Here is a 230,686-nt window from a genome sequence, read left to right as displayed (position 1 = left end):
ATCTTGGAGATCCTTCCGGCAACAAAATTATCGCCAAAGCTACAGTTGATACACTCGGTGCGTGGAGATACCGAGGTACCGGTGCAGTCACAACCGTTCCTAGAACAGGAAATGTAACCGCAACATCACCTACAAGTATCGATGTACCAAGTCTCGCATACAGATTTAGGTAAATCCTGATTTGAAAGCTGGAAAGCAACTTTTATTAGTTGCTTTTCGGCTTTTTTCTGTGGAAATAATATTTTAAGAGAACGTCCAATTCAACTAAGAATATACTATCCATAAGGGAGGAGCGGGGTTTATGTTTTTCTTTGTGATATTTCTTATTGGGTTGGTCTTACCATTTATATTAATGAAAATAGACGGTAGCTGGATCATCTGGATTCCGGCAATTATCTTCTTCATAGCAACCATGCTTACGGCTGTAAAGGCATTTATTTTTCCAGGTGGGGGAATGGCTGACTTAGCTGAGCGAATCAATGTGATGATGTTTGGCGCAGCTGCGATTGGTTCCATTATTGGTGGGGGAATCGTCCAATTTATACAGAGGAAAAAATAATTAATTAAATTTGAATTTCCTTCAAACCGTTTGGGACTTATCCTCGTTAACTTTAACGAAAGCCCAATAAGAATGAAGGAGTTGCATGTGAATGAAAAAACAATTAAAGGTCTTACTTGGATTGGTAATGATGTCGATGTTTTTGTTTGGTGCAGTTGCATTCGCAGCTACAGATTTTACACAGGTGGGATTTTCTAAGGTGGTCGCAGAAAGGGAAATTGAAGCAGGGGAAGCAGTTAAGATTAGTCATAGTGGAATTAAAATTCAAATACCTGAAGGGGCCTTCACAAACGACGTCACGTTTCAAGTACTAGAAGGGGATAATCAAACATTCCAAAAGGTTGCTCCTGCAGGCGAAACGGTAATTATGAATTTTGCGTTTAGAGTAATAGATTCAGAGACAAATGAAATTATTGGATTATTTAAGAAACCTCTCACGTTCAGCTTTAAAGATAAGGATGTAAACCAGGGAAGTACCTATTACAATTACAAAATTGATGGAACGATTGCAAACAACAATGCAGCTTCAGTAATTGACGGAAGAACGTTAACCCATCCGGTTCCAGGAGCACCTGTAGGCTGGTTTATTACATCACCTACTAAAAGTATTAAAAAATAAGTAAGAAGCAATTTATACTTAATGAAAAAAGCCCATGAATCTCAGTTATGAGAATCATGGGCTTTCAGCATTTATGTTCCTAACACTTTTTTACCTCGTGGCTGGGTTCCGTTGGCGTCCGGTTCGAGTGAGATCCCAATCGCATCAAAAGAAATTTCTTCTTTCAACTGGTAGGTAAGGGAGCCATTACCCTCTTCATCTACATGGAAAGTTCCTGCACTTTTTCGGCTTCCATCATTGATGAGCCACACCTGATATGCCTCAGACCCTTTGGTATCATCAAGACCATTAACTTGGAAAACGAGCTGTTTTTTATCACCTTGTCTGTAAAGCAAAGCCTGCCCATTGGCGGAATCAACTCCAGGATTTGCTGTTTTTAACGTGTAAACCTCGATGACCTCGGGTGGAATATTTACTTGTTCCTTTAATTCTGTTACTTGGTCTCTAAGATTTATATTATTCCAAATGACTCCCCCAAAGCTAAAGAGGAATGCAGCGGCGGCCAATCCATAAAGAGAATGTTGTACCTTTTTGATCTTTCTGGTTGGACTAACCTTTTCAATAGTAGGATAGATAGATGCATCAGCTGAGAAAATGGCATTCATTACTTCATCCTTTAAATCAGCGGGTACCTCGACATCTTCAAATTCATAAGGGAGCATGGACCACGCCTCCTGCATTTCTTGGATGTCTTTCGTGCAAGACTGACAATGAACAAGGTGCCTTTCTATCTTCATCCTATCAACTTCAGATACTTCACCAATCAAATAAGAGACCAATTCATTGGAAAATGAACAGCTGCTATTTTGCCTCATATTTTCATTCCCCCATCTCCATGACAATGTGTTTCCGCAAGACTTTGAGTGTTTGATGCAGCCGGCTTTTGATGGTGCCAATTGGTTCCTTTTTCATTTCAGCGATTTCACTGAGGGTGTATCCTTCCCAATATAACCATTGGATCAGTTCGATTTGATTTTTTGATAGATATTGGTAGGCTTTTTGTATTTGTTCTCGCACATGCTTACGTGATAAAATCTCTGCTGGATTGTTGGCGTGAGAACCTGGAATTTGTTCTAATTGGTCCTGGTCGATTGAAACGAGTGAAGCATCCTTTTTTTCTTTGCGGTGGTGGTCAATCGTGATATTACGAGTGATGGTAAGGAGCCAATTGACGAATTGTCCTTTTTCAGGGTTATAACCGGTCTCTGTTGTCCATACGCGGGTAAAAACGGCCTGAACAATCACTTTAGCTTTGTCTTGATCCTTCGTTGATTTGATAACAAAGGAGTACACCAGCTTAATGTAACGGTCATATAATTCTTCCAAAGCAGGACGGTGCTTTGCTTTAATTAAAAGCATTAAATCGGCATCGCTCAAGTTTTGCATAAAAAAGGCAGACCCCCTAATCATTTCCGGATCCCTTTATATAAATAAACGAATCTACAAGAAAATCGGTTTGTATAAGTATATAGTAATTTTGAAAGATTATGGTGACAAGCTTCATTTTCATAAAAAATTGGCTATTTTCCCTTCGTTTTAGATCTATTTACACTTAGATTGGTGTAAAATTACACCCTATCAGCGAATTTTTATGTTCTATCAGTGAATTAATGGGAGTAATCGGCGAATTTACCCGCTCAATCGGCGAATTTTTGAGTTTAATTAGCGAATCTCAGAAAACAACTTTTTAGAAAAAAAATTGACCTCAAATTGAGGTCTAGTAATTTTTATTGCGAAATCGAATTCGATTTTGTGATGGTCGTTGTTTCCGGTACGCGCAGTAAGATCGTGCCTCCGATGATAAAGAGAAGAATTAAGCTGAACACTCCACTGTTCGTATTCCCAGTAATTTGTGCAGTGAATCCAACCAGGAATGGTCCTAATATTGCTGCAAATTTATAAAAGATACTATAAAAACCAAAGAATTCATTGGCATTTTCCTTTGGAACGAGTTTAGCAAAGTAGGAACGGCTAAGGGCCTGAATACCTCCTTGTGAAGATGCAACAAGCATCGCTAAGATCCAAAAATCTAATGTCGTCTTTAAGAAATAGGCATACGTACAAATGACGATATAAACCAAGATTCCAACGAGTAACATTGTTTTACCTTTGAATTTATCGGCAAGTTTCCCGTATAAAATCGCAAACGGTGCAGCAACCACTTGTGTCGCAAACAGGATAATTAGTAGGTTATCAGATTTGATTCCCAAATCGTAACCGTAGGCTGTGGACATGGTAATAATCGTATTTACGCCATCAATATAAAAGAAATAAGCAATTAAGAACAAAAATAGCGGACGGTATAACTTAATTTTTTTGAAAGTATCAAACAGTTGTTTAAAACCATTAGAAACTGGGTTTGGCACAGGCTCCTTATAATAAACCTGTTTTACATTTTTTAGCATCGGAATAGTGAATAAGCCCCACCATAAGGCGGTAATCGCAAATGCCGCTTGACTTGCAACGGTCACAGAGAGGGGGATGATATTATTCTGAGATAATATAATAAGAGCAATACTAATAAAGAAAGGGATTGTGCTGCCAATGTAACCCATCGCATATCCGCGAGAAGAGATTTTATTCATCCGGTCTTCGGTTGTTACATCTACAAGAAAGGCATCATAGAAAATATTTGTACCTCCAAAACCAATAACGGTAAGCATATAGCAAAATAATAAAAATAGCCATTGGTTACTTGGGACCACTGCAAGCAGCAAGGTAAAGACAATTCCTAATGCAAAGAAAAAGGTGAATAAGCGTTTCTTTAACCCTTTGAAATCGGCAATACTTCCCAATATCGGAGCACAAAGCGATATTAGCAGGGTGGCAAACGAATTAGCATAGCCCAAATATGCGGTGGAATTGGAACCTGCAAGTCCAGCACCCTCCGCAGATGCTTTAAAATATAACGGGAAGATTGCAGTGGTAATTAGAATAGAATAAGCAGAGTTTGCCCAATCATATAAAACCCAGCTCTTTTCTTGCTTTGACATCCGGCTCATAGATTTTCCCCCTTTTAAATTTTCAACATTTCTTCGATAACCCTTCCATCTGTCTGGCCTAAATCAAATCCAAGAAGACGGGCAAATGTGGGGCCTTCATCAATGAGACGGATCGAAGGCAGAGTGACTGCTTGAATTCCTTTTCCACCTGCCATAAAAATGGTTCCATAATCTTTTTTTTCAGGTGAATAGCCATGACATGCTAAGGTGTACTTATGATTCCTACTGACATCCTCCTTCGTAATGGTTTTGATAAATTCCCCCTCGAAGTCTTCTAAAAAGAAATATCCTCTTTGTGCTTCAAGCATAAACGCACAAGATCCATCTGCTCCTTTTTCTGAAGCTTGTGCACCGGTTAAAGAGGATTCAATACCATTTTCTGGATTATGAAGCAAGGAATCTACTAATCGTTTTACCTCACTTAATGTTGCAGTATCGTGAATGTCTTTAATGTAAATATATGCTGAGCCGTCACAACTTTTACAATACGCCTTCCAATAAATTATTTTCCCTTTCCCGTTCGAGGTGATCAAACCTTTTTCATGGAATAAAACATTAAGGTTTATCGCTTTATTTTCATCTAAGGCACTATGGTCACCTAATGCCACCACCGTAGAATTCTCATAAATGCCACTTTCTTTTAAGGCACTGATAATCCTGCCAAGCCTGTAATTGTGACGTTCAATCGCCGCGAGTGCCTCATTGGATGAGAACCCATGATAATGACGCTGGGTATCTAAATCGGTAAAGTGAACCATTAATAGATTTGGTTTCTTTGTTTTAATCGTGTCGACAGTTGACTCTAGGACAAAGTCATCCAATTCTGGTTGGTTTAGGCCTTTACGGATATGCCCGTATTTTCGATTAAGTTCCCATTGAAAACGGGGACTGCCGCTCATCAGCGAAACAAGAATTTGGTTATGCCAAGGGCGGTTCGCAAAAATTTCTGGCATATTGTAGTCAATATTTGCTTTCGCCGTAACGGGCCATAATAAGGCGGCCGTCGTCAGATTGGCTTTTTTCGCTTCGTCATATAACGTGGTACCATGGACACAATCCCGGAACCAATTCCAATCGGGAGAAAGTCTCCCCGGTTGTAAACGGGTATTATTAATGACCCCATGCCGATTCGGATAATTACCTGTCACAATTGTTGCATGACAAGGATAGGTGACCGATGGGTAAATAGATTTGACATTTTTAACCAAGGCACCATTTTTTAAGATGGTTTGAAAGTGTGGGAGTTCTTGTATTAGTGGGAAATCCAAAGCTGAAAGGCAATCAAATGAAATGATAATTAAATGGTCTGTTAATTGATTCATAAATTTGAAGAACCTCCGAAAAAATCTGCCTGTTACTTTCATTTTACTACAGGTGGGCGGAAATGGAAGAATTCGTACGAATTTTTACAAAATTTTCGAAAAACAATAAAATCCTCCCTATTTTTTTAAAAGGTTTTTCTAGTATAATGATATTAGCAAAATTTGGATTGAAAGGTGGTTGAGAGATGGCAAGTTTTCGAAGTTTTTTGTTTGAAAAGGGAATTAAACTTTCGGTCGAACGTGCGTTAAGGAAGGGTATTTCAGAAAGGGGAATGGATGATAAAAGGCAAATGCTGGACACAGTCGCTAGAAAGCTAGCTAAACTGCCGAAGGACTGTAAGGTTCAAAAATTAGAAATTGAAGGATTGTACGCTGAATGGCTTTCCTCCGAAAACAGTTCGGAAGAAAAAGTAATCCTTTATTTACATGGCGGAGGATATGCATTTTGCTCAGCTAATACCCACCGGCCACTTGCAGCTAGTATCGGGAAGGCAGCTGGTATGAAGGTTCTTTTTCCAGAATATCGTCTAGCACCGGAACATCCTTTTCCTGCTGCCATTGAAGATGCCGTCATTGTGTACCGCTGGCTCTTGCGTCAAGGGTATGATCCAGCCAATATTATTTTTGCAGGTGATTCAGCAGGAGGGGGCTTAAGTGTAGCAGCCACCTTAGTCTTAAGAAATCAGAATGAGCCGCTGCCGCGGGCAATTGTTTGTTTATCACCATGGGTTGACTTAACAAGCAGCGGGGAAAGTTATCAGAAAAACAAAGTGGTTGATCCCTATTTAACGATTCAAGGTGTTAAAGATGCCGCGCTAATGTATTCGGGGCACAAGCCCCTCGATCATCCGCTTATTTCACCTGTCTTTGCAGACCTTACTGGTTTCCCGCCCTTATTTATCCAAGCCGGGAATCATGAAATTTTGCAAAGTGATGCGGAGTTGCTGGCAATAAAAGCACGACAGGCAGGCGTAGAGGTCACCTTTAAATTATGGGACAAAATGTGGCATGTTTGGCAGATTAGTGGTGATCGATTACCAGAGGCGAAGATGGCTGTAAATGAAATAGGTAACTACATTAAGAAAGTTTTGAAATAAGAAAACCAAGAACTTCTGTATTAAGATGCAGGAGTTTTTAGCGTTATATTCATTACATAGAAACTCCATGAACTTTATGAACAAAATGGTAGTTAAGTTTTTAATGCTGTTTAAATGGATAATCTATGAAATCATAAAAATTTTTGTAAAATTAAGAAAACGTTAAGAAAACGTTTACAAAGGGGGAAATGAAATGTTTTCGATTAAAAGAATTTCAGCAGTCATGTGTGCAGGAGCTTTGGCATTAAGTTTAGGGGCATGCAGCAGTAAAGAAACAGCAAGTTCAGGTAAAAAAGCGGAAGGAACAGGTTATCCGACAAAAGCAATTAGCGTTGTCGCACCTTCTGGAGCAGGTGGAGGCTGGGATTTAACCGCTCGATCATTCACAAAAGTGCTTAGTGAAACAAAGTTAGTAAATCAGCCATTAACAGTTGAGAACAAGCCTGGCGGAGGTGGAGCCGTATTTATGGCAGAATATGCTACCCAGCAGGCAGAAAATAATGACATGCTGTTTGTCAATTCACCGCCAATTATTATCAACAATTTAAAGAAAGAAGGAAACAGCCCTTACGGTTATAAGAATACCACTCCATTAGCACAGCTAACGAAAGACTATGGCGCCATTGTAGTCAAAACTGATTCTAAATTCAAAGATCTAAAATCAGTTTTGGAGGAGGTCAAAAAGGATCCAGCTAAGTTGACATTTGCAGGGGGATCCGCACCGGGCTCAATGGACCATTTAGTTTCGATTCTTCCAGCTTATAAATACGGGGTTGACCCAACTAAAATTAAATATGTTTCCTATGATGGCGGTGGGGAAGCGATTACAGCATTACTTGGTGGAAACGCTGATGTCATTGGGACAGATGCCTCAAGTGTGAAAGAATTCCTTAAAGCTGGTAAAGTTCGCGTGTTGGCAATTACTTCATCTGAACGTTTAGCTGGCGATTTTAAAGATGTTCCAACTGCGAAGGAACAAGGTGTGGACGCAGAATTTACGATTTGGCGTGGAGTTTTTGGACCAGAAAAAATGTCAGCAGAAGCAAAATCATATTGGGAAAAAACAATTGATAAATTAGTCCAATCACCTGAATGGAAGAAGGAAGTCGAGACACAAGGCTGGGAGTTAGAATATAAAAACGGTGCAGATTTTAAAAAGTTCTTAGAAGACCAAGAAACACAAGTTCAACAATTATTAGAAGCATTAGGAATGCAGAAGTAATCAAAGAGGGAAGGAAGGACTTTCTCCTTCCCTTTCATTTTTTATTATAAACGGATTGGAGGGATTCAGATGGACATTAAATTTGATCGCATTGCTGCTATTTTGTTTCTAACTGTAGGAACTTTATTTATTATCGGAAGCAGGAATATTGCCAGCTCCTCATATGGGAGTGTAGTTGGTCCGGATATCTTTCCATTTTTTCTCGGGGGTCTGTTAGTGATTTTAAGTATTCGCTTATTCTATGAAACCTTTAATAGAAAAAAGCAGGAGAAGGAAAAAGAAAAATTGCAGTACAAGCCTTTTATCATCATATTTATAGCTACTCTCGTTTATATTTTGACACTAGAATCCGTAGGCTATGTAATCACAACCTTTCTATTTCTTTTTGTCTGCTTTCAGACAATGGAACGAGGAAAATGGATTACCTCGCTACTCATTTCAGGAGGTTTCTCTGCCTTTGTCTATTTCATATTTGTCGAAGTACTAAAAGGAACACTTCCAGGTTGGCCTATTTGGTTTAATTGATTAGATCATGGTGTCAGGCACCATATTTTTTAGAGTGAAAGGGGGAAATAGAATGAATACTCTGGATTATTTGTTGCACGGTTTTGGTTCTGCACTTATTTGGTATAATTTGATTTTTGCTTTTGTTGGGGTATTAATTGGGACTGCTGTTGGTGTGTTACCGGGGATTGGTCCGATGAGCGGTGTTGCCTTGCTTATTCCTGTTACCGCTTCCATTACGGGAGGTCTTCCTCCTGAGCAAGCGGCAACGAGTGCTATTATTCTCCTTGCTGGTGTATACTACGGGGCTATGTATGGAGGATCGACTACTTCTATTCTATTAAATACTCCTGGAGAGTCATCGTCCGTAGTGACCACATTAGATGGTTACCAAATGGCTAAGAAAGGAAGGGCAGGGAGTGCTTTGTCAATTGCCGCGATTGGGTCGTTTGTGGCGGGAATCGTGACATTAATTGCCCTTATTGTTTTGGCGAAACCATTGTCAACTCTTGCTCTTAAATTTGGTCCTGCTGAATATTTCTCGCTTATGCTCTTAGGACTTGGAGCTGTTAGTGGGTTGGCAGGTAAGTCCGTTACGAAAGCATTGATTATGACGGTATGTGGGCTGCTACTTGCTACGATCGGAATTGACAATGTTTCAGGAATTGGTCGGTTTACCTTTGATATCCCTTGGTTATATCAAGGAATTGAATTCTTGACGATTGCGGTAGGCTTGTTTGCACTAGGTGAGGTTTTCAAAACGATCTTAGAAAAAGAAGAAGAAGATACAGATATGGCAAAGATCAATAATTTAATCCCTTCTAAAGAAGAGTTGAAAGAATCAGCTGGACCAATCGTCAGGGGCTCTTTCTTAGGTTTCTTTATCGGGATTTTACCCGGAGCGGGAGCGACTCTAGCATCCTTTTTTTCTTACATATTAGAAAAGAAGATCGCTAAAGACCCATCTAAATTTGGAAAGGGGGCCATTGCTGGTGTGGCAGCGCCAGAATCGGCCAACAATGCGGCCTCTGGCGGAGCAATGATCCCATTATTAACATTAGGAATTCCAGGCTCGGGTACAACCGCCATCCTAATGGGGGCACTGATGATGTACAATGTTCAGCCAGGTCCGTTATTATTTGAAGATCATCCCCAAGTAGCATGGGGGTTGATTGCAAGTATGTTTATTGGAAATATCATGCTTCTCATACTTAACCTTCCGCTCGTAAAGGTGTTTGCAAAGATCATTCAGACCCCGAAGCGGTATTTAATCCCTATTATAATTGCGATCTCTATTTTCGGTGTTTATGCGGTTCAAGTCTCAATATATGACCTTTTACTATTATTAGCCTGCGGTGTCATTGGCTATTTTTTAAACAAACATGATTATCCGATTGCCCCGTTAGTGTTAGGACTTGTTCTGGGGCCGATGGTTGAGAATAATCTTCGTCGGGCCTTAACTATTTTCAATGGAGATTTTGGACCATTTTTCACTCGTCCGATTTCATTAGGATTCTTAATTATGACGGTTCTTTGGCTGGCTATCCCGGTAGTAATGAAGATGAGAGGAAAGAATGTTGTCATAAACGAAGAAGCTTGACATTCAAAAAGTTCTGATTATTGCAAAAAACTCCTTTTTTTAAGGAGTTTTTTTCTATATGATAGAAGTAGAGGTGCTTGTATGCGATTACATACGAAATTAATGCTAGGCATTTTTATAGTAATTATCCTCATTGGCGGGATTTTCGAACTAACTTTTAAAAATATAATGGAGTCCAATCTAAAGCATGAAAAAGGAACGAAGGCTTTATCCGTGGCTCAGTCCATTTCAAATATGCCAGAGATACAAAAAGCTTTTTCTAGTAAAAACCCCTCTGCTATTATTCAACCAATTGCCGAAAAAATTCGAAAACAGGTTGGTGCGGAATTTATTGTTATCGGTAATCGTCAGGAAATTCGCTATTCTCATCCCGATCCTAACCGTTTAGGACAAAAAATGGTGGGCGGAGATAATGAACGTGTCTTTAAAGGAGAATCGGTTATCTCTGAGTCAATCGGAACCCTTGGTCCATCCTTAAGAGGGAAAGCGCCTATTTTTAGTGATGGCAAAGTAATTGGAGTCGTTTCAGTAGGCTATCTTCAAACGGATATTGAAAAAGAAGTAGCAAAGATACGACGGAAAATTTTTATCACCACCATGATTATTTTACTAGGAGGATTACTGGCGGCATTATTAATCTCATTAAATATTAAAAGAGCCATTTTTGGCCTTGAACCAAAAGAAATTGCTTGGATGTACCAAGAGAAACATGCCATCTTAGAATCAATTCATGAGGGAATTATCGCCATTGATACGAATGGACGAATAACCGTCGTCAATGAAACCGCCCATAAAATTCTCAATGTGCCGAGCGACGTTCTCCTCCGTGGAAAGAAGATTGAAGATGTCATTGAAAATACGTATCTTTATGAAGTGGTTCGGACGGGTCTAGCGGAATATGATCGGGAATTTACGATTTTCGGTGAAATATTTTTGGTGAATCGTATCCCGATTTTTAATAAAAAAGACGAAGTAATTGGAGCAGTTGCTAGCTTTAGAAACAAGTCAGAGTTATCCAATCTGATTCAGGAATTGTCCCATGTCAAAGCATATGCTGAAGGCCTGCGGGCTCAGACACATGAGTATTCTAACCGGCTCTACACACTCCTTGGTTTAATCCAGCTTGGTTCCTATAAGGAAGCCATTGATTTCATATCAAGGGAAGTGGATGTTGCACAAGGATTTATTAGCTTCTTAATGAAGGAAATTCCCGATCCAATTATTGCTGGATTTATTTTAGGTAAGGTTAGTTTAGCCAGTGAATTGAAGATTCTTCTTACAATCGATCGTGACAGTAGTTTTAGAGATTTGCCTGAAGAGATTAACAGGGATACATTAGTGACGATTATCGGTAACCTTGTTAATAATGCTTTTGATGCTGTGAGAGAAAATGGGAAGGTAGAAAAAAGAGTTTCTCTGTTTCTAACCGACTTAGGAAAAGACCTGATCATCGAAATTGAAGATAACGGGAAAGGCATAAACAACAGCATTGGTGAAAAAATTTTCCAAAATGGCTTTTCTACGAAAAACCGTCAAAGCAATTCCGGAATCGGGTTAAGCCTGGTAAAAGAAGCGATTGCAGGTTTAGGGGGATATATAACTTTTTCCTCGAATGAAGGGGAAGGGACGTTTTTCACAGTTGTGATTCCAAAACACAGGGGGTGTTTAAATGAATCTGAAACACAATATAGAAGTGTTAATAGTTGAGGATGATTTACGGATTGCAGAAATTCAAAAACGGTTTATCGAACAGATTCCAGGATTCCAAACAGTAGGAATTGCAGCAAGCTATTTAGAGGCAAAGACGTATATTGATTTATTACAACCAGACTTACTTTTGTTAGATGTCTATTTTCCGGACATGAATGGAATTGATTTGCTTAAAGAAACAAAGCAGCAAAGGAAGCAAATGGACGTGATCATGATCACTGCCACAAAAGAGATTCATAAAGTGCAAGAGGCAATCAGTATTGGTGTGTTTGATTATATAATTAAACCTGTGGTGTTTGAGAGGTTTAAACAATCGTTGCTGAGGTATCAAGAATATTATACAAAGCTAGCAGAATTGAAGAATGAAAATCTCCATGTAACCCAGCAACAGGTGGACAAGCTGCTGCGAAAAGAAATAGAGGGATCCAAAAGCGACAAACCTTATCTGCCTAAGGGGATTGATCCGCTGACGCTGGAAAAGGTCCTGGAGGTTCTGTCGAAGGTTGCTGATGGCCTAACAGCAGAGATTGTTGCTAAAGAAATAGGTGTAAGCAGAACGACGGCTAGAAGGTATCTTGAGCATCTCATGTCAGAGGATAAAATTGATGCGGATTTAGCTTACGGAACGGTCGGACGCCCAGAACGTGTCTATTTGGTTAAGGGGGCATTCAAACAGCATAACCACATATAAAGAAGAAGGCTCAAATGGAGCCTTCTTCTTTATTGGAAAGTTTCTCGAGCAATATCGAGTGTAGCCCTAAATTGTTCAATTGTAATAATATTGCCAATATTATAACGGGGAATGGTCTTATTTAGTTATATAATGGAAATGAATTTTCACATCGTTTTTTTTCATGCAAGTTGAAGGAGTGGAAGGACATGAAATGTTTAATTGTTTTTTGCTCATCTCATGGGACGACTGAAAAAGCAGTAAGATTTTTAAGTGAAAGTCTTAAAGGGGAGGTTCAGACAATTGATTTGAAACGAGAGAAAGTGAAGTTTGATCTTCGCAATTTCGATACCATCATAATTGGCGGTTCGATTCATGCTGGAAATATTCAAAGGAAAATCAAACATTTTATTACTCACAATTACGATACTCTGTTAGAAAAAGAAGTAGGCCTTTTCCTTTGCTGTATGCATGGTGGCGAGACAGCGATTGAGCAATTTAACCATGCCTTCCCGCAAGAATTACGAAAAAATTCTGCTGCAATGGGGTTATTTGGTGGAGAATTTCTCTTGTCGGAAATGAACTTCATTGAAAAACAAATCGTAAAAAAGGTGAGCGGTGCAACGATCGACCAATTAAATTTAGATTATGAAGCCATAAAAGAATTTGCATTAAAAATAAATAATATCCAAACACTAGTACATTAATCGGTGTATATCCAGTTTAAGTGAGCGTTTCTGCAGGTGCAGAACGTTTTTTTGTGTTTATAAGGAATTTAAGGGGGATTTTTCGATGAGTTGCAATAGAAAGTAAAATTTTTGTCAAATTTTGCTTATAAAAAATATCGAGAAGGACAATAATGAGTGAGGTCTTATTACAACAAGGAAGAGGATTTAAATGAAGATTTGGTTTAACAGATGGTTTACAACCGTTTCCCATTTCATCGATATGATTCGGGATAACGAAGAAAAACGAAAATTTATTATTTATGGCACAAGTCCGAACAAAGATGCCCTGTATTTACAAAATTGTGATTTTGCTTTCGTCGAGCCGGATATATCTGGTGAGGATTATATTGATTTTTGTCTTGAATTTTGTGAGAAACACGGGATTAATATTTTTATTCCGCGGAAAGAAAATGTCCTCATCTCTAAACGACTGAGTCAATTTGAGAAGTTGGGAGTTAAAGTGCTGGTTTGTCCAGATGCTAACCTCATGGAGACCATGGATAATAAAGCTGAGACATACCAAATGTTTTCGCGCGGGAAGGGAAACACTTTGATCCCTGACTATCATGTCGTCAATAATCTCGAAGCGTTTAAAATAGCGTATGAAAAACTCAAGGAAAAAGGACATACCGTGTGTTTTAAACCGGTGATTGGTGAAGGTGCCAACGGATTTAGGGTCATTAAAGACCAAATTGATTCGATTACTCAGCTTTTCAATCATGGAACGAGCTACCGCATTCCTTACAACTATGCCTGCGAAATTTTAGGTCAGCAAGAAACATTTCCTGACCTAATGGTATTGGAATTTTTAGAAGGCAGAGAATATAGTATCGATTGCTTATCATCCCACGATAAACTGTATGCCGCCATACCTCGGATGAAGGGGGAGGGCAGAGTGAGGGAATTGGTGGAGCAGGTTGAACTCATAAAACTGGCACACGATTTTCATCAAGAATTTAGGGTGCCATATGTGTTTAATATCCAGGTAAAATACAACAGCAATGGTGCACCCAAGCTGTTGGAAGTCAATCCGCGTATGAGCGGGGGCATGCATTTTAGCTGCTTATCTGGGATCAACATCCCGTATCTTGCTCTGAAAATTTTGCTAGGTGAAAAAGTAGAGATGTTGAAACCAAGGTTTGGAATTCGGGCAAGTCATATTGAAAAAGAAATGATTCTCAAATATGGTGACATAAGTTAATAAAGAAAGAGCAGGTTCTGTTTTCGAACCCGCTCTTCCCACTATTTGTAGAACACTTTATCAATATTGTATTTTGCATGTAAGGTATTAATGAGGTAGGTTTCGTAAATTTCTCTTTCCATCGGGTCTTCTACAACGCAGACTGCAATTTTATAGACCTCATCACGATGCAATTTGATCGGTGAGACCGTATCTTCAAAATGTTTTTTTACGCGAGGACGTAATTTCCTAGCTTTGCCGACAAACAGTAATTCATCATTTGCATTTGAAAATAGAATAATCCCGCCTTTATCTCTTGGGATTTTGTTGTAATCTGTAAATCCATAAACGCTGCTCAGCGGCGCCTCTACTTTTTCACCAACTTGATTTTTCTTCGTAATCACTATATCAGGATTAGGCATTTCAATTTTAATCATCTAGAAAATCGCTCCTTGACCTACTAAAAATAAACGGGATGCCCGTTTTGCTAACGGTTCATTATAGCATAAACAATCAATAATAGTTATCTTAACCATTTTTCTGTGCTCAAAACCAGTGGATCTTGATTTAATAAGGAGAAGTTAAATAAAAAGTAGAAAAATATTCCTTATTTTTGTAAACTTAAGGTGAAACATTGATTTTATTAAGATTGAAAGGGTGTTTGTATGGCTATCTCTTTATCTAAAGGTCAAAAGATTGATTTAACAAAAACAAATCCTGGTTTATCGAAGGTTGTTGTTGGTCTTGGCTGGGATACCAATCGTTACGACGGAGGAAACGATTTCGATTTAGACGCAAGTATCTTCTTATTAGCAGGTAACGGAAAAGTTACTTCTGAAAAGGATTTTGTTTTCTATAATCAACTTGAAGGTGGAAATGGTTCCGTCGTACATACTGGTGATAACCGGACAGGAGAAGGGGACGGGGATGATGAGCAAGTAAAAGTGGATCTAAGCGCAGTCCCTGCTCAAATTGAAAGAATTTCATTTGTAATTACCATTCATGATGCAGACGCCCGTGGTCAGAATTTTGGCCAGGTATCAAATGCATTCTGCCGTATCGTTAACGAAGAAACGAATCAAGAAATCATTCGCTATGATTTAGGAGAAGATTTTTCTATCGAAACAGCAATCATTGTAGGTGAGTTATACCGGCACAATGGCGAGTGGAAATTCTCAGCGGTTGGTTCTGGCTACCAAGGCGGCCTAGCCCGTATCGCAACAGACTTCGGCCTAAACGTTGGCTAAAAATAGCAAAATCAAAAGGACAATACAGTCGTGAGAAACTGTTTCTGTCCTTTTTTTGTTTATTGGAAGTGTCTTGAAGTATTTATTTGTGGTAAGGAGATATTTGGGTTATGTTAGATATAAATTATTTGATTTGAGGATGTTATGACAATGAAATTTTTACTGAAAACACAGGTTTTTTCTATTATTATTGCGATTTTTTGGATCGTATATCTTAATGTAGTAGCTATTTTTGATCGGCCTAGCCCGATCCTCCAATATTTGAATTGGTTCGTTTATGGATTTGCTTTACTGTTTGCCTTCATTTATTTACTACTGACGAAATACATAATAGGTCACAAATGGCTTGCTATTCCATTGGTAATACTACCGTATCTTATGATTTACCAACCTTTTCTTGAAAGAATCCTATTAAGTCTAGTTAATAAGAGTTACAGTATGACAATTAATTTTTTGTCTTTATCAACAGGAGCCACGCATTTAATGGCCATATTAATTGGATTAGTTTTCGGGGTTATCATTTCTAATCGAAATAATAGGGAGAAACAGCACTAATCAACAATATTTACCTATTTGCCATAAAAATGGCTTAACTAATCAAAAGTCTACGAATGAAAGAAGGACAAAGGATGGAAGGAAAGTGGCTGATTGCCGATCGCGATTTGAACGAACGAGAGGGATTAAAATGGTTATTGAAAACCTCCTCCATCCCCGTAACTACTATATTGTCAGCTTCTCATTATCAGGAATTTGTCGTATGGTTTGAGCAGGAGAAGCCTGACGTTGTCTTAATAGAACTAGATATGATCACAAAGGAAGATTGGTCCACCTTTCGGGACCTGATGCAGATTTATGACCCCATTTTATTATTAACATCCGCAGAAGGAACCTTCGAAAAAGCGCGCCTTGCCATCGATATGCAAGCATTAGATTTAATGATTAAACCTTTTTCGGCAACCAAGGTGAAAACCGCCTTTCAAAAAGCCTCACGTAAGCTTAGGGCCAAAAGTCAGGCGGATAGAATTCACCATGCTAATTCCTATAAAGATATATCATATGAAGTTTTATTACTATCGCAAGCTTCGGGTGCAGAAATTTACCATGTAGCTGCTTTTCAAACGGAAAGTATCACTGCCAACCGGACTTTGCATTCATTCTTAGCAGAATATCCTTTCAAGGATGTCCACGGTATTTTTGCATTAGACGACATGGTCGTTGTTTTGTTTTCAGAAAAGGGTCATAATATCACGGAACAATGCCAAAAAGCGATGAGGAAGTGGGAGGAGGAATTTTCTGAGCCGCTAGCTGTCGTGGTTCATAAAGGAAATTCATCAACCGTTACTTTGAATCAAAAATATCTGCAAACGAGGAAAATGCTAGAGTTGACCTATTATAAAGGGTACCGCCAAGTCGTTGAATTTGGACACTCACTTGAATGGGTCCATATTGATCCTTTTTTAGCTCCGCCTGAACAACGAACCTGGGTTGACATGTTGACTAACGTTGATTTAGAAAAAATAAAAAATTGGTTGTATGATGAATTTTTGCAATTGAACGATCCTTATCCTGACCCAGGATTGGTCCGAATTAGACTAACTAGTATCCTGGCACAGGTTAGAAGATATATGAAGACGTTTTACTTAGACGAGAATCAAAGCTATGAACAGGAATACCGCTATATTTTTAATTCGATTTTGTATGATCGTGTACTTTATCGTACGGTTCAAAATCTCATTTTATTTATTCAAAAATTGTTTTTGGGGACTGAGAGCAGGGATATAAATCAAATACAAGATCCGATTGAACGCGGCATATCCTTTATGGAGGCTAATTTTTCAAACAGCATGCTCAGGCTGGAGGATGTGGCAGCCTATGTGGACCGAAACCCCTCTTATTTCAGCCATTTGTTGATTACGAAAACAGGTTCCAGTTTTACGGAATTATTAACAGCCTTTCGAATGAAGGAAGCGAAAAGGTTGCTGATTGAAACCAATAAACCGATCAAAGAAATTTCGATCCTAGCGGGCTATCAAAATGCCAATTATTTCAGTCGGATGTTTAAGGAATCAATTGGTAAGTCGCCTAGAGAATTTCGATTAAATAAAGTGGACGAGGATGATTGATTTATAAATTAATTTGAGGGAAGTGGGGAAATGAAGACGGTCATTGTATCTTTGGTTATTGTTTTCGTTGTTTTTTCATTCCTTAAATTCTATTTCAATCGGAAATGGAAATTGTTTTATACGGCGTTTGGGTCAGATAACTATTTTATGGTCGTAGCAAAGTTAAATGCTGCAGGAGTAAAATTCAAAACAAATACTCCGGTGAATTTGCGTAGTGATGCTCGCTTTAAAGATTTTACTCAATATGATATTTTTGTTAAAGAAGAAGATGAACATAGGGCCCAAGCGGCACTCCAAAGTTAAAAAATTGTACATTCGCTTGTTTAGCACGATAAATTAAGCCTCGAAGTGGACCGGTCATCAACATGACTTGGTCTTTTTTTAATATAAGAACCAAAAAATATTATAGGTTTATGAAAATTTTATTGGTTATATAAACAGATTATCTAAATAAATTCTAGTTACTCCTATAAATATTATCTTATATCTAATGTTCCTTTCGTATTTTTCAGAAGATTTTATTTTTATAATATAAATATATTAATAAATAAAGGGAGTGGAATGGATGGAAACGAACACAGAGAAATCAAGAGTGATAAAGAATTATAAAGGAACAGAATTACATGCGAAAGGCTGGATTCAGGAGGCTGCACTAAGGATGTTGATGAACAACCTAGATCAAGAAGTGGCAGAAAGACCAGAGGATCTAGTTGTTTATGGCGGGATTGGTAAGGCCGCTCGGAATTGGGAGTCCTATGATGCCATTGTGAAAACATTGTTAGAATTGGAAAATGACGAAACCTTATTGATTCAATCCGGTAAGCCAGTGGCTGTATGGAAATCGCATAAGGATGCACCCCGCGTGCTTCTTGCTAACTCCAATCTAGTTCCTGCATGGGCAAATTGGGAGCATTTCCACGAGTTAGATAAAAAAGGTCTTATGATGTACGGTCAAATGACAGCGGGCAGCTGGATCTATATCGGCAGCCAAGGAATTGTCCAAGGAACGTATGAAACCTTTGCCGAGCTTGCGCGTCAAGCATACGATGGTACGTTGAAACACACGATTACATTAACTGCTGGACTTGGCGGCATGGGTGGTGCTCAGCCGTTGGCGGTAACGATGAACGATGGAGTGTGTATAGCGATTGATGTCGATGAGACCAGAATTGACCGCCGTATTGAAACCGCTTATCTTGATGTAAAGACTAAGGATTTAGATGAAGCATTGAGATTAGCTCACGAGGCTAAAGTTGCTGGAAAGGCATTATCGATTGGATTATTAGGTAATGCTGCAGAAATTTTGCCTTTGATGACTGAAAAAGGCTTTAATCCAGATGTATTAACCGATCAAACTTCTGCACACGACCCATTAAATGGTTATGTTCCAGTTGGTTTCACATTAGAAGAAGCGGCCGTATTACGAAAAGAAGATCCAGCTAAGTATGTAGAACTTTCCAAGCAAAGCATGGCACTGCATGTGAAGGCAATGCTGACGATGCAACAAAAAGGTGCGGTTACCTTCGATTATGGTAATAACATTCGTCAAGTAGCGAAGGATGAGGGAGTGGAAAATGCATTTGATTTCCCTGGTTTCGTACCTGCGTATATCCGTCCATTATTCTGCGAAGGAAAAGGTCCTTTCCGCTGGGCAGCACTTTCAGGAGATCCTGAGGATATTCGCAAAATTGATGAAGCATTGCTTCGTGAGTTCAAAGATGATGAACATCTATGCAAATGGGTAAAAATGGCCCAAGAAAAAATAAGCTTCCAAGGTCTTCCTGCCCGGATTTGCTGGCTTGGATATGGTGATCGTGCTCGCTTTGGTAAAGTTATCAATGATATGGTTGCTTCGGGAGAAGTATCTGCACCAATCGTTATTGGTCGTGATCACTTAGATGCAGGTTCTGTAGCATCACCAAATCGTGAAACAGAAGCGATGAGAGACGGAAGCGATGCAGTTTCTGACTGGCCGATTTTAAATGCGATGATCAATGCTGTTGGGGGCGCGAGCTGGGTTTCGTTACACCATGGCGGCGGCGTTGGCATGGGGTATTCTCAGCATTCCGGGATGGTAATTGTAGCTGATGGGACGAAGGATGCGGAAGCACGGTTAGATCGTGTATTGACAACGGACCCTGGGATGGGTGTGGTCCGTCATGCCGATGCGGGTTATGAGATTGCGATTAAGACCGCAAAAGAAAAAGGCATTAAAATGCCAATGCTACAACAACAAGACTAAGACTGAGGGGATGGAAAATTAATGAGTACACCAATTTTTATCAGAAATGCCTCTCAACTCGTTACGTTACAGGGGAGTTCCGATGCTCCCCGTGTAAAGGGAGCCATGTCTGAGCTGGGCATTATTGAGAATGGCAGTGTTTGGATGGAAGACGGAGTGATTCAGGCTGTTGGTACGGATGAGGAACTTGCCCGAAAATTTGCGGATCGTTTGGGTGATGCCGAAGTGGTGGATGCGAGTGGTAAACTGGTAACTCCAGGACTTGTGGATCCACATACACATATTGTTTTTGCAGGCAGCAGGGAAAATGAGTTTAACATGCGTCTGCAAGGAGCCACCTATATGGAAATTATGAATAGCGGCGGCGGGATCTATGCAACGACAAGACGGACACAGTCTGCGACACATGAAGAGCTTTTTCAGGAAAGCTACGAGCGCTTAAATCAATTCCTGCGCCACGGCGTCACAACGGTTGAAGCGAAAAGTGGCTACGGGATGGAATGGGAAACTGAACTAAAGCAACTAGAGGTAGCAAAAAAGCTCAATGAGAAGCATGTGATTGATGTTGTTTCAACGTTCATGGGAGCTCATGCTGTTCCGAATGAATACAAACAAAATCCAGATGAGTTTGTCCGTCTATTGATTGAAGAAATGATTCCAAAGGTAGCGGAGCTCGGACTTGCGGAATTTAATGATGTCTTTTGTGAACATGGTGTGTTTACTCCGGAGCAATCCAGGCAGATTCTAGAAGCGGGTCGGCGCTATGGTTTGATTCCGAAAATTCATGCTGATGAAATAGAGCCATATGAAGGAGCAGAACTGGCAGCTGAGGTAGGGGCCATTTCAGCTGACCACTTATTAAAGGCATCGGAAAAAGGTATGAAAGCGATGGCTGAAAAAGGGGTAGTCGGTGTGTTGCTCCCGGGGACAGCTTACTTTTTAATGGCGGAGTCGGCAAATGGGCGCAAAATGGTAGATTTGGGTGTACCGGTGGCACTGTCGACAGATTGTAATCCCGGCTCATCACCTACTGTTTCCCTGCCTTTCATTATGAATTTAGGCTGTTTAAAAATGGGGATGACACCGGCAGAAGTCATTACTGCAACGACAATTAATGCTGCCCATGCAATTAATCGCGGCAAAGAAATTGGCAGTTTAGAAGTGGGTAAAAAAGCAGATATTACGATTTTTAACGTTGGAAATTATATGAAACTGCAATACTCTTATGGCGTAAATCATACAGATACGGTTGTGAAAAATGGTCAGGTGGTTGTCAGGGGAGGTCAATTAGTTGAAGAGCTTTCTCTATCCCAAGTTAAATCCTTCTAGTTTTACCTGGGTAAGACCAGATGAAGGTGCCGAGATTGCGAAGGTGCATGAATGGATCCAGCCACTAACGGCTGAGTCTGATCCTGAAAAGAGCAAAGAAGCAGACTTTGTCGTTGTTGGAGTTCCGCTGTCTCGATCTTCCATTAGCGCCTCGGGTGCCTCGGAATTTCCTGAGGCGTTCCGACGCGCGTGGAAGGGGTTTACTACCTATAACCTTGATGAGGATATTGATTTGTCGGAATTAACGGCAATAGATGTTGGTGATGTGCCCATGCATGTTACTGACATTAGGCGCTGCCATGACAATATCATCGCTGCATCTTTTGCTCTCCATCAGCATTTTGGAACTTCCAAAGTTTGTGCAATTGGCGGTGATCATTCGATTACCGCAATGATGGTCAAAGGTTTGCATCAAGCGAAACCGGCGGAGAAAATTGGCATCCTGCAGTTTGATACTCATTTTGATTTAAGAGATATGACCGATAACGGTCCGTCCAATGGGACTCCCATGCGGAACTTAATTGAGAGCGGAGTAGTTGAGGGCAGCAATATGTACAATATCGGCCTCCATGGTTTTTTTAACTCAAAAGATTTGAAGAAGTATGCTGATGAAAAAGGCGTCAACTATTTCACTCTTCGTGAAACAAGAAAAAAAGGGATTGAAGAAACGGTTTCGGCATGTTTAGAGGAGTTGGCTGGAAAGGTAGATACTATTTATTTAACAGTCGATATGGATGTTCTTGATATTGCCTATGCTCCAGGAGTACCGGCTTCAACGCCGGGGGGCATGACAACGGCGGAACTACTAGATGGGGTATTAACCGCAGCCAAGCACCCAAAAGTCAAAGCCATGGACATCGTCTGCCTTGACCCATTAAAGGATGCACAAGCTCAACCCACTGTTAAACTTGGCACACACATCTTCCTAACCTTCTTAACAGGTGTCATGCTGCGGTAGGAAAAGAAAATGTGGTGTCAGGCACCATAAAACGACATTTGTGATGTTTTGTTCGTGTGAAGTGGACAAATTTGGGTTAATTAATGTAATTGTATATACGTTACGTGGACAAATGTGGTCATTTGTCCACGATTTGTACCTGACACCAATTTTTAAGATCATTTTGAAACAAAGGGGAATGGGTATGGAAAATCAGCCAGTAGGGAAGGCATTGCAGCCGGAATTACAGGATAGTAATATGATGAATATTGTGAAGTTCTTTATTTTTAGCGCAATTGGTATTTTTGTGTTTTTTATTCCGGTAACGTTGAATGATAAATCTTCGATTATGCTAGACCATATTGTTTCGTATATCCAGCTCGCTGTTCCTGGCATTTTGCCTTATTATGCATTGCTGGTCATCCTGTTAGGGGCAGTTTATCCATTTTATACCAAATCATGGAATAAGGATAGGGTTACCTTTGTTTTTTCAATGCTGAAAATATTTGGCTTTGTAGCTGGTTCCATGCTCGTCTTTAATGTAGGTCCGAAATGGTTTTTTGATCCTAACATGGCTCCATTCCTGTTTAACAAACTTGTCATATCAGTGGGATTGTTGGTGCCAATTGGTTCAGTCTTTCTTGCCCTTTTAGTCGGCTATGGTTTACTTGAATTTATCGGAATTTTCATGCAACCAGTGATGAGACCGATTTGGAAGACACCTGGTAGATCTGCAATCGATGCTGTAGCATCTTTTGTTGGCAGCTATTCTATCGGTCTATTAATCACTAACCGCGTATTTAAAGAAGGAAAATATAGCATAAAAGAAGCGGCAATCATTGCCACTGGATTTTCAACTGTTTCTGCCACTTTCATGATTGTTGTCGCAAAAACGTTGAATCTGATGGATCTGTGGAATGCATACTTTTGGGTAACATTTGTTGTAACGTTCCTTGTAACGGCCATTACTGTTCGGATCTGGCCTTTGAACAAAATGAGTGACTCGTTTTATCAAGACATGGAGGGGGACGAAGAGGAAATCATTAAAAAGGACCGTGTCAAGACTGCTTGGAAGGAAGCAATGAATACTTCAAGCAACTCACCGAGTCTTGGGAAAAATATTTGGGACAACCTAAAAGATGGCTTTATTATGACAATGGGTATCTTGCCATCAATCATGTCTGTTGGTTTGCTTGGCCTCATTTTAGCAGAGTTTACACCAGTATTTGATTGGTTAGGCTATATTTTCTACCCGTTCACCGCGCTTGTTCAGCTTCCAGATCCATTGCTTGCATCTAAAGCTAGCGCAGTTTCGATTGCCGAAATGTTCTTGCCTGCTTTATTAGTGACAAAAGCAGCTGTAGTTACGAAGTTTGTTATTGCAGTTGTTTCGGTTTCATCGATTATTTTCTTCTCAGCTGTAGTACCTTGTATACTATCGACAGAAATCCCACTTACAATTGGAAAACTTGTGGTTATCTGGTTTGAAAGGGTGGTCTTAACCATCTTAATCACTGCGCCCATTGCGTTTTTACTTCTATAACTAATTAAAGCCTGTTCCTACCATTAAAAGGGACAGGCTTTTTTCGTTTAAAGTCCTGGAAATATTAATTATTGAAGAAGACCCCATAGAGCACCTGTCCATTCCAAGAATATGGTTCAATCATATACTATTGTAATTCGTTTTCTACGAAGAGTTTGGCCGTAATTAAAAGGGGTGATTCAGCACCTAGGGATCAAATGGAGAATAATCTAATTATATATCCCCTTAATTACTGCTCATGGAAGGAGGGGATTGAACATGGCTGCCATTCAAAAGAGTGTGGACTCTTCAAGTTTAGCCGATATCATTGATCGTATCTTGGATAAAGGTTTGGTTATTGATATATATGCTCGTATTAGTTTAGTTGGGATTGAATTGATTTCCATTGATGCTCGTATTGTTATCGCTGGTATTGACAAATGGTTATATTACGCCGAAAAAGTAGGCCTTCTTGATAAACATCATCATCTCGATCAAGGGGAAGAAATCATATTAGGGGAAACACTTTAAAATATTTCGTGCAAAGAGGAGCCAAGGCAGTAATCGCCTTGGTTCCTTTGTTAAAAAAATTTAGTGAATAGAAGGTATGATGATGATGAGTCAGTCAAAAAATGAAATCTTTGTCAATACTGCTTTTTTCGAGAAGATTATTTCAAAAACCATCAAATATATGAAAGCTGGATTTCCAGTACATTTCGTTGGACCATCAGGTATTGGAAAGACTAGTTTAGCCATATATATTGCCAAACAATTTAACAGACCAGTTACCATTATCCGCGGACACGAAGAACTATCGAACAAAGAACTGTTGGGTTATCACTATGGAATGGTTAAAAAAGAGGTGATAGACAACTTTATTCACTCAGTCTATAAGACTGAAAAAGAAATTAAACCAATATGGTCCAATGGCCAGCTTATTGACGCCGTTAAAAATGGACATGTGGTTATTTACGATGAGTTTTCACGTTCTCGCCCAGAGACGAATAATATATTTTTAGCACTATTGGAGGAAAGAGTTCTTCCTATTTATGGGAAGGGGAAGGAATCCTTCATAAAATGTCATCCTGACTTTTCTATTATTTTTACAAGTAATCCTGATGAATATGCAGGAACATTTCATACACAAGATGCACTGTTGGACCGATTGATTACGATCAGTTTGGAAGGCTGTGACAATGAAACAGAAATCGAAATTCTTAAGCAAAAAACAGAAATAAACCATCAGGAAGCGGAGAGAATAGTGCAACTTGTTTCTAAATTAAGAAGCTATGGAAAAGGATTTTGTCCAAGTTTACGAGCTTCATTGATGATTGCATCCATTGCCCAAAAAGCGAATATACCCATTAATCAGGAGGATAAAAACTATCAAACACTTTGTCTGGACGTGTTAACAAGACCAGTAAAACAAATTTTTCCGGATATGACACGTGATGCGATTCAGGATCTTATTTTAAGAGAGATGAAGAGAAAGGAAGGGACTAAATGAGTATACAAAGTGGAGTGTATGTTTTTTGTGCGATTCGAGAAAAGGAACCACAGCAATTTGGAAAAGTATTTTTAAACGGACAGGAGAATGAGGTTTATACACTTCATCACCAGAATGTAGCAATGGTAGTTTCAAAGGTTGTTGATGAAGTTATGCCCGTCCGCAACAACTTATTCGCCCACCAGCAAACAATCTCGGAAGTTATGAAGCATTATAGCATTATCCCAATTAGCTTTGGGAATGTATTTAATTCAGAAGATGATGTTCTTCTCATAGCAAAACACCTAAACGACGATTTGGAAAAATTATTTTTACTTTTGGAAAATAAAATTGAAGTAGGCTTGAAGGTCATTGCCAAAAAGGAATGGATGGAACAGGAAATAAATAATGATCCAGCACTAAGAGAGTGGAAAACCAATAAGATGGATATCTCCGATCCTGCCAATTTCTATGAACAAATTCATTTAGGGGAGTATGCCAAAAACTTTGTTTTGCGGCTAGAAGAAGAAGTGGCTGAGGAGCTTTATGATCCCTTATTAGAGATTGCTGAGGCGGGAAAACAAAATAATACCATACCAGGAAAAGTCCTTTTGAATGCTGCATTCTTAGTAGATCGCAAAAAAGAAGAAGTCTTCGACCAAAAAGTTAATGACCTCTATGAAATATGGAAGGATAAGGCCGAGTTTAAGTACTCAGGACCATGGCCAGCCTATAATTTTGTCAATATTCGTTTAAGGATTGAAGAAAACAAATGATTTTTAAATTATTTTCATTGCCAATCCGTACGTTAATCAAAATCGGGGAAAAAATTCAGGAAGAAGCAGATCAGGAGCTATACAATATCCCGTATATCCAACAGCAGCTTGTAGAATTGCATATGATGTACGAAATGTTAGAAATTGATGAAGAAACCTACGTTGAAAGGGAAGAAGAATTACTTAATAGATATAAAGTAGCTAAGGAAAGGGAAAAAAATGAGCGATTAAATGAGTAGTATGTTAAAGGAGGAGGCAGTATGACTCAAACTAAGGCCACAACAGACTTTTTATATATGTACGGGGTCATTCTTGCAGAGGAACTTCAGTCCTTAGATGTTCCTGCTATCATCGGTATTGATCAAAAGACGGTAAATTTGAAAATCTATCAGAATTTAGCCGCAGTTATTACCCCAGTCAATGCCCAAGATTTTACTCAAGAACAAATTGACCTCTATTTAAAAGATGCAGATTGGCTGAAGGAAAAAGCATTTCATCACCATGAAGTCATTTCTATTATTCACCAGCATTTTACCGTCCTTCCCATGTCTTTTTGTACTATTTTTCAAAATGAGAGCAATTTTGAAAGTTTACTTACCGATCAATACGATGTCATTTATCAAAAACTACTTACCCTTAAGGATAAACAGGAATGGAATTTGAAGGTGTTTTGTAATAATGAAAAAGCCTTATCCTTCGTTCTACAACATAATGAAGCAGTATTAAATTTAAGGGCCCAATTAGCATCGATGCCAAAAGGAAAACAATTTTTAATGAAAAAGAAGCTGGAACAGTTGATTAAGACGGAGTTGGAGGTGGAGCAATCCAAATGGTGGAATGAAATACAACAGGAATTAGCATCTGTTGTTTCAGAAATAAATCTCAGACAAAATTGGGGTAAGGAAGTAACAGAACGAAAAGATGAGATGATTGTTAATTGTGATTTCCTTATTGAACAAAATGTTTCAGAATCGTTTATGCATAAAGTCACCGATATAGAAAAAATATTTGAACCATTGGGATGTATATTTCAAGTAACCGGACCTTGGCCTCCTTATCATTTTTCTAAAATGACTGGGGACAATTTGTAATGGAAAAGCATCATCTCTTTGAAAATAAAGAAATGACATTATTGGATTTATTGGATGGTATCATTGATACGGGCGTAGTCGTGACGGGAGAAATATTAATCTCTGTTGCCAATATTGATTTAATTATAGTCGATCTTAAACTATTGATTTCTTCGATTGAAAGTGCATTTGGTACCAATGAACGTAAAAATGTTGGGGAGGCGATTTTAAATGGAACGCTTGCCACTAGACTCGAGTAAGGTAGAGCAAGGATTAGCGAAGTTAGTTTTAACCATTATCGAATTGCTGCGCCAACTCATGGAACGACAGGCGATGCGAAGAGTGGAAAGCGATTCTCTTACCGATGAGCAATTAGAGGAATTAGGTTTAACGTTAATGAGGTTGGAAGAAAAAATGGAAGAGTTAAAAATCATTTTTGGTTTAGAAGCAGAGGACCTTAATATTGAACTGGGCCCACTGGGGAAACTTCTCTAAACCGGCAGGTAAGATAGGAGAGAGATTATGCCCATAAATCACCCGACACAATCATCAAACTTGCTTGAAGTATTAGAAAAAATCCTTGATAAAGGAGTGGTCATTGCAGGTGATATTAAAATATCGTTAGCGGATGTCGACTTGTTAACCATTAAAATCAGGTTGCTGATCGCATCGGTCGACAAGGCCAGGGAAATAGGGATGGACTGGTGGGAACAGGATCCATACTATTCTTCTAAAGGTAGAATAGCAGAAAAAGAAAATGCTCAATTACTCGAAAGAATTAATCGCATTGAACAGCTTGTTGAGGCAAAGACGCTTACGCTTGAAGAAAGAACAATACCTAAGCCGATTGATGAAAATATTTTACACGAGCCCGTTGAAGAAAAACCAGCGCTACAGCTTGATGAGCTATTAGAAATAACAAAGGTGAAAAAAACTGGTCCAAAAAATGGAAAAAAAGGACCTGGAAAATAAGAACAAGCATCCTGATAAACATTTGGAATAAAAATTTAATGTTTTTTCATTTGGGGAAAGTGTAACGGACACTTTCTTTTTTATTGTGTGTAATCAAAAAGAAAGTACTGTATGTGTATTGGATTTAGCTAAAACTTAATAAAGTAGGTGACTCTATACGCTCAATTAAAAAAACCCTGATATTCTCAAGGTTCTTATTGTTAGTATCGAGATAAGCAAAAAATTGGAAATGTATTAAATTACAATATGATTATTTTTTGGGGGTCTTTATTATATTTTGGAGTAATAAATTAAAAAGATTACTATTTTGTTGTTTTATGCCTTTTAGTTCTTGTTTTAATTCTGAGAGCTCATTAGCGAAATTCTCTAGTTTGTGAGACATAGAAGATAGATCTTCAGTTTCATGTCTTAAACCTGAAATATCCTTATTGATATTCTCTAGTTTTTGAGACAAAGATGCCAGCTCCGAATTTTCATGTCTTAATCCTGAAATATCCTTAGTGATCTTTTCTAGCTTTTGAAACAAAGACGTCAGTTCTACATTTTCTTGCTGTTCAGAAACCTTAGATACTGGGAGTGTACCATTTAGATTTTTATTACTAGGTTCTGTAACAGATTTCATTAACGACTCATTTTTCGTTAGAGTGGTTGCCAGGTGCATCAGAGAATTTAAATCAAGTGAATCCGTGTCTACTTTTTTACCCGAATTATTTACGCTATTATTATCCTTGACTTTCTTAAGTTTTTTAGTACCTATTGACTCAGGAAGTGAAGGGTTTTGCTTATTTTTACTCATTTCCGTGACAGAACTCATGAGCGAATCATTTTTTAGAAGAGTAGTTGCCAACTGCATCATAGAATTAAAATCAAGCGAACCCTTGTCTACATTGTTCCCAGTATTCTGTACGCTAATATCATTAGCGACTTTGTCCAGTTTTTTGGTACTTTTTGACTCAGAAAGCGAAGGGTTTTGCTTATTTTTACTCATTTCCGTGACGGAATTCATGAGCGAATCGTTTTTTAGAAGAGTGGTTGCCAGCTGCATCATAGAATTCATATCAAGCGAGGACTTGTCTACGTTGTTCCCAGTATTCTGTACACTAATATCATTAGCGAGTTTCTCCTGATTTGCAGTAGTTTTTGACTCATGTCGAGAACGATTTTGCTTTTTTTTACTCAATTCCGTAACGGAATTCATGAGCGAATCTTTTTTTAGAAAAATGGTTGCCAGTTTCATTAATGACCCCATGTCAAGCGAACTTTGACTATTAAGTAAATTACTGGCAATATTCTGTAAAGTGTCCTTGTCTACTTTGATTCCCGTATTCTGTACACTATTTTCCTTAGTGTGTTCATTCATAATTAAACCACCTTTTTATTTTTAAATAATAATAAATTCTGACATTTCCTAATATCCTATGTTTATTAACAGAAAAAGAGTGTGTCAATATCATCATAGAAGGGAAATAACCCTTATTTTGTTTTTAGAAAACAATCATTCGTATGAAAGAAAAAACCCTAAAAGATTATTGGGAATAATCTTCTAGAGTTTTTTATTACAAGAAAAGGATTAGCAATTTTCGGCAGCTTCACAAATTGCATCTGCAACTGCTTCTTTAGTAGCATCAGGTACTCCAAGTAAATTAGCAAGAAGCAGGGCAACAGCACCTAGAATAATGATAAGAACAGCACCTAAGCATTCTAACAAACCCGGTTCCATAGTCATTTATTTTCCCCCCTTTTTAATACAAAGTGTCTATAAGAGGCCTCTTACAATAAATATATTATGTTAGGATAACGGACAAGCATAAACGTATGTCTAGAATATAAAAAAAGGGCTCCTCATATATGTAAATTAAAGACCCTCCTAGTCATTGCTAAGAAGATCCTTAATCAATGGATATACAATTATATACCGATAATCTGGATAGGGGTTGCTTCTTGAGGTGAATAGTCATCCAGAAATTGACGGCTTGCCACTAAAAATAGATTTTGTTTCGTTTTTTTCTTAGAATTTGTAACAAACACCTTTAGATAAGGAAAGATTTCTGAAATCCTCGCGTGTAACGTATGCAAGAATTTATCATTTTTTATCATCCCAATATAATTTATGATTAGAATTCCTGGGTCTGACAATTTTTCATTGGTAAGAGTAAAAAACTCTTTTGTTGTTAAGTGAGATGGGAGTTCACTGTTGCTGTACGCATCCAAAAAAATCAAATCCTGAGAAAGAGGATCCTGATTATTTAAGAGCGCTTGTCCATCACCGACAAACACGTTCTTTCCTGTATGTCCAAAAAACGTCTTTGATACTTCCACAACTATCGGGTCAATCTCTGCAGTTACCATATGTTTATGGGAATAATATGAGCTGACGGTTCCAATTCCGTGACCAATAATAAATCCTTTGTTAAAATCAGATGCATAGTGATTAATTAGATCCACTGTGATTCGACTATATGATGCGGCCAGGGCTTGCGGCTGTTCCAAATTTATTACACCCTGGATACCTTCGAAAGAGAATTGAAGCATTCTAAATTTTCCTTGTATCCCTTCGTATTTACTCCTCTCGGTAACATAAATATTTTGATAAGAACTAAAAGTCTTATAAACTAATGTTGAACCGTTAAGGGAAATAAATTTTTCAAAAAAATCTTCATTTCTATTAAATTTATTCAAAACTTCACCTCCATTAATTTGTTTACTCCAGAGTATTCATTTGGACGGATGGTTGAGTGAATAAAAAGCATAGGACTGCAATTTATTGTGAGGAAATAAAAGGGAGATTTTGAATATTTCCTGTGGGAAAAGGATAAAAAGTCGAAAAAGGGAAATTTAAATTTCCCAAAACCTTCATTATTTAAAAGTCTAAAAACCTTAATAAATTAGGCATTGGTGACCCGTGGTTAAGGAAATAAACTTAAAATATTCCTCGGGAAAGCGCATAAACAGACAATTATCGAGTTGTATTGTCGGAAAATTGAAAATATAATTAAAATAAGGTTGAACGCAATATTATCAGTTGTACTTAAAATGGAGTATGATTATGAGAAGGCAAGAAAAAATTTATCTGGTGTCATTAATATCTGAGGTCGAGCATTTTTTTAGAAAAGAGTTTACCGAAAAATAAAACAAAAGGAGAACAAAAAAATTGAACAAGCAGGTTATCGTCTATACAACCAAAGACTGCATCGAATGCACGATGGTCAAAAAAGTCCTAAGTGAGGAAGGAATTCCATTTGAAACACGAGATTTATCCGTCAATCCAGAATACCAAAAGGAAGTTGAAAAATACGGTTTTCTTGGTGTTCCAGTGACGGTTGTTGAAAATCGCGCCGTCAAAGGATTTACCAATGAACTGAAAGAGTTAATGGAACTGGCAAAAAGTTAAGATAGTCACAGAGTATTCGGTATGCACCCAATATCAGGTTAATTTAAAAATGGCTTGGAGGAAATCCCCCAAGCCATTTTGTTATACCCGATTATGCACTTATTGATTTATCTTCTTTTGCCGTTTGGATCTCACCAGAAGGATGGAACTCATTCTCCATCTTGGAAACAACCACTGTTGCCACACCATTTCCGATTAAGTTAGTAATCGCACGTGCCTCAGACATGAACCGATCGACACCTAGTAATAAGGCAATCCCTTCGACGGGGATGACGGGGAAAGCAGATAGTGTCGCAGCAAGAGTAATAAATCCTGAACCGGTTACACCAGCTGCACCTTTTGACGTCAACATTAAGATTCCTAACAAGGTGATTTGATGCCATATTGTAATATCTACATTATATGCCTGAGCGATAAAGAGCGCCGCCATCGATAGGTATATTGCCGTACCATCTAAATTAAAAGAATACCCAGTTGGGACAACAAGTCCGACCACCGACTTGGAACAACCGTATTTTTCAAGTCTTTCCATCATTCTTGGCAGAGCAGACTCAGAGGAGGATGTCCCTAAAACCAAGAGAATTTCTTCTTTAATATAAGCGATGAATTTCAAAATATTAAATCCATAAAGCTTTGCGATAGCCCCGAGGATAAACACGATGAAAAGAAACATCGTTGCATACACGCTTCCCATCAATTTTCCAAGCGAGACTAACGAGCCCAGACCAAAATTTCCAATCGTATACGCCATCGCACCAGATGCTGCTATGGGTGAAAACTTCATGACCATATTAACAATCTTAAAAAATATCTCCGTAAATTGTTCAAACAAAGCAACGACTGGCTTCCCTTTTTGTCCTAAAGAAGCAAGGGCAATTCCGAACAGGACCGCAAAGAATAAGATTGGGAGCAGCTCTCCTTTCGCCATGGCACCAACAAAATTATCGGGAATAATCCCTAAAACAAATTCCACAAATCCATGACTAGTTTCTTTTGCCTGCGTTGTAAATTGTGAAATGTCTCCGCCTTTGACAGACTCTGTATTAAACCCAGATCCAGGTTTGATGATATTAACGAGTAGTAATCCAATTGCCAAGGCAAAAGTGGTAACAATTTCAAAATAAAGGAGCGCCTTCCCGCCAATACGTCCAACCTTTTTTAAATCCCCCATGTTTCCTATACCAATGACAATCGTAAAAAATACTATTGGAGCTATAACCATCTTAATTAATTTGATAAAGATATCTGCCAAAACCTTTAATTCTGTACCGAATTTCGGAAACAGAAATCCGATCACAATGCCAAGTACGATCCCCAATAATACTTGGACGGTCAAATTTTTAAAATTAATTTTCATTTTCCCGAACACCCCTTTGTTTAATTAGTTGTTAACGCTTTCAACCTATCCATTGACAGAATAAATGAAAATTCAGATTATAGTAAGATTTTGGTCATATTGGTCTTATTGTTCCTTTTGTTATAGAAATTCCACAATAAAACAACGAAAAAATATTCATCTATTAATTTACTATTTTGATAAAATAGGCCATGATAATAATATAAATGAGAGTTCACTAAGGGGGAGCAGGGGATGTTTCCGTTAAAAGTAATATTGATAGAAGATGACCCGATGGTTCGGGAAGTTCACCGTCAATTTATTGAAAGGGTGGTTGGGTTTTCGATTATCGGAGTCGCTGCCAATGGCATTGAGGGTCTTAGATTAATCAAAGAGCTCCGGCCCAACCTTGCTATTATCGACATTTATATGCCATATATGGGTGGATTGGAGATGCTGCGAGAACTTCGTTCAGAGCCCTATTCTGTTGATGTAATTGCGATTACAGCGGCCAGCGATATTGAAACGATCCATGGGGTTCTTCAACAAGGTGCGTTTGATTATATCATGAAACCATTTACCTTTGAGCGCATAAAAAAATCACTAGATAACTATAAAACTTATCGTATGAAATTAGGGGAAAAGAAAGCTCTTTTACAAGAGGAACTTGATCAAATCTTATTCATTGATCAAACAGAAGAATATGAAAGAGACAACCTGCCAAAAGGATTAAATATGAACACTTTAACGAAAATTACCGACTTTCTTTCGCACGAGAAAGAACCCGTTTCTGCTGAGGAGGTAGCAGAAGGCATTGGAATGGCCCGTGTAACAGCACGAAGATATCTTGATTACTTAGAAAAAGAAGGGAAAGTAAAAATACATATCCATTACGGGGGTGTGGGAAGACCAGTCAACCGATATGGAGTGTGAATAAAAAATACGATGTTTGTGAATTGGGAGGGAGCATGTTGGACTGGAAAATTGGGATTGGAAAACCAAAACTCCGTTTACAAACGACGATTACCCTGCTAGTTTGCATTGTAGTTGTGATGGCATTGTTCGTTACTGAGATATTAATCACTAACAGAATTTCACAAGAAACAAAGAAAGGGCAAGCTGAGAAAGCCACAGATATTGCGAGGATTGTTGCCCAATCGCCCCTTGTGATTAATGGGTTACAGAATAAAAAAGAAGAGAAGGACATCCAATCATTTGCGAATGGTCTCAAACGGTCCACCCATGTTGAATTCATCGTCGTCATGGACATGGATGGAATAAGAAAATCACATCCTAATCGGAATCTATTAGGCTTGCATTTTGTTGGTGGAGATGAAGGTCCGGTATTAAAAGGGAAAGAGCATATTTCGACTGCCAAAGGAACTTTAGGGTCATCATTACGCTCGTTCGTCCCGGTTTTTGATGAGAAAAACAAACAAATAGGTGCAGTGGCCGTAGGTATCTCGTTAGAAAAAGTAAATCAGGCCATCGAACAAAGTAGAAGAATCATTATGATTGGAGTCGGAGTGGGTATATTAGTAGGAGTTCTAGGAGCTCTGTTTTTGGCAAGAAAAATTAAAACGATTCTGTTTGGAATGGAGCCTAGTGAAATAGCCAAACTGTTGGAAGAACGAAGTGCGATGCTGGAATCAACCAAGGAAGGGACGCTGGCGGTTGATCAAGATGGGATAACCACCCTCGTTAATAATGAAGGGGTTAGACTTCTTCACATGGCTGGTATTGAAGGTCCTTTTTTAGGAAAAAGAGTGGACGATTACATGCCAAATACAAAACTTTCTTCCGTCCTAGAGACTGGGGAAGCACAGTTAGATCAGGAGCAAGAAATCAATCATATTACCATCCTAACCAATCGTGTCCCAGTAATCGTGAAGGGAAAGATTGTTGGAGCAATTGCCACCTTTAGGGAAAAAACCGAAATCAAGGAGTTAGCTGAACAATTGACCGGAGTCAAGTTATATGCAGAGGCACTTAGAACCCAATCGCATGAATTCATGAACAAACTGCATGTAATCTCAGGTTTAGTCCATATGAAGGATTATCAAATGGTTTCGTCGTACATCACCAAAATTGTGAATCACCAGCAGTCTGAGGTAGAATTTGTCGTCAGTCGTTTTAAAGATCCTGTATTAGCAGGCTTTATTTTAGGAAAACTTAGCTATGCAAGGGAAAAAGGCTGTGAATTGATTATTGATGGTGAAGGATTGATACCAGAACCGCACAGGCAGGAAACAACACATGAAGTGGTCACGATTCTTGGGAATTTAATTGATAATGCACTAGATGCTGTAGCGGACCAGCTTCTTAAAAAAGTAACGGTAAGGTTTGATTATTATGATGGAATCCTTGTGTTGGAGGTCCATGATACAGGACAAGGTATCGATGAGGACATTAGAAATAGCTTATGTGTAAAGGGGTATTCGACAAAGGGTGAAAATCGAGGAATTGGGTTATTTTTGGTCCAACGAAGCTTGGAAAAACTAGCAGGACAGTTAGAAATTCATTCTCAAAAAGGGAAAGGGAGTACTTTTATTGTTACGTTTCCATATGATAAGTAAACAGTAACTATATTATGTTAACCTATTATTCTTAAAGTGGACAAAAAATATATTATGTAAACTCTTGATCGCTTGAAACTATTTCCTTTACATTCTAGTTTCATAGCGTTATTATGTACTTAATTTAATAAACTAATCGATCTACTAGGGGTGCCCTGTTATCAGGCTGAGAGAAAACGCTAATGTTTTTAACCCTTTGGACCTGATCTGGGTAATACCAGCGTAGGAAAGTAGCCAAGTGAATTTTTTATTTTTCTCTGACTAACTAACCAGGTCCGTTTATGGATCTGGTTTTTTTATTTTTATAAAAAGAAACGGGAGAGATGGGCAATGGAAAAAATCAGTTTGTTTGAAACGTTGGAAAAAGTAAGAAAGGTAAATCCGCTTGTACATAATATCACCAATGTTGTCGTTACCAATTTTACCGCAAATGGACTTCTCTCTTTAGGTGCTTCACCTGTGATGGCATATGCTGCTGAGGAAGTGGCGGAAATGGCCAAAATTGCTAGTGCACTAGTTTTGAATATAGGTACCTTAAACCCGCAAACGGTAGATTCGATGATCATTGCCGGAAAAGCAGCCGATGAATCCAGTGTACCGGTCATCTTTGATCCGGTTGGTGCTGGGGCTACCACATACCGAACGGAAACTGCCCAAAGAATCATGAGTGAAGTAAATGTTTCAGCCATCCGCGGAAACGCAGCTGAAATCGCAAATGTCCTTGGTAAAAAGTGGGAAATTAAAGGAGTCGATGCAGGTGCGTCAGCGAATGGGGATGTCGTGAGCCTTGCGATTAAAGCAGCAGAAACTTGGAATTGCGTGGTCATCATCACGGGAAAAGTGGATGTCGTTTCCGATGGAGAAACCACTTATCTTGTTAATAATGGCCACCCAATCATGACAAAGGTGACTGGTATGGGATGCTTACTAACCTCAGTGATTGGGGCGTTTGCAGGAGTCGAAAAAGATTTACTTCAAGCTTCAGTGGCTGCCTTAACATATTACGGCGTTGCTGCGGAAAAAGCTGCGGCACAAACAGCTGAAAAGGGACCAGGAAGTTTCCAAATCGAATTCTTAAACCAATTATCACTTGTTTCAAATGAGGATATCAATCTTTATAGTTCTTTCAAAAAAGTTAATTAAGAGGGGTAATTTTAATGAAAAAAGCATTAACAATTGCAGGTTCGGATAGCGGCGGCGGGGCTGGAATCCAAGCCGACATAAAGACATTTCAGGAATTAGATGTATTTGGAATGACGGCGTTAACAGCAGTAACAGCCCAAAATACATTAGGGGTTCACGGAGTTTATCCAATGTCGAGAGAGGCAGTGGTCAAGCAGATTGAAGCGATTGGCTCTGATATTGGTACCGATGCTGTGAAAACAGGAATGCTGTTCAATGCGGAAATCATCGAGGCGGTTGCCGCTCAAATCAAGATTTTTGGTTGGGAGAATGTAGTGGTTGATCCAGTCATGATTGCCAAAGGTGGCGCGTCACTGCTCCAAATAGAAGCCATTTCTGCTATGAAAGAATATTTGTTGCCAGTTTCAAAAGTAATTACTCCGAATATTCCGGAGGCAGAAGTTCTTACGGGAATGACTATTCTGACCTTAGAGGATAAACAGGAAGCTGCTAGAAGTCTCCATCATTTAGGCGTGAAAAACGTTGTGATTAAGGGTGGTCACGATGAAAACGAATTCGAGTCGACTGATTTATTGTTTGATGGGGAGGAATTCTACACCTTTACGAGTCCACGAATCGAGACGAAGAACACACATGGAACCGGGTGTACTTTTTCGGCTGTCCTAACCGCCGAACTTGCCAAAGGGGCGACAATTTTTGATGCCGTTTTAAAAGCAAAAGATTTTATTCAGGCCGCAATTGAAGACCAATTGGAGATTGGTCAAGGACATGGACCTACCAACCATTGGGCGTATGGAAAAAGAAACCTTGTAAAGGAGTTATCAAGGTCATGATTGATTTGAAAGAGGCTTTACGAGTTTATTTTATTATGGGCAGCACCAACTGTATGAAAGAATCTGTTGAAGTATTAAATGAAGCAATTTCTGGTGGGATTACGCTTTTTCAATTCCGCGAAAAAGGGGAAAGTGCACTAACTGGCTCTGAAAAATATGCACTGGCTAAAGAACTCCAAACCCTTTGCAGAAACCATCAAATTCCTTTCATTGTGAATGATGATATCGAGTTGGCTTTGGCAATTGATGCAGATGGTGTTCATATTGGGCAAGAAGATGAAACGGTAAAACTGGTACGGGAGAAAATCGGTGCGAACAAAATCCTTGGAGTATCCGTCCATACGACTGAAGAAGCCATGGCAGCGATCCAAGATGGAGCGGATTATTTTGGGATTGGTCCTGTGTTTCCGACGAAGACTAAAGCGGATGCCAAGCCATCGCGAGGGACGACACTGATTGAAAAACTAAGAAAAGATGGCTGTGAAATGCCGATTGTTGGCATCGGCGGGATTACGATCCAAAATGCTCGGTCCGTGATGGACGCGGGGGCGGATGGAGTTTCTGTAATAACGGCAATAAGTCAGGCAGAATCCCCGTTGGAAGCTGCGAAAGCATTAAGAAAAAGTGTGATTGTTAAAGGAGTAGTCAAATAGTGAAAAAGACCCATAAATTGACGTTGACAGCCATGATGATTGCGATTGGAACACTTTCAAGTAACCTCTTCTACATTCCAATCGGCTTTACAAAGGTCTTTCCAATCCAACATTTTATGAATGTCCTATCCGCCGTTTTGTTAGGACCTTATTATGCTGTCGCCCAGGCCTTCGGTGTTTCTTTGCTTAGAAATTTAATGGGAACAGGTTCGCTGTTTGCCTTTCCTGGCAGTATGGTCGGAGCCTTGCTCGCCTCACTATTATTCTGGAAAACTAGAAAACTATATTTCGCTTTTATCGGTGAAGTGATTGGGACAGGAATCCTTGGTGCGATGCTTTCATACCCTATTGCTACTCTTTTGCTTGGTCAAAAGGCAACATTATTTGGGTTCATTCCATTATTTATCTTCAGCTCGTTTGCTGGAGCGCTTATTGGGTTTATTATTTTAATTGTTTTTCTAAGAAAGAAAGTATTAATTGTTAATGAAAATGATACAACCATCAGGAATTAACGATAAGGGCGTGAACAAATGAAAGAGGATTTACTTAGTAAAATCTCACAAGAAGTAGAAGCAAGAGAAGCGGAATTAATCGAATTATTGTCGACACTCATTGCGTTCCCAACGGTTAGCCCTCCGGCACGGAATACCAATGGGGTGCAAGATTTTATAAAAGGATATTTAGAAGATTTGGGATTTGACACCGATAAGTGGGATGTTTATCCGTGTGATCCTAATGTGGTTGGGGTTTTACCTGGAGAATCTCCTGATCAGTTTAATAGTTTAATTGTAAATGGTCACGTGGACGTCGCTGAAGTGGGGGATCCTTCAGCGTGGAAGGATTCTCCATTTTCGGCATTTTGCAAAGATGGACATATTTATGGGCGTGGTGTCGCGGATATGAAGGGCGGAATTGCCGCATCACTGATTGCGATTAAACTGTTAAAAGAACTGGGAATTTCGCTAAAAGGCGATCTTCAATTTCAATCGGTTATTGGCGAAGAGGTTGGCGAAGCAGGGACACTGGCATGCATGGAGAGAGGGTATACAGCTGACTATGCGGTCGTGGTGGATACGAGTGATTTACATATTCAAGGACAGGGCGGCGTTATTACGGGATGGATTACCATTCAAAGCAACGAGACCTACCATGATGGAATCAGGAGGAAGATGATTCATGCGGGTGGAGGTGTGCAGGGGGCTAGCGCGATTGAGAAAATGATGAAGATCATTGCTGGGCTTCAAGAGTTAGAACGTCACTGGGCAATTACGAAAAGTTATGAAGGCTTTCCTCCCGGTACCAATACGATTAATCCTGCCGTGATTGAAGGAGGACGACATGCTGCATTTGTGGCAGATCGATGTGCGCTTTGGGTTACAGTTCATTTTTACCCAGATGAAGATTATGAAGTTGTCATCAAAGAAATAGAAGAGCATATTGGAGCAGTCGCAGCCGCAGACCCATGGCTGCGTGACAATCCTCCACAATTTGTGTGGGGTGGAAAATCAATGATCGTCGACCGTGGAGAAATTTTCCCTTCATTAGAAATAGATTCTGAACAACCTGGAACGAAGCTTTTAGCGAACTCATTTGAAAAATTATTATCGGCCAAGCCAACGATTGGAATGTCCACCACTGTTACAGATGCAGGCTGGCTGGGACGTGCTGGTATACCAACCGCCATTTTTGGACCAGGTAAATTGGAAGACGCCCATGCCGTGAATGAGAAGGTCGAAGTTAGACAATTATTAGATTTTACAAAAGTGTTAGCCGTTTTCATCGCTGACTGGTGCAACACGAGAAAGGAGCAGTAGGGGAATGAGATTTACCCAAAGACTTTTTGAAAAAGTAAGTGATATTTGGGAAAGAACCCATCAACATCCATTTGTAGTCGGGATGGGCACAGGGGAGTTGCCGGCCGAATCATTTATCCGCTATATGAAACAGGATTATGTGTATTTAATCGATTATTCGAAACTATTTGCTATAGGGGCCGTTAAAGCAACAGACTTGGAGACGATGGCCGCATTTGCGAGGCTTTTGGATGAAACATTGCATGGAGAGATGGACTTGCACCGCCAGTATGCAGAGAGGTTTGGGATTACACTTCAACAGCTAGAGGAAACCAAACCAACGCCGATCAACTTAGCCTATACCAGGTATATGTTAAATGTTGCCCAGAATGGTTCGCTCGCGGAATTAGTATCTGCTCTCTTGCCATGTATGTGGAGCTATTGGGAGATTAGCAAAGTGCTAGCAACTAACTATCCAGATGCTATCGACCATCTACTCTATGGAGAATGGGTAAAAATGTACTCTTCTGATGAGTTTGGTTCATTAGCAACCTGGCTTATTGATTTATTAGATCGATTGGCAGAGGGAAAACCAGAGCGAGAGTTAGCCATCTTAGAAGAACATTTCCTGACAACATCTCGATTTGAATATATGTTCTGGGACATGGTTTACCAGGGAGGCGAGTGGCCTGTCTAACTGGACAATGTTATCCATTCAAGGCCTCGCCTATTCTTTTGAAAAAGAAAAGCCTATTTTTCACGGACTTACACTCGATGTGAAGCAAGGAGAATTTGTTTCCGTCATTGGTGCCAGCGGATCAGGTAAAAGTACTCTTTTTAAATTGGTTACCGGTTTACTTGAACCAGATCAAGGGGACATCCTGATTGATGGTCAAAAGACCGTAAAGAGGTTAGGTAGTATTGGATATATGCCGCAGAAGGATCTGCTGTTACCATGGAGAACTGTTTTAGAGAACGTGTTACTGCCTTTAGAAGTGACTAAAGAACATAAGCAAACGAGAATTCCTGAGATACGAGAGTGGTTATCTCGGTTTGGCTTGGCTGAATTTGAAAAAGCTTATCCCAACGAACTCTCCGGAGGAATGAAGCAGCGTGTTGCTTTTTTAAGAACTCTTATGACGGGGAAGGACCTTCTATTATTAGATGAACCCTTTGGTGCTCTTGATTCCATGACAAAACGAAACATGCACAAATGGCTATTAGGGCTGTGGGGTGAATTGCAAAAGACGGTCTTGTTCATTACCCATGACCTTGAGGAAGCGATTTTATTAAGCGACAGAGTTTATGTGCTGCAAGATGCAGGAATCAAAGAACTAAAAGTTAATCTGACGAGGCCAAGAAGTTCACAGCTAATCTATCAATCAGAGTTTTTAACGATGAGAAAAGAACTGGAGATGCTGATTCACAATGAAAGCTAGCTTGAAGAAATGGACAGAAGATTACGGTTTATTCTTATTGGTGGTCCTCCTGCTTGTCAGCGGATGGGAATGGGCAGTAAGGCAGGCCATGATTCCGTCATTTATTTTACCTGCTCCTTCAGCCATTTGGGGGGCATTGCTAGAAAATAAGCAGTTGTTGTTTGAAGAGCATTTGCCCGCTACCCTCAAAGAAGTTTTGATTGGTTTTGGGCTCTCCGTAATTGGTGGATTGATACTTGGAGTTGGAATGCATTTTTCCCGTTCAATCGAAAAAGTTCTTTATCCGTTCCTTGTGATCTCACAGACCGTGCCGCTTATTGCCATTTCACCAATTTTTATCATGTGGTTTGGATATTCGATTTGGAGCAAAATTGCCGTGACCATTTTAACTGCTTTTTTTCCAATCGTCGTGAGTACGTATGATGGCTTGAAAACAGGTGGAAATGAATATCGTGAATTATTGTTAACGATGGGTGCGAACCGCTGGACAATTTTTAAAAAAATTCAACTGCCAATGGCATTGCCCGCGATTTTTTCAGGCTTGAAGTTGTCGGTGGTTTATTGCGTCGTCGGAGCTACGATTGGTGAATGGCTGGGTGCAAGTGAAGGTTTAGGCTATTTTAGCCGGAGAATGTCTGGTAATTTACAGGCAGATTCCGTATTTGCATCGATATTCCTTTTATCGATGTTGGGAATCGTGTTATTTTTATTAATTGGTTTATTGGAAAAACAGGTATTAAAAAATAAAAATCGTTTCAACTAGAGAGGAAGAACGTAAAGATGAAAAAGAGTTTTTTGATTCTGGCAAGTTTATTGTTACTACTATTAAGTGCTTGCGGGAAAGAAACCGCTGAGAAAAATGTTTCTTCGAACGAGAAGCTTCAGAAAGTAAGCTTAATGCTGGATTGGTACCCAAATGCGGTGCATTCATTTCTATTTGTAGCTGAGGAGAAAGGGTACTTTAAAGAACAGGGCTTAGACGTTGATATCCAAATGCCAGCAGATACAAATGATCCCCTTAAACTTGTGGCGGCTAATCAAATCGACATGGCGATGAGCTATCAACCACAAGTGCTCGTGGCACGCAGTGAGGATATCCCTGTTCAATCATTTGGTGCGATTGTCCGTCATCCGCTAAATCAATTAATGGTACAAGCAGATGGTCCAATTAAATCCCCTAAGGATTTAGCAGGAAAAACAATTGGTTATCCATCGATTCCGTTGGATGAAGCGATAGTAGGAACTATGGTTAAAGCCGATGGTGGAGATGTTAAGAAGGCAAAAATGGTGGATGTTGGCTGGGATCTTATTCCTGCAATGGCAACGAAAAAAACGGATGCCCTGATCGGCGGCTATATTAACCATGAGAAGTTATTGTTAGAAAAAGAAGGCCATCCAATGCGTACACTGAATCCCGCTGATTACGGTGTCCCAGATTATTATGAATTAGTTTTGGTGGCTAGCGAGAAAGGATTAAAAGATAAACCAGAAGTATTTAAAAAGTTCATGGCAGCAATCACTAAGGGGCAAAAATACGTTAAGGATCATCCTGAAGATAGTCTAACGACATTAATGAACCATGAGGATAAAACATCACCACTAGAGAAGGATGTCGAAACAAAAAGCTTAGAAATCCTCCTCCCGCTAATGGACGCCAAGGAAAAGCCATTCGGCTACCAAGACCCGCAAACATGGGAGAAAACAGCACAGTGGCTAAAAGACAACAAAGTCATCAAAGAAACCGTCAAAGCCGAAGATGCCTTTGTAAACTACTGATTTGGTGTCATGTACCACAAAAAGACAATACAAGCAAAATGTCCGCCTCAGGCGGACATTTTTTTATAAGGTTTTCATTATTCGAATGGCTAATTTGACTCAATTGTTTGGTAGAATATAGATAAAATCTATTTTGAGGTAATAAGATGAAAATCTATGTAACGATGAAAAGTTTGGCTAAGAGGAAGGAATATCTAACCAAACAAGTGATTGATTTAGAAGAAGTTCCACAAACCCTTCGACAGTTATTGACAGGATTAGTGACGACTGAAGTTCAAGCGTTCAATGCGGAAATATCGGAAGCCATTTTGGTAAGGTTCCTAACAAGTGAGGAGATCCAACAGCAGGCCCATGCCGGAAAAGTAGGTTTTGGCACTAAATATAATGAACAACCAACCGGTTGTCATCAGGCAGTGAAGACGGCAATCCAAGCATATGAGGATGGATTATTTCGTGTATTTATGAATGAACAAGAACTGCCCGAATTAGATGGCCCATTGGAAATAAGAGAAGGCGATCACCTTACTTTTATTAAGCTGACAATGTTATCAGGAAGTATGTGGTAATGGGGGAACTGTATGAGAATAGAAAATAAGGAATTATATTATGAAGGTTTAGTAACAAGAGCAAGCCAAGAACTTACTGGTATGGAACAGCAACTAGCACTCTTGATTCTAAAATTAGAGAATGCAACCTACCTGGTAAGAGAATCAAATCAACAAGAAATCATTAAAATCATCCTTGAACAAGAAAATCTCAAGGATCCCATCATCTACCAGCCGCTAGTCAAAATTGCCCACACCTTACTTGGGAATAGGTATGGGACAATTTTTCAATATATCGTGAACCATAAGTGTGAATATCCATATAGCGAAGGATTTGATCGACGGCCATTTCGGACGAAAAATCTCAAGTTTCACCATAATGGATTAATCGATAGTTTCTTATACCTTGCAGACCTGGGTTTCGAAGAGTTTTCAATTATTGAATATCTAACAACTCAAGACAATTTATCCATATATAACCCTGTAATCGGCGATGTAATTGCTTATGAAATCGATCAAAAAAATCAACAGGTAATCCAAGCCTTAAGAGAAATTATTTTCGGAGAAAATAATGGTGAATTGTTAAACTATGAGATAATTAAGGGTATTTTTAAAAGTCATAATGTAGAAGAATACAAAATGCTTGGCGATTTATTACTCGCCGCCCGTCTCCAAGAGGGATTACGTCAAAGTATTGTCGAAAATATGGATGAAGGTACATTAGAAGCGACTAAGTACATGTTAAACATCATACTCGACAACGATCTTATTCGTTATAGTTCCGTTATTCGGGCCCTTGACGTTTGGACCGGACTGGACCTGCATGTTTCCAATACAAGAGTCGCTAAACAATCACTTGAATATGTGGCTGCTTCGTTAAGTGATCCACAGTTACGGGTACAAGGTCTGCAAAGTGAAAATCTAAATACACTTTATATTAGTCTTTGGGCAACGGCTGCTCATGAAGAGGACGATGTAAAAGCCGAGATCCGCTTTCTGATGGAAAATGGAGCAACCTATCAAAAGGTAATGGCCCAATACTTTTTAACACAAAGTCAAAATTGGAAACTGAGATTCGAGTTATCCTATCCCTATTTACATGAAACGAACTTGGAACTGCAATATTATTTGCTCGCAAACTATGTATATGAATATATGGTCAATTGGTCGTATGACTCTGAAAATAGGGAAGGCACACTTTCAGTTCATCATGTCCCAGTTTTAGAGAACAAGCATGAACGCTCTCGTCATTTTGAGTTGTTTAAAAACATGTTTCTCCAAATGCCAAAACGAGAGGTATCCATTGAATCTAAAGCGATCAAAGGGCAAACGATCACCTTTTCAACTAACGATATAGCCAGAAAATTGATGTTTCTGACTGCCTATGACTTGGATAAGGAGTGGTTAAATCAAATAATAGAATGGAAGGACAAACTCAGTACGGAAATTAGAGAAGATCTCCTTTCATTTTTTATTAAAGATTACGTTGAGCCCGCCCAACGAGAGTTCCTTTTTGCAAGTCTTGCTGATAAAAGTGTAAATAATCGTGAAATCGCACTTCGGCACATTAAAAAAATCGGTCTTCTACCAGATGAGATCAAAAAAGTTGAAGCGATTCTAAAATTAAAAACGGGTGCATTACGACAAGGGGCCATTCAGATATTGCTAGGGCTTTCAAGGGATGAACTAGCTGAATCGATTGAGCGCTTATTAACCAGTAGAGCGGAGCTGCAACGTGTGGGTGCACTTGAAATCTTAACCGAAATTAATGACCAAGGAGAACGTGAACGGCTGGTTACCTTGTATAAAAATAAGATTGTTCAAATGAAAACAACCTCAAAAGAACAAATATTAATTGAAAAGTTGTTTTTACAAGAGGATTACAACCTTGGAAATGGGTTTGGATTATATGCCCCCAATCATCTAGTTAACCTCGAACTCGAGCATACTAAACTAGATTTAAATAACCTTTTCCATCTATCAACAGATAATAGTAAACAATTTCTTCAGGGTTTAGACGCTTTAATTCATGAACATCGTCAGGTCGAATATGAAGTCGAGTGGTTTGATGGCTCCAAGGACACCTTGCATATTGGCGAGGAATTAAGGTGCCCTTACCATGAGGGGGAACAACAGAAATTCGAGTCATTTCCATTAACCGAAGTTTGGCAGGAGTATTTTAATGGTCATGATGTATCGACATCAGCCCTTATTCAGACGGCATACTACCTCCAATCACACAGGATTTACACCTATTGCCACAATATGCTGGATGTATGGGACGTAATGGATTATCCGCGGGTTGAGGGCTGGAGGAAAACATTTTTAGAGCAAGTCTTGCCGATCGAACATATCGACGAAATGAATCATTTTATCGATGCCCTAAATTACCGGGATCAAGTAGAAACGCTGATTAATGCTTATTTTATTAGTCAGAATTCGAATCAATATTTCGAAATCATCAGTTCTGTATTAAATGATCTTGTGCATTCGATTCCAGTAGAGAGGCTCAAATCCGAATACAAGCTGCTAGATTTTCTCACCGAACCTTGGCTGGAATGGGCAGAACAATTTATCAGTGATGATGAGGATTTTGATGTTTATTTCAAACTTCATTATCAGTTATATATAATGACTAATTTTGAGAGTTTTCTCCCTTCGATTGAAGATTTAGCAAAAGCTTTTGATCGGAAACTTATCGATGAACAAGTTCTGTATCGAGAGCTGGTTGGACGAAAGGAGACCAGTAGAGACTATCTTTCAGAATTAACCAATCCCAAGGGGCATGTCTTAAAAAATTATCCAAACATGAAGTCGATAAAAGATCGAGTAGTTCAAAGGATTTTAGATATTGAGCTAAAACGAGGGGATCTCCAGACTGATGTAACCACCGTAGCTATGGGCATTGAACGTCATGAAGGAATAGAATCCTTTTATCAAATCCTAGCAGGACTTGATAAAGAATCGTTCGTGCGAGGTTATATTTATGGATACGGCAATGAACTCTCGAAGAAAGAAGTGTTCTCGCACCTATTAAAAACTAGTTATCCGAAAGAGGTAGAAAGTGACGAACAATTCCAGCAATTTTTAAAAGGAAAGAAGATCTCAGAAAAAAGGTTAGTAGAGGCAGCCATGTATGCCCCGCAATGGCTTAATCTTGTGTCTAAGTACTTAAATTGGGATGGTTTGAGGAGTGCCGCCTGGTATTTCCATGCTCATATTAATGAGACTTTTTCTGAGGAAAAAGAAACGATCGTCGCACATTATTCGCCGATTTCACCGCAAGAATTCCAGGATGGTGCCTTTGATATTGGATGGTTTAAGGATTCTTATCAGCAATTGGGAGAGGAACGTTTTCAAATTCTCTATCAATGTGCAAAATACATTTCGGCGGGTGCCAATCACCGCAGGTCACAACTGTTTGCCGACGCGGCCTTGGGGAAATTGGATCTTGAAGACACGGAAAAAGTCGTTCAGGAAAAAAGAACTAAGGATCAGGTGTTAAGTTATAGTTTGATTCCTGTGAAAAATGAACAAGATGTTCTAAACCGGTATGTATTCCTTCAAAAATTTTTACAGGAAAGTAAGAAGTTTGGTGCACAACGCCGAGCAAGCGAAGCAAAAACGGTCACGATTGCCCTAGATAACCTCGCTAGAAATGCAGGTTTCAAGGATGTGATAAGACTGAAGTGGGCGATGGAGGCAAAGAAAATGGAAGAGATTACCCCATATCTAGAGCCAAAAACGCTTGATGATTTAACCATACAATTAATGATTGATGCTAATGGACGTGCAGATATCCAAGTTTTGAAAGCTAATAAAGTTCTAAAATCTCTACCAGCTAAGTATAAGAAACACGAATATGTAGCTGTATTAAAAGAATATAAAGCCGATTTACGGGAGCAGTATAAACGAGCCAAAGAAGAATTAGAACGTTCGATGGAGAGAGGAAATAGCTTTGTTTTAGATGAAATTACCACGATGATGCGAAATCCGGTATTGGCACCATTGATGACTTCATTGGTATTAAAGGTAGAGAAACATCTAGGCTATTTTGAAGAGGGGGCTCTCATTGGGTTTGGACAGGTTAATAAGTATTTGATCCAGGACACCGATGAAATTTTCATCGCTCATCCAGTTCATCTCTTTGAAAGCGGGGTCTGGAGTGATTTTCAGCGGGATCTATTCGCACGGAAGGTAAAGCAGCCATTCAAACAGGTATTTCGAGAACTCTACTTACCGAATCAGGGCGAACTAGCTGCTGGAATGGGAACAGGGAGATACGCGGGTTACCAAATACAACCGCAGAAAACAGTAGCCTTATTAAAAAATCGCTTGTGGACGACTAGTTATGAAGTTGGATTACAAAAAGTCTATTTCAAAGAAAATATTATTGTACAACTTAATGCTTTAGCAGATTGGTTCTCTCCTTCGGATGTAGAGCATCCCACCTTGGAAACAGTGGAATTTTTCGACCGTCTGTCCTATCAGCCGCTTGAAATAAAAAATATTCCGAAGCTGATTTTCTCGGAAACCATGCGAGATATTGATTTAGTTGTCAGTATTGCTCATGTCGGTGGAGTTGACCCTGAAGCGAGTTTAACGACTATTGAAATGAGAAGGGTCATTGTTGCGGAGTCGGCTCGATTAATGAAATTGGAAAATGTAAGAATCGAGGGTAACTTTGCGCTGATCGAAGGAAGTCTGGGTGAATATAGCGTTCATCTAGGCAGTGCGAATGTGTATAAACAAGCCACAGGGGCTATTTATATCGTTCCGGTCCACTCGCAGCAGCGCGGACGAGTTTTCTTGCCTTTCATGGATGAAGATCCTAAAACCGCAGAAATTGTTTCAAAAGTGCTCATGTTAGCAGAGGATAAGAAAATCAAGGACCCGTTTATATTGGAACAGTTAAAAAACTAGCAAATTTTCGTTCAAATAACAGACCGCTGCTTTATTGGCAGCGGTCTAATTATGATTGATAAATGTTAGACAAAACGGGTCTGGTAATAAGGTTCATGAGATAGGCAGGGATCCTTGCGTTGGGATTTCTTTTTTTATTTAGGAAGGAAATAATGGTGTCAGCCTTTTTAATACCGACGCCATGGCCGTAAAATTGGTCATCAGCCATAAAAATCACATTTTCGGCACGCCAATGGGATTCATTGGGATTGACGTCTGGATTATTAAAATGCACGATGTCACCGGGTATGAAATCATCCCCATATTTTTGAGTAAGCCTTAAATCGTTATCAAATTGCCAATCAAATAAGAGAAGCCCATTAAAAAGAAGATCAAATTTTCTGCTTCCAATGGTATAAAGGGCAGCAAGATATAAGACAATCGCAATTCCTGTTGAACAATCAAACGCATAAAGCTTTCCATTCTTTAAGACATCAAGAATGGCCTCTGAGGGTCTTACATTTGGCTTTATGAGGAAACCGCCATTACTTAAACGAGTCCAATACTTTTTATTGCAAAAGGCATACTCAAAAGTCGTAAACTGTACCTTACTATTATTAAGGTCTCGTGCAGCTTTAAGCGTATTTGTTCTATACAACAGTTCAAATTTCAATTGGCTTATAGACTGGTACTGAAATATTTCATTTGATTTGTCCATTTTAGTAATGATGTCTTTCTGTTCTTTAGTTGTAAGGATGTCACTGAGATCGTCCACGTGAACGGTTTGCTGATTAATTTTAATCATCTATTCACCTGCTTTCCTTAAACAACAACTCCTTATAAAAAGTATGAAACTACCACACTAATGTTTACAACAATCAGAACAATTGATTTAGTTTGGATGTATTTTTTCAAAAAATTTTTGTATGTAAGCATGTCTTCGTCATTTTACTATTTTAAAATAATTTATATGGCTGATTTTTCTATGAAAATTTAGAGTTAAATTCAAATTTATGGCACCACAAGGAAAAAGGACTAGGGCAGATTACCTACAATATTTTACAAAATAAATAATAAATTCCTTGAATGCATTTGCATTGTAGATAAGCTTCTGTTATAGTTAGAGAGAATTATTTTTGTTTGTCGGTAAGGAATAAAAGGCGTAACTGCTTTTTGTCTGGAAGATTTGAACAAGGGTAGTAATTTTATTGTGTGCACAGCACACAGCAGGAGGATACAACAAATGGAACAAGGTAAAGTTAAATGGTTTAATGCAGAAAAAGGTTTTGGATTCATCGAGCGCGAAGCTGGAGACGACGTATTCGTACACTTCTCTGCTATCCAAGGCGAAGGTTTCAAATCTTTAGACGAAGGTCAATCAGTTACGTTTGAAGTAGAACAAGGCCAACGTGGACCACAAGCTACTAACGTACGTAAAGCATAATCTAAACCACATAAATGTACGGAAAAGGCTCTCTTATAGGGCCTTTTTTTATTTTCTTTAAAACAATGGGGGAAGGAGTGAACAGCCCTTTTCCCTTTTTTATTGTAATACTTTAAAATATAATGAAGCTAAGTACATAACGGAAGGAAGTGGCAGGATGATCATCCAGCGACCTCAATTGGAGCATTCCGAATTAACAAAGTATATTCCACCAAAAGGTGATTATGAAACGTTTCGTGACAACGACCATTATAAGGAGAAATTGAAGGAATGGGGATTATCCTCAGCGCGCGAAGCGAAAAAAGAGTTCTGGTACAAGGATCGAAATTATCAGCGCATGGTGACTATTAAAGGGTACGAAACTTATGGAAATGCGATAGACATTAATACCCTAGTGATTGAGTTCCAAGACGGAAATCTTACCTGTATCCACCCAGCTTATTTAAAAGAAATGCAGCAATCAAGTTTTGGAAAAGAAAGCTTATTAACTTTTGATGAAAAAGAAACGCCTGACAAAGATGGTTCTCCAGCTGAAGCAAATATACTATCAGAGGTCATGACAGAAGATACACCTGCAATGACCGAAGAACCAGCTAAAAAGGAGGCAGCATCGCAGCCTGCAAAAGCGAAGGAACCAAAACCGAAGAAAACAAAGGCTCCTAAACTTGATCTCCCGGTTGATAAGGTGCATTTTACTGCTAGCGTCAAACAATTCGCGCTCGTTTACAATCCATTTAATGAAGAAAATGATGAAGTGGTCGTCCTTGAAAATGTACAGATCGTCTCAGAGGAAAATCCTCTTGAAATCGGACTAGCCTGGTGCAGCCATAGTAAGACACTTAAAAAGTTTGAACTGGCTATCGGTGATTCCCTTGAATTTGATGGGAAAGTGGCTGCTAAGAAACTAGGAAAAGGAAAAGATGTAGAAGAAGAATTCTTAGTGGATGTTCCTGTTTTGTATAAAGTCAATAATCCATCGAAAATCGTAAAAAAATAGGACTCTCTTTCTGGAGGTCCTATTTTTATTTTCCTTCTTTTTTGAAGTAGGGACGAAATACAAAGGAAAATGGCGAAAAGGGTAGGAAGAGTTGAATAGTAGCGATTTCATCAAATTTCACAAATTGTTCACATTCCTATATACTATGTTCTGTTGACAACGGACCCGACTTTCATGAGAGTTGAAAGTCATCTAAACAAGTATGTGAAAATGGTTGTGCTAATACTGTAGAAATAAATACAGATAAACAAAGGGAGAGGTGCAAAGTTTGATTCTAAGTAAAATTAAATATTCATGGTTTGGAAATACCAAAGGCGATTTATTAGCAGGTATTGTTGTCGCTCTTGCGCTGGTTCCAGAAGCGATTTCATTTTCGATCATTGCTGGTGTTGACCCCATGGTTGGGTTATATGCATCGATTTGTATTGCAATAACCATCGCGTTTGTCGGCGGAAGACCAGGGATGATATCAGCTGCAACGGGTGCGACCGCCTTATTAATGGTGAATTTAGTGAAAGATCATGGGCTGCAATATTTATTGGCAGCAACGATTCTAACGGGTGTTATCCAAATCATTATGGGGACTTTAAAGCTGGGGCGGTTAATGAAATTTGTACCGCGTTCCGTCATGACTGGCTTTGTTAATGCTCTAGCAATTCTTATTTTTGCGGCACAATTACCTCATTTTGTCGGGGAATCCTGGCAAATGTATGCCATGGTTGCAGGTTCGCTTGCAATTATTTATATTTTACCCCGTTTTACGAAAGCCGTCCCTTCACCATTAGTTGCGATTATCGTAATTACAGCGATTGCTGTTTTTTCAGGCAGTGATGTTCGTACTGTCGGGGACATGGGAAAATTAACATCCCAACTACCGGTATTTTTGATTCCTGATATTCCTTTTAACTTTGAAACACTACAGATTATTTTCCCTTATTCATTATCAATCGCCATTGTTGGACTAGTGGAATCACTACTTACGGCAACAATTGTCGACGATCTGACAGATACAGAGAGTGACAAGAATAAAGAAGCAGTTGGACAAGGGATTGCCAATATTGTTTCCGCATTTTTTGGCGGTATGGCTGGCTGTGCGATGATCGGTCAGTCTGGCATAAATGTCAGGTCCGGCGGAAGGGGGAGATTATCCACTTTTGTCGCAGGTGCGTTTTTATTAATCTTGATTGTTTCATTAAGAGAATTCCTCATCCAAATTCCGATGGCCGCACTAGTGGGTGTCATGATCATGGTATCGATTGGAACCTTCGATTGGTCCTGCTTAAAGTCATTTAAAAAGGTGCCGATTACTGATAGCATTGTTATGATTGTGACGGTTCTAATTGTAATAGAGACTCATGACTTGTCCAAAGGGGTTTTAGCTGGAATTATCTTAAGTGCCATATTCTTTGCTTCCAAGATCTCAAAAATGAAAGTGACAGGTCTTTCAACAAAGGGATCGACTAAAAAAATATATCAGGTTTCCGGTCAACTTTTCTTTGCTTCCGTAACGGACTTTGTTAACAGTTTTGATTATAAAGAAAACGTTAGCGAAATTGACCTCGACCTTTCAAACGCCCATCTTTGGGATGAATCTGCTGTGGGGGCAATTGATAAAGTCGTCTTCAAGTACCATCAAAATGGAGTGAATGTAAATTTAATAGGCTTAAATTCTGAAAGCCATAAACTAATTGACAAACTCGCCGTTCACAACAAGCCGGGTGGACTTGGAAAAGTGGTTGGTCATTAAATAAATAAATATGACTTCATTTAATTATATCGGGGCTTGATTGTAAAAAAGGGAATTGCTGCGGCATTCCCTTTTTTTCGCTAAAAGGATATGTTTCTTTTAATCGCGCATTGCTCCTGCCTCTCGAGATGTCATTGCGCCTTGTCCTTCACTTACATCTTTTTTAATTTCTTGTTTTACTTTTTGTACATCAGTTCCTGCAAATTCGGGTTGCATAATGGAACCCAAATTCTCTTTTGCTTGTTGATCCTGTTGCATACAAGTCCTCCTCAATTTACGCTTTACCATCATATTTTTTACAACCACACGAATTTTATTTAAAGAAATAGGGCCGCCACGAATGTGTTATTAAAAAACATAGACTCTTTAATGGCTCTCCAAATTAAATGAGGAATATTCATCCAATATAGAGTATAATGAAGGTTCGGATTTTTATTTTTCAAGGAGAATCTATTTATGAAGCAAACCTTTAGCTTAAAGGAAAAAACAAAGCAAATATGTATCTTGTTAATTCCGATTTTAATTACACAGCTTGGCATGTTTTCGATGGTGTTTTTTAATACAATTATGTCGGGGAAGTACAACTCTACAGCGTTAGCAGGAGTGGCGATTGGCTCCTCCATTTGGAGTCCTATTTTCACAGGGATAAGCGGAATTCTCCTTGCTGTCTCACCCATTGCCGCACAACGCTTTGGGGAAAAGAAGAGCAATGAAGTCGCATCCGTTGTAAAGCATGGAATTTATCTCTCCATATTGATTGCGCTAGTGGTTATCCTCTTTGGCTTCTTTTTGTTAGACCCTATTTTAGATAAAATGAATTTGAATGCCGGTGTTCAAGAAACGGCTTTTCATTATCTAATCGGACTTAGCTATGGAATCCTGCCATTATTTATTTTTAATGTACTTCGATCATTTATCTATGCACTAGGCAAAACACGGGTCATCATGATTATTATGCTTTTGTCGTTGCCATTGAATTTCTTTTTAAATTATGTGTTCATTTTTGGAAACTTAGGCTTTCCTGAGCTTGGTGGGGCGGGGGCAGGTTACGCAACATCGATAACCTATTGGGGAATTATGGTGATGACTGTGTTTATCGTCAGAACCAAAGAACCATTCTCATCGTACTCGGTATTTGCCGATTTCAAAGAATTCTCGTGGGATAAATGTAAGGAGATATTAAAGATCGGTGTTCCGATGGGGCTTTCAACGTTCTTTGAAACAAGTATGTTCGCTGTAGTTACAATTCTATTAAGTAAGTTTAATGTTACCACCATTGCTGCTTATCAATCAGCACTAAATATCGTTTCCTTTTTGTATATGATACCGATTAGTATATCGACGGCACAAACGGTCCTTGTTGGGTATGAGGTTGGGGCTCGGCGCTATAAAGATGCGAAACAATACAGTTGGTTGGGGATATATCTAGCGATCTTGATTGCCGTTTTCACGGGATTATTTGTCGTGATTTTCCGCTATCAAGTTGCCGGTTTTTACTCGAATGAAACAGATGTTATTAATTTAACCGCCAATTTCTTAATCTTTGCGCTGTTTTTCCAAATTTGTGATGCCATACAGGCGACTGCACAAGCAGCCTTAAGAGGCTATAAAGATGTCAATCTAGCCTTTATTATGTCCTTAATCGCTTATTGGTTAATCTGTCTACCAGCAGGATACTTGCTTGCCCACTACACAAGTCTGGGAGCCAGAGGCTACTGGCTCGGTCTAACCATAGGACTCCTCGCCGCAGGAATAGCCCTATCCATCAGACTCACCTATATCCAAAAACGGAAATTTGTCAATAAAGCTGTTATGTAGTGGATATGGATATGGATGTTTTATTTATTGGTGTCAGGCACCACAAAAAGACAATTGGGTAATTATGTCCTCCGGGAGTGGACGATTTTCCGAAGTGAAGACAAAAAAGATCATGTAGAATTCCTACATGACCTTTTTTGTCTCTTTTTATGATTAGGATAACATAGAGAATGGTTACGTGACTGCAGATGAACGATTTCCACGATTAGGGTCACGTAGAGCCCGTCTACGTAACCGCATTTGTCCTTTTTCATCAATTAGAGTAACGTAGAAAGATTCGATAAGGAACCATTTTTCCACATTAGTATTATTTTCGAAACAAAACTATTAAGCATGTATATATAAATGACTTTCCAGCCAACGAGAATAGAATGAGTGAATTAAAAAGGATAAAAACGGCATACCTTCAAGGCCATTGCATTTTTTTTCTTTTTGTATTACGTTTTTTAACCAATCGCTTTACAATATAAATGCCTCCGATAATTGCAAATAAATTTAGTGGATCCCCAAGGTTTATATTCAAAGTGATATTATTATTTACTCTAACATCATTCTTATTGTTTTTTGAAACAGGTTTGTCCATTTCCGCCAAATTGTTTATTCCTCTCAAAAATAAACACCTCCTAATTAAATATAGTATTTCACCTTTTACAATATTACTCTTCATAGGGTAGTTTCTAGTATTTTACAAAAATAATGACGCCATTCTATAAGAATGGCGTCATGAAGAATATTAATATAATTTTTTTAGATTAAAAAGTTTAGAGAAGAAAGTTTGATTTTTATCCGTTATCTTTAATTCTTCCATAATTAGTTTTTCTTGATTGGTATTAATCCATTTTTGTAATTCTTGTTTGTCTTTACAAAGCGTATAATATGTTTCTCCACCTTTTCCAAGTGCGTTGACAACATATCTACAAGTGTTCGCCATAATGTCCACCTTTAAATATAAATTAGTTTCATATATGGATTATAACAGGCTTCAAAAAATAGTCCATCATTATTTTTTCCCATTTTTTTCAAATGAGTAAGACACTAAAAATGGAAAGTAGTGTCTCTTCAGTATTTGAAGGTAGTTAAACGTTTTCAATAGGATTTTGGATAAATGTCATCCGGCATGCATATTTATGGCAATCTAGCAAAAATAGAGACTGGATCCCCAGTCTCTATACAAGATATAACAGGTTTGTTACTTCACCCCGCCAGGGCCTACCCGACGACTTACTGTCTCGGTTTTAGATGGATCAGTCTCTGATGTACTAGTGAAAGTAAGGCTTGTTGGGACTGGCTCAGGGGAGGTTTTACTTGCGGACGGAATTTTGACGAAAACAGGTACAGTTATGGTTCTACCGGCTTCAACCTCAATTACATTATTCTGGAGCCTTAGTTCCCAACCTGCGTCTGTTTTGGCATTCAGGCGGATTAGGTCGGTCGCTGATCCAGTGTTTGTCACATTGAAATGATAAACAGCAATCCTGCCTGGTGCAGCTTTTTCCACCGTCCCAACGGCAGCGGTTACTCCACGTTTAAACGAACCAGCGCCATCCATATTTCGTACGGCTACTCGATAGGAAAGTGCGCCTTGTTTATCATACTTCTTTCCTAAAATATAAAAGTGAAGTCGGTTAGCTTCATCTTTGTATTCACTAACAACACCATCACCAGTTCCAGCTTTGAAAAGAGAGTCCGCTAGCTGTTGGAAATCACCGACAGACATCTTGGCAACGCTTCCATCCGGCCGCATGAAATCAACTTGATTAATATCTTCTTTATGTGAATCGACTACCCAGATATTTGGTGCGGACTCGCTGTTCTTTGTTTTGGCTAAAAGGACACCTGAATCAGGGACAAAGGAGTCAAAGCCTACCCGGTCAACTACTTCAACTGTGTAGTTATTGTACCATTTTGCACCCTTTTGCATATCGGCACGCCAATCGTCATTCAAGGAATTCACTGGTGTTAGATCCTCCATACTAATGTTAATACCGTGAATCGCAGAACGATTAAATTCACTGCCAGCTGGTACCTCACGGGCTAGAATATCAGTGAATACTGGACCTGTAGTTGCAAGTTCGTCCCGGTTTAGACTGAGGTACTGATCCGCTGATAGAAAGCCCTGTTTGATTTTATTACGAAGCATATGATGGGATGGGGCAGATGCACCTAAAGGTGATGGAACCATCCAACGAGTGTGAGGACCCCCAGGACCATTAAAGCTTCCGCGGCTCATTAATTCCCATGGTCCAGAGTAAGACCTAGAAACAGGAGTACCATATGGATTATTATAGTTATCACCAAGACTCATTATATGGCCGAACTCGTGAGCAAACGTACCCATTCCATCATTTTCACCTTGAATAGAGGTACCGCCGCCGGCACTTGACCAAATGCTTTTGGCAGCATACCAGGATGTCCATGGTACATAGCGGGTTTTGGCAGAGTTTGGCATTCCATCAACATTGGGGCCAAATGGTGCAGTTACGGAATCTTGGTTTTGAAACTTCATTTCGCCTAATTCTTGCCAAACACCTGATTCATCATAACCGGCATGGATGACAAATCTAAAGTCAAACGTTTCACCAGATGCAGCGATATCGGTTGAGGCTTTTTGAACAGCTTCACTCCTTAGATTTCTCGGCGTGGATCCCGGTGGCATATTTACTAGCTGTCCGAACTCATTTAGACCATATTCATATTCCATCCCATCCATTTTGTAGGGACCGAATGCTTTAAGCTCAATTTTCCATTTTCCGAACGAATTCTCTCTCCAATATTCATTTACGGTTCGATAGTTATTTAATGCAGAAGGTTTATTGAGGAAGTCTTCCCAGAACTTTGGAATCTGATCGCGTGCAATATTTCCAGTCCCGATCGGGTTACCGGCGATTTCTGATCCTTCGGGCTGGCTTAGAATAAATTCTCTATCTTGGAAGTCCACTATAATTAATGCACCCTTAATAACTCTTTCCGGCTCAATGTCTGATGTCTGCCAGTCGATTCCAGGTACGGGGCGGTAATCGCTCCATGCCATATCGCGGGGCAGGACCCAGGATTGTGAATCAACAGGTTCAGGGAATTCCGTTAATCCTGGTTTTTCTGCATATGCGGTTGTTGACACTGCTAATAGTATTAAACCTACCAAAAAGCTGAGAGACCTTTTAATTTGCCTCACAAAAACCAACCTCCTAAAGTGTATTTCTGTACAGGAAAATAATAGCATTATCTGATTATTTCGAATATAGAAATAAATATAATTATAAAAAAGAGGAATTAAGACATGGCAGATTGGTTTCCATTTAATAGATTCATAGGAAAATAAGTATAGTGGACCCGCCGGTCATGTGGAAACTTTGACCTACATAACAGAAAAGTAATTGTGAATGATTTTCTTTTGCTTTCCAAAATGGTCAAGTTTATATTTGAAATCACAAACATAAAGTAAGTTTAAATAAAAGAAAATTTTTTACCCCCGTATCTTTTCATCCAACTTAAAACGTTTATAGGGTAGAGAGTGCAAAAGGAGTGAAATCAATGTCACACAAGCTAAAAATTGACCTCATAGATGGAGAGCAAGAAATTGGGTTTGGGGAGGAATTTTGGATTGAGAATTATCCAAAACTTCGACGCTATTGTCACTTTCTCGCCCAAAATGGTTGGGATGGAGACGAAATCGCACAGGAGACGTTTATCAAGACTTTAAAATATCGAAGTGACAAGCAAAAGGTGACGACAGCATTAATAAATAAAATCGCCTATAATCATTGGGTGGATATGCTGCGAAAAAGAAAGAATGAAACCGTGCAAGCTGATCTTGAATTTGCCAATGATGCTTTCATTCATAAACTGGATGAGACAAGGGAAACAGTTAATCAACTCATGAAAAACTTCACACCCAACCAAGCAATCATCTTCTTGTTAAAAGAGGGGTTTCAATACCAACTGAAGGAAATCGCATCGATGTTAGATTCTACAGAAATGGCAGTGAAGGCCAATCTTCATCGCGCCAAAAAGCGGATGGAAAAGGCAAACGAAGAGAGGCAGTTTCATTCAGTAGATTTGTTTTGGAATGAGGAAGAAAAGGAGCATCTCTCAGACCTGTTTTATGAGGCATTGAAAAATCAAGATCCAACCATCCTCATTCAATCGATTCGTTCACGATCAACTAATAGTGAAGCCCCTAAGCTTGTTTTGGGTAAAATACGTACCAAACCAACTTTCACTCCTTCAAGCACTCTCTGTATGGCGGCCTAGCCAAATCGCTTTTAAGGAGGGATTGGAATGAGTACCATTCCATATGTAATTGAACAATCAAATCGTGGGGAACGTTCATATGACATTTACTCTAGACTGTTAAAGGATCGAATTATCATCATTGGTGATGAAATAAATGAACATACGGCCAATAGCGTCGTCGCACAATTGTTATTTTTAGCAGCAGACGCACCTGATAAGGAAATATCACTCTATATCAATAGTCCTGGAGGTTTAACCACAGCGGGTTTTGCTATCTTTGACACGATGCAATACATTAAGCCAGACGTGAGGACGATCTGCACAGGGATGGCAGCTTCATTTGGAGCGATGTTACTGCTTGCTGGGAAAAAGGGAAAACGTTATGCCCTGCCAAATAGTGAAATTATGATCCATCAGCCATTAGGAGGAGCAAAAGGGCAAGCAACAGAAATCGAAATATCCGCACGAAGAATTTTAAAGCTTAGAGAGCATATCAATCAAATTATTTCAGAACGGACCGGCCAACCGATTGAAAAAGTAGCCAAGGATACAGACCGAGATTACTTTATGAGTGCCGAAGAAGCGAAAGAATATGGGATTATTGATGAGATTCTTTATCCGAAATGAATTTGAAGTTGGTATCAAAATTAACAAAGCTGCCAATGAAAAAATTAAAGGGTTCCGTATTCTGGTGCTTTCTTATTAAAAGAAACAAGAATTGACGTATGAATTGGCATACGTCTTTTTCTTTATTTATCAAGGAGTCTACGAATTTTCATTAACTTTGACTAGAATAGGATCAAGAGGGAACGCGCCTAGGGGGGGAATCAAGTTAACACTCGAGCTGATAAATAAACGGAAAAATTCCGCTTAATTCGTAATTATATTAAAAAAGACTTAGTTAGACGGAGAGATTCCGCCTATTTACTCGAAAAATTTGAAAAGGGGAGATTTTGCTTTGCATAACCGGAAAACCTCCGCTTATTTACCCCGAAATGAGCTCCATTCTGCACTTAACCGGAAAATCTCCGCTTATTGTACTTTTGTAGATTATTCGATTAAGGACAAGGCACCTTATTTAAATCTCAAAAATCTAAGAGAACCTCATTTTAATGCTTACGGTCAGATTTTAAATTTTTTAGTGAGGATTAGTATTGAAGAGGACAAAAAAATTTTTTTTCATCAAACCGTCTTAAAACATTGTCCGTTTCCTTTAATGTAAATAACATATTTGAGGGGGAACTTATATGAAAAAGTACGCTTATTTCTTTTCAGTATTCTTTTTAATCTTTTTGTTAGCTGCTTGCAGTAATGGGACAAAGGAAGCTACAAAAGAGGATAAACCAAAGAGTGACACCTCAACCATAGACAAAGGGAGTACAAATGCGAGTTTACAATTGTTAGAGGATGAAAAGGTAGGAAAATACCTAGCGGATTCAAAGGGAATGACGTTGTATTATTTTACAAAAGATCAAATTGGTAAGAGTGTGTGTAGTGGAGATTGTTTAGTTAATTGGCCGGCGTTTACTGCTTCAGATTTCGATGTTCCAGAAGGATTTAACAAAAGTGATTTTGGCACAATTAAGCGAGAAGATAATGGATCCGAACAAGTGACGTACAAAGGGTATCCACTTTATTACTGGATAAAAGATAAAGCAAAAGGGGATGTAACAGGGCAAGGTGTAGGAGATGTGTGGTTTATTGTGAATACAGAAACCACTTTTAAATAGAATTATGCTTTTACCAGTATATTTCGTTTAAGAAAGCTGCCAATGGCAGCTTTTTTGTGTGAAAAGGAAAATACACTAGCAAAAATCCAGGTAATAGGTTAATATTTTCCAATAAAAGCTCCTAAGGGGGGATGTTTCTTGGAAATAAAAATCGATGATTTAACCGGTACAGATGTTGCAGAATTGATAGGTGAACATCTTCACAATATGAGACTGAATTCACCGCCAGAAAGTATCCATGCTCTAAATCTTGATCAATTGCAAAAACCGGAGATCACTTTTTGGAGTGCATGGGAAGGGAAGGAATTACTTGGGTGCGGGGCTTTAAAAGAACTTGATACCCAACATGGGGAAATCAAATCGATGCGAACCTCATCCTCGCATCTAAGAAAAGGAGTAGCTAAACTGATGCTCCAACATATTGTTGAAGAAGCAAAACAGCGCGGCTACAATAGACTAAGTTTAGAAACGGGTTCAATGGATGCATTTGAGCCTGCGAGAAGGCTCTATGCCAGCTTCGGGTTCCACTATTGTCATCCATTTTCGGATTATACCGAGGACCCCAATAGCGTATTTATGACCATGGAATTATAAGTATGTTGGGTGGAATCGATAATGGATCACGAATTGAAAGAGGTTATCAAAAAATAAATAGAAAAAGGAGTTGGTTATCTGCCATAAGCAGGAATCAACTCCTTTTTTTATCATCTAGCACAATTGGACCCAAATTGTTGATCGATCTTCCACGTTATTTTCAATGATGGAGTAGGCTGCATTCGTAATGGCTTCTGAAAGGGTTTTACCAGTGGCACGGATATCATTGAAGCTAGCTTCAGATATTCCATTGGATGAAAATGTATAGCCATAATCCTTTAATCTGTCTACAATAAGCATGGCATGGTCAAGATTATGCTCAGGTTGAAAATTCGATTCATGGATGAATGTAGCTTTTTCATAAGCATACCACCGATCCCATCGATTTAACTTCCAACCTAGAATTCTACGTGCAATTGAATCAGTCTTGTTCATATCATTTACCCCTTTTTCCAATTATTTTAAATTTGGCTTATCTGTTATGTAACAGTAGGTTTAATATGTTTATATTGTATAACACGTAAAATAATTTGACTACTATTTATTTGAATATTTGAAAAATAATTTTCTGAAGAGGAAATCATTATTTGACCATCATTTTTGATGATAAATGTTATAATATGGATAATAGTGTGGGAGGGATTTAATGGATAACGATCCTCGTTTTGAAGATAGGACTCCTTTTAATGATGTTATCAAGCATGGTGATATTGTCCAAGGTTTTCAAGCCCCAAAGAGCGTCGAACAAATGCCAAAATGGTATCGGAAGCCCCGGAGAATTCTTATAGCCATCAGTCTGCTTATTTTCATAGGAGTCGTAATCTATCAACTGATTGATTTTTTAAGCGCGATTACCTCTTAAAAACAAATTCTTACACAATAAAATAAAAAGAGGTGATCAGTTCACCTCTTAAATGATTCGATCTTTTATTACTTTTCACGATGCGGATACATTTGGTGCCATTGCTGCCAGGTACCATGTGGATGTTGATGATGCCACAGCTGCCAAGGCACCCAAGGATGCTGTTGCTGCCATTGATGATGAGTACCATGAGGATAATGGTGATGCCATTGTTCCCAAGGCATATAAGGGTGCTGTTGATGCCATTGCTGCCAGGTCCCGTGTGGATGTTGATGATGCCACTGTTCCCAAGGCATAAATTGAGAATGTGATTGACCATGACCGTGAGTCATTCATTTTCACCTACTTTATTATAAATTCTATATAGCTTATGCAAAGCATGTTTTGAAGGGGCTATTTCTGGGGAATTTAGGCCGGATTAACAAATATTTCAGCGTGTGAGATATAAAACACGGCTTTCCATATTACAATATGTGAACACAAAAAAGAACGCACATATTAGATTACATCTAACATGTACGTTCTTTTTATGTTTATCGCTTTTTCTTTTTGGAATTATCGACAACAAATTTACTTTTTTTATTAACGACCTCTAAGGTAACTTGAACATGGACATGTAGTTCATCAACATTTTTTACACTAGATACCCTTGCTTTACGCCCTTTAATTTTTAACTCCTCACCTTCGGTTGGAACACGTTGAAGCAGCTGAGTTAATAAAACATTATTGTTTTCAATAAAATGAACAGCATACATGTTGGTCTCACCTATTTCTTATGGTATGTGATACATAAAAAATGCTCATATAAAATATATGAGGTAGTTGAAGTGCACATTACTAAATTTGAAAATGCGCATATCAACAGACGAGGCCGGGAAGATAAGAAATATTTACTACTAATATATAATCATGGTAAAAATAGGTATAGATATGATAATTAATAATGGGGTGAAATATGGAAAATCAAAATGCATCTTTAAGCAGACAATATGATATCGATTGGATTCGCGTTTTAGCCACAATTGGAGTATTCCTTTACCACTGCTCCATGTTTTTTAATCCATTTCCTTGGCATGTTAAAAATAATTGGTTGGATTCAAGTAGTATTTTAGTATTTTCACTGTTTGTTGGGGCTTGGATCATGCCGATCTTTTTCGCCATTTCGGGGATCAATGTGTCTTATGCATTAAAAAAGAGGCAAACATCCGCTTATCTCAAAGAACGACTGATTAGACTAGGGGTACCCCTCGTGTTCGGAGTCTTTATCTTAACCCCTCCGCAAATCTTTATGGAACGTAAGGCCAACAACCAGTTTAATGGTACCTTCCTAGAATTTTTACCGCATTACTTTGATGGCATATATTTAGATTTTGGCGGTACAGGTAATTTCGCTTTCTTTGGATTACATTTATGGTATTTACTTGTACTACTAGTCTTCTCATTTATTACGTTACCATTATTTAAAAAAGTCCCTAATGGAAGAACATTTGGAATCACCCATCTTTATATACTGCCATTTATTCTTTTTTTAACTGGGTTAATAAAAACACAAGGATTAGGCGGGTGGGACCTCGTTTTTTATCTAGTCATCTTAATTTATGGCTATTATTTTTTCTCGAGTCCAGCATTTAAACCAATATTAAAATCAACCATAAAATTACACTTTATTTTGGCTGCAATTACTTCAGTCCTTTACATCGTATGGTTTATGATGGACTTCTCACAACCTGGCTCCGTGCAAGCTCTTATCTTTTATGCCGTAAGAACACTAAATTGTTGGAGCTTGTTATTATGCATCTTCTTTCTGGCAGACAAATATTTATCTTTTTCCAATGGTTTCCTAAAGTATGCTAGTGAAGCCTCAATGCCATTTTATGTCTTACACCAACCGGTTATTGTATTCTTAGGCTTTTTCATCCGTGATCTTTCTTGGTCAATCCCTGTGAAACTTATTTTTCTCGTACCGGTTTCTTTTATTTTGATTATGATTTGTTATCATTTAATCATTCAACGTGTGCAGCTTTTAAGATTTTTATTTGGGATGAAGGGCAATAGATTAGGAGTAAAAAGTGACATTGTACAAACGGAGTGGAGTAGAAAATTATGAATTTAGGTAAGAAAAATAAACAGATTGGAGGAATGAATTTGAGTGGGATTGCAAAGACGCCAGAACCACCTTACTACGCAGTTATTTTTTCATCACAGCGAACAGAAGGGGACAGAGGGTATGGAAGAATGGCGGACAAAATGGTAGAGTTAGCCTCACAGCAAAAAGGATTCCTAGGTGTAGAGAGTGCGAGGGATGATCTGTTAGGAATTACAGTTTCTTATTGGGATACCTTAGAGTCCATCAAAGAGTGGAAGGAACATGCCGCTCACAAAGTAGCACAAGAAAAAGGGAAATCAGAATGGTACAAGAGCTTTTCCCTTAGAGTATGCCGTATTGAGAGAGATAATTTTTTTGAAATGTAAAATTGGTAATCAGGTAGGGGAATAAGTAGAAGTTTATTTTAAAAAGTTTCATCTGCCATTGAAAGCAGGTGAAACTTTTTTTTAAACTAATACCTTCACATCTATAATTCTTACAAAACGTACTAAAGATGAATCAATCTTGAAAGTCCCTTGATCATTTTCCACAATAAGGTATTTGTTTTGATTTAGCTTTTCAACTACTTCTTGTTCCACCTCTTCTGTTTTGACATGAGTTTCTTTAATTAATTTTTCGATAATTATTTCGTGATCAAACGTATAGCATACTGTATATTCTTTCAAACTAATTACCCTTTCTATAATTAATATGTAGAAATTATTTTTTTTCGACTTTTACTAACCCACTGCCTAAATTATTCTTTTCGAAATAACAAATGACGACATCATGAACTTGTATATTATCAACTGAAAGGATGTTCTTAGAAGAAAAAATAATGTCTGTTCCGTCCTCGCTGTTTCCGTAGTATTGATTTCCTTTAATTTTTGTAATCTTGTATTCTACTGTAGTGTATTTAGAGGAACTTTGATTTTTAGATACTGAATCATTAACAGGAGCTGAAGTATGATCTCTAACTAATACTAAAGCTAATAATATTGATGAGAGCACCAAAAGGATGATTACTCTTTTAAACATTGGTTCTCAACCTCCTTCTATGTATTTTAAGAGATATGCAGGGAAAGTAAATCCTACTATTTTCCTTTAGTCTTTAGACCTATGCCAAAATCCGAGCCCAAAAGATTTTTAATTAATGAGAACATGACAGGTCTTTGAAAAGTAATGAGCTTCGGCACTAGGCCGAAGCTCATTTTACCTTTTTTACAAAAACTTCAAATGCTGATCTCCAAAAAAGCCCTTCAATATATAATCTCCATCAGGGACATTCAGTCTTTTAAAACCCAACAAAAACTCCTTATTGTCATAAGGCACTTCTTTAAAAGCAACGGACACTTCTCCTTGATCACCGATTGTCAGCATGGCATAGGGGGCTAATGGCTGATAGTTGCAGCCTAAGGAGCTAGGATTAAGATAAAGTCGCCCATTTGATTTAAAGTGGTGGATGACGTGATGATGTCCAAAACAAACGATATCGGCAGTAGTAGTTCGGTAATGTTCATCAAGCTTCGCCTCGGTTGGTTCTTTATCTAATGGAATAAACACATGTTGGTCACTTAAATGGTAATGAACAAAAAATATTCTTTTACTATTGTAAACCGCATCTCCTGTAACGGGAATCTCATCTAAAAACGGAATAAACTTCCGGTCAATGTGTGCTGCAATCCATTGGTGATGGACTTTTTCTTTACCTCTGCTGTAGGGTTCTCTACCAGCAATGATATCCAAAATAGCTTCATCATGATTTCCCATAACAAAAGAAATATCAGTACGTGAGGTTAACAGCTGAAGAACCTCGTTTGTTTCATACCCAATCCCGATCAAATCACCTAAACAATAAATATGCTCGGTTGTTTTGTCCTTATCAATATCATCCAAAACAGCTTTTAAGGCTGAAAAATTCCCGTGAATATCTGTTATGATCGCTATTTTATGTTCCATAATCAAGTCTCCGTTTTTCATATAGTTTAACTACTTGTATCAAATAAAATACAAATAATTGAAACCATAAAATTAAGGAGTGTTTACGGTCTTTCCCATTCCCACTCTAAAGATCCATCTAAGAATTGGAGGAACGACAAAGTAAATAAAAAGGAGGCGAAAGATTTGATAGCCGGTAACCATGGATAAATCAGCATGAATGGCATGAGCGAGAATTCCCATCTGATCCATACCACCAGGAGCTAAGGCTAAAAAACTGGTCGAATGGTTAATATGATAAAAACTAACAAGCAGTATACTTAACCCGACAGAGACCAAGATCATGACCATCCCACTAATGAGTGCAAGCGAAATAATTTTTGTTTTATGTTCCAGTTTCTCAGGCTTTAATAGCAGCCCAATATAAGCACCAATAAAAAATTGGGAGGCATCCAGTAAAGTAGGGGGTAAGGCTGGACCTTGTAATCCCATTAAATTGAAGATTGCTGTTCCTAATATTGGCCCTAATAAATAGGGAGTAGGAAAGTGAAGTTTTCTAGCAAGAAAAGCACAAACCACACATATTAAACCAAACCAAATAACCTTTGGAAAAAGGGGTCCAGGGGAGATCACACCACCAGTAACCAAGCCAGACACTGTGTTGGAAGTATGATTAAAAAATGGTCCGAAGATAAGAAAGGGAACAAAGAAAATAATCATAATCAATCGAGCAACTTGAAGAAACGTTACTGTAGTAATGTTAATACCTTTTAATTCTTCTGCAAAGATTATCATTTGTGAAAGCCCGCCCGGAATACTGCCAATCAAGACAGTCGGATAATCGACCCCAGAGAGTTTGGATACCACAAAAGCGATTCCAGCACAAAAACAAACAAGCAATACCGTCATCAATAACATGGAAGGCAGTTTCGCCACGATTTCCAAGAGTGCTTCTTTAGTGAACGAGAGACCAATGGAATATCCGACAATCACTAAGCCGGTATCTCGAATCATCTTTGGCCAGTAAAACTGAACTGTTCCGAACCGAGAGCCAATTAAAACCGCGGTCATTGGTCCAAGCAGCCAAGGAATCGGTGAATGGATGATGGAGAATAAAAACCCTCCGATTAAGGAGGTTACTAATGTAATACAGAACCGAACCCTTAGATCGTCAATAGTAAAATTCATCAAAGAAACCCTTCTGTCCTAATAAATTGTTTATTTGTTCACACCCTTGACATAATTTTAACATGAGGTGGAAAATTTATCTAAACTTAAGTATTTTAGAATGGGTTTACACATAATAAAGGAGAAAAGTTATCCAATATATATTTTTAAAAGGAGAGTAATATATGAAAGCACCACTTATATTAGGACTCGGTATTACCTTCTTCTTATTCGTCCCACTAGGAATCTATACGAATATTTTCCCGTTTGTCACGATAGGGTTAACTGGTGCTGGTTTATCCTTTATTTTATATAGTTTAAAAATAAAAGACGACTGGAAAGGCTTTAATAGGATGAAAAAATTACCCTATATTGGCTCATCAGTTGTTTGGATTTATCGTTTAGGTATTCTTGGAATTGGTGCCGCAGCTTTATACAGTGCTTCTTCATTTTGGGCGGATTCACCTGCTTACATTAAAAAGAATTACGCGAAAATAGAAGGGATTCCTTCAAAAATTGTTTATGAGAAAGCTACATCCAAGGGTCAATTAGAAGGAACGATTACAGTTATCATCAATAACAAAAGACTAAACATTGCTCCAAATCCACGTTATCCGATCAAAAATAAAGTGGAAGGCCGCCATTTCCTGATTAATTATCTGCCAAACACCGAATGGGTTATGGATTATACAATCGAATGAATAAAAAACTAGGAAACTCACCGTTCTGTTTCCTAGTTTTTTTCATTAGTTTGCTTGTGTCTGGTGAACGACTTCCTTACGTTGTTCAATGATAATTAATCCGCCGAATAACCCTAGGATGGAGAAAAGAACAGGGATCATAAAACCATAATGGTAACCTACACTGCTTTCGGATGCATGGAAATGGTCTAAAACTTTCCCGAAAATGCTTGGTAAAAGGACAGCACTTAAAAATCCGCCCATATTGGCAAAACCAGAAACCACTCCGACCTCTTTGATATCAAAGGATTTTCTGACAATCGCAAAGGTTAAGGCACTCGCCCCATTTCCATACCCAATAATAAAGAAAATAATCGTAAGCATCAGGATTGGCGGCTTTCCGTTCATGATTATAAATGACACCCAGGATAAAGTTACAATGCAGTGAACAACAACGTAGATTCGTTTAATCGAGTCGAAGCGGCTTGAAATCCAGCTGGTTAAAGGAGCACCAATAATAGCTCCGATAAGACCGATCATAATCAGCTGACTTGAATCTGAACGAGACAACCCATATACATGCATCCCATAAGGGACAGCCCACGATCCAATAAATCCTACATACGTTCCAACAGCACCAAAGTGACAAAAGAATGCGGCCCATGCTTGACGCGTGGTGAAAATCCGGCGTAACAAAATCAGCGTATTTTCACGTGGTTTTTTGGGTTTATTACTGGCTGTACTTTTCCACGTCATTTTCTTAGGTTTTTGTATGAGCACGATATAAAGTAGGACGCTGCAAAGAAGTAATAGGATACCAGTTGTAAAAAAAGGTGTGCGCCACCCGGATATCGTAATCCATGCAGAGAGGGGCACGGTCGCTAACAAAAAGCCAAAACTTCCTGCCATTCCCGCAATACCTAGTAATCCAACAAATTCTCTTACTTTAAACCACTGACTAAGGATCAATACTAAATTAACCCATATTGCTGCATCACCCATCCCTACCAATAATCTAGCCAAAAGAAACACGACTTCATGTGAGGCGGTGCTATAAATTAACGTACCTATCCCTGTAAGAAGCGCCCCTATCACTAGAAAGTAATTAGGACCAAACCGATCAGACAAGATCCCTACCGGTATTTGTAAACCAGCATAAGCAAAAAATTGAATACTTGCTAATAATCCAATCGTAGAGGCGGTAATGTTAAAATCTTTCATTAATTGGTCGGAAATCAATCCCGGAGCTGTTCGCTGACTCACAATTAATAAATACGTTAATAAAACTGACACAAAAACGACCCATCGATACTTGCTATTTTGTTTTTCCAATGATCTCTACTCCTGTTAGCTATAATTTTCTTATTATACAACATAAATTTGGATTTTTGTCTTTTAAGGCACTAACTTGTTTAGAGCTACTATTATATTGAAATCGTTAATTCAACAGATATAAAGTCCTCTAATGCTAATGTACTAACTTTAAATGGGAAAGGCTTATTTTATCATGAAAATGATGTAAACCCATATATTTAGTTTATACCATTATTAAAGGGGGAATTGGTTCATGAATCAACAAACCTTAATATTGGATTTAGATGACACCTTAATTCATTGCAATAAATACTTTGTAGAATCTCGAAACAGATTTGCAAATGTGATGAAGAAATGGTTTAAATCTGTATCGAAGAAAGAAATTCTCGAAAAGCAGTCTGAAATTGACATAAAAGGCGTGGAAAAAAAAGGCTTGCATTCTTCATTATATACGCAATCCTTAGTGGCAACCTATCAGTATTTTTGCCTAAGATTTGGAAGGAAACTGAAGGGGTCTGAAATAAATCAAATTGAAAAAATTGGTCAAAGTGTCTTTCAACGAAAGGTAAAACCATTTCCATATATGTATGAAATCCTGGATACCTTACAAGCAGATGGACATCAGTTGTTATTATTTACAGGAGGGGATGAAGCAAACCAAAGCAGAAAAATTACTCAACTGGGCTTAACGGATTACTTTGAGGACAGAATTTTTATTTACGAACATAAAAACACAGATGCACTGCAACAGATTCTAAATAAAATCAACACTGATAAAAAGACTACCTGGATGATTGGGAACTCACTAAAGACGGACATCAAACCTGCGCTCGAGCTGGGAATCAATGCGATCCATATTCCTGCAGAAATCGAGTGGAGTTATAATATTGTCGATATTGAAATCGAACCAAGCGGTACTTACGCTCAATTAAAATCACTTGTACATTTGCCCGTGTTTATTAGAGAACAAGCTTATGATACTGCACTAAATAGAAGAAGGGATTCAGTTAAAGAAGTTCTAACAATATATTTAAATAAAGAGGTAAAAGCATGACGCTTGAACTGGAGTGGTTTCCACATGGAGACTGCTCTAAATTTATTTCAGAAGTTAATTTGTTAGAATAGTAGTTATGGCTTATATAGAGTATAATAAAGTTAACTATCTTAGTAAGGAGATACCTATATGAGCATTAAACCAAAAAAGTATAATTTTTTTCAACGATTTGGACGTGCTTTTAAGTTAAATATAATTAAACTGCTCAGGTCTCCTGGTGGAGCTAAAAAAGTATCCTTAGGATTTGCCCTTGGCCTTGGCTTAGAAATGTTGGTTCTGTCCACAGGATCACTTATCTATATATTTTTTGTTCCGATTGTCCGTATAGCGAAAGGTTCATTACCTGCATCAATTATTGGGAATGTGATCGGAAAATTAACACTGCTCCCAGTCATTTTGTTACCTTTTGCAAAAACATTAGGGAAATTTCTTTTTCCAATGAAAGTTCATATCGGGCACCATTCCTCTTTTTCGTTTAAAAAATTAATCCATGGCGATTTTCATACGCTCGTAAGTATCCTTCATGGAGGAATTCATACATTAATAGGAATGTCGATTTTCGGGTTAATTCTTGGCGTTTGTTCTTATTTCATTGTGTATCATTCTTATGAAAAAGAAAAAGCAAAAAGGCAAAAAAGAAGACGAGATAAACGTGAAGTTCCTCTTAATTCAATCAATCAGACTTATATATAAGTGGTGTAGAATCGAAAACATCTTCAATGGAAGGTGTTTTATTTTTTTAGCTTGGATTAATCTTTTCTAGAGAATGTACATATTAATAATTGAGGTGAAAATTGTGGAAATATTACATTCGAAATTTGATTTACATACCCATCATGATCGGTGCGGTCATGCACGTGGCAAAATACGTGATTATATTGAAGCCGCAATTGAAAGAGGATTAAATGTAATCGGTATCGCTGATCATTCCCCATACTTCAGCAGTGAGGTGGATCAACTCCATCCCAACATCGCCATGGCAAAAAGTGCGTTTCCCGAATACATTAACGAAGTCCTTCAATTGAAACAGACGTATAGAGAGAAAATTGATGTGCTGCTTGGAGTAGAGTCAGATTTCTTCCCTGAGTCAGTTGAGATTTACCGCTCCTGTTTTGAACCGTATCCTTTTGATTACATCATTGGATCAGTTCACTATGTTGACGGAGTAAGTATTTTTAATAAAAAGAGATGGAACGGCTTAACAGAAAAAGAAAAGATCAAGTCGAAAGAAAATTACTATTCGCTGATTGAGCAATCCGCACGAAGTGGTATGTTTCAAATCCTCGGGCATATTGACGCCATGAAAGGATTTTATCCTGCTTTTTCATCCATTCAGACAGCTGCGGTCGAACATACCCTAAAAGTGATTGGAGAATATAATATTGCAATTGAAATCAACACTTCTGGAAAAACCAAGGACGTTGGCGGCTGGTATCCGTCGGACGATATTCTTGAAATGGCACTTCACTATGGTGTAAAGGTAACCTTTGGATCCGATGCTCATGATCCGCATCGAGTAGGGGACGATTTTGATCTAGTTCAGCAACGTCTCAAGGAAATTGGATTCAAGGAATGGGTTTATTTTAAGAACAAAGAGAGAGTGATAGTAAAGATTTAGTATAATTCCGTATAGTTTTACAAACACTACCTGTAAAAAGGGGTGTAACCATGGACAAAGAAAAAAAGAATGTACCACAGGAATTTCAAAATAATATGAAAGATAATAAAAATAGCAAAACCAATCTTACCGCAAACCTAGAGGATAATGATATTCAGCCAGAGAGTGCGGTTATCATTGGTGGCGGAGATCCAAATCTATCTCCAGATGCCGGCCGACCACTTATTTAATTGAAAGGACACCTTTCCACATTCATTTGAATAGTGGAAGGGTGTTTTTTTATTCTTAAAATTGTCTGCAAACATGCTTTCCATTATGATGAATAAGAGGAAATCTTAATGGATCTCAATGGAGGAAATAAATGAAGTTCAAAAAAGGATTAAAAAGGCTCGGATTATTTCTGATTTTATTAATTGTATTTATGTTCTTTAATAATAGTTCTTTATTAACAAAGAATCGTAAGGGAGAGCCGTTCTTGCTGGCACACCGCGGGCTTGGCCAGACTTTTTCGATGAAAGGGATAGAATGGGATACATGTACAGCGGAGCGTATTTATGAACCCGAGCATGCCTACTTAGAAAACACGCTGTCCTCAATGAAAGTTGCCTTTGCTGCCGGTGCTGACCTTGTTGAATTAGATATAAAACCAACAAAAGATGGTCAATTTGCCGTGTTCCATGACGGAACCCTTGAGTGCCGCACAAATGTGAAAGGGTCTACCAAAGACTACACAATGGCAGAATTAAAAAAGGTCGATATTGGATACGGATATACAGCAGATAACGGTAAGACTTTTCCTTTCCGTGGAAAAGGAGTGGGATTAATGCCGTCACTAGACGAAGTGTTGAAGCATTTTTCTGATAAACCATTCTTGATACATATTAAAAACGCTGACCCAAAAGAGGGGACGATGCTCGTTGGGTTTCTATCAAAACTACCGGAAAAACGCCTGAGTCAGCTAACTGTTTACGGGGACGATCAACCAATTGCTGCATTAAAAGAACAGCTTCCAGAGCTAAGAGTGATGTCAATGGCTACGCTGAAAAGCTGTTTGATTCCTTATTTAGGAGTAGGATGGACTGGTTATATCCCATCAGCCTGTGAGAATTCACAATTACATGTGCCTGAAAAATATGCACCACTGTTATGGGGCTGGCCTAATAAATTTTTAAACCGTATGGATAGTGTTAACACCAGAGTCATTCTGGTCGCAGGGGATGGAGGCTGGTCTGAAGGATTTGATTCAGCGGATGATCTAAAACGATTGCCAGATCACTATACAGGAGGAATATGGACCAATCGAATTGATAGAATTGCCCCGTTAGTTAAGGGGGCAGGGCAAAAGTGATGAGTATTTCATAAGGACCGAACCGAAGGGGATCGGTCCTTATGAATCTATTTTAATCTCTTAAATTCGAACCACACGACCCTTAAACACGTTTTTCCAATAGCCTTTTGTCATATCGGCGACCGCAACACCTGTTGAACTTTGGGAACCGATAAATTTCCCATCGCCAAGATAAATTCCTACATGCCCGTCTTTTTTGTAGGTGTCAAAGAAAACAAGGTCACCTGGCCGCATATCTTCGGGAGAAACCTGCCTGCCATCATTTTTAATTGTCGACGTAGAGGTGCCGATTTCAATGCCAGCCTGCGCAAACGCCCAGTGGACAAAGCCGGAGCAATCAAATCTTCCAAGGGCAATATCATTTTTATTTCTACCGCCGCCAAACACGTAAACAGAGTTACCAACATACTTATTTCCAGCGGTAATGACAGTCCCTATGTAGTCGCTTACATTATCAGAAGCTGCATTTATGTATGTTTCACCCTTATCCTTCCTCCTCTCATTAACATTAATCTTATCTTTGTTTCTTAATTGCTTGTTATGTTGCACTCTTAGCATTGCGTATTCATTTTCTTGTTTTATTAGAAAAGTTCTTGCCGTTTTTATTTTTTTCTTCATAATTTTGAGGTCGGCTATTTTTCTTTCTAAAGAGATCTTTTTGTTATCGTATTCCTGTTGCAGTGTTTCTTGTTGCTCGAGAAGATTTTGATCTGCCTCTGCAATGGCAGCCACGGCACCGACACGATCTACAAAATCACTAAGACTTTTTGCCCCTAGGAGTACATCAAGATAGGCAATATGCTTGTCAGTTTGTTGATAGGATCGAGCACGTTCGCGTAAGATACTTTTTCGCTTATTCATATCCTTTGCTAAGCTCCGAAGGTCTTTTTTGAGCTGTTTGACCTCTGTTTTGGCTTGTTTGCGTTCGGACTTAATTTTTTTTATTTCTAGGTCATTTGTTTGGATGGCCTTGGAACCCCGATTTAACTGGTTATTTAAGCTTAAAGAATTACCTTGAATAGTAAGATTGTCAAGTTGAGTTGGTTGAGAGGGTTTTTTGTCAGTTACAGATTCGGCCTGAACACTATGTATCGAATTCCCAGCTACAGTAAGCATAATGGCAAAACACACCATAGTAAGTATCTTATTGATCACCTAATACCACTACTTTCCACTCTATTATTTTCTAAATGTTCACACTATTAAATCTATAAAAATTTTAGCAAATCATTCTATCAATAGTGTTATAGGGTTATTACATTTAAATAACAAATAATAGTAGAAAGGTAGGATGAAAAAACCGAAGGAAATTAGTCCTCCTTCGGTTTTAAACTGCACTTTGTCTAAATTGATGTTTAAATTGTTCAATCATTTGCTCTGAAATGGCGGTATAACCAGCAACATTTGGATGGACACCATCAGAGGAAAGATTTTGCAGATGGTCACCGTTAATAACCTTCGTAGTTTCAACGACGATTGACCCTGAGACTTTATTCGCAGCTTCATATATATTAAGATTCCACTTCGGCAGCATTTTATCTGCCAGTGGATACAATTGTTCATTAGGTGATAATGGATTATACAATTCTAAGAATACAATCGTGGCATTCGGGTTAAGCTTGGCTATTTTCGTCGTAATGTCTGTTAGATTTTTCGCGAAGTTGGTCTTCAATTGATCGTAGTCTTGGATAACAGATCGAATATCTTGACCCTTTGCCAATTGTAGAATATCATTGCCGCCCACATTAATCGTGATAATATTGGATTGCTTAATCGATTCATCAAATCGACCTTCCTGAACAAGGTCGTTTAATTCACTACTGGTAATACCGTTGATTCCTTCGTTTTGTGTGACTATTTTTTTGGAAGTTAGTTCTGCCAATTTATTAGAAAATAGACTTACAAAGTTCTCATCCTTTGGTGCACCGACTCCGCGAATGATAGAATCCCCAATGGCCAAATGATGGATTTGAGCCATTTGCGCATTTCGATAATAATTAAGATAGGAGGTTTGGTTAGAGCTTTTGCTCACCACAACCGCGTGTTTTTTCATTTGGTGTATTTGGTACTGCGGATAATAAATCCACGCAGAAATACCAAGGCCAATAAGCAATACAAAAACAAACAGATACTTTACTATTTTCATATCATCCACTCCTTGAATATTCTATTATATCAAGAATAACAAGTGAAAAAAGTAGGATGTGATTTCCAGTTAGAAGGAGGATGAAGGCCAAATCTCTTTTGAAAACCATAGAAAAAGGTCATCATCCAGACGATGATGACCAAATCTCATTTGAAGGGCCATAGAAAAGGTCATCATACAGGTGATGATGACCAACTCTCATTTGAAGGGTCAAAGAAAAGGTCATCATCCAGTCGATGAAGTCCAACTCTCATTTGAAGGTCCATAGAAAAGGTCATCATCCAGTCGATGATGACCAACTCTCATTTGAAGGGTCGTAGAAAAGGTCATCATCCAGACGATGAAGACCAACTCTCATTTGAAGGGCCAAAGAAAAGGTCATCATCCAGACGAAGAAGACCAACTCTCATTTGAAGGGCCAAAGAAAAGGTCATCATCCAATCGATGAAGACCAACTCTCATTTGAATGGCCAAAGAAAAGGTCATCATCCAGACGAAGAAGACCAACTCTCATTTGAATGGTCATAGAAAAGGACATCATGCATTCGATGAAGACCAACTCTCTTTTGAATGGCCAAAGAAAAGGTCATCATCCAGTCAATGAGGACCAACTCTCATTTGAAGGGCCAAAGAAAAGGTCATCATACAGTCGATGATGACCAAATTTCTTCGTAAAATCATTGAGATTGGACATCATACCGATGATGACCAGACTTCTTCGGAAAAAAAGAAATATTCTGGAGCTATTTAAACATCCTGTTTACGGAATTAGAAAAGTCATTCCACAGGCCATCTCTGTTAGTTCCAGTACGAATATCATTAGAATAGTTAGTCATTTGACCGAAAGTATCGGTATCGTAAGAAATATATACGTTGTCAATGCTGCGATCAGCTGCACGAACTTGATTTATGATTTTTTGGTCTAATGTATTGTTCCTGCGTGCATTTAGATCATTGGCACGATTAATACGAGCATTGGTGTTTGTTCCAGTGGTTCCAGTAATGTTAGTGTTGGTGCGATTACCTGTTGTAGCATGCAAATTGGCAGAACCGTTAGTCCCTGTAGTACCGGAATTATAGCCATTGCCATAAGTGGCGTTCATATTTGGACCAGTCCCTGTAGTACCACCACGTGCCCGAGTCCCATTTTGAGTCCCCTCTAATTGCACAGCCACATAGGCATCATTGTTGCGAATAATCACATTTGCTTGATTTACTTCATTTAAACTTTCCACGTTCCGAATCGCACGGGCAGAAACACGTAAATTTTGGTTTGAGACATTCCTTACATTCACACCATTAATAGCATTATTTCTAACATTATTTGTGCCTAAATTGTTGGCATTATTATTGGTTGCATTATCATTATTCGCACAGCCTGTTAAACCCAATAAGGTACTTGCTAAAACAAAACTCATCCAGCTTTTTCTCACCACAATAATCACTCCCCTTAAAAAGTCTTACAAACTTATCGTGACCTTTTTAGGTGAATGTATTCGAGGGTAAATGCAGGTAAATTTTGAGTGGAAACTGGTCAAATTACTGTTTCCCCAAGTAGCAGTATTTTTAATTGTTCTTTAGGAAGTTGTTGCTTTTCCCATTCACGGAGTAGACGCTCCAAAGCTTCCGGACCGGTGTCATCGGCTAATCGATATGTACCATAATGCATGGGAACGAAGGATTTTGCTTTTAATTCAATGAAGGCTTTTACACTGTCTTCTGGTGAGATATGAGCAGGGGCCATGAACCATTCTGGTTCGAAAGCACCTATTGGCATAAACACCGTATCAATGGAAGAAAAACGCTCCGCTATTTGTTTAAATCCACTAAAATATCCAGTATCGCCAACAAAATAAAGTGTTTCGTTTGCCGTTTGAAAAATCCACCCTCCCCAATGAGAAGTATTCATATCAGTCAATGATCTTCTCGTCCAATGTTGTGCCGGGACAAAATGAATGGTTATTCCTCCAAGTTCTACACTTTCCCACCAATTAAATTCACTTACCTTTTGATACCCTTTTCTGTTAAAAAGAGACTTCAAACCGACAGGGACAAGGTATTGAGGGTTTCCTTTTAATTTTTTAATGGTAGGGAAATCCAAATGGTCGTAATGGCCATGAGAGATGACCACGACATCAATTTCTGGCAGGTCTGCTAACGAGATACCAGGTTCTGTTAATCTTTTTTCTAACCCCATCCGCCTAGCCCAGACAGGGTCAGTAAGTATATTGATTCCATTCAGTTGGATTAAAAAGGTGGAGTGTCCCACCCATGTATAGGATGTCTTACTTTTATTTTCCTGAAGTTCACTTACCATTTTTAAAGAAGATTGTTCAATGTTAATTGATAAGTCTTTCACTTTCTTTTTCCGTTCTTTTTGCCATTTCCTTAGGTCTTTAAACGATTTGTAACTAGTGACATTATCTAAATTTGAATATATTTTCATTTTTCGTCTCCCTGATTTTCCAACTTTTATGTTAAGTACAGGATATCATGCTTTACGGAAAATTTCCTAGGGTAACCGTCATCACTTAACCAGAATCATTTTACAATCCCAAGTTAATAATATTTTTATGGAACTTACAAAATAATTGATATAGGAGTTCAAAATCAATGGAGAAAAAACGCAGAGGATTGTCTGCATGGCAACTGACTATGATGGCCTTAGGAAGTGTAATTGGCGGGTCCTTTTTTCTAGGATCTTCCGTTGCTATTCATGCAGCCGGACCGTCCATTTTGCTTTCGTATATTCTAGCGGGCGTTTTGGTGTATCTCATCCTTTATGCCTTATCAGAGATGACAGTGGCAAATCCAACGGAAGGATCCTTTAGTACTTTTGCCACTCGAGAGCTAGGTGAGTGGACAGGATTTGTTGTTGGTTGGCTATATTGGACGGGAACGGTTTTATCTATGTCAAGTGAAGCAACAGCCATTTCCATCTTAATCCGTGAATGGGTTCCTAATGTTTCCATTGGTTTGCTGGGTAGTTCAATTATCATCGGTGTTACGCTGCTAAACCTATTAGGTGCAGATAAGATAGGTAAACTAGCAAGCGGTCTGTCAGGTATAAAAATATTCGCGATTATTTTTTTCATCATCACAGCAATCGTATTAATCCTCGGGTTGCTCCCAGGAACTCCTGCCATCGGTGTAGGTGAGTTAAGATCAGAGCCGATTATGCCTGGAGGGCTAAAGGGAATTGCAGGGAGTATGTTGTTGGTGATTTTTGCCTATGCAGGTTTTGAAATCATTGGACTTGCGGCAACTGAGGCAGAAAATCCAAGGGATACCATTCCGAAGGCGATTCGATACACGGTATTTTCTCTTGTCGGTTTATACATTCTCTATGCTGCCGTACTATTACCACTCATTCCGACGGCAACTTTGAACGAAAACATAAGTCCAATGGTGGCTTCATTGGAAAGGTGGGGGATTAACTGGGCAGGCAGGGCCATTAATATCGTGTTAATTTCAGCTATTCTTTCAGCGATGCTAGCTTGTATATTTGGTCTTGGAAGAATGATCAGATCTCTTGGGGATGAAGGGCATGCTCCTAATATACTGAAGGATAAAAGCGATGTACCTTACCGCGGGATTTTATTTTCCGGTTTTGCGATGCTTGTCGGCCTCGGATTTGGCCTCTTATTTCCAAGAGTGTACTTGGTCCTCATTACCACAGGGGGCTTTGCTTTAATTTTTACTTATGCCGTAATTATGGCAAGTCATATTCGTTTCCGCAAAAGAAATGGATGTCCTCCCGAAGGTATTTGTCAAATGCGCGGGTATCCGTATACTTCTTGGGTTGCCTTAATCAGCATGATTATTGTTCTAGCATGTATGCCGTTTATCCCTGGGCAAGGGGTAGGTCTCGTCGCAGGGATTGTCATGGTGGTGGTATATGCCTTAATTTATTATTTAATGAGGCTTTACAAGCGATCTAATGTAAAAACTACATCGAAAGAAGGGACTCCGATTTTGAAAAAGCATCCAACTCTTTTAACAGAATTCGCGGAGGAATGGAACGGAACAACCATATCACAAGTCAAATTGAACAGCAGCCAAACTAAAAAGGATAATGACGAAATGTTTGAGGAAGAAGAACGAGAGCGAGAACACTACGATGGATGAAGGTTTTATTTAGCGATGCTTTTACCAATGAAGCATCGCATTTATATTTGCCTTTCGATTTCGTTTGAGTTAATGTTTGCAAAAATAACTATAAAACTAATGAAAAAAGAAAGCACCCATAGAGTGCTTTCCATAATAAAGCTACTTACTAAACAATCCTTTTACGCCTTTGTAAATTAAGACGAGTGAGAAGACAAGAACAGTTAGTATGCCAATGATATCAGTAACGGGGGAAACGCTTTCAAGAAATGAATCGGCTAAAGGAACTCTAATAAGTGCAAAACCAGACAGGATCGAAACAAAAAATAATAAAATTCGATTATCCATGGGTTCACCCTCCTTCCTATGCGATTGATAAAATATATGTCAATCTTGTTACGAATATGTCAATTGTGTAAAAACAAAATATAAAAAAATAAATGTCCACAAGTTTAAGAAAGGGACATATCTTTATGCAAGCTACTGCATGTTAACATGTTTAGGAGAATAATTAACTTGAATAATGACATAATATGTACATTGTGGGTAATGAATCCTCTTTAGAAGTTGGTCTTAATATGGTATATATTTGTGCCATACTTGTAGTAATTATAATCATAATTATTTTTATGCCGAAAATGTTAACAAAATCCGGATATATGAAAAATCATGGGTGAAGTATTTGGTATTCACTTCCGATCTATTTCGTAGCATTTATAATCCTAACTTGGTATTACAAACTTATAGTTAAAAAATAACACTTTTTATTAATTATCTAGAATTCTTTGATGGAGTTGAAAATCAATGGAGCATCATAACCCCAAGATAACTTCGGCTGAAATTTCAATGTTATGGAGTACATATATTGGTGATTCAATGGCAATTTGTATTTTAAGTCATTTTTTACAAACGACCGAAGACCAAGACATTAGGCCGATTATCGAATTTGCACTAAAATCTGCTCACGACCATCTCCATCAAATTTCAGAATTATTTACAATAGAAGGTATTCCCTTGCCAAATGGTTTTGGAAAACAGGATGTGAATTTACAGGCTAAAAAGCTCTTTTCTGATGTAACGTATATGCGTTACCTGCATCATATGGGAAGAACGGGATTGAATACATATAGCTTAGCTAAATCAATTTCCTCTAGAGAAGATGTTCGATACCTATTCAAAAGGTTTTATGATCAAACGGAAACACTTTACGACAGAAATACAAAATTGATGCAGGAAAAGGGTGTGTTTATCAGGTCCCCATATATTTCTTATCCAGAAAAAGTAGAATATATTACGGAGAAATCCTTTCTGGGAGGTTTAATAGGTCACCGTCGCCCACTTCTTGCTATGGAAATTGCCCATTGTGGGGTAAACATTGAGGTGGCAAACGTAGCTAAAACGATGCTTTTAGGATTTAGCCAAGTGGCTCAGTCGAAAAAAATTAGTGACTATTTTAAAGAAGGGTATGATTTAGGTAAGAAAATGGTGGAAGATTTTATGATAAAATTAAAAGAGGACGACAATTCTTATCCTTCCACTTGGGATTCAACGATTACAGCAAGCACGGAAGCTCCATTTTCAGATAAACTAATGCTATTTCATACGAATACACAGAGTGCGATTGGAATTGGGGACTTCGGGCTTGCCATAGCCGCCTCACTTCGTAAGGATTTAGCCCTAATGTATGAGAAATACCTTTTGAAGGTTGGCTCTTATGCGGAGGATGGGGCAAAAATAATGATTGATCATGGATGGTTTGAAAAACCTCCTCAGTCGTTAGATCGAGAGGCCATCCGTAACCAAAATAAATAATAAGAATCTCCATAATACTAAAGAAGAATTATTTTAACATAAGTCAAAATAATTCTTCTTTTTTATGCGGCTTTTATCAAAAGGTTTGGGTAAAAAACACCAATATATTGACAGATTAACAAAAAATATGATATTAAAATATATGGAATTAGCACTCGGGAAGTTAGAGTGCTAATCGATCTGATTTTCGTTTTGATAAACTAAATCAGGGACTACATAATCGCATTTTTAAAGTGGAAAGGGGATTTTTCTATGTCGAAGAAACAGTTTAAAGCAGAATCGAAACGATTACTAGAAATGATGATTAACTCCATCTATACCCACAAAGAGGTATTTTTAAGAGAGTTACTATCCAATGCAAGTGATGCGATTGATAAAATCTATTATAAAGCATTGACGGATGATACTTTACGTTTCGACAAAGACAACTATTTTATTAAATTAATTCCTAACCAAGAGAACCGAACATTGAAGATCCTAGACACTGGGATTGGAATGTCCAAGGAAGATTTAGAGACTAACCTTGGGACGATTGCCAAAAGTGGTTCCCTCGCCTTTAAAAAAGAGAACGAAATTAAAGATGGCTACGACATTATTGGTCAGTTTGGAGTAGGTTTTTATGCTGCATTCATGGTAGCTGACGTTGTAACGGTAATTAGTAAAGCATTAGGCAGTGACGAGGCCTATAAATGGGAATCCACAGGTGCTGATGGGTATACAATTGAACCCGTTGGAAAAGATTCAGTCGGTACAGAGATTATTTTAAAGATAAAAGAAAATACAGAAGATGAGAATTACGATGAGTATTTACAGGAATATCGCTTAAAATCAATTATTAAGAAATACTCTGATTTCATCCGTTATCCAATCAAAATGGATGTTACTAGCAGAAAACTTAAGGATGGCAGCGAGTCTGAATACGAAGATTCCCAAGAAGAACAAATCATCAATAGTATGGTTCCGATTTGGAAAAAGAATAAAAGCGAGCTTACCGATGAGGATTATGAAAACTTCTATGCAGAAAAACGATACGGTTTTGATAAACCTATTAAACATATCCATATCAGCGTAGAAGGGTCAATACGTTATAATGCGATTCTTTATATCCCAGAAAAAACTCCGTTTGACTTTTATTCGAAAGAGTTTGAAAAGGGCTTAGAACTCTATTCTAATGGCGTTCTCATTATGGATAAATGTGCTGACCTGCTTCCAGACCATTTTAGTTTTGTTAAAGGGATGGTGGATTCCGAGGATTTATCGCTTAACATCTCAAGGGAAATGCTCCAGCATGACCGCCAATTGAAGCTGATTGCTAAAAATATAAATAAGAATATCAAGAGCGAATTACTAAGTCTGCAAAGAAAAGAAAGAGAAAAATACGAAGAATTTTATCAATCGTTCGGTCGTCAGTTAAAGTACGGAGTGTACAGTGACTTTGGTGCTAATAAAGAATTATTACAAGATCTGATCATGTTCTACTCATCCAAAGAGAAAAAACTCGTTACGCTTGATGAATATGTTTCAAGAATGCCTGAAGATCAAAAATATATTTACTATGCATCCGGGGAATCAATTGATCGTATTGAGAAATTACCACAGGCAGAATTCGTATCAGAAAAAGGCTACGAAATCCTTTACTTCACTGAGGATATCGATGAATTCGCGATCAAAATGTTGATGAACTACAAAGAGAAAGAATTCAAGTCGATTTCAAGTGGTGACCTAGGCATCGAAGGGGAAGAAACTAAAGATGATTCCGAATCAAAAGAGCAGGAAAGCAAAGAACTCTTCGATTATATGAAAAACATTTTAGCGGATAAAGTGAAAGATGTAAGGATTTCCAAAAGACTGAAGTCGCACCCAGTCTGCCTGGCAACGGAAGGGGACATTTCAATTGAAATGGAAAAAATTCTTGCAGCTATGCCTGATAATCAAAATATCAAAGCCGACAAAGTGTTAGAAATTAATAAAAACCATGAAGTATTCCAATCCTTAAAAGAAGCCTTTGAAAATGATAAAGGTAAATTAGACTTGTATACCAAGTTATTATACAACCAAGCACTTTTAATTGAAGGATTACCAATCAGTGATCCAGTAGAATTTACCAATGATATTTGTAAAATAATGGTGTAATCCATTTGATTACTCTCTAATGCCGACTTCACTTTTGTGAAGTCGGTTTTTTTTCACTGCTTATAGGACATTAACATTGGCATTCCACTTATTATCTTCCCGTTACAGAAATTACCTTCATAGTGATTAGGTACGTGGACAACCTTATTAGTGTAGTGCAGAAAGGGGTCTAAAAATATGCCTGCAACAAAAATTGAAGAAAAGAATACCTGGCAAGAAGTGCTAAAAGTAGTGAAAGCACTTGATCCGAAAAAACTAGAGGTCATTAAGGTAACTTTACCTGTAGTCAAAGAGCATGGTGAGGCTATTACAAAGCAATTTTACAAGCGAATGTTTAAAGAGCATCCAGAACTTCTGAACATTTTTAACCAAACACACCAGATAACGGGTCATCAACCGAGAGCATTAGCCGATGCCGTTTATGGCGCTGCTGCTAATATTGAAGATTTTAGTAAAATCATGCCAGTACTAGAGCGCATTGGAGAGAAACATCGGAGCTTACAAATAAAGCCTGAGCATTATCCAATCGTGGGGGAAAATCTTTTAGGTGCTATTAAGGAAGTATTAGGAGATGCAGCTACCAATGAAATCTTGGACGCATGGGCAGATGCCTATGATGTCATCTCTGATGTGTTTATCCGAATGGAAAACAAAATGTATCAAACAACCGAAGGGATGCCAGGAGGTTGGGCAGGATTTCGTGAATTCACTGTCGAGAAAAAAGTGAAAGAGAGCGATGTGATTACCTCCTTTTATTTAAAACCAAAAGATGGAAAACAAATTTCTACTTTTATCCCAGGGCAATACATAACGGTGAAAATGGAGAGTCATGATGAAAAATATACCCATCTAAGGCAGTATAGTTTGTCTGATAGCCCAGGTTTAGACTATTACCGGATTAGTGTAAAGCGGGAAGATTCGAAAGGCGGCATACCGGCTGGAGTGGTATCATCCTATCTTCATAACCAGGTAAACGAAGGAGATATTATTCCAATCACTGCTCCTGCAGGTGACTTTTATTTAGATATGGAATCAAAACGTCCATTAATATTAATTAGTGGAGGGGTCGGACTTACACCAATGATCTGTATGTTAAATACGACAGTGAAAGAAAAACCAGACCGTGAAACTTATTTTATCCATGCAGCTATAAATAGTAATCTTCATGCATTTAAAACACACGTAAACGAGTTGGCAGCAGAGCATAAGAACGTAAAATCATTTGTTATTTATGAGAAGCCAACAGAAGAAGACAGGGAAATGAAAAGCTTTGATAAGGAAGGGTATATTACTCTCGATTGGATTCAACAAGTGGTGCCTGCGAAGGATGCTGATTTTTATTTTTGTGGACCAGAGCCCTTCATGAAAGTGGTAAATAAATCATTAAAGCAATGGGGGATACCGGAAGAACAGATTCACTATGAATTTTTTGGTTCCTTTGGCAGATTAGACGCTGACATCTAAAATGAAAAATTGACCATTATTCACGACTCCCTTCTAAGGTCAAGTAGGGAGTTTTTAATTTAAAATAATTTAGTAGTTCAGTTCAAATGGGGCTCCAAGTAAATTAGAGGCAATTTATAAATTCTTTGGTGATTGATTTATCCGATAGGCTTTACATAAAGTGAAATATCTGCTTAAAATAATGAAGGATAAAAAATAGGTTATCAATATTTTTCAGGTAGTTGTAACAACAAGAAAGGCTGATTAGATGTTTTTTGATTTAGATCCATCGTTATTACTTATTTTAGTTGTTTTTGGCTTTTTAGCCGCATTTATTGATTCCGTGGTTGGCGGCGGAGGTCTGATTGCCTTGCCGGCATTGTTATTTACAGGTCTGACGCCAGCGGCCGCCGTGGCAACGAATAAACTAGCTGGGACAATCGGTTCCTTAACAAGCACAGTTATGTTTTATCGTTCAGAGGAGCTTAATATAAAATCGGTCTATAAATTGTTTCCTCTCACGTTTATTGGTTCGATGATAGGTGCATGGACGGTTCATTTAATGAATCCCGAATTGTTAAAGCCATTGATGTTAATCATGCTCGCAGTGGTTGCAATTTATACGATTTTTAAGAAGGATTGGGGCAGTATTTCAACGGATAAAAAATTCGCCATCCACCATCAGATCCTTTTTATTTTGGTCATTTTTGCAATCGGATTTTATGATGGCTTTATAGGTCCTGGTACAGGTTCATTTTTAATCTTTGCCTTTTTAATGATGGGCTTTAATTTTTTAAAGGCTGCAGGGAATGCCAAGTTTTTGAACTTTGGAAGTAACGTCTCTGCGTTGTTGATGTTCATTTTTTTAGGACAAGTAAATTTCGCTTACGGGATTCCGATGGGTCTGGCACAAGTGGCTGGGGCTATTGTAGGTTCGAAATTTGCGATCAAACGCGGCAGCGGATATGTCCGTGCCTTGTTTATCGTCGTTACCTTTTTATTGTTAGCGAAAAATACGTATGATTATTTTCAATAGTAGAAAATGAACACAGATAGAATTGTGATTTAGGAAATTTTTTTAGGTGGAAAACAAATTTCTTAACTTTGTTTATACCCATAATCTGCATTTGATAATATTCTATAGTTTTAGTAATCTGTTAAAAAATAACTAAAACTTGGAGAGAACTTGTTTTGAAAACTGAGAGAAAATATACGAAATGGTCTTTTAAAATAATCTTGATTTTAATGGGGTTACTTTTTTTAAAAGTTTTTGAAGTATTCGTATTACAACAATTAATTCATTGGATTTGGAATATACCTCAGGATGGATTGGAGGAGTTCATTGACATACTTATTACTATTTTGATTTTCGTACCATTCTTATTTATTGTGATGCATCAGAGGATTACTTTAGAGAGAGCGGAAGAAAAGTACAAAGAGTTAGCATATTATGACTCAATAACAGGACTATCAAATCGTAGATTTTTTGATAGGGAATTGAACCATTCACTAGTGAAGCAATTTGTAGATAGAAATACTGGAGCGGTCCTGTTTCTAGACATAGACGGTTTTAAACAGGTAAATGATACTTTTGGGCATGATGTTGGTGACCTTTTATTAAAGGAAATTGGAAGGCGTCTTATGAATTGTGTTGGTAAAGAAGGTACTGTTTCACGTTTTGCAGGAGATGAATTTATCATTTTATTTCCCAACACTGCCAAGCCTCTAGTTTTAGAATATGTGAGAAGAATCATTAAAGAGATAAGTATGCCTTTTACGATCATCGAAAATCTAATTTACACTTCAACAAGTGTTGGTATTGCTTTTTTCCCAGAACACGGAGATAAAGCAATGAATTTAATAAAAAATGCTGACATCGCAATGTATAAAGCAAAATTACAAGGAAAAAATACATACGAAATCTTTTCCTAATATTGGATGTGAAAGTTAAAGTACCTGTCGCCTTTTTGGCGACTTTTTTTTGTTCTGTCAATATGGACATAAAATAAGTTAGAATATGACTTTAATTAAAGGAAAATACTAGAGGGAAAAGTAGGTTAAGGGAGTAATCATGAAAACAATTAAGCCGATTAAATTAAACTCATATAAAACCGAAACAAAGGAAAATTTAACATCAGCCGAAATGGGTAAACTGTGGGCTACCTATATGGGAAACAGCATGGGAAAGTGCCTTTTAAGTTATTATCTTCAACACGTTGAGGATAATGATATTAAAACCTTGTTAGAAAATGCATTAAAGTTAAGCGAAGAATTTATGAAAATCACTGAAGGAATTTTCCAAAAGGAGAATTTCTCTATTCCGAAAGGGTTTTCCGAAGAGGACGTAAACCTCGGTGCTCCTCGGTTATTTCAAGATGAATTCTATGTGCATTACCTAAAATATGCTTCGAAAGCAGGGATGAGTATTTATAACGTTGGCATCCCTCTTGTCTATCGAAAGGATGTAAATGAATTTTTCAGGTACTGTATGGATTGCACTATGGATTTAATGGACCAAATCAAAGAAACATTAATGAATAAAGGTCTAATTATTAAGCCACCATTAATTCCAATTCCAGATAAAGTCGAATTTGTTCATCAGGATTTTTTAAATGGTTTCTTTGGACATGTACGACCCTTGCACGCATTAGAAATCGCACACTTTTACGATAATATTGAAAATAATGTGACGAGTAAGGCTTTAATTATGGCTTTTGCCCAAGTAGTAAAGGATGAAAAGATTCGGAAATTGTTTGAAAAAGGCAGAGACCTTACATCAACAAATATTCAAAACTATATGCAAAAACTTCATGATGAAAATTTGCCTGCACCATCTTTTCTTGATGATTTAGTGACAACATCTACTTTTTCTCCCTTTTCCGATAAGTTAATGCTATTTCATAAGATGGATATGTTTTCAATGAAAATAAGGGCATTTGGAAATTCAGTAGCAGTAAATGGGAGACACGATGTTGGTCTCGTTTATACTAAATCGTTTGTGAAAATTTCCGAATTTGTTGAAAATGCAGCAAAAATCTTTATTGAGAAGGGCTGGATGGAACAACCACCACATGCACCAGAAAGAGAAAAATTAGCTTCTGATTAGTTGTTGTTTTTTAAGAAGGTTAGACAATGTGAATCTAAAATCTGAAAAGAGTTATTTTGACCTGGATCAAGATAACTCTTCTTTATAAATACTATTTATCTTCCCTAATTAAATAATCATTTCCATCCTGATCTTTAAAGTTAAACATGTTTCCGAATGGCAGTCGTAACATTTCCTCTACTACTACACCATTTTGCTTCATTTTTTCATATGTAGCTTCGATATCCGAGGTGCTGAATAAAATGGATGGATGTGCAATTTTTGAAGGTTGATGCTGCTCCATTGCTGATTTTGAATAAAGTACTAACGTAGTAAATTCGTTTTCACTTGGGCCGACTTCAATCCAAAATGCGTCTGGTCCCATGGGTTGTTTCACTTTTAATACAAATCCGACTTTATTAATCCAAAAATCTTTTGCCTCTTCTTGATCTTGGACATAGACAGTTATCTTTCCAATTTTGTTAATCAAAGCGTAAATCTCCTTTTGTCATTATATATTCAAAAATTAGTTTAGCAACCACAATCACCAAAAGCAAATAATAATAGGAAAACTGATATTCGGGGGGATTTTTAGAATAAGAGGAGCTAGTTTAAGTAAAAAATTCTGTCATCACTCAGGTTGTGTAAAATTAATTTATTGATATAGTAGATTTATTAAACGATTTGTTCCAACAATGGGCGAATTTTTGAGTTTAATAGGCGGATTTCAGGTATTAATGAGCGAATATTGAGCTCCAATGGGCGAATCTATTGCTTGTATGGGTGAATTTTAGAAATGGACGTAAATTGATCATCATGTGGAGGGTATCATTTTTTGTGAGGTGTTTATGGGAATTATTTCGTTAATTAAACCTTTAAAGAAGTATCAAGATTATTTTTATAAGGCAAATACCTATGAAAATTTATATTTAAGAAAAAAAGCAATTGAAATAATGAAGACTGCCATTCAACAACAACACTTTAACAAACGAGAAATATCAAGTGGTCTATTTTATTTAGGAATTTTATACTCCAAATCAAAGGAATACAACTTAGCATCTGACTCTTATCATAAAGGGCTTGAAATGGTGATAAATGAGAATTTTTATTACAGTAGTAACTTTAATAAAGCAATTGAAACCTTTTTAAAAAATAACGATACAGAAAGAGCAAAATTTTGGCTAAATAATCTATTAGAACGACAAAGCTATGACAAAAATTTTAAGAAATTAAATAAATTAAAAAATAAGGTAGAATAAGTTTAATGAATGTATAAACAGCCCAACTCGATTAAGTTGGGCTTATTTGTGTTTCGAGTTGTGTAGAAAATTATCCCTCTTACAATTTACTTTACCTTAAAATTTCATCAGACTCTTCCTTCAAGAATATGCTTTCGATACTGAACAGCTGTCAGAAATTTATAACCTCTAAGCTTAGGAATCATACTATCGAGCAACCCAACCGCCTCGTCCTTTTTCCCGTCATAAACGGCTTGATCGACTTCCAGCATGTTTAAAAAAAAGGTGTCCGTTATTTTCGCTTTATATTGTTTGAATGCTTCCACGTCGCCTTCATTAATGGCGATATCCGACAAAGCGTACCACTTTGTCTTATGTCCACCCATTTCTCTAAGAAGTTCTTTTGATTTTTTTAGATACGCCATGATCTTTTCGGCATCTTTCCCAAATAGAAGCGGGTTTCTAAATAGGATAAGAATTAGTACGACAACCAATATACTATACATAATCCAGATGGGAACTTGAAAAAATCCCATCATAAAAGCAAACAGAACGATAAGCAGTAAAAACCAAATCATAGAATCCTCCATTAATAGGTATTATTTCCTTAGTGTACCATATGGCTCCCTTGTTTTCGGTAATATTATATGTTATATTATCATCGTTACTTATTAAAGGTGTTTAATAAGTTTTTTTGTTAGATACTTATTAAAGATATTTAATAAGTTGATTTAATTAGGTGGTGATTATTTGTGGATGCAACTCCAAAATCGATGAAGACGGTAATCCTTCGTGGTATTCGTAAATCTCTTTTAGAACATGGAAGTGCAACAAAAGTTGAACTGAGCGATAAATTAGGAATTAGTTTTCCGACAATAAGTAAATTCTTAACCCAGATGGAAAAGGAAGGCGAACTTATCTCAGTCGGTCTTGATGATTCGAGTGGTGGAAGAAGGGCAAAAAGATATACATACAATCCGGAATATATGTTAGGGCTGGCAATCTTTTTGGAGAGTACAGAGACAAATTATATTGTTTTTAACTGTTTGGGAGAAGTCAAGGATGCAGGTAAAACCTCAAGTGTATTAGCTGATGTTGATTTAACATTATTAACCGAGTGTGTTGTAGAAATAATAGAAAAATATCCGAAAATCAGTTCGATAGCCATTGGCGTACCTGGTTCCGTTGATAATGGACGGATCTTTTATATACCTGGTTATGAACATCTTCAAAACTTTGATTTGAAGGGATACCTGGAAAATCGTTTCTCTATCCCCGTTGTTATAGAGAACGATATGAACGCTGCAGTGCTTGGGTATCACGATAGTAGGGATATTATGGAAAATAAATCGCTTATCTATTTATATTCAGGTCATAATGGTCCCGGAGCTGGAATTTTGGTGAATGGAGTTGTGGTGCGAGGCAGCACTAATTTTTCAGGTGAGATTTCATTCGTTCCGCAGTATGATGATCGAAATTTTCGGCAGGCTTTGGAAAATGGGAACGGGACTAAAAAAGCATTTATGTGTGAGGAATATGAAATTGATGCCATTAGTAGGTTGATCGCTTCATTTGTAGCAATCATTAACCCACATGCATTTATTTTTTGCGATGATGAAGTCAATCAATTGTTCATAGAACAGATTGTAAAACGAAGCTCAAAGTATATTCCAGCAGAACATTTGCCAGAACTTAAAATCAGTGATTGGAAACAAGATTATCTATTGGGATTACAAAGTCTTGGTCTGGAAATCATGATCAATGGAATAAACAACTAAGAGATATTTATGGAGGGGTAAAATGGCAACATTCTTTTTAGGAATTATCTACTTGGCTTTTATCAGCTTAGGTTTACCAGATTCATTGTTGGGCGTGTCATGGTCTTTAATGCAACCGGAATTTGGTGCACCGCTTGAGACGGCCGGATTGCTTTTTATGACAATTGCTGGAGGAACAATTATTTCCAGTTTTGTTAGCGGAGCTGTGCTAAATCGCTTCGGAACTGGCATGGTCACATTTTTCAGTTGTTTAATGACTGCTGGTGCACTGCTTGGGTTTTATTTTGCTCCTTCTCTAGTTTGGCTATTTATTTGTGCCATTCCACTCGGATTAGGTGCAGGGGCAGTTGATTCGGGATTAAACAATTATGTTGCATCCCATTACAAAGCACACCACATGAGTTGGCTTCATTGTTTTTGGGGAGTTGGGGCTACACTCGGTCCTGTCATTATGGCTCAGTTTATTTCAGGGCAGCATTCTTGGAGAAACGGCTACCTTACCATTGCTGGTCTGCAGTTTGTTTTAGTTATCATTCTATTCTTCACTTTGCCTTTATGGCAGAAAGTTGGAGGAAACAGTAATGTAAACTCCACTAATGAGGCGGAAAACATAGATACTGTTTTGTCTGGGGCAGATTTTGAAAATCAAAAACCACTGCAAATAAGGGGAGTGAAGTTAGCTTTGGTCTCATTCTTGTTTTATTGTGGGGCAGAAGCAACGATGGGGCTTTGGGGGAGTAGTTTCCTAGTAAATGTGAAAGATTTATCTGTAGGTACAGCAGCAAAATGGGTCTCCTTGTATTACGCAGGTATAACATTTGGAAGATTTATAACAGGCTTTATTACCTTAAAGGTTGGTAACCGGACTCTGATACGGATGGGGCAAGTAATTGCATTAGTTGGTTCGTTACTTCTATTCCTGCCATTGCCATCCACGTTCTCGCTTATCGGTTTTATTATGGTTGGATTAGGATTGGCGCCGATCTTTCCATGTATGTTGCATGAAACGCCCACACGATTTGGGCAGGCACAATCCCAAACAATCATGGGCTATCAAATGGCTGTAGCTTATACAGGCAGTACGTTCCTGCCGCCTCTTCTTGGTTTCATTGCTGCACATTCAACAATAGGAATCTTTCCATTTGTCATTGCAGGTTTCATTGTAATCATGCTCCTAGGTTCTGAAAAATTAAATACCATATTGAATAGGAACGAATTAATTAGGATAAAAAATAACAACTCCACAGTCATCTAATTAGAAGGGAAGTGGACAACTGAAAATAAGGAGATAAAAAAATGATAACCGAAAAAGAAAAAATGTTGAATGGTGAACTTTATAATGCAGCTGACCCTGAATTAAGTAGAGAAAGAAAGAATGCTAGACGGTTAACGAGACTATTTAATCAATCACTTGAAACAGATAAAAACCAAAGAACAGAATTGTTAAAAGAACTCTTTGGTTCCACTGGAGAGAATTTATATATCGAGCCTACGTTCCGTTGTGATTACGGGTATAACATTCACGTGGGTCAAAATTTCTATGCTAATTATGACTGTGTTTTTTTGGATGTTTGTGAGATTCGGATTGGTGAGAACTGCATGATTGCCCCAGGAGTTCACATTTATACCGCGACTCACCCAATAAGTGCAAAAGAAAGAATCTCAGGCGCAGAATTCGGAAAACCAGTTAATATCGGCGATAATGTCTGGATTGGCGGTAGAGCAGTGATAAATCCCGGAGTGAACATAGGAAATAATGTCGTCATCGCTTCAGGTGCGGTCGTAACAAAAGATGTCCCGGATGATGTGGTTGTAGGTGGAAATCCTGCAAGGATTATTAAACAAATAGAAGAATAGAATACAAGTTTAGGAGGAAACTATATGATTAAGTTAGTGTTAACTGATATGGACGGAACGTTTTTGAATAATAGAGGTGATTTTAACAGGGAACTGTACCAGGATGTAAAAAAGATCATGAAAGAAAAAGGTGTTGTTTTTGCGCCTGTTACTGGCAAGCAATGTGAACGTGTAGAAGAATTATTTGGTGATGAAACAGAAGATTTATGGATTTTAGGGGATAGCGCAACTCGAATCAAGCATAACGGAGAATTTGTGTATGAATCTTTGTTAAGTAATAAATTAGGACTGGAAATTATACGTCTACTTGAGGAATTAAGCTTAGAGCATACCATTATTGCATGTACTAAAAACGGTGCGGTAATAAAAGAAAACATCCCTCGTGAAGAAGCAACAATTGTCAGAGGGTCCTATGCGCAAGTAAGACAAGTCAGTGATTTTAATGAAATAACAGATGACTTTGTTAAAATCACTATTCACGACCCTTTGTTAAGGTGTATGGAAACCAGAGAAAAGCTAAATCCATTTTTTGAGTCTGCTTATATAGTTGCTTCTGAAGCAGCTTGGATTGACATTGCAAATGCTAATGTTCATAAGGGAACTACCGTTGAACACTTGCAGCGTTTATTGAATGTTTCTCCTGAAGAAACAATGGCATTCGGAGACGGTTACAATGATTTAGAACTCATGACTCGTGCTAGCTATAGCTTTGCTGTTCGAAATGCAGTACAAGAATTAAAAGATGCTGCAAATTTTATTACCCGTTCAAATGAATAGGGTGATAATTACGTGTAAAACTTATATATAAGGAGTGAACACGTTTTGGCAACTTCAAAAAACTTAATATCAGGACTATTATACAATCGTAAATCTAGAGGTGAAAATGAGGACTTACAGAAATTCAAAAAAGAGTTATACGAATACTGTAAAAAGAATAACATAGACCCTACCCATTATTTCGAGGAAATAGGGTCGTCCAAGGACGATGAAAGAGAGGCCTATAATCAATTAATAAACCATATTAAAACCGGCAAATTTCAAGTTTTAGTTATTAGTGATTTAGGCAGGCTTACCCGTGACCTAGAACAGCAACTAAAACTATTTAAATTATTGGTAAAACATAAGATGGTTATTCATTCTTTACTTGATGGAACTATTGATCCTGCCGAAAAGACTAATAAAATGATGGGAGTTCTAAAAGGCGTATTTAATGAAATGGTGTACGAGGAAACAAGCGAGAAAATGCACCTAGGAAGACTTCTTAGTGCTAGAGACGGTAAATATATAGGAACTCCTCCCTATGGGTATAAAAAGAATAAAAATTTGCAGATAGAACCAGACGAAATTGAAGCACTTGTAGTAAAGCGTATCTTCCGAGAGACTATAGAAGGTTATTCAACTACAGAAATTGCAGTACGATTACACAGGGACGGAATAAAGACACAAAGAGGGAATGACTTTACCTCCTCTGCTATTAGTAGATTATTGAATAACAGAACGTATATAGGGGAGTATAGTTTTAAGTCTGAAAAGTTTAATGAAAAGGTTACTAAAAAAAACAACCATGAAGCAATCATAACCCCTGAAGAATTTTTACAAGTAAAAAATACATTAGCAAATAGACGGCGATTTTCCTTACGTATTCATGATATCATTAGTCCTCTGGAAAAACTCATTGTATGTGGGAAATGCGGACGTTTAATGTCAATTAACTTAGTACAACGTAAATATGTTTTCCTTCAAAAGTGTAATGCCTATAAATACGGTGAAATCTGTGATAATAAGGGTGCTAATTTACGGCATATCTTACCCAAGGTTTATAAGGATGTAAATGAACGTATAGGAGTAGTTCAGGTACAGCTGGAAAGATTGTATGAGGGAAGTTCCAACGATAGATTAGAGGCACTACAGAAGGAATTAAAGGGCTTTGAGAAACTGATAAAAGGCAAAGAGAAAGAAAAGGATAAGCTATTGGACTTGTTGCTAAAAGAAAGAATCACTGAATTAAGATTCTCAGATAAAGACAAGGAATTGGATGAAGAAATAAAGAAACTTAAACAAAGGCATGAGGACACCTTAGAGGCTATTGCTAATAGTAACGTTTCTAACGATATTGAATATATCGAAAAAATATTAGAAAACTTAACCAACCTAGAAACCCAAGCTGTAGACAGCCAAAATAGAACGTTGAAAAGTATTATTGACAAAATTGTTTACATTAGGGAAGGCAACGATATAAGCATTGACATTCAATTTAAAGATTAATTCAGTCAGGGAAATTAACCCCTGACTATTTTTTTATTTTAATGACTGACTGCTGTCCCATTTTCCTCTTTTTCTGCAAGTAAGTAAGTGAGTTCATTTTTTGAACTACAAACAAAAGAAAAGAGGAAATAAAGTATGACAACAGTAGAAAGTAGTAAAATTACAATGAGAAGAGAAAACGTTCCTGACCAGTATAGGAAAGTTCCTAATTCAATCCACGACTATATAGAACTGGGTTTAATTTCAGGAAATGACTTAATCGTGTACCTAAGATTATACAAGTTGTTTAATGATAGCATTGGTTATGCTTTCCCCACTATTGACCAATTAGAAGTTTATACAAATTTATCTAGAGGTACATTGACTGAGGCAATAAAAAAATTGGTGGCCGTGGGCTTAATTAAAAAGGGGCAGGGCTATAAGGGTAACAACGTTTATGTTGTCTATAAGCCCTTAGAACAGGCGGAATTATATAAACAAGTTCCTGATATGGTAGAAAGACTCCAATCTAAAAAGATCAAGAAAAATATACAGGCTGAACGTGATAAGCAACGATTACAACAGTTTAAAGAATCTATAGAAGAACAGGAACAGGAATTTAAGGCTGTGAGAATTGAACCAAGGGTAGAATCTTACAAGGTAGATAGTACAGCCAAAAAATATACAGATGAGGAAATAGTCGAACTTACTAAGGATATGTCTTTTGAGGAATATAGACAGTTTATGAGGGAACAGAATCTAATGTGATTAATAAAACAGAAAAAACTCATTATATCAGTATTTGTAATCAGTTATTAATCACTAGTTTACTAGATTATTAAAACCGCGAAGTGGAATAGTTCAATAATTGAATTTAGCATAGTTCAATAATTAAACTTGGGATAGTTCGGAAACTAGACGTTATTAAGATATAATATAAGAAGATATAATATATAAAGATATACAAGGATACCTAAAGGTATCCATATTCTAAGAAATAACTAAGATAAGATATAAAAGATAACTGTGAAGGATATAGAATAATTATTAAAGTAAAGAATGTATTAACGTCTAATTTTTGAACTACTAACTGGTGCCCCTGCAAATAGCTAATAAATAATCTAGGAATTTTGGCAGGGAAAATTCTCCTTTTGTCGAACTTATTTAGTGAAAATGAAAGGGGGTAATTTCCAATTGATGCCAGATAAGATTGAATCTTTATTAGATGTATTAGGGAACCTTGACGGCTATTTAAAAAAGTTAATCGGTATAAAAGAAGGTACATTAGGAAGTGAAGCTTTTGACTGGGGTTATGGTGTTTTAGAAGGGGTAGCCCCCATTATAAGTAATGTAATGCAAAGCTTACAGATTAGAAAATTAAAAAAGGGTCTTAATGCAATAAATGATGTGATTCAAAATATGAATGTTGTTTTAACTGAACACGAAGAAAAATTCATTCAAGAAAAAGCATTACCTCTAATACTTAAAAACATTCTTCAAGAAGAACAAGAAGAAAAAATTAAAATATTCGTAAATGGGTTTGAATCGATAATAAATGACTCGATGTATGAAGAGGATCATCTATATGAGTATTATGATGTTTTAAGGAGTCTTAGAAAAAAAGAAATAGCAAGAATGTTACAACTTTATAATAATGAAGTTAATAATCAAGAGACGTATAACATCGAAAATTTTGAATTTGATGGAACAAGCATAGAGTATATCGATAATAAATTAGTACAATTAGGACTGAGAAGAGTATTTATTATCGATGCAGGAACATTTGATGCAATACAATCACCAAAAGAAGATACTGCTTTTACAGATTTTGGATTAAGATTTATAAAATTTTTTAGAAATAGAAAAATTAACGAATAAACATATAGCACCTCTAGGGTGTTTTTTAATGGATTAAAGTTACTAAAAGAATGGTATAAATTAGGTTAGGGGAGTGTCTCTCCCGTTTTCACTCCCCCCTTACTTTAGGCTATCATTTGATAGTCTTTTTTTATTTAAGCAAGAGTTAAAAAGCAGGGAGAGGGTTGTTAGAGATTGTGCCTATTGAAACTTTTTTATGGGCAGAAACCTAGGTGTATCAAGGGGTTAATGGCCTCCATATTTTTGAAATCACAAACACATAGGATTAAACGTATTTTTGGAGATCACAGTTGGGGGGGGCAAAAAACGACACTGGTCAAAGAGTCGCTTTCTTCTTAGCCCTTATTAGTGTACTTTTGCTAATGCCTGTTGTTTCCTCTACTTCTTTATATGAATGAGTTTCTAACAACTTTAAAGCGTGATTTAGCTGTTTCTTAGTGAATTTATTGGGTCTGCCCTCTCTAAAGTCTTCACGCTGCTTGGCGATTGCTTTGCCTTCCTGAGTACGTTCTACAATCATATCCCTTTCAAACTCAGCAAAGGCACTAAGAACACTGAATATTAATTTACCATTAGGTGTATTCTCAACTAAACCCATGTTTAAGATATGTACCTTTACACCTTTTTCAAATAAAGCTTTAACCGTCTGAATACCGTCCACAGTTGATCTTGCGAATCTGTCTAGTTTAGTAACTACCAGCGTATCACCTTGTTGGAGAATGGATAGTAATTCTTGAAATTGTGGTCTGTCAGCTTTAGTCCCTGTGAACTTCTCAGAAAATATTTTCTCACAGCCCTCTTTCTCTAAGGATTGTAGCTGTGCCTCTAAATCCTGATTTACTGTTGATACCCTTGCATAGCCATATTTCATTATGTATTAACCCCTTTTTTGTGGTTTATTTATGACACTATGTTATGACGCCATTTGATACCTTGATATTACAGTTCTCTTAAAATGGTGTCAATACTTTTAAGTTATGACGCTTTTTTTATAAGAGATTTTTTTTATTAGTGGTTAGGCTGCTAAACAAGAATTTAAAAAAAGGGGGTATCAGGATCAAAAATAATGGGGGGTATATTATGTCGTAGCTATGCCCATGAGTGGGCTACTGTCACGGCTACAGGCTACAGATACAATGGTAATCCCAAGGGGATAACAGGACAGGGGAGTGGATGCAGTCAGCCTCAGTGACAGGCAAGGATAGTACAGTATCAGTGAGTATCAATCAGTACCACCAGTACTAGTAGTACCATACAAGTACTACCAGCACAGTCACAGTGAGAAGGGTAAGGCATTACCATCACTGACTACTATATAACTATCAGTATACATATCCACATTAGCTATTGGAGTCAGCCTCTCTCCAGAATCATCCTTGATCTTGGAGTACCCGTCCCAATGGGGGCAGGGGGGTCTCCTCAGGGCGGTCTCACGTCTACTATGGATAGACACCAAATTTAAAAACCCGAGTTAATAATTCGGCAAGGGTTTTAATGGTCTATCCTTACAAAACATGCAATCGGTATCGCCACAACAATCAGAAGCCCACTCGTTACATTCAGGACAAAATTCTGAGTCGTAGTCTTCATAAAGAATTAGTTCATATCCGCAGTTTTTACAAAAGTCACGAACAAATTGACCACCAATTTCAAACCCATCTATAATAACACTTTCTTCCTCCACTTCGATTTTTCTTTTCATAGAAACATCTTCCTCACCGTATTTTTCTCTAATTATATCGGATGTCACTGAAAAGCAAAATTGTATTGCTGAGGATAATTCTAAGCGAATTAACTTTAATCTTTAGGGGAATGGTTCGTTAGCGTTCATCTGATTTAACTGAGGTGTAATACTTTCCCCTTTAAGGGTTACTGTAACACTGGTACTCGAATGACGTTGGTAAATGGTAATGAGTCTAAAGAGAGGGGATGGTTATGGATTTTCCAATTTTAGATAAATGAAGTTGTAAAAAAAATTTTCACCAGCAAAAATACATAACCTCGATAGGTAATTCTCATTCTCCTTTAATTAAACTAACGTGGCAGTTTAGTTGAAGAAAGATTCAGAGAAATTTTACCTAATGACCTACAAAAATTGTATTATATTAATATAATAGGAAAATAAACGAAAGGGATTTTAGAGTGAGAATTTTAAAAACAATATTATTATTATTTGGAGTTTTTATTTTATTTTGGGGACACGACATTTTTATTTCTAAATTTTACGACATGTCTATTGGATTATTAACAGGATTTATATTTTTAGTATTAGGATATCAAGAATATAAAAATGTGAATTACAAAAAGAATAATGTGATTTTGGGTCTCTCTTGGCATTTTGTTCATTGTATATTCTCTTCTAAAATTTTAAAGAATAGTTTGATTTTACTTACTCAACTACCATGAAAATAAGTTTCTTCAAGATTAGAAAATGACAATACTTAAGAAGACCCTACTCAAACGTTAAAAAAAAGAGGAGAGTGATAATTAATAAGTTAATGGATTAGGGTTGACTGGATTAAGGTCAGTAACAGTATTGACACTCCCTAACCATTTTCATTCTTTGTGGTGCGGCACTGATTTTGTGCTGCATGGATGGCTAACGGGTGCTTTGCTTCAATAAGGGGCAAGGCATTTTTCTTATTCAAGTAACGTGGCAGGTTAGTTTAAAAGCGTTAAGAAGTAAAATAGAATAAGTGAAGATATAAACTTTAAAAGGACTTTTAGAAGGTGAGTTAACTTCAATGAAAAAATATTTTATGGTGATAATTTCCCTAATAATGATTGCAGGTTGTTCCATCTCCATCCGAGACAAATCTGAAGGAAAAACAAATGAATTGTACCTTATTCCCAGTGGTTTTGAGGGTTCAATTATAGTTTTTTACAATGTTCCGAACAAAACAAAATTAGAAAAAGAAGGGAAATATTCAGTTATTCCAGTAAAACTTGAATATTTGGAAGCATTGGAGGGAACTGAAATACATCAATATGGCATTTATTTTACCTCTACACCAGATATTTTTACCGCTAAACCAGATATGGACTCTGCAACTGTCAACAATAAATATTATTACATAGATAAAAGCGGGGATAGAACTGCTATTGATGAACAATGTATTAATTATAGTACGAGGGGCAGTTTCACGGGAGATAACGGTAAAGAAATGGTTTATCAAAGTATTCAAATAACAAAAAGTCACTGCGGTGAAGCATTCTATCTTGATGGATTGGATATTTATAATACTCAAAAAGAGGAAGTGGGAAAATACTGGAAAAGTAAATTATAAGGATTAGATACCTTATTGAAGTAACGGATGCTTTAGTTCAATAAAGTCGGGCAGGGGCCAACATTACCCTGCCTATTTGTTTTGTATTTAAATGATCATTAAATAATTTGCTGAAAACGAATTGAGGATTCTAATACAAACCTTAATTCACCTAATTCAAATTAAGTTTTAGTGTTTACTAGTGTAACCTCGTGTAATCCACGAGATTAGTATATTTACCCTTGCAAGTGAGATATTAGGTTTAAGACGGGCCGTCGATATAAATTTGTAGGGGTGAAAAAGAATGAATAAAAAAGTACCAAAAAAAGTAATAGATCTTGGTATTGAAGAGGAAGTTGAAATAATTACCCTGCCACTTTACATTGATGGAGAGTTATTTGAATTTACAAAGCCACGGACAAAACTAGGTGTTGATTCGCTTACAATACTCATTAAGCAGGACGTTAAAGAAGTCTTATATTGGGTGATTTGGAGGGATAGAAGGATATTAAAAGTTTATTCTGGAACTGTCGGAGAAGTTGGGAGGAAAAATGAAATTCTGTTGTCATTATCGTCCGAAGTAAAAGAAACATTAAATAAAATAGTAAAAGAAAAGATTAACGAAGGTTTTAGATATATAGAGGAGGATGACCTAACTACTCTTATTGTGAAAAAATGTAATAAAAAAGATGATGATAAAATTGCTTTAAAAAAACAAACATATTTAAAAAATGTAATAGACGGAATTTTATTTTGGACGGGGAATGGATATTGTGATGGTGGAGAAATAGGTATGGAAGTTTCACAAATTTTTAATTATGTAATAGATGTTGAAAAGGCGGTACAAGAAATTATTGAAGAACTTGAAAATGAAAATTTGCTTGAGGGAGTAGAGATTTCCTATTTTAATTCAGTGAAGGATGAATATATCACTGTATACCCAATTTGATTTGAAAATTATAAAAGAGTATCGAGAAATTCTCAATACTCTTTTTTATTACCTAAAGTCCTTCTTTATATTGAAATTACTTAATCTCCACTGCTACTCCTCTCGTCGCTGCTTTCATCATCATCATCATCATCATCATTAACTTCAACGAAGTCATCATGTCTAAAAAACATAGTGGCTTCTGAAAAATCTAAGGACGTATTATCATCCGAGAACCCACCTGTAACACTTGCTTGAATAAGGTCCCCAGACTTTACAATATCTCCACTTACTGTCACTATCAATGCTTGTCCTCCACCTAATGGAGTCGTAGCAGTTTCTGTATCTGTTGAATCTGGTGCAATTGGGATTGGTGGAAATAAAGGTACTATGATACGTGTTGAAGTATTCGGTGGTAAGGTAAAAGGGCTAGGTGGAATTAGTGGGACAATTGGATGTGGTGGGAAAAGTGGGCTTGGCGGATAAAACACCTGATCAACCCTTGCTATAACAGTTAGTGTTTGATTTGTCTGGTTGCTGAAAGTCAAGACTACGATATTACAGGGATTAGGTGGCAGGTGGACAAAATTCGGGATGAAAAAAGGTCCTGTACGTAAAGTTGCCATTAAAAACTTCCTTTCAAAATAGAATCATTATATTAAATGCAATTGACGGTCTTTTGATATGGACAAGTTATTGCGTATATCCGCACAATTTTAATTAAAAATAAAAAAGGAATCAGGCATTTCCTGACTCCCTTTATATGTATCGTTTTTTCTATTTTCTAAGTGAAGATACAAGTAATGAATTTGTAATCGGTTTATCAGATACAATAAATATTTTTTTGTATTCGGATACTTATTAACGATTTCTTCATACGTTCCTTTGTCTTTAATAAATTCAGGCTTGTATATAAAACATTTAGCATGTTGTATTTGTGCAAACATGGTGTCAGTGTAAACTTTATCTGTACTTTTAAAAGGTTTATAACAAACCATACAATGGGGTTGCACTTTTTCCTTTACCATAAAACACCTCCCTTCCTTTCTAAAACATACACTACGGCAGGAAAAAATACTTAAGAATCCCCAAATATTCATAAATCATCCACATATATCTATGGTAATATTTAACTAACAAGTAAAGATTAGTTTGGGGGATAATCCGTTGAAAGTCCTAATGACAAAGAGAAAGTTATCAGAAAGCGTAGGATGGTCAGAGGCAAATGGTAGGAGATGGGTAAAACAATTTAAAGAGTATATTCCGTATATTAAAGAAGGAAATAGAGACCTATTCACAGAAGAGTCCAAAAAAGTCTTATCTACGATAAAAAAGATGAGTGAACAAGGATTAAATAGTTCAGATATTTTAGAGATATTTAAGGTGGAAGGCATTCCTAATAATGATTCTGAATTAAATAAGATGGTTGAACGGAATACAATTAAACAACCATTGAATAATTATAATAAGAATATAGCGGGGACTATACCTACTCAAAAAGAAATTGTATTACCGTTGTTGTCGTTATTAAAAGATAGGAAGCCATGGACAACCACCATGCTTAATCAGGGGGTGGCGGACTTTTTCTCCTTAAATGAAGATCAAAAGAACGTAACATATCCAAATAGCAAAGATAGTATGTTCACTCATAGAATGAGAAGTACAAGATATGTATTAAAGAAACAAGGCTACATAGATGAAGTGAGTAAGTTTACTTATCAAATTACCGATGAAGGATTTGAACTGCTGACAGATAATGAACAAGATATACATGAAGAAATTGAAGAGTTAGAAAAAGTTATTGACCCATTCGAAGTTGTACAAGAAAAAGTTGAAGATATTGAAAATGAACTGATAAATGATTTGTTAGAACATCTTAAAGGTGCACATTGGAGAAGGTTGGAAACTATTGTAGTTGAACTAATGACTGCAATGGGTTATGGAGATGGAGAGGTTACAGAGAAAACAAATGATGGAGGATTAGACGGGATAATTAAAGAAGATAAGTTAGGCTTGGATAATATTTATTTACAAGCTAAAAAATGGGAAAACTCTGTTGGAAGACCTGAAGTAATGAGTTTTTCTGGGGCATTAGATGCAAAAGGTGCCCGGAAAGGTATATTCATTACTACATCTTCATTCACAGCTGGTGCAAAGGAATATGCTGAACGTTTAGAGTCTAAAAAGATTATCCTTATTGATGGAAGACGGTTAGCTAAATTAATGATTGAAAACAACATTGGAGTAAATGTCAAAAGGAAAATTATAATTAAAGAAGTAGATTTCTCATACTTTGAAGGTGAGTAAAAAACTTAAGGGTTTTACCAACAACAGGCTGCCGAAAAGGTAGCATGTTTATTTTTTAGCTAACGCATACTTTACTAAAATGTTTTAGTAGAATCTTATGAAGCTGACAACCTTAGACAAACTAATCATTAAGAATTACGCCATTACAAACAGTATTTCAGAGGTGAAAAAAATCTTAAATGATGATGGCCATTTTGAAATCGAAAAAAATTATGTTTCAACCGTTATAAATAAAAGACCTAAAGATCAACTACACAAGATAATTAGGACTGGATATATGAAGAGAACGAAGCATAGTAGAAATAGTTAAAAGGGGATACTGTTTTGAACAATTAGCACATTATAACTCGTGTTACTTATAGTGTAAAAGGATGGAAATACTCAATAAAAAAACACTCATAAACATTGGTTTAAATGAGTGCTTATATAACATAATTTTAGAATAAGGATAAATTCTCTGGTTCGAAATAGATTCTCTCTAGTCTATTTATAGCCTTTTGTATAAGGTTGGAATCAGGTGAATGGTTATTTTCTTTAAGCCATCCCAAAACTTTAAATGTGAGATCCTTCGGTTCTAACCTTTCATTAAATTGAAACCAGTGTGTAATAGAAAGAGTTAAAAGACCTTCATAATTTTCGAACCCATTTATTAAGGATTTAACCAAAAGATAATCTGGATCAGCCATGATAGCTTTCTTTTGGGGGAAGTTTATGCTTAAAACTTTTATTTGTGTAGGCTGGTTAGGTTCGCTTTTATCAATTGGTTCGATATAGTATTCTTTTAAACGCAAAATTACTTTGTTAATGTCATTTAAATAAGGTCCGTTATCACCTAATTCAAAATTCATGTTTTTATTTTTAAAATATAAAAAGTAACTAATAATATGGGTTTGAATATAGGTCAACAGCGGACCTTTTGTTGCTTTATTATAATCATTCATTAAGAGTAACAGTTTTTTTTGATCCTCAGTTAATTTTGGCTTTTTCTTTGTACTACTTGTTTTCTTTTCATTTGTAATAGAAGGTTCATAAATAACTATTTCTACGTTACTTAGATGATTTAACTTTTTTTCTATTAGTGGCTTTACAATATTCCAATCAAGATTTCCATTACCACAACCAAGTGCTGGCATAGCAATTGATTTAATATTATATTCTGTTATCAACTTAGTTAAATTATCTAAACCTTCTTCTATATATTCAATTTTTGAAGGATTACGCCAATGTTTTTTAGTAGGAAAGTTAACAATAAACTTTGTTATTTCGTTATTAGGAACCTGGTAAATAAAGCTTCTTCCAATAGTTAGTTCTTTGGTCAGACATTTATTTTTATATATTTGGAAGTTTTCGGGAAATCGATTCTTAAACTCTAAAGCTATCCCTTTCCCCATTACACCTACGCAGTTAACTGTGTTTATAATTGCTTCAACCCGATTTAGTTGTTTGAAAAGGTCGCCTTTTTCGTAAATAATCATTTTAATCACACTCCTTTGGTCTATTATATATGGTAAAATTTATAATATATATATATTTTTTGGGGGAGATTGGACTATGGAAACTATTAGTTCCGCTAAGCAACTATTACTAAGTTCACTTGTTACAAAGCATTTACCACAAAATCGTAAGTGGTGGTCAAAGTATATTTATCATTTTAGCCATATAACTAACATTGCTTCTATTCTAAATGATGATTTATTGAAGTGTAGAAATCAAGTAAAAAATATAAACGTTGAAAATTTAAATGATAATGCAAGTAGTGAGGTCATTAGTGGTACAGAAGAAGTATATAAAGATTATGTACGTTTCTATTTTAGACCCCTAACCCCAACGCAATTTAACAATGAAGGTATACGGGCTAAAGATGAAATAACAAGCTTTGGTGCACATTGTCCAGTGCCGGTATTTTTATTATTCGATCCAGCAATGTTAGATGAACCCAATGTGTTTTTTTCGTATGAAAGTTTAGCTTCACATTATCATGTACCACTATACCATGGGTTAAAAAAATTAGTTGAAGCCCCATTTGACTATATCTACCATTATGATAGTACATATAACCTTGATGGGAGACAAATTCGGAAACATCGCCAAGCAGAAATAGTAGTTAAGGACCAATGTAATTTACAATATCTACAAAAAATTGTCTGTAGAACTAAAGCCGAGGCAGATACATTGCTTGAATTATTAGACTTCTTTGCATTGGTTCAATACAGCGATAAAATTTGTTACATAGATGAGGGTACTTTTGATACAACGGATTCAAAAACCCTATTTCATGGTGATTTCTTAAAAATATTGGATGTACATCAGAGTAAAAGTAGTTTAAAAGTTAAATTTAATATAAATGATAAATATCCAAGAAATATAGATATAAGATGGTCTGGTAGAGGTGATAAACCTATTTGTGAATTTGTTAGAGAAAATTATGTTCTCTGTAATTGCGATATTGTCAACGAATTTCATATGACAATGGTAAATTTCCTGGAAGGACATGATTTTGTAAAGGTTAAAATAAAGATAGATGGACATTTAGTTTATTGTAATACATACAATTTTAAAGAATCTACTATCCCAACAGTATCCCCAATAAAAATTCAGGGCTTACCTTAATAGTTGCCCTTTTATAAGTGGTTAAATTATCTTTTTTATTGATTGACAAAAAACAATATAATAGTAATTTAGAAGCTTATAAAGAAAAACGAGGTTACCAAATTGAAATGCAATAAATGTGGTGGGTTCGATTCTTACACACAATATTATTTTATAGATCGAGATGGTGATTCCTCTTTCCATTTTTAACATTTTGCTGGATTAAGACTTTGTTAAAGCTAAAACTAGGGGGCTTGGTTTATTACTATTCCCCCCTTAGTTTTGTAAAATAAGAATGTAGTATTATCAAGGGTTCCAGCGTTTAACTTTGTCTTAAATAGTATGCACTATTAGTCTGTTTCCTTAGTTGCTGTATACATAAATCACTACAAGTTAATTTATTCTTTGAATCTGTTTTAAATAGTTCCTGACAGGCTTTACAAGTACGGCTGTACTTACCTATCTCAGTTTCTTTGTAGATAATGCCGTGCTGTTCCACATATTCTTTTTGTATCGCCTTATCATTAGGTAAAACACATTCCTCAAACCAATCACAGGAAATGTCCTTGCCGTACTTAGTGTAATAATCACAGGTGGTATTAGTTTGAATACAGTTACCGTCAATGAAGTTGGCACAAGTAGACTTACATAGTCCCTTAACTCTCTTTAATGTTTGATTTTCAAGTAAAGCCATTATAGACCCCTCAACTTATTCAACCAGTATTTGGTCTTGTCACGATTAACCCCAAGTCTCCTAGAGATTTCAGCAATAGTTACGCCCTGATTATGGAGGCCTAACATTTGCCCTTTTAATTCATCACTAACTGTAGAAGGTCTTTGATTACGCTTAGAGGTATTGGTTTTAGACTGCCTTTTTAAAATACACCAATGATTGAACTCGTTATCAATGTCTAATAAATACTTTGGTTTTTGAAAGAAAGTGGTTCCGCATACCATACAGCAGTACTTAATAACCGCTTCATCATTGATATACCGACTAACGGGCACTATCTTTCCTTTGTGGACACGGTCAATAGTACGTTGGTGTTCCCTATTCTCATTTACATATCTTAGTTTAATATTCACTGTTATTCCTCCCTAATTCTAAACTAAAAAGCCCCACCAACGGCAGGGCTTAAGGTTGTTATTCAGTGTCATTGTTGTTGCGAAAAACTTCTATGTGGGTTGGTGTGAAGAATGGCTTTACGTTCAAGTGCTTCACTGCTTTAGCTACTTCATTTAGGTCAATCATGTTTAGCTGCACCTTATCTTTTGGTGTATTAAGCCCTTCTTTAATCTGTTCTAACGGGTTATTTTTCATTGTCTTTACCCTCGGGATTAGGATAATTAATGTTTCCACGTAAAGCAGAATGGATATCATTCTTATTAATCACGTTTGGAAACTCCTCGTTATAGATGGGAGTGAAATTGTCGATATGAAAACTATATCCAATACGAGGGAAAGCCTTTTTAATAGCTTCATCTTCAATAATCTCAGCCATAATAGGTGCGATTTCGTTGAACTGTCTTTCACTGGATTGACCTAGATCAAAGAACATGGATAACATCTGATAACGAATGTCAGCCACAATTGAAGTGATGTTGTATATATCTGCAAAGGCTTCAAGTTCTTTCTTTAGTGTCTCTTGTAGAATGGGTGCATATTTGAACTTCAGTTTCAGCTTTTCCTCGTCCACTTGTTCTAACATCAAGTGGATAACTTGAGATTCACCTGTTAGGTCAATGGCTTGTTTGTTCAGGTATAATAATTCCCCTAAATCCTCGGTATTGTCTCTATCAATCAGGTTAGCAACGAGTTTCTGCTGTAAGTCATTTAACTTCTGTCTTAGTTGAAGTTCTCTTTGTTCCAGTTTGTCTTTCTCAGCATTATAACCAGCGATTGCCTCTTTAGTTGTTGGTAGCAAGTCCATTTCCTTTACGAGTTTGTCAATCTGTGTTCGATTAATCGTTATATTCATTTGTTTAGTCCTCCATTGTTGTTTTTAAGTTGTAATAGTACCGTAACTGCCTCTATTTCCTGTTCAGTAATATTTAAAGTTTGGATGCCGTCCTTAATCCTAACCTTGTATAGTGGGCTTAAGATCAGTTCATTCCGTTCAATCTTTGCTAATACACTTCTATCAATCTTGCACACCTGACCAAATTGTTCCTGCGATAAATTTCTACATAAGCGAATGTAACGCAACATATCCCAAGTAATTTTCTGACCAGTCATATAATCTCACCTCCCATTATGAGAACTCACGGGTAAATAAAAAGAGGACAGCGTTTAGCCATCCTCTAAAAAGGAGTACTACCTTTAATAAGTCCGTAACAGATCAGTAACAGTATGAAACTGTCTCTTACCTGTCCTCACCTTTAAGGGCAGGAAGGATACCCCTTTGACAGGTGGTATTACCTTCCATACAAAAACATAGAAAAAATATAAAAAATAAATGTCCTAGTTTACCTCATATTTGCAAGTACCTAAGTGACTACATTAAATGAGGTGCTTACAACATGGGGAAAACGACAACTAAAAAACAACCAATTAAAGTTAAAGTTACAGTGAGTAAAGAATTAGGAGGGTTAGAATGTGCTAAATACCTTCTAACTGTTGGGGCATATAAAAAGAAGTGATATAAAGGGGAGTAGCTAATTGCTACTTCCTTTTTTTATGCTATAATTTATTTATGCGTAATTTACATCCTATGAAGAAGATGCGGTTATGAAAACAATCATTCAAATGTTAACTTTGCAATGAATGGGCAATTCGGTTAGGAGGAACCGGTATGACAATAAAGCTTATAGCTGTAGATATGGATGGAACTTTCCTTAATGGACAAATGAAGTATGATGTTGAGAGATTTACTAAACAATATGTAAAAATGAAAGAGCTGGGAATTCATTTTGTTGTTGCTAGTGGAAATCAATATTATCAATTGAAATCATTCTTTGGTGAAATGCAAGAAGAAATCAGTTATGTTTCTGAAAATGGTGCATTTATTGTGGATCAAGGACAGGAAGTGTTTTCTGTTGATATTCCTAAGAAGGATGTAAAACTTATTCTTGAAGAGTTGGAAACACATAATAAATTTTCTATTGTGTTATGTGGAAAAGAAAGTGCCTATGTACTTGAGAGTGTATCGGATCAGTTTTTTGAAACGATGAATAAGTATTATCACCGATTAAAGAAGGTAACCAGTTTCGATGTTGTTAATGACCAAATTTTAAAATTCGCATTATCCTGTCCTGAGGATGAAACTATACAATTAAGAGATTTGCTTCATAATAGAATAGGAGAAATAGTAACGCCTGTCTCTAGTGGGCATGGGAGTATAGATTTGATTGTTCCTGATTATCATAAATCCTCTGGTATCCAATTGTTACAACAAAGATGGAATGTTAAAGACGACGAAACGATGGCATTTGGTGATGGAGGTAATGATATTGAAATGCTAAAGCATGTAAAGTTTGGGTTTGCGATGGAAAATGGAAGCGAGGAAGTAAAAACGATTGCAAAATATTTAGCACCCTCTAATAATGATAGTGGTGTGTTAGAAATAATTGATCAATATTTTGAAAACCAAGGTCCATTCAAAGATTAGAAAACTAAAGGGGTTAGGGTAATCATTAAGCTGTTAAAAACCAAAACATTACCGAGAGTAACAGGAAAAGGTCATCATCAAGCTGATGAAGACCAAAACATGACCGAGAGCAACAGGAAAGGGTCATCATCAGGATTAAAAATAACCAAAAAGTGAAACTCGCAAATAAAACAGCGAGTTTCGCTTTTTTATAGCCATAAACAATGCTAATCTACCTGTCATCCCATTTTCTCAAAACGAACTCTATAAAATGGATTTTTTATGGTACCAGGCATAGAAAGTCTCGGCTTCTTTTTTCGATACTCCATATATTTTAGTATCATGTGTGGGTTTAGCCTTATTAGTAAAAAGTAGGGTTGCTACACCAAAGCGACGCTGCAGCCAATTATGTTTTACTGTAATCTGTTGGATCCGTTCACGATGGGTGACAAAGGTTTCATTTGTTAAGCCGCCTTTTCTGATTTGGACGGTATTTCCTTCACGCAGATAACTGGTAAACCAGTAGTCTAGGATCCGAAGAAAAACGGAAATGACAAAGACAATCGCAGCAAGCCATAGCCAACCCGGTTTAAAGATCCACAGCCCAATGACCGCTAGAATAGTTAAATAATAGGGATGGAGGAGCTTAAGCCAAAGGACCTTCATTGGAAATCGTTCCATCTGTTCTTCGATCCGGTAATCAGGCAGAATCGAGTGTAAAACCCGGTAGGCTTCCTGCTTAGGCATGAAGGGATATAAAGAACTGGTTTCCTGGTTTTCTTCTTCGAAGCCCCCCGCACTAATAAGTTTTATAGAAGCGAGTCCGAGCATTCGCTTAAGGATGGTTTGTTCAACGATAATTGCTTGTACTCTATGTTTCGGGATGGAAAAGCTGATATTATTGCCAACACCTTTTTCGATATAAATTCGTTCAGAATCATCACTAATGACATAATTTCCATATTTCCATGTAGTTTTCATAAAGCCGATTCCGACTGATAATCCAAGTGCTAAGACGAAGAGAACAATTATCATCCACCAATGAATCAGTAAGTAATCAAGGGCACTTTCAGCGGTCTCTTCAATTTGAAAGTAATCTGCGAGATTGGTATATATTGCACCTAACAAAGGAAAAATCGCCAGGAAACTAAGAGAAGTGAAAGACGCTTTGATAAGATCTTTCTTGGTTGATCGGAAGTGTATCTTTCGTTCCTCGGAAGGAACGAGTATTCCCTCCTCACTTGCCTCTGTAGAATCCTGTTTTTGCTGCAAAAGAATAATAATTCGTTCTTTTTCTTCGTTTGTAATCACGGGAAACTCAGCAGAGGCATTTTCTCCACTTGTCCCAGTATCTAGAGTGAGTGAAGTAAGACCAAACCATTGATGCACAAAAGTGGTGCTCGATGTATGATTATGTACTCGCTCTAACGCAAACGTCCGTTGTTTTTTAACAAAAACACCTTCATAAAGAACAATGGAATCTCTACCAATCTCATAACGATGAAAGAACCATCTTAAGAAGATCGAAATTACTCCCCATAATGTAGCAAGTAAAAAGAGATAACGGCCCCAGATCACCCAGTTCGCTGTGGAAGAGCTTTTAAGAACAAATAAAAAGAGAAAGAACCAAATCGAATTTTTGATTAATTTGACTATCTCGACAACAATTATTGCTGGGTGATGTCTTTTAGTTGCTTGGATCATGCTCTTTCTCCTTCGACAATATCTGAATCATTGATTTTTGCATACACTGCAATTTCTGCTTTTAGTTTTTTTGCTTCGTCTGTTGCAATGGCAGGAATGACATGACTGGAAGTAGTGGTACCAATTTCTATTTTGTACAGTTGGTAACGCCGCATGATCGGTCCTTGTTCGGTACGGACGTATTCGACTTTTTCCATTGGGATTAACGTGTGTTGAATTTGCCATTTCCCATGTTTCAATTGAACAAATTGGGGATCAATTTTATAACGCCATGTTCGTTGTAAATAGACGGGTTCAATCATGATGAAGTAAATAGCAGATAAAACCCCGATTCCCCCAAGTATATAAAGGACAATACCAATCCACCCATACCAGTCCAATGTTTCTGTGCAAACAATCAAAACAGCAATAAAAAGCAAGGCAATCCCGTGCCCAACAGAATTTGATATCCTCCACATTTTCACCGCATCATCAGAAATTTTTTCTGTAGGTTCCTCTATTTGTATGTACATATATTTCACCTCAATTATCGTATACGTATCTTTCTATTAAAGAGTTTCATCAAATACAGGATAGCTTTATAAAAATTGACGCCAATTTCCCTATTGTTTTAGCTTACTTCATATTATGATACGATGGAAAGGAAAAGAAATATTCAATCATTATAACGGGGGCACGATCATGTATAGCTTTAAAAATGATTACAGCGAAGGCGCACATCCTAGAATTTTGAATGCTTTAATAGAATCCAACCTGATCCAGGATGATGGCTATGGAGAAGATCAATTTTCTCGAAAAGCGGTTGACCTTCTTAAGGAGCAAATGGGAGGGGCAGAGGTAGATGTTCATCTCTTATCTGGCGGCACACAAACAAATTTAATCGCAATTTCTGCGTTCTTAAGACCACATGAAGCGGCCATGGCAGCAAGTACTGGTCACATCCTGGGACATGAAACAGGGGCCATTGAAGCAACTGGTCATAAAGTTATCTCGATAGAAGCGGAAAATGGGAAATTAACTCCATTACTTGTACAAGCGGTACTCGATAGTCATCCTGATGAGCATATGGTCAAGCCGAAGTTAGTATACATATCTAATTCCACTGAAATAGGCTCCATCTATAGCCGAAATGAACTGGAGCAGTTAAGTGATTTTTGCAAAAAGAACCATCTTATTTTGTATATGGATGGGGCAAGGTTAGGCTCAGCACTCTGTGCAGAAGAAAATGATTTGAAGTTAAGTGACCTTCCTAGACTTGTAGATGCATTCTATATTGGAGGAACAAAGAATGGGGCACTTCTTGGTGAGGCGTTAATCATTTGCCGTGATGTATTGAAGGAAGATTTTCGTTACCATATGAAGCAAAAAGGAGCGCTGCTTGCAAAAGGGAGACTATTGGGCATTCAATTTCTTGAACTGTTCCGAGACGATTTGTTCTTTGAATTAGCCACGCATGCGAATCAAATGGCAGCAACGCTTAGAGAAGGAATCTGCAAAGCGAATATTCCGTTTCTAACCCATTCTCCATCGAATCAAATCTTTCCCATTTTACCTAATACGGTGATTGCAGAATTAGAGAAAAACTATGCGTTTCATATCTGGGAAAAGGTAGATGGAGATCATTCGGCTATTCGCCTTGTGACATCCTGGGCAACAAAAGAAGAAGAGGTAGATGCCTTTCTTGAGGATTTTATGGCGCTATTTATCCGAGAATCTTAAAACACAAGCAGTAAGTCAATTCGTTTTTATAAAAAAAATAAATTTTAAAAACTTCAAAATGCTTGAATATTCTTAGAAAATTTGTTATTTTTAGAGAAATAAAAAAGACGATGTGTAACTGGCGAAACACGGATTACCGTGAGGGAGCACATATAAGTCGTAGCCGTTCGCCTGGGCAGAGGTAAGGAAACAAATCCTTGCCTCTTTCTGTATATTAAGGGGGGATAGAACCGGCTAGAAAGACTGTTAAATTTCTTCGTTCTAATAGAAATTAATTCTCATAGAAAAAGAGAGCTTGAAAACTATAACAGAAAAGTAGAGGAGAAAACAAAATGAGCACAACAATCCTAGACAAAAAGCAAACAATCAAAACGTTAAATAACATTGCAGAAAGCGGGCTAAAGGTATTTAATCAAGATAACTTCACGATCGATAATGAAAGTGAAAATCCCGATGCCATTGTAGTTCGTAGTTTTAATATGCATTCTCTTGAATTAGGGAAAAATTTAAAGGCAATTGCACGTGCTGGAGCGGGTGTCAATAATATTCCAGTCGCTAAATGTACGGAGCAAGGGATTGTTGTGTTTAATACTCCTGGTGCAAATGCCAACGCTGTAAAAGAAATGGTTCTTACCACATTAATGGCTTCATCTCGTAACCTTTTTGACGGTATCGCATGGACTAAGAACTTAGCAGGCGAAGGGGAACAAGTTCCGAAACTTGTCGAAGCAGGTAAGAAACAATTCGTTGGTAAAGAAATTAAAGGAAAAACACTAGGTGTTATCGGTTTAGGTGCTATCGGTGCGCTTGTAGCAAATGATGCTCTTGATTTAGACATGGATGTCATTGGCTTTGACCCGTTCATCTCAGTCGATACAGCTTGGAACTTGTCCCGCAATGTTCAGCGTGCAATGTCAATTGAACAGCTGTTTGCAAATTGTGATTATATAACAGTTCATGTGCCTTTAACTGATGACACAAGAGAAATGTTTAACGAAGCAACGTTTAGTATCATGAAGCCTGGCGTTCATATCCTAAATTTCTCCCGTGGAGAGCTTGTGAATGAAACAGATATGGCTGCGGCTCTAGAAAGCGGTCAGGTAGGTAAGTATATTACAGATTTCCCGAATGAAACTGTCTTGAAAATGAAAAATGCGATTCCTATCCCGCATCTCGGTGCTTCTACTCAAGAATCTGAGGAAAACTGTGCGATTATGGCAGCCCGTCAGGTAAAGGACTTTTTAGAAACAGGAAATATTAAAAACTCAGTAAATTTCCCGAACGCATCCCTTGATTATACAGGAAAGCGTCGTGTGGCGGTATTCCACAAAAATGTTCCAAACATGGTAGGTCAGCTTACACTAGCTATCTCTAACTATCAATTAAACATTGCTGACATGATCAATAGAAGCCGCGGAGAATACGCCTATACGATGATCGACATTGACAATAAAGTAAATGGCGATGTCATTCCTGGCTTGCAAGAAAAAATTAATCAAATTGAAGGTATTGTTACAGCACGAATCATTTAAACATCCATTCCGCGATTTTTAATAAAAAAGGAATAAAAGGGAAACTTGAGTCATGCCAGCTATTCTAGAAGAGTAGCTGGCATGACTTTTTTTTATAGTCGAAAAGAGAAAGTGTTGATTAAACTTGAAAACATATATTTTTCATTCATGGTGATAATAATACCTAAAATGGGAAAAATCGGTGAATTTAATGCAAAACTTAACGAAAATCCTCCTTCCAAGACAATTATTATTGCTTTTGATCCTTTCTACGGGCTTACTTAACCATGTCATTCTTATCCCAAACTTGCTTACAGCTGCTGGAAGAGATAGCTGGTTAAGTGTGATTGTGGCATATCCAATTTCTCTTTTCTTTCTGTGGCTGGTTTATTATATTGCGAAAAACAGTCCGAATGAAGGTTTCTTTACTTTGATTAGAAATCGACTTGGCAGGACTTTCTCTACTTTACTTTCAATTCCCGTTATTCTCTTTCTATTCACGAGCTCCTATGTCACTTTTAGAGACTTAATGACCTGGTTAAAGGCTTATTTTCTCGCGGATGCTTCTGTTTTTATGATTAATTGCATCTTAATTATTGTCTGTTTTATCATCACGCTCGCTGGGGTCAAAAGCATGGCAATTTCTAGCGGATTTTTACTCCCGCTTGTGGTGTTATTTGATATATTTATTGCCATTTCAAACACGACTTTAAAGGACCCGAGTTTTTTATTTCCTGTGTTTACGGACGGATATTCTCCAAGAAGATATAAAAAGAAAGTTTACTTCCATTTATAAAAATGGTGTAAAAAATCAAACAGATTTACTGAATGTGGGTGAAAAGTTGTATAGAAAACACCCGAAACAATATAGCGAATTAAAAAAATCTAAAGTCTTTTATTTAGATAATTACTCCTTAACAGATCTAAAGGTTAAGGTGCAAATTTTTCATTTTAACAGCTATAAATATGAACAAGGATTGATTTCAATGTTGGTTTCTATTTAAGCAATAGCAACGTTGAGGGTTAGACATTACCAAATAGGATGATGAAAAAATGCAGAATCATATTGATTACCTTATAGAACATTATGGGTACTTCGGAATCATATTTGCCTTAATTGGCGGTATTGTAGGACTTCCTCTACCCGATGAGGTTCTTCTAACCTATATTGGTTACAATGTTTTTCAAGGGAAATTATCCTATATATTTTCAATAGTAAGTGCTTTTATTGGGGCATCAGCAGGGATTTCACTTAGCTACTATATTGGTTATAGATTTGGGTTGCCTCTAATCGAAAAGTTTGGCCCGAAAATTCACATTACCGAACAAAAAATGAATAGAACCATGAAATTATTCCGAAAATTCGGGCCTTTTCTCTTATTGTTTGGATATTTTATTCCCGGGGTACGGCATCTTACCGCTTATATTGGCGCCGTTAATCGTTTTCCCTTTAAAAAATTTGCTATTTACGCCTATACTGGTGCATTCATATGGAGTTTTACTTTTGTCACACTAGGAAGAAAATTAGGCGAAAATTGGCACACCGTTGAACGATTTATGACAACATACAGTATTTATTTAATCACCTTCTTCTTGGTTCTATCAATAATCATATATTTTTTTTGGAAGAGAAGAAATCGAATAGGCAAGAGGGTTTAGCATACTAAAAATGAAGTGAACTAGAGTGGTTTGGATGTTTAAATGAATGATAGGGAAAGTTTAAAAAAGAATCCCCTGGATTTATCCATGGGGAGAAGTCAAGTTTCTAATAAGGACCTGATCCTTAAGGCAAGTCTAATTTGCATGGTTGTTTCTGAATCCTTTAAGCTTTTTCCGAGAATTTCCTCACACTTTTCAATCCGATAAATGACCGTGTTCCGATGAACATATAACCGTTTGGCTGTTTCGGAAATTTGGCAGTGTGTCTCTAAATAGACAGACAACGTATCTAGCAGTGTCTGTTCATCTTCACCTTTTGTATCTGCCAATCGGCTTAGGGCAAATGTATAAAAAGTTCTTAACTCATCATGGGGGACCATTCGCAATAACTCCATGACATCCTTGGTTTGATATGTTTGGATATAGGCTGTTTTCTTTGAAAGCTGTCCCTGTGATAAGGCGTCTTCAGCATCTTTGTATGCATTTTTAACATCAAGAAACGTATGACTTACATGACTCACACCAAAGGAAATCGTATTCCCGAAGTAAGTAGAAACTTTTTCCTGAAGTTGAAGCAAGCTTGATTCACAGTAAGCACTTGCAGCCCCGAGTGTTTCTTGAATTTCAAATAAAAGAATGCAGGTTTCACCTTTTGTGAAAAAGTGGATGCAGGGAGTGATATCAGAGACTTCTCCTTCGATAAAATCATAAATATCATCTACTTTTTCCAGACGCTCGGTAAAGCTAGGGTGACGGTCATCCCTGTCGATTTTACCAACTGCACAAATATACCTCTGGTTATTTTTTAATGAAAACTCCGCTGCTCGACCTATGATTTCCGCTTGAGAAGAAAACGTACCGTCTGAAAAATGAAGGAAGAAATCATTTCGTATACTTCTTTCTTTCTGTCGTAGTGCATGTTCCTTCATAAGTGCAAACGAGATTACATTAGTAGCTTGTTCTATCGTTAATGAAATCAGATGATCGGTTTTCTCCACCTCCCCTAAAATCATAAGAAATCCTTTTTTCCTTTCACTGATGTGTACAGGGAATAAAGTACAGCTCTGTTTAGTGGATCGGACTGCCATGGAAATGGGAGAAGTCATCAAAAAAGGAATGTTGAGACCATCCAGAATTACGGGAAAGTCAAGGTTCGTGATAGGTTGATAAATCGGCTTGAAATGCTGATCAATTAATTGAACAGGCCGCCCGATCACTTGAGATAAATCTTGAAGTAAGAATTGAATCCCTTTCCCTTCCATAATGATCTTGGTAAATTGCTTGTGGGTCTCTAATGCAAGCGTCAATTCAGCAGCTCGATGATCAAGTATTGCTCGTAATGTACAATTGACAATTTCGCCAAGTGATAATTCTAAGGGGAGTTCAATAATGGGGAAAGCTAACTCGTTTGCCAGTTTTATAGCTTCTGCTGGTACTTTATTTAGAAAGCGTTTCGTCTTGATCCCTAATCCAGCACACCCTTGTTCAGCCATCGCATGAACCAGCTCGGTTAGCTTATGGGGCTGATCTTTGAAATGATAAGCGGTTGTGATAAGAAATTCATTTTCATGTAAGAATGGAATAATATCGGGTGCATCCATCATATTGACTAATTTCACTTCACGTTCTGTCCCAGCTTCGCCGGCGATCATCGTCATTCCTGCTAAATGTGGAATCGTTAAAACTTCATTTACTTTCATGAAACCACTCCTTGAGAAAAATCAAAACACTGAAAATATTTCATTTATTTTATCATGATTTAGTTAATTTGCATAAAAATTTATTATAATTTCTACGTTTTCTCTAATGATGTTCATTTTTAATGATTGTAAACTAGGAATATAAGTATTTATGGTGAGGAGTGAAGTGGATGGCCATTCAAGTAGACAACTTGGAAAAAGGTCAGGTGGGAGCAATGATTGAATGGCTTGCTTCGATTGGAGAAACAGAAAATGGAGGAGTAACAAGGCTTTTGTATTCACCATCCTGGCTTGAGGCGCAGCTGGCATTAAAAAGATTAATGGAACAATCGAAACTGCATACGTACCTTGACAGTGTCGGGAATTTATTTGGAAGATTACAAGGGACAGATTTAAATGGGAAGACAATCTTGACCGGCTCTCACGTTGATACGGTTATCGATGGCGGAAAATACGATGGTGCTTATGGAATTCTTGCCAGTTTCATTGCGGTAATGAGGCTTTTTCAAGCATATGGATACCCAAAGAAAACGATAGAAGTGGTCTCTCTATGTGAAGAAGAAGGGAGTCGTTTTCCCCTTACCTTTTGGGGGTCAAGAAATATCTGTGGTACCTACAACCTTGACCGGGTAAAAGAGGTGAAAGACTCAGAGGGGGTTCCATTCTTAGTAGCGATGAAAGAAGCGGGATTTGATCCTGAAAAGTATTCGTCTCCCGTTCGCGATGATGTGGAACGTTTTGTTGAGATTCATATAGAACAAGGGATGGTTCTTGAGAAAAATCAGAATCAGGTGGGAATCGTGACTCATATTGTCGGTCAACGCCGTTACACCATTCACATCAAGGGAGAAAGTAACCACGCAGGGACGACCCCGATGTCCTATCGGAAAGATGCAGTTACTACTGCTTCCCATTTTATTTCTTTTTTAACGGAAAAAGCAAAACAGGTCGACCCTGTACTAGTGGCAACGGTTGGAAGATTTCATGTGAAACCGAATGTGCCGAATGTAGTCGCTGGTGAGGTAGAGTTTAGCCTGGATGTTCGCCATCATCAGGAAGAGGTTATTGATCAATATTGTAACGAGATCTTCACAGAATTTAAACGATTCAGCGAAAGTTTACAAATGGAAGTGGCGATCACCCAATGGATGGATGTTAAGCCAGTAAAGATGGACGTGGAGATGTGTGAGTGGGCTCGTGAAATTGCAGAGCGGAAAAATTATCGTTACCAAGACATGATCTCAGGAGCAGGGCATGATTCCCAAGTTTTTGGTACGAAATGTGCCACCTCATTATTATTTGTTCCAAGTCAAAAGGGTATCAGCCATTCACCAAAAGAATTTACGAGTTTAGAAGATTTAGAAACAGGAATTGATCTATTAACTGAAGTTTTATATAAACTAGCATATTAAGGAGTGGTTAGAGATGGCTTTTTCTGAGTTGCATACCCCAACGAGAACGATTATGACCCCCGGGCCCGTGGAAGTCGACCCTAGAGTATTACGTTCGATGAGCACACCTATCTTAGGTCAATTCGATCCTGCTTTTACAAATATTATGAACCAAGTCATGGAAATGCTTCGGCAAGTTTTCCAAACGAAAAATCGCTGGGCATTTCCCATTGATGGCACATCCCGTTCCGGAAATGAAGCGATCCTTTGCAGTATCATCGAACCAGGGGACCGGGTCCTTGTGCCGATTTTTGGGAGATTCGGCCATTTATTAGTGGAGATCTGTGAAAGATATGGTGCGGAAGTGTATACGATCGAGTGTCCGTGGGGAGAGGTGTTTGATCCACAAACGGTAATTGAAGAAATGGAGCGGGTTGCGCCGAAAATTCTGGCGATTGTTCATGGCGAGACATCCACCGGTCGAATGCAGCCGCTGAAAGAGATTGGGCAAGCATGCCGTGAGCAGGACGTATTGCTCGTGGTGGATGCGGTCGCTTCCATCGGTGGTGTAGAAGTCAAAACCGATGAATGGTGCATTGACGGTTTAATTGGTGGTACCCAAAAATGCTTGTCGGTTCCATCTGGGATGGCACCAATTACCTTTAATGAACGAATTGAAAGTATTTTGAAGGCCCGTAAAAAGGTTGAACGCGGGATCGCAACAGAGGAGGATCTTCTCTATTCCCGCAGCAGCCATCCGATTGCCAGCAATTATTTTGATTTAAGCATGCTCCAGGATTATTGGGGTCCCAGAAGACTCAATCATCATACCGAGGCCACTTCAATGATTTACGCTCTGTACGAGGGACTTCGCTTAGTGTTAGAGGAAGGACTAGAGCAGCGATTTAAACGCCATAAATATCACGAAACCGCGTTAGTTACAGGGCTTGAGGCGATGGGTTTGCAGCTATTTGGCGATGCCGAGCATAAACTGCCATGTGTCACCTGCGTAGAAATTCCAAGCGGGGTGGACGGAGAATCGGTTCGGAAAATGCTGCTCGATGCCTTTAGTATTGAAATTGCTTCCTCCTTTGGACCGCTCCACGGGAAAATTTGGCGAATCGGAACGATGGGATATAGCTGCCGTCAAGAAAATGTATTGTCTGTTCTTGGTGGATTAGAAGCGGTGTTGATTCGTCACGGAGTAAACGTAAATCGTGGACAAGCATTACAGGCTGCGCTGGATGTCTATGCAGTAGAGAATCGTATGTTAGTGTTGAAGTAGAGAAGAATACTAGGGTACCGATCCTTTTTGTTCAGAAAATGGGGAGCGGTACCTTTTTTTCATAAAGCTAGGTTTTCTAATAAACATAGTAGTTAATGATTATAAAAATTTTGAAAAATATACTAGATTTAGTACTTACTATCCAGAAACCAGAATATCCTTTTCCATAGGTAGGGCTTGAATATCTAAAAGGAGAGATATAATGGGAAATTATGATGTTATTATTATTGGCAGCGGCCATAACGCTTTAATTACCGCTGCCTATTTAACGCGTGCAGGTCGCAGTGTTCTAGTATTAGAAAAAAATGATCGACCGGGCGGATTTTTGCGGACGGAAGAACTGACACTACCAGGATTTAAACATGATGTATATGCGGCTGCCCATCCGCTATTTACGACGGGACCCGCTTATGCTGAGTTAAAGGAGGATCTGGAAGCACGTGGACTTCGTTATTTAAATACGAACCTGCCGACAGGTGTTTCGATGGAAGATGGACGAACAGCCGTCCTACCTAGTTCATTTGAGGAGCTAATCACTGAAGTAGAACGTTTGGCTCCTGGTGATGGCGCCGGGCTGGCAGGTATGTTTGAACAGTTAAATCCATATGTCAACGATGTATTTGGATTATTCAATATGGATCTCTCAAGCCATGAAGCTGCACCGATTCTGCAGCGCTTGCTACACGAAGGTGGCGGGGCGGGCTTTTCGCCTTTCGCAGCATCCTTAGTTTCAACAGCACGCAACACAGTCAGTTCTCTGAAATCCCCTGTGACCAGCGCAATGCTGGCCTCTTGGGTCACACATCTTGGCCGTACACCAGATGAAGTCGGCAGCGGAATTTGGGTGCCGCTTACAGTGATGGCATTGATGGGCGGCGGAATGCCGACACCGGAGGGAGGTAGTGAGAAACTCGTTCAAGCTTTGGCACAGCTGATAAAGGATCAAGGCGGCGAGATTCTTACCCACACTCACGTCGAGCGGATCTTAGTCGAGAACGGCCGGGCGATTGGCGTACGAACAGCCAAGGGGAAAAAATACCGTGCCAAGCAGGCAGTTGTGGCTTCCACCACACCCGATCAACTCTATCTTTCGCTACTCGCTGATACGGAGATTTCACCTCCACTTCGGTTACAAGCGAAACAGTATCGATATGGCCGAGGCTGTGTTCAAATTCATTTAGCATTGAATGAACCGCCAAGATGGCCAGATGAACGGTTTAACCGTGTCGGGCAGCCTCATCTTACCGATGGACTAGACGGGTTTACACTGGCAATAGCCCAAGGAGCGGCCGATTTACTCCCATCAAACCCAACTTTTACGGTTGACTGCTCTACGAACCTCGATCCAACACGTGCTCCGGAAGGAAAAGCGATCATGCGGGTACAAGTGCTGGAAGTTCCAATCCGTCCGCGAGGGGATGCTGCAGGCCTCATCGAAGTGGGCGATGGTACATGGACGGAAGATTTAACGGAGCGGTTTACAGAACGTGTGCTAAATGTGGTGAGCAAACATATTCCAAACATCCCTAGTGCGGTAATCGGAAAATCTGTCGTCACCCCTGACACCATTGCCAAGTATAACCCGAACTCTGGACCGGGGGATCCATACGGCGGTGCACACGATTTGGCGCAAAGTTATCTGTTTAGACCATTACCAGGGCAGCCGGGTCATCAGACAGCTATTCCAAATGTGTATATGCTCGGTGCTGCTACCTGGCCTGGACACGGTGTGAATGGCGGATCTGGCTATATAGTTGCCCAGAAGTTACTCTCGCAATAAATTTTTATGAGAAAATGTTAATGTAGCCCTATTTCCCGTTGGAATTAGGGCTTTTTTTAATAAAAAAAGGAAATAAAGATAATTCTAACGGGAATCGTCATACAAAAAATGATTGACACCAAAGATAAAAAATATTATCATTATCTTGTATTCAAGATATTTTAATTCAAGGTTTTGTGGGGGTGAAATTAATGGAGAGGAAATGCAATAATTTGCCCTTTCTGATATTAATGCAAACATCTAAATCAATTCATGATCGAATAAAGGAGGAAATGGCAAAAAATAAGCTCGGAATTACGGAATTTTCTGTTTTAGAGGTACTTTATCAAAAAGGGAAACAAACGATTCAACAAATTGGAAATTGCATATTGGTCTCAAGTGGTTCGATGACCTATGTTATAGATAAGCTAGAACAAAGAGGTTTATTAAGCAGAAATGCCTGTCCAGAAGATCGCCGTATGATACATGTTAGATTAACTGATGATGGAAATGAATTAATGAATGATATCATGCCGAAATATCATGAGTGTGTTAATCAAATGTTTGATTCATTGGAATCTGATGAGGCAGAGACATTAGTGCAACTTTTGAAAAAAGTAAGGAATAAAGTTTAAACTCTCATTTTTTTTAATACATTATCTCGAATTCGAGACAAATAAACATAAGGAGGATTTTAACATGATAAATATTGGTTTATTAATCATTCGTTTGGTAATTGGTTTACTATTTGTGGGTCATGGCGCTCAAAAATTATTTGGCTGGTTCGGTGGTTATGGATTAAAAGGAACCGGTGGATGGTTTGAATCCATTGGCATGAAACCAGGAGTAACCATGGCTCTTTTTGCAGGGTTAGCAGAACTTATAGGGGGACTATTGTTTACTTTAGGATTATTAACACCACTTGCAGGAATTTTGATTGCGGGGACTATGGCAATGGCGATTATTAAGGTTCATGCGCCGAATGGATTATGGTCAACAGCTAATGGATATGAATACAATTTAACTTTGCTTTCAGTAGCTATTGGTATAGCTTTAGTTGGTCCCGGTCAATATGCTTTAGATGCATTTTTTTTCTAATATATCTCGAATGCGTAGTTTATCTTGCAACCAATGGAAATAAGTTATTTTCAGTTAGGCTATTGATTTTACAAAAAGATTCTAATGAATTAAAAGGAGCTGCTTAATCATGAATGCAGCTCTTGAAGCAAAGAAACAGGACTATGCTTATTTACCTATATATTTCAAGGCGATACGGTTATTGCTGAGAGTACAAGTTCTGGCGTTACTTCCAATGATTAAAAGTCAAAAATTGGTGTTACTCGCTTCTGGAGGTGAAATTTCCCTCTATTTTTTAAAGACATGTCGTCCAATAACCATTGTTGTTTTTCTTGAATCGAGCCACCGACTTGTTGCGATCGCCGGGTTATAGAAAAATAATGCTCCTGGTGCAAGTTGGCGTTTTTCAGATAATGCTGCTTTAACAGCTTTGATAGATTCCTTATCAGCTGGCTTGTTGATTTCACCATTTTGAACAGGTTGAAATTGACCAGGGCCATAAATGACTTTTTTTATGGTGTCCGGAAATTTTTTGCTTTCAACTCTATTAAGCACCACACAAGCCACCGCAATTTTTCCTTCGTAAGGTTCCGTCTGTGCCTCCGCACGAACCAACCTAGCGAGCAGGTCTATTTCATTGCTTGAGAGACGTAATTTAATAGAGTCTTTTTTGGGGGATTCACTAGTAGTATGATGTTTTATAGTAGCAGCTTTCACCCGAATAGAAAGCAGATCAAATTCATCATTATGTAGAGAGACTGCTCCAATCTCTTTTTGATTTAATTTATGTACTTTTAAACTATTTGACAGCGTGTCCCCTTGTTTAATCGGAAAAGCAAAAGCAGGGGAAGCAAATAATAGTGACGTGAGTAATAGAAATACAATGGTAAGATTTTTCATTTTTCTAGTCCTCCTAGTTAGCTATCGATAAATCTATTACTATGAATGGAAATAATAGATTAGTATTACAATTAGGAGAGTTTAGTTTTACAGTTTAGTTACATCGAAATGAAATCATTTGTCGAATAACAAAAACGACGTCGAATTTTTCGATGTCGTTTTTTATTGTGTTTTTGAGATTATTTTTTAACAATCCTGCTTTTCTTTGAATATAAATAAATGATTGCCATTTTAGATGAAACTTTTTTAGCGTATGGCTAGAGGAGGGGTAACGTTGAAAATTGATCACGAGTATACATTCGGATTGCCAAGGAACATTGTATGGAAGTATATAAAGGATGAAAAAGTTCTAAGGAACGCCATCCCTGGGTGTAAGTCTTTTATTGAAACATCAAAGGGTGTATATCAAGCGGAATTGGAAATCAAGATGGGTCCGATTCAAGATCTCTTTACTCTTGAGATTCGGCTCGAGGAAAAGAAGTCCTCTTCCTTGTACCGGCTGCATGTGAAAGGTACAGGTAATATCGGTGAAATCGCAGGTAAAGCCGACCTGTATATAAAAGACTTCGAGCGGGCGGCTAAATTGAACTGTCAAGCTGAAGCAGAGGTAACCGGGGCAATTGCATTAGCAGGACAACGCTTTTTAGAGAGCGGGGCTAACAAGAATATGGAAACTTTTTTTCAAAAAGTTGAAAAAGAAATAAAAAGAACTCTATATTATTTGAAACGAAGGAGCAGGTGACTTGAGTTGGCTAGTCACTTGCCTTTTTTATTCATAGGCTCTGTAGATCATGAATGTTGAATTGTTTTTTTTTGCTGAAGTTAGAAAAAGAAGTAAGTGTAATAAAAAATTAACAATAATTTATAGCAAATTAATACTTCTTTTACATTGGACTATTATTCTTAACTAGTACAGAACAATATCAAATCATTTTTTGAAATTTACATTGTCCATAAGGAGTGGTTAATATGTTCTCGAAAATTATTAGTTGGTTCAAAAATAGTTGGTTTAACAATAGAGAAAATGATACAGATTATTATGGAGAAGATAAAGAGTTTGAAGGATTGGAAGGATTTTGAATAAATTAATATCAAGAATTTTCTTTGTATTTTGGAGTCCTTCCAGGGCTCTTTTTATGCGTTTTATTCTCAAATCCTATTGTGTCAATTAAGGAAAAGGAGTGATTGCCGCCGTGCATCTTAAAGAAGTACATAACTGGGTGTCCAAGCTAGGACTTACGCCACATCCAGAAGGAGGATATTACAAAAGGACGTTTGAGTCAGATGAACAAATCACAGATAAAGAACTATCCGTTACGTTTGAGGGCCAACGCAAGTTATATACAAGTATTTACTTTCTATTAACTTCAGATGATGTTTCCCATTTTCACCGGCTTAAGTCTGACGAACTATGGTACTTTCACGCGGGCAGTCCGTTAACGATACATGTGATCGATGAAAATGGAAAATACCAGGAATTGAAATTAGGATTGAATTTGGAAAAAGGTGAAGTACCTCAAATCCTAGTGAAGAAGAATTCAATTTTTGGATCGTCTGTGATGGAAGAGGATACATTCTCCCTGGTGGGGTGTATGGTTTCTCCAGGGTTCGAATTTCGAGACTTTGAATTGTTTACACAAGATGAACTCATCCAAAAATATCCGGATCATGAGGAAATTATTATGAAATTAGCGTACCAGCAGCTTCCAGAGTAAGTTTAAAATTGATGAATGGAATGGTGTGATTTTGAAAATGTTTACGTTCCGGAATGACTAAGTCGAGTGGAGAGAATAGGGAAGAATAGTAGCAGGGGTATGCATGTATATATACCTTTCCTTGATAGGGAAGATGAGTATAGAAGTACATCGACATTACATTAAAATACAAATGGGAATCAAGATAACAATTCTAATCATGAACTCGAGCATGCAGCCCACTCCTTTCAAAATCATCCTTGTTACCATCATTATAGAAGAGTTTTATTAATAATAAGTTGATAAAATGTAAATTTATTGTAAAAAGCCTTTAGTTGCCTGATGTCAAAAAAGACTCAGGCTGTTTTTCTATATAACCGAAAAAGGAAACATTGAGCAGTAGTTTCTTTATGATGACATATAGTTGACTAAGTCAACTAAATTCCATATACTATTTTTAATGTTAAATATTCTGAATATTAAGGTGGTAGAAAGATGGAAAAACTTCAATGTGTAGAAAAAATTCGGAGATTCAATCGGTATTATGCCAATGTCCTTGGTAAAATTGATCAAGAAATTTATAATAAACCTTTTCCGTTAACAGAGGCACGTGTGATAACTGAAATCAATTCTAGAAACGGTTGTACTGCAACGGAAGTTAGAGAAAATCTTGGAATAGACCGTGGGCAGATGAGCCGAATCCTTCAAAAATTTGAGGAAGAAAACATTATTAATAAAAAGCAAGCATCTGACGATAAACGCCAATACATACTTTATCTCACTGACAATGGTAAAGAAATTTTTAATGATTTAGTTGATAATGCTAATCGTGAAGTAGGAAAAATGACTCAAGAAATATCTAATCGTGATTTGACTAAGCTGATCAGTTCCATGGAAACGATAGAATCTATTTTCACTAAAGAGCATACATCTCAATCAGAGGTATCCATTCGAACTTTTCAACCAGGAGATGTTGGTTTCGTGGGACACCTTCATGGGACCTTGTACGAAAATACATATAAGTTTGGACGAATGTTTGAATATTACGTCATGAAGGGCTTGACTGAATTTATGATCAATTCAGAAGGAGGAGAACTGTGGATTGCTGAAGTAGATGGTAAAGTGGCGGGTTCAATCGCGATTACCAAATCAAACGATCAGGTGGCCCAATTAAGATGGTTTATTTTGGATGAAAATTATCATGGGTTAGGGATAGGTAAGAAACTGATAGAGACTGCCATCGATTTCTGTAAAAAACAAGGATACAAACATGTTTTCCTATGGACGGTAAGTGTTTTAGGCGCTGCTCGTCATCTATACCAAAAATATAATTTTAGATTAACAGAAGAAAAACAAAATTTTGAGTGGACTGGATCGAAATTAGTAGAAGAACGATGGGAATTAGAGCTATCCGATGAGAAATAATGATATTTTAGAATCCAAAACTGATGAAGAACCTCAAGGATAATAATGAGTATAGAAAACAAATTTCATGAATGTATCTATTCAATTTTTAAGTGATGCTAGGTTTTTGTACAAAGCAAACCCTTAACATAAAGCCAAAAAACCATTGTATATGGAAATAAGCCGATTTTCCCAATTTGGTTTTTCGGCTTATTTCTGTAACTCTTTTTATGGTTTTAACAAAATCGATAACATGCGTCCTTGCAATGTTGGGTTTGATCTAGAATTCACCAAGTGGCTAACCTCTTGGCAAAAATTATCGAGAAGTTCTTCGCCGAGTTTTGAATGCGTGATTTCTCTTCCACGAAAACGAACGCTTACCTTTACGTGAAAACCTTTTGTTAAAAAGGCAATTGCGCTTTTTATCTTTGTTTGGAGGTCATTTTCGTCAATGGTGATGGTCATCCGTATTTCCTTTGTTTCTATTGTTCTCTGATTCTGTTTGCTCTGTTTTTCTTTTTTCTTTAAATCAAATTTGTATTTTCCGCCATCTAAAATCTTACAAACTGGCGGATCTGATTCACTGATTTGGATAAGGTCTAATCCCATTTCAAACGCCATATCAAGCGCTTGAACAGTGGGTAACACTTGTTGTCCGCTTTCTGATACGAGTCGCACTTCTTTTGACTGAATAGCCTCGTTCATAATAATTTTTTTTATAAATAAATCCCTCCAATTTATACTCATTCATTACAATCTATGTAAAAAATCAGGGGAGGGAAGGGCTCTTATACTAGAATCTTATATCAAGATTTTTATTTACTGACTGTGCTAAAATTTCTCCTGCAAACTTTTTCAATCTCTCTTTCTATATGGTAAATATTCTAAAAATCTCTTGGATGCAAGTGAAAGTGATTTATGCTCTCTCATAGCAATCCCAATATTTCGAAAAGCAGGAACTTCAAGCTCTTTTACTAAAACTTGGTAAGGAATACGGTGTAAAATCAATTCTGGTAATATACTGATTCCCAGCCCATTTTCCACCATTGACATAATGGCATAGTCATCCCATGTTGTAAATTGGATTTGAGGTGAAATTTGGTGCCTCTCAAAAATTTCTGAGATTTCTGCTTTAGCTCCCTTTTCCAATAGCATAAATGGATTGTTCAATAATTCGCTGACTGGAAACTTATCGCAATTAGCAAGCGGATGATCTTGAGGAATTACAACCAGCAATCGGTCTTGCTCCAAAAAGATAGTTTCAATTTCTGCCTTTGTCGGTAGCCGTAAAAATCCAAAGTCAACACGTCCCTCTATAATCCAGCTTTCTATTTCTGTATAATCTCCTAACAGCAGTTCAAAATCAATATTGGGATGGTCCTTCTTAAAGAATTTAATAATAATAGGTAGCCAATGGGTTGCCACGCTTGAAAATGTTCCAATACGGATCATCCCAGATTGAATATTGTTTAATTCCTCTACCTGCATCATTAAATTTTCATGTTCATTACATATTCGTTTTAAATGAGGCAGTAACTTTAATCCATCAGATGTTAAACTGATACCAGCGCGTCCTCTTTCAAAAAGGAAAACCCCCCATTCCGTTTCTAAATCGCTAATCATACGGCTGATTCCAGACTGTGTATAATTTAATGCATCAGCAGCTCTTGTAAAGCTCCCAAATTCTACTGCTTTGACAAATGCCATATATTTTTGGATATTCATATTTTTCCTCTTTCGCATTCAATTTTGTCATATCTAACATGAGAAACATTCAATTTTGTAATACATATGAGTATGCTATGCTAATCCCAATGAAATATCAAGTTTGAAAGGGATGGGTATCTAAAGATATGTTTTATGTGAGTGATATGATGGAAAAAAGACCTGACAGTGTAGGAGTTGACGATGAAATCTAAAATTCAGTTTATATTATCAATGATTATTTTTAGTACAATTGGTCTGGTTGTTCGATTCATTGATCTATCATCGAGCGAAAGGGCTTTACTAAGCAGTTTCCTTGGATGCGTATTTTTACTGCTAATATTCTTGTTGATGAAGAAAAAAATTGCATGGAATTTAGTAAAATCTAATGCTTTATTTTTGATACTTTCAGGTATTGCATTGGGTGGAAATTGGATTTTTCTTTATCAATCGTATGACTATACGACAATTGCCAATGCAACGCTAGGTTATTACTTTGCACCGGTGTTTGTGATAATTCTTTCTCCCTTTGTACTTCGGGAAAAACTATCCATTAAAAAAATTGTGTGTATTGGAGTAGCGATCGTAGGTATGTTAATGATTGTAGGTGAAGGAGTGAGTACATCCAAATCAGATGATATACTTGGACTTTCATTTGGATTAATCGCAGGTGCTTTTTATGCTGCGTTATTACTTTTAAATAAATTTATTAGAGATATGGGAAAGTTAGAGCTTACCATCATTCAGCTTGGAACAACCACTTTACTGTTAATGCCATATGTTTTCTTGACTTCGGGCTTTGGTATCTTTGAAGTATCAGGTTCTTCCATTCCTTATATTATAATTTTAGGGATTGTCAATACAGGGATTGGATTTTTGTTATTTTTCTCTGGTATGGAAAAATTAAAAGGGCAGAGTATAGCTATGCTAAGTTATGTAGACCCATTTGTAGCTATATTGATTTCTGCAATTATCATCCAAGAACATATGACTACTATTCAAATGCTGGGTGGTGCACTTCTGTTGGGTTCTACATTTGTTAGCGAAACTAAATTTATTAGCCTAACCAAACGGAGCGCAAAAATTCTATCGAAATAGTGAAAAGAGCAGTGGGTATTTTTCAACCCTGCACTTTTTTTAATCTCTTGACATACTATAGGGGGGTATAGTAAATTGAGAATGTGGAGGTGAGGTTGAATGAATGAAAACATGAATCATGATTGTCATCTTTCTAATGAAAGAAAGAGTCATCATTCCGATAAAGTAAAGAAAAACTTGGTTACTCGTTTAAATCGAATTGAAGGTCAAATTCGAGGGATTAAAGGATTAATTGAAAAAGACACTTATTGTGATGATGTTGTTATGCAAATTTCAGCTACACAATCTGCTTTAAACAGTGTGGCAAAAATTCTTCTAGATGGTCATTTAAAAACTTGTGTATTGGAACGAATAAACGAGGGTGATACAGAAGTTTTAGATGAATTTCTTTTAACTATAGAAAAATTAATGAAAAAATAAATGGGAGAGTGATTATTAATGGAAAAGATTAATTTAAAGGTTAATGGAATGTCTTGTGGTCATTGTGTAAATTCGATTGAAGGTAATGTTGGAAAACTTGATGGTGTTCATTCTGTTACGGTTAAGTTAGCAGAAGGAACAGTCGATGTTGAATTTACCCCTGCCGAAGTTCCCTTAAGCAAGATCAAAGAAACAATTGATGACCAGGGCTATGATGTTGAATAGGATATTAAAGCTAACGTGCCCCGAAACGCACGTTATCTTTAGTAATAAAATATACCCCCTACCCGTATGAAAGAGGTGGATATCAATGAATAATGAAATAAAAGAAACAACCTTACAAATAACCGGAATGACCTGTGCAGCTTGTGCCACAAGAATTGAAAAGGGACTCCAAAAAGTGGAGGGTGTAAAAGAGGCTAATGTTAATTTAGCGCTTGAAAAGTCCACCATCAAATATGATCCAGAAGTGGCATCTGAACAGGATTTCCAAAAGAAAATCCAGTCTTTAGGTTATGATGTTGTAAAAGAAAAAGTGGAATTTGATATAACCGGAATGACCTGTGCGGCATGTGCCAATAAAATTGAAAAAAGACTAAACAAATTAGAGGGCGTTGAAAAAGCGCCTGTCAACTTCGCGTTAGAAACAGTTCTTGTGGAATATAATCCTGAACAGGTTTCTATCCCCGAAATGAAAGAGGCTATTAAAAAGCTAGGGTATACCCTGGAACAAAAGAAAGAAAATGCAGGAGAACAGGTTGACCATCGTCAAAAAGAAATTGAAAAGCAGCAAGGTAAGTTTATTTTTTCTCTTATCTTGTCATTCCCTTTGTTGTGGGCGATGGTTAGCCACTTTGAATTTACACAGTTTATTTGGCTGCCAGATATGTTAATGAATCCATGGGTTCAATTAGCTTTTGCAACACCAGTACAATTCATCGTTGGTAAACAGTTTTATGTGGGAGCTTATAAAGCGTTAAGAAATAAGAGTGCAAATATGGATGTGCTTGTTGCATTGGGGACATCAGCTGCATATTTTTATAGTTTATATTTAAGTATTAGCTCCATTGGTTCCGGTGCTCATATGGTAGAACTCTATTATGAAACAAGCGCTGTTCTAATTACCTTAATTATATTAGGGAAACTTTTTGAAGCAAAGGCTAAAGGACGTTCGTCTGAGGCGATTAAAAAATTAATGGGACTACAGGCGAAAAATGCAACAGTCGTTCGTGATGGTCAAGAGATGATAATCCCGATTGAGGAAGTTTTACAAGGGGATATTGTTTATGTGAAACCAGGTGAAAAAGTGCCGGTTGATGGCGAAATTGTGGAAGGCAGGTCTGCCCTTGATGAATCAATGTTAACGGGTGAAAGTATTCCAATAGATAAAACAGTGGGAGATACCGTTATTGGTTCAACAATTAATAAAAATGGTTTCTTGAAAATGAAAGCAACAAAAGTTGGTAAAGATACAGCATTAGCTCAAATTATTAAGGTGGTTGAAGAAGCACAAGGTTCTAAAGCGCCTATTCAGCGGTTAGCTGATGTGATTTCAGGAATATTTGTGCCAATCGTTGTAGGCATAGCGATAATTACTTTCCTTGTATGGTATTTTGCTATAAATCCTGGTGATTTTGCGGATGCTCTTGAAAAATTTATTGCAGTATTAGTGATCGCTTGCCCTTGTACATTGGGATTAGCTACACCAACTTCGATTATGGCGGGCTCAGGTCGTGCAGCCGAATTTGGGATATTATTTAAAGCAGGGGAACATCTTGAAACAACTCATCGCTTAGATACGATAATACTTGATAAAACAGGTACAGTTACCAACGGAAAACCCTCTTTAACAGATGTTATTTTTGCAGAAGGCGTTAACGAAAATGAATTGCTAACGCTGGTCGGTACGGCGGAAAGAAACTCTGAACATCCACTTGCCGAAGCAATTGTGAAAGGTATAAAGGAAAAAGGAATAAACCTTGGTTCGTCTGATAGTTTCGAAGCTATTCCTGGTTTCGGTATACAGTCAATGGTGAATGGTAAGCAGTTATTAATCGGGACACGTAGACTCATGGCAAAATATAGTGTCAATGTTCAATCTGTACTGGCCAATATGGAGAACTTGGAAAAGCAAGGGAAAACAGCAATGTTAATAGCCATCGATGGGCGCTATGCAGGTATTGTTGCCGTAGCGGATACCTTTAAAGATACTTCTAAGGAAGCCATTTCCCGCTTGCATAGCATGGAATTAGAAGTAGTAATGATTACAGGGGATAATACCCAAACCGCGCAAGCAATTGCGGATCAAGTTGGAATCAAGAAAGTCATAGCAGAAGTATTACCAGAAGGGAAGGCAGAAGAAGTGAAAAAGCTTCAACAAGCTGGTAAAAAAGTAGCCATGGTCGGAGATGGAATTAATGATGCTCCGGCACTTGCAACAGCTGATATCGGTATGGCAATTGGTACAGGTACCGATGTGGCAATGGAAGCAGCAGATATTACCCTAATTCGTGGCGATTTAACTAGTATTGCGGACGCGATTTTTATGAGTAAAAAGACGATCACAAATATTAAGCAAAATCTTTTCTGGGCGCTTGCATATAACGTCATAGGAATTCCAATCGCAGCATCAGGTTTCTTAGCACCATGGTTAGCCGGTGCAGCAATGGCATTTAGTTCTGTATCGGTTGTTCTCAACGCACTCAGACTTCAGAGAATTAAGTTAAAAGCATAATGTAGAAAAGGAGGAGGCTTATATGAAAAAAAGCATAATGATTTGGGCGGTTTCAGCTATCACTTATCTTGGGATCGTCATTGTTGGTTATAGTGTGTATGCAAATATTAATCCAAAACCTGAGGAACACAGTCATCATACAACTGCTGAACAGGGAGAAGAAAGCATGAATCATCAACAGAGTCATCAAGAGCACGGGAATCATACTAACAGCACTACTAGCGAGGTTACACCAAAAGTGTCCTATGCAAATGGAGAAATCACCATTGAATTAAAAGGTATAAATAATCATGTTCCGGTACTTGAAGTTTCTCACGAAAAATATATGCATTTGATTGTCGTTAGCTCAGACTTAAAAGAGTACCATCATTTACATCCAGAACAAAAGGGCGAAGGAACGTATCAAGTGAAGGCAAATTTAGCAGGTAATTCTTATATAGCTTTCGTTGATATCCAACCAAAAGGGCTTCAATATAAGATAAGACCTATTGAGTTGCATGTTGGTGAAGCGCGACATGCGCACGGCGATAACGAACTTGTTCCGGATAAGGATTTCACCAAGACCATCAATGGTCAAACGGTTGAATTAACAACTCGTTCATTCGAGGTTAACAAAGAGGTTGTCCTTAATTTTGATGTAAAGGGTGGGAAACCTGAAGAGTATTTAGGTGCATTAGGTCATGTCGTCATCCTTGATGAAGCAGGAGAGAAATTTATTCATGTCCATCCAGTATCAAATGATAAAACTGTATTTGAAACACAATTTGAAAAGGCGGGAATTTATAAGCTTTGGGCTGAATTCAAGTTTCACGGACAGGTCAATGCCTATCCATTTGTTATCGAAGTTAAATAATAAAATATAAAGGGTGATAATGATGGCAAAAGTCCATCTAGAGATTTATACGAGACCTACCTGAACGGATTGTCAGGCAGGGAAGGTGTTTCATTTAGAGGCAGGTGTAATTTTTAGCAAGTCTAGGAATAAAGGCGTTTCTTAGTTGGAACAGCCTTTTTCCATTTACAAGACATATAATTAAAAATCCTTTTTTAACTAAAGTTGTAATCAGATAAAAAAATCTGACGAGTTAAATTAATAAATGCCTCTAATGGGGGAGTTATCCATTTATCCTTATGCCAAGCAATTTGAGTGAAAAGTGATGATTCGGGCCCCTTCCATGGTATTTCCTTCATTCTACCCTCTATAATATCTTTTTTCACTACCATCTCTGGTAATAGTGCTACTCCTAGACCTGCAATTACACATTGTTTGATTGCCTCGATACTACTAAATTCAATTTTATCCAGTGGAAATACTCCTGCTGATTTAAGGGAGTCTTCGAATATCATTCTATAAGAACATCCCATTTCTGTAAGCAAAAGAGTCTCATCCTTAAGGTCATTTAGTGAGAGCACTGGTTTGGGATAGTTTGATGCGACGACCATTTTGAATTCCTCTCTGATAAGTTGCTCCACTCTTAATGAACCCTCAGGCTTATTTATATCCATAATAAAAGCAACATCTAATAGACCCTCCATAAGATGATTTCTAGCCATTTCGTCAGAATGTGCAGGTTTAAAGACGAGCTTCACTTTGGGAAATGCAGCCTTGAACTCTTTAAGAATTGGAGGCAAACGATAGGTGCACTGGCTCTCTTGGGCACCAATTATTAAGGTACCAGTTGGTTCTTCTTCTGCCTTCACAGCTGTCATCGCTTCATCCCTTAGTTTTATCATCTTTTCAGCATATAATTTAAACTGGCGCCCAGCTTCCGTTAAAATCAATCTTTTCCCTAGACGTTCAAATAAGGGTTTGCCAATTTCATCTTCAAGAGCTTTAATTTGTGCAGTCACACTTGATTGTGCAAAATTTAATATTTTTGCAGTCTGGGTAAAGTTTAAATTTTCTTCGGCATTTTTAAAAGTTATCAATTGTTTAATTTCCAAATTATCCGGCCTCCTTAATCGTTTTATTCGATTTATTTAATCGGAATAATCATCTTTATCGATTTTAAAATTCATTATAAGATATAAGCAATCAAGGAACAAATAGTAAAAACCATATTTTAAAGGAAAAGGGGAAATGAAAAATGTCAATAGCAGTCATATATGGGGGAACCCGTCATAATGGAAATTCGGAGATGCTGACAGAACACGTAATTAAAGAAATAGAGTCAGAAAAAATTCATTTAAGAGATTTTAATATCCAACCAATTATAGACATGCGTCATTCGGAAGAGGGTTTTCAGGACAGAAATGATGATTATAATTCTATAATCGATCGCATACTTCCACATGACATATTAATATTCTCTACTCCAATTTATTGGTATAGCATGTCAGGAGCAATGAAAAACTTTATTGATCGATGGTCACAAACCTTAAGGGACCCAAAATATCCTGATTTCAAGAATAAAATGGCTTCCAAAAAAGCATTTGTTATTGCTGTTGGAGGAGATGATCCTTACATTAAAGGACTGCCAATGATTCAGCAATTTAATTACATTTTTGATTTTATGGGAATTGAATTTGCCGGATATATTATTGGAAATGGAAACAAACCTGAGGAAATATTTCAAGACAAAGGTGCGCTTTTCGCAGCTACTCAATTTCGTAATAAATTAACTGAAAACCAATGAAAGAATGTGGAAACCCTTTGAAAAACACTGTGAATTTAAGTGTGAATGATCGTTTTGCAACTCATAGGTAACCCGTTATCCTTAGAGTCATATTTTTGCAACTGGTACAGAGAAAAGAGTAACTATTTAAACCAGGTTGGAACCAAATTTATAGTGATAATAATTTATGAATTGGAAAACAATAGTACTAAAGAAAGGAGGGGAATGGGAGTGAATTTGAAAAAGTGGTTAACTGGATGGGTCGTTTTACTTGCAACGATTGTCGTGATGTCAACTTCTGGTTCACATTATGTATTCGCCGAATCTGGTCTAACAACAAAGCCTGTTGAGACAGCGAAAGCGATAGCGGTCGGATTGAATGATAATTACTTTAATCCGAAGGACATCACTATTCCGAATGGACAAACGACAACATTGATTTTGAAGAACCAAGGTAAGAAACCGCACACCTTCACCGTGGAAAAGCTCGGAATTAACACCGAAGTCCAGCCGGGAAAAGAAATAACTATTACCGTAACACCGAAAAATCCCGGTACATATGAACTAATCTGCCGGTACCATTTCCAGGAAGGAATGGTTGGGAAAGTAATCGTGAAGTAAAGGCAGGGCCAATTGGGCCTTGCTTTTTTAAGTAACGAATAATTTACAGCCAAATTCATTTCTAGATAAAGTGGTCCCTTTCCTCCCCAAAAAAGGACCCCACCATTAGGCAGGGGATTCAGGCGTTTATCGTTTCGTCATCGTTTTCCCTCAGGCGCTTTATATCTTCTTTAGGCGGGTAACCAAACATACGTGAATATTCGCGGCTGAACTGTGATGGACTTTCGTAACCTACACGATACGCAACATCTGCGGCATCTGCTGATTCCGATAATAACAGGCTCCGTGCTCCTTGAAGTCTCAGTTGTTTTTGGAATTGGATGGGGCTCATCGCGGTAATTTCTTTAAAGTGACGATGAAGGGAAGAAACACTCATATTTGCTATTTCGGCAAGTTTCTCAATCTTAAAAGATTTTTCATAGTTTTTCATAATATGTTCAATCACATCACCGATTTGATGAGTAGAACTTCCTTTTATGGCTATTTGTTTCAACATTTCCCCGTGATTTCCTTGCAGCACCCGATAGATGATTTCTTTCACGATTAGTGGAGCAAGTACTTTGATATCTTTCGGAGTATCTAGCAATCGAGCTAATCTTGTTACTGCATCTAGCAAGAATGGCTCCATTTTGCTAACATACATACCTCTTTTGGCATTCTCCTTCTTATCAGCTCCCAGTTGGAACTCACGTAATACCTCCAATATTTCCTTCGGTGTAAATTCAAGTTTAAGAGCCAAATAAGGTACTTCGGAAGAGGCTTCCGTGACTTGTCCGGTAATTGGCAGGTTAACGGATGCAACAAGATAATCGGCAGGACCGTAAATGAAGCGCTCCTGTGAAAGCAATACCTGTTTCATCCCTTGAACGACAATGCATAAGGAAGGGGTGTGAACCCCATAATTTGGTCCAGTATCACTAGAATAACGGGAGAAAAATAAAGACGGAATAGCAGTCATTTGAGTTCCGTCCTGTCCTGTATAATCCGCTATGATTTTGGCGAGCTCCACTCGTTGTCTGTATAATTGTTCAAACATAAAATCCTCCTTTGACTTCTTCATTCGCAATGGTCTCATTATAATGGGTATTTACATTCTACGTAAATGGCTCTGAGAGGATTGTGCAATCATTTGATACGATTGTGATACCAGGCGTGATTTCATTTGTTGCATAATAAGAGCATCAGCTAATGGTTAATAAAAGTGGAGGAAGGAAAAAAATGAAAAAGCGTAAATTAGGCAAAAGTGGATTGGAAGTTTCCGCTATTGGGCTCGGTTGTATGGGCATGGATCATGCTTATGGAAAACCGGCTGATCGTGATGACATGATCAAATTAATTCTTAGATCTGTTGAACTGGGCTGTAATTTCTTTGATACGGCTGTAGTTTATGGGGAATCAAATGAAGAATTATTAGGGCAAGCACTTGCACCAGTAAGAGAAGAAGTTGTGATTGCTACTAAATTTGGAATCACTGGACAAGAAATGGTAAATGGTCTCCCTCAAAATATTTTAGATAGTTACCCAGAATCTATTAAAGAACAATTAGAAGGCTCATTAAAAAGATTAAAAGTCGATTGCATTGATTTATATTATCAGCATCGTATGGATCCGAATGTAGAACCAGAAGCAGTTGCGGAAACGATGAAGCAATTAATGGCTGAAGGAAAGATTAAGGCATGGGGACTATCGAATGCGCCGATTGATTACATGAAATGTGCACATGCTGTGTGTCCGATTGCTGCCATTGAAAATCAATACTCCATGATGTGGCGTGAACCGGAAAATGAATTATTTGATATTTGTGAAGAATTAGGGATTTCTTTTGTGGCTTACAGTCCATTAGGAAACGGCTTCTTAAGCGGAAAATTTACAAAAGATACAACATATGAAGAAGGCGATTTTAGAAGTTTCATGGGCAGATTCAAACCAGAAGTAATTGATCATAACCAAGCGTTATTAGAATTAATTGCTGAAGTTGCTAAAGGTAAGAATGCATCCAATGCACAAGTTGCACTTGCATGGGAATTAGCTCAAAAACCATTTATTATCCCAATTCCTGGTACAAGAAAATTACACAGAATAGAAGAGAACTTAGGTGGGGCTGCTATCGAATTAACAAAGGAAGAATTAGATCGCTTAAATATTGCCCTATCTAAAATTGATATTGATGAAACTCATTTCTAAGAAAAATAAGTTTAATTGACCCAAAAGGAGGAATTTTTTATGAAAAAAGTAATCTTGAACAATGGTATTGAAATGCCGATACTCGGCTTTGGAGTTTTTCAAATCCAAGATGCAAAGGAATGTGAACAAGCTGTTTACGACGCGATTATGGCAGGCTATCGATTGATCGATACCGCTGCATCATATCTAAATGAAGAAGCAGTCGGCAGAGCCATCAAACGGAGTGGTGTGCCAAGAGAGGACCTGTTTATTACGACAAAACTTTGGGTTCAGGACGCGGGTTATGAGAGCACAAAGAGAGCATTCGCAAAATCACTGGAAAGATTGCAATTGGATTATTTGGATTTGTATTTAATTCATCAGCCATTTGGCGATGTATATGGTTCTTGGCGCGCGATGGAGGAATTGTATCATGAGGGGAAAATCCGGGCAATTGGAGTAAGTAACTTCCATAGTGACCGTCTAGTGGATTTGATCATTCATAATGAAGTCGTTCCTGCCATAAACCAAGTTGAAACCCATCCTTTCTGCCAGCAAATAGAAAGTGCTGCATTTATGCACGAGAACAAAGTTCAAATACAGTCCTGGGGGCCATTTGCCGAAGGAAAGAATAACATGTTCCAAAACGAAATTTTAGTATCAATAGCCGAAAATCATAATAAATCAGTAGCACAGGTGATTCTACGATGGTTAACACAAAGAGGAGTCGTGGCGATTCCAAAATCGGTTCGTAAGGAAAGAATCATCGAAAACTTCAATATCTTTGACTTTGAATTAAGCCAAGGGGATATGGAAAGAATTGCAGCATTAGACTCGAAAGATAGCCTGTTTTTTTCACATAGGGATCCTGAAATGGTGAAATGGATCGGGACTCGTAAACTTGATATCTAATGCGATTTTACTTCTTACTTTTTGAATAAAAACCAGACAGAAAAAATGTTTTTCTGTCTGTTCTGGTTTCTAAAAGGAGTATGATTCCCCGTCATCTGGCACCAGTACATTTGTGGAGATTCCTTTATCATGAATGAAACTTTTCAATTCTTCTCTAGATAAGGTCCAATGATTGACTGCTTCCATATGAACAGAAATTATTTTTGCATGAGGAACTGTTTTGTAAACTTCATAAATATCTTCTTTCCCCATAACTAGAGAACCACCTTGCAGGAACTGATTATCTCCACCGTTTACAACAATGATTTCTGGTTGATGTGTTTCAATGACTTCTTGAACTGCTTTATACCAAACGGTATCTCCAGCTACATATAAAGTTTTCTCATTTGAGTGTTTGAAGACAACCCCACACACTAGGCCAAGAAGTTTTAAAATTTCTCCTCGTCCGTGCTCGCCTTTTGTTTTAATTAATTGGATCCCATCAAAAACGGTATCTTCTTGTAGAACTTCTACATTTTGAAAACCATCGTTTCTAACTTTTTCAGCATCCTCTTCATTTTGTACAAACATTTTAATATGTTTTGGCAGAATATCTTTGGCAGCATCATCATAGTGATCTAAGTGTAGATGAGTTACAATTACAGCATCTACATGATTAACAATATCGTCAATGGAGGTTGGTAAACTGACTAAAGGATTCTTTTGATCTTGCCTTAATGAATTGCGAAAGGGCGGGTACGTACCCTTCTCAGACAAAAATGGATCTATTAAAAACTTCTTCCCTGCATATTGGACAACAATGGTTGCATTTCGAATGTGTTGTAGATTCATATTCTTAGGCTCCTTTTCAATAATGTACATATAGTTTATACTAGGACTGCAATTTACTACATAGATAAAATCAAGTCTTTTTGCAGTTTCACTTGATTATTGAAAGGAGTTGATTTGAAAAATGTTAGATAGTACTGATATGCGAATCATCGATGAACTTTCAAAGAACAGCCGGATCACGATGAAGGAATTAGGTGAAAAAGTTCATTTGACCGGACAGGCAGCTTCAGCCAGAGTTGCGAAGTTAGAGGATCAGGGAATAATTGAGGGGTATAGCATTAAAGTCAATCAAGCAAAAATGGGATATGCCGTTCACGCTCTTTTACATATCTATACAAAAAGTACGAACCATCAACCTTATTTGTCCTTTGCTAAAACACAACAACAATTTGTCATGAACAACTACAAAATCAGTGGAGAAAGTTGTTATCTTCTCGAGTGTAAATTTCCATCCAATGAAATATTAGATGAATTTATAACAAGCCTAAGTAATTATGTGAGCTATAAATTATCGATTGTTATTAGTAAATAATATATTAATAGAAATGAATGATTGTGAATATATCAATTAAGCCCCTCTAATCAACTAACTCTGAGGGGCTCTTCATTTTTAGGAGGTAGGCTAGATCGTGATGAAGACTCTTTTTTCAAAGCCAACAAGAATATCAATCCAATGATACAAGCCGTACCCACCCATTGGAAATGACCAAAAGGTTCTTTTAACCAGTAGACCGTTGTTAAAACAGCAGCAAGCGGCTCTATGCTTCCTAAAAGACTTGATTCTTTCGGTTGAAGACTTTGCAAACTTTCTATATAAAACCAAAAGGCAATCATCGTACCAAAGATGATAACGAATATTAAATATATATAAGCATCAAACGTTAAGCTAGTAAAGTCCATTTGCCAAGGCGGATGGATAAAACTTAAGGCAAAACCACCAATCATCATTGCCCATCCAACAATGACAAGGGAATCGAATTTCGCAAGGAGTGGTACGGCATATAGAGTATAAAATGCTAAAGCGATTCCTGATAATACACCCCAAATAATCGCAGGTGTAGCCACAGATAATTGAAAAATTGAGCCATTTGTTAATAAGAAAAAACAACCTACTAATGCGAGAATAACAGTTAACAAATCTCTTTTTGTTAGAACTGTTTGTTTGCGGAGAATTAAGTATACGATTATCATAATAGGTGCTAAATACTGTAGTAGTGTTGCAACAGCGGCATTTCCATGCTTAATGGAAGCCATATAGGTGTATTGAACTGCAAGCATACCGACTAACCCGAAGATTATTAATTGAATCGCAGTCCTTCTAGTTCTCCAAACCCCAAATATCTGGGAACGATCCTTTCCGAAAAATTGAACGGTTAAGAGTAAAAAACCGGCTATAAGCAAGCGGATGGTCACCAACCAATCTACATCGATTTGATACTGATGAAAAAGCTTTTTTGCAACGGTGCCGCCAATTCCCCAAAATACTGCTCCAGTCATTACAAGAAGTATTCCCTTTTGTCTATTCATGTTTGATTCTCCACCTTAAAATATAAAAATAGTGTTATAATATTTAAATCATAAGGGGAAAACCTTTGAAATAATACCCGAATTGAATGGAAAAATATAAATATATTGAGGTGGTCATATGCAAATGAAAGATTTTCAGGTGGACCAAAGTTTAAAAGAATTAACTGAACATCGAACAACTGTCTTACCAATTGCATGTTATGAAACCACGATTAACCAAAATATTCATGGATATATACCACTTCACTGGCATGATGAATTTCAATTTGTTCTCGTTGTAAGAGGAGAAGCAGTTTTTCAAATAAATGAAGAAAATATTATTGTTCAAAAAGGAGAAGGGCTTTTTATAAATAGTGGCTGCCTTCACATGGCAAAAGATAGGAATGATTCGGGCTGTGTCTATATTTGTTTAAATGTTTCTCCAAGTTTCGTTTTATCACAAGAACTTTATACAAACTTTGTATCCCCTTATATTCAGGCTACTAATATTCCTTATTTACTCTTGGTTCCAAAGGAGCTTTGGGCGAACAATATTTTGGGCTCTATTTTGAAAATCAATCAGTTGATAAAACAAAATCCACCATACTATGAAATCGACATCAGCGTACAACTCACGTTAGTGTGGAAGAATCTCATTATGAATGGTATTCAATTAGAGTACGAACAGCCGGAAATGGTAAAGAATCAGCGAATAAAGCAAATGTTAAATTGGATTCACCTACATTATGCAGAAAAAATCCTGTTAGACGATATTGCAAGAGCTGGTCAATTAAGCCGTTCCGAATGCTGTCGATACTTCAAACGGATTTTAAAAACGTCACCTTTGAACTATGTAACCAATTATCGAATTCAAAAAAGTTTAGTGTTACTACAACAACCAGAATCCAATGTCACAGATGTTGCCTACCAAGTAGGATTTAACAGCACAAGCTATTTCATTGATAAATTCCGAAAGTCGATGAACATGACACCATTAGCATACAAAAAAATAAAAATTACTGATCACTTGTGAAATGTTATATACAATAGCTTGTCTTCATAATTATGTATAAAAGGCATAGGGTGTGAAAAATTCATGCGAATAGTAAAGAACGTATCTTTATTTTTTCTAGCCTCTATATTATTCATGCTAACAATTATGTTTTTGAACGATAGGTTTCATTTAGGCATTTCTGATAAAGATATAGACATTTTTCTTGGACCTTCAATTATGTTAATTTTCTTTTGGATTGCTTCTCCGGGCCTAAGGAAGCACTTCTTTGCACAATTCATTAGAGTCAAAGCTTTTGATAGAGTGGTATTGTTACCCGTTCTTTTAGCAATATTGTTGCTTTTTTTTGTGTATTCCTCTTTCTACTTTCCAGCATTATTTGATAAAGAGCCATTATCGGTTGGTAAAGCTCAATATTTAGGGCATCAAGAACTTACTACTGCTGGAGAGATTTTATTGTTAGGGATCATAGGACCTTTTAGTGAAGAATTTCTATTCCGCTTCATTCTTATTGTTTATTTGCCGTATCTAGCCCTCCATCATACGTTCATTAAAACGTCTCTCGTAACAAAAAAATATGTTAATAAAAGTATTTCTAAACCTCTTATATTCTTAGAAAATGTAGCGAATAAGGTTTACTACCGAGCATTTGAAATAAAAGATAAAAAACTAATAAGTGGCTGGGTGATACTGGTTTCATTTTTCTTTGCTATCGTCCATGGACCTGACCTTTATTCATTTCCGCTCTATTTCTTACCAGGGATACTCTTTAGCTTTGTCTATTTAAAGTACGGGTTTTTAGCAAGTTGGATATGTCATGGAACTGCCAATTCATTTTCAGGGATAGTTAATTCTATATTTATCTCCTTTCTTAATGGGCCATGAAAAGAGTGAAGCTACAAGAGTGTATGCCTATCTAAGTGGACATTTGAGAAGTGAGTTTTACAAGAGAGCATCCTTTAAATTTGGATGCTCTTCTTATGACGGTGCAAGTTAAACTATATTCCTAACCTGGAATAGGATTATATTACTGAGGATTTTATTGGGATATACAAGGTATAAATAGAGTTGAGGATCATATTAAAACATTTTTGATTTACTTAAAAAAGGTCTATACATTTTTCTTTTTTTTGTTTATACTGTATTATAACAACAGAAACAACAACGAACTGTATTAATAAAGGGGGAGTTAAAATGTTAATGAGTCCAGTTGAATTTTTCCGCAATTTGCCAAAAAAGGAATGTACTGAATGCGGGAAGCATATGCAAGAGCAAGCAGAAAGTTATTTGATGGATTGTGACCAATGTTTATCCAAAAAAGTAGAGTAAAGTTTGTTAACTCTCCAGCATTGCTGGGGGGTTTTTTACTTTCATAACAATAATTTACCGTTAAGTGAGTGAGAACTGAACTATTGAATTGAAGTAAAAAAGTACCCAGAGGAGAAGCGCTTATTTAAAAACGGGATTGCTGAGGCGATATCCTTTTTGTTCTTCAATTAATTGGTAGTTTAGTGGGGGAAGTAATCCGATTTTTATCGTCGGATTAAAATGGATGCCTTTTTTTATATGTTTTGTTCGCTGCGTATTTTATTGAGTAATACCTGGCACCCAGCTGAAACAAGTCGATAGGTTTCATCAAAATCACCTGTATAAAATGGATCAGGGACATCTTTTCTGTATTTAGTTAGGTCGAGCAGCCTAATGATCTTTGGATGATTAGGCTTGCCGGTTATCCTGTAAATATTTTTTATATTGCTCTTATCCATTCCGATAATATAGTCGAATTTCCAAAAGTCTTCTTTCTTTAGACGGCGTCCAACAAGCCCATTAGAAGAGATATTGTATTTCTTCAGAATATCAAGAGTTCCTTCGTGCGGAGGGAAGCCGATTTGCCATGAACTGGTTGCAGCGGAATCAACTGCGATTTTGTTTGTCAAATTTTCTTTTTTGACTAAGTTGCGAAACAAAGCTTCAGCCATTGGTGAACGGCAAATATTCCCTAGGCATACAAATAATACGTTGATCATGAGCTTAACCCCTTTAATTGATTTTATTTTTTCATTTTAATAGTCTTTTTTGAAATGAAGTATGTATTAACAAAATAGTGGATTGGACAGGTGTGTTATTTTGCACACCCTCAGGCAATGTACAGTGCCTTATTTTTTATTCGTAATCACAAAGTATGTACCAAACAGAAAAATGGAACGGCGCTAGTGCTATTTTTATAGACTGTTTCCCTGCATCAGAATTGCGATTAACTTCACTCAAGCTTAAGGGACCTTCCTTAAAATCTGACTTTGCTGGTGTTCCCGTCTGAATAAAAAATCTTTTCATACAAACAATATGTCTATATACGACCAGCACAGGAGGAATTCGCATGGTAAATATATGGGAAATGGTAATGGATGCCATAAAATCGACGACCATTCAAGATGAAGACCAGCCGCTTCATGTTGGGGAAGTAATGTCATGCTGGATTTACTTAGCAGGACTTGAATTAGCGAAAGTATCTGTTCAAGCAGGTATCAATACGACGACAGATGAAGAATTAAAAGCCATTCTTAAAGAAGATATGAAATTAGGAACCAGCCAAAGGGAGAGGCTCCATGAATTCATGATTAAGGAAGGAATTCCACTGCCTTCTGCACCTGAAGACATGCCAAATTCAGACCCTAACAGTATCCCTTTTGGAGTAAAATTAACGGATGATGTCATAGCAAACGAATTATCTTTAAAAATCGTCAGTTTAATTATGCGTGCAGCGGGTGCTGCCACCGAATCGATCCGTACAGATGTCGGTTTACTGTTTATTCAGTTTCAAACAGAGAAATTTGCTTTCGCAACTAGATTAAAACATTTAATGCGCAAACGTGGATGGATTAAAGTACCGCCTTTTTACGTTCCAAATGGTACCCAACAACCATAAAGCTAGAGTGGGCGTAGATATGTGCATGAAAAATTTATGAAATTGAAAAATGGATTTATAGTTATTTTTGAACATAGATGGGTATTTTCCAAGGAAAGATAAATCTGTGAATAATAAAAAAGACTATAAAGTTAATTTATTAAAATTATATGATGTACTTATAGATGAAATCAATTCAGCATTTCTTTTAGAGATAACTGGGAGATTTAGTTTACCAAAAAGAACTTTTTAAATATGAATTCTAAATTAAATAGATAAAAAAATATGCAAAAAACACGCTGAATTAATTAATTTAGCGTGTTTTTTCATTGGTAGCTGATTTCCGCGAAAGGCATGGAAATTCTAAAAAAACATTTATTAATCAAAGGTAAACACCCTGTTCTTTGGGATATTTAGATTTGCTAACACATAGTTTTTCAAAAATGAGGTTGCAATTCTTTTTATTTTGTCTTATAGTTAACCACATGGTTAACTATTTTAAAGGTAATCTTGATCAAGTGTATTCAGTTTTATCAGATTCGACTAGAAGAGCAATCATAGAGGAGCTATCCAGAGGAGAGAAAACAGTTAAAAAGTTGGCAGAACCTTTTGACATGTCTTTACCTGCCTTTTCAAAGCACATGAAGGTTCTTGAAAATGCCGGGTTAGTCTCTTTTAGGAAGGTGGGAAGATATAAATACTATTATCTTCACCAAGAAGCGTTTTATGATGCTACACAATGGCTAAATGATTTAAAGTCATTCTGGGAAAATCAGTTAACAAATTTAGAAAAATATTTATTAGCAGAAGAGGGTGGAAACAAAAATGATCACGATGAATAATGCTCATAATTTTACACTTCAGTTAAACAAAACGTACCCAGTCAAAAAAGAAAGAGTGTTTAATGCTTGGACAAAACCAGAAGAGCTGGAAAAGTGGTGGGGTCCTGAAGGAATGACAACTACGATTGATGAGATGAATGTCGAAGTGAACGGAAAGTATAAATTCAATATGCACGCTCCAAACGGAGCTACTCATGTTCTTACTGGGGAATATCTTGAAATCGTGTCAAATGAAAAATTAGTGTATACATGGAAATGGGAAAATGGAAATGATGATTTTCCTGCAACAAAAGTGACGATTGAATTTCTAGAAAAAGGCAATTCAACGGCGGTAGTCGTTACACATACTGAGCTTCCAAGTGAAGAAGAAGCAAAAAATCATAATCATGGATGGACAAGTTCATTAGAAAGCAGTTTGAAAGCTTATTTAGTTTAAATAAATCTAATATTAAAAAGGGGAATAATATCATGAACGAAAAAATGTTATTTGATCAATTTGAATTTGCTCGCAATGTTACATTAAAGGTGGTTCAGGGCATTACAGAAGAAAATGCAGACATAATCCCGAGTGGATATTCCAATTCTCTACGCTGGCAGTTAGGTCATATCTATGTTTCTGTTGAGGGAATTGTCTTTCATTTTGCAAACGAAACTCCAAACCTACCCGAAGGATATATGGAATTATTCAATACCGGAACAAATCCAACTGATTGGAAAACAATTCCACCGACAATTGAAGAAATTCTTCCATTACTATCTGAACAAGTAAAGCGTGTAAAAGAAACGTTTTCCGGACGACTTGATGAAAAAATTGCCCAACCCTTACCTATTGGTCCATTAAAACTGGAAACCATTGGCGAACTTCTTTCCTTCGCTTCCTTCCATGAGAGTGAACATATTGGGATTATCAAAAGCTTAAAAAATGCTCTAAAAGAGGAATAATAAAAAAATAACTTCTAAAAATTTTTAAAGCAGGATAACTATGGTTTCCTGCTTTTCTTAATTAATTGGAAAGGATGAGTATTATGGCAAAAGATTTTCACATGAATTATTCTTTCCCTGTGTCAGTTGAAAAATTATATGAAGTGGTATCCACCGGAGAAGGAGTCCGCAAATGGTGGACGCAATTTGCTAATATTGGGAGCGAAATTGGAAGTACGGCAGAATTTCGTTTTCCAAAGGCAGGCTTTTATGTGAGGGCAGAAATCTCAGCTTTGCATCCTAATAAGTTGGTTGAATGGAAAGTGTTTGACTCAATGCATCCAGAAGCAAGTGGATTCAGTAATTTAAGAGACTGGGAAGGAACCATCATTCGATTTGAGATGGAAGAAGTTTCGGAGGAAAATTCCATTTTAAAGTTTTCACATATAGGTTTAATAGAAGAACTAGAATGTTATCGGGTTTGTGAAAAAGGATGGACTTCATATTTATCTAGTTTACAGCAGCTACTTGTAAGCGGGGCAGGAAATCCTTATAAGGTTGATTCTGAAAATTAATAATTATCGAGGGTATCAAAAATAGTGATTAAGAAAGGTGGGATTAATATGCCAATGGTAAAACCAGATGAAGAGTCTAAAGCATTTTTCGTGTCAGTCATACCTATTGATCCTCGTATTAATATTAAACCAATGTTCGGGAACATTGCTAGTTTTTTAAATGGAAATATGTTTGCTGGTTTATTCGGATCAACTGTTTTCGTAAGACTTCCAGAGAAAGACCGACTTCAACTATTGGAAATAGAAGGGGCAGGTGAGTTTTCACCAATGCCAGGTAGACCTATGAAGGAGTATGTTGCCTTTCCGGAGAAATGGAGGCATGAGCCGGAGAAAATACAGGAATGGATCCAGCGGTCGTTGCAATGGGTAGAAACAATGCCAGAGAAAGTGTCTGTAAAGAAAAAGAAAAGGGAAATTTGATTTTAATATATATAAAGCTAGAGAATTGTAAAAAACAGTTGTAGTATGGCAACAGAAGTATCTAAAGTAAAATGAATCCTTATTAGTAATAAACTAATAAGGAAATATTAAATGCGTTGTACCATCGTATGTATAACGCATAATTTGTACTCTTTTTTTTAAAAATCATCGTTAGACCAGAGAACATTCTATTAATCGGAATCCGGTTGTTTTTCTAACCATCCATGTTTAACCATAATATTGTAAGAAAAAGCACCAGCCTCCATAGCGTGGGTAAATACTTTAGAATAGTCTACGAGTATATCAATCTTAAGCTGGAACATAATGAAGCACCATAGTAAATAAGGGCAGCATGGAATGTCCTGTCGCTCAGAGTTTGTAATAGCTAAGCTATATGCGGTTAAACCATGTATGGTCATAATATAGGAGTAAAAAAGTAAAGATTGGTCAGAAAAAAGACGGGGAGCATTAACATTCACGTCATTTTCTGTAAATCCTAATGGGATTGGGAAATTAGCACTTTTTAAGAATTCGGTGATTTTTGTAACATGTCTCTCAGCTAACTGTAATGCGATTTCCAGAATGGGTTTTATCTCTTTGTTTTCAACAATGTTAAGAAAATATTTGTAAACACAGATAGCCATACTATCACCGGTATATTGTATCCAAAGAGCAGATACTTCGGAAGCGGTTAGAGTGTTGGTTTTTGTTTTCCTAAAAATATCCAAAAGAAATACCTCCATTTTATTTTTCACAGATTATTTTATGGAATTGGTAATCCAGTTTTAAGTTAAGTCAGAGAAACTATGTATTTTTCCCCATTGTTCAATAAAAACCAATCATCTATATTTTTTTCATCCTTTCGGTTTCTTCCAGCTTTTACAATGATTAAGAAAAATATGAATTATGGCTAAAACAAGATTAATCGGTTTTTATTATATTAGAAGATTTTACTTTCGTTGATTCGCTAACATCATACACCAAAGGCTTATTGGTTATTTTTTAAGCAGTTTGGTGCAGTAAGAAAAGGGAAAAAGTGACCTATCGACGAATTGATAAAATTAGTAATTCATTGTCATATTTATTGGAGGTATTTATGAATCCTATACTAAATCAAATCGGGACAGTTTTTATTCCTGTACGTAATATTGAAGAGGCTCGTAATTGGTATTGTGACATACTTGGTTTAGCAGCAGAAGGCGAAATATTATTTGGTCATTTGTTTATAGTACCTATGAACGGGACAGGGATTGTATTAGATAGCAAAATTTTTTCAGTTGAAAATACATTCAAAGTCCCACTATTTCATTTCAATACTAATAATATAGAAAATGCTTACGAGTATATGAGGGAAAAGAATGTAGAAATAACAACAGGAATAGAGCATAACCAATGGTTTAATTTTAAAGACCCTGATGGCAATCATTTGATGGTGTGTAAGTGTTAAAACCTTCTTAAGCTAAACGGGGGCAAAAGTTGAAGAGGGGGGCTGTCATTTTGGCAGCTTTTCTTGTTCCACTAAATGGCAGTTTTGTTTAACAAACTCATTATCTTGTACTATCGGATAAAATCCAGGGAAAGCCACTGGCTCTCCCTTTATCATTAATTTTATCCTTCATACTAATCCAGTCGGAATTGGGTATGATTAAACAAATGTACTTTCTTGAATTTCAATTGAGCTGTTCATGAACATTTTCAGGTCGTCTTTTGTATTTGAAATGCCGCCTACACCAAAATTCTCAATTAAGAAGTTTGTAACGTTTGGTGATAAGAAAGCGGGTAATGTTGGTCCAACGTGAATATTTTTCACACCTAAGTAAAGCAAAGATAAGAAAACGATCACTGCTTTTTGCTCATACCATGCGATATTGTAAGATAAAGGTAATTCATTTACACTTTCTAGTCCAAATGCATCTTTCAGCTTCAATGCAGTCATGACTAGAGAGTAGGAATCGTTACATTGACCAGCATCAAGTACCCTTGGAATTCCGTTGATATCACCTAAATCCAGCTTATTGTATCGATATTTTGCACAACCGGCTGTTAAAATGATCGTATCTTTTGGAAGCTCTTCGGCAAACTCTTTATAATACGTTCTGCTCTTATGGCGGCCATCACAGCCTGCCATGACAAAGAATCGTTTTATATCACCGTTTTTCACCGCTTCTACCACCTGATCAGCTACTTGAGCCACTTGATTATGCGCAAATCCTCCAATAATTTCACCTGTTTCAATTTCTACTGGCGGCTGGCATTTCTTTGCATGTTCAATAATAACGGAGAAATCTTTTGAACCATCTTCATTTTTAGGAATATAGGTTACACCCTCAACAGCAGTTGCCCCAGTTGTATACATTCTTCCTTTATAAGATTCCTTTGGCGGTACTATACAGTTTGTTGTCATTAAAATCGGACCGTTAAAGCTTTCGAATTCACGAATTTGTTCCCACCATGCATTTCCGTAGTTACCGACAAAGTGATCATATTTTTTGAATGCTGGATAATAGTGCGCAGGAAGCATTTCACTATGTGTATACACATCTACTCCCGTGCCTTCCGTTTGTTTTAATAACGAGTCCATGTCTTTCAGGTCATGACCGCTCACCAGAATTCCCGGGTTTTGGCGTACCCCAATGTTTACTTTCGTCATTTCAGGATGACCATAGGTTGATGTATTAGCTGTATCTAAAAGCTCCATGGCATGAACGCCGTACTTTCCACATTCCATTGAAAGGTCAATCAATTGTTCCATACTTACTGAATCATCTGTGATCGTTGCAAGTGCTCTATGCATAAATGCATCTAGCTCTTCATTTTCATAGCTAAGATTTGCCGCATGTTCTAAATAGGCAGCCATTCCTTTCAAACCGTAAGTCACTAACTCTCTTAATGAACGAATATCTTCATCTTTTGTTGCTAAAATACTAACTTCTTGAGAGGCAGATTTCATTTCTAGCTGATGATCTGTTTCACCATACCAAGTGACAAAATCACTATTGTTGTCTAAAGTATACCCTGCATTTAGTATGGCCGCTTTAATTTCTTCCCGGAGCTTTAAGCCTTCTCTCACTGTATTAAAAAATTCACTTTTATCCCAATTGGCATTTGTAATCGTCATAAAAAGACCATTTACTATAAACTGATCTGTTTTCTTTTGATTAATCCCGATTACACGAGCCATTGTATTTACAATCGATACTCCCTTAATGGTGTAAATCAATAAATCTTGCATATTTGCTAAATCATCTTTTTTTCCACATACTCCAACAACGGTACAACCTGTTCCTTTTGAGGTTTCTTGACATTGAAAACAAAACATACTCATTTATAATTTCCTCCAGTGAATGAATTTATATTTCTATTTTTCTACAATAAAAGCTTTCTCTTATTTAGTGTATTGAATAAGTATCATAGGTAATTAACAATTTAATCAACTTGGTTACATCGTCATTATAAATTCATTGTTTTTAAATTTGGAGTTCTTTAGGAATCTGTTCATAAACAAGTCAAAAAGATTTGAACACTTCGTGACAAAAAGGAAAACTTGTAGAGGCATAAAAAAGAACGCCATTCCTTTCATCAGAAATTAAATAGGGCGTTCATATTTTATGAATATTGTTATGATTTTAATATTTCCATGAAAGCTTGAAATAATCGCTCCATTAAAATTGGATTGGATATTTACCAGAAATTCAAGGAATATAAACAAATTGCCTTTAATATACTTTTTATTTAGTATTTGTCCAAAACCAGGTAAAGCGATAGACCATAACAGTTTTTCAAACGCATTCTTATTCACATTTTTCTCATCCTAATTATCTCTGATTCCCTGGTGAAGAGTTAGAAAGTTTTTTTCTGTCCGTTGCTGTGAAGGGTTCTTCAAGCCACCCATGTTCAATCATCATATTTAGTCCATCATTGTTATACTTGCCGATCGCAGGAATGAACGCCATAAGCTCTACCGCTAAATCATGCTCATCATTTGTCCAAGGGCTGTTCCCATGTTGGTAAGTGCAACACTTCCTGCTACCGATCCATGATACAACATAAGTTTATCGGAAAATGGAGAGCTGGTTGAATCTGTTATATGTGCATCCACTAACTTGGGAGAGGGCAAGTCCTGATTTGTTAATGGTAAGGATAACCCTTTTATTTGTTTACCTGAGAGTTTTGCACCTTCTTGAAAGTATTTTCTAAGCTTCTCAGAAGAGGCAACCTGGCTAAAACCTAGCATTATGGCTTTACCTAACACATTTGTATTGATTAAATTATGCAACTGTTTTATTTCAGGGGCTGTAAGCGGTCTATCTCTTCCTGTTATAATTGAGATAAATGATTTTTCCTCAACAAAATCAACCTTTTTTGCATAAGGAATTGTTGGAGCACCTATGTCCATTCCTTTAGAAAGTAATAAATGGATTCCTCTTTCATAAGTTTCTCCTGAATCATTTAAATTGTTTCTAAAATAATTCATAATATCTTGTCTGGTCGCATTTCCATATGCACTACTGTATATTGTTAATGATACACTTGCCATTTGGGTAATATAAAAAACCATGAACATATCACTGAATAGGCGAGGTGCATCTTTTCGAACATCCTGTTCTCCGTAACCGACAGGTATAGGTATATTTTCTATTGTAAAAATATCACTTATTTGCTGAACATGTCTTCTAGAAAGTGCAATTGCAAATTCTACATAATCTTTAACCTCCTCATCTTCCACGACTTGCAGAAAATGTTCAAACACACAAGTAAACATGGAGTCTCCAAGAAAATTTGCAAACAAATCTGCTAACTCGGATGATGTTAAATGTTTATTTTGCTGATGCTCAGCAATTTGGTCCTCCGAAAAGGAATTTTTATCCATTATGTATTACTCCTCTGTGTTTGTTATTTCACTTTCTAGGTTGGTGTTAAAGGGATATGTTTATTAGCGCTGTTGATTGTGAGTAATATTAACTAAAAAATGAATAGAATCAGGGTTTTCATGGGTTCTACCAAAGATGATCATTTAACTGCTTCTAATATAGTTTTTACCTCAAGAGTGTTGTTTATCCGAATATTTGTAAATCAAAGGGATTTTGATATCGGAATAGGAAGATTTTGAACATTGAGGGGGCATAGATTGATAAATAGTATTCAGACCGCAAAATTATTAGTAAAATTTATAAGTAGGTGTGAAGAATTAAAAGGGAGGAAGTGTAAAACGATGGATTTAGAAACGGTTATGCAGGAACTGGAAGCACTCGGCAAGGAACGAACGAAGAAGACATACATAAGTAATGGTGCACACGAACCGCTTTTTGGAGTGGCGACAGGTGCAATGAAGCCGATTGCAAAGAAAATCAAGAAAAATCAACCTTTAGCCGAGCAGCTTTACGCTACCGGGAACTACGATGCCATGTATTTTGCAGGTATCATTGCGGACCCCATGATCATGACGGAGGCAGATTTTGAGCGGTGGATAGATGGGGCATATTTTTATATGATTTCTGATTATGTGGTTGCCGTAACGTTGGCTGAAACCGATATTGCGCAAGATGTGGCTGATAAATGGATCGTAAGCGGTAATGAACTTAAAATGTCTGCAGGTTGGAGCTGCTACTGTTGGCTTTTAGGGAATCGTCCAGACAGTGAATTCAGCGAAAGCAAGATTGCCAGTATGCTTGATCAGGTGAAAAATACGATTCATGATTCTCCGGATCGAACGAAATCCGCCATGAATAATTTTATCTATACCGTCGGGATTTCGTTTGTGCCGCTCCATGATAAGGCGGTTGAAACGGCAAAGGAAGTGGGACCAGTAGAAATCAAACGGGACAAGAAAAAAAGCAGTATTCTGCTTGCTTCCGAAAATATTCAAAAGGAAATTGAAAGAGGAAAACTTGGTTTCAAGCGTAAATATGTAAGATGTTAGCATAGCTTATGGAGAGTGGCTTAGTAATTACATTACTGAGCCATTTTTTTTTTTGCAAAATTCGATATAAATTAGAATGCATTTTCGAATACACGACAAATTATTCATTCTGTCATGGGACTTTTTAATTAAAAGCGTGGAAGATGAGGATTTTTGCAAGATTAAGCAGGATTTTTAATTTTTATAAAAGAATATATACTATACAATTCAAATTCATTGGTTCATGGAAGTTGATTTGTCAGATTTTTTAAAAAACTGTGTGAAAAGCTCATGTAGAATGTTGTTTTCATATTGCTAATAGTCGCTGATAAAAAAAGACAAACCATATTATTCATCCATTCTATTAAGGTATGAAAGAGGGTATTCGATATGATTGAAAATTTCTTTGCTGACTATAAAAACTATATTGTCGTACCGGAAGATGAAAAGGCTGGTAATGAAGTATTTGATCCTAAAAATTTTGAAGCATATTATATATTAACACTGTCCATTTTTGATTCTCGTTTATCGATATGGAAGGATGCAAGTAAATTTGAAATAGATGTAGAAAAAAGTATTAAAATAGTCCTGAGTGATTTCAATCAAAGGCAGCACAAGAAGTACCATCTTCAATTACTGGAATTTGATCGGTATAAAAACTATTTTATCTTGGCTCTTTCAGCCAAAACAAAATTTAATCCAGGGGAAGAAAAAGACCGAATCACGTATATCATTGATAATATCCTCACGAATCCTTTTTATGTTGGACAAGGATGGTTTAACTTAATTGGTGAAAAAGGGAAAGTTGCACGAAAGCTATTTTGCTGCTCCTTTAAGGAATATGTTGCGGAGGACCGAAACCATTCAAAAAAGGAAGAGAAATATGAAAACGTTAGTGAATTCATTCCTAAGAATGGAGAGATGAAGCTAATCAAAAGCCTCTAAAAAGTGATAGTTTGGAAGACTTCTCAAAACAGGAGGAGTAATCATTTTTTCAAATAATTTACCTATTTTTGGGCATCCTCTTGGTGAGGATGTTTTTTGCTAACCAAAAGGGGTGAAGGTGTTTGAAATGCCCGCAATGTGTTTATTCCAATCCAGATGGAGTGAAGTTCTGCTTAAGCTGCGGCGAAAAGTTTTTTAAAGATAACGGACAAGAGGATGAAAATAGTTATTTCTATGAGTTTGCCCATTATGTTGATATGGTTCCAAAAATTGAACGAACGATCGAGCCGAAATTCCAAAATGTATTTTCGCGTGTTTTTCGGAATCATAGTGAACTGGAGGCCGAACGGCTGTTTATCGTGGGTACGGCACTAACGACACCCAAAATTACGGAAGTGAAAGATACATGGCCGAAGCCATGGCTTTTTGCAAGGGTGTTTATCATTGCGCTCCTTGCCTTCGCAGGATTTTACATGGGTGTGACCTATTTTGGAAATGTCAACTTCTTACCTGGACTTATTATCGTTGGAGCATTTGCTGTTCCGTTTACAACGTTGATCTTCTTCTGGGAGATGAATGCACCGCAAAATATTGCCTTTTATCGAGTGATTTATGTTGTGTTGATCGGCGGTGTTCTCTCCATGTTGGTCGCACTTGTGTTTTTTAATATTTTAAAAAACAATATCAATCCGATTACGATTGGAATTGCGGAAGAGCTGGCCAAAGCTATAACGGTCATTACGTTTGTTCGGTACCGAAAATACAGATATATTCTAAACGGCCTTCTCATTGGAGCTGCTGTCGGTGCAGGATTTGCCGCGTTTGAAACCGCGGGGTATGCTCTAAGGGCACTGCTTTCTGGGGATGGTGCAAATCTCTACAATACGATCCTATGGCGTGGAATTTTTGCACCCGGCGGGCATATAGCCTGGGCCGCGTTGACAGGAGCTGCATTCTGTAGAGTACAAGGGGATCATCCATTTAACCTTAACATGCTCTTCCGGTTTAGATTTTTACGTGTCTTTGCCTTGGTGGTCTTGATGCATGCTTTGTGGGACACACCGATAAAAGGTATGTTCCCGTTCGGACAGATTTTTTTAATGCTAGCTTCATGGGTAGTAGTATTCCTGCTTATCCGTGCTGGTCTAAAGGAGATCGGAGAAAGAAAAATAACCGTTTAAGAAGCAGAAGAGAGTTCTTCTGTTTCTTTTTTTCGTGCTGTTTTCGCAAACAAGTGCCTGGGGAAAATGTCAGTAATACCGGTTTTACGGACAAACTTGTCGAGCGCTTTGATTTTCGTGAAGGAATGAAAATTCATAGGCGGAGAATTTCCGGTTAATGTATATAGGTGAAGCTTAAGAAGCAGATATAAGCGGAGAAATTCCGATTAACTGCTCTAGATAAGACAAAATCCAACGATTTGAATCATATAAACGGAAAAACTTCCTTTACTTTTAAGGAAATATGGGAATTTCCTAATTTAAGCGGAATTTTTCCGTTTATTTTCAAACACAGTGAAACCAAAATTCAGGTATAACAGACCCTTAACATTAGCATACCTCTACAGAGACCAAAAGACCTATTTTAGATAGGAATAACGAACCAAAAATTTCCTATCATATTGACAGCACCACTGGCAAATTTTATATTAATACTCAAGATGAGTATTCAGAATTAACAGACACCTGTTTGAAATAGAAACCGATTTCTATCCTACGAAAGACACCACGAATCCCAACTCCCAATCCATTCAAACAGTACTAACTCAACTAAGAGTAAATTTTTTTCTATTTTATAGAAACCGGTTTCTATATTACAACTATTTGGGAGGTGATCCAAACCGAAACTGTCTCAATCTAGCAAAATAGTAAAAGGGGATGATAAAATGACAAAAGCTCATATTAAGCAAATGGCTAAAAAGGTATTCACATACGGTTCGGCTACTGCCCTTACCCTTAGTCTGCTTGCACCTGCAGCAGCACCTAAGGTATCAGCTGCTGAAGTTACTCCATCAAGCACAATCACAGAAATGGTGAAATTAGATCCAAGTTATCAACAAGCACCTTTTGATGGGTGGGGAACAGCGCTTGTTTGGTTTGCCAATATTACAGGCGGCTGGCCGGATGAAATCAAAAACCAATTAGCCGATGCCCTCTTTGGCGAGGATGGACTTAATTTTAATATTGCTCGTTATAATATCGGCGGTGGTGATTCGCCAGAAACCACTCCATACATGCGTCTAGGCGGAGCAGTCCCAGGATATTGGAATCGGCCGGCCGAATTTGGACCGCCAAATGGAAACACAGAAGGCTGGACAGAGCCGGCGAATTGGTGGAACCCAACGATTCCCAACCACTGGAACTGGAACGCGGATGCCAACCAACGCTGGTGGCTGACGGCAGCTAAGTCAAGAGGAGCAGATACGTTTGAAGCCTTTTCGAACTCGGCGCCATACTTTATGACGCAAAGTGGATATGTATCCGGGAACTGGGATTCAAATAGGGATAACCTGAAGCCTGATCAATACACTAATTTTGCCAGCTATTTAACAGCAGTTGTCGACCATCTGCAGAAAGATACTGGCATTCAATTTAAAACGCTTTCACCGGTAAATGAACCAAATACGAACTACTGGGGTGCCAAGGGCAGACAAGAAGGATCACACTGGAACCCGGAATCACAAGCGAAAATGATCAATGAAGTGAAAAAACAATTGACCGAAAAAGGCTTGGATACCGCTGTCTCGGCAATGGACGAGACGAATCCTGGAAAATTCCGAACCAATTGGGATGCGTATAATACCGAAACCCGCAGTAATATTGAGCAGTTGAATGTACATACTTACGGGACAGGTGAAAGAACTGGTGCTAGAGATATTGCCAAAGCTTCAGGAAAAAAACTGTGGATGTCAGAGGTTGACCTAAGTGTCGGCGGCCAGAATCATGAGGACATCAATCCGGGCCTTGAAATATCGAAACGAATCAGAGAAGATATCCAGCAACTCGAACCAGAAGCATGGGTGATGTGGCAGGCAGTTGAAGATGAGGTAAACATGAGGCCTGAGCATGAAAATGGCAACTGGGGTCTAATTCAAGTTGATTTTGCAGCAGATGATTTTAACAATTTTAAAATCTACAAAAATAAAAAATACTACTCCGTTGGTAACTATAGTAAATTTATTCGCCCTGGCGATCATTTTATCAACTCAAACAACAATAATACGTTGGCAGCAATTGATTCTGAAGATGACTCTGTTGTCGTTGTTTATACCAATTCATCCAAGGATCAAAAGGCAGTGGACATCGACTTATCTGGATTTGAAACAGTAGATGAGTCAGCAACAGCAACTCCGTATGTCACATCTGCCACTGATAATTTGCAGAAAAAAGATAACATCAAGGTAGAGGATGAAAAATTAGCAGCGGTGGTTCCGGCACAATCGATTACAACATTTGTTGTGTCCGGTGTATCAGGAGTTAACGAGGAAGCTGGATTCTTAAAAAATCAAGATCACTATAAAATTAGCAATAAAAATAGTGGTAAGGTCTTGGATAGCACAGAGGAAGGCAAGATTGTGCAAAAAACCTATGACCGTGATAAGGCGAGCCAGCAGTGGAGTCTTCAAAAAGTGACGAATGGATACAGTTCAAAGGAAGAGTATAAAATCGTTGATAACAGCGGCAAGGTGATTGGTGTTGAAAATGGGAACGCAGTGGTACAAACCGATCAAAACACAGAAAGCCAAAAGTGGATGCTATCCACCTTCGGAAATCAACAATATACGTTCATTAACGCAGCAAGCGGTCAGCTCCTCGAAGTTGGCGGTGGTTCAACAAGTGAAAATGCTGGAGTGGGTGTTTGGTCAGCCAATGCTGGAAATAATCAGAGTTGGAAAATCGAACAGGCCGGAATTGTGGATATAGAGCCAGCTAATGTGGTTGTAACGAAGAAAAAAATCGCACCGGAAATGCCTCAGGAAGTTACAACGATTTACGGAGACGGTGAAAAAGTACAAAAAGCCGTCCAATGGGAAGCGATTGACCCTGATCAGTATGACAGGGAAACCACATTTACCGTGAACGGCACGGTCGAAGGAACGAGCATTCCAGCTGTGGCAAAGGTAACGGTTAGTAATGTGGAAAGTGTGGAACCGATTAAGGTGAAAACGGTTCCAGGTAAAGAGCCGGTACTACCGGAATTTGTACCTGCTAAACTTGAAAACGGTTCGGAAGGAAACGTACGAGTGAAGTGGGAAGCGATTGACCCAAGTAAGTATGAAGAACTTGGTAAATTTATAGTAAAAGGATCTATTCCGTATAGTCCGGTTAGAGTAACGGCCAATGTGCAAGTGACCAAACCGGCATTGCAGAACATCGCGTTAAACCTTCCTAATTCTGGGCAGGAGTTTCCAAAGGTATCAGCTTCCTTTACCGGACAATATGATAAAACAACCAATGTCAACAATGGGGAAATCTCTTCGGAGCGCTGGACGAATTGGGATCCCAACAGCTGGAGGTCAGAAGATTGGGTAGCCATCGATTTTGGCCGTGAAGATACGATATCTAAGATCGATTTCCATTTTTATGATGATGGCGGCGGTACGAGACCACCAGAATCTCTAAATCTTGAATATTGGAATGGAACCGATTGGAAGGGTATTGAAGGAACCCAAGTAGATGTGAATGCAACAAAAGACTTAACGGTGAAGTTTGACCCAGTTACCACATCGAAGATCCGAGTAGTGATGACGGCGATGCCAAAAACATGCATTGCCATTTCAGAAATTGAAGTGTTTGGAAACGGAGATGTTACCAAGGCTGACCCAAGCATTGGTGAGGATGCAACGCTTGAGAGCATCTTAATCAATGGAAAGCCGTTAATGGATTTCCAAACTGAACAATTGACGTATAAGGTAAAGGAAAAAGCAGCGAAAGATCCTGTAGTAACAGCGGTCACTACTGACTTATTTGCCTCCTATCAAGTAACTGAAGAAGAGGAAACTGCGGTGATCACAGTAAAATCGGAGGATGGCCTCCAGTCGGAAACCTATACCGTGAAATTTAGATAATCCACTAGATCATAGTTGAGGATGATAACGTCCTCAACTATGACTTTTTTTATCACCTTTATTTCCCCGTAGCCTCTTTCAACTGTTCGACTACCATTTTTCTAATAAAATAGATTACAATTGAAAGAAAGATACTTAGGTTACTTTTTTTAAAAAGAAGGGAGAGTTTCCTTTGGACAAAAAAACGTTTACCATCTACGATATTGCCGAAGCGACAAACGTATCCCCCGCGACGGTGTCCCGTGTTTTAAATGGCAATTATCCCGTCAGCAAAAAAACAAAAGAAAAAGTACTAGCGAAAATACAGGAATATAATTTCCAACCAAACAGTATTGCGAGAAGTTTGTCCAAAAAAGAAACGAAGATGATCGGATTGATCTTGCCAGATATCACAAATCCATTCTTCTCAAGCTTCTGCATTGAGTTGGAAAAATACGCGCAAAAAAAGGGCTATACGATTTTCCTATGTAATTCTATGAATGATAGTGCAATGGAGTCGGTTTATCTAAAGGTTCTCTCAGAACGCCAGGTCGAAGGCATCATCATGATGGGCGGCCGTATTAACAAATCGGTAACGGAAGCAGAAGAGGCGGCAGAAGTTCTCGAAGTGATGAATAAGATTCCTGTGTTGATGGTCAATGGAGAGATGGCGGGAGTCGATTGTTTTCAAGTCAAATCCGATGAGCGGTTGGGTATGAAACTAATTGTGGATCATCTTGTCGAAATGGGGCACAAAAACATTGGCTTGCTAGGTGGAAAGCAGGGAATAACTTCAACCGATATAAAAGTAGTGGGATTCAAACAAAACCTGCTGGAGAATGGTCTGATTTACCATCCTGAATGGCATATTTATAGTGGTTTTTCGGTAGGCAGTGGACAAATAGCGATGGAAAAGCTGCTGGAAAACAAGGAGCTGCCTACGGCAATTGTTTGTATGAATGATATGATAGCCTCCGGAGCGCTGGTTGCATGCAATCAGCAAAAGATCGATCCGATGAAATTTGCCTTTGTTGGCTATGATGATTCGTTTGTCGCCGATATTTTGACACCGAGTTTAACTTCGATTAACCACAATTACGAAGAACTTGGGCAGGCTGCACTCGATTTAATAATTAATGCAAAAAATGAGCAAGAACCTGAAAAATCAAAGGAAGTAACAATTGTACCCTATCTCACAAAAAGGAACTCAACTGCACTAAACTAGGACCTAAGGGGGTCCTTTTTCTTTATAAAACCAATAAAATAAACGCAGGCGGTGGATCCTGCGGTCATCATTGATTAGATTTAAACAAGTTTAGAAACCGATGATAGGGGCATTTGGACAATGACGAATCATCATCCCGAAGAAAATATTGCCGCCACTCAAAATTATCCTCAGCTCCATAGCTGTTTAGGTCAGGATGGATAGGAGCGGTATCATAGGCTGCCAGCCTTTTTCTAACTTGTTGTTTAATCCCATTTGCGAAATTGGGTGATTTGTTAAATTCCTGGAGAACCCAACGCGGGGTAATGGCAAGCATCATTTCATCAAAATGCCTGCTTTTTCGATTCTTATGGGCGGGTGTTGCACAGTACATAAAGTATTTCTCCCCATTATAGCAAAACTCCCAGACAGGATGATGGGGGTCCATTGGTATATCCACTGGCCAATCAAATCTGTCGATTCTGGCCAAGCCGCTTAGATGTTTCCAAAATAGCTGTTCATAATCTTCAACCGTAAACGCTGCCTTCATGTCCTCGGGGGTTTCATAAAAAACAATCAGTGATGTGTATGATCCGATTTCCCTTGAAATTTTTGAATACTCGCTCAATGCTTCCGCAAGTTCATATATTGTCGAAGTTTCCCTGGGCTCACCGATAAAGCTGTACCGCAAATGGTTCTGAGAAAATCCTATCGTTGCAGGGATGCAGGGAAAGGGTTTTTCTTTGTCACTCATTTTAGTGGAGAATTTCTCTATAGCTTTCTTTTCCCATTCCTTTAATTGGACCCTGCCTAAGGGATCATCTATATAAAGTCCTTTCACGATTGACACCTCCATACTGCAGTATATTCATACGTACAAGAGTGGGGAGATGTCCTGATTTAAATGGGCAAACCGCTAAATTCTCAGGAATATCACTTGGTATCAGAGTTTATAGGGGCCATGGCGTTTTCCGATTGTTCATGAAAAAAGCATGCATCAATTGCTGATCAAAGAATAGATGTTAGAGATGGGGCCAATATCCATTACTCTTTGAGGAAAATCTGCAGATCGGATCGCCATTTACCAGTTCGAGGAGGATGCTTATGAGATTGATAACTTGGACTTTGGGCGTATTTAAAAAGAAACATAAGATTACAACCGTTCAGTATACCAATAATATGAAGCTTGTGCTTGGCAGCCTGTTAGGTGCGACCGCTGCCATCCTTCAATCAGCGGGTTTGATAGGTGGGATTGGTTATGCGTTTAGCATCATGACTACCGGACCGATTGTTCTTGCGATGGTTATTTCCATCCGAATCGGTCTGTTAACATACGGTGTTACTGCTTTGTTATTGATCATCCTGCAGCCTAGTGAAGTCCTGGTCTTCCTATTTACTACCGGTCTTCTCGGCATTGCCCTTGGGACAGGATTTAAACTGTATAAAACAGAATCAATGGTATCGGTATTGGGAGGAACCTTTCTTTCAGCAGGTATTCTTATCTTACTTTACATATTTAAATTCCCCGTTTTAGGACCTTCTGTTTCAAGCCGAGTAAGTGGTACAGTGGCAGCAGGCGTTTTCCTGTTTGGCCAGTTTTATAGCTGGATTTGGATGAATCTTAGCATGCTGGGAATGAGGCATTTAAATAAAGTCATGGTGAGAAAGTTTTTAGTAGAGAAAGATGAGTCCAGCTGAAGGTAAACAGGAAGATTAAAAATTGTCGACTAATAGGAGAGCACTTCCTCCAATCGCGAGAAAATAGCAATCCAGGTAAGTGTTTTTTGTATGCAAAACTATTTTTCCTGAATGTAATGGTAATAAAACCTTTTCTTTCCATGAAATGCTATAAAAATTGTGCTAATCTTAGATTAATACAGAAAGGAGTGAGTGGTTATGGTTATATCCATCCCAGAAATTACACTTAATGACGGGCTTTCGTTACCTGTTATCGGTTTGGGTACATATAAACTCAAGGGAGCTGATGGTGTTAATTCGATAGTAAGTGCGATTGATATTGGTTACAGATTAATAGACTCAGCATACAATTATGAAAACGAAGGCACGGTGGGAGAAGCTGTTAGATGCAGTTCTGTTCCTAGAGAAAAATTAAAAATTACATCGAAACTGCCAGGACGCTATCAAACCTATGACAAAGCCATTACAACTATTCAAGAATCGTTATATCGCGCAAAGGTAGATTATTATGATTTATATCTTATTCATTGGCCAAACCCAAAACAGGATCTATATGTGGAGTCCTGGCAGGCGTTAATAGACGCTAAAAAATGGGGGCTTATTCGTTCAATTGGGGTATGTAATTTTCTACCAGAACATATCGAGCGTTTAGAAAAAGAAACAGGTGTAAAACCTAGCGTTAACCAAATCGAATTACACCCATTTTTCAATCAAGGCCCACAGAGAAAATGGCATGAAGAAAATAATATTACAACGGAATCCTGGAGTCCATTAGCTCGAGCCAATCAAGTATTACAAAATGACACCATTAAACAAATTGCAGAACAACATAATATGTCCATTTCACAAATTATTTTACGTTGGCATTATCAACTTGGGGCCATTTCCATTCCTAAATCAGCTTCTCCTGATCGTCAGCTTGAAAATGTATCTATTTTTGATTTTTCACTTGATGAAACAGAAATGAGTATCATTTCCGGATTAACTCGCCCAGATGGTAGATTAAACAATCAGGATCCGGCAGTATACGAAGAATTTTAAACCGGTCCAAGTATTTAAACTGTAAAAGCATACAACTAAATTTTTCTAAAAATGATGCACATTTCTATTCCGTCAACATATAGTAACTTCTGTGAGAATTTGATTGGAAGGAAGAAATCACTATGAACAACAATGAATTAATAATAAAAACAACTAAAAATGCATTTAACGACGGAGGAACTGGATATAAAGTAATAGAAATAAAGGTAAATGATCCATCTGAAAATTTATTTGCTGTCGTAACTCCTATTAAAATGAAATAAATTTGAAGTGGGCACGACTAGATAAATCATTCTGCGGATAACCAACAATATCTCGAACTTATGGCCTCTTCTAATCAAGAGAGGCCATATTTAAATTTTGCTCTTTTCTGAAAGATTGATGCATCTTAAATGATTCGACTAGGTCTTTAGAACTACCAAATTTTACAGCTATCTTCCATTTGGCAGACATGATATATTTCTCTTGTAAGTTCTTAACGGACTTACGAGTAAACTTTCATTACAGAGAAGTACTCAAGAGGCTGAAGAGGCGCCCCTGCTAAGGGTGTAGGTCGGGTAACCGGCGCGAGGGTTCAAATCCCTTCTTCTCTGCCATTATATTATGGGGATGTTTTGGTATCGACAGGGATAGTTTGAGCTTATATTGCGAGTCGAGGGATTCGGCCTCGTTAAAACGATAAAGCCTATAACTGGCAAACAAAACAACAACTTCGCTTTCGCTGCCTAATAACAGACGATAGCGGTTCCTCCCTCCATCGTCCATGTGGTAGGGTAAGGGACTCAAATGAAGTGGACTACGCCGAATTCCACCGTCTGAGGATGAAGGAAGAGACGAACCAGACTAGCTGCTTCAACGCCTGTCAGTAGGCTAACGAAGTAAGTGAAATCAATTCTACTGACTACACTCGTAGATGTATAAGTGCCTATATCTTTGCACACGGGTTCAACTCCCGTCATTTCCACTAAAATTAAAAAAATATCTTGAAAAAACTTCATTATCCGATTATTATGTAAATATTACTTAAGTATTATGCCGGTTTAGCTCAATTGGTAGAGCAACTGACTTGTAATCAGTAGGTTGGGGGTTCAAGTCCTCTAGCCGGCACCATAGTTTTTTGCGCTAGCAAAATAACTTATTTTTCCGCAGTAGCTCAGTGGTAGAGCTATCGGCTGTTAACCGATCGGTCGTAGGTTCGAGTCCTACCTGCGGAGTTTAGTCCAACAAAGACACTAGGAAACTGGTCAGGGCGGGAACGCAGCAGCCATAACTATTGAAATTGTGTGGGCTATTACATAGCTCTCTACAAACTTACTTTCAAAAACTAATATCTAACATATCAATCACCATCCATATTTGTGGATGGTGATTTTATTATTAGTAAACGAATAAAATTATCAATGAAAGAAAAAAAGCGCCAGTTAGACGCTTTGCAATGTTCTTAAGGAGTTAATGTATATCATTAAAGATTGTCTTAGACCGCAATGGCAAACATGGAGTCAAGGTAAATAAATTAATTAAATAATCATATATAGAAGGTGACAAAAATGGAAGCAATCGTCCTAGCTGCTGGATACTCCAGCCGTGCGAATGCATATAAAATGACGTTGCCACTCGGGCAAATGACTGTATTGGAGCAAACCCTTTCAAAATTTGAAGGAATATGCAGCAGAGCCATCGTCGTGGCTGGGTTCCAAGCGGAAATTATCAAAGAGGAAATTGTAAAAATCAGAAGTAAGAGTGTCTATTCATTTCAGGTCAAATTTGTTTATAATGAAAACTTTAACCAGGGAATGTTTACGTCTATACAAAAGGGCTGCAACGAAGTAAATGCCTCAACCTTCTTTATCGCACCCGGAGATTGTCCACTAGTAAAAAAAGAGACGGTTCAGTTACTTGTAGAACAAGAAGGGAATGTAGTTATTCCCAGCTTTAACTTTAAAGGTGGTCACCCTATAAAATTATCTAGTGAAGTGCAACAGAAAATTCTCGAAACCAATCCAGAAAGTAATTTGCGTGCGGTCCTGGGCGGTTTCGAAAAGAAATACATGAATGTAGATGATCCAGGAATATTAATGGATGTTGATACCCAGGAGGATTACCAAAAGGCCCTTGATTATTATGATAAAGCTTAATTAGAATCAGCAGGTTGCGTACTTTTATTGTATATGGCATAACCAAAAATACCAGATATCATGAGAACGGCACTAACGTTAAACATTCCTTGATATCCAAATAGAGAAGCAAAACCTCCGCCAAGCAAAGGACCAAATCCTTGCCCGATACTCGCTCCAATATAGAAAGTACTCGAAGCCACTCCTGTTCTTTGACTGCCTAATTTTCGAAGAGACTCTGCCTGCAGTGCAGGCTGTCCGATTCCCTGGCCCAATGCTTTAAAAATAGCAGCTAAAATGATCATCCATAGCGAATTGGCAAACCCTAATAACAATGATTCGATGCAGCCAAATAATAATGCAGGATACAAAATAAAAGAGAGTCCCTTTCGGTCATAAAGCTTTCCCGATACGGGTCTTATAAAAAGAAGAAACAATGCATTTACAGTGAAATAGATACCCACTCCATTTATATTCCGTTCATTTCCCAGTAAAACTAAAAAAGAGGTGACAAGCCCATTTCCTAATGAAAACAAGCCCCCTATTAAAGAAAGCGGCAGTATCTCAAATGCAATAATATCCTTTAGACCGATTCTCTTATTTTTAACTGTTTTATTTCCTTTGAATGTATGAGCCTTGGTTGAAACAAAAAACATACAAATCGATGCAGTAAAAAGCAATGCTGCTGCCATCATGAAGATTTTGGGGATTCCGAATTGACTTGCCGCTTCTATCCCTATTCCAGGACCAATAGCAATCGCTATAATCTGACTAATTCCAAAATAGCCAATCCCTTCTCCCATCCTGTTTCTAGGTATAAAATCAGATATCCAAGCAAGGTTGGAGGCAATGGCAATACTGAAACTGGCTCCATGCAAGATACGGAATAAAATCAGAAGTCCTATATTGGGTGATAGGCTGTAACCAATTGTCGCAATGCCATTGATGATAGTAGCAATGATCATGACATGTTTTTTATTGATCCGGTCTGTGAGAATTCCTCCAAATGGACCAATAACAAGCGCCGTAATCGCAAACAAACCAACGATCACACCTGACATCCCCAAGGATGCACCTAAATGAATAGAATATTTAGACAATAGAGGAGTAACAAGATTAAACGCCATATTACTGAGAATGTTGATACACAATATGAAAATATAATTAAAATTCCATAATTTAGAAACCCCTTGTGACTCCTTATAACTATTTAATTCCATTTAACATCTGTCCTTTAAGATTTTACGAGCTGGTCCCATTTTCAACCTCTTTACCCGTAACACCATCATCCATTTATTAAACCCATTTTTTATACGGTTACATTGATAATATTAGTATACTGTATAGTCAAAGTAATTTGAAAACATTTAAGAAGTTTCTGAAAAGGGGTTCGGTCTCATACCCATCAAGCTAAGAAAAATAAATACCCCAAAATGATAATTTTAAAAACTTATTTGCGGAATACAGCTCGGATTTTCATTTTGGGGGGTATAGGTGGTTGGAATGTGGCAGGGATCCAATGACAATAAAGTTAATCAAATATCCCTATTTCAATCAACCAGCAGGTTGGTTGAAATAATAGTACGAGACTTTCTCATACCTATACGTCTAAAGTCGTAGGAGATTTCAATAAATTTTATGAGGAAATAAAAGTTTTTTAATGTTAATTTAAAATTATAGTAAAGGAGGTTATAGGAGTAAAGGACTTAATGAAACGAATTTACAATCAAAAGAATTAGAAAGTTCCATTAAATTATATTCGAATCTAGAATTAATATTTGCTTTGAAATGTTCTAATAGTGCTTTTTTCTGGGTAGTAGAAGGAGAAAATTGGACAGGTATATGGGAAGGGCGAGAAAAAGTGCTAAAGCGAGTGCGATTAGTTTTTTCATTTTCATTGCGGTAGTCCTCCTATGTATGGCGTAAAATAGACATTTACGTTTGTCATGCTCCTATTATGGCAAAGCAATTTGTATTTTCCCTGTAGCCAACCTGTAGTTTGTCTGTAGCGGAGAAAATCAAAAAAGACCGGCAGGAATAACCCTGTCGGTCAAAGTGATAAAGCTTGGTTGCTAACATCAGGGATGCAGACGCCTCATAACAAAATGGCTGAGATAAAACAGATAGGCGAAATATAATACTACGCAAACAGTTACTACCAAGGCAAGTATATTTACAACCTTAACAGTCCTGTTTTTGAAAATCTTGAACAATAAAGCATAAATACCAATGCCGATTACCCCTCCAAGCGTATTGCCAAGTACATCAGTAATATCGCTTCTTCCCATTGCGAAAATGAATTGTATAGCTTCAAACGCCAATGTCAAAGCAACAATTGGAAGAACTTTCTTCATAAAAGGCCATTTGCTTTTTAGCATACAAATATATATACCTAAAGGGATAAAAATAAGTATATTATCTCTTATTTCTCTAAAATCAATAGTTCCTCTGTCATCGAAAGACCCCTGAAATGGAATCAGATTGATTACTCGTATCCCGTCTGATATTTCAGAAGAAAAAAACGGTAATTTGAAGAGAATGACGCCTGTCAACAGCAGCATATATACTACAAACAATGCAATTGTAAGTTTATTTCGGTTTTCTGATTTCATTATTTTTTCTCCTTGTGTTATTTATGTCTTTCGCAAATCCATCCAAAATAGAACGCCATCCGGAACGTTTTGCAAAGCATATTCAATGTTCATTGCTTCCAACGTTTTCCGCACGATGGTCAAGCCTAAACCGCTGCGCCCACTTTTCCGACCTCGCACTTTATCCATACGGTAGAATGGGTCAAATAACTTAGGCAGAACTGTATCGTCTATCCTTGCATCTGTGTTTAGTATACAAAGGCGATATTGTTTAGCCGCAGGCTCGCTCCATATCCTAATTTCACCGCCTGTAGGCGTATTCTGTACTGCGTTCAAAAAGATATTGGAAAGTGCTTTTTGAAGCATTTTAGAATCGACAAGGCAGTTTTGTCCGTCAGGAATGTCCATAACAATGCACTGACCGTTTGCTTCAGCTAATATCTGAAAGTCCGGCAGTATGTCAGCCACTATTTGTCTGACATTCAGTTTTTCAGAAGCCTGAGAGATTTTCCCATCGCTCAGGTTGACAATCTCCAGTATCTCGGAAATCACATCGTCCTGCGCGTCCATCATCTTCACGCATTCGCGCAGGTATTTGGGATGGTCTTTGTAATCACCTACATTTTCGAGCATACCCTCCAGCAAGATACTTGTTGCCGCGATAGGCGTTTTTAGCTCATGTGAAGCCGCCGTAAAGAAATATCGCTGTGCTTCCTCCATTTCCCTTACCCGCAGGATTTCATTTTCTAACCGGGAAATGGTATCTTTCAACTTATCGTACATAGAGTGAATGTCACGCGACAAATCGCCTAATTCATCCCGGCGTATAGGCAGGCTTTGCGGTACATCTTCAAGCCTTGTCATTTTCCCGGCGTCATCCGCCAGTCGCTTGATGGGGTTGGTTATCTGCCGTGCAAAAACATACGCGCAAACAAGGCAGAGGGCGAGTATAATGGCAAACGCGACCAATGCCCGCACAATTATTTCATTGTAAAAGGCAGTTAAGCCCGGTCTGGTCTGGGCGACGACAGAATAGCCGAGGGCTTTATCATTATGCACCACATAGTAAAAGTCACCATTGAAATTATCCGAGGTATCAGCACCGGGCGTAGCGTAAATCACGCCGCCATTATCATCTATAATGCAAAACTCAAATGATTGGTTGTTGTCACGAAACCTTTGCGCTGCTGCGGGAATATCGTTATAATCACTATTTTTTACTCTATTGACCAAAGGCTGATAGGACACTAATATTTGTTCCCTTTCAACTGCTCTGTAAAGTGTTAAGAATTGACCTGAAAACAATGCGGCAGTTACGAAAACAATCAACAGCATAGCAACTATCGTATAGGCAAAAATCTTAATAAATATCCCATTCTTTTTCATGAAGTTTCCTCCAATCGGTAGCCCACTCCACGTACTGTTTTGATGATATTATCCGGTAGCTTCGCCCGTAGGTTTTTAATGTGAGTATGCACGGTGCTGCCATCACCGTCAAAATCGTAGCCCCACACGCGGGACAAAATAACTTCATGAGATAGTGTTCTGCCATTGTTTTGCACCAGTAGCATTAAGATTTCAAACTCTTTAAGAGTCAAAAGTAATTCTTCGTCGTCATAAAAAACCTTGAAATCTTCCGGCAAAAGTGTCAGCTTGCCATAGTGAAGTTCCTTTGCCACCGCACCGCTGCGACGGAGCAGCGCCTCCACACGTTTCAGCAATAGCTGAATCTTGAACGGCTTAGTCACATAATCGTCCGCTTCCGCATCAAACGCTCTGATTTGATTCTCATCATCGGAAAGAGCGGTCATCATCAGAACCGGCGTATTATTCAGCTTACGGAACTCGCTTAAAAGCTCATGACCGTTCATTCCCGGCAGCAAGATGTCAAGAATGACAAGCTGATAGGTGTTATCATAAAACTTGGTATGCGCTTCATCCCCGTTAAAACAGGCATCCACCTTATATCCCGCTCCAGATAAAAAGACTTTTACTGTATTGCAAATATGCTCATCGTCCTCGACAAGCAGTATTCGTATATCCATAAATGTATACCTCCGTAAAAAGGATAACAAAGCAATCTGTATTTTCCCTGTAGTTTTAAGATTTATTTCGTTCGGATTTCGTTCGTCCATCAACAGGTTTTACGGCATCCTCTGGAATAGCCCATGTCCAGCCGAGCCGATATGCACCTATAATCCTGTCCTGCTTACATAAAAGCTATATCCGACGATCTGAGGCTGTCACCAAAACTTATTACCAAAAACAAAGTGCCATTGATTAGTGGTTAATATCTTTTTGGTAATGGCATAAGCGAACACATTACAATCATTTTTATAGTTTTGACTGCTTACTTTACAAAATTTCCGAAATGTTGGTGGTACGCCTTCAAATAATTCTTCAATTTCTTTTTTGTTTATTAGAACTTCCCTCCTATTTATTCAAATCTACGAATTCATTTTACATCACTTTTAACTTTATTTTTTGTGTGGTGAAAATTAACAAAATAACAATAAGAGATTTACTTTTGTTTTTAAATGACTTTATTATCAATATACAACCCCCACCATTAAAATAAGGGTCAAAACCTTTGTCTATAAACACGAATTCATTGTCACTATTCATATTTGGGGTCCTACCAGGGTTCGGTCTAAATTCGACGATTTTCAATCAAAAAAATGAAGCATCATAAATTCTTGAATGAAATGATCATAAAATATGATTCTCATTTATAAAATCATAGGAAGAGGTTTCTATTAATAAAGTGTCCCCCTTTAAAAAAAAGAGTCGAAGGGTGTTGTTGGAATGAACTTAAAAGACATAAGCATCTCAGTGCCCAAAAAGGACCATAGTGGTAAAGTATCGGGCCAGTTGCCCTATATAAGTGACGTAAAAGTGGAAAATATGGTTTATGGGGTTTTGTACCGGTCACCTATTGCTTATGGCAAGATCAAATCCATTCAGTTGCCGAAACTACCGGAAGGATATGAGGCGGTTGGAGCAGAGCATATTCCAGGACCAAATTATGTAAAAATCATCAAAGAAGATCAGCCTATTTTTGCGAATGAATGGGTCAACTATATTGGTGAGCCGATTCTGATGCTCGTTGGAATAGACCTTCAAATCCTGTATGGTTTGTTAAATGAAATAAAGGTCGATTTTGAAGAACATCAGCCTATTTATACATTGGACGAAGCGATCCAACAAAAATCTACAACAGGTGTAAATATGGCAAGCTATGAATTCGGAGAAAGCTTAGAGAACATTTCGGCGATTGAACAAGGAGCCCACAAAATAATCGAAGAGGAATATGAAACGGGTTATCAGGAGCATGTATACCTTGAGCCACAAGGAATGCTCGCCATATATAAGGATGATGAAATTGAAGTCCAGGGTTCAATGCAGTGTCTTTATTATATAAAAAATGCCTTACTAAGCGCTTTAGCCTGTGGTGACGATGAAGTCAGAGTAGTCCAAAGCCCGACTGGCGGAGGTTTTGGCGGCAAAGAAGATTTTCCTTCAATGATGGCATGTCATGTAGCGGTTGCTGCAAAGGCAGTCAAAAAGTCGGTGATGCTTGTATTTGATCGTTCTGAGGATATGGTAGTTACAACGAAAAGGCATCCTGCTAAACTCAAATATCGAACGGCTATAGATAAGGAAGGAAATATCTTAAGCCTTTGTGTGGATATTTATTTGGATGGCGGAGCGAATGTGGGTTTGAGTTCTGTCGTGCTGCAGCGTGCCTTAATAAACAGTGCCGGTGTTTATAAGATTCCGCATTTTCATGCAAAAGGTTATGTCTTAAAAACCAATACGGTTCCGAACGGTGCCTTCAGAGGCTTTGGTGCTCCTCAAAGCTTTGCCGGAATCGAAAGTCATATGGGACATCTTAGTAAACTGGCAAACATCGAACCACTTGAATATAAACGAAAATACCTCGTCAAACAAGGAGACCCCACCATCACCAAAGGTATATTCCGCGATCCAATATTAGTAGAAGATATGATTGACGACCTGCTCAACCAGTCTGGATACCAAAAGAAGAAAGAAGAGTTTCAGCAATACAATCAACAAAATCAACGTTATAAAAAAGGCATTGGAACTTCGCTTTTCCTCCATGGCTGTGGATTTACAGGCAGTGGCGAACGTGACCATATTAAAGCAACGGTGAAACTGTTTAAATCTAAGGACGGAAAGGTATCACTAAAAATCTCAAATTCTGATATGGGACAAGGCATTTTGACGACACTTTCTAAAATTGTCGCCAAAGAACTAGACCTTCCGTACGAAGAAGTTTTGTACCCGTATCCCGATACAAAAGAGGTTCCCGACTCCGGTCCGACCGTAGCCTCGAGGACGACGATGATTGTTGGAAAATTGCTTGAACGTGCCGCAAAAAAACTGAAGGACCAATGGCAAATAGGGGTGGAACAGGAAGTAGTGGAGCATTATGTTCATCGAGAAATGATCCCTTGGAACGAAAAAACCTTCACTGGAGATGCTTACCCCGCTTATTCATGGGGTGTGAATATCGTTGAATTGGAAGTGGATACGTTAACAGGAAATGTAAAGCTAGAAAAAGTATACGGCAATTATGAAGTGGGGAAGGTCATCGATGACCGGATTATGAAAGGCCAAATTGACGGTGGTCTGGCTCAAGGGTTAGCGTACGGTTATTTAGAAAAGATGACCTCAAAGCAAGGCAGAATCCAACAAAAGAGCATATCCGATTATGGACCGCCGACTTCATTGGATGTCGTTCCAATTGTCAGCAAGGTCTTTGATAACCCCTATGCTGATGGTCCATACGGAGCAAAGGGTGCGGGTGAATTGACGTTAATCGGCGGTGCTCCAGCCGTCCAAGCGGCAATCGAGGATGCACTAAAAGCTTCTTTTCAGCAAATTCCGATTACACCTGAAGTTATTATTGAGAGTCTTTGGAGGAAAGAAGGTGAAGAGCTTGATTAAATTTACTCTAAATGGAAAAGCCGTAGAAACCGACGCCCCTGCTACAGTTAGATTACTAGATTTAATAAGAGAAGAGTTTGAGTTAATCGGAACAAAGGAAGGCTGTGGAGAAGGCGAGTGCGGAGCCTGCAGTGTGTTTGTGAATAACCTCCTGCAAAACAGCTGCCTAATTCCTATTGGCTCGATTGATGGAGCGGATATTCAAACGATTGAGGGGATACTGGATTCGGAACAATTTAAGATACTAGATGAGAGCTATTCCAGTGCCGGGGGAGTGCAATGCGGCTATTGCATTCCAGGGATGATTATGGCGAGTGCCGCGTTGTTATCTAAAAACCCTCATCCTTCCGAGGCTGAAATACGTGAAGGGATTTCTGGAAACCTGTGTCGATGTACGGGCTACAATATGATTGTTGATGCGATCAATCAGGCGGCTAAAAAAGGTGACGGCTTATGGTAGAGAAAATAACTACGTATCGCTTTGAACGGTTAGACAAAACGTTGAGCCAATTGAATAGTGAAGACTGTGTAATCATGGCCGGAGGGACCGATGTCATGGTTCTTCACAAAAGTGGTAGGGGAGTACCTCTGAAATTCTCAAAACCGCTAGTTTTTATTGATCACCTTTCCGAATTAAAGCAGGTGTATCAAAATCAAAACGATCTTCACATCGGGGCTTGCTGTACCTATAGTGAACTACTTGAACATCCGCTCATTCCACTGCCAATAAAGAATGCTATTAAAACCATTGCTGCCCCTGCAATAAGAAACCGAGGAACACTAGGCGGTAATATTTGCAACGCCTCTCCGGCTGGTGACACCCTGCCATTATTATATGTATACAATGCCAAACTTTTGTTGCGCTCCGTTAATGGTGATCGAGTAGTGGCTATTAGCGATTTTATTCAAGGTCCAAGGCGGGTAGTGCGGCATCAAAATGAGATTTTAGCTGAAATTATCTTGCCGTCCGTCTTAGAAGAAGGTGCTCATGTTGTTTTTGAGAAAGTCGGCAACCGCAATGCAGATGCCATTGCCAAAGTAGGGTTTGCAGGATATATCCGGATCAATGAAGGTCAAATCGATGATGTGCGCTTTTCTTTCGGAGCGGTCGGACCTACGATGGTTCGTTCCATGGATATTGAAAAAACGCTGATTGGAAAAAACATACCATTAGCCGATGCAGACATCGCTCAGGTTGTGGCAGCCTTCGAGAAGATTATTCGGCCAATCGACGATCAACGTTCCACAGCTTTATACAGAAAAACTGTTGCATTAAATCTTTTACGATATTTTCTTAGCATGAAGCAATATCAACCGAATTAATGTTAAAAAGAAGGGGGAGAGCTATTCATGCTTCTGATGGAAAAGGTGGCCATGCTGAACCGTCAAAACGAAAACTTTGCTCTAGCCGTAATCATTGAATCAAAGGGCTCAACTCCCCAGCATGTTGGAAAAATGATTGTTTACCGTGATGGTACGATTGAAGGCACTGTCGGAGGAGGCTTGGCTGAGCACTATATCATCGAAGAGAGTGTTAAGGCGATCCAAGATGGCAAATCAAAAATCGTTGAATACAAATTAAATAAACATGCAAAAGACGGAATTCAAATGAATTGTGGCGGGACGTTGCGAGTTTTTATTGAGGTCTATAAAAGCAGGCCAGAACTCGTTCTTTGCGGTGCCGGGCATTTAGGCAATGCTTTGGCAAAGCTGGCGGATTTCCTTGAAATCCCTTATTGCGTTGTCGATGATCGCGTTGGTTATTGTACGAAGGAACGCTTTCCTAATGCGACAAACCTTTATGTGAACGAGGAAATTGAAAAGGCCTTACTGGCAGCGGACCTAAATGAAAATTCATATGTGGTCATTGTGACAAAAGACGGAGATGATATCGTTTTAAAAACGGCACTGCAATTTCCGATTGCCTATGTTGGCATGGTCGCCAGTAAGCGCAAGGTCATCACAATTTATGAAAAATTAAAACGTGAAGGGGTCAGTGAAGAACTGTTGGAACAGGTTCATTCTCCCATCGGTTTACTCATCGGCTCGGAAACCACACAAGAAATAGCCATCAGTATTATCGGGGAAATCATCAAGGTAAGTAAGGAAAAAAAGATGACGAAAGTTAAACAATTGAATAGATAAGGCGTAATTTTGAGGTTTCGTTTAATGATTTGAGATAAAAGCATTTACCAGGAATCAAGTTCCAAGGTAAGTGTTTTTGCTGTAGACCTCCCTCCCCGTTTAAAAAGGGGAGGTTGTTTGGTTTCTTGTTGATTCTCATTTTGTTGGTGTAATCAGGTTGTTTCGTCCTCATTTTGAACTGCACCTAGTGGCTGATGCTCCTTTTTTTTAATGTGACAGGTACGCTATTATGGTATGATTTATTAAAAGTTATTTTAGAAAAACAGGTGGCGAACATAATGGGGAAAAACAAAATTTTAACAATATTAGAAAAAGAATTAGTGATTGCCCTTGGCTGCACAGAGCCGGTTGCAATTGCCTTGGCAGCAGCGACGGCTAAAAGTTATATAACGGGACAAATAGAAGAGATTAATGTAAAAGCTAGCGGAAATATTATTAAAAATGCCAAGTCTGTCGGGATTCCAGGGATGACTGCCAAAGGTCTTGATTTCGCTGCTGCACTTGGAGCAATGTCTGGAGATCCAAATCAACAGTTAGAAGTTTTAAACGGGCTTTCAATCGAGGATGAACGAATGGCGATAAAACTCATTGAAGAGGGTAAAGTAACAGCCGGACAGGCAGATACACCGAAAAGACTATATATTGAAGTGATTGTTCGAACAGATAAGCAGCTTTCGAGAGCGATAATTTCTGATAATCATACGAATATCACCTTAATCGAAGTGGATGGTATAGCAGTGTACCGTGGTGGTTGTGAAAATATTGGGATTCAAACAGATGAAGAGGAATTAGAAGCGCTTACGATTAATGAAATCTATGAATGGGTACTTCAAGCAGACCTTACTGATTTAGGTCTTGTAAAAAAGAGTATTGAATTAAATCGAACGATTGGAATGGAAGGCCTTTCCGGAAATTATGGACTCAATGTCGGCAAAACAATTAAGGAAAATGTGAAAAAAGGAATCTTATCCGATGATTTAGCGACTTCGGCCATGTCTCTTGCAGCCGCTGGTTCAGATGCGAGAATGGCTGGTTCAATACTCCCGGTAATGGCGAATACAGGGAGTGGCAATCAGGGCATTGCGGTAACCCTTCCGGTTGTAGCAGCGGCAGAGAAGCTACAAGTATCTGAGGAAAGGATGATTCGAGCGGTTGCCCTTAGCCATCTCATAACCATTCATATTAAATCTAAATTTGGACGCCTTTCTGCTTTATGCGGTGTAACCGCTGCAGGAATGGGCGCAAGTGGGGCAATTGTTTATTTACTTGAGGGAGGTCTTCAGCAAATTAAGGCAGCGATACAAAACACGATCGGCAATGTTTCTGGTATGATTTGTGACGGGGCCAAGGCAGGATGTGCTATGAAAGTCTCAACTTGTTCGAATGTCGCTGTTCAATCAGCGCTCCTTGCACTAAACCATCAAGAAATCCAATCGACGGATGGTTTTATCCATGATGATGTTGAAAAGAGTATTGAAAGCTTTTGTAAGCTAGGAAATGAAGGAACAAGGCAAACCGATGAACTCATTTTAAAATTAATGCTGGAAAAATAAATATATTAAACATAATAAATTAAAACTAGAAAAAAACACTCCTTGTATCGTATTAGATATCTATATGATACAAGGGGTGTTTTTCGTAACGTTAATTTAACGTATTCCAGTGTAATAAACTCTAGATCGTCTTTAACTTACCTTATCTAAAGAAACAGAAAATTAGTAACAATAAATTTTCTCATTAAATCATATAATGTCTTTATATAATTTTATCGATTTTCTGCTAATTTTGATAAAAAAGAAGGTGGACAACCAATGAAAGTTGAACCTTTTTTATGTGCTGCCCCTCATAAAAGTGTAAGTGAAGATTCAATTGTATTAAATGAAAAGATAAATGTGTATGGGGTTTTTGATGGGGCAACTCCATTAATGCCATTCAAAGATGAAAACGGAATGAATGGCGCATATTTAGCATCAAATATATTTAAAGATTATTTCTTTAGACTCTACCGAAATAAACTTTCATTAGTTGAAGGAATCATGGCTGCTAATAGAATGTTGGAAGCACACATGGAAAAAAACAAGGTGAATCAGGAAAAATATGAAAATCTTTGGTCAACATGTGCAGCAATAATAAAGATTGAAAATGACGGAAAGATTTCTTATGCTCAGCTTGGTGATTGTATGATCATTGCTGAGTATCAAAACGGAACCATAAAAGCCTTAACAAGAGATACGGTAAAAGATATAAATTATAGAGCAAAGTCATGGCGTGAGGAACAAAGAAAGCAAGGAGTTAAAATTCAAGATGAGGAGTATTATCAGGATTTTACTCAACAGCTGATCTTTAATCGTTCATTAGCTAATAAGGAGTATGGTTATACTGTAGCTAATGGAAAAAAAGAAGTTTTAAATTTTATTCAGCATGGTCAAGTAAATAGCAGTGGAATCAAAACATTATTATTGATAACAGATGGCCTTTTTCATCCAAACTATTCAATTGAAGAAACATTTAGAATGATACAGACAATCGGTTTACAAGTATATTCTATGGAATTAGAACAATATGAGAAAAGGAATAACCTTCTTTCAGATGATAAGACGGGGATCATGATTAAGCTTATGTGATGAGGAGAGGTCTACATGAAAGTAGAACCGAGATGGATTAAAGATATTAATTTATCGTTTAAAGACCCGCTTATTGCTTTAAAAGATGTCTTGTACATCATTGTACACCATACAGAAGAAATTGGTTGGGATATTAATAAAACGCATAGGTTTCAACAGGATCAACGTGGATGGAGTGGAATAGGATATAATTTTTTTATTGAGGAAAATGGTGAAATTATTAAAGGAAGAGGATACCATGTTGGAGCACATGCCTATTCATATAATGAAAAATCAATAGGTATTTGTTTAGCTGGTAATTTTGATCTTCATACTCCATCAATAGAGCAGCTAAAATCATTGAGTAAACTATGCATTTTCCTATTGAATCAATTTAATTTATCAACTGCTCAGATTCTGGGACATCGTGAATTAAAAGGAGTCACAAAAAGTTGTCCAGGTAAAAACTTTAATATGAGCCAATTCAGAGAATCTATTAAGATACAGTGGCCAAATTGTAAAGATAAAGAGTGAAATTCAAATCAAAACCAAGATGTATTTTGAGGGATTTCAAATATATCTTGGTCTAAAACATTTGGTGATTAAAAAAGGAAGTACCTTTCTAAATTAAACTTAATCAAAATAAACGGCTTCATGGGGATTTTTTAAGTATTTAAAAGCTATCTCAATTTGTGTTTTTGTATTTCGAGCTGTTGACAGAGGAGGCAGTTCGTTTTCAGCAAAGAACTTTACTTCACTTGTTTCAATTCCTTTCGCTGGCTGCCCGCCAATTATTTCACATTGAATAAATATTTTATAAACATGAAAAGCAGAAGGAGGGTGTGGATGGCACTTTTTATCGGTTACAGCTATTACTTTGATCGGTTTTACATTAAATCCCGATTCTTCTTTTACTTCCTTAACAGCGACTTCACTTGGGGTATGTCCAATGTCAGCCCAGCCGCCAGGTAATGCCCAGTTACCATCGGTATTTTCCCGGACCATCAGTATTTTATCATCCTTAAAGACTACTGCCCTAATATCAACCTTAGGAGTTGCATAACCAGTTTCACCTGCAAATAAATCTTTGATCACAGGCCTGTCCATACTTGAGTAATGTGCTAAAATGTCAACACTTATATTTCTTATGATTTCAAATCTCTCCAAGTCATAAACATCTTTTGAATACGTTAATCCCGCCTGTGCAATGGATTGAAGTTGTTTCGCCCAATCCAGCCATTTAGGTTCCAATATCATCATCTCCAGTTAGTCTAATAATACTTACTATTACTATATATATTCATCAAGCTAAAATTTGCAACACCCCTGTACTAACAAAGTCTAAAAAATATCAGCGAAGGGTACTCTCCATTTATTTGGGAAGTAACATTCGCTTTTATTAGTTGGCATTTGGATTGCTTAAATGCTTTAATTTTTCGATAGAGCGATAGGTATAGATTTTTTTCAACCGGGCGGGTTTATTGAGTTACGAAAAAGCCTAATTTCTCAAATTTAATGCTGAGAAATTGGGCTATTTATTTTAGAAATTCCTTAGCATTGTAATTCCGCATTTTCCAGATGTTCCTCCTTTGATTAGTGTAAATCGGCTTTTTCCTCCCAAATTAAAGAGTATTAGCCGGGTTAATGGTTAAAGTTACAATTGCATTATTTTTGACAAATCGGTTCAATGTGAGTAAGGTAACTTAGTAAGATGCAAACAATAGTGGATGAAGTATCTTTTATCACATTTTTCATGATAGGGTTAAAAACTCTTACTATATATGAATTTTCCTTAAAATGTTCGTAGTAGAGATAAAGTAAACTATCATTACTAGGAGGAATTATTATGTCAAACTCTCAAACTATAGATAGGGTTGAACAGCAAATGTTCGTAGATGTTATCCGTGAACGTCGATCTGTTCGTTCATATGATCCAACAGTGCAGATCTCTCGCGAAGAAATGACCGAAATGCTGGAGCAAGCAACGTTGGCTCCTTCGTCTTCGAACCTGCAACCATGGCGGTTTTTAGTCATCGATAAACCGGAGTTGAAGAAAAAACTATTGCCAATCGCGTTTAACCAACAACAAGTAGTCGAAGCTTCTGCCGTTATTGCTGTACTTGGTGATGTGGAAAGCTACAAGAAAGCCGAAAAAATTTATGGCCAGGCAGTTGAAGCAGGCTTTATGCCGGCTGATACGGCTAAATCATTCATCGAACGAACAGTTGGCATGTACTCAAACTTGCCGCCTGAAGTGGCTCGTCAAATCGTATATACGGATGGAGGCCTTATCTCGATGCAACTCATGCTTGTCGCTCGTTCCAAAGGATACGACACTGTTCCGATGGGAGGGTACGATAAAGCGAAGTTCGTTGAAGCTTTCGGAATTTCCGAACAGTTTGTGCCGGTTATGCTCATTGCTATCGGGAAAGCAACAAAACCAGGACATCCTACTACACGTCTTCCTATTGAGGATGTAGCGTATTTTAACGAATTGCCATCGGAATAATACAGAAGAACCGAAGTATTTAAAATGCTTTAGTAAGGAATGATATTAAAGAGCCATACTATACAAGTTTTAATGAACTTGTATAGTATGGCTCTTTTTTCTTTCATACAGCCCCACTATATCAAATTGATAAAAAATAACTTTAAAGTGAAAAAATTATTTTAGAATTACTTTGTAATGAAAATAACATATTGCTGTGATGAGTCTGTTATACCTTTCTAGTATAGTGAAACTATCAAATCACACTAGGAGGAAACAATCATGCTAAAGAAATTCATCATAGCCTTTACCATCTTAGCTTCTTGTGGCTCTTTGTTCGCCGCCAAGGGTGAAAAAGCGGAAGCAGCAACATACAATTATCATACAGCAGCGATTTCGATCGCGAAATCTAATCTTGGAGTTCCTTACCGATGGGGCGGGATGTCGCCAAGTGGATTTGACTGTTCAGGCCTTGTAAAGTATTCTTATGGAAAAGCAGGAAGAACACTTAATCGCACTGCTGCCCAAATGTATTATGGAAATGGATATCGACCATCTAATTTACAGATTGGCGATTTACTATTCTACGCACCGACCAAAGCGAGTGCCCCAACCCATGTAGCCATTTATATTGGATACGGGAAAATGATCATGGCATCCTCTTCAAAAGGGGTCATTATTACCTATACAAGCAACCCTTATTGGCATGCTAGATATATTGGAGTAAAGCGCGTTTAAAGATCATCGTTAATGATGGTCTTTTTTTTAATGTCAGGAAAAGTTTATGCTCTTGGGCAGTATAGGCGTAATCTCTCTTGTATATCTTCTAAGACTTCCTCTGGCACTTCCCTGATCTTGATATCCTCGCCTAGGAAAAGTAGCCAATTTGTTATTTCGGCCAATTCTTCGGGCATATTAACATTGATAAAAGTCTTTAGGATGGCTGTGGTTTGGTAAGGATTCGTATAGGAAACTGAAACTTTGAATGGATGGTATTTTTTGAACTGGGCAATCGCTTTTGGACCAAGTTCAAGGATAAGGTTGATTTTTTCTTCCCGCTTACTTAGTATTTCTAAAATCTTTTTCTTACTTACTCTTTTTTTTATCGGGTAGGGCTCAACATTGGTGAGATGGTCGACAGGAAAAATCTGCTTCTTTTCTTCCTTTAAGTCAAAGCCTTCAATCAGCCAAAGGCTTTTTTCTCGATAAAGATGCAAGAGATAAATTCGATAAGACTTGATTTCCTCCTCTTCTTGGATAGTAATCAATAAATAACGATCCAACTGCAGGGTTTGGATCAGTTTTTCTAACATCGGATGCGGGAGGTCTGATAGATCAAGTAGGTCGGGATTATAGGGGTTGGTCCCTTCAAAAAGCAAGATTTGATTTAAAAGAACAAGGTCATCTTGCTGGTTTTCTGAGAGGAGTCCTAGTAATTTTTCAGCCAAAGACTGACGACTCTTTAAATAGGGGAGCTGTTGATTTCTTGTGGCCATAAAGGCAATAAATAAGGCTTTGACTTCATTATCGGTAAAGCGGACTACAGGAAGGACGGAGTTGTGCATGACAAAATAACCCCCATCCCTTCCAACTTCAGCGACAAGTGGCATCCCCATGGCCTCAATTTCTCTAATATCTCTAATAGCTGTCGAACGAGAGATGTTAAACTCTCGCATAATTTCAGAAATGGTAAAGTGATTGCGGTTGTTGATATACCGCATGATGATATTAATCCGTTCAACTTTTTTCATCGTGACTCCTAAACAGTATCATTTTTTGACATGATTTAAGGTTATGATATATCCATCAAGTGAAGAAAACAAGACATTTGAAATTTTTAAAGAAGAGGATGGTTTTAAGGATGGCAGAATATACAATAGAAGAAAAAGACGGCTTTACCGTTATTGGTATTGGAACGGAGCTTAAGAGTCATTACACAGACTTTGCAGGGATAAGCAAGGAAAAGGCTGTCTTTTGGCAGGCTATCAAACAAGATGGAAGGCTGGACTGGTTAAAATCTATAGCAACAAATGACTACATTTTTGCCGTGAACGAAGCGGTGAATAACAAGATGATGCATTATGCTGGCGTCATGACAGAGGCATCCGCACCAGAAGGAGACAGAGTGATCCAATTTCCTAAGGGGGAATACCTAGTTGTAAAAGGGGAAGGGAAGACGGCTGATGAATTGCATAATACGCTTGCCGGCGTTGCCTTTGGGCAAGTTTTGCCAGAAGCAAAGAATTTTGCTTATGTGGGTGGGCCCAATGCAACGGTTGAAATGGGTCAGAGAGACGGCTTAGTTTTTGGGGATATGTGGATTCCTGTTGTTAGGAAATAAAGAGATAAAAGGAGGATGGACATGTCTTATATCGTTGATTTTAAAAATGTGTCTACAGTTGGCTTAGAGTCTTCGCCGGTAGCAGAAACGCTTGCTGGTTTACGTGCAAATGAAGCCCGTTACTTTATGAACAAATACAAGCATGAATTTACGGTGGTACCAGCTAGTGAGTCCAGCGAGACCCTTGATTATGTAAACCGAATTTTGAAAGAAGAGCGTGATATTGAATTTGCGGCCAAACCATTAGAAACATCGCGTTTCCAAGTGGAAAATATCAATTGGGCTTACGTCTTCTATGAGGATGGTCTTGAGGTCAACGTCTTGTATACGATTGATGGTCCGAAGCCGAAGCGGGCTGTTGGTTTTAAGCTTTCAGAGGGGATGGAGGTACCAAAGGAGTTAGAAGGAAAATTTAAATTCGCTAGGCAGAAATCTAAACTAGCTGGAACCATTCGGGGCTCGTTTTTTGTAATTAAAAGGGAATATTAAAGTAAGCAAAAGCGCGACTAGAGGAACTTTAGCAAAATGTGAAAGCTGCCAATTATGGTGGCTTTTCTTATTGGACGAAAAGTTAAAATGTTTTCTCTAAACCATTTTCAATATAGATTGTGTTTTTTAATCCTGTTTGGTTTTCCAGATATTCAAATAGATTTCTTGCTGTGCTTCTGATCTTTACGCTCAGACCTGGGTTGTCAAATAGACGTGCAAAGCAGCGGAGGATCAGTGTATCATTTTCTGAGAACAAATGATAATAGACGGTTTCTTTCTGTAATTTCGAAAAACAGTGGATAAATAGGTATTCATCTGTTGGAACTATTCCTTTTATTAAAAGTTCTTTTTGAACGATTCGTTTTATTTCCGCCATTTGATTCTCTGATAAATTAATTCTCATTCAAGTATCACCTTTTTTATTTTGATTAATATTTCATCCAATTTCATTATACGAAAGTCCAAGTTCGCCTGTCACAAAGCGCGAATTAGTTGAGAATATCTTTAAAGTTTTAACAAAGGATTATTAATTTCCTTTATAATAATAACAAACAAAAAATAGATTATTTAAGGATAGCTGGTAACTTGAAAACAAAAGTAAAATATAAAACCTGGATACGAATTTACAAACTACTAATTTTTTTGGTTATTTCACTAAGCCTTCTCTTGATAACATTATTCCCTGTTAATATATATCTGCGAGTCTTGTTAGGGATGTTAGCGTTGCCTTTTATTTATATAGTATTTATACTTTCTTATTCTGTTTACCAATTTGCACCATTCGGGGGTAATTTTCAGTCGAAAATACATGATTTAATTGTTGCCAAGGTGAATGGGGCTGAAGAAGGAAAAATACTAGATATAGGAACAGGCAGTGGTTCACTGATTATTAAACTGGCAAAGACTTTTCCTAGGTCCTTCTTAACTGGAATTGATTATTGGGGCGGGAATTGGGAATATTCGAAAGCTCAATGCCAACAAAATGCTGAAATTGAAGGGGTCTCTGATAAGATTGAATTTCTGAAAGCAAGTGCTGCAGAGCTCCCTTTTAAAAATGATAAATTTGATATAATTGTAAGTTGTCTAACCTTTCACGAAGTAAAAGATCAAAGAAATAAAACTGAAGTAATGTTAGAGGCATTAAGAGTGTTAAGGCCAGGTGGTGAATTTGTCTTCTTTGATTTGTTTATGGATGAAAAAATCTTTGGGGATCAAGAAGAGCTCTTAAATGACCTAAAGAAACATGGAGTATCTGAATTGAAAAGCAACAAACTTGCTAATGAAATGAAATTGCCAAAGCTCTTATTGAACAAGAAAGTATTAGGAAATGCAATGATTTTGAGTGGAAAAAAATAATTCATGGTATTTTTACTGGATTCATCTAATAAAAATTATGGGAGTAGCCAAGTAATATAATGAAGATATTTAAGCTGAAAAAAAGTTTTAAAGGTTTTAAAAAGGGTACAGAATTCTATTTGATTGCTGAATCTGAATTTATTGGAGTAAAAGATTTTGTTTTACGAACGAAAGACTTAGCAGTCAGGATTTCAATTAATGAAAAGGAGCTTCATAAAAATTTTATTTTATTGAAGAATAGTTCAGGGATTAATTCTATTGAATTAACTGATGCTTGACTGCATGATTGTAACGCTGTTGCGGCAGCCTTTTGTTCTTGTTCCACTAACTAGCTTAATATAAGAAGGTAATAGGATTTAAAAAGAAAAGGAGTAGCAAGTGAGCTACTCCTTTTCTTTTGATTTGTGATTATATCAAACTTATTATTTATTTTATTGGACCTTTAGTAATCTCAGTAAGTTTAGAATATGGCAAAGATTTTTGAATTTAAATCTGTAATGCCAAAGCCAGATAATCTCAAAATTCCTTATCTAATCGTTGCCATAGAGGCTATGAAGACACCATTGCTCGCATTATAAGGGAACAACTGGAAATTGTTTTTTACAAAATGTTGTTAATTAGACGTTCAATGGAAGAAAATCAAGCACTTAAGAGAATTGCTGTCATGTTAAGTTGGGGAATTTACGGAGCATCAGTAGAATGGAGAAGAAATAGAGGGGTACCACCAGAAGAATTTATCAAACCACTAATCCCTTTTATTATGCATGGGATTGATTGTGAGCCTATAAGCCAATGACCTAAGCTAACGGTTGCTTGAGTTAAAGAAGAATAAGCTGCTTTTTGCAGCTTTTTTCTTGTTCCATTAATGATGTACTCTGTAATCTTCAATCGTTAATTTCTTATTAAGTAAATAGATAAATGCTTAAAAATGCTTAAAATAGTAAAAAACACTTAAAAATAATTAGCGAAATACGCATAAATGTTTATAATAAATATATAAGGAGGTGCTTCTTTATTTATCAAGAAGAACGATTATTAAAAATACTAGATTATCTCAAAACCCATAACCAAGTCTCAAATCAAGAAATTTGTAGCATGCTTAACATTTCAAGGGATACCGCTAGAAGAGATATTATCAAATTGGTTGAAGAAGGAACTGCAATAAGAACCCATGGTGGCATAGCGTTACCTCATTTTAGAAAGGAAATAAAAGCATATAAAGAACGTTTAACCTTTGCTTCAAGGCAAAAGTATCTAATAGGAAAAGAAGCTTCAACGTACATCATGGATGGTGAACTGTGTTTTATTGATGTCTCAACAACAATCAAGTTCTTATGTGAACATTTAAAAGTAAGTTCGACTCTCTATACTCATTCACTTGATAATGCAGAAATTTTATCAAAAAAGGAGAATGTAGAACTACACTTACTTGGGGGAACTTTTAATCAAAAAAATCGTTTTTTTTATGGGCCTGAAATGACTTCACAATTAAATGATATTTGCTTCGATAAAGCCTTTTTTGGGTCTGCAGGAATTTCAAGTGATGGAATCTACTTTGCTGATCAGGAAGATGCTTATATTAAAAAAATCGTATCGAAACGTGCAAAACACGTATTTCTACTGGCTGATTATGAAAAGTTCAATAATACAAGTTACTATAAAGCAATGTCTTTTTCTGATATAGACACTTTAATTACAGATAAAGAGCCTCCAAAAAACATTGTGCAATTATTAAATAATCATGGAGTTAAAGTTGAGATAGTAACAGAAGAAGTTGAAAAATAAATGGCACAAATTGCAGTAGATATAAACAAAACTTAGAAGAAGTCATTGGTGGTTAATTAAATAGAGGAGGACAATAAAACATGGAACTTAAAGCTATTTTTAGCGACATCGACGGAACTTTATTAAATTCAAATCATCAAATTACAGAAGAAACAAAAAAAGCAATTTTAAAAGTTGTGAACAAAAATATTCCCTTTGTACTCGTATCAGCAAGAATGCCAAGTGGCATCCTACATCTTCAGCAAACGTTATCCATTGATTCTCCTATAATATGTTATAGTGGTGCTCTGATTTTGGGTCCAGATAATGACAATGGAGAAAAAACAATCATTGATAGCATCAGTTTATTACAAACAGATGTACAAGAAATTTATAAAATAGTCAATGAAATTTACTCAACCATTAATTTTAGCTTATATAGTCATAACCAATGGGTGGTTAGTGATAGTCAAAATGAATGGGTTATACAAGAAAAGGAAATTACAAATGCTTCTCCAATTCATCGACAACTCCCTTCATTTATTAAAGGAAACCATGATATTCATAAATGTTTGTGTATGGGGGAACCACAAATAATTACTCAACTTGAATCTACATTAAAAGATAAATTCCCAAATTTAACTATCTATAAGTCAAAGGATACCTATTTAGAAATCATGTCAGGTAATGTTTCGAAATCTAATGCTATTAAAAAGCTAGAGAACCTATATCACATTACAAATCAGGAAATCATGGCCATTGGAGATAACTTTAATGATATGGATATGTTAAAATACGCGGGTTTAGGGGTTGCGATGGGGAATGCACCAGATGAGGTAAAGGGGATCGCTGATGAGGTCACATTGAGTAATAATGAAAATGGTCTAAAACATACTTTACAAAAGTATTTTGATTAAAAGGAGACTAAAATTTTTATCCGATTTTAACAGAGTTAAATATATAAATTCTTATCAAACAAGAAAGATTGTGAAGTTTAATACTTAAACAAACCGGTACGTATGCGGAATTTTAACTGATAGATAGGTTATACTATCTCCATATTTGGGGGTGGTTTGATAAAAATGTTAAAAATTCTAACTGCATTGTTCGTCCTATTTTTTTCTCATTTTGGAATATTACAGGCACGAACGTTTAAAGAAGTATCCTATCCGTGTAGCGTAGTTCTCCATCCAGTTAAAGGTTTCCCCAATGCAAAAGGCAATGCTTTGATTACTAAAGTTAAAAGGCCCTATACATCTTCATCAACGAGTCCTGTTAGAGAACGAAAGGGCATAGGTATTTATGCGGATTGGCTCCCATTACCCTCTTCGTTCGGGGCATTTGATCAATATGAGGGATTTGCACAAATAAAAGGTGAAATCAGTTGGCGATTTAAGATGTATTTAGTTAAAGAGAACGTTCCAAGCTGGTTTGGTGGTAATCCTTGGGTTGGTAAAATTGATGAGATCTCTGCGGAGTTACCAGTTAATACAAGCGTGGAAGTACGTCTTTCAAATTCGAAAACCAACAAGTTAGGACCAATTATTTTGCAAAACACCCTTCATAGATGCCATAACTAAAGATTATTTTTAACCACGAGCCACAGGGAAACGTCTGAATGTACGTCAGAAGCATTATGAAGGATGACAATCATGGCATTTGGGTCAATTGGACCATTTTGTATCGAATAAATATTTGCAATGGGGGCACTCAAGTATCCTGCGCTAATTACCTGTTCATTTTTATGTGCTTCTAATCGAAAGTCCAGATATTCACCATTATTGATCCGGATGGCAGGTATCCACGTATAACGTTTAAACCCATGGCCAAGGTCCTCTTCAATCGCATTTTGGCAATTCAAATCAATACGTCTCCTATACACCGAGTCATGAGATGTTTTCTCTCGATTTGTATAATGCAGCCATCCATTAACGGGTAGACTCATTCGGATCAACTCCCAATCTATTAAAATAGTGGCAATTTCATAAAAAAACAGTCTTTATATAATACATATTTAACGAAATGAATGATATTCCAGAATTCACTTCAAAAAGCATGAACTTATCTTAGTGGATATTCTTTATTTGGTAAAAGGTCCTTAAGAAAATAGTACCATATTAGTGATTGGTATAATATGTCTAATTTACGACAACATTTCAATTATTCAATTAAATTTTCGAAAAGGGGAACGATTATCATTTGTTCGGTACACGTAGGTTATAACAATGGACATCAATATATATATGGAGGTGAGGTTTATAAAATTCAACGAAAAAAGCATACTAGCAGTAAAAACTATTGGAGTGAGAAAATTGAATTTGGATAGATGGATATTAGTATTGATCATATTAACTTCTATTATAGTGCTATTAAAATTTGTACCTCTTAAAAAGCTGAGAGATGCCGTAATTTTATTTTTATCACTTCAAATGTTAACATGGCCATTGGGTCTAATTGCTGTAGAGATGAAATGGATCGAATATCCTGTTCAGTTATTGCCAAATGAGAATCAAACTAATAAATCAAGTTTATTGTTTGAATATTTTTTATTCCCACTTTTAGCAATTCTTTTTAGTTTGTATTTTCCTAAATCTAAAAATAAAATGGTTATTGTTATGTACTATCTAATAATTACAGGCATATTTACTATTCTTGAGGTAGTGATCGAAAGGTACACGGATCTAGCACATTATAATACTTGGCGTTGGTACTGGACTTTTATATCGGTTTTGATTGTCTTATTTATCAACCATTCCTATTATTCATGGTATAAAAAAGACCTCGTGGCAGTAAGCAAAGTAAATTATGAATAAAGAATTACTTGTTTTGATTATCTCGTGGACAGTAGCTATTGGAATGTTATGGTGGAAAATCCCAAGGAATAGGGTGAGGGAAGCCCACCTTGTTTTCTTGTTTGCCCAAGCGATAGGATGGTTGTACGTATTTATTCAAACTAAATTAGGGAATATAATCTTTCCATATCGTGAGTTTCCTTACGCATCTGATATGTTAATTTCTTTGCATTACATTATTTATCCAACTTTTAATGTCTTTTATATTTTTTGGTTTCCAAAGAATAAGGGGAAATTTGTACGAATCTTCTATACCTTGATATTCATTGGTATACATCAACTGTACGAATACTTTTTAGCTCGCTATACAGATTTAATTGAAAATAAGAACTGGCATTGGTCATACGGCTTACTGACAAAACTCATAATTTATTTCATCATTTTAAGCTTTTACAAATGGTATAAAAAAGGATTAAAGACACCCAATTAAAATGTTATCAAATAGAAAATTCACAAAAAAGATAGTTGAAATTTTCCGAAGGGACAGCCCCCAATTGTAAACGGGGACTGTCCCTTTTTGTAATTAGATAATTAACCTTTTAAGCTAGCTGCATAAACTTTCAAATAAAAAATGTTAATGTATTACTGAATTTTATTCTTCTTATGTTTTATAATTGTGAATTATATTTAGCGATGAGTTGATAAATGATAAAAAATTCGATAATATATAAGATATACAAAATTTAATTCAAATAAGGTTATTGAGGAGCTGCAAAATGGCAATTATTCTTGACGATTTTGATAAGGCAATATTGAGAGAACTGCAGGAAGATGCATCAATTTCAAATCTAAATTTATCAAAAAAAATTGGGCTTTCACCATCGGCTTGCCTGGCAAGAACAAAAAACCTGGTAGAAACAGGTATTATTAAAAAGTTTACGACGATTGTCGATGAGAAAAAACTGGGAATTGAAGTCACAGCATTAGCTCTCATTAATTTATCACCTCTGAATAGGGAAACCATTCATTCATTTTTAGAGGACATAAACAAATATCCGCAAGTTCAAGAGTGCTACACACTCACAGGAAGCCATGACTTTATGCTAAAGATTGTAGCAAAGGACATGGAGAGTTACCGGAATTTTATCATTGATTCATTAATGGAGAATCCTACAATTAATGGAGTTGACACAAGTATGGTTATGAGTACAGAAAAAAGAACTGTCAGTGTGCCAATTGACGAAGTTTAGGAGGTTACGGCTTTGAATGCAAACAAAGAATCGTTAGATTTAAATTCTCTTAGGATATCAAATCAAATAAATAAAAGAAATCAAATATTGATTGCATTTCGTACCGCTTTCCCATATACAGTCCCAATTTTTGCAGGATTTGTCTTTTTGGGAATCGCTTATGGAATTTTTATGAATTCATTGGGCTTTGGTGCAATTTACCCGATTTTGATGAGTCTACTAATATTTGCAGGTTCAATGGAATTTGTGGCAGCTAATTTTTTGCTTATGGCTTTCAATCCGCTACATGCGCTACTACTTACATTAATGGTAAATGCGCGACATTTATTTTACGGCATTTCCATGCTGGATAGGTACAGGGGGGGTGGGAAGAAGAAACTCTACATGATTTTTGGACTTTGCGATGAATCTTTTGCGATCAATAGTACGATGAATGTACCGAATAATGTCGATAAAGTATTGGTTATGTTTTTTGTTACACTGCTTAATCATTCCTATTGGGTATTAGGTGCAACTTTAGGTGGTATTTTTGGTTCTTATATCAAGTTCAATACGGAAGGGCTCGATTTTGTCATGACTGCTCTTTTTGTGGTGATTTTTATTGAACAATGGATGAAGGAAGAAAAACATATAAGTTCGCTTGTAGGTCTGGGAGCTTCCATTGTCTGTCTCATTATTTTTGGAGGAAACCATTTCATTATTCCTGCTATGATTGCAATCCTAGGATTGCTTACCCTGTTTAGAAAGTCATTGGAGAAAGTTGAGGCTAAAGCTATATGACAATGAATGTAACCCAGCAGATTATTATGGTTGCCATGGTGGTTTTAGGCACAATGCTTACAAGGTTTCTTCCATTCATCGTTTTCCCATCAGGTAAATCAACACCGAATTATGTACAGTATCTTGGAAAAGTGCTGCCAGCGGCGGTCATTGGACTTTTGGTCATTTATTGTTTTAAGGATGTAAGTTTTACAATCTGGAAGTCATGGTATTCCTGAAATTATTGGAGTAGCAGTAGTTGCATTGCTTCATTTTTGGAAGAAAAAGATGCTCCTATCAATTGCAGGGGGAACAATTGTCTACATGATTTTGGTTCAAATGGTTTTTTAATCAAACTGGAAACATTTAATCAATCAAAGGGGTAGGTATTGGTGAAGAAAAAAATTGATGAGTATCAAATTTATGAAAAACACTACGAAGAAATTTATAAGCAAGTTAAAAACGATCCGTATGCTCAGTCTTTAGGCATTCAGTTAACGAAATTTGAGGCAGGTTTTGCTGAAGCAATGCTTGATGTGCAAAGCCATATGGTAAATGCATATGGAACGGTTCACGGAGCAGTGATATATGCTTTAGCAGACCATGCCTTTTCGGTAGCATGTAATGCATATGGAAAAACCTCAGTAGGACTCTCAACAAACATCCAGTTTATCTCCGCAGCTAAACCGGGTGACAAGATAGTAGCCCGTGCAACGGAAATTAAACGAAACTATCGTACAGGATTCTACCGAATCGACATTTATCATGAACAAAATTTAATTGCTACCATGGAAGGAGTGTCATATCGTAAGGATCATTATTTTATCAATCTTGATGAGCAAATTTGAGTATAAATAAATTGTCCACCGGATTTCCTATAACTGGATATGAGACAAGTCAAAGGTCAGGCGTACCTAGAAAAATGATATATGAAGTAGGAGCAAAAATTATTAAAAAATGGAGCCGTTTTTACAGCGGCTCTCTTTCCTTTGACATTCGTAGCTTTACCAACAGAAGAATTAACCAACCGATTGCGTAATAACTTCGATTAATATGTTTAGAGATAAACAGAAACAAACAGAAGTTGGTTATCACAAGATTGTGAAGTGGTTCACTTAAGCTAATGGGAGGTTTACCTTAACAACGAAGTAAGGTATTTATTATTGAACGTAGCAGGTTACTTGAATAAAATGTGGTTTTTTATACTCTGAATTGGAATAATAAGCATGGTAAAGGGGGTGAAAAGGTTGGAAAAATTAATAAAGAACTTGGAACAGAAAAACACGACCGTCATCGTGGTGGATGTGCAAAACGATTATTGCCATCCCAATGGAGCAATTGCCAAAAGCGGAAGCGATGTCAGCGCGGTCAAAAAAATAATGCCGAGCTTGCAAAACTTGTTGGATGCGGCAAGAGAGCACTCCGTTCCAATCATTTTTTTGCAGACGAATCATGATAAGTCGACTGATTCCGAGGTTTGGCTTTCACGATTTCCGGATGGTGTCAACCCGATTTGCCAGACGGGGAGCTGGGGAGCAGAATTTTACGAAGTTGCGCCAAAGTCGAATGACATCATTGTGAAGAAGCATCGATACAGCGGGTTCGTTCATACTAATCTAGAGTCCATATTGCGAACTCTTAAAATCGAAACCTTGATTTTAACAGGAGTCAGCACGAATCTTTGCGTGGAATCAACCGCCAGAGACGGGTTTATGCTGGATTATCGAATCGTGCTCTTGAAAGATGCCTGCGCGGCTTTTTCGCAGGAGGAACACGATATGACCTTAAAAACCGTGGATACCTATTTTGGAATGGCGGCTGATACGGAACAAGTTGTTTCCTTTTGGCGGAAGCACGCTCCCCAATCCCCCCAGTTTTTGACCTAAACGGTTGATGGGTAAAAAACGACCATGCTTATTTTGACAAGCCCCAACAATTAAAAACAGTGGTAGCCTAGGATGATTAAATAAAGTTCTAGCCTGTCGCTGTTTTATTCTATTCGATATTTACTTACCCTTTCTCCAGCAGGCAAGTAGGTAGGACAGACAATCGTCCATTACTGCGGGTATCCTGAAATGTAAAACCACGCCAAATTCTCTGCGTTATCAATCAAGTGAATCAATGCAGAAGTTAACCCGTGCAGCGAAAGAAAATCATATAGTTTACGATATGCTCAAACAATCAACCCTCAAAATAAGTGGCATACTTATCTGATAGGGGTGTGCCATCAGTATTTAGTGCACTAATAACTACATCAATTCCAGGCATTACATCTACTATATCATCCTTGTTTAAAACATTCCCTTAAATAATGGTTAATTATTGACTCAATCTGCCGAATTGTTTAATGTAAATGAAAAAAATAGAGGTGCTTAATGGAAATTTTTTATGATGATAAAAATCATCTGCACATAGGTTATTACGAGGATAATTGTGATTAAGAGTCGATAGCATTTAAAAGACAAGAGAAAAATAATCATGTAAAATATTTAACTGTTTTGTGGAAGGGGTTTTTTAAATGGAAAACATTCGAAATATCTACTGTGTAGGAAGGAATTATGAATCACATGCAAAAGAATTGAAAAATGATATTCCAACCTCGCCTTTTTTGTTCTCTAAGCCGACGCACGCTTTGGTGGAGGCGTGCGGACAAGAGATTAATTTGCCGGGTGACCATGGGATTATTCATTTTGAAGTGGAATTGGTTGTACATATCGCTAAGTCATATAAAAAGGGAATGAAAGTTGACGAACTTGTTGACCGTATGGCGCTGGGGATTGATTTTACATTAAGAGATGTGCAAAGCGAGTTGAAGAAAAAGGGATATCCTTGGCTGCTTGCAAAAGGCTTTCCAAACTCTGCTGTATTAACCCAATTTATTGAGTTTCCAAGTATAGAAAAATGTAAGCAATTCGATTTTGCTCTTTGGAAGAATGGTGAGCAAGTACAGCGAGGGAATATTCAAAATATGATTTTCGACTTACAGACCATTATTGATTTTAGTGCGTTACATTTTGGCCTTGGGAAAGGAGATATCATTTTTACAGGAACGCCTGAGGGGGTTGGACCTGCTGCAGATGGTGATCGATTTTCTCTCAATTGGGGAGAAAATACACTTGGGGAGTTTTCCGTTTCTTTGAAAAATAAATAAAAAAGTAAGCTAAAGAAGGAGATAAACTTTTCGGTTTTTGGATCAAAAATACACTAATTCCTTTATCAGGAAATTCATTACCTTTTCAACATCTTCAATTGTAATAGCTTTATTAGTTGCTTTCGCTTTACCCTTTGGTTATCAAAAAATAATTGATTACATTTACTAACTAGGGGCATGCTCTGCCAGCTAGGAAACCAGATGGCAAAGACATCTGGTATGCTAGCTAGTCTAGCATACCCACCTGTCCTAGTAATGTTGCTAGTATGGATCTCTTATACTAATTAGAAATGTGCCCTGATTTAGTGATTAGTCTACTGAACCTTATTTTTTTGACCAGTTAAGTGTAGCCCATTCAACGCATATATAATGAAATGGCATCAATTTGCTAGTACACTTTGATACTCTTCCTTACTTTCAAGAACACTTTTTGCGTAAGGACATACAGGAATAATATATAAGTTTTCATCTCTTGCATAAGCAGCTATCTTGTTTACTAATTTTTTGCCTAATCCACGACCATTATGTCCCTCGTATACAACTGTATGGTTTACAATAATTAAATTTCTTCCATTTACATCTTTTCCGCTTGGTATAAACTGAATTTTTGCAATAATTTCCTTAGATTCCTCAATATAGAATTCATTCTTGCCCATTTTAATTTCAATCATTTCCTCATTCTCCTAACTTTTTTAGTTCTGTTTATTTTTGCTCATAAGTAAGTGCTTTGCTTGGACAGCGATCAATCACTTCCATGATTTTTTCAGCTGTTGCATTCCGTGGTGATACCCAAGGTCTTTTCTGGGTATTGAATACACTTGGCAATCCCTTTACACATTCTGCTGCATGTTTGCAAATATTGGGTTTCCAATATATTTTGATACTTTCAGCTTCATAAGTTTTAATATTTTCGCTCATAATATCCTCCTTCTAATAGGTCGGTGGAAATAATAATTTTAAATTACTCTTAATTCTTCCTCTAATCTATATTTTACAAAACTTTATGATGGGCTTTTACCAACAAACGAGCCACTTGGTAGCAACATGATAAATTTTTGAAAAACATTATTAATTTAATAGTACTTTATGTAATGAGGAATCTCCAATTTGAGACTTGTTATTTAAAAATAAAATAATGTAGACGTAGTGAGATTATTTATAATTGGATTTTATTCCACAGAAATATAAACAGTAAAGGGGCAGCATAACAACCAAAAGCAGATTGAACCTGCACAACTTCTTAAAGTAACGGGTAGCTTTAGTTGAAGAAAGCCACTGATTTTAATTAGTGGCTTTCTTGTTTAATGGATGACTTCTTACAATTAACTATTTATTCAATCACGGCAAAATTCTAGTTACTTAATTCCATTAATAATTCGTGAACAATGTGTTGTTCAAAATCTTTTGGCTTATCCAATAGTATTCCTCTTCTTGAAGCAGCTGCAATTATTAGTCCTAATTCATAGTACATATTTTTAGAAACTAATCCTTTGGAAATCATTTTCTTCACTTCATAATAAAATTGAATCAAAAAATCACTTGGTAATTTATCGTACAAAGACACTTTTAACACACCTACTATTCCTACTATACTAATAGGAATAATAGCAATTAAAACTCTAATTGAAAAGAGTTTTTCGCCAGATTCATAATTTTGTCTTTTAAGTTTGAGTATTTCAGGAAATGAATTATGATAAATTTAATCCCATTATTGAAAAGACAAGAGTATGACTCTACTCATACATAATATAGAATTATAATTAAGGAGTGGTAGAAATGGCACGTGTTTTATTTATTAATGCCGGATCAGAAGGGCATATCAATCCAACGATTGGAGTTGTCCAAGAGCTTGTTTCGCGCGGGGAAGAGGTCGTCTACTTTACGATAGAAGCTTTTCGAGATCGACTGGAGAAGGCGGGAGCAACAGTCCGTACATTGGACGGTCAAAAATTTATTAAAGCCTTTATCTCGGGTGGAAGAAATTATTTACTTGAAAGAATTAACGGTCTTTTACATACGGCAGATATTGTCATACCTAGCGTACTCGAACAGATTGAGGGAGAACATTTTGATTACATCATTCATGATTCCATGTTTGGTTGTGGACGTATACTTACCCAAATTCTTAAGATTCCGGCCATCAATTCTTGTACTTCCTTTGCGGAGACAAAGGAATCATTCGATAAAGTGTTGGAACGGCTTTCTAAAAATATTCCTACTGAAGTAGTTAAAGAAATTAACAATGAATATCAAAGCTTGACAGCAATGATTAAGGAAAAATATGATGTCGAGATCAATTCTCCTTACGAAGTTTTTTGTAATCCTGCCCCACTTACAATCGTGTATACAACTAGAGAGTTTCAACCTTCCGGAGAAGCATTCAACCAAACTTACAAATTTATTGGTCCATCCATTTCAACACGAGAGACCCAAGAAAACTTTGACCTCACAGCAATCAATGGAAAAAGCCCCATTTATATTTCACTGGGTACGGTCTTTAACAGAGCCATTGATTTTTATAAACTTTGTTTTGCTGCATTTGGAAATAGCGATCATACGGTTGTTTTGTCAATCGGGGAACAAACTCCACTAATCGATTTAGGAGAGATTCCACAAAACTTTATTGTAAAAGAATATGTTCCACAAACGGATGTGTTAAAACACAGTAAATTATTTATTTCACATGGTGGAATGAATAGTACCAGCGAGGGTTTCTACTACGGGGTTCCGCTAATTGTAATCCCACAAAGCGCGGATCAGCCGATTATTGCCAGGCAAGTGGCTAATCTCGGAGCCGGTATTACATTACCAATGCAAGGCTTGAGTGCAAATCAACTACGTGAAGCCGCAAATCATGTGTTAAACGACCCATCTTTCCAAAAAGCTATTTCAAATATAAGAGAATCCATGCAACAATCGGGTGGATATCACCAAGCGGTTGATGAGATTTTTGAATTTAAACGTCAAAATGATATATAAATGTCAAAAATAAAAAAAAGGATAGATTCTGCATCGCCGAACAGCTTAAAATGGTAAATGTTGATGATGAAGATTCAAAATTTAACAAAATCGGAGGAGTAATAATGGCAAAACCAAACCTATGTCAAAGCTGTGGCATGCCCATGAAAGTGCCAAGTGAATTTGGAACTGAAAAGGATGGTACACCATCAGAAAAATACTGTCACTATTGTTACCAAAATGGTGAATGGGTTCAGCCTGATTTAACATTCGATGAATTTTATGCATTCAGTTTAAAAAAGTTTCAGGAATCAGATATGAATCGGATTGAAAAATTTTTTCTCAATAAAATGTATACAAAAAAATTCTTAAAAAAATTAGAGCGCTGGCGCTAAAAACCACTAAAACATGCAGGATCTTTTTTGTTTTATACTTAGGGTGATTTTTGAAGAAGGGATTCTTGCCAGTAAATCGAATATTTATTGTGAAAATATTAATAATGACTGGTGGTGGTTTTATGTCTTTTCCTAAATCTAGGTTTGAAACGATTAATGGAATGGAAGTTCATTTTACAGAATGGGGAGATTCACAGAAACCTGCTGTGGTATGCTGGCACGGATTAACTCGAAATGGGCGAGACTTTGATATATTAGCCCGCCATTTATCCCAAAACTATTATATTCTTTGTCCGGACACAATTGGGAGGGGATTGAGCCAATGGAGTTCGTCTCCTGAAAAGGACTATTGTTTTGAAAATTACAGTAACCTGGCGATTGAATTAATGGACCATTTAGGAATCGAACAAGTCCGATGGGTTGGTACCTCGATGGGGGGAGCCATTGGGATGCGAATTGCTGGTACCACTAATCACCAAAACAGGATTTCACATTTAGTGTTAAATGACATTGGAGCAGGTGCATCTGATAATGCTGTTCAAGATATTGAGGGCATTAAACGGATTATTAGCTATGTGGGGAATCCTCCACAATTTAAAACCTTTAGTGAATTAAAGAAGTATTATCAAACCATTTATACCACATTTGGTCTGGCGAATGAGCAGGAGTGGAATGATTTTACCCGATATTCATGTAGAAGAAGAGATGAGGGTGGAATAAGTCCTGATTATGATCCCAACATTGCTTTGCAATTTCAGCACACAGAAGATTTAAACTTATGGACCTACTGGGAAGTAATTCAATCTAAAATCTTACTTATCCGAGGAGAAATTTCCGACCTTCTTCCTCTTGATGTTGCCGGAAAAATGAAGCAAAAACCAAACTGTCAAATGGTAACGATTCCAAAACTAGGCCATGCCCCAGCTTTAAATACAGAGGAACAAATTACCATCATTGAGAATTTTCTTAGGTAAATTGAAATTTAATCTATTTTATTAGGGATGGATACTGAGGACGTAGTTATGGATGGTTTAGTTTAAGTATATTCATTCAAAAAGTTTATAGAAAAAGCCGAACATCCTGTGAGAAATATGATGTTCGGCTTTATTTCTTTGGCTCAGTTAAACGATTGTGTTGTTATTTGTATAAAACGAACTGCTGTTCTGTTATAGTGATATAAATAAGGACAAGAGTGAGTGGTTTCCAATGGCGTTAACAGACATTATTCAAAAACTCAATACTGCAGACCAACTTCGTTTGAAAGAGTTTTCCACCTATTAACTTTTTTCACTTTTATTCATCCTACTCTTCAATTTTTCTTCAGTAGACGAACCCTCGACAGGTGTATAAATGCTACACCAAAGGTCTGTATCCCCATGAACTTGTAAAGAAGTTAAATTAAAAATCATTTTACCTGCCTTAGAATGTCTAAATTCAATCAACACTTCAGGAGCCATATTTACTTGATTTTCTTGCCATAACGATTGAAAATCTGGATTAAGATTGGACATTTCTTCAAGAAATTGAGTGTACCATTCATCCCCCATATTTTGCCCATAATAAACCCTAAAGATGGAAAGAAATCCTTTCACAAAATGCTCCCAATTGACAGCTAAAGCCCTCAACTCTTTCCTCGTAAACACTAAGCGGATCAAGTTTCTTTGTTCAATGGGAATTTGTTCAAAATCCAGAAAAACATAAGCTGCAGCAGGATTCCAACCAACGATTTGGAAATGTCGGTCTGTAATCAGTGTGGGACAGTATTTTAATTCTGTTAAAATTTTTTCTAAAGAGGGGGAAAGTTTTGTTTGTAAAACCTCATGTTTATACACATTTGTGTTTACTTCTAATGCTAAATCATATAGATACTTTCGTTCATCATTATTTAACTGTAGAGCAGATGCTATAGAGTCTAGAACAGAAGACGAGACCTTTATATCTCGCCCTTGTTCTAGCCATGTATACCAGGTAGTGCTCACTCCTGCTAACTGGGCGACTTCTTCCCTCCTTAGACCTGGAGTTCTCCGCCTAATGCCCGTTGGTAATCCTACTGTTTGAGGTTGTATATTTGCACGTTTTAACTTTAAAAATTTTGATAGAGCTTCTAATCTTGTTTTACTATTCATATTAAATTACTCCTGTCTTAAAACGATAATCATATTACTAATTATACTATGATAAACAACAACTTGTAATAGGATAAATACGGTGCCAAAATATAGATAATCTAATAACGAGGGGGAATCATTATGGAACGAGTTGTGATTACAGGGATGGGAGTCGTGTCACCCTTGGGAAACAATGTTGAAACATTTTGGAGGAATTTAACCGAAGGCAGGTCTGGAATTTCTTACATTAATACATTAGACGTAAGTAAACATAAAACCAAAATTGCTGGATTAGTTAGGGATTTCAATGCTGAGGATATACTTGGTCAGAAGGATGCAAGGCGTATGGATAGATTTTGTCAATTTGCTCTCGTTGCAGCTGAACAAGCATGGAACGATTCCAATCTGAACATTAAGGAAATAGATTTAGAGCGTCTTAGTGTATATATTGGTTCGGGAATAGGTGGAATTGAGACTTTGATGCAAAATATTGATGTACTTCGAGAAAGAGGACCACAAAGGGTAAGTCCAACAATGGTGCCTTCGATGATAGCAAATGCTGCTTCAGCACAAATAAGTATCAAATGGGGGGCATTGGGACCTTCTATGGCACCTGTTTCCGCCTGTGCAATTGGAAATACAGCCATTGGAGAGGCATTCAGAATTATTCGGTATGGTACGGCTGATGTAGCATTTGCTGGAGGAGCTGAGGCAGCCATAACAGAATTGTCTCTAGCCAGTTTTGGGAATGCAAAAGCGTTATCTTCGAGGAATGATGAACCAAGTACTGCTAGTCGTCCTTTTGATGCGAATAGAGATGGATTTGTAATGTCTGAAGGTGCAGGTATTTTAATACTTGAATCTTTAACACATGCTTTACGCAGAAATGCACGAATTTATGCTGAAGTAATTGGATATGGTGCTAGTTCTGATGCATATCACATGGTTTCTCCACATCCAGAAGGTAAAGGAGCCTATCTTGCAATGAAAATGGCTTTAAAAGATGCGTCCATTTCTACTGATGATGTAGATGTAATTAGTGCTCATGCAACAAGTACAGAGATAGGTGACATATCTGAAACAAATGCTATTAAAAAATTGTTTGGCGAACAAGCATACAGGATACCAGTTACGGCAAATAAGTCGATGACAGGCCATTTATTAGGAGCAGCTGGTGGGGTTGAAGCGATTGCATTAGCCAAAAGTCTCCAAGAGGGCATCATTCCGCCTACTATCAACTTAGAACACCCTGATCCATCATGTGATTTAGATTATGTACCAAACGTAGCCCGACAAACAAATCTCAAAATAGGAATCTCCAATTCTTTTGGTTTTGGCGGGCATAATGCAGTAATTGCCTTGAAAAAGTATGAATTGTGAAAATAGTTTTAATAGAGAGAGTGAAGAAATGTACTTACTATCGGGTTAACTCTCTTTAATAAGAATAAAATCAAGGACCTTATTTGTGGTCCTTGATTTATTTTTAAATATCAACAATATTATTTTATAGACCATTTATTAATGTGGTTTTTATATATTAACATATGCAATAGACGTTTTCACCGAACTACACTTAACATCAAATAAATTGCCCATAATAATCTACCAGTCAATTCGATTTCCATCTCTAAAGAATCCTCCGTTAGGTCCTTCAGGTCCAATCGTCGCTAACCAAAGGATGGACTCCGCCGCTTGCTTAGGAGTTCGTGGAGCAGATGGCCCACCCATATCTGAGCTTACCCATCCCGGATCGACCGCGTTTATTTTGATATCACCATTAATTTCTGCTGCTATTAATTGTGTCAGTCCATTCAAGGCAAGCTTGGACAACTTATATGCGCCTACTCCAGGATAAGACATTTCGCTCAACGCCCCAAATTCCGAAGAAACATTAATAATTCTTCCATATCCTTGTTCTTCCATGATGGGGATAAAGGAGCGGATGACATGGTATGCACCGAAGAAATTCGTTGCCATCGTTCGCTCTAGAATGGAAGGGTCCATGGCCACTAACTTTTTATTCTCATCCAAATAGACACCAGCATTATTAATCAATACGTCTAATCTTCCATACCGCTCATTTACTGTAATCGCAGCTTGACGGATGCTTTCTTGGTCATCTACATCCATCACCACAAACGAAACATCCAGATTTAACTCCTTAAGTTTTTGGGTAGTTTCCTGACCCATCTCCGGATCCCGACTTGCCAAAATGACCTTAAAACCTTTTAAAGCTAATTGTTTGACCAGTTCATATCCAATTCCTCGATTCCCGCCGGTAATAAGTGCAACTTTTAGATCCTTTGCCATTTTTATTCCTCCATTTATGATGACCACTTTCCCAGATTTACCGAAAGGATGTGGTCATCATTGCCATTATGATGATAAAGAAGTTGAAGGTTAAATAGAAAGTTGTTTTGCAGGACTATACTTATAATTTCTTAGTAAAATAGTTACCAAACTTAGTATCAATGATAGGATTCCCACTAATACCACATAATGTGTACCCATTTCTGATATAAATAACCCGCCTACCGCTGCTCCAATGGTTGTTCCAATGTTACAGGCTGATAAAAATAAGCCATTGGCGAAATCAGGCGCTTCTGGAGCGGCAGATATAATCCAATATTGATTTATATTACCACCTATCCCACCTAATATTCCCCAAATTAAGGTAATGAAGGCCATAGGAAAGGTGAACTGGCCAAATGAGAATAATAGGATGTATGTGATCCCTAATACAAAAGGGAAAGATGCGACAAATTTGTTTGCATTTTTAGTCAGTAATCTCCCTGCGACAATGTTTCCAATAATATTGGCTCCACCGAATATGAATAACATCAAACTAATGGTATTCGAAGACATATTAGTAACAGTTTTCAGATACTCAGCAAAATAACTATAAACGCCAAATACGGCAGAGTTTAATAGAATGACAGTCATGATAGAAAGCCATGTAATAGATTTTTTTAAGACTGATAATTGTGCCCCGGAAGAAAGTCGTTCCTTAACAGGGATCGATGGTACAAATAGTAACGTGGCAATGAATACAATAGCATTAACAATTGCAAAGAATGCCATCGCCATTTCAAACGAAACGGCACTAGCTAAAAAACTTGCAATTGGTACACCGACTACCATACCGGCTGATACTCCTATGAATACTTTAGAAATGGCCTTTGGAGCTTCTTCTTTACTTACTGAGGCTGCAGCTACTGTAAAGGCCAAAGAACAATAAATTGGATGAAAAATGGCTGGAATGATCCGAGCAATTAATAGAATGGTAAAGTTGGATGTAAATATGGATACGATGTTCCCCAAAACGAAAACACCGAGTACAAGTAACATGACCTTCTTCCGATTTATACAGGAAAACAATAACGGCATCGTTGGACCGGATATTGCAACAACAAGGGCAAACAGGCTTACCAGCCATCCAGCATTTGAAATGCTGACATGAAAGTGTTCAGCAATGGCAGGTAATATCCCGATAACTCCCATTTCGGTATTTAAGATGCCAAATACTCCTATAGTCAATATGAAAATTAACAAATTACTTTTTTTAGTCAAAAAAATATCGCCCGTCTTCTTTAAAGACATGTTTATTACCCCCTGTAATGAGCATTATTTACAGGAGTTAGTATAAACGTTAGAGTTAACTCTATATCAAGGAGAAAATTTAATGTAAAAAAAGAAATTAATTTAAGATCATATCTATTGACCTTTTAATCTAGATTATAAAGTTTTTTTTGACTTACGTCATTAGGAGGAAATGTGCATGGCAGGGGCTAATGTCCATAGGCCGGTTCTTACGGACAAAACTCGTCTAGCGACAAGGAGAAATGTCCGCAATACCGGTTCTTACGGACAAAACTTGCCTAGCGGCAACGTGAATGTCCGTAATACTTTCGATTCGTGGTGTTTGATACTTTATAACAAAAAAAGCACAATCTATCAGAAATTAGCCTTAATTAATAGTAGAAATTTCTATTTTATCATTTTTGTGAATATCTTCCGTTCCGGCATCTAATGCAGTCTTATAATATAAGCATTTATGCTCAATTACTTCCATTGTTTTCTTTAGTTCTTCCATTTGTGCTTCTACATTCGCTTTCCGTTCCATAAACATGTCATATCTTTGTTGCAAAGTCGAATCTCCATCAGAACACCAATCAATGAAATTTTTAATTTCCTTAATAGGCATCCCGGTGGATTTTAGACATTCAATTACTTTTAAAGCACCAATATCGGATTCTTTAAACAATCGTGTTCCGCTAGGTGTTCGTTCTACAAAAGGAATAAGACCCTCCTTGTCATAGTAACGCAATGTATATACTGTAAGATTTAATTCTTTTGCAACTTCGCTGATAGAATAAGTTTTCATCATTTATCCCCCATCTTTTTGATGTAGACTTCGAGTTAACTCTATGGTGTGGAGAATTTTATCATGCTGAATGCTTAATGTCAAAGATCATGTAAACATAAAAAGGGAAATTAAAAGTTCAAAACTTTATTCACTAAATTACTTGACCTAGAGTTAACTCTAAGGATTAAGATTGTTCTGCAAGAGAGAAAAGTAGGGTAAATATGATTGATGGGGAATTAGAATCTGCAAGATTACCTGATAGAAACATATTCTCTTAAAAAGTATAAATTATTGGAGGTTTTATTAATGATTACTGCTAAAGCACGAGCTGTCGATGGTCCTGACAAACCGTTTCGAGCGGCTGAAATTAAAAGACGCGATCTTGATTCCCGTGATGTTCTGATTGAAATTAAATATGCTGGGATATGCCATTCTGACATCCATACTGCTCACGGCGAATGGGGTCCCGTGAACTATCCCCTCGTACCTGGACATGAGATTGCTGGAATTGTCACAGAAGTTGGAACAGAGGTCACAAAGTACAAGGTTGGTGATCGGGTAGGGGTCGGATGTATGGTTGACTCTTGTGGCGATTGCGAGAACTGCCGTAAAGGAGAAGAACAATACTGTCTGAACGGAAATGTCCCTACATACGCTGGTGTTGACAAGTACGGCGAGCCTACGCAAGGAGGGTATTCTACACACATAGTCGTCACTGAAGACTTCGTAGTCAGAATTCCTGATAGCATTGGGCTTGACGCTGCCGCACCATTACTTTGTGCTGGTATTACGACATTTTCACCGCTAAACCATTGGGGAGCTGGACCAGGTAAGAAAGTAGCGGTCGTAGGAATGGGTGGTCTTGGTCATATGGCAGTCAAAATTGCACATGCCATGGGTGCTGAGGTTACCGTTCTGTCTCAATCATTAAAGAAAATGGAAGATGGCTTGCAATTCGGCGCAGCTAACTACTATGCCACAAGTGACCCAGAAACATTCGAGAAACTTGCCGGAACCTTTGACTTAATTATTAACACGGTAAGTGCAAAAATCGATATTAATGCTTATTTCGCACTACTCACTCTTGACGGCACGTTGGTTAATGTCGGTGCTCCTGGGGAACCATTGCCAGTCAATGTATTCTCACTCATCGGTCATCGCCGTTCATTTGCAGGTTCAATGATTGGAGGCATCCGTGAGACTCAGGAAATGTTGGAGTTCTGTGCAAAACATAACATTGTTCCTACGATTGAAGTAATTTCCGCAGACCAAATTGACGAAGCTTACAACCGCGTATTAGCTTCAGATGTGAAGTATCGATTTGTAATTGACATTAGTACAATGTAAGTTGTGTAAATGAAAGGATGTCCAAAAAGTCTAGCTTTTTGGACATCCTTTTATATATTTAGCTTAAATTTTAACTTATACTGTACTTATGGAAAATTTCCAATAATAGCAAACTAGGAGATCCCAATCATCGATAGGAGGGATTTAGTATTTTAAATTTAAAAAAACTTCCTGCCTCACAAAAAATTACCGGAGGTATTGCACCAAAAGGTAAGTACAGAATAATAAAAAAAATAATGATTTTTTTATTGGTTACTATAGTTTTATTAGGAGCTGTCATTTCATTGTTTATTAACTTGCATCCAGTATTCGGGAGAAACCCGAGTAACGAACAGAAAGAGATCTATAAAACATTTGATAATTATGTGAACGGGAAATTTGTCTACCAGTCACCAACAAAATCCTCTATTACCTCCACGTTTAAGAACTCTAATTCAAGTGGTAAAGACCGTAGACCTGTTGAAATTCCTGTTTCCGAGATTGACTGGAACAAAATTAATAATAAGGAAGATAGTCTAACTTGGTTTGGGCATTCTGCTTTTTTACTTAGCATCGATAATAAAAAGATACTCATAGACCCGATGCTAGGCCCAATCGCTTCACCCGTTTCCTTTGTAGGACCTACTCGCTACAGTAAGGATATGTTGTATATTATTGAAGATATGCCGCCAATTGATACTGTCTTTATAACTCATGATCATTATGATCACTTAGATTATCCATCAATCCGGAAACTAAAGAGCAAGGTTGGCCATTTCTTTGTTCCTTTCGGTGTCAGTAATCATTTGATCCGATGGGGTGTCGAAAAAGAAAAAATTACAGAACTCAACTGGTGGGAGGAGACCTCATTTCAAGGTTTAAACATTGCGTTGACTCCATCCAAGCATTTTTCTGGAAGGGGGATTTTTAATCGAAATTCAACCCTTTGGGGTGGTTGGGTTATTGTTGGAAAACAGACCCGTTTCTATACCAGTGGAGATGGGGGCTATGATGCACATTTTGAGGAAATTGGAGAAAAATACGGACCTTTCGATATCGCCTTAATTGAAGGCGGTCAATATGATAGACGTTGGGCTTGGGCTCATATGTTTCCGGAAGAATCTGTACAGGCTAATTTAGATGTAAAAGGAAAGAATATGATGTTAATGCATTGGGGAGCCTTTACCCTTGCGAATCATGGATGGTCAGAACCTATAGAACGAGCGCTAAAAGAGGCAAAGAAAAATGATGTGAATCTCATCGCTCCTAAAATCGGTGAAACCGTTCCTATAATAGAATCGTTAGCTACTCCTGTTGTATCATGGTGGGAAATGTAAAATCGCAACAATTTCAAATGAGGAGTAGTGGGTAAAAGCTGCCTGTTTCATAGTTAGTAGGAATGTAAATAATTGTACTTAAAATAATTGGTGCGTTTCTACAATCTGTGGAGACGCATTTTTTTCCTTCATAAAATAAGCGGGTATTTCAATATGAAATTTTTCTAACAACTAATGTTTAATTTAATTTCTTATACCATGACCATATCTCTCGATGATATAGTCAATAAAATATCTACTCGCTATCGGCAATACCTTTTTATCCTTGTAAGCCAAACTAATCGTACGAGAAATTGATGGTGAGATTGCTTTCATTTCAATATTATACGGACATCTACTTAAGACAAGTTTCGGTAAAACTGAAATGCCAAGACCTTTTTCAATCATGGACATAATCGCATAATCATCATAAACCCGGAATTGTATATTAGGTTCGAATTTGTTTTGTTTAAAAACTGTCAATGGTTCACTTAGTCCACCTTCATCTAAAAGAATATAAGGTTCTTTCGTTAAATCTTTCAGCGAGACTATATTGTGCGTTGATAAAGGATGTTCTTTCGGCAATACGGCTAGCATTTCATCTTTTTGCAAAGGAATAGTCGTAAGCTTTGTTACAGCCTCTGGATTCACAAAACCGAAGTCTACGGTACCTTCTTTAATCCAATTGGAGATACTTGTATATTCACCTTGATGCAATTCAAAGTGAACACTTGGGTACTGTTCCTTAAAATCTTTCATCAGTCCTGGCAGCCAATTACATGAAACACTAGAGAAGGTGCCAATTCGAATTAGCCCACTTTCGAGACCTTCCATCTCTTTTTGTTTCTCTAGCAGTTCTCTATGAGAATTACATATATTCTTAATAAATGGCAAAAATTCCTCGCCATCTGGTGTTAGTGTGATACCTGTACGAGAGCGTAAAATAAGAGTAGTAGAAAGTTCTTCCTCTAATGACTGCACCATTTGGCTAATCGCTGATTGAGTATAGCCAAGTTCTTCAGCTGCTTTGGTAAAACTCCCTGTTTCTATCGCTTTGATAAAAGCATAATACGCATTCATCCTGACGTTCTCCTTTGTATTAGAATATCTTATATATCTATTATAAATATTCGTTTTACTAATGCAAATGAAGGTGATACCATTTATTCAATATTTAGATAAAAGGATGAAAGGGTAGGGCTGAAAATTATGACACAAAAACAAGCAAACTTGCTTTTAGCTACTGTTTCTATGGCTTGGGGAACATCATATATATTTATGAAACTTGGGGTTGATTCCATCCCTCCCTTAACGATTGTCGCTTTACGATGTGGAATTGCATTTATCATTATGGCAGCATTATTTTACAAAAAGATCATTAGGGTAAGTGCTAAAGCATTGATGTACAGTGCTATAATGGGAGCTTTACTATTTGGTATTTTTATTGGGTTGGTGTATGGAGTGAAATATACTACTGCATCTACTGCTGGTTTTTTGACTAGTACAACAGTTATCTTAGTACCAGTGTTACAAATATTTATTACACGAAAACTGCCCAGTAAAAAAATTATGAATGGAATTATGATTGTATCAGTTGGGTTAGGTTTACTTACTATCAAGGATGATTTCTCTACTTCAATTGGCTCAATATACTGCCTTGTAGCTGCATTACTTTATGCCTTCCATATTATCGTAACAAACCACTTTGTAAAACAAGTAGATGCCTTGCATCTAGCTATTTTTCAATTAGGATTTGCTGCTCTGTATGCAACTATAGGAACTTTCATCTTTGAAACACCAGTTTTACCACATGGCATGGTTGATTGGATGGCTATACTTGGTTTAGCGTTAATTTGCTCTGCCTATGGTTTTGTCATGCAGCCAATTGCTCAGAAGTACACCACACCTGAAAGCGTAGGTTTTCTTTTTTCACTAGAACCCGTTTTTACAGCAATATTTGCTTTAATCTTTTTACATGAGATTATCATGATTCAAGAATATTTGGGTGCATTGTTCATTTTAGTTGGTGTATTTTTAGCAAATTCCACATCTAAAAACAAACAAAAAATATTTTTTCATTCAAATCCTAAACCTAGGCCCCAGCATCCTTCCTATGTAAAAATCAGCTTGAAAAAGAAGTATTAAAAGGGGATTTTTCAGGCGTAATCCTATAAATTCTTTATGATAATGGCTTCTAAAATGATTTCGAAAAAAAGACCCTTCGATTTAAGAAAATCAAGGGTCTAATCAAATACATTAGAATTACCTAATTATGAGCTTTTTCAAGAAATAGTCTTATACCAAAACCTATTAGTATTGTCCCCGTGAGTCCTTCAATAATATTTTGTGTTTTAGGTTTTTTCATAAAAGCACTAATATGATTAATTAAATAGACATAAAGTACTGACCATATGACAGTCATTACAGTATAAGTGATACCCATGATCACAAACGGTAAAAAAGAAGTGTTTCCATGGTCAACAAATTGAGGAAAAAAGGTTAAGAATAGAACGGCAATTTTGGGATTGAGGAGGTTTGTAAGGAACCCTTGTTTAAAACAAGAGGTGCTTGCAAACTTGCGTTTTGTATTCATTTCAACGCTTGCTGCTATTTCCTTGTTCTTTAAAGACCATAGTGTCTTTACACCCATATAAATTAGGTAAGCAGCCCCCACATATTTAAAGACAGAGAATAATAATGCTGATTTCATAATGATGGCTGAAAGTCCTAATACAGCTGCAGAAGTATGGATAAGAAGGGCACAACAAATACCTAAAAGTGTTCTAAGACCTCCGGCTTTCCCAGCGATGATAGTATTTTTTGTAGTAATTGCAGTATCGGGACCGGGTAAAATGATAAAAAAAATACACATAAGGACAAACATATAAAAGTTTTCCATTTAGAATCTCCTTTCTGCCTATGATAAGGTTTGATTATGTAATTCTTTACATATTATTATATATAAATTTTAAGATAAATCTACATCCCCCAGGTTTATCCGATTTTGAAAGGAGATAGGCATTAAATGAACAATCCGATCTAAGATCCCCCAATATTCTAAACTAATTTAAAATAATGGGGATGTAGAATGAAATTTAATAAAAATTTTGCCTTGTTACTGTTGGGTCAGTCGTTTGCAAATATGGGCGATGTCCTATATATTGTCAGTGTTATTAGTGTGATATTTAACCTAACAGATTCTGCAACAGTATCATCATTCGTTCCATTTACGATTACTTCATCTATGTTTGTTTCCAGCATGTTAACTCCTCTTTTAGTTGGAAAAGTGAATTTAAAATGGTTAATGGCTTGGTCACAAATTGGAAAGACCATTTTGCTTGTTATTTTGGGTTTGATGATAGTTGGGATTACAGCATCTAATTATTATCTAATCTTTTTAATAATTGGATTGATTGCGCTTCTTGACGGTTGTGCAAATCCCAAGCAGTAATGTGGTTCGTGGGCAGTCTGTTTTTAATAGTATTAAGTCCGCAACAACTCATTTGGATCATTGGATGTTTGTTCGTAATATCAAGTGTTTTGCTAAGTTTATTAGAAACTGTAAGTCATACGTCATCGGAGCAAAAAGGGAAATTAGAACAACTTAAAGAGGGATGGAAAACTTTATCAAATACGCCTGTGTTGAAAAGAATTGCTTTGATAATCACTTTAGAAACCATTGCAGGGACGGTATGGATTGCGGCGATTTTATATGTTTTCGTCAACGATGCTCTACACGTTGATCAAAAATGGTGGGGATTTATCAATGGGGCTTTCTTTATAGGTTTAATTATAGGTAGCATTTACTGTATTAGATTTTCCTCCTTTGTGGAAAGGAAACTCGGTACTTTTATTTTTGTGGGTTCATTCACTGGTTTCTTAGTTACCATATTTTTTAGCCTAAATAGTAATCCGCTCATGGCCTTATGTCTATCGCTCTTTATGGGGCTATTTGGGCAAATCAAATACATTCCTCAACAAACGGTCATTCAAACTAGTGTTACCAAAGAGCAGTTGTCCACTGTATATACCTCATTAAGTGCGATTGGAACGGGGATGTTTGGGGCTGGTTCTTTGGTAATGGGGTTATTAGCAGACTTGTTTGGGGTAAGAATTGTATTCATTTTTTCTGGAGCAATGCTTGCATTGGTAAGTACAATTGTTTATAAAAATAAACAACTGTTTGTTAGAAAGGTATTCCAACAATAACGATGTGAAGGAAGGATTTTAATTAACAAAATCCTTCCTTTTAAATGTCAGGAGTATTTTGTAAAAATTCTTTTTTAAAGGAAAAGGGCAGTTTACTTAATTAAAAATCAAACAAAGGAAGGGAGATTCACGTGGAAAAACAGCGTAACATTATTTTATACATAGGTACTTCAATTGATGGATATATTGCAAATGAGGATGGTACATTAGAATGGTTAGAAACAACAGAAGTAGAAGGAGATTCTGGCTACAATTCACTCCTTGAAAGAATAGACACTGTAGTTATGGGAAAAGGAACCTATGATGTCGTTCGTGGATTTGATATGGACTACCCTTATAGCGATTATAAGAATTATGTATTTTCCAAATCTGTAAGTGGATCAGATGAATACGCTACCTTTATTGATGAAGAGGCCAAGACGTTTATTAAAAATCTAAAACAAAAACCTGGTAAAGACATATGGTTAATTGGCGGAGGAAAGGTAGCTCGTGAATTTTTTAAAGATAATTTAATTGATGAAATCCAATTAGCCATCGCACCTATTATTTTAGGGAAAGGCATTTCCCTATATACAGGAGATGATATTACTCAAAGGTACACATTAACGAAAGTAGAAAAATTAGGTCAACTGGCTATGCTTCATTATATGAAAAAATAATTTTCATTGTCTTTCTTTTCTTGTTGATCTTACGGGCAGGTGATATACATAAAAAACCTAGCTTTTTAGGCTAGGTTTTAGCATTTTCCACCGTTTTGGAAAACACTACAATAGAATCATAACAATTTTAAAAATCTATTTCTCCAGTCCTCTGCAAGAGCATCAACTGTCAATATTTTTTCAATGGATGTTTTATCTTGTTTTTGATGAAAAAGAATTTGTGTAGCAAAAGAAACGGATATTTCTTGTGAGTGTTTTTCCACCAGACTTATTTGCGAATCTAATGTAATAGTCCCTTCTTCTAATACGCGAAAAAAGTACCCAGTCAGCGTCGTTTCAACGACTTTTATTAATAATTGATTTTCCTGATTATAATTGGAGATAGTTGCACAAGGTACTCTTCCTTGTGTTACTTGAACAACTGTATCACCTATTTTATATATATCACCAATGCAAACCTGCTCTTCCACCATACCTGTGGCTGTTATATTTTCCCCGAAAGCAGGTAGAATAAGCTTTTTTTGAAATATCTCCTCCCAATAGGAGTAGTGCTCAAATGGATACAAACATACTGCACGGTCTGGACCCCCGTGAAACTTGTGGTTTGCAACATCATCACCAACAAAACCAGCTTTTTTTAACTCAAGAGCTTGGACAGATGATTTTCCTATTGCGGAAAGCTCCCTTTTATTGTTCCAATTATATTCCTTTGGTTTTCCAACAGCTAAATTAATAATTTCTCGATTCAATTTAAATTTACCTCACTTCCACAGAACTCTTTAATCAAAATACAATAATAAATTCTATTATAATATACCATTCAGGAACGATTTCAGTTAAAATAAATACTGCTGATTTTCACAATAGTTTTCACAAATAATAAATGTATAAATGTCTTGTGTTTGATAATAAGTGATTAAGCATGATATAAGTGTAAAAGAAGTGGAACATTTGACTTTATAATTTTTTAACGATTGTTTAAAGTTGTATCCATAGTGAGAGGATTTGAGTTTGAAATGATAGATAATTTTTGGCGTGATTTACCACGGCCATTTTTTGTACTTGCCCCAATGGAAGATGTGACAGATCTTGTTTTCCGTCACGTAGTAAGTGAAGCCGGTCGACCGGATGTATTTTTCACAGAGTTTACAAACTCGGATAGCTATTGTCATCCAGAGGGCATGAAAAGTGTGCGTGGCCGTCTGACTTTTACAGAAGATGAACAGCCAATGGTGGCCCATATTTGGGGGGATAATCCCGAATATTTCCGACAAATGAGTATTGGCATGGCAGAGCTAGGATTTAAAGGCATCGATATTAATATGGGCTGCCCTGTACCGAATGTGGCATCGAGAGGGAAAGGTAGTGGCCTAATTCTGCGTCCAGACGTTGCGGCTGAACTTATTCAAGCTGCAAAAGCGGGCGGGCTGCCTGTTAGCGTGAAAACACGACTTGGCTATAAGGAGGTTGAGGAGTGGGAGGAGTGGCTAACGCATATTTTAAAACAGGATATTGCGAACCTTTCTATTCATTTACGGACAAGAAAGGAAATGAGCCAAGTGGATGCGCATTGGGAGCTGATTCCGGAAATTAAAAAATTACGTGACCGTGTCGCACCAAATACGCTACTAACAATCAATGGAGATATTCCTGACCGTCAAACTGGTCTGCAGCTTGCTGAACAATATGGTATTGATGGTGTTATGATCGGGCGAGGTATTTTTAAAAATCCTTTTGCTTTTGAAAAAGAGCCAAGAGAGCATAGCAGTAAAGAATACCTTGATCTTTTAAGACTACAGCTTGATCTTCAAGATCAATATGCGGAAGTACTGCCACGTTCAATCACAGGGCTTCATCGCTTTTTCAAAATTTATGTCAAAGGATTCCCTGGAGCTGCTGAATTAAGAAATCAATTAATGAACACGAAATCAACAGATGAAGTTCGTGCTTTGCTTGATAGCTTTGGAAAAGATAGTTGATGTGACGGGGAAAGTGAAAATAGGAGTGTTTGTGAAGAAATATATGTAATTAATCTGGCTGCTATAATGCAGCCTTTTTTTATTCGACTAAAGGGATATTAGCCCAAAAAGAATTTGTAAAACTTTATTAAGCAAAATATTTTATTGACTGAAAAATTAATGTGTGATAAGTTTTAAATTGTAACTGACGACCGTTCGGAAGGTGGATTTTATGACTTATAATCAAATTAAGAATGTTGCACTGAATCATTTCACGGATAAGGGATACGAAGGAACATCCATGGCACATATCGCTGATGATGTAGGAATCAAAAAACAATCCATCTACACACATTTCAAAGGGAAAGATGAACTTTTTCTACAGGTTTGCAGTGATGTTTTTGATGCCGAATTAAAATTTGTTATTAATTATATAGACAGTAACAAGACACAATCTATAGAAGAATTCTTATTTAATTTTCTTTTGCTATATAAAGAAAGATATGAGAAGAACAACATAACAAAATTTTGGCTTCGTATCTCTTTCTTTCCACCCACTCATCTTAATGAACAGCTTATAAGTTATTTATACGAGTATTTAGATAAGGTAGAAAAACATCTCCTTTTGGTCATTGAAAAGGCTATGGTGGAGGGAGAAATTAGCTCAACCATTGATTCAAAACGAGCTACTTCTGCATTTTTAGGTGTTTTAGATGGAATATTTGTTGAAATGTTATATGGAGGTTCCGAACGCTTAATTAAAAGATTGGATGCCTCTTGGTATCTTTATTGGCGTGGACTTTCGAAGGAATAATTATATTTTTTGGGGGATATGGAATGAAACGAAATTGGGTATTTGTCATATTGGCTGGTCTTATTGAGGTTTTATGGGCATTAGGATTAAAGCATGCGAGCAACTGGCTTTCTTGGGCTGGTATTGCTCTCCTTATATATATATCATTTGTTTTACTGGTAAAGGCGACAAAAAGCCTACCCGTTGCTACAGTATACGCAATCTTTACTGGAATAGGGACAGCTGGAACTGTTGTGGTGGAGATGTTGTTATTCGGAGAGGCCTTTAGTTGGACGAAAGTATTATTTATTCTCTTACTTCTGTCTGGTGTTGTAGGCTTAAAGCTTGTCACAACTGAATCAAGTAAGAAAGAAGGTGCAATGTAACATGGCTTGGATGTATCTCATACTGGCAGGAGCTTTTGAAGTGGTTGGGGTTACAGGTATGAATAAAGTAATTAAAGACAAAAACATACAGTCATATATGGTACTGATCATTGGATTTATATTTAGTTTTAGTTTTCTTAGTTTAGCCATGAAAACCCTCCCTGCAGGAACCTCTTATGCCGTTTGGACAGGGATTGGAACGGTAGGAGGAACGATTATTGGAATGCTTTTTTATGGAGAAGCAAAGGATTGGAGACGTATTTTATTTATAGCTTTAATATTAGTAGCAGTCATTGGATTGAAAATGACATCGTAGAATTGTTAACCTGAATATATATATTTAGATAAATTATAAACCATGGGTAGGTGTGATTCTATATGGATAAAAGAGTTCAATTTGACTTTGAAATCGAGTTTACGAACGGCGGGGGTATTCAAGGTCAGGAATTTCGCCTTGATATTGATGGCGATGACATTACTGACGAAGAGTTAGCAAAATATATTGTAGAAGATATGAGGTTGCTTATGGTTGATAAAGTAAGGATACTTAACAAGAAAATCATCAATGAAAAACATAAACGAAGACCTTCTGATGAGCAAAGCTGAAAATTATAAATGTTTATTATGCTGTCCCGGAAATTGAAGCTGCCAAATGAGGTGGCTTTTTCTTATTCTGCTATCGGTCAGGTTAGTTCTAGAACGGAACTTGGATATTGTCAAACATTCATATCCAAAAACCTTTTTAATAAAAAGGTGCATCACTATTGTGATTGCACCAATGCCATGGCTAATCCCAGATACGAATTCTTGGAATGCCTGCTGTTCATAAATATTTCGCTTAAATATCCGACTAATACACCGGTGTACAATAACCAAAATAATTTGGGTTGTTTCCTCTAACAATTCTTTCATAATGAAATCGAATGTTTTTAGTAATAGGCCCTTCAATACCTTTTCCAATAATCCTATTATCAATATTTATAATCGGTTTAATACCTATAGCTGTGCCTGTAAAAAATACTTCATCAGCACTGTATAGTTCAGTTCTTGACAAACTTTGTTCCACAACAGGCAATTGAATTTCATTTTTAGCGATTTGAATGACTGTATCACGCGTAATTCCTGCAAGTATATTATCGGATAATGGAGGGGTAAACAATTTGTTATTTTTTACAATAATAATGTTTTCGCCAGGTCCCTCACTTACATTCCCCTTATCATTTAATAAAATAGCTTCATCAAAACCATTTAAACTTGCTTCTGAAGTAGCTAATCCAGAATTTAAGTAACTTCCCGTTGATTTTGCCTGGGGTGGAATCATATTATTACCTGTACGATTCCATGAAGAAACACCAACCCTTAAAGCTGGCTTAGGCAAATATTGTAACTCTGTGCAATAAATGCTTACCCGATTATAAGGATCTAATAAATCAGGACGGAGCGTACTTGCTCCTTTAAAACATATAGGTCTTATATAGACATCTTCCCGGACATTGTTTTGTCTTAATAATTGAATAGTCCAATGAATCAATTGTATTGGCGAATATGGAATGTAGATATGAAGAGAATTACCAGATTCATGGAATCGTTTATAATGGTCGTAGATTCGGAAAATAAACAATTGGTTTTGACTTTCATTCCAAAAAGCTCTAATTCCCTCAAAGCATCCCAACCCATAATTTAATCCTTTATTTCTTATACTAACAGAAACCTTTGATTCTTCTAGAATTTCCCCTTGATCAAAAACATACCTCATATATTCTCCCACCAATACCATGACATTTACTTAAATTTATAATCGAGAATGTTAATTTATTACCAAAATAATTGCAGCTATTCTATGAACTACACCTAAACCTCATTTTGCTACAGAGTTTTTATATTTCGATGCTTTAACTAAAGGTGCTTAAATTTAACAAAGAGTGTAGCGAAGATCTTTTTCCTTGTTCCACTATCGCGAGTTTAGTTTAGAAGGATTAGTTCGTGTGTTAAGAGAACTATTGTTTTATAGTTGTGAAAAGGTATGGACGTGAGGGGTACAATAAAAAATACTTATTGATGAATTTAATGATTTAAAGCCTGTTTTACAAGAACATATTGAATTTAATGAAGAGATATTACCGTATGTGTACATTGGCGAGTGCAATGAATTTTTTATAAATTATATAAATGAGGATAAACCCCAAGTGTTGCAGAGGATCTTCAGCGTATTTGAGATAATGGCAACACAAGGTAATGATGATGTTGTGAATATCTTGTGCGTAACTATTTTAGAAAGACTTGGTGACGATAGGAAAGTATTGAATAATGCAGGAAAGTATATGGGGAAAGAAACAAGAATATTATCAGATGAAACAGAAAAAGGCTGTGGTAAATATTGAACACGGGTGCTTTACTTCAATATGGAGTTAGGCTTTTTTCTTGTTCAACTAAAGGGCAGGTTTGTTTAAGAAAAATCATAATAAGAAGGAAAGGGGGAATTATAAGGAAAAAATAAGGAGGCCCTAATATGATAAGTCCTTCTGCTCATGTGCGAGAACTAATAAATAAACAGTATAAAACTATTGATGATGCTCATTCTAGATTAACCGATATTTGGCTAAGGGATATTCTATTCTCTTTTGGCTGGATGACAACATTGCTTTTAACCATAGTTCCGTGGATAGTATGGTTTATTTTCAGGGATAAAGAGAGTTCAGCCCGCTTAATGCTAGGTGGATTGTGGGCAATGCTTATATCTTCGTGGTTGGATTATGTTGGGGTAACTCTGGGACTTTGGAGATACTATAACAAATTAATTCCGTTAATCCCAGACTATATTGCATGGGATTTTGCACTTATGCCAGTTACAATTATGTTCTTTTTACAAATTAAACCTCAGGTAAGTCCGATCATTAAAGGGTTAATCTTTGCAGGCATGACAGCATTTCTAGCTGAACCTCTTTTCTTATGGTTAGGTTACTATAAATATCCTGGGTGGAACTCAATTTTCTCATTTCCATTCTTTTTTGTAATTTATCTTATAGCTCATAAATTGGCGCACAGTTCGAAAATTAAACCCCTTTTATAGCAAAAGGGATACCTAAAGAGTGCTTGAGAGGAACAAAGAGTCGCAACTGCGGCTTTTTTTCTTGTTCAGCTAAAGTGCAATAAGTTGAATAAGAAATTATAAAACAAAAGTAGTATCATCTTGGTTTTCTTGCCGAAGATGTTATATAGTGTTACATCTTATTGCCTATAATGTATAAATCCTTTTATTTATTCAAAGTCTAAATATAATTGATGATAAAAATAGAGGTGGACTAAGGATGGCATTATCAATCATTGTTTATTTAGCGTGGTTAGGTATTACGATATTATATGCAATGAAGAAACCATTTTCAAAAATGGAGATTTCCGCCATCATATTTTTTATATTTATTATTGATATTAACCGGAGTTGGATCACAAATAATGAACTAAAATATATTACATATTCTAATGTTCCATTAAATTATACAGCATATATTATTCATCGTACCTTTATTACCCCAGTGTTTATTGTACTTGGTATGAGTAGTATTTCTAGAGACTCGACAGTGTTAAAGAAAATTACAGCGATTCTTATTTCTTCCTTTGTTTTAGTTCTAATTAAAATTGTTTTACTAAAATTTAATGTTGTCTATTTCCATCAATGGAATTTGATCTATGACTATCTATACTATGTCTTATTACATTTGTTAGGATATTTTATTCTAAACTGTTACAACTCATTTGTTTTAAAAGGAGCTAAAAATTAAATGATTTGGATCGGGAATTTTAACCTAAATGAGATTTCACTAATTATAATGAATGTGATCGGTTACTCAATAATGATGTTTATACCAAAAAAACTAGGTAGGGACGTAACTTTTATAAGTATACTTGCAGGTTTATCAACTGGTATGTTGTTTGATTTTACGATAGGTGGAGGTCTTCTAGATTTCTACAAGGAAAATGATAGTAATCACTATGAACTATTTGATCTATTCTATTATTCATTATTTGCACCCTTTGGTTATTTTTTTATGTATTTTTATCATAGGTTACGGATTAATAAAATAACATTTATATTTTATATTACCGCTTGGGCTTTTATAGGTATTACCGTTCAATGGATATTTACACTTCTTCATATCCTAACTTATCAAAATAACTATCAATTGTCGTACTCTTTTCCAATATTCTTACTAACACAAACATTGACAGGGCTCTATTACGTTTTCATTACTAGAGATAATAGTAGAAAATTGACCTAAGAGTGGGTGCAAGAGTTTAAAAATGAGATCGCTGCGGCGGTCTTTTTATTGTTGAGCTAACTTATGCAGGGAGTTCAATAAGCACCGTCCTTTATCACCTACGACATTGCATGCGAATAAGTAATAGGTATTCACCTATGTTTGCCTTAAGGAATATCTTATTGGCAAAGCTTTTTAGGGGGAATCGGAGTGGGATATTATGTTAGTGTAGAATCGGGCGTAAAATTATTTGTAGAAGATATAAATTCCGAGGGCAGTAAAACGGTCGTGTTTTTACATGGATGGCCGCTAGGCCATAAACAGTTTGAATATCAATTTGATGTTCTTCCCTTTATGGGGTACCGCTGTATTGGAATTGACTGGAGAGGATTTGGAAAGTCGGATAAGCCAATAAGTGGATACAATTTTGACCGATTGGCGGATGATATACGTACAGTAGTTGATGTACTTCAATTAGACAATTTCACTCTTGTAGGTCACTCTACAGGTGGAGCAATCGCGATTCGATATATGTCCCGACATAATGGTTACGGAGTATCCAACCTTGTCCTAGTAGACGCTGCGGCTCCTATAGGCTTTACTACAGAAACTGCGACTAAATTTCTTACTCAAGCATTAAGTGATCGTCCTAAAATGATGAGAGAAGTGGTAGACAACTTTTTCTTTCAATATATAACAAGCTCATTCTCTGAGTGGTTTTTTCAATTGGGCTTACAAGCAGCCGGTTGGTCAACGGCAGCGATCATCGTTACATTAAGAGAAGAGAAGCTTTATGGAGATTTACCAAACATACTTGTCCCTACCTTAATAGTTCATGGTGTTCACGACAAAGTTATTCCATTTGCACAGGCTCATGAACTAAATCAAACAATAAAAAATTCACAGCTTGTTCCGTTTCATTACAGTGGTCATGGTCCTTTCTGGGAAGAACGTGACAAGTTTAACCAACTATTAAGGCAATTTATTGGTTGAAAGTCCTCTTTAACTAAAGAAAGGAACCTTTGAAGACCAAGCTGCCATTTGGCGGCTTTTCCTATTGAAATAAAGGGGGGAAATTTGACTATTTGATATGAAAATCTATGATAGTATAAAAAGATATCAGTAAAAACTTAGGTAAACAAACCTTGATCAGGGAAAAAATGAAAAATGGAAAATTATATTTTTGTAATGATGAAGCTTTAATGAAAGAACAGATGCAATGTCTAGAGGTATTATATGATTTTAACCATACTAGACCTTCTCAAGTAGAAATGAGAAAGGAAATTTTACATAAACTGTTTGCCGAAGTAGGTGCCAACGTATATATTGAACCACCACTTCATGCAAATTGGGGACGACATACACATCTAGGAAATGACGTCTACGCCAATTTCAACCTTACATTGGTAGATGACACCGATATTTATATAGGCAATAATGTATTAATTGGTCCTAATGTGACGATTGATGCAGGAACCCATCCGATTCATCCAGAATTACGGAGAAAATCGGCACAGTATAACCTGCAAATCGTAATTGAGGATAATGTTTGGATTGGAGCAGGTGCGATTATCTTACCTGGAGTTCGAATTGGGGAAAATACAGTAATTGGTGCTGGTAGTGTAGTTACCAAGGATATTCCAGCCAATGTAATAGCAGTAGGAAGCCCTTGCAGGGTAATGCGGGAAATTAATGAGCGTGATATGCAGTATTATCATAAAGACATGAAAATCGATAAAGAAGACTTATTTTAAAATATTCATTAATAATCTCACCTAAGACTGCTGCTGCGGTCTTTTTTTGCTTGTTGTGCTGATGGGGCAGGTTAGATGAAGAAGGATTTTTCCAATTTTTAACGAACTATCTATAATACTTTTATAAAAATTAGGTGGTATATATAGAAAAGCAAATTAATTTTTATACTGAAGACCAAATTAAAAAAAATATAATCGAACGTCTTAGGTCCGCCGGATGTGTTTTTGCAGAAGAAGAGGCTGAACTTCTTTTTTCTGAGTCAATGACATTGGATGAGCTCTTAAGTATGGTCAATCTTCGAATGACAGGTACCCCACTTGAACATGTCCTTGGATGGGCGAAGTTTTGCGGCATCAGGATAATTGTAGACCCAGGAGTCTTCGTTCCCCGTATCCGTACAGAGTACCTCGTCCGAAATGCGGTTGCCTTATCAGTAACTGGAGCCATAGTCGTTGACCTTTGCTGCGGTACCGGAGCAGTTGGTGTTGCGATAGCAAAAGGTCTAGAGTGGATTCAGTTATATGCAGTCGACATTGATCCAATCGCTGTGCGCTGTGCTCTCCGAAATGTTACAAACCTTGGTGGTCACGTATTTGAAGGAGACCTCTATCAGGCTCTACCTGCCAAACTACGCGGGAAAGTAAACATCGTTGTAGCAAACGCACCCTACGTGCCTACAGGAGCAATGAATCTACTTCCACAGGAAGCACGTTTACATGAACCGAAAGTGGCGCTGGACGGAGGCAATGACGGTCTCGATATTCAACGAAGAGTGGCAGAAGAAGCATCTCTCTGGCTAGCTCCAGGAGGGCATTTATTAGTAGAAACAAGTCAAATGCAGGCGTCTCAGTCCTTAGACATCTTTGCCCAATTCGGGTTGATACCTCAATTGGTACACAACGATGAATTGGATGCTACTGTCGTAATTGGAACCAAACCGAACTTGTCGAAACATAATGAGGCTAGTGTGCTTGTCGAAAAACCAACTGGTATGGATTAATCACGGTCTTTACTAAATGCACTGGGGTGCGATGCTTCAATTACGAAGGATCGCTTTTTCTTATTGAAGTAACTGGGCAGGTTAGTAAAATAAGGGGTGTGTAAAAGAATTAAGACAATATATTTCTTGATGAAAGGCAAGTTACTAAATATGATAGTATAGATGGCATTTCGTTCAGAGAGGTGAAAAGTGTAATCCCTTATGGATTGCTCGACTATGGGTTTAGTACCACAACAGTAAATAAAAATAAAATGGAATTCAAAACATAAGAGGTATTACCAGAAAAAAAGTATATAAATTTACCGCAACCGGCGATGAATTTTTGGTAAATGCCGAGGATCTCGCTGAAAATAGTAAAAAAATTGTAAAAGTGAAATGTGATATATGTGGGAGAGAGGATAAACCCATCTCTTTTGGGGCTTTTACAAGAAATGTACTTCAAAATGGTCACTATCAATGTAAGCGCATCTTCAAAGTTTCTACGAAAATAGGTTTTTAGAACAAGGTTTAACCCTTTTGACAGAATATCAACCATACTTAACTTTAAAATGTCAGAATGAAAAACACAAACCATTTCATTTAACATGGGATTCATGCATAGAGCCCTCACTTTGTGAAGGCTTTGTTTATTATTGTAAGTTGTGTAGTATCAACTTGACTAAAGCTCCGTTCTTTATATGCATGCTTTTATCTATTACTGATTCAATGGGGCAGCAACCCTAAAAGTTGCAAATTGATGAGCTGGGTATTGAACTACAGGTCTTGCATAAAGCTTATTATTGGAGTGAAGGATGTAACGATCGGGGTAATTCGTCGACTGAAATGAAAGCTGATTTGGGCCTGCGAGTCCTTTTACTAGTTTGAAGGTAGAGTCTGCACGAATTTTTTCTACGGCTTCAGGATTTGTATTAGGTCCAAAATAACTATAACAAAGCCTAATTTTTCGCTTAAAGCACATAGAAATTAGGCTTTGGTTACTTCAGAAAAGCACCTTTTATAAATTGAATTATGAATTATAGATTCTATTGAATACAGGATGCTTTTCAGAATCTATAAAAACTTTGTCAGAAAAATAATTTATCCTGTGCAGTGAGAGTAAAGTAAATATATCAGTTTTAGCTTTCTACACATTGCTCCATTATTCCTTCTTGAGGTAATTGACTTGAATGTTGTTTTTTAATAATTATGACAAATAAGCTTGCTAATATACAGAAAACTCCTGCCAAGAAGAATGTCCAAGTGTAAGAGTTGAAAAATTTATATATTAGACCCCCTCCATATGCTGCTACTGCGGCACCAGCCTGATGCGAAGCAGAAATCCATCCATATACTATTCCACTTTTTTCAATTCCGAAGACTTGCCTTGATATGCCAACAGTTGGTGGCACTGTTGCAATCCAATCCAATCCGTAAAAAACAGAAAAAATAAAAAGTAACATAAAGGAGCCTTTAGATAACGCAATCGGGAGTAAAACAAGTGATGCACCTCGTAAGACGTAGTACCAAAATAATAACCATCTATTATCATAGCGATCTGACAACCAACCAGATATGGTTGTACCTAGCAGATCAAAAACCCCCATTAATGAAAGTAGCGAAGCAGCTGTAACCAAAGGTATGCCGTAGCCGGTACAAAAAGAGACAAAGTGAGTACCGATTAAACCACTTGTTGAAAGACCACAGATAAAGAAACTACCTGCTAGCAACCAAAATTCTTTCACTTTTACTGCCTCAAATAAACCGTTGAATGCAATAATAATAGGATTTTTCTTCTGTACTTTATTATTATCTTCTATTTCTTTTTTAAGACCATAAGGAAGAATACCAATTTCTTTTGGAGAGTTTTTCATAAAAAATAAAATGAATACTAGCATGATCCCACTAAGTATCATAATTAAAGCAATCGCCCAGCGCCACGAATATCTTTCTATAATATTAGCTAAGATGGGAAGCAGAATTAACTGACCAGTTGCTGTGCTTGCTGTTAATATTCCTAACACAAGCCCCCTTCTTTTTTCAAACCATCGGGTCACTACATAGGGACTTAGCACGGTTAGGAATAACCCTGAACCGATCCCTATAATAATGCCCCAGATGATGATGAGTTGCCACGAATGCTGCATCATTAGGGTAAGCAAAGTTCCTATTAACAATGTTACCATAGACAAAAGCATCATCTTCTTTAAACCAAGTACTTCAATCAGCGCAGCCATAAAAGGACCTGATATACCATATAAAAATAAACCCACAGCAAAAGCTAGTGAAATTATTGAACGGTCCCAGCCAAATTCTTTTTCGAAAGGTTCTATGAAGACCCCTGAAGATGACCTTACAATTCCAGCCACAATAATCGAGAAAAATGTTATGGAAAGAATAAACCAGCTATAGTGTATACGTTTCAAAACTCAACCACCTCTGTTGTCTTCATATAATATCCTGCTTTCTATAGTCCTTAATATTAACTCTTGATTTATTATCAGTAAAATTGAAATATCTGATTTTATCCATCGAATTTTTTGATACTATAAAAGCAAGAGTAAAATGAAAGTTGGTGAAATGATGGAAATACGTCATTTTGTTACGTTTAAAATGATCATTGAAACGGGTAGCTTCACACAAGCAGCAGAACAATTAGGTTACACCCAATCCACGGTGACTTCTCATATTCAAGCTATTGAAGAACATATAGGCGCACCTCTGTTTGATCGAATGGGTCGAAAGGTTAGATTGACTGATATTGGCAAGAAGTTGTTGCCCTATACTCAAGAGATTTTAGATACCTATGGAAAGATCGAAAGCATTAACAATGATGGAGAGGATGTAAGAGGGGAGTTAAAGATTGCGGCTCCGGAATCTCTAACGGTATACCGCCTGGAACCAATATTAAGGGAATATAGAAAGAAGTTTCCACATGTAAGCATCAGTTTAAGTAATGCCACCTGCGGAGATAACAAGAGAGCAATCCTTAATGGTAGTGCAGATATTGCATTTGTCATGATGCCAGAGTTGCAGGATTCAGATTTAATCGTCCATTCGTTATTGGACGAACCTATGGTCCTTGTTGGAAGCGCTGATTGTTGTTCGCTGAATAGTTTAGATAAAAGCTGCGGAAATCAAAAGATAAGAGAGTGTTTGATTGTAAACGAGAAAGAATGCAGTTATCGAAAGATGTTTGAAGAATACCTTGGAGAACGGGGAATCGTACCTTCCCACACGATGGAGCTTTGGAGTATAGAAGCGATGAAACGTTGTATAATGAGTGGGCTTGGTATTGCTTGTTTACCTTTAATGACAGTAAATGATGAAATCAAGGAAGGGAAGTTAAAAATAATTCCCTGTGCCGGTGGCTTTACACAAATTTTCTCCCAAGTAGCTTATCACAAAAATAAGTGGATTTCTCCAGCTTTATCAATGTTTATCGATATTACTTTGAAACATGCAAGAGACTGGTCATATGCGGAGAATACTTGTTGATCGAATATGGTGATTTTCTTGAATTAGGTTATTCAGTGATATTCCATTAAAGGGCGCTTTTCTTTAATAAGAAGGCGTTTTTTTTGTATGGACAACACATTTAAGGGATTGAGTTTATTGAGGTGTAAAAAGATTGTGAAGAATTGTGCTTTTTCTTAGTGTGTTATAGTGGCAGGTTGAAGAAGGAGAACTTCTTCTACAACTTAAAAAGCTAAAACTGGTATATTTCATTGACATAATCCACACTATATACTTCGAATGATAAATAGGAGGTAATAATAATGGCAAAACATGACCAACATCCAGATAATGTATTTGAAAACAAGATGCAAGTGTTTAACAATTTAAACCATGCAGCAACACGTTATGTACAGACTGCCATTGAAAATGCATCAGAAACTGGACAGGATGCAACACAAAATTTAGTGAACAGCATCATAAGGAGAAAAAAGTAAAAAATAATTCTAAAATAAATATAGTTGAACGTTACTCTACGCAAAATTGTGAAGAAATGTACTTAAGCTAACGGGTAGCAAGAGTTATAGAAATGATCGCTGCGGCGGTCATTTTTCTTGTTTGACCAACAGGGCAGGTTTGTTAAAGAAGAATCTCAAATAGCATAGCCTGTTAAAAAGAAAGCAAACTAAAATAGTGGTGCCGATAACGAAAAAAATTTGTAAAAAATACTACTCCGATATCTTTAAATACTGTATTTATTATTGTTGGTATCTAATCAACTAGAAAGCCCAATAACTTCATTATGCCGGGTTTGCAACCTGAGACCCCTAAAAAGCATTAGCGAAAAAAAGTTTACCGAAAATAAACTATAAGTTCGGATAAAAGAAGGAGGTTGGACCCAAAAATTGTCTAACTCTTTGAATAGAACTTCTAATTCTCCTATAAAAGGAGATTCTAATGGAATTAAAAGATTGCTGCCTTTTTTAGGTCCTGCGTTTATTGCTGCTGTGGCATATATCGATCCAGGTAATTATGCAACAAACATTTCGGCAGGCTCTAAGTATGGATACACATTATTATGGGTCATTTTAGTTTCTAATTTAATGGCTGTTTTGATTCAAACGATGTCTGCCAAGTTAGGGATTGCAACAGGTAAAAACCTCCCTGAAGTTTGCCGAGAAAAATTTTCAAAGAAGACTTCCATACTTTTATGGATACAAGCTGAACTTGTCGTTATGGCAACAGATCTGGCAGAATTTATTGGTGCATCGCTTGGAATCTATTTGCTCTTTGATATCCCACTTGTTTTCGCTGCTATTATTGCAGCCATTGGTTCATTCGTCATTTTGGAGATTCAAAGGCGAGGAATGCGTCCGTTAGAAGCTGTTATTACAGCTATGATTTTTATTGTTGTAATTGTTTTTGGGGTTCAAGTTTTCTATGCAGCACCAGATGCAACGGCAATTCTCTCTGGTCTTTTCACGCTCAAATTTCAGGATGTTGATAGCGTTTTATTAGGGGCTGGGATGCTGGGAGCAACAGTGATGCCACATGCCATTTATCTGCATTCTGCCTTAACACAAAATAGAATTGTCGGAGAAACTGAAGAAGAACGGAAAAAGATTTTTAAATATGAGTTTGTAGATGTCATTATTGCGATGATTATTGCAGGTGGGATAAACGCGAGTATGTTAATCGTCTCAGCGGCATTATTTAATAAAAACGGACTTAATGTAAGTGATTTAGAAGTTGCTTTTAATGAATTTGGAAAAATACTTGGACCCTTTGTGGCAATATGTTTTGGAATTGGATTGTTATCCGCAGGATTATCAAGTTCTTCAGTTGGTACTATGTCGGGTGACATCATTATGCAAGGCTTTATTAAACGACGCATACCTATTTATTTGAGACGATTTATAACAATGATACCGCCGTTAGGAGTAATTCTAATGGGAATTAATCCTTCTAAAGCTCTTGTTATAAGTCAAGTCGTTCTCTCTTTTGGAATTGCTTTTGCTTTAATACCTTTAATAATGTTTACAAGTAACAAAAAACTAATGGGGAAACTTGTAAACCATTTAGTAACTTCAATCTGTGCGTGGATAATTGCCGTACTTATTATAAGTCTTAATTTATTTTTGTTATATCATACTTTTATTAACTAAAGAACGTTTTTACCTCCTATTTATTCTAAGTTTCTTTTTAAGCTTACGGGTCAAGAGTTGACGATTCAGCTGCCAAAAATTCTTGGTGGCTTTTTCTTATTCAGCTAATGGAGCAGATTAGTTGAAGAAGGAATTGGTTTAACAACGGAGAATACATACCTAAGATAATAGATTGGGATAAAAAGAATATCTAGAGGTGAAAACGTTGTGAAAAAGTATACTTTATTTGTTCTACCTTTCTTTCTTATATCTCTTTTACTAAATGGTTGCCAACAGTTAGCGGCGGACGAGAAACCAAAAGAAAAACAGCACAACCAAAATTCGAAGGAAGTACAAAGTATTGAAACTAAAACATTAGATGTCAGAGAGACTGTTTGGAATCAACTCACAGAAAAAGATAAAAAGCATATTCAAGGGGCTTGGAAAGATGCTAGTTTTAGGAAAGTAACTCTACAAAAAGAAATGGGAACCATATATGATTCTAATTTATTGGAAAAGAAGTTTTCATTGTGGACTATCCTTCAAATGATAATCCGACATTAGGAGGGATGGGAGTTATTGCAGATATAAAATCACATCAATTGATTGGATACGGATATAGAGAGTAATTAAATCCTTATTTTAATTGAATTTTCGTACTCTTTATCTTGTTCAACTCCCATGAAAATAAAAACGGAAAAAGGGCATGAAAAAACAGACCCAGAAAAACCAGTTTTTAAAAAAAGGCTGAGCCTTTTGAAGGAAAGAGTATGAGGTAAGCTGGTAAAACGAAATAGTAATACCTTTCTACTTAAAATTAAATCAGAAAGGCTGGCGCAACAACCAGAAAAAGGATTAATCTCCCATAAGTGCTACCCTAAATGGGCGCGACAGTCGGTGGTACACCGTGGTCATTGGAGTCAGACTAACGGATGGGCTCAAAGGCACCATAGTTCAAAGACCTTCTTCGCCAGCATTAAACCAGTATAGACTGCCTGATCTATTTTCATTCTCTGTGGTGAAGCGATGATTTTGCGCTTCATGGATGGCTAACGGGGCAGGTTTGTTCAAGAAGACCTGTAAATATAATGGGCACAAAAATCTAATTAGGATAAAATTTAGTGAGGGGCATTTAAAAAAAGAGGGTGAGTTCGCTGATTTTAAAAGATATAGATTTAGACTTACCATATAAAGAAAATAAGGCTTTTATTGAAGAAATTGTAAATAAACAAAATATGCAGGAAAGAGATGCAATACGTCTTGATTATGAGATGAATTGGAAAGAGAAGCGAATGAATTTTCGGGATGAGATTAAATGTATTGCCGAGTTATATCTACATCATTTGGGTAAATTTCAAACGCTAATCGTAAATATTTATACTAAAACGCCAAATAATGGCGTTTTTTAAGTCTTAGAGGACATCATTCAATCGCTTCATCTGTTTTGACTTAATGTTCTGGTGGAGCAATAACCGGGTCATTGGGGGCATTTGAGTTTGTTGAAACATTAGCGGTTGCTCCCGGTGATTCACCACCGTCTGAAATGGAGCCTGCAAAAGATGGAATACCTTCCCCGCCTTTAGTCGGTTGAGCTGCTGTTTTTAAACCTGTTATATTTTTCATTTCTGGCATGTTTTCACCTCCTTTATAATAGTTTGCACATTTAAATTATTTTCTATTATGAATGAAACAATCTAGTTATAAGGTTACATTCGCGGAAATTAGGAGAACCCTTGATCCATAAGGGATTGAAGTATAAATCTAGTTTATGCGCGACCAATAAAAATACTTGTCCTGTCTTTTCGAAGAGAAACAAGGCTTGAGACATACTATCCACCATATCATCATGTTTGTAATTCGGAAAACTGACACTTCTTTAACGAAATCATAATTTGTACCGTTATTTTTCTTTTCTTATTAAGGATACAACTAATAAATCTTTAATTGGTTTATCCGATACTATAAATGACTTTTTATATTGAAGATATTTTTTAACTATTTCTTCATAAGTTCCTTTATCCTTAATAAATTCAGGGCTGTAAATAAAACATTTCGCATGTTGAATTTGTGTAAACATGGTGTCAGTATAAATTTTATCTGTTCTTTTAAACGGTTCATAGCAGACCATGCAATGCGGTTGTACTTTTTCCTTTTCCACCTATTCCACCTCCCTTCACAATAAAAATATACAACCTTGGAAAAGAGGATTAAATATAAAATCCCAAAAGTTTATTATTAATTTACATGTTCGATTACCGTCAATTCTTTACCCCTATTTCCCTTCTATTTTCTAATTCTACTTACCTAAAAACTTTTCCTAATGGTTTAAGTATCCCCATTGCTTAAAAACGTAACAGAAACGCTTCTATGAAAAAAAGAGAGAATTTACATGAGGTTTATATTAAGTAGGGAATTGACGGTAAGAGGTTCGCTGCTTTGTAAATAATCAAGATTGTGAATATTTGAACTTAAACTAAAGGAGCAGGTTAGCATTCCTGTAGATCGTTATTTTTCGACTTTGAAAAAAATAGGACTCCTAAGTAAGATATGAGTATAGACACCA

The 230,686-nt window shown here is 37.2% G+C and carries 246 protein-coding genes, 3 tRNA genes, 2 other RNA genes, 3 pseudogenes and 2 riboswitches (1 of these 256 cut by a window edge); of the genes and pseudogenes, 177 read left to right on the top strand and 77 right to left on the bottom strand.

Going from position 1 to position 230,686, the window contains the following annotated elements; translation table 11 throughout:
- The 3 genes from FS608_RS10940 to FS608_RS10930 form a co-directional block, all read left to right on the top strand.
- On the top strand, positions 1 to 173 hold the 3' end of the coding sequence (locus FS608_RS10940) for a PKD domain-containing protein (RefSeq protein ID WP_144549828.1). 2,026 nt of this gene lie to the left of the window's left edge; only the last 173 of its 2,199 coding nucleotides appear in the window; the start codon falls outside the window, past its left edge; it ends in the stop codon at positions 171 to 173.
- Positions 174 to 301: 128 nt separating this feature from the next.
- Positions 302 to 559 (top strand): hypothetical protein, encoded by a 258-nt coding sequence (locus FS608_RS10935; RefSeq protein ID WP_144549827.1) that lies wholly within the window; start codon positions 302 to 304, stop codon positions 557 to 559.
- A gap of 91 nt (positions 560 to 650) precedes the next feature.
- Positions 651 to 1,178: a hypothetical protein gene (locus FS608_RS10930; RefSeq protein ID WP_144549826.1), complete on the top strand. Its 528-nt coding sequence runs from the start codon at positions 651 to 653 to the stop codon at positions 1,176 to 1,178.
- A gap of 71 nt (positions 1,179 to 1,249) precedes the next feature.
- Here FS608_RS10930 and FS608_RS10925 read toward each other — a convergent pair whose 3' ends face one another.
- The 4 genes from FS608_RS10925 to FS608_RS10910 all read right to left on the bottom strand — a co-directional run bounded on the left by FS608_RS10925 (position 1,250) and on the right by FS608_RS10910 (position 5,502).
- Positions 1,250 to 1,993 (bottom strand): anti-sigma factor, encoded by a 744-nt coding sequence (locus tag FS608_RS10925; RefSeq protein WP_144549825.1) that lies wholly within the window; start codon positions 1,991 to 1,993, stop codon positions 1,250 to 1,252.
- Positions 1,994 to 1,997: 4 nt separating this feature from the next.
- The gene (locus FS608_RS10920; RefSeq protein ID WP_144549824.1) at positions 1,998 to 2,564 is read right to left on the bottom strand and encodes an RNA polymerase sigma factor; all 567 of its coding nucleotides are present in this window, start codon (positions 2,562 to 2,564) and stop codon (positions 1,998 to 2,000) included.
- Positions 2,565 to 2,905: 341 nt separating this feature from the next.
- Complete coding sequence (locus tag FS608_RS10915; protein WP_144549823.1) at positions 2,906 to 4,180, bottom strand: MFS transporter; 1,275 nt, start codon at positions 4,178 to 4,180, stop codon at positions 2,906 to 2,908.
- Between the two features lie 14 nt (positions 4,181 to 4,194).
- Complete coding sequence (locus FS608_RS10910; RefSeq protein ID WP_144549822.1) at positions 4,195 to 5,502, bottom strand: alkaline phosphatase family protein; 1,308 nt, start codon at positions 5,500 to 5,502, stop codon at positions 4,195 to 4,197.
- Positions 5,503 to 5,687: 185 nt separating this feature from the next.
- Here FS608_RS10910 and FS608_RS10905 point away from each other — a divergent pair, with 185 nt between their 5' ends.
- From FS608_RS10905 to FS608_RS10870, 8 genes are all read left to right on the top strand, one after another.
- A complete protein-coding gene (locus FS608_RS10905) occupies positions 5,688 to 6,599 on the top strand; it encodes an alpha/beta hydrolase (protein ID WP_144549821.1) in 912 nt (303 codons plus the stop codon).
- 193 nt (positions 6,600 to 6,792) lie between these two features.
- Positions 6,793 to 7,821 (top strand): Bug family tripartite tricarboxylate transporter substrate binding protein, encoded by a 1,029-nt coding sequence (locus tag FS608_RS10900; RefSeq protein ID WP_144549820.1) that lies wholly within the window; start codon positions 6,793 to 6,795, stop codon positions 7,819 to 7,821.
- A gap of 69 nt (positions 7,822 to 7,890) precedes the next feature.
- Positions 7,891 to 8,346, top strand: coding sequence for a tripartite tricarboxylate transporter TctB family protein (locus tag FS608_RS10895; protein ID WP_144549819.1), 456 nt, complete (start codon positions 7,891 to 7,893; stop codon positions 8,344 to 8,346).
- 52 nt (positions 8,347 to 8,398) lie between these two features.
- Positions 8,399 to 9,925 (top strand): tripartite tricarboxylate transporter permease, encoded by a 1,527-nt coding sequence (locus tag FS608_RS10890; RefSeq protein WP_144549818.1) that lies wholly within the window; start codon positions 8,399 to 8,401, stop codon positions 9,923 to 9,925.
- Positions 9,926 to 10,093: 168 nt separating this feature from the next.
- Positions 10,094 to 11,632, top strand: a complete 1,539-nt coding sequence (locus FS608_RS10885) for an ATP-binding protein (RefSeq protein WP_313958709.1) — start codon at positions 10,094 to 10,096, stop codon at positions 11,630 to 11,632.
- Positions 11,595 to 12,326, top strand: a complete 732-nt coding sequence (locus FS608_RS10880) for a response regulator (protein ID WP_144549816.1) — start codon at positions 11,595 to 11,597, stop codon at positions 12,324 to 12,326. The genes FS608_RS10885 and FS608_RS10880 overlap by 38 nt, the downstream gene beginning before the upstream one ends.
- A 188-nt stretch (positions 12,327 to 12,514) precedes the next feature.
- Entirely contained in the window at positions 12,515 to 13,012 is a 498-nt protein-coding gene (locus FS608_RS10875; protein ID WP_144549815.1) for a flavodoxin domain-containing protein, read from the top strand.
- Between the two features lie 190 nt (positions 13,013 to 13,202).
- Positions 13,203 to 14,234: an ATP-grasp domain-containing protein gene (locus FS608_RS10870; protein WP_144549814.1), complete on the top strand. Its 1,032-nt coding sequence runs from the start codon at positions 13,203 to 13,205 to the stop codon at positions 14,232 to 14,234.
- Positions 14,235 to 14,275: 41 nt separating this feature from the next.
- Here FS608_RS10870 and FS608_RS10865 read toward each other — a convergent pair whose 3' ends face one another.
- Positions 14,276 to 14,650 (bottom strand): nucleotide excision repair endonuclease, encoded by a 375-nt coding sequence (locus FS608_RS10865; protein ID WP_144549813.1) that lies wholly within the window; start codon positions 14,648 to 14,650, stop codon positions 14,276 to 14,278.
- Between the two features lie 228 nt (positions 14,651 to 14,878).
- Here FS608_RS10865 and FS608_RS10860 point away from each other — a divergent pair, with 228 nt between their 5' ends.
- From FS608_RS10860 to FS608_RS31630, 16 genes and pseudogenes are all read left to right on the top strand, one after another.
- Positions 14,879 to 15,460, top strand: a complete 582-nt coding sequence (locus tag FS608_RS10860) for a TerD family protein (protein WP_144549812.1) — start codon at positions 14,879 to 14,881, stop codon at positions 15,458 to 15,460.
- Between the two features lie 150 nt (positions 15,461 to 15,610).
- On the top strand, positions 15,611 to 16,015 hold the full coding sequence (locus tag FS608_RS10855; protein WP_144549811.1) for a hypothetical protein: 405 nt from the start codon (positions 15,611 to 15,613) through the stop codon (positions 16,013 to 16,015).
- A 74-nt stretch (positions 16,016 to 16,089) separates the two neighbouring features.
- Complete coding sequence (locus FS608_RS10850) at positions 16,090 to 17,583, top strand: helix-turn-helix domain-containing protein (protein WP_186328682.1); 1,494 nt, start codon at positions 16,090 to 16,092, stop codon at positions 17,581 to 17,583.
- Between the two features lie 30 nt (positions 17,584 to 17,613).
- Positions 17,614 to 17,886 (top strand): hypothetical protein, encoded by a 273-nt coding sequence (locus FS608_RS10845; protein WP_222127335.1) that lies wholly within the window; start codon positions 17,614 to 17,616, stop codon positions 17,884 to 17,886.
- A 262-nt stretch (positions 17,887 to 18,148) separates the two neighbouring features.
- A complete protein-coding gene (gene hutU / locus FS608_RS10840; RefSeq protein WP_144549809.1) occupies positions 18,149 to 19,825 on the top strand; it encodes a urocanate hydratase in 1,677 nt (558 codons plus the stop codon).
- A gap of 21 nt (positions 19,826 to 19,846) precedes the next feature.
- Positions 19,847 to 21,154 carry an imidazolonepropionase gene (hutI, locus tag FS608_RS10835; RefSeq protein ID WP_144549808.1) on the top strand — a complete coding sequence of 436 codons (1,308 nt, stop codon included), beginning with the start codon at positions 19,847 to 19,849 and terminating at the stop codon, positions 21,152 to 21,154.
- Positions 21,117 to 22,112 carry an agmatinase family protein gene (locus FS608_RS10830; protein ID WP_144549807.1) on the top strand — a complete coding sequence of 332 codons (996 nt, stop codon included), beginning with the start codon at positions 21,117 to 21,119 and terminating at the stop codon, positions 22,110 to 22,112. Before hutI ends, FS608_RS10830 begins: the two co-directional genes overlap by 38 nt.
- Before the next feature lie 238 nt (positions 22,113 to 22,350).
- The gene (locus tag FS608_RS10825; protein WP_260871650.1) at positions 22,351 to 23,634 is read left to right on the top strand and encodes a YjiH family protein; all 1,284 of its coding nucleotides are present in this window, start codon (positions 22,351 to 22,353) and stop codon (positions 23,632 to 23,634) included.
- Positions 23,635 to 23,892: 258 nt separating this feature from the next.
- Positions 23,893 to 24,144: a gas vesicle protein GvpJ gene (gvpJ, locus tag FS608_RS10820; RefSeq protein ID WP_144549806.1), complete on the top strand. Its 252-nt coding sequence runs from the start codon at positions 23,893 to 23,895 to the stop codon at positions 24,142 to 24,144.
- Between the two features lie 85 nt (positions 24,145 to 24,229).
- A complete protein-coding gene (gene gvpN, locus FS608_RS10815; protein ID WP_222127334.1) occupies positions 24,230 to 25,120 on the top strand; it encodes a gas vesicle protein GvpN in 891 nt (296 codons plus the stop codon).
- Positions 25,117 to 25,875 (top strand): GvpL/GvpF family gas vesicle protein, encoded by a 759-nt coding sequence (locus FS608_RS10810; protein WP_144549804.1) that lies wholly within the window; start codon positions 25,117 to 25,119, stop codon positions 25,873 to 25,875. The genes gvpN and FS608_RS10810 overlap by 4 nt, the downstream gene beginning before the upstream one ends.
- Positions 25,872 to 26,114, top strand: a complete 243-nt coding sequence (locus tag FS608_RS10805) for a gas vesicle protein GvpG (RefSeq protein ID WP_144549803.1) — start codon at positions 25,872 to 25,874, stop codon at positions 26,112 to 26,114. The genes FS608_RS10810 and FS608_RS10805 overlap by 4 nt, the downstream gene beginning before the upstream one ends.
- A gap of 21 nt (positions 26,115 to 26,135) precedes the next feature.
- Complete coding sequence (locus FS608_RS10800) at positions 26,136 to 26,966, top strand: GvpL/GvpF family gas vesicle protein (RefSeq protein ID WP_144549802.1); 831 nt, start codon at positions 26,136 to 26,138, stop codon at positions 26,964 to 26,966.
- Positions 26,966 to 27,205, top strand: a complete 240-nt coding sequence (locus FS608_RS10795; RefSeq protein ID WP_144549801.1) for a gas vesicle protein — start codon at positions 26,966 to 26,968, stop codon at positions 27,203 to 27,205. The genes FS608_RS10800 and FS608_RS10795 overlap by 1 nt, the downstream gene beginning before the upstream one ends.
- Positions 27,177 to 27,440 (top strand): gas vesicle protein K, encoded by a 264-nt coding sequence (locus tag FS608_RS10790; RefSeq protein ID WP_144549800.1) that lies wholly within the window; start codon positions 27,177 to 27,179, stop codon positions 27,438 to 27,440. The genes FS608_RS10795 and FS608_RS10790 overlap by 29 nt, the downstream gene beginning before the upstream one ends.
- Positions 27,441 to 27,467: 27 nt before the next feature.
- Positions 27,468 to 27,755, top strand: a pseudogene (locus tag FS608_RS31630) (gas vesicle protein); the annotation flags it as partial.
- Between the two features lie 412 nt (positions 27,756 to 28,167).
- Here the strand turns inward: FS608_RS31630 and FS608_RS10780 are convergent.
- From FS608_RS10780 to FS608_RS10775, 3 genes are all read right to left on the bottom strand, one after another.
- Entirely contained in the window at positions 28,168 to 29,277 is a 1,110-nt protein-coding gene (locus tag FS608_RS10780) for a hypothetical protein (protein WP_144549798.1), read from the bottom strand.
- Positions 29,278 to 29,487: 210 nt separating this feature from the next.
- Entirely contained in the window at positions 29,488 to 29,643 is a 156-nt protein-coding gene (locus tag FS608_RS30185; RefSeq protein WP_186328680.1) for a hypothetical protein, read from the bottom strand.
- Between the two features lie 182 nt (positions 29,644 to 29,825).
- Positions 29,826 to 30,596, bottom strand: a complete 771-nt coding sequence (locus FS608_RS10775; protein WP_144549797.1) for a spermidine synthase — start codon at positions 30,594 to 30,596, stop codon at positions 29,826 to 29,828.
- A 472-nt stretch (positions 30,597 to 31,068) separates the two neighbouring features.
- Here FS608_RS10775 and FS608_RS10770 point away from each other — a divergent pair, with 472 nt between their 5' ends.
- Positions 31,069 to 31,308 (top strand): glutaredoxin family protein, encoded by a 240-nt coding sequence (locus FS608_RS10770; protein ID WP_098575382.1) that lies wholly within the window; start codon positions 31,069 to 31,071, stop codon positions 31,306 to 31,308.
- 91 nt (positions 31,309 to 31,399) lie between these two features.
- On the opposite strand, the gene FS608_RS10765 is transcribed toward FS608_RS10770, so the two are convergent.
- Entirely contained in the window at positions 31,400 to 32,665 is a 1,266-nt protein-coding gene (locus FS608_RS10765) for a dicarboxylate/amino acid:cation symporter (RefSeq protein WP_144549796.1), read from the bottom strand.
- A 234-nt stretch (positions 32,666 to 32,899) separates the two neighbouring features.
- Here FS608_RS10765 and FS608_RS10760 point away from each other — a divergent pair, with 234 nt between their 5' ends.
- The 13 genes from FS608_RS10760 to FS608_RS10700 all read left to right on the top strand — a co-directional run bounded on the left by FS608_RS10760 (position 32,900) and on the right by FS608_RS10700 (position 48,325).
- Entirely contained in the window at positions 32,900 to 33,577 is a 678-nt protein-coding gene (locus FS608_RS10760; protein ID WP_144549795.1) for a response regulator, read from the top strand.
- 38 nt (positions 33,578 to 33,615) lie between these two features.
- Positions 33,616 to 35,220 (top strand): DcuS/MalK family sensor histidine kinase, encoded by a 1,605-nt coding sequence (dcuS, locus tag FS608_RS10755; RefSeq protein ID WP_395947771.1) that lies wholly within the window; start codon positions 33,616 to 33,618, stop codon positions 35,218 to 35,220.
- Between the two features lie 136 nt (positions 35,221 to 35,356).
- Positions 35,357 to 35,466: riboswitch (TPP riboswitch) on the top strand.
- An 84-nt stretch (positions 35,467 to 35,550) separates the two neighbouring features.
- Positions 35,551 to 36,363 (top strand): hydroxyethylthiazole kinase, encoded by an 813-nt coding sequence (thiM, locus tag FS608_RS10750; RefSeq protein WP_144549793.1) that lies wholly within the window; start codon positions 35,551 to 35,553, stop codon positions 36,361 to 36,363.
- A 14-nt stretch (positions 36,364 to 36,377) separates the two neighbouring features.
- On the top strand, positions 36,378 to 37,196 hold the full coding sequence (gene thiD, locus FS608_RS10745; protein WP_186328679.1) for a bifunctional hydroxymethylpyrimidine kinase/phosphomethylpyrimidine kinase: 819 nt from the start codon (positions 36,378 to 36,380) through the stop codon (positions 37,194 to 37,196).
- Complete coding sequence (gene thiE, locus FS608_RS10740; RefSeq protein WP_144549789.1) at positions 37,193 to 37,849, top strand: thiamine phosphate synthase; 657 nt, start codon at positions 37,193 to 37,195, stop codon at positions 37,847 to 37,849. Before thiD ends, thiE begins: the two co-directional genes overlap by 4 nt.
- Positions 37,849 to 38,361: an energy coupling factor transporter S component ThiW gene (gene thiW / locus FS608_RS10735; protein ID WP_144549787.1), complete on the top strand. Its 513-nt coding sequence runs from the start codon at positions 37,849 to 37,851 to the stop codon at positions 38,359 to 38,361. The genes thiE and thiW overlap by 1 nt, the downstream gene beginning before the upstream one ends.
- 18 nt (positions 38,362 to 38,379) lie before the next feature.
- On the top strand, positions 38,380 to 39,663 hold the full coding sequence (locus tag FS608_RS10730; RefSeq protein ID WP_144549785.1) for an acetylornithine deacetylase: 1,284 nt from the start codon (positions 38,380 to 38,382) through the stop codon (positions 39,661 to 39,663).
- Between the two features lie 4 nt (positions 39,664 to 39,667).
- On the top strand, positions 39,668 to 40,339 hold the full coding sequence (tenA, locus tag FS608_RS10725) for a thiaminase II (protein WP_144549783.1): 672 nt from the start codon (positions 39,668 to 39,670) through the stop codon (positions 40,337 to 40,339).
- A 7-nt stretch (positions 40,340 to 40,346) separates the two neighbouring features.
- Positions 40,347 to 41,081 (top strand): ABC transporter ATP-binding protein, encoded by a 735-nt coding sequence (locus FS608_RS10720; protein WP_144549782.1) that lies wholly within the window; start codon positions 40,347 to 40,349, stop codon positions 41,079 to 41,081.
- Positions 41,071 to 41,844 (top strand): ABC transporter permease, encoded by a 774-nt coding sequence (locus FS608_RS10715; RefSeq protein ID WP_144549779.1) that lies wholly within the window; start codon positions 41,071 to 41,073, stop codon positions 41,842 to 41,844. Before FS608_RS10720 ends, FS608_RS10715 begins: the two co-directional genes overlap by 11 nt.
- A 17-nt stretch (positions 41,845 to 41,861) precedes the next feature.
- Positions 41,862 to 42,857 carry an ABC transporter substrate-binding protein gene (locus FS608_RS10710; protein ID WP_144549777.1) on the top strand — a complete coding sequence of 332 codons (996 nt, stop codon included), beginning with the start codon at positions 41,862 to 41,864 and terminating at the stop codon, positions 42,855 to 42,857.
- A gap of 146 nt (positions 42,858 to 43,003) precedes the next feature.
- Positions 43,004 to 43,423 carry a hypothetical protein gene (locus FS608_RS10705; RefSeq protein ID WP_144549775.1) on the top strand — a complete coding sequence of 140 codons (420 nt, stop codon included), beginning with the start codon at positions 43,004 to 43,006 and terminating at the stop codon, positions 43,421 to 43,423.
- Positions 43,424 to 43,435: 12 nt separating this feature from the next.
- Entirely contained in the window at positions 43,436 to 48,325 is a 4,890-nt protein-coding gene (locus FS608_RS10700) for a DUF4132 domain-containing protein (RefSeq protein ID WP_144549773.1), read from the top strand.
- Between the two features lie 49 nt (positions 48,326 to 48,374).
- Here the strand turns inward: FS608_RS10700 and FS608_RS10695 are convergent, their stop codons facing one another.
- Complete coding sequence (locus tag FS608_RS10695) at positions 48,375 to 49,109, bottom strand: protein-glutamine gamma-glutamyltransferase (protein WP_144549771.1); 735 nt, start codon at positions 49,107 to 49,109, stop codon at positions 48,375 to 48,377.
- A 438-nt stretch (positions 49,110 to 49,547) separates the two neighbouring features.
- Between FS608_RS10695 and FS608_RS10690 the strand changes: the two genes are divergently transcribed.
- From FS608_RS10690 to FS608_RS10680, 3 genes are all read left to right on the top strand, one after another.
- Entirely contained in the window at positions 49,548 to 49,748 is a 201-nt protein-coding gene (locus FS608_RS10690; protein WP_026567057.1) for a cold-shock protein, read from the top strand.
- A gap of 157 nt (positions 49,749 to 49,905) precedes the next feature.
- Positions 49,906 to 50,745: a hypothetical protein gene (locus FS608_RS10685; RefSeq protein WP_144549769.1), complete on the top strand. Its 840-nt coding sequence runs from the start codon at positions 49,906 to 49,908 to the stop codon at positions 50,743 to 50,745.
- Between the two features lie 268 nt (positions 50,746 to 51,013).
- Positions 51,014 to 52,492 (top strand): SulP family inorganic anion transporter, encoded by a 1,479-nt coding sequence (locus FS608_RS10680; protein ID WP_144549767.1) that lies wholly within the window; start codon positions 51,014 to 51,016, stop codon positions 52,490 to 52,492.
- Between the two features lie 99 nt (positions 52,493 to 52,591).
- On the opposite strand, the gene FS608_RS30180 is transcribed toward FS608_RS10680, so the two are convergent.
- Positions 52,592 to 52,750: a hypothetical protein gene (locus FS608_RS30180; RefSeq protein ID WP_186328678.1), complete on the bottom strand. Its 159-nt coding sequence runs from the start codon at positions 52,748 to 52,750 to the stop codon at positions 52,592 to 52,594.
- A gap of 198 nt (positions 52,751 to 52,948) precedes the next feature.
- On the opposite strand from FS608_RS30180, the gene FS608_RS10675 reads away from it, so the two are divergent.
- Positions 52,949 to 54,310, top strand: a complete 1,362-nt coding sequence (locus tag FS608_RS10675) for an MATE family efflux transporter (RefSeq protein WP_144549765.1) — start codon at positions 52,949 to 52,951, stop codon at positions 54,308 to 54,310.
- 406 nt (positions 54,311 to 54,716) lie between these two features.
- Here the strand turns inward: FS608_RS10675 and FS608_RS10670 are convergent, their stop codons facing one another.
- The 3 genes from FS608_RS10670 to FS608_RS10660 all read right to left on the bottom strand — a co-directional run bounded on the left by FS608_RS10670 (position 54,717) and on the right by FS608_RS10660 (position 57,482).
- Complete coding sequence (locus tag FS608_RS10670; protein WP_144549763.1) at positions 54,717 to 54,920, bottom strand: hypothetical protein; 204 nt, start codon at positions 54,918 to 54,920, stop codon at positions 54,717 to 54,719.
- 123 nt (positions 54,921 to 55,043) lie between these two features.
- A complete protein-coding gene (locus FS608_RS10665; RefSeq protein ID WP_098575398.1) occupies positions 55,044 to 55,241 on the bottom strand; it encodes a hypothetical protein in 198 nt (65 codons plus the stop codon).
- A gap of 258 nt (positions 55,242 to 55,499) precedes the next feature.
- Positions 55,500 to 57,482 carry a M6 family metalloprotease domain-containing protein gene (locus FS608_RS10660; RefSeq protein WP_144549761.1) on the bottom strand — a complete coding sequence of 661 codons (1,983 nt, stop codon included), beginning with the start codon at positions 57,480 to 57,482 and terminating at the stop codon, positions 55,500 to 55,502.
- A 359-nt stretch (positions 57,483 to 57,841) separates the two neighbouring features.
- Between FS608_RS10660 and FS608_RS10655 the strand changes: the two genes are divergently transcribed.
- The 4 genes from FS608_RS10655 to FS608_RS10640 all read left to right on the top strand — a co-directional run bounded on the left by FS608_RS10655 (position 57,842) and on the right by FS608_RS10640 (position 60,867).
- On the top strand, positions 57,842 to 58,561 hold the full coding sequence (locus FS608_RS10655; RefSeq protein ID WP_144549759.1) for a sigma-70 family RNA polymerase sigma factor: 720 nt from the start codon (positions 57,842 to 57,844) through the stop codon (positions 58,559 to 58,561).
- A 27-nt stretch (positions 58,562 to 58,588) separates the two neighbouring features.
- Positions 58,589 to 59,170, top strand: a complete 582-nt coding sequence (gene clpP, locus FS608_RS10650) for an ATP-dependent Clp endopeptidase proteolytic subunit ClpP (RefSeq protein WP_144549757.1) — start codon at positions 58,589 to 58,591, stop codon at positions 59,168 to 59,170.
- A gap of 620 nt (positions 59,171 to 59,790) precedes the next feature.
- The gene (locus FS608_RS10645) at positions 59,791 to 60,273 is read left to right on the top strand and encodes a COG4315 family predicted lipoprotein (RefSeq protein WP_144549754.1); all 483 of its coding nucleotides are present in this window, start codon (positions 59,791 to 59,793) and stop codon (positions 60,271 to 60,273) included.
- A 138-nt stretch (positions 60,274 to 60,411) separates the two neighbouring features.
- Entirely contained in the window at positions 60,412 to 60,867 is a 456-nt protein-coding gene (locus FS608_RS10640; RefSeq protein ID WP_144549752.1) for a GNAT family N-acetyltransferase, read from the top strand.
- A 114-nt stretch (positions 60,868 to 60,981) separates the two neighbouring features.
- Here the strand turns inward: FS608_RS10640 and FS608_RS10635 are convergent, their stop codons facing one another.
- On the bottom strand, positions 60,982 to 61,302 hold the full coding sequence (locus FS608_RS10635) for a BC1872 family protein (protein ID WP_144549750.1): 321 nt from the start codon (positions 61,300 to 61,302) through the stop codon (positions 60,982 to 60,984).
- A 211-nt stretch (positions 61,303 to 61,513) separates the two neighbouring features.
- On the opposite strand from FS608_RS10635, the gene FS608_RS10630 reads away from it, so the two are divergent.
- Positions 61,514 to 61,729: a hypothetical protein gene (locus tag FS608_RS10630; RefSeq protein WP_144549748.1), complete on the top strand. Its 216-nt coding sequence runs from the start codon at positions 61,514 to 61,516 to the stop codon at positions 61,727 to 61,729.
- 52 nt (positions 61,730 to 61,781) lie between these two features.
- Positions 61,782 to 62,027, top strand: a complete 246-nt coding sequence (locus FS608_RS30175) for a hypothetical protein (protein WP_186328677.1) — start codon at positions 61,782 to 61,784, stop codon at positions 62,025 to 62,027.
- A 235-nt stretch (positions 62,028 to 62,262) separates the two neighbouring features.
- Here the strand turns inward: FS608_RS30175 and FS608_RS10620 are convergent, their stop codons facing one another.
- Positions 62,263 to 62,484 (bottom strand): hypothetical protein, encoded by a 222-nt coding sequence (locus tag FS608_RS10620; RefSeq protein ID WP_144549743.1) that lies wholly within the window; start codon positions 62,482 to 62,484, stop codon positions 62,263 to 62,265.
- Positions 62,485 to 62,684: 200 nt separating this feature from the next.
- Here FS608_RS10620 and FS608_RS10615 point away from each other — a divergent pair, with 200 nt between their 5' ends.
- The gene (locus tag FS608_RS10615; RefSeq protein ID WP_144549741.1) at positions 62,685 to 63,836 is read left to right on the top strand and encodes an acyltransferase family protein; all 1,152 of its coding nucleotides are present in this window, start codon (positions 62,685 to 62,687) and stop codon (positions 63,834 to 63,836) included.
- Between the two features lie 38 nt (positions 63,837 to 63,874).
- On the top strand, positions 63,875 to 64,201 hold the full coding sequence (locus FS608_RS10610; RefSeq protein WP_144550081.1) for an antibiotic biosynthesis monooxygenase family protein: 327 nt from the start codon (positions 63,875 to 63,877) through the stop codon (positions 64,199 to 64,201).
- 81 nt (positions 64,202 to 64,282) lie between these two features.
- On the opposite strand, the gene FS608_RS10605 is transcribed toward FS608_RS10610, so the two are convergent.
- The 4 genes from FS608_RS10605 to FS608_RS10590 all read right to left on the bottom strand — a co-directional run bounded on the left by FS608_RS10605 (position 64,283) and on the right by FS608_RS10590 (position 66,941).
- Entirely contained in the window at positions 64,283 to 64,501 is a 219-nt protein-coding gene (locus FS608_RS10605; RefSeq protein ID WP_144549739.1) for a hypothetical protein, read from the bottom strand.
- 34 nt (positions 64,502 to 64,535) lie between these two features.
- Positions 64,536 to 64,853 (bottom strand): hypothetical protein, encoded by a 318-nt coding sequence (locus FS608_RS10600; RefSeq protein ID WP_144549737.1) that lies wholly within the window; start codon positions 64,851 to 64,853, stop codon positions 64,536 to 64,538.
- 183 nt (positions 64,854 to 65,036) lie between these two features.
- Positions 65,037 to 65,774 carry a metallophosphoesterase family protein gene (locus FS608_RS10595; protein WP_144549735.1) on the bottom strand — a complete coding sequence of 246 codons (738 nt, stop codon included), beginning with the start codon at positions 65,772 to 65,774 and terminating at the stop codon, positions 65,037 to 65,039.
- Positions 65,775 to 65,846: 72 nt separating this feature from the next.
- Complete coding sequence (locus FS608_RS10590) at positions 65,847 to 66,941, bottom strand: AbrB family transcriptional regulator (protein WP_144549733.1); 1,095 nt, start codon at positions 66,939 to 66,941, stop codon at positions 65,847 to 65,849.
- 164 nt (positions 66,942 to 67,105) lie between these two features.
- Here FS608_RS10590 and FS608_RS10585 point away from each other — a divergent pair, with 164 nt between their 5' ends.
- A complete protein-coding gene (locus tag FS608_RS10585; RefSeq protein ID WP_144549731.1) occupies positions 67,106 to 67,621 on the top strand; it encodes a hypothetical protein in 516 nt (171 codons plus the stop codon).
- A gap of 45 nt (positions 67,622 to 67,666) precedes the next feature.
- Here the strand turns inward: FS608_RS10585 and FS608_RS10580 are convergent, their stop codons facing one another.
- Positions 67,667 to 68,932: an MFS transporter gene (locus tag FS608_RS10580; RefSeq protein ID WP_144549729.1), complete on the bottom strand. Its 1,266-nt coding sequence runs from the start codon at positions 68,930 to 68,932 to the stop codon at positions 67,667 to 67,669.
- Between the two features lie 235 nt (positions 68,933 to 69,167).
- Between FS608_RS10580 and FS608_RS10575 the strand changes: the two genes are divergently transcribed.
- The 5 genes from FS608_RS10575 to FS608_RS10555 all read left to right on the top strand — a co-directional run bounded on the left by FS608_RS10575 (position 69,168) and on the right by FS608_RS10555 (position 72,934).
- Positions 69,168 to 69,968, top strand: a complete 801-nt coding sequence (locus tag FS608_RS10575) for an HAD family hydrolase (RefSeq protein WP_144549727.1) — start codon at positions 69,168 to 69,170, stop codon at positions 69,966 to 69,968.
- A 129-nt stretch (positions 69,969 to 70,097) separates the two neighbouring features.
- A complete protein-coding gene (locus FS608_RS10570; RefSeq protein ID WP_144549725.1) occupies positions 70,098 to 70,661 on the top strand; it encodes a DUF2062 domain-containing protein in 564 nt (187 codons plus the stop codon).
- A gap of 103 nt (positions 70,662 to 70,764) precedes the next feature.
- Positions 70,765 to 71,586, top strand: coding sequence for a histidinol-phosphatase (locus FS608_RS10565; RefSeq protein WP_260871642.1), 822 nt, complete (start codon positions 70,765 to 70,767; stop codon positions 71,584 to 71,586).
- A gap of 50 nt (positions 71,587 to 71,636) precedes the next feature.
- Positions 71,637 to 71,816, top strand: coding sequence for a hypothetical protein (locus tag FS608_RS10560; RefSeq protein WP_144549721.1), 180 nt, complete (start codon positions 71,637 to 71,639; stop codon positions 71,814 to 71,816).
- A gap of 131 nt (positions 71,817 to 71,947) precedes the next feature.
- Positions 71,948 to 72,934, top strand: coding sequence for a glycerophosphodiester phosphodiesterase family protein (locus tag FS608_RS10555; protein ID WP_144549719.1), 987 nt, complete (start codon positions 71,948 to 71,950; stop codon positions 72,932 to 72,934).
- A gap of 60 nt (positions 72,935 to 72,994) precedes the next feature.
- Here FS608_RS10555 and FS608_RS10550 read toward each other — a convergent pair whose 3' ends face one another.
- From FS608_RS10550 to FS608_RS10535, 4 genes are all read right to left on the bottom strand, one after another.
- Positions 72,995 to 74,089, bottom strand: coding sequence for a C40 family peptidase (locus FS608_RS10550; RefSeq protein ID WP_260871641.1), 1,095 nt, complete (start codon positions 74,087 to 74,089; stop codon positions 72,995 to 72,997).
- A 172-nt stretch (positions 74,090 to 74,261) separates the two neighbouring features.
- On the bottom strand, positions 74,262 to 75,080 hold the full coding sequence (locus FS608_RS10545; RefSeq protein WP_144549717.1) for a GDSL-type esterase/lipase family protein: 819 nt from the start codon (positions 75,078 to 75,080) through the stop codon (positions 74,262 to 74,264).
- 743 nt (positions 75,081 to 75,823) lie between these two features.
- Entirely contained in the window at positions 75,824 to 76,516 is a 693-nt protein-coding gene (locus FS608_RS10540; protein ID WP_186328676.1) for a YhcN/YlaJ family sporulation lipoprotein, read from the bottom strand.
- A gap of 98 nt (positions 76,517 to 76,614) precedes the next feature.
- Positions 76,615 to 77,526 (bottom strand): MBL fold metallo-hydrolase, encoded by a 912-nt coding sequence (locus tag FS608_RS10535; protein WP_144549712.1) that lies wholly within the window; start codon positions 77,524 to 77,526, stop codon positions 76,615 to 76,617.
- Between the two features lie 167 nt (positions 77,527 to 77,693).
- On the opposite strand from FS608_RS10535, the gene FS608_RS10530 reads away from it, so the two are divergent.
- A complete protein-coding gene (locus FS608_RS10530; protein WP_144549710.1) occupies positions 77,694 to 79,208 on the top strand; it encodes an amino acid permease in 1,515 nt (504 codons plus the stop codon).
- Between the two features lie 141 nt (positions 79,209 to 79,349).
- Here FS608_RS10530 and FS608_RS10525 read toward each other — a convergent pair whose 3' ends face one another.
- Entirely contained in the window at positions 79,350 to 79,535 is a 186-nt protein-coding gene (locus FS608_RS10525; RefSeq protein ID WP_144549708.1) for a hypothetical protein, read from the bottom strand.
- A gap of 456 nt (positions 79,536 to 79,991) precedes the next feature.
- On the opposite strand from FS608_RS10525, the gene FS608_RS10520 reads away from it, so the two are divergent.
- The 6 genes from FS608_RS10520 (at position 79,992) to FS608_RS10495 (ending at position 87,681) form a co-directional block, all read left to right on the top strand.
- Entirely contained in the window at positions 79,992 to 80,999 is a 1,008-nt protein-coding gene (locus tag FS608_RS10520) for a DUF3231 family protein (protein WP_144549706.1), read from the top strand.
- A 252-nt stretch (positions 81,000 to 81,251) separates the two neighbouring features.
- The gene (gene htpG / locus FS608_RS10515; protein ID WP_144549704.1) at positions 81,252 to 83,132 is read left to right on the top strand and encodes a molecular chaperone HtpG; all 1,881 of its coding nucleotides are present in this window, start codon (positions 81,252 to 81,254) and stop codon (positions 83,130 to 83,132) included.
- Positions 83,133 to 83,309: 177 nt separating this feature from the next.
- A complete protein-coding gene (hmpA, locus tag FS608_RS10510; RefSeq protein ID WP_144549702.1) occupies positions 83,310 to 84,596 on the top strand; it encodes an NO-inducible flavohemoprotein in 1,287 nt (428 codons plus the stop codon).
- 247 nt (positions 84,597 to 84,843) lie between these two features.
- Positions 84,844 to 85,611: a TSUP family transporter gene (locus FS608_RS10505; protein WP_144549700.1), complete on the top strand. Its 768-nt coding sequence runs from the start codon at positions 84,844 to 84,846 to the stop codon at positions 85,609 to 85,611.
- A 155-nt stretch (positions 85,612 to 85,766) separates the two neighbouring features.
- Positions 85,767 to 86,507: a GGDEF domain-containing protein gene (locus tag FS608_RS10500; protein WP_144549698.1), complete on the top strand. Its 741-nt coding sequence runs from the start codon at positions 85,767 to 85,769 to the stop codon at positions 86,505 to 86,507.
- A gap of 139 nt (positions 86,508 to 86,646) precedes the next feature.
- Positions 86,647 to 87,681, top strand: coding sequence for a DUF3231 family protein (locus FS608_RS10495; RefSeq protein WP_144549696.1), 1,035 nt, complete (start codon positions 86,647 to 86,649; stop codon positions 87,679 to 87,681).
- A 91-nt stretch (positions 87,682 to 87,772) separates the two neighbouring features.
- Here FS608_RS10495 and FS608_RS10490 read toward each other — a convergent pair whose 3' ends face one another.
- On the bottom strand, positions 87,773 to 88,150 hold the full coding sequence (locus FS608_RS10490; protein WP_144549694.1) for a VOC family protein: 378 nt from the start codon (positions 88,148 to 88,150) through the stop codon (positions 87,773 to 87,775).
- A gap of 328 nt (positions 88,151 to 88,478) precedes the next feature.
- Here FS608_RS10490 and FS608_RS10485 point away from each other — a divergent pair, with 328 nt between their 5' ends.
- Entirely contained in the window at positions 88,479 to 88,919 is a 441-nt protein-coding gene (locus FS608_RS10485; RefSeq protein WP_222127333.1) for a hypothetical protein, read from the top strand.
- 107 nt (positions 88,920 to 89,026) lie between these two features.
- Here the strand turns inward: FS608_RS10485 and FS608_RS10480 are convergent, their stop codons facing one another.
- The gene (locus tag FS608_RS10480) at positions 89,027 to 89,476 is read right to left on the bottom strand and encodes a hypothetical protein (protein WP_144549690.1); all 450 of its coding nucleotides are present in this window, start codon (positions 89,474 to 89,476) and stop codon (positions 89,027 to 89,029) included.
- 195 nt (positions 89,477 to 89,671) lie between these two features.
- Here FS608_RS10480 and FS608_RS10475 point away from each other — a divergent pair, with 195 nt between their 5' ends.
- The 7 genes from FS608_RS10475 to FS608_RS10445 all read left to right on the top strand — a co-directional run bounded on the left by FS608_RS10475 (position 89,672) and on the right by FS608_RS10445 (position 96,655).
- On the top strand, positions 89,672 to 90,676 hold the full coding sequence (locus FS608_RS10475) for an ROK family transcriptional regulator (RefSeq protein WP_144550077.1): 1,005 nt from the start codon (positions 89,672 to 89,674) through the stop codon (positions 90,674 to 90,676).
- A gap of 22 nt (positions 90,677 to 90,698) precedes the next feature.
- Entirely contained in the window at positions 90,699 to 91,931 is a 1,233-nt protein-coding gene (locus FS608_RS10470; RefSeq protein ID WP_144549688.1) for an MFS transporter, read from the top strand.
- Positions 91,932 to 91,972: 41 nt separating this feature from the next.
- Positions 91,973 to 92,533, top strand: a complete 561-nt coding sequence (locus tag FS608_RS10465) for a maltose acetyltransferase domain-containing protein (RefSeq protein ID WP_144549686.1) — start codon at positions 91,973 to 91,975, stop codon at positions 92,531 to 92,533.
- 24 nt (positions 92,534 to 92,557) lie between these two features.
- Positions 92,558 to 93,310 (top strand): HAD family hydrolase, encoded by a 753-nt coding sequence (locus tag FS608_RS10460; RefSeq protein WP_144549684.1) that lies wholly within the window; start codon positions 92,558 to 92,560, stop codon positions 93,308 to 93,310.
- A gap of 45 nt (positions 93,311 to 93,355) precedes the next feature.
- A complete protein-coding gene (locus FS608_RS10455; protein WP_144549682.1) occupies positions 93,356 to 94,798 on the top strand; it encodes a recombinase family protein in 1,443 nt (480 codons plus the stop codon).
- 135 nt (positions 94,799 to 94,933) lie between these two features.
- Positions 94,934 to 95,545: a helix-turn-helix domain-containing protein gene (locus FS608_RS10450; RefSeq protein WP_144549680.1), complete on the top strand. Its 612-nt coding sequence runs from the start codon at positions 94,934 to 94,936 to the stop codon at positions 95,543 to 95,545.
- A 429-nt stretch (positions 95,546 to 95,974) separates the two neighbouring features.
- Positions 95,975 to 96,655, top strand: a complete 681-nt coding sequence (locus FS608_RS10445; protein ID WP_144549678.1) for a hypothetical protein — start codon at positions 95,975 to 95,977, stop codon at positions 96,653 to 96,655.
- 316 nt (positions 96,656 to 96,971) lie between these two features.
- On the opposite strand, the gene FS608_RS10440 is transcribed toward FS608_RS10445, so the two are convergent.
- Together FS608_RS10440 and FS608_RS10435 are read right to left on the bottom strand one after the other, a co-directional pair.
- Complete coding sequence (locus FS608_RS10440) at positions 96,972 to 97,526, bottom strand: recombinase family protein (protein ID WP_144549676.1); 555 nt, start codon at positions 97,524 to 97,526, stop codon at positions 96,972 to 96,974.
- 600 nt (positions 97,527 to 98,126) lie between these two features.
- Positions 98,127 to 98,357 carry a hypothetical protein gene (locus tag FS608_RS10435; protein WP_144549674.1) on the bottom strand — a complete coding sequence of 77 codons (231 nt, stop codon included), beginning with the start codon at positions 98,355 to 98,357 and terminating at the stop codon, positions 98,127 to 98,129.
- A gap of 1,042 nt (positions 98,358 to 99,399) precedes the next feature.
- Between FS608_RS10435 and FS608_RS10430 the strand changes: the two genes are divergently transcribed.
- Positions 99,400 to 99,942 (top strand): DUF6843 domain-containing protein, encoded by a 543-nt coding sequence (locus tag FS608_RS10430; protein ID WP_144549672.1) that lies wholly within the window; start codon positions 99,400 to 99,402, stop codon positions 99,940 to 99,942.
- Between the two features lie 283 nt (positions 99,943 to 100,225).
- The gene (locus tag FS608_RS10425; RefSeq protein WP_144549670.1) at positions 100,226 to 100,870 is read left to right on the top strand and encodes a hypothetical protein; all 645 of its coding nucleotides are present in this window, start codon (positions 100,226 to 100,228) and stop codon (positions 100,868 to 100,870) included.
- 80 nt (positions 100,871 to 100,950) lie between these two features.
- Here the strand turns inward: FS608_RS10425 and FS608_RS10420 are convergent, their stop codons facing one another.
- Together FS608_RS10420 and FS608_RS10415 are read right to left on the bottom strand one after the other, a co-directional pair.
- Positions 100,951 to 101,475: a hypothetical protein gene (locus tag FS608_RS10420; protein ID WP_144549668.1), complete on the bottom strand. Its 525-nt coding sequence runs from the start codon at positions 101,473 to 101,475 to the stop codon at positions 100,951 to 100,953.
- Positions 101,476 to 101,565: 90 nt separating this feature from the next.
- Complete coding sequence (locus FS608_RS10415) at positions 101,566 to 101,877, bottom strand: hypothetical protein (RefSeq protein WP_144549666.1); 312 nt, start codon at positions 101,875 to 101,877, stop codon at positions 101,566 to 101,568.
- A 151-nt stretch (positions 101,878 to 102,028) separates the two neighbouring features.
- Between FS608_RS10415 and FS608_RS10410 the strand changes: the two genes are divergently transcribed.
- Positions 102,029 to 103,156, top strand: a complete 1,128-nt coding sequence (locus FS608_RS10410) for a restriction endonuclease (protein WP_144549664.1) — start codon at positions 102,029 to 102,031, stop codon at positions 103,154 to 103,156.
- Between the two features lie 437 nt (positions 103,157 to 103,593).
- Here the strand turns inward: FS608_RS10410 and darG are convergent, their stop codons facing one another.
- Entirely contained in the window at positions 103,594 to 104,631 is a 1,038-nt protein-coding gene (darG, locus tag FS608_RS10405; protein WP_144549662.1) for a type II toxin-antitoxin system antitoxin DNA ADP-ribosyl glycohydrolase DarG, read from the bottom strand.
- Positions 104,632 to 104,707: 76 nt separating this feature from the next.
- On the opposite strand from darG, the gene FS608_RS10400 reads away from it, so the two are divergent.
- Positions 104,708 to 105,766, top strand: coding sequence for a DarT ssDNA thymidine ADP-ribosyltransferase family protein (locus FS608_RS10400; RefSeq protein ID WP_144549660.1), 1,059 nt, complete (start codon positions 104,708 to 104,710; stop codon positions 105,764 to 105,766).
- 301 nt (positions 105,767 to 106,067) lie between these two features.
- Here the strand turns inward: FS608_RS10400 and FS608_RS10395 are convergent, their stop codons facing one another.
- Genes FS608_RS10395 through FS608_RS10380 form a run of 5 tightly spaced genes read right to left on the bottom strand, consistent with a single transcriptional unit; the run spans position 106,068 to position 107,981 of the window.
- Entirely contained in the window at positions 106,068 to 106,439 is a 372-nt protein-coding gene (locus FS608_RS10395) for a cysteine-rich VLP protein (protein WP_144549658.1), read from the bottom strand.
- Positions 106,439 to 106,831 (bottom strand): helix-turn-helix domain-containing protein, encoded by a 393-nt coding sequence (locus FS608_RS10390; RefSeq protein WP_144549656.1) that lies wholly within the window; start codon positions 106,829 to 106,831, stop codon positions 106,439 to 106,441. Before FS608_RS10390 ends, FS608_RS10395 begins: the two co-directional genes overlap by 1 nt.
- Positions 106,832 to 106,889: 58 nt before the next feature.
- A complete protein-coding gene (locus tag FS608_RS30170; RefSeq protein ID WP_186328674.1) occupies positions 106,890 to 107,066 on the bottom strand; it encodes a hypothetical protein in 177 nt (58 codons plus the stop codon).
- Complete coding sequence (locus FS608_RS10385) at positions 107,056 to 107,724, bottom strand: hypothetical protein (protein WP_144549654.1); 669 nt, start codon at positions 107,722 to 107,724, stop codon at positions 107,056 to 107,058. Before FS608_RS10385 ends, FS608_RS30170 begins: the two co-directional genes overlap by 11 nt.
- Entirely contained in the window at positions 107,721 to 107,981 is a 261-nt protein-coding gene (locus FS608_RS10380) for a helix-turn-helix domain-containing protein (RefSeq protein WP_144549652.1), read from the bottom strand. The genes FS608_RS10385 and FS608_RS10380 overlap by 4 nt, the downstream gene beginning before the upstream one ends.
- A 556-nt stretch (positions 107,982 to 108,537) precedes the next feature.
- Here FS608_RS10380 and FS608_RS10375 point away from each other — a divergent pair.
- A complete protein-coding gene (locus FS608_RS10375) occupies positions 108,538 to 109,353 on the top strand; it encodes a Cof-type HAD-IIB family hydrolase (RefSeq protein WP_144549649.1) in 816 nt (271 codons plus the stop codon).
- A 243-nt stretch (positions 109,354 to 109,596) separates the two neighbouring features.
- On the opposite strand, the gene FS608_RS10370 is transcribed toward FS608_RS10375, so the two are convergent.
- Together FS608_RS10370 and FS608_RS10365 are read right to left on the bottom strand one after the other, a co-directional pair.
- Positions 109,597 to 111,036: a PH domain-containing protein gene (locus tag FS608_RS10370; protein WP_144549647.1), complete on the bottom strand. Its 1,440-nt coding sequence runs from the start codon at positions 111,034 to 111,036 to the stop codon at positions 109,597 to 109,599.
- Positions 111,033 to 111,548 (bottom strand): PH domain-containing protein, encoded by a 516-nt coding sequence (locus FS608_RS10365; protein WP_144549645.1) that lies wholly within the window; start codon positions 111,546 to 111,548, stop codon positions 111,033 to 111,035. Before FS608_RS10365 ends, FS608_RS10370 begins: the two co-directional genes overlap by 4 nt.
- Positions 111,549 to 111,717: 169 nt before the next feature.
- Between FS608_RS10365 and FS608_RS10360 the strand changes: the two genes are divergently transcribed.
- The 5 genes from FS608_RS10360 (at position 111,718) to FS608_RS10340 (ending at position 115,925) form a co-directional block, all read left to right on the top strand.
- Positions 111,718 to 112,755, top strand: a complete 1,038-nt coding sequence (locus FS608_RS10360; protein WP_144550075.1) for a threonine aldolase family protein — start codon at positions 111,718 to 111,720, stop codon at positions 112,753 to 112,755.
- A 104-nt stretch (positions 112,756 to 112,859) separates the two neighbouring features.
- Positions 112,860 to 112,939: riboswitch (ZMP/ZTP riboswitch) on the top strand.
- Between the two features lie 148 nt (positions 112,940 to 113,087).
- Positions 113,088 to 114,287 carry a phosphoglycerate dehydrogenase gene (locus FS608_RS10355; RefSeq protein WP_144549643.1) on the top strand — a complete coding sequence of 400 codons (1,200 nt, stop codon included), beginning with the start codon at positions 113,088 to 113,090 and terminating at the stop codon, positions 114,285 to 114,287.
- A 190-nt stretch (positions 114,288 to 114,477) separates the two neighbouring features.
- Positions 114,478 to 115,062 (top strand): GerAB/ArcD/ProY family transporter, encoded by a 585-nt coding sequence (locus FS608_RS10350; RefSeq protein ID WP_144550071.1) that lies wholly within the window; start codon positions 114,478 to 114,480, stop codon positions 115,060 to 115,062.
- Positions 115,001 to 115,270, top strand: coding sequence for a Ger(x)C family spore germination C-terminal domain-containing protein (locus FS608_RS31765; protein WP_144550073.1), 270 nt, complete (start codon positions 115,001 to 115,003; stop codon positions 115,268 to 115,270). The genes FS608_RS10350 and FS608_RS31765 overlap by 62 nt, the downstream gene beginning before the upstream one ends.
- Before the next feature lie 49 nt (positions 115,271 to 115,319).
- On the top strand, positions 115,320 to 115,925 hold the full coding sequence (locus FS608_RS10340) for a DedA family protein (RefSeq protein ID WP_144549641.1): 606 nt from the start codon (positions 115,320 to 115,322) through the stop codon (positions 115,923 to 115,925).
- A 98-nt stretch (positions 115,926 to 116,023) separates the two neighbouring features.
- Here the strand turns inward: FS608_RS10340 and FS608_RS10335 are convergent, their stop codons facing one another.
- Positions 116,024 to 117,625 carry a PucR family transcriptional regulator gene (locus FS608_RS10335; RefSeq protein ID WP_144549639.1) on the bottom strand — a complete coding sequence of 534 codons (1,602 nt, stop codon included), beginning with the start codon at positions 117,623 to 117,625 and terminating at the stop codon, positions 116,024 to 116,026.
- A gap of 170 nt (positions 117,626 to 117,795) precedes the next feature.
- Between FS608_RS10335 and allC the strand changes: the two genes are divergently transcribed.
- The 5 genes from allC (at position 117,796) to FS608_RS10310 (ending at position 123,158) form a co-directional block, all read left to right on the top strand.
- Positions 117,796 to 119,037: an allantoate deiminase gene (gene allC, locus FS608_RS10330; RefSeq protein WP_144549636.1), complete on the top strand. Its 1,242-nt coding sequence runs from the start codon at positions 117,796 to 117,798 to the stop codon at positions 119,035 to 119,037.
- Between the two features lie 13 nt (positions 119,038 to 119,050).
- Positions 119,051 to 120,301 carry a pyridoxal-phosphate-dependent aminotransferase family protein gene (locus FS608_RS10325; protein WP_144549634.1) on the top strand — a complete coding sequence of 417 codons (1,251 nt, stop codon included), beginning with the start codon at positions 119,051 to 119,053 and terminating at the stop codon, positions 120,299 to 120,301.
- Positions 120,302 to 120,503: 202 nt separating this feature from the next.
- Positions 120,504 to 122,081 carry a phytoene desaturase family protein gene (locus FS608_RS10320; RefSeq protein WP_144549632.1) on the top strand — a complete coding sequence of 526 codons (1,578 nt, stop codon included), beginning with the start codon at positions 120,504 to 120,506 and terminating at the stop codon, positions 122,079 to 122,081.
- Positions 122,082 to 122,272: 191 nt separating this feature from the next.
- Entirely contained in the window at positions 122,273 to 122,695 is a 423-nt protein-coding gene (locus tag FS608_RS10315) for a MarR family winged helix-turn-helix transcriptional regulator (protein ID WP_144549631.1), read from the top strand.
- Between the two features lie 64 nt (positions 122,696 to 122,759).
- Positions 122,760 to 123,158 carry a DoxX family protein gene (locus FS608_RS10310; protein ID WP_144549629.1) on the top strand — a complete coding sequence of 133 codons (399 nt, stop codon included), beginning with the start codon at positions 122,760 to 122,762 and terminating at the stop codon, positions 123,156 to 123,158.
- 267 nt (positions 123,159 to 123,425) lie between these two features.
- Here FS608_RS10310 and FS608_RS10305 read toward each other — a convergent pair whose 3' ends face one another.
- The gene (locus tag FS608_RS10305) at positions 123,426 to 124,037 is read right to left on the bottom strand and encodes a cell wall hydrolase (RefSeq protein ID WP_144549627.1); all 612 of its coding nucleotides are present in this window, start codon (positions 124,035 to 124,037) and stop codon (positions 123,426 to 123,428) included.
- A 274-nt stretch (positions 124,038 to 124,311) separates the two neighbouring features.
- On the opposite strand from FS608_RS10305, the gene FS608_RS10300 reads away from it, so the two are divergent.
- From FS608_RS10300 to FS608_RS10290, 3 genes are all read left to right on the top strand, one after another.
- Positions 124,312 to 124,779, top strand: coding sequence for an SRPBCC family protein (locus tag FS608_RS10300; protein ID WP_144549625.1), 468 nt, complete (start codon positions 124,312 to 124,314; stop codon positions 124,777 to 124,779).
- A 451-nt stretch (positions 124,780 to 125,230) separates the two neighbouring features.
- Positions 125,231 to 125,752 (top strand): cupin domain-containing protein, encoded by a 522-nt coding sequence (locus FS608_RS10295; RefSeq protein ID WP_144549623.1) that lies wholly within the window; start codon positions 125,231 to 125,233, stop codon positions 125,750 to 125,752.
- 474 nt (positions 125,753 to 126,226) lie between these two features.
- On the top strand, positions 126,227 to 127,156 hold the full coding sequence (locus FS608_RS10290; RefSeq protein WP_144549621.1) for a bifunctional helix-turn-helix transcriptional regulator/GNAT family N-acetyltransferase: 930 nt from the start codon (positions 126,227 to 126,229) through the stop codon (positions 127,154 to 127,156).
- Positions 127,157 to 127,363: 207 nt separating this feature from the next.
- Here FS608_RS10290 and infC read toward each other — a convergent pair whose 3' ends face one another.
- On the bottom strand, positions 127,364 to 127,840 hold the full coding sequence (infC, locus tag FS608_RS10285; RefSeq protein WP_222127332.1) for a translation initiation factor IF-3: 477 nt from the start codon (positions 127,838 to 127,840) through the stop codon (positions 127,364 to 127,366).
- 150 nt (positions 127,841 to 127,990) lie between these two features.
- On the bottom strand, positions 127,991 to 128,860 hold the full coding sequence (locus FS608_RS10280; RefSeq protein ID WP_144549616.1) for a LysR family transcriptional regulator: 870 nt from the start codon (positions 128,858 to 128,860) through the stop codon (positions 127,991 to 127,993).
- A gap of 183 nt (positions 128,861 to 129,043) precedes the next feature.
- Here FS608_RS10280 and FS608_RS10275 point away from each other — a divergent pair, with 183 nt between their 5' ends.
- The 5 genes from FS608_RS10275 to FS608_RS10255 all read left to right on the top strand — a co-directional run bounded on the left by FS608_RS10275 (position 129,044) and on the right by FS608_RS10255 (position 133,944).
- Entirely contained in the window at positions 129,044 to 129,937 is an 894-nt protein-coding gene (locus tag FS608_RS10275; protein ID WP_144549614.1) for a DMT family transporter, read from the top strand.
- A 99-nt stretch (positions 129,938 to 130,036) separates the two neighbouring features.
- Positions 130,037 to 130,357, top strand: coding sequence for a metal-sensitive transcriptional regulator (locus tag FS608_RS10270; RefSeq protein ID WP_144549612.1), 321 nt, complete (start codon positions 130,037 to 130,039; stop codon positions 130,355 to 130,357).
- Between the two features lie 18 nt (positions 130,358 to 130,375).
- Positions 130,376 to 130,582: a copper chaperone CopZ gene (gene copZ / locus FS608_RS10265; RefSeq protein ID WP_144549610.1), complete on the top strand. Its 207-nt coding sequence runs from the start codon at positions 130,376 to 130,378 to the stop codon at positions 130,580 to 130,582.
- 85 nt (positions 130,583 to 130,667) lie between these two features.
- Positions 130,668 to 133,091, top strand: coding sequence for a heavy metal translocating P-type ATPase (locus FS608_RS10260; protein ID WP_144549608.1), 2,424 nt, complete (start codon positions 130,668 to 130,670; stop codon positions 133,089 to 133,091).
- Between the two features lie 22 nt (positions 133,092 to 133,113).
- Positions 133,114 to 133,944 carry a hypothetical protein gene (locus FS608_RS10255; protein ID WP_144549606.1) on the top strand — a complete coding sequence of 277 codons (831 nt, stop codon included), beginning with the start codon at positions 133,114 to 133,116 and terminating at the stop codon, positions 133,942 to 133,944.
- Positions 133,945 to 134,138: 194 nt separating this feature from the next.
- On the opposite strand, the gene FS608_RS10250 is transcribed toward FS608_RS10255, so the two are convergent.
- The gene (locus FS608_RS10250) at positions 134,139 to 135,035 is read right to left on the bottom strand and encodes a LysR family transcriptional regulator (RefSeq protein WP_144549604.1); all 897 of its coding nucleotides are present in this window, start codon (positions 135,033 to 135,035) and stop codon (positions 134,139 to 134,141) included.
- A gap of 143 nt (positions 135,036 to 135,178) precedes the next feature.
- Between FS608_RS10250 and FS608_RS10245 the strand changes: the two genes are divergently transcribed.
- Both FS608_RS10245 and FS608_RS10240 read left to right on the top strand, forming a co-directional pair.
- Positions 135,179 to 135,727: a flavodoxin family protein gene (locus tag FS608_RS10245; RefSeq protein ID WP_144549603.1), complete on the top strand. Its 549-nt coding sequence runs from the start codon at positions 135,179 to 135,181 to the stop codon at positions 135,725 to 135,727.
- 210 nt (positions 135,728 to 135,937) lie between these two features.
- Entirely contained in the window at positions 135,938 to 136,327 is a 390-nt protein-coding gene (locus tag FS608_RS10240; protein ID WP_144549602.1) for a cupredoxin domain-containing protein, read from the top strand.
- Positions 136,328 to 136,445: 118 nt separating this feature from the next.
- Here the strand turns inward: FS608_RS10240 and FS608_RS10235 are convergent, their stop codons facing one another.
- On the bottom strand, positions 136,446 to 137,363 hold the full coding sequence (locus FS608_RS10235; RefSeq protein ID WP_144549601.1) for an AraC family transcriptional regulator: 918 nt from the start codon (positions 137,361 to 137,363) through the stop codon (positions 136,446 to 136,448).
- Between the two features lie 182 nt (positions 137,364 to 137,545).
- Between FS608_RS10235 and FS608_RS10230 the strand changes: the two genes are divergently transcribed.
- Together FS608_RS10230 and FS608_RS10225 are read left to right on the top strand one after the other, a co-directional pair.
- Positions 137,546 to 138,511, top strand: coding sequence for an aldo/keto reductase (locus tag FS608_RS10230; protein ID WP_144549600.1), 966 nt, complete (start codon positions 137,546 to 137,548; stop codon positions 138,509 to 138,511).
- A 39-nt stretch (positions 138,512 to 138,550) separates the two neighbouring features.
- Positions 138,551 to 139,402, top strand: a complete 852-nt coding sequence (locus tag FS608_RS10225; protein ID WP_144549599.1) for an aldo/keto reductase — start codon at positions 138,551 to 138,553, stop codon at positions 139,400 to 139,402.
- A 69-nt stretch (positions 139,403 to 139,471) separates the two neighbouring features.
- On the opposite strand, the gene FS608_RS10220 is transcribed toward FS608_RS10225, so the two are convergent.
- Positions 139,472 to 140,233 (bottom strand): MBL fold metallo-hydrolase, encoded by a 762-nt coding sequence (locus FS608_RS10220; RefSeq protein WP_144549598.1) that lies wholly within the window; start codon positions 140,231 to 140,233, stop codon positions 139,472 to 139,474.
- 121 nt (positions 140,234 to 140,354) lie between these two features.
- Here FS608_RS10220 and FS608_RS10215 point away from each other — a divergent pair, with 121 nt between their 5' ends.
- The gene (locus FS608_RS10215; RefSeq protein WP_144549597.1) at positions 140,355 to 140,765 is read left to right on the top strand and encodes an Lrp/AsnC family transcriptional regulator; all 411 of its coding nucleotides are present in this window, start codon (positions 140,355 to 140,357) and stop codon (positions 140,763 to 140,765) included.
- Between the two features lie 50 nt (positions 140,766 to 140,815).
- Here FS608_RS10215 and FS608_RS10210 read toward each other — a convergent pair whose 3' ends face one another.
- Positions 140,816 to 141,760 carry an EamA family transporter gene (locus FS608_RS10210; protein ID WP_144549596.1) on the bottom strand — a complete coding sequence of 315 codons (945 nt, stop codon included), beginning with the start codon at positions 141,758 to 141,760 and terminating at the stop codon, positions 140,816 to 140,818.
- A gap of 118 nt (positions 141,761 to 141,878) precedes the next feature.
- Here FS608_RS10210 and FS608_RS10205 point away from each other — a divergent pair, with 118 nt between their 5' ends.
- The 3 genes from FS608_RS10205 (at position 141,879) to yhfH (ending at position 144,080) form a co-directional block, all read left to right on the top strand.
- Positions 141,879 to 142,772: an AraC family transcriptional regulator gene (locus tag FS608_RS10205; protein WP_144549595.1), complete on the top strand. Its 894-nt coding sequence runs from the start codon at positions 141,879 to 141,881 to the stop codon at positions 142,770 to 142,772.
- A 198-nt stretch (positions 142,773 to 142,970) separates the two neighbouring features.
- Positions 142,971 to 143,636 (top strand): CPBP family intramembrane glutamic endopeptidase, encoded by a 666-nt coding sequence (locus tag FS608_RS10200; protein WP_222127331.1) that lies wholly within the window; start codon positions 142,971 to 142,973, stop codon positions 143,634 to 143,636.
- 309 nt (positions 143,637 to 143,945) lie between these two features.
- Entirely contained in the window at positions 143,946 to 144,080 is a 135-nt protein-coding gene (gene yhfH, locus FS608_RS10195) for a protein YhfH (protein WP_144549592.1), read from the top strand.
- 233 nt (positions 144,081 to 144,313) lie between these two features.
- On the opposite strand, the gene FS608_RS10190 is transcribed toward yhfH, so the two are convergent.
- Entirely contained in the window at positions 144,314 to 144,778 is a 465-nt protein-coding gene (locus tag FS608_RS10190; RefSeq protein WP_144549590.1) for a low molecular weight protein-tyrosine-phosphatase, read from the bottom strand.
- A gap of 350 nt (positions 144,779 to 145,128) precedes the next feature.
- Between FS608_RS10190 and FS608_RS10185 the strand changes: the two genes are divergently transcribed.
- The 6 genes from FS608_RS10185 (at position 145,129) to FS608_RS10160 (ending at position 148,414) form a co-directional block, all read left to right on the top strand.
- Positions 145,129 to 145,677 (top strand): DUF3231 family protein, encoded by a 549-nt coding sequence (locus tag FS608_RS10185; protein WP_144549588.1) that lies wholly within the window; start codon positions 145,129 to 145,131, stop codon positions 145,675 to 145,677.
- Between the two features lie 464 nt (positions 145,678 to 146,141).
- Entirely contained in the window at positions 146,142 to 146,498 is a 357-nt protein-coding gene (locus FS608_RS10180; RefSeq protein WP_144549586.1) for an ArsR/SmtB family transcription factor, read from the top strand.
- Positions 146,482 to 146,934, top strand: a complete 453-nt coding sequence (locus FS608_RS10175) for an SRPBCC family protein (protein ID WP_144549584.1) — start codon at positions 146,482 to 146,484, stop codon at positions 146,932 to 146,934. Before FS608_RS10180 ends, FS608_RS10175 begins: the two co-directional genes overlap by 17 nt.
- A 32-nt stretch (positions 146,935 to 146,966) precedes the next feature.
- Positions 146,967 to 147,440, top strand: coding sequence for a DinB family protein (locus FS608_RS10170; RefSeq protein ID WP_144549582.1), 474 nt, complete (start codon positions 146,967 to 146,969; stop codon positions 147,438 to 147,440).
- Between the two features lie 83 nt (positions 147,441 to 147,523).
- On the top strand, positions 147,524 to 147,994 hold the full coding sequence (locus FS608_RS10165) for an SRPBCC domain-containing protein (RefSeq protein WP_186328673.1): 471 nt from the start codon (positions 147,524 to 147,526) through the stop codon (positions 147,992 to 147,994).
- A gap of 48 nt (positions 147,995 to 148,042) precedes the next feature.
- Entirely contained in the window at positions 148,043 to 148,414 is a 372-nt protein-coding gene (locus FS608_RS10160) for a TfoX/Sxy family protein (protein WP_144549578.1), read from the top strand.
- Positions 148,415 to 148,605: 191 nt separating this feature from the next.
- Here the strand turns inward: FS608_RS10160 and FS608_RS10155 are convergent, their stop codons facing one another.
- Entirely contained in the window at positions 148,606 to 149,142 is a 537-nt protein-coding gene (locus tag FS608_RS10155) for a DUF3231 family protein (protein WP_260871640.1), read from the bottom strand.
- A 368-nt stretch (positions 149,143 to 149,510) separates the two neighbouring features.
- Between FS608_RS10155 and FS608_RS10150 the strand changes: the two genes are divergently transcribed.
- Positions 149,511 to 149,861, top strand: coding sequence for a VOC family protein (locus tag FS608_RS10150; RefSeq protein WP_144549576.1), 351 nt, complete (start codon positions 149,511 to 149,513; stop codon positions 149,859 to 149,861).
- 198 nt (positions 149,862 to 150,059) lie between these two features.
- On the opposite strand, the gene hcp is transcribed toward FS608_RS10150, so the two are convergent.
- From hcp to FS608_RS10135, 3 genes are all read right to left on the bottom strand, one after another.
- Positions 150,060 to 151,733 (bottom strand): hydroxylamine reductase, encoded by a 1,674-nt coding sequence (gene hcp / locus FS608_RS10145; protein ID WP_395947774.1) that lies wholly within the window; start codon positions 151,731 to 151,733, stop codon positions 150,060 to 150,062.
- 496 nt (positions 151,734 to 152,229) lie between these two features.
- Positions 152,230 to 152,367, bottom strand: coding sequence for a DUF3231 family protein (locus FS608_RS31210; protein WP_260871639.1), 138 nt, complete (start codon positions 152,365 to 152,367; stop codon positions 152,230 to 152,232).
- A gap of 11 nt (positions 152,368 to 152,378) precedes the next feature.
- Entirely contained in the window at positions 152,379 to 153,284 is a 906-nt protein-coding gene (locus tag FS608_RS10135) for a DUF3231 family protein (RefSeq protein ID WP_260871638.1), read from the bottom strand.
- Between the two features lie 342 nt (positions 153,285 to 153,626).
- Here FS608_RS10135 and FS608_RS10130 point away from each other — a divergent pair, with 342 nt between their 5' ends.
- The 5 genes from FS608_RS10130 (at position 153,627) to FS608_RS10110 (ending at position 161,530) form a co-directional block, all read left to right on the top strand.
- Positions 153,627 to 154,334 (top strand): DNA alkylation repair protein, encoded by a 708-nt coding sequence (locus FS608_RS10130; RefSeq protein ID WP_144549569.1) that lies wholly within the window; start codon positions 153,627 to 153,629, stop codon positions 154,332 to 154,334.
- A gap of 369 nt (positions 154,335 to 154,703) precedes the next feature.
- Positions 154,704 to 155,258: a hypothetical protein gene (locus tag FS608_RS10125; protein WP_144549567.1), complete on the top strand. Its 555-nt coding sequence runs from the start codon at positions 154,704 to 154,706 to the stop codon at positions 155,256 to 155,258.
- A gap of 122 nt (positions 155,259 to 155,380) precedes the next feature.
- Positions 155,381 to 156,439 carry a PrsW family intramembrane metalloprotease gene (locus FS608_RS10120; RefSeq protein WP_144549565.1) on the top strand — a complete coding sequence of 353 codons (1,059 nt, stop codon included), beginning with the start codon at positions 155,381 to 155,383 and terminating at the stop codon, positions 156,437 to 156,439.
- Between the two features lie 704 nt (positions 156,440 to 157,143).
- Positions 157,144 to 160,326, top strand: a complete 3,183-nt coding sequence (locus FS608_RS10115; protein ID WP_144549562.1) for a glycoside hydrolase — start codon at positions 157,144 to 157,146, stop codon at positions 160,324 to 160,326.
- 172 nt (positions 160,327 to 160,498) lie between these two features.
- Positions 160,499 to 161,530 carry a LacI family DNA-binding transcriptional regulator gene (locus FS608_RS10110; protein WP_144549560.1) on the top strand — a complete coding sequence of 344 codons (1,032 nt, stop codon included), beginning with the start codon at positions 160,499 to 160,501 and terminating at the stop codon, positions 161,528 to 161,530.
- Positions 161,531 to 161,597: 67 nt separating this feature from the next.
- Here the strand turns inward: FS608_RS10110 and FS608_RS10105 are convergent, their stop codons facing one another.
- On the bottom strand, positions 161,598 to 162,365 hold the full coding sequence (locus FS608_RS10105) for a YqcI/YcgG family protein (protein WP_144549558.1): 768 nt from the start codon (positions 162,363 to 162,365) through the stop codon (positions 161,598 to 161,600).
- Between the two features lie 248 nt (positions 162,366 to 162,613).
- Here FS608_RS10105 and FS608_RS10100 point away from each other — a divergent pair, with 248 nt between their 5' ends.
- From FS608_RS10100 to FS608_RS10065, 9 genes are all read left to right on the top strand, one after another.
- Positions 162,614 to 163,207, top strand: coding sequence for a hypothetical protein (locus FS608_RS10100; protein ID WP_144549556.1), 594 nt, complete (start codon positions 162,614 to 162,616; stop codon positions 163,205 to 163,207).
- A 198-nt stretch (positions 163,208 to 163,405) separates the two neighbouring features.
- Complete coding sequence (locus FS608_RS10095) at positions 163,406 to 164,248, top strand: aldo/keto reductase (RefSeq protein ID WP_144549554.1); 843 nt, start codon at positions 163,406 to 163,408, stop codon at positions 164,246 to 164,248.
- 122 nt (positions 164,249 to 164,370) lie between these two features.
- Entirely contained in the window at positions 164,371 to 164,511 is a 141-nt protein-coding gene (locus FS608_RS30165; RefSeq protein ID WP_186328672.1) for a hypothetical protein, read from the top strand.
- A 242-nt stretch (positions 164,512 to 164,753) separates the two neighbouring features.
- Positions 164,754 to 164,844: transfer RNA gene (locus tag FS608_RS10090), tRNA-Ser, on the top strand.
- A gap of 9 nt (positions 164,845 to 164,853) precedes the next feature.
- Positions 164,854 to 165,215: a transfer-messenger RNA gene (gene ssrA, locus FS608_RS10085) on the top strand.
- Between the two features lie 67 nt (positions 165,216 to 165,282).
- Positions 165,283 to 165,358: transfer RNA gene (locus tag FS608_RS10080), tRNA-Thr, on the top strand.
- Positions 165,359 to 165,390: 32 nt separating this feature from the next.
- Positions 165,391 to 165,462 (top strand) — tRNA-Asn (locus FS608_RS10075).
- An RNA gene (gene ffs, locus FS608_RS10070) (signal recognition particle sRNA small type) lies at positions 165,462 to 165,545 on the top strand. Before FS608_RS10075 ends, ffs begins: the two co-directional genes overlap by 1 nt.
- A gap of 250 nt (positions 165,546 to 165,795) precedes the next feature.
- Positions 165,796 to 166,383, top strand: a complete 588-nt coding sequence (locus FS608_RS10065) for a nucleotidyltransferase family protein (protein ID WP_144549552.1) — start codon at positions 165,796 to 165,798, stop codon at positions 166,381 to 166,383.
- Here the strand turns inward: FS608_RS10065 and FS608_RS10060 are convergent.
- The 4 genes from FS608_RS10060 to FS608_RS10045 all read right to left on the bottom strand — a co-directional run bounded on the left by FS608_RS10060 (position 166,380) and on the right by FS608_RS10045 (position 170,998).
- Positions 166,380 to 167,582, bottom strand: coding sequence for an MFS transporter (locus tag FS608_RS10060; RefSeq protein WP_144549550.1), 1,203 nt, complete (start codon positions 167,580 to 167,582; stop codon positions 166,380 to 166,382). The genes FS608_RS10065 and FS608_RS10060 overlap by 4 nt on opposite strands.
- Before the next feature lie 858 nt (positions 167,583 to 168,440).
- Positions 168,441 to 168,974 (bottom strand): VanZ family protein, encoded by a 534-nt coding sequence (locus FS608_RS10055; RefSeq protein ID WP_144549548.1) that lies wholly within the window; start codon positions 168,972 to 168,974, stop codon positions 168,441 to 168,443.
- A gap of 21 nt (positions 168,975 to 168,995) precedes the next feature.
- The gene (locus FS608_RS10050) at positions 168,996 to 170,339 is read right to left on the bottom strand and encodes a sensor histidine kinase (protein ID WP_144549546.1); all 1,344 of its coding nucleotides are present in this window, start codon (positions 170,337 to 170,339) and stop codon (positions 168,996 to 168,998) included.
- On the bottom strand, positions 170,336 to 170,998 hold the full coding sequence (locus tag FS608_RS10045; protein ID WP_144549544.1) for a response regulator transcription factor: 663 nt from the start codon (positions 170,996 to 170,998) through the stop codon (positions 170,336 to 170,338). The genes FS608_RS10050 and FS608_RS10045 overlap by 4 nt, the downstream gene beginning before the upstream one ends.
- Positions 170,999 to 171,758: 760 nt before the next feature.
- On the opposite strand from FS608_RS10045, the gene FS608_RS10035 reads away from it, so the two are divergent.
- From FS608_RS10035 to FS608_RS10005, 7 genes are all read left to right on the top strand, one after another.
- Positions 171,759 to 173,924 (top strand): xanthine dehydrogenase family protein molybdopterin-binding subunit, encoded by a 2,166-nt coding sequence (locus tag FS608_RS10035; RefSeq protein WP_144549541.1) that lies wholly within the window; start codon positions 171,759 to 171,761, stop codon positions 173,922 to 173,924.
- Positions 173,908 to 174,384 carry a (2Fe-2S)-binding protein gene (locus FS608_RS10030; protein WP_260871636.1) on the top strand — a complete coding sequence of 159 codons (477 nt, stop codon included), beginning with the start codon at positions 173,908 to 173,910 and terminating at the stop codon, positions 174,382 to 174,384. The genes FS608_RS10035 and FS608_RS10030 overlap by 17 nt, the downstream gene beginning before the upstream one ends.
- Positions 174,378 to 175,247 carry an FAD binding domain-containing protein gene (locus tag FS608_RS10025; protein ID WP_144549539.1) on the top strand — a complete coding sequence of 290 codons (870 nt, stop codon included), beginning with the start codon at positions 174,378 to 174,380 and terminating at the stop codon, positions 175,245 to 175,247. The genes FS608_RS10030 and FS608_RS10025 overlap by 7 nt, the downstream gene beginning before the upstream one ends.
- Positions 175,248 to 175,274: 27 nt before the next feature.
- Positions 175,275 to 176,069, top strand: coding sequence for an XdhC family protein (locus FS608_RS10020; RefSeq protein WP_144549537.1), 795 nt, complete (start codon positions 175,275 to 175,277; stop codon positions 176,067 to 176,069).
- 278 nt (positions 176,070 to 176,347) lie between these two features.
- On the top strand, positions 176,348 to 177,622 hold the full coding sequence (locus FS608_RS10015; protein ID WP_144549535.1) for an L-cysteine desulfidase family protein: 1,275 nt from the start codon (positions 176,348 to 176,350) through the stop codon (positions 177,620 to 177,622).
- A gap of 258 nt (positions 177,623 to 177,880) precedes the next feature.
- Positions 177,881 to 178,693, top strand: coding sequence for a protein phosphatase 2C domain-containing protein (locus FS608_RS10010; RefSeq protein ID WP_144549533.1), 813 nt, complete (start codon positions 177,881 to 177,883; stop codon positions 178,691 to 178,693).
- Positions 178,694 to 178,708: 15 nt separating this feature from the next.
- A complete protein-coding gene (locus tag FS608_RS10005; RefSeq protein WP_144549531.1) occupies positions 178,709 to 179,206 on the top strand; it encodes a peptidoglycan recognition protein family protein in 498 nt (165 codons plus the stop codon).
- 99 nt (positions 179,207 to 179,305) lie between these two features.
- On the opposite strand, the gene FS608_RS10000 is transcribed toward FS608_RS10005, so the two are convergent.
- Positions 179,306 to 179,923, bottom strand: a complete 618-nt coding sequence (locus tag FS608_RS10000) for an NUDIX hydrolase (protein WP_144549529.1) — start codon at positions 179,921 to 179,923, stop codon at positions 179,306 to 179,308.
- A gap of 595 nt (positions 179,924 to 180,518) precedes the next feature.
- Between FS608_RS10000 and FS608_RS09995 the strand changes: the two genes are divergently transcribed.
- Both FS608_RS09995 and FS608_RS09990 read left to right on the top strand, forming a co-directional pair.
- On the top strand, positions 180,519 to 181,181 hold the full coding sequence (locus FS608_RS09995) for a nitroreductase family protein (protein WP_144549527.1): 663 nt from the start codon (positions 180,519 to 180,521) through the stop codon (positions 181,179 to 181,181).
- 261 nt (positions 181,182 to 181,442) lie between these two features.
- On the top strand, positions 181,443 to 181,898 hold the full coding sequence (locus FS608_RS09990; RefSeq protein WP_144549525.1) for a C40 family peptidase: 456 nt from the start codon (positions 181,443 to 181,445) through the stop codon (positions 181,896 to 181,898).
- 44 nt (positions 181,899 to 181,942) lie between these two features.
- On the opposite strand, the gene FS608_RS09985 is transcribed toward FS608_RS09990, so the two are convergent.
- Positions 181,943 to 182,911 carry a helix-turn-helix transcriptional regulator gene (locus FS608_RS09985; RefSeq protein ID WP_144549523.1) on the bottom strand — a complete coding sequence of 323 codons (969 nt, stop codon included), beginning with the start codon at positions 182,909 to 182,911 and terminating at the stop codon, positions 181,943 to 181,945.
- A gap of 110 nt (positions 182,912 to 183,021) precedes the next feature.
- Between FS608_RS09985 and FS608_RS09980 the strand changes: the two genes are divergently transcribed.
- Complete coding sequence (locus FS608_RS09980; protein ID WP_144549521.1) at positions 183,022 to 183,501, top strand: GyrI-like domain-containing protein; 480 nt, start codon at positions 183,022 to 183,024, stop codon at positions 183,499 to 183,501.
- Between the two features lie 21 nt (positions 183,502 to 183,522).
- Complete coding sequence (locus FS608_RS09975; RefSeq protein ID WP_144549518.1) at positions 183,523 to 183,990, top strand: phage tail protein; 468 nt, start codon at positions 183,523 to 183,525, stop codon at positions 183,988 to 183,990.
- A gap of 82 nt (positions 183,991 to 184,072) precedes the next feature.
- Here the strand turns inward: FS608_RS09975 and FS608_RS09970 are convergent, their stop codons facing one another.
- Positions 184,073 to 184,393: a hypothetical protein gene (locus tag FS608_RS09970; protein WP_144549516.1), complete on the bottom strand. Its 321-nt coding sequence runs from the start codon at positions 184,391 to 184,393 to the stop codon at positions 184,073 to 184,075.
- Positions 184,394 to 184,575: 182 nt separating this feature from the next.
- Here FS608_RS09970 and FS608_RS09965 point away from each other — a divergent pair, with 182 nt between their 5' ends.
- The 6 genes and pseudogenes from FS608_RS09965 (at position 184,576) to FS608_RS09940 (ending at position 188,690) form a co-directional block, all read left to right on the top strand.
- The gene (locus tag FS608_RS09965; RefSeq protein WP_144549514.1) at positions 184,576 to 185,346 is read left to right on the top strand and encodes a class I SAM-dependent methyltransferase; all 771 of its coding nucleotides are present in this window, start codon (positions 184,576 to 184,578) and stop codon (positions 185,344 to 185,346) included.
- Positions 185,347 to 185,405: 59 nt separating this feature from the next.
- The gene (locus tag FS608_RS09960) at positions 185,406 to 185,624 is read left to right on the top strand and encodes a hypothetical protein (protein ID WP_144549512.1); all 219 of its coding nucleotides are present in this window, start codon (positions 185,406 to 185,408) and stop codon (positions 185,622 to 185,624) included.
- A gap of 239 nt (positions 185,625 to 185,863) precedes the next feature.
- A pseudogene (locus FS608_RS09955) lies at positions 185,864 to 186,142 on the top strand (TetR/AcrR family transcriptional regulator); the annotation flags it as partial.
- Positions 186,143 to 186,303: 161 nt separating this feature from the next.
- Complete coding sequence (locus FS608_RS09950) at positions 186,304 to 187,131, top strand: DeoR/GlpR family DNA-binding transcription regulator (RefSeq protein WP_313958712.1); 828 nt, start codon at positions 186,304 to 186,306, stop codon at positions 187,129 to 187,131.
- 80 nt (positions 187,132 to 187,211) lie between these two features.
- Positions 187,212 to 188,027 carry a Cof-type HAD-IIB family hydrolase gene (locus FS608_RS09945; protein WP_144549508.1) on the top strand — a complete coding sequence of 272 codons (816 nt, stop codon included), beginning with the start codon at positions 187,212 to 187,214 and terminating at the stop codon, positions 188,025 to 188,027.
- A gap of 165 nt (positions 188,028 to 188,192) precedes the next feature.
- The gene (locus tag FS608_RS09940) at positions 188,193 to 188,690 is read left to right on the top strand and encodes a YoqH family protein (RefSeq protein WP_260871635.1); all 498 of its coding nucleotides are present in this window, start codon (positions 188,193 to 188,195) and stop codon (positions 188,688 to 188,690) included.
- Here the strand turns inward: FS608_RS09940 and FS608_RS09935 are convergent.
- A complete protein-coding gene (locus FS608_RS09935) occupies positions 188,687 to 189,055 on the bottom strand; it encodes a hypothetical protein (protein ID WP_144549504.1) in 369 nt (122 codons plus the stop codon). The genes FS608_RS09940 and FS608_RS09935 overlap by 4 nt on opposite strands.
- Before the next feature lie 280 nt (positions 189,056 to 189,335).
- Between FS608_RS09935 and FS608_RS09930 the strand changes: the two genes are divergently transcribed.
- The 8 genes and pseudogenes from FS608_RS09930 (at position 189,336) to FS608_RS09890 (ending at position 195,062) form a co-directional block, all read left to right on the top strand.
- Positions 189,336 to 189,923 carry a CBO0543 family protein gene (locus FS608_RS09930; protein ID WP_313958708.1) on the top strand — a complete coding sequence of 196 codons (588 nt, stop codon included), beginning with the start codon at positions 189,336 to 189,338 and terminating at the stop codon, positions 189,921 to 189,923.
- Positions 189,916 to 190,392, top strand: a complete 477-nt coding sequence (locus tag FS608_RS30745) for a CBO0543 family protein (protein ID WP_144549500.1) — start codon at positions 189,916 to 189,918, stop codon at positions 190,390 to 190,392. Before FS608_RS09930 ends, FS608_RS30745 begins: the two co-directional genes overlap by 8 nt.
- A gap of 286 nt (positions 190,393 to 190,678) precedes the next feature.
- The gene (locus FS608_RS09920) at positions 190,679 to 191,152 is read left to right on the top strand and encodes an Lrp/AsnC family transcriptional regulator (RefSeq protein ID WP_144549498.1); all 474 of its coding nucleotides are present in this window, start codon (positions 190,679 to 190,681) and stop codon (positions 191,150 to 191,152) included.
- 12 nt (positions 191,153 to 191,164) lie between these two features.
- Positions 191,165 to 191,932 (top strand): azaleucine resistance protein AzlC, encoded by a 768-nt coding sequence (azlC, locus tag FS608_RS09915; RefSeq protein ID WP_144549496.1) that lies wholly within the window; start codon positions 191,165 to 191,167, stop codon positions 191,930 to 191,932.
- Positions 191,929 to 192,262, top strand: a pseudogene (locus FS608_RS09910) (branched-chain amino acid transporter permease). Before azlC ends, FS608_RS09910 begins: the two are co-directional and overlap by 4 nt.
- Before the next feature lie 41 nt (positions 192,263 to 192,303).
- Positions 192,304 to 192,759: a PaaI family thioesterase gene (locus FS608_RS09905; protein ID WP_144550065.1), complete on the top strand. Its 456-nt coding sequence runs from the start codon at positions 192,304 to 192,306 to the stop codon at positions 192,757 to 192,759.
- Between the two features lie 399 nt (positions 192,760 to 193,158).
- On the top strand, positions 193,159 to 193,797 hold the full coding sequence (locus tag FS608_RS09900) for a cysteine hydrolase family protein (RefSeq protein ID WP_260871633.1): 639 nt from the start codon (positions 193,159 to 193,161) through the stop codon (positions 193,795 to 193,797).
- Positions 193,798 to 194,429: 632 nt separating this feature from the next.
- Positions 194,430 to 195,062, top strand: coding sequence for a fumarylacetoacetate hydrolase family protein (locus tag FS608_RS09890; RefSeq protein ID WP_144549492.1), 633 nt, complete (start codon positions 194,430 to 194,432; stop codon positions 195,060 to 195,062).
- 380 nt (positions 195,063 to 195,442) lie between these two features.
- Here FS608_RS09890 and FS608_RS09885 read toward each other — a convergent pair whose 3' ends face one another.
- The 3 genes from FS608_RS09885 to FS608_RS09875 form a co-directional block, all read right to left on the bottom strand.
- Positions 195,443 to 195,733 carry a GNAT family N-acetyltransferase gene (locus FS608_RS09885; RefSeq protein WP_260871632.1) on the bottom strand — a complete coding sequence of 97 codons (291 nt, stop codon included), beginning with the start codon at positions 195,731 to 195,733 and terminating at the stop codon, positions 195,443 to 195,445.
- 31 nt (positions 195,734 to 195,764) lie between these two features.
- A complete protein-coding gene (locus FS608_RS09880) occupies positions 195,765 to 195,980 on the bottom strand; it encodes a (4Fe-4S)-binding protein (protein WP_144549490.1) in 216 nt (71 codons plus the stop codon).
- Between the two features lie 433 nt (positions 195,981 to 196,413).
- Entirely contained in the window at positions 196,414 to 196,626 is a 213-nt protein-coding gene (locus FS608_RS09875; protein ID WP_144549488.1) for a hypothetical protein, read from the bottom strand.
- A 212-nt stretch (positions 196,627 to 196,838) separates the two neighbouring features.
- Between FS608_RS09875 and FS608_RS09870 the strand changes: the two genes are divergently transcribed.
- The 3 genes from FS608_RS09870 to FS608_RS09860 all read left to right on the top strand — a co-directional run bounded on the left by FS608_RS09870 (position 196,839) and on the right by FS608_RS09860 (position 199,389).
- Positions 196,839 to 198,041, top strand: a complete 1,203-nt coding sequence (locus FS608_RS09870) for a macrolide family glycosyltransferase (RefSeq protein ID WP_144549486.1) — start codon at positions 196,839 to 196,841, stop codon at positions 198,039 to 198,041.
- Between the two features lie 104 nt (positions 198,042 to 198,145).
- Positions 198,146 to 198,415: a zinc ribbon domain-containing protein gene (locus FS608_RS09865; protein WP_144549484.1), complete on the top strand. Its 270-nt coding sequence runs from the start codon at positions 198,146 to 198,148 to the stop codon at positions 198,413 to 198,415.
- A gap of 122 nt (positions 198,416 to 198,537) precedes the next feature.
- Positions 198,538 to 199,389: an alpha/beta fold hydrolase gene (locus tag FS608_RS09860; protein WP_186328671.1), complete on the top strand. Its 852-nt coding sequence runs from the start codon at positions 198,538 to 198,540 to the stop codon at positions 199,387 to 199,389.
- A 303-nt stretch (positions 199,390 to 199,692) separates the two neighbouring features.
- Here the strand turns inward: FS608_RS09860 and FS608_RS09855 are convergent, their stop codons facing one another.
- Positions 199,693 to 200,541, bottom strand: a complete 849-nt coding sequence (locus FS608_RS09855) for a helix-turn-helix transcriptional regulator (protein WP_144549480.1) — start codon at positions 200,539 to 200,541, stop codon at positions 199,693 to 199,695.
- Positions 200,542 to 200,664: 123 nt separating this feature from the next.
- On the opposite strand from FS608_RS09855, the gene fabF reads away from it, so the two are divergent.
- The gene (gene fabF / locus FS608_RS09850; RefSeq protein WP_144549478.1) at positions 200,665 to 201,903 is read left to right on the top strand and encodes a beta-ketoacyl-ACP synthase II; all 1,239 of its coding nucleotides are present in this window, start codon (positions 200,665 to 200,667) and stop codon (positions 201,901 to 201,903) included.
- A gap of 222 nt (positions 201,904 to 202,125) precedes the next feature.
- Here the strand turns inward: fabF and FS608_RS09845 are convergent, their stop codons facing one another.
- The 3 genes from FS608_RS09845 to FS608_RS09835 all read right to left on the bottom strand — a co-directional run bounded on the left by FS608_RS09845 (position 202,126) and on the right by FS608_RS09835 (position 204,907).
- Positions 202,126 to 202,833 carry an SDR family oxidoreductase gene (locus tag FS608_RS09845; protein WP_144549476.1) on the bottom strand — a complete coding sequence of 236 codons (708 nt, stop codon included), beginning with the start codon at positions 202,831 to 202,833 and terminating at the stop codon, positions 202,126 to 202,128.
- A gap of 90 nt (positions 202,834 to 202,923) precedes the next feature.
- Positions 202,924 to 204,093 carry an MFS transporter gene (locus FS608_RS09840; protein WP_144550061.1) on the bottom strand — a complete coding sequence of 390 codons (1,170 nt, stop codon included), beginning with the start codon at positions 204,091 to 204,093 and terminating at the stop codon, positions 202,924 to 202,926.
- Between the two features lie 397 nt (positions 204,094 to 204,490).
- The gene (locus FS608_RS09835) at positions 204,491 to 204,907 is read right to left on the bottom strand and encodes a MerR family transcriptional regulator (protein WP_144549474.1); all 417 of its coding nucleotides are present in this window, start codon (positions 204,905 to 204,907) and stop codon (positions 204,491 to 204,493) included.
- 288 nt (positions 204,908 to 205,195) lie between these two features.
- Here FS608_RS09835 and FS608_RS09830 point away from each other — a divergent pair, with 288 nt between their 5' ends.
- Together FS608_RS09830 and FS608_RS09825 are read left to right on the top strand one after the other, a co-directional pair.
- Complete coding sequence (locus FS608_RS09830; protein ID WP_144549472.1) at positions 205,196 to 206,236, top strand: NAD(P)-dependent alcohol dehydrogenase; 1,041 nt, start codon at positions 205,196 to 205,198, stop codon at positions 206,234 to 206,236.
- A gap of 236 nt (positions 206,237 to 206,472) precedes the next feature.
- Positions 206,473 to 207,552, top strand: coding sequence for an MBL fold metallo-hydrolase (locus tag FS608_RS09825; protein WP_144549470.1), 1,080 nt, complete (start codon positions 206,473 to 206,475; stop codon positions 207,550 to 207,552).
- 183 nt (positions 207,553 to 207,735) lie between these two features.
- On the opposite strand, the gene FS608_RS09820 is transcribed toward FS608_RS09825, so the two are convergent.
- Positions 207,736 to 208,611: a LysR family transcriptional regulator gene (locus tag FS608_RS09820; protein ID WP_144549468.1), complete on the bottom strand. Its 876-nt coding sequence runs from the start codon at positions 208,609 to 208,611 to the stop codon at positions 207,736 to 207,738.
- A gap of 129 nt (positions 208,612 to 208,740) precedes the next feature.
- On the opposite strand from FS608_RS09820, the gene FS608_RS09815 reads away from it, so the two are divergent.
- On the top strand, positions 208,741 to 209,676 hold the full coding sequence (locus FS608_RS09815; RefSeq protein WP_144549465.1) for a DMT family transporter: 936 nt from the start codon (positions 208,741 to 208,743) through the stop codon (positions 209,674 to 209,676).
- A 121-nt stretch (positions 209,677 to 209,797) separates the two neighbouring features.
- Here the strand turns inward: FS608_RS09815 and FS608_RS09805 are convergent, their stop codons facing one another.
- A complete protein-coding gene (locus FS608_RS09805) occupies positions 209,798 to 210,430 on the bottom strand; it encodes a LysE family translocator (RefSeq protein ID WP_144549463.1) in 633 nt (210 codons plus the stop codon).
- Between the two features lie 189 nt (positions 210,431 to 210,619).
- Here FS608_RS09805 and FS608_RS31620 point away from each other — a divergent pair, with 189 nt between their 5' ends.
- The 3 genes from FS608_RS31620 to FS608_RS09795 all read left to right on the top strand — a co-directional run bounded on the left by FS608_RS31620 (position 210,620) and on the right by FS608_RS09795 (position 212,399).
- Positions 210,620 to 210,982, top strand: coding sequence for an MFS transporter (locus tag FS608_RS31620; protein WP_313958707.1), 363 nt, complete (start codon positions 210,620 to 210,622; stop codon positions 210,980 to 210,982).
- Positions 210,982 to 211,740, top strand: a complete 759-nt coding sequence (locus FS608_RS09800) for an MFS transporter (RefSeq protein ID WP_313958706.1) — start codon at positions 210,982 to 210,984, stop codon at positions 211,738 to 211,740. The genes FS608_RS31620 and FS608_RS09800 overlap by 1 nt, the downstream gene beginning before the upstream one ends.
- A gap of 131 nt (positions 211,741 to 211,871) precedes the next feature.
- Positions 211,872 to 212,399 (top strand): dihydrofolate reductase family protein, encoded by a 528-nt coding sequence (locus FS608_RS09795; RefSeq protein WP_144549461.1) that lies wholly within the window; start codon positions 211,872 to 211,874, stop codon positions 212,397 to 212,399.
- A 116-nt stretch (positions 212,400 to 212,515) separates the two neighbouring features.
- Here FS608_RS09795 and FS608_RS09790 read toward each other — a convergent pair whose 3' ends face one another.
- Positions 212,516 to 213,148, bottom strand: coding sequence for an MOSC domain-containing protein (locus tag FS608_RS09790; protein WP_144549459.1), 633 nt, complete (start codon positions 213,146 to 213,148; stop codon positions 212,516 to 212,518).
- A gap of 267 nt (positions 213,149 to 213,415) precedes the next feature.
- On the opposite strand from FS608_RS09790, the gene FS608_RS09785 reads away from it, so the two are divergent.
- The 5 genes from FS608_RS09785 to FS608_RS09765 all read left to right on the top strand — a co-directional run bounded on the left by FS608_RS09785 (position 213,416) and on the right by FS608_RS09765 (position 216,142).
- Complete coding sequence (locus FS608_RS09785; protein WP_186328670.1) at positions 213,416 to 214,378, top strand: tRNA dihydrouridine synthase; 963 nt, start codon at positions 213,416 to 213,418, stop codon at positions 214,376 to 214,378.
- Between the two features lie 211 nt (positions 214,379 to 214,589).
- On the top strand, positions 214,590 to 215,171 hold the full coding sequence (locus tag FS608_RS09780) for a TetR/AcrR family transcriptional regulator (RefSeq protein ID WP_144549457.1): 582 nt from the start codon (positions 214,590 to 214,592) through the stop codon (positions 215,169 to 215,171).
- A 23-nt stretch (positions 215,172 to 215,194) separates the two neighbouring features.
- Positions 215,195 to 215,536 carry a DMT family transporter gene (locus tag FS608_RS09775; RefSeq protein WP_144549455.1) on the top strand — a complete coding sequence of 114 codons (342 nt, stop codon included), beginning with the start codon at positions 215,195 to 215,197 and terminating at the stop codon, positions 215,534 to 215,536.
- 1 nt (position 215,537) lies between these two features.
- Positions 215,538 to 215,852, top strand: a complete 315-nt coding sequence (locus tag FS608_RS09770; RefSeq protein ID WP_144549453.1) for a DMT family transporter — start codon at positions 215,538 to 215,540, stop codon at positions 215,850 to 215,852.
- Between the two features lie 62 nt (positions 215,853 to 215,914).
- Positions 215,915 to 216,142 carry a cyclase gene (locus FS608_RS09765; protein WP_144549451.1) on the top strand — a complete coding sequence of 76 codons (228 nt, stop codon included), beginning with the start codon at positions 215,915 to 215,917 and terminating at the stop codon, positions 216,140 to 216,142.
- Between the two features lie 244 nt (positions 216,143 to 216,386).
- On the opposite strand, the gene FS608_RS09760 is transcribed toward FS608_RS09765, so the two are convergent.
- On the bottom strand, positions 216,387 to 217,292 hold the full coding sequence (locus FS608_RS09760; RefSeq protein ID WP_144550058.1) for a branched-chain amino acid transaminase: 906 nt from the start codon (positions 217,290 to 217,292) through the stop codon (positions 216,387 to 216,389).
- A 292-nt stretch (positions 217,293 to 217,584) separates the two neighbouring features.
- Here FS608_RS09760 and FS608_RS31900 point away from each other — a divergent pair, with 292 nt between their 5' ends.
- The 6 genes from FS608_RS31900 to FS608_RS09730 all read left to right on the top strand — a co-directional run bounded on the left by FS608_RS31900 (position 217,585) and on the right by FS608_RS09730 (position 222,547).
- Positions 217,585 to 217,917, top strand: coding sequence for a DUF7674 family protein (locus tag FS608_RS31900; RefSeq protein WP_483861888.1), 333 nt, complete (start codon positions 217,585 to 217,587; stop codon positions 217,915 to 217,917).
- Positions 217,918 to 218,045: 128 nt separating this feature from the next.
- The gene (locus FS608_RS09755; protein ID WP_144549449.1) at positions 218,046 to 218,606 is read left to right on the top strand and encodes a CBO0543 family protein; all 561 of its coding nucleotides are present in this window, start codon (positions 218,046 to 218,048) and stop codon (positions 218,604 to 218,606) included.
- Between the two features lie 238 nt (positions 218,607 to 218,844).
- A complete protein-coding gene (locus FS608_RS09750; protein WP_144549447.1) occupies positions 218,845 to 219,315 on the top strand; it encodes a hypothetical protein in 471 nt (156 codons plus the stop codon).
- Positions 219,316 to 220,002: 687 nt separating this feature from the next.
- On the top strand, positions 220,003 to 220,785 hold the full coding sequence (locus tag FS608_RS09740) for an alpha/beta fold hydrolase (protein ID WP_144549443.1): 783 nt from the start codon (positions 220,003 to 220,005) through the stop codon (positions 220,783 to 220,785).
- 167 nt (positions 220,786 to 220,952) lie between these two features.
- Positions 220,953 to 221,546, top strand: a complete 594-nt coding sequence (locus tag FS608_RS09735) for a sugar O-acetyltransferase (RefSeq protein WP_144549441.1) — start codon at positions 220,953 to 220,955, stop codon at positions 221,544 to 221,546.
- Between the two features lie 155 nt (positions 221,547 to 221,701).
- Positions 221,702 to 222,547 carry a putative protein N(5)-glutamine methyltransferase gene (locus tag FS608_RS09730; RefSeq protein ID WP_144550056.1) on the top strand — a complete coding sequence of 282 codons (846 nt, stop codon included), beginning with the start codon at positions 221,702 to 221,704 and terminating at the stop codon, positions 222,545 to 222,547.
- A 694-nt stretch (positions 222,548 to 223,241) separates the two neighbouring features.
- Here FS608_RS09730 and FS608_RS09725 read toward each other — a convergent pair.
- Positions 223,242 to 223,505: an AbfB domain-containing protein gene (locus FS608_RS09725; RefSeq protein ID WP_144549439.1), complete on the bottom strand. Its 264-nt coding sequence runs from the start codon at positions 223,503 to 223,505 to the stop codon at positions 223,242 to 223,244.
- Positions 223,506 to 223,662: 157 nt separating this feature from the next.
- Positions 223,663 to 224,949, bottom strand: a complete 1,287-nt coding sequence (locus FS608_RS09720) for an MFS transporter (RefSeq protein WP_144549437.1) — start codon at positions 224,947 to 224,949, stop codon at positions 223,663 to 223,665.
- Between the two features lie 157 nt (positions 224,950 to 225,106).
- Here FS608_RS09720 and FS608_RS09715 point away from each other — a divergent pair, with 157 nt between their 5' ends.
- The 5 genes from FS608_RS09715 to FS608_RS09700 all read left to right on the top strand — a co-directional run bounded on the left by FS608_RS09715 (position 225,107) and on the right by FS608_RS09700 (position 229,532).
- Positions 225,107 to 226,021, top strand: coding sequence for a LysR family transcriptional regulator (locus FS608_RS09715; protein ID WP_260871631.1), 915 nt, complete (start codon positions 225,107 to 225,109; stop codon positions 226,019 to 226,021).
- Between the two features lie 281 nt (positions 226,022 to 226,302).
- Entirely contained in the window at positions 226,303 to 226,476 is a 174-nt protein-coding gene (locus FS608_RS30155) for a hypothetical protein (RefSeq protein WP_186328668.1), read from the top strand.
- 408 nt (positions 226,477 to 226,884) lie between these two features.
- The gene (locus FS608_RS09710) at positions 226,885 to 228,144 is read left to right on the top strand and encodes an Nramp family divalent metal transporter (RefSeq protein WP_260871630.1); all 1,260 of its coding nucleotides are present in this window, start codon (positions 226,885 to 226,887) and stop codon (positions 228,142 to 228,144) included.
- A gap of 207 nt (positions 228,145 to 228,351) precedes the next feature.
- Positions 228,352 to 228,687: a hypothetical protein gene (locus FS608_RS09705; protein WP_144549431.1), complete on the top strand. Its 336-nt coding sequence runs from the start codon at positions 228,352 to 228,354 to the stop codon at positions 228,685 to 228,687.
- 581 nt (positions 228,688 to 229,268) lie between these two features.
- Positions 229,269 to 229,532: a hypothetical protein gene (locus tag FS608_RS09700; protein ID WP_144549429.1), complete on the top strand. Its 264-nt coding sequence runs from the start codon at positions 229,269 to 229,271 to the stop codon at positions 229,530 to 229,532.
- Between the two features lie 40 nt (positions 229,533 to 229,572).
- Here the strand turns inward: FS608_RS09700 and FS608_RS09695 are convergent, their stop codons facing one another.
- Together FS608_RS09695 and FS608_RS09690 are read right to left on the bottom strand one after the other, a co-directional pair.
- Positions 229,573 to 229,755 (bottom strand): hypothetical protein, encoded by a 183-nt coding sequence (locus tag FS608_RS09695; protein WP_144549427.1) that lies wholly within the window; start codon positions 229,753 to 229,755, stop codon positions 229,573 to 229,575.
- A 268-nt stretch (positions 229,756 to 230,023) separates the two neighbouring features.
- Positions 230,024 to 230,281 (bottom strand): hypothetical protein, encoded by a 258-nt coding sequence (locus FS608_RS09690; RefSeq protein WP_144549425.1) that lies wholly within the window; start codon positions 230,279 to 230,281, stop codon positions 230,024 to 230,026.
- Positions 230,282 to 230,686 lie beyond the last annotated feature (405 nt).

This window comes from Bacillus sp. X1(2014) (assembly GCF_007678255.1).
Note: the sequence above shows the minus strand (reverse complement) of the source record. Positions and strands in the feature narration are given on the sequence as shown.

Bases quoted from the DNA above. Each gene is read 5' to 3' on its own strand.
- FS608_RS10255 (WP_144549606.1), top strand. From the start codon at position 133,114: ATGAAAAAAAGCATAATGATTTGGGCGGTTTCAGCTATCACTTATCTT.
- FS608_RS10005 (WP_144549531.1), top strand. From the start codon at position 178,709: ATGAAAGTAGAACCGAGATGGATTAAAGATATTAATTTATCGTTTAAA.
- FS608_RS10905 (WP_144549821.1), top strand. From the start codon at position 5,688: ATGGCAAGTTTTCGAAGTTTTTTGTTTGAAAAGGGAATTAAACTTTCG.
- FS608_RS10310 (WP_144549629.1), top strand. From the start codon at position 122,760: ATGATAAATATTGGTTTATTAATCATTCGTTTGGTAATTGGTTTACTA.
- FS608_RS10290 (WP_144549621.1), top strand. From the start codon at position 126,227: ATGGAAAAACTTCAATGTGTAGAAAAAATTCGGAGATTCAATCGGTAT.
- fabF (WP_144549478.1), top strand. From the start codon at position 200,665: ATGGAACGAGTTGTGATTACAGGGATGGGAGTCGTGTCACCCTTGGGA.
- FS608_RS10685 (WP_144549769.1), top strand. From the start codon at position 49,906: ATGATCATCCAGCGACCTCAATTGGAGCATTCCGAATTAACAAAGTAT.
- FS608_RS10575 (WP_144549727.1), top strand. From the start codon at position 69,168: ATGAATCAACAAACCTTAATATTGGATTTAGATGACACCTTAATTCAT.
- FS608_RS10920 (WP_144549824.1), bottom strand. From the start codon at position 2,564: ATGCAAAACTTGAGCGATGCCGATTTAATGCTTTTAATTAAAGCAAAG.
- FS608_RS10350 (WP_144550071.1), top strand. From the start codon at position 114,478: ATGCAAAACTTAACGAAAATCCTCCTTCCAAGACAATTATTATTGCTT.
- FS608_RS10930 (WP_144549826.1), top strand. From the start codon at position 651: ATGAAAAAACAATTAAAGGTCTTACTTGGATTGGTAATGATGTCGATG.
- FS608_RS09835 (WP_144549474.1), bottom strand. From the start codon at position 204,907: ATGAAAACTTATTCTATCAGCGAAGTTGCAAAAGAATTAAATCTTACA.
- FS608_RS30180 (WP_186328678.1), bottom strand. From the start codon at position 52,750: ATGCAACAGGATCAACAAGCAAAAGAGAATTTGGGTTCCATTATGCAA.
- FS608_RS10915 (WP_144549823.1), bottom strand. From the start codon at position 4,180: ATGAGCCGGATGTCAAAGCAAGAAAAGAGCTGGGTTTTATATGATTGG.
- FS608_RS10555 (WP_144549719.1), top strand. From the start codon at position 71,948: ATGAAGTTCAAAAAAGGATTAAAAAGGCTCGGATTATTTCTGATTTTA.
- FS608_RS10135 (WP_260871638.1), bottom strand. From the start codon at position 153,284: ATGGATAAAAATTCCTTTTCGGAGGACCAAATTGCTGAGCATCAGCAA.
- FS608_RS09785 (WP_186328670.1), top strand. From the start codon at position 213,416: ATGATAGATAATTTTTGGCGTGATTTACCACGGCCATTTTTTGTACTT.
- FS608_RS10315 (WP_144549631.1), top strand. From the start codon at position 122,273: ATGGAGAGGAAATGCAATAATTTGCCCTTTCTGATATTAATGCAAACA.
- FS608_RS09800 (WP_313958706.1), top strand. From the start codon at position 210,982: ATGTGGTTCGTGGGCAGTCTGTTTTTAATAGTATTAAGTCCGCAACAA.
- FS608_RS10460 (WP_144549684.1), top strand. From the start codon at position 92,558: ATGATTAAGTTAGTGTTAACTGATATGGACGGAACGTTTTTGAATAAT.
- FS608_RS10795 (WP_144549801.1), top strand. From the start codon at position 26,966: ATGGAAAAGCATCATCTCTTTGAAAATAAAGAAATGACATTATTGGAT.
- FS608_RS10730 (WP_144549785.1), top strand. From the start codon at position 38,380: ATGAAAGAGGATTTACTTAGTAAAATCTCACAAGAAGTAGAAGCAAGA.
- FS608_RS10060 (WP_144549550.1), bottom strand. From the start codon at position 167,582: ATGGAATTAAATAGTTATAAGGAGTCACAAGGGGTTTCTAAATTATGG.
- FS608_RS10760 (WP_144549795.1), top strand. From the start codon at position 32,900: ATGTTTCCGTTAAAAGTAATATTGATAGAAGATGACCCGATGGTTCGG.
- FS608_RS10020 (WP_144549537.1), top strand. From the start codon at position 175,275: ATGCTTCTGATGGAAAAGGTGGCCATGCTGAACCGTCAAAACGAAAAC.
- FS608_RS10105 (WP_144549558.1), bottom strand. From the start codon at position 162,365: ATGGAGGTGTCAATCGTGAAAGGACTTTATATAGATGATCCCTTAGGC.
- FS608_RS10270 (WP_144549612.1), top strand. From the start codon at position 130,037: ATGAATGAAAACATGAATCATGATTGTCATCTTTCTAATGAAAGAAAG.
- FS608_RS09815 (WP_144549465.1), top strand. From the start codon at position 208,741: ATGACACAAAAACAAGCAAACTTGCTTTTAGCTACTGTTTCTATGGCT.
- FS608_RS10885 (WP_313958709.1), top strand. From the start codon at position 10,094: ATGGAGTCCAATCTAAAGCATGAAAAAGGAACGAAGGCTTTATCCGTG.
- FS608_RS10845 (WP_222127335.1), top strand. From the start codon at position 17,614: ATGAAGACGGTCATTGTATCTTTGGTTATTGTTTTCGTTGTTTTTTCA.
- FS608_RS10895 (WP_144549819.1), top strand. From the start codon at position 7,891: ATGGACATTAAATTTGATCGCATTGCTGCTATTTTGTTTCTAACTGTA.
- infC (WP_222127332.1), bottom strand. From the start codon at position 127,840: ATGAACGAGGCTATTCAGTCAAAAGAAGTGCGACTCGTATCAGAAAGC.
- darG (WP_144549662.1), bottom strand. From the start codon at position 104,631: ATGATTATTTACGAAAAAGGCGACCTTTTCAAACAACTAAATCGGGTT.
- FS608_RS10480 (WP_144549690.1), bottom strand. From the start codon at position 89,476: ATGATTTGGTTTTTACTGCTTATCGTTCTGTTTGCTTTTATGATGGGA.
- FS608_RS31620 (WP_313958707.1), top strand. From the start codon at position 210,620: ATGAAATTTAATAAAAATTTTGCCTTGTTACTGTTGGGTCAGTCGTTT.
- FS608_RS10360 (WP_144550075.1), top strand. From the start codon at position 111,718: ATGTATAGCTTTAAAAATGATTACAGCGAAGGCGCACATCCTAGAATT.
- FS608_RS10095 (WP_144549554.1), top strand. From the start codon at position 163,406: ATGGTTATATCCATCCCAGAAATTACACTTAATGACGGGCTTTCGTTA.
- FS608_RS10430 (WP_144549672.1), top strand. From the start codon at position 99,400: ATGAAAAAATATTTTATGGTGATAATTTCCCTAATAATGATTGCAGGT.
- FS608_RS10150 (WP_144549576.1), top strand. From the start codon at position 149,511: ATGAATCCTATACTAAATCAAATCGGGACAGTTTTTATTCCTGTACGT.
- FS608_RS09960 (WP_144549512.1), top strand. From the start codon at position 185,406: ATGAAGATATTTAAGCTGAAAAAAAGTTTTAAAGGTTTTAAAAAGGGT.
- FS608_RS10585 (WP_144549731.1), top strand. From the start codon at position 67,106: ATGAAAGCACCACTTATATTAGGACTCGGTATTACCTTCTTCTTATTC.
- FS608_RS10530 (WP_144549710.1), top strand. From the start codon at position 77,694: ATGGAGAAAAAACGCAGAGGATTGTCTGCATGGCAACTGACTATGATG.
- FS608_RS09775 (WP_144549455.1), top strand. From the start codon at position 215,195: ATGAAACGAAATTGGGTATTTGTCATATTGGCTGGTCTTATTGAGGTT.
- tenA (WP_144549783.1), top strand. From the start codon at position 39,668: ATGAGATTTACCCAAAGACTTTTTGAAAAAGTAAGTGATATTTGGGAA.
- FS608_RS09755 (WP_144549449.1), top strand. From the start codon at position 218,046: ATGATAAGTCCTTCTGCTCATGTGCGAGAACTAATAAATAAACAGTAT.
- FS608_RS09780 (WP_144549457.1), top strand. From the start codon at position 214,590: ATGACTTATAATCAAATTAAGAATGTTGCACTGAATCATTTCACGGAT.
- FS608_RS10025 (WP_144549539.1), top strand. From the start codon at position 174,378: ATGGTAGAGAAAATAACTACGTATCGCTTTGAACGGTTAGACAAAACG.
- FS608_RS10880 (WP_144549816.1), top strand. From the start codon at position 11,595: ATGAATCTGAAACACAATATAGAAGTGTTAATAGTTGAGGATGATTTA.
- FS608_RS10015 (WP_144549535.1), top strand. From the start codon at position 176,348: ATGGGGAAAAACAAAATTTTAACAATATTAGAAAAAGAATTAGTGATT.
- FS608_RS10065 (WP_144549552.1), top strand. From the start codon at position 165,796: ATGGAAGCAATCGTCCTAGCTGCTGGATACTCCAGCCGTGCGAATGCA.
- FS608_RS10675 (WP_144549765.1), top strand. From the start codon at position 52,949: ATGAAGCAAACCTTTAGCTTAAAGGAAAAAACAAAGCAAATATGTATC.
- FS608_RS10235 (WP_144549601.1), bottom strand. From the start codon at position 137,363: ATGTTTGAACAATTATACAGACAACGAGTGGAGCTCGCCAAAATCATA.
- FS608_RS30185 (WP_186328680.1), bottom strand. From the start codon at position 29,643: ATGACTATGGAACCGGGTTTGTTAGAATGCTTAGGTGCTGTTCTTATC.
- FS608_RS10925 (WP_144549825.1), bottom strand. From the start codon at position 1,993: ATGAGGCAAAATAGCAGCTGTTCATTTTCCAATGAATTGGTCTCTTAT.
- FS608_RS09935 (WP_144549504.1), bottom strand. From the start codon at position 189,055: ATGAGTCTACCCGTTAATGGATGGCTGCATTATACAAATCGAGAGAAA.
- FS608_RS10475 (WP_144550077.1), top strand. From the start codon at position 89,672: ATGAAGACGGTAATCCTTCGTGGTATTCGTAAATCTCTTTTAGAACAT.
- FS608_RS10200 (WP_222127331.1), top strand. From the start codon at position 142,971: ATGTTAATTTTCTTTTGGATTGCTTCTCCGGGCCTAAGGAAGCACTTC.
- clpP (WP_144549757.1), top strand. From the start codon at position 58,589: ATGAGTACCATTCCATATGTAATTGAACAATCAAATCGTGGGGAACGT.
- FS608_RS10600 (WP_144549737.1), bottom strand. From the start codon at position 64,853: ATGTTTAAAAGAGTAATCATCCTTTTGGTGCTCTCATCAATATTATTA.
- FS608_RS30170 (WP_186328674.1), bottom strand. From the start codon at position 107,066: ATGAAAAATAACCCGTTAGAACAGATTAAAGAAGGGCTTAATACACCA.
- gvpN (WP_222127334.1), top strand. From the start codon at position 24,230: ATGAGTCAGTCAAAAAATGAAATCTTTGTCAATACTGCTTTTTTCGAG.
- FS608_RS10465 (WP_144549686.1), top strand. From the start codon at position 91,973: ATGATAACCGAAAAAGAAAAAATGTTGAATGGTGAACTTTATAATGCA.
- FS608_RS10445 (WP_144549678.1), top strand. From the start codon at position 95,975: ATGCCAGATAAGATTGAATCTTTATTAGATGTATTAGGGAACCTTGAC.
- FS608_RS10505 (WP_144549700.1), top strand. From the start codon at position 84,844: ATGTTTTTTGATTTAGATCCATCGTTATTACTTATTTTAGTTGTTTTT.
- FS608_RS10260 (WP_144549608.1), top strand. From the start codon at position 130,668: ATGAATAATGAAATAAAAGAAACAACCTTACAAATAACCGGAATGACC.
- FS608_RS10010 (WP_144549533.1), top strand. From the start codon at position 177,881: ATGAAAGTTGAACCTTTTTTATGTGCTGCCCCTCATAAAAGTGTAAGT.
- FS608_RS09945 (WP_144549508.1), top strand. From the start codon at position 187,212: ATGGAACTTAAAGCTATTTTTAGCGACATCGACGGAACTTTATTAAAT.
- FS608_RS10870 (WP_144549814.1), top strand. From the start codon at position 13,203: ATGAAGATTTGGTTTAACAGATGGTTTACAACCGTTTCCCATTTCATC.
- FS608_RS09865 (WP_144549484.1), top strand. From the start codon at position 198,146: ATGGCAAAACCAAACCTATGTCAAAGCTGTGGCATGCCCATGAAAGTG.
- FS608_RS10635 (WP_144549750.1), bottom strand. From the start codon at position 61,302: ATGAACAAGACTGATTCAATTGCACGTAGAATTCTAGGTTGGAAGTTA.
- FS608_RS10615 (WP_144549741.1), top strand. From the start codon at position 62,685: ATGGAAAATCAAAATGCATCTTTAAGCAGACAATATGATATCGATTGG.
- FS608_RS10545 (WP_144549717.1), bottom strand. From the start codon at position 75,080: ATGAAAATAGTAAAGTATCTGTTTGTTTTTGTATTGCTTATTGGCCTT.
- FS608_RS09920 (WP_144549498.1), top strand. From the start codon at position 190,679: ATGGCAATTATTCTTGACGATTTTGATAAGGCAATATTGAGAGAACTG.
- FS608_RS10800 (WP_144549802.1), top strand. From the start codon at position 26,136: ATGACTCAAACTAAGGCCACAACAGACTTTTTATATATGTACGGGGTC.
- FS608_RS10765 (WP_144549796.1), bottom strand. From the start codon at position 32,665: ATGAAAATTAATTTTAAAAATTTGACCGTCCAAGTATTATTGGGGATC.
- FS608_RS10365 (WP_144549645.1), bottom strand. From the start codon at position 111,548: ATGTACATACAAATAGAGGAACCTACAGAAAAAATTTCTGATGATGCG.
- FS608_RS30165 (WP_186328672.1), top strand. From the start codon at position 164,371: ATGAACAACAATGAATTAATAATAAAAACAACTAAAAATGCATTTAAC.
- FS608_RS09855 (WP_144549480.1), bottom strand. From the start codon at position 200,541: ATGAATAGTAAAACAAGATTAGAAGCTCTATCAAAATTTTTAAAGTTA.
- FS608_RS09980 (WP_144549521.1), top strand. From the start codon at position 183,022: ATGGCAGAATATACAATAGAAGAAAAAGACGGCTTTACCGTTATTGGT.
- FS608_RS10780 (WP_144549798.1), bottom strand. From the start codon at position 29,277: ATGAATGAACACACTAAGGAAAATAGTGTACAGAATACGGGAATCAAA.
- FS608_RS09770 (WP_144549453.1), top strand. From the start codon at position 215,538: ATGGCTTGGATGTATCTCATACTGGCAGGAGCTTTTGAAGTGGTTGGG.
- FS608_RS09825 (WP_144549470.1), top strand. From the start codon at position 206,473: ATGATTTTTTTATTGGTTACTATAGTTTTATTAGGAGCTGTCATTTCA.
- hmpA (WP_144549702.1), top strand. From the start codon at position 83,310: ATGCCTGCAACAAAAATTGAAGAAAAGAATACCTGGCAAGAAGTGCTA.
- htpG (WP_144549704.1), top strand. From the start codon at position 81,252: ATGTCGAAGAAACAGTTTAAAGCAGAATCGAAACGATTACTAGAAATG.
- FS608_RS10385 (WP_144549654.1), bottom strand. From the start codon at position 107,724: ATGAATATAACGATTAATCGAACACAGATTGACAAACTCGTAAAGGAA.
- FS608_RS10280 (WP_144549616.1), bottom strand. From the start codon at position 128,860: ATGAATATCCAAAAATATATGGCATTTGTCAAAGCAGTAGAATTTGGG.
- FS608_RS10825 (WP_260871650.1), top strand. From the start codon at position 22,351: ATGATGAATATTGTGAAGTTCTTTATTTTTAGCGCAATTGGTATTTTT.
- FS608_RS30155 (WP_186328668.1), top strand. From the start codon at position 226,303: ATGGCAAAACATGACCAACATCCAGATAATGTATTTGAAAACAAGATG.
- FS608_RS10705 (WP_144549775.1), top strand. From the start codon at position 43,004: ATGAAAATCTATGTAACGATGAAAAGTTTGGCTAAGAGGAAGGAATAT.
- FS608_RS10435 (WP_144549674.1), bottom strand. From the start codon at position 98,357: ATGAAAAGAAAAATCGAAGTGGAGGAAGAAAGTGTTATTATAGATGGG.
- FS608_RS10245 (WP_144549603.1), top strand. From the start codon at position 135,179: ATGTCAATAGCAGTCATATATGGGGGAACCCGTCATAATGGAAATTCG.
- FS608_RS10935 (WP_144549827.1), top strand. From the start codon at position 302: ATGTTTTTCTTTGTGATATTTCTTATTGGGTTGGTCTTACCATTTATA.
- thiE (WP_144549789.1), top strand. From the start codon at position 37,193: ATGATTGATTTGAAAGAGGCTTTACGAGTTTATTTTATTATGGGCAGC.
- FS608_RS10375 (WP_144549649.1), top strand. From the start codon at position 108,538: ATGACAATAAAGCTTATAGCTGTAGATATGGATGGAACTTTCCTTAAT.
- FS608_RS09880 (WP_144549490.1), bottom strand. From the start codon at position 195,980: ATGAGCGAAAATATTAAAACTTATGAAGCTGAAAGTATCAAAATATAT.
- FS608_RS10715 (WP_144549779.1), top strand. From the start codon at position 41,071: ATGAAAGCTAGCTTGAAGAAATGGACAGAAGATTACGGTTTATTCTTA.
- FS608_RS10210 (WP_144549596.1), bottom strand. From the start codon at position 141,760: ATGAATAGACAAAAGGGAATACTTCTTGTAATGACTGGAGCAGTATTT.
- FS608_RS10910 (WP_144549822.1), bottom strand. From the start codon at position 5,502: ATGAATCAATTAACAGACCATTTAATTATCATTTCATTTGATTGCCTT.
- FS608_RS10045 (WP_144549544.1), bottom strand. From the start codon at position 170,998: ATGGATATACGAATACTGCTTGTCGAGGACGATGAGCATATTTGCAAT.
- FS608_RS10570 (WP_144549725.1), top strand. From the start codon at position 70,098: ATGAGCATTAAACCAAAAAAGTATAATTTTTTTCAACGATTTGGACGT.
- FS608_RS10450 (WP_144549680.1), top strand. From the start codon at position 94,934: ATGACAACAGTAGAAAGTAGTAAAATTACAATGAGAAGAGAAAACGTT.
- FS608_RS10495 (WP_144549696.1), top strand. From the start codon at position 86,647: ATGAAAACAATTAAGCCGATTAAATTAAACTCATATAAAACCGAAACA.
- FS608_RS10055 (WP_144549548.1), bottom strand. From the start codon at position 168,974: ATGAAATCAGAAAACCGAAATAAACTTACAATTGCATTGTTTGTAGTA.
- FS608_RS10225 (WP_144549599.1), top strand. From the start codon at position 138,551: ATGAAAAAAGTAATCTTGAACAATGGTATTGAAATGCCGATACTCGGC.
- yhfH (WP_144549592.1), top strand. From the start codon at position 143,946: ATGTTAATGAGTCCAGTTGAATTTTTCCGCAATTTGCCAAAAAAGGAA.
- FS608_RS10810 (WP_144549804.1), top strand. From the start codon at position 25,117: ATGAGTATACAAAGTGGAGTGTATGTTTTTTGTGCGATTCGAGAAAAG.
- FS608_RS10665 (WP_098575398.1), bottom strand. From the start codon at position 55,241: ATGGCGAACACTTGTAGATATGTTGTCAACGCACTTGGAAAAGGTGGA.
- FS608_RS30175 (WP_186328677.1), top strand. From the start codon at position 61,782: ATGATTCGATCTTTTATTACTTTTCACGATGCGGATACATTTGGTGCC.
- FS608_RS10160 (WP_144549578.1), top strand. From the start codon at position 148,043: ATGCCAATGGTAAAACCAGATGAAGAGTCTAAAGCATTTTTCGTGTCA.
- hutI (WP_144549808.1), top strand. From the start codon at position 19,847: ATGAGTACACCAATTTTTATCAGAAATGCCTCTCAACTCGTTACGTTA.
- FS608_RS10900 (WP_144549820.1), top strand. From the start codon at position 6,793: ATGTTTTCGATTAAAAGAATTTCAGCAGTCATGTGTGCAGGAGCTTTG.
- FS608_RS10355 (WP_144549643.1), top strand. From the start codon at position 113,088: ATGAGCACAACAATCCTAGACAAAAAGCAAACAATCAAAACGTTAAAT.
- FS608_RS10595 (WP_144549735.1), bottom strand. From the start codon at position 65,774: ATGGAACATAAAATAGCGATCATAACAGATATTCACGGGAATTTTTCA.
- FS608_RS10720 (WP_144549782.1), top strand. From the start codon at position 40,347: ATGTTATCCATTCAAGGCCTCGCCTATTCTTTTGAAAAAGAAAAGCCT.
- FS608_RS10170 (WP_144549582.1), top strand. From the start codon at position 146,967: ATGAACGAAAAAATGTTATTTGATCAATTTGAATTTGCTCGCAATGTT.
- FS608_RS10335 (WP_144549639.1), bottom strand. From the start codon at position 117,625: ATGAAAGTAAATGAAGTTTTAACGATTCCACATTTAGCAGGAATGACG.
- FS608_RS09930 (WP_313958708.1), top strand. From the start codon at position 189,336: ATGGACATCAATATATATATGGAGGTGAGGTTTATAAAATTCAACGAA.
- FS608_RS09760 (WP_144550058.1), bottom strand. From the start codon at position 217,292: ATGAGGTATGTTTTTGATCAAGGGGAAATTCTAGAAGAATCAAAGGTT.
- FS608_RS09845 (WP_144549476.1), bottom strand. From the start codon at position 202,833: ATGGCAAAGGATCTAAAAGTTGCACTTATTACCGGCGGGAATCGAGGA.
- FS608_RS10425 (WP_144549670.1), top strand. From the start codon at position 100,226: ATGAATAAAAAAGTACCAAAAAAAGTAATAGATCTTGGTATTGAAGAG.
- FS608_RS10415 (WP_144549666.1), bottom strand. From the start codon at position 101,877: ATGGTAAAGGAAAAAGTGCAACCCCATTGTATGGTTTGTTATAAACCT.
- FS608_RS09830 (WP_144549472.1), top strand. From the start codon at position 205,196: ATGATTACTGCTAAAGCACGAGCTGTCGATGGTCCTGACAAACCGTTT.
- FS608_RS09805 (WP_144549463.1), bottom strand. From the start codon at position 210,430: ATGGAAAACTTTTATATGTTTGTCCTTATGTGTATTTTTTTTATCATT.
- FS608_RS10050 (WP_144549546.1), bottom strand. From the start codon at position 170,339: ATGAAAAAGAATGGGATATTTATTAAGATTTTTGCCTATACGATAGTT.
- FS608_RS09765 (WP_144549451.1), top strand. From the start codon at position 215,915: ATGGATAAAAGAGTTCAATTTGACTTTGAAATCGAGTTTACGAACGGC.
- FS608_RS10520 (WP_144549706.1), top strand. From the start codon at position 79,992: ATGGAGCATCATAACCCCAAGATAACTTCGGCTGAAATTTCAATGTTA.
- FS608_RS10630 (WP_144549748.1), top strand. From the start codon at position 61,514: ATGGATAACGATCCTCGTTTTGAAGATAGGACTCCTTTTAATGATGTT.
- thiD (WP_186328679.1), top strand. From the start codon at position 36,378: ATGAAAAAAGCATTAACAATTGCAGGTTCGGATAGCGGCGGCGGGGCT.
- FS608_RS10410 (WP_144549664.1), top strand. From the start codon at position 102,029: ATGACAAAGAGAAAGTTATCAGAAAGCGTAGGATGGTCAGAGGCAAAT.
- FS608_RS09735 (WP_144549441.1), top strand. From the start codon at position 220,953: ATGAAAAATGGAAAATTATATTTTTGTAATGATGAAGCTTTAATGAAA.
- FS608_RS10340 (WP_144549641.1), top strand. From the start codon at position 115,320: ATGCAGAATCATATTGATTACCTTATAGAACATTATGGGTACTTCGGA.
- FS608_RS10655 (WP_144549759.1), top strand. From the start codon at position 57,842: ATGTCACACAAGCTAAAAATTGACCTCATAGATGGAGAGCAAGAAATT.
- FS608_RS10220 (WP_144549598.1), bottom strand. From the start codon at position 140,233: ATGAATCTACAACACATTCGAAATGCAACCATTGTTGTCCAATATGCA.
- FS608_RS10805 (WP_144549803.1), top strand. From the start codon at position 25,872: ATGATTTTTAAATTATTTTCATTGCCAATCCGTACGTTAATCAAAATC.
- FS608_RS09995 (WP_144549527.1), top strand. From the start codon at position 180,519: ATGTCAAACTCTCAAACTATAGATAGGGTTGAACAGCAAATGTTCGTA.
- hutU (WP_144549809.1), top strand. From the start codon at position 18,149: ATGGAAACGAACACAGAGAAATCAAGAGTGATAAAGAATTATAAAGGA.
- FS608_RS10865 (WP_144549813.1), bottom strand. From the start codon at position 14,650: ATGATTAAAATTGAAATGCCTAATCCTGATATAGTGATTACGAAGAAA.
- FS608_RS09890 (WP_144549492.1), top strand. From the start codon at position 194,430: ATGGAAAACATTCGAAATATCTACTGTGTAGGAAGGAATTATGAATCA.
- FS608_RS10100 (WP_144549556.1), top strand. From the start codon at position 162,614: ATGAGATTGATAACTTGGACTTTGGGCGTATTTAAAAAGAAACATAAG.
- FS608_RS10395 (WP_144549658.1), bottom strand. From the start codon at position 106,439: ATGGCTTTACTTGAAAATCAAACATTAAAGAGAGTTAAGGGACTATGT.
- FS608_RS09860 (WP_186328671.1), top strand. From the start codon at position 198,538: ATGTCTTTTCCTAAATCTAGGTTTGAAACGATTAATGGAATGGAAGTT.
- FS608_RS10400 (WP_144549660.1), top strand. From the start codon at position 104,708: ATGGAAACTATTAGTTCCGCTAAGCAACTATTACTAAGTTCACTTGTT.
- FS608_RS10165 (WP_186328673.1), top strand. From the start codon at position 147,524: ATGGCAAAAGATTTTCACATGAATTATTCTTTCCCTGTGTCAGTTGAA.
- gvpJ (WP_144549806.1), top strand. From the start codon at position 23,893: ATGGCTGCCATTCAAAAGAGTGTGGACTCTTCAAGTTTAGCCGATATC.
- FS608_RS09725 (WP_144549439.1), bottom strand. From the start codon at position 223,505: ATGTGCTTTAAGCGAAAAATTAGGCTTTGTTATAGTTATTTTGGACCT.
- FS608_RS10185 (WP_144549588.1), top strand. From the start codon at position 145,129: ATGGTAAATATATGGGAAATGGTAATGGATGCCATAAAATCGACGACC.
- FS608_RS10230 (WP_144549600.1), top strand. From the start codon at position 137,546: ATGAAAAAGCGTAAATTAGGCAAAAGTGGATTGGAAGTTTCCGCTATT.
- FS608_RS10560 (WP_144549721.1), top strand. From the start codon at position 71,637: ATGGACAAAGAAAAAAAGAATGTACCACAGGAATTTCAAAATAATATG.
- FS608_RS10690 (WP_026567057.1), top strand. From the start codon at position 49,548: ATGGAACAAGGTAAAGTTAAATGGTTTAATGCAGAAAAAGGTTTTGGA.
- FS608_RS10180 (WP_144549586.1), top strand. From the start codon at position 146,142: ATGGTTAACTATTTTAAAGGTAATCTTGATCAAGTGTATTCAGTTTTA.
- FS608_RS10380 (WP_144549652.1), bottom strand. From the start codon at position 107,981: ATGACTGGTCAGAAAATTACTTGGGATATGTTGCGTTACATTCGCTTA.
- FS608_RS10175 (WP_144549584.1), top strand. From the start codon at position 146,482: ATGATCACGATGAATAATGCTCATAATTTTACACTTCAGTTAAACAAA.
- FS608_RS10590 (WP_144549733.1), bottom strand. From the start codon at position 66,941: ATGAATTTTACTATTGACGATCTAAGGGTTCGGTTCTGTATTACATTA.
- FS608_RS31210 (WP_260871639.1), bottom strand. From the start codon at position 152,367: ATGGCGTTCATTCCTGCGATCGGCAAGTATAACAATGATGGACTAAAT.
- FS608_RS09715 (WP_260871631.1), top strand. From the start codon at position 225,107: ATGGAAATACGTCATTTTGTTACGTTTAAAATGATCATTGAAACGGGT.
- FS608_RS10850 (WP_186328682.1), top strand. From the start codon at position 16,090: ATGGAAGGAAAGTGGCTGATTGCCGATCGCGATTTGAACGAACGAGAG.
- FS608_RS10115 (WP_144549562.1), top strand. From the start codon at position 157,144: ATGACAAAAGCTCATATTAAGCAAATGGCTAAAAAGGTATTCACATAC.
- FS608_RS10620 (WP_144549743.1), bottom strand. From the start codon at position 62,484: ATGTATGCTGTTCATTTTATTGAAAACAATAATGTTTTATTAACTCAG.
- FS608_RS10125 (WP_144549567.1), top strand. From the start codon at position 154,704: ATGATTGAAAATTTCTTTGCTGACTATAAAAACTATATTGTCGTACCG.
- FS608_RS10710 (WP_144549777.1), top strand. From the start codon at position 41,862: ATGAAAAAGAGTTTTTTGATTCTGGCAAGTTTATTGTTACTACTATTA.
- FS608_RS30745 (WP_144549500.1), top strand. From the start codon at position 189,916: ATGAATAAAGAATTACTTGTTTTGATTATCTCGTGGACAGTAGCTATT.
- FS608_RS10420 (WP_144549668.1), bottom strand. From the start codon at position 101,475: ATGGCAACTTTACGTACAGGACCTTTTTTCATCCCGAATTTTGTCCAC.
- FS608_RS09940 (WP_260871635.1), top strand. From the start codon at position 188,193: ATGTTAAAAATTCTAACTGCATTGTTCGTCCTATTTTTTTCTCATTTT.
- FS608_RS10470 (WP_144549688.1), top strand. From the start codon at position 90,699: ATGGCAACATTCTTTTTAGGAATTATCTACTTGGCTTTTATCAGCTTA.
- FS608_RS09870 (WP_144549486.1), top strand. From the start codon at position 196,839: ATGGCACGTGTTTTATTTATTAATGCCGGATCAGAAGGGCATATCAAT.
- FS608_RS10790 (WP_144549800.1), top strand. From the start codon at position 27,177: ATGGAACGCTTGCCACTAGACTCGAGTAAGGTAGAGCAAGGATTAGCG.
- FS608_RS09820 (WP_144549468.1), bottom strand. From the start codon at position 208,611: ATGAATGCGTATTATGCTTTTATCAAAGCGATAGAAACAGGGAGTTTT.
- FS608_RS10320 (WP_144549632.1), top strand. From the start codon at position 120,504: ATGGGAAATTATGATGTTATTATTATTGGCAGCGGCCATAACGCTTTA.
- FS608_RS10305 (WP_144549627.1), bottom strand. From the start codon at position 124,037: ATGAAAAATCTTACCATTGTATTTCTATTACTCACGTCACTATTATTT.
- FS608_RS10890 (WP_144549818.1), top strand. From the start codon at position 8,399: ATGAATACTCTGGATTATTTGTTGCACGGTTTTGGTTCTGCACTTATT.
- FS608_RS10130 (WP_144549569.1), top strand. From the start codon at position 153,627: ATGGATTTAGAAACGGTTATGCAGGAACTGGAAGCACTCGGCAAGGAA.
- FS608_RS10535 (WP_144549712.1), bottom strand. From the start codon at position 77,526: ATGAAAATATATTCAAATTTAGATAATGTCACTAGTTACAAATCGTTT.
- allC (WP_144549636.1), top strand. From the start codon at position 117,796: ATGGCCATTCAAGTAGACAACTTGGAAAAAGGTCAGGTGGGAGCAATG.
- FS608_RS10700 (WP_144549773.1), top strand. From the start codon at position 43,436: ATGAGAATAGAAAATAAGGAATTATATTATGAAGGTTTAGTAACAAGA.
- FS608_RS10325 (WP_144549634.1), top strand. From the start codon at position 119,051: ATGGCTTTTTCTGAGTTGCATACCCCAACGAGAACGATTATGACCCCC.
- FS608_RS10855 (WP_144549811.1), top strand. From the start codon at position 15,611: ATGAAATTTTTACTGAAAACACAGGTTTTTTCTATTATTATTGCGATT.
- FS608_RS10525 (WP_144549708.1), bottom strand. From the start codon at position 79,535: ATGGATAATCGAATTTTATTATTTTTTGTTTCGATCCTGTCTGGTTTT.
- FS608_RS10695 (WP_144549771.1), bottom strand. From the start codon at position 49,109: ATGATTAAAATTAATCAGCAAACCGTTCACGTGGACGATCTCAGTGAC.
- FS608_RS10035 (WP_144549541.1), top strand. From the start codon at position 171,759: ATGAACTTAAAAGACATAAGCATCTCAGTGCCCAAAAAGGACCATAGT.
- FS608_RS09970 (WP_144549516.1), bottom strand. From the start codon at position 184,393: ATGAGAATTAATTTATCAGAGAATCAAATGGCGGAAATAAAACGAATC.
- FS608_RS10875 (WP_144549815.1), top strand. From the start codon at position 12,515: ATGAAATGTTTAATTGTTTTTTGCTCATCTCATGGGACGACTGAAAAA.
- FS608_RS09990 (WP_144549525.1), top strand. From the start codon at position 181,443: ATGCTAAAGAAATTCATCATAGCCTTTACCATCTTAGCTTCTTGTGGC.
- FS608_RS10275 (WP_144549614.1), top strand. From the start codon at position 129,044: ATGAAATCTAAAATTCAGTTTATATTATCAATGATTATTTTTAGTACA.
- FS608_RS10205 (WP_144549595.1), top strand. From the start codon at position 141,879: ATGCAAATGAAAGATTTTCAGGTGGACCAAAGTTTAAAAGAATTAACT.
- thiM (WP_144549793.1), top strand. From the start codon at position 35,551: ATGGAAAAAATCAGTTTGTTTGAAACGTTGGAAAAAGTAAGAAAGGTA.
- FS608_RS10440 (WP_144549676.1), bottom strand. From the start codon at position 97,526: ATGAAATATGGCTATGCAAGGGTATCAACAGTAAATCAGGATTTAGAG.
- FS608_RS10645 (WP_144549754.1), top strand. From the start codon at position 59,791: ATGAAAAAGTACGCTTATTTCTTTTCAGTATTCTTTTTAATCTTTTTG.
- FS608_RS09885 (WP_260871632.1), bottom strand. From the start codon at position 195,733: ATGATTGAAATTAAAATGGGCAAGAATGAATTCTATATTGAGGAATCT.
- FS608_RS10215 (WP_144549597.1), top strand. From the start codon at position 140,355: ATGTTAGATAGTACTGATATGCGAATCATCGATGAACTTTCAAAGAAC.
- FS608_RS09975 (WP_144549518.1), top strand. From the start codon at position 183,523: ATGTCTTATATCGTTGATTTTAAAAATGTGTCTACAGTTGGCTTAGAG.
- FS608_RS10370 (WP_144549647.1), bottom strand. From the start codon at position 111,036: ATGATCCAAGCAACTAAAAGACATCACCCAGCAATAATTGTTGTCGAG.
- FS608_RS09985 (WP_144549523.1), bottom strand. From the start codon at position 182,911: ATGAAAAAAGTTGAACGGATTAATATCATCATGCGGTATATCAACAAC.
- hcp (WP_395947774.1), bottom strand. From the start codon at position 151,733: ATGTTTTGTTTTCAATGTCAAGAAACCTCAAAAGGAACAGGTTGTACC.
- FS608_RS09695 (WP_144549427.1), bottom strand. From the start codon at position 229,755: ATGCCAGAAATGAAAAATATAACAGGTTTAAAAACAGCAGCTCAACCG.
- FS608_RS10860 (WP_144549812.1), top strand. From the start codon at position 14,879: ATGGCTATCTCTTTATCTAAAGGTCAAAAGATTGATTTAACAAAAACA.
- FS608_RS10190 (WP_144549590.1), bottom strand. From the start codon at position 144,778: ATGATCAACGTATTATTTGTATGCCTAGGGAATATTTGCCGTTCACCA.
- FS608_RS09750 (WP_144549447.1), top strand. From the start codon at position 218,845: ATGGCATTATCAATCATTGTTTATTTAGCGTGGTTAGGTATTACGATA.
- copZ (WP_144549610.1), top strand. From the start codon at position 130,376: ATGGAAAAGATTAATTTAAAGGTTAATGGAATGTCTTGTGGTCATTGT.